Origin of the sequence: Corynebacterium nuruki S6-4 (assembly GCF_007970465.1) — a bacterium.
Lineage (GTDB): Bacteria > Actinomycetota > Actinomycetes > Mycobacteriales > Mycobacteriaceae > Corynebacterium > Corynebacterium nuruki.
Map to the genome: position 1 here is coordinate 2,477,398 of NZ_CP042429.1, position 224,195 is coordinate 2,701,592.

241 protein-coding genes, 1 tRNA gene, 2 pseudogenes and 2 riboswitches (2 of these 246 only partly in view) are annotated in these 224,195 nt (G+C 69.2%); of the genes and pseudogenes, 174 read left to right on the forward strand and 70 right to left on the reverse strand.

Annotated features, from left to right (window positions below; translation table 11 throughout):
- Together FSW06_RS10995 and FSW06_RS11000 are read right to left on the reverse strand one after the other, a co-directional pair.
- Positions 1–426: the 5' end (the start) of an IS256 family transposase gene (locus FSW06_RS10995; RefSeq protein ID WP_010122907.1), read on the reverse strand. The gene continues 819 nt to the left of window position 1, outside the view; 426 of the gene's 1,245 nt are visible here — the first part of the coding sequence; its start codon is at positions 424–426; its stop codon lies off the left edge, out of view.
- 260 nt (positions 427–686) lie between these two features.
- A tRNA-Gly gene (locus tag FSW06_RS11000) sits at positions 687–760 on the reverse strand.
- 98 nt (positions 761–858) lie between these two features.
- On the opposite strand from FSW06_RS11000, the gene dcd reads away from it, so the two are divergent.
- Entirely contained in the window at positions 859–1,467 is a 609-nt protein-coding gene (dcd, locus tag FSW06_RS11005; RefSeq protein WP_010120504.1) for a dCTP deaminase, read from the forward strand.
- A 315-nt stretch (positions 1,468–1,782) separates the two neighbouring features.
- Here dcd and FSW06_RS11010 read toward each other — a convergent pair whose 3' ends face one another.
- Positions 1,783–2,196: a hypothetical protein gene (locus tag FSW06_RS11010; protein WP_029449509.1), complete on the reverse strand. Its 414-nt coding sequence runs from the start codon at positions 2,194–2,196 to the stop codon at positions 1,783–1,785.
- A gap of 108 nt (positions 2,197–2,304) precedes the next feature.
- Between FSW06_RS11010 and FSW06_RS11015 the strand changes: the two genes are divergently transcribed.
- Complete coding sequence (locus tag FSW06_RS11015) at positions 2,305–3,672, forward strand: UDP-glucose dehydrogenase family protein (protein WP_010120501.1); 1,368 nt, start codon at positions 2,305–2,307, stop codon at positions 3,670–3,672.
- Here the strand turns inward: FSW06_RS11015 and FSW06_RS11020 are convergent.
- The 6 genes from FSW06_RS11020 to FSW06_RS11045 all read right to left on the reverse strand — a co-directional run bounded on the left by FSW06_RS11020 (position 3,627) and on the right by FSW06_RS11045 (position 9,425).
- Positions 3,627–4,415, reverse strand: a complete 789-nt coding sequence (locus FSW06_RS11020) for a response regulator (RefSeq protein WP_010120500.1) — start codon at positions 4,413–4,415, stop codon at positions 3,627–3,629. The genes FSW06_RS11015 and FSW06_RS11020 overlap by 46 nt on opposite strands.
- A gap of 39 nt (positions 4,416–4,454) precedes the next feature.
- Positions 4,455–4,652 (reverse strand): hypothetical protein, encoded by a 198-nt coding sequence (locus FSW06_RS11025; RefSeq protein ID WP_010120499.1) that lies wholly within the window; start codon positions 4,650–4,652, stop codon positions 4,455–4,457.
- Between the two features lie 94 nt (positions 4,653–4,746).
- Entirely contained in the window at positions 4,747–5,853 is a 1,107-nt protein-coding gene (locus FSW06_RS11030; protein ID WP_010120498.1) for a sensor histidine kinase, read from the reverse strand.
- A 135-nt stretch (positions 5,854–5,988) separates the two neighbouring features.
- Positions 5,989–7,236 (reverse strand): pyridoxal phosphate-dependent aminotransferase, encoded by a 1,248-nt coding sequence (locus FSW06_RS11035; RefSeq protein ID WP_010120497.1) that lies wholly within the window; start codon positions 7,234–7,236, stop codon positions 5,989–5,991.
- Positions 7,237–7,282: 46 nt separating this feature from the next.
- Complete coding sequence (locus FSW06_RS11040) at positions 7,283–8,383, reverse strand: hypothetical protein (protein WP_146881346.1); 1,101 nt, start codon at positions 8,381–8,383, stop codon at positions 7,283–7,285.
- 85 nt (positions 8,384–8,468) lie between these two features.
- Entirely contained in the window at positions 8,469–9,425 is a 957-nt protein-coding gene (locus FSW06_RS11045; RefSeq protein ID WP_010120491.1) for an alpha/beta hydrolase fold domain-containing protein, read from the reverse strand.
- Between the two features lie 246 nt (positions 9,426–9,671).
- Between FSW06_RS11045 and dnaK the strand changes: the two genes are divergently transcribed.
- Both dnaK and grpE read left to right on the forward strand, forming a co-directional pair.
- On the forward strand, positions 9,672–11,525 hold the full coding sequence (dnaK, locus tag FSW06_RS11050; RefSeq protein ID WP_010120489.1) for a molecular chaperone DnaK: 1,854 nt from the start codon (positions 9,672–9,674) through the stop codon (positions 11,523–11,525).
- A 59-nt stretch (positions 11,526–11,584) separates the two neighbouring features.
- Positions 11,585–12,133 (forward strand): nucleotide exchange factor GrpE, encoded by a 549-nt coding sequence (grpE, locus tag FSW06_RS11055; protein ID WP_238525957.1) that lies wholly within the window; start codon positions 11,585–11,587, stop codon positions 12,131–12,133.
- 127 nt (positions 12,134–12,260) lie between these two features.
- Here grpE and FSW06_RS11060 read toward each other — a convergent pair whose 3' ends face one another.
- Both FSW06_RS11060 and FSW06_RS11065 read right to left on the reverse strand, forming a co-directional pair.
- On the reverse strand, positions 12,261–13,358 hold the full coding sequence (locus FSW06_RS11060; RefSeq protein ID WP_010120485.1) for a hypothetical protein: 1,098 nt from the start codon (positions 13,356–13,358) through the stop codon (positions 12,261–12,263).
- Between the two features lie 143 nt (positions 13,359–13,501).
- Complete coding sequence (locus FSW06_RS11065; protein WP_010120483.1) at positions 13,502–14,545, reverse strand: DUF1444 domain-containing protein; 1,044 nt, start codon at positions 14,543–14,545, stop codon at positions 13,502–13,504.
- 119 nt (positions 14,546–14,664) lie between these two features.
- Here FSW06_RS11065 and dnaJ point away from each other — a divergent pair, with 119 nt between their 5' ends.
- Both dnaJ and FSW06_RS11075 read left to right on the forward strand, forming a co-directional pair.
- Positions 14,665–15,864, forward strand: a complete 1,200-nt coding sequence (gene dnaJ / locus FSW06_RS11070) for a molecular chaperone DnaJ (protein WP_010120481.1) — start codon at positions 14,665–14,667, stop codon at positions 15,862–15,864.
- A 55-nt stretch (positions 15,865–15,919) separates the two neighbouring features.
- Positions 15,920–16,375, forward strand: coding sequence for a heat shock protein transcriptional repressor HspR (locus FSW06_RS11075; RefSeq protein WP_010120479.1), 456 nt, complete (start codon positions 15,920–15,922; stop codon positions 16,373–16,375).
- 23 nt (positions 16,376–16,398) lie between these two features.
- Here the strand turns inward: FSW06_RS11075 and FSW06_RS11080 are convergent, their stop codons facing one another.
- The 4 genes from FSW06_RS11080 to FSW06_RS11095 form a co-directional block, all read right to left on the reverse strand.
- Positions 16,399–16,761 (reverse strand): DoxX family protein, encoded by a 363-nt coding sequence (locus tag FSW06_RS11080; protein ID WP_010120477.1) that lies wholly within the window; start codon positions 16,759–16,761, stop codon positions 16,399–16,401.
- 143 nt (positions 16,762–16,904) lie between these two features.
- A complete protein-coding gene (locus FSW06_RS11085; protein WP_010120476.1) occupies positions 16,905–18,119 on the reverse strand; it encodes an oxygenase MpaB family protein in 1,215 nt (404 codons plus the stop codon).
- Between the two features lie 180 nt (positions 18,120–18,299).
- Positions 18,300–19,814, reverse strand: coding sequence for a basic amino acid/polyamine antiporter (locus FSW06_RS11090; RefSeq protein WP_010120475.1), 1,515 nt, complete (start codon positions 19,812–19,814; stop codon positions 18,300–18,302).
- A 36-nt stretch (positions 19,815–19,850) separates the two neighbouring features.
- The gene (locus FSW06_RS11095) at positions 19,851–21,218 is read right to left on the reverse strand and encodes an alpha/beta fold hydrolase (protein ID WP_010120474.1); all 1,368 of its coding nucleotides are present in this window, start codon (positions 21,216–21,218) and stop codon (positions 19,851–19,853) included.
- A gap of 716 nt (positions 21,219–21,934) precedes the next feature.
- Here FSW06_RS11095 and FSW06_RS11100 point away from each other — a divergent pair.
- Positions 21,935–22,147 carry a hypothetical protein gene (locus FSW06_RS11100; protein WP_139024466.1) on the forward strand — a complete coding sequence of 71 codons (213 nt, stop codon included), beginning with the start codon at positions 21,935–21,937 and terminating at the stop codon, positions 22,145–22,147.
- 14 nt (positions 22,148–22,161) lie between these two features.
- Here the strand turns inward: FSW06_RS11100 and FSW06_RS11105 are convergent, their stop codons facing one another.
- Positions 22,162–23,358, reverse strand: a complete 1,197-nt coding sequence (locus FSW06_RS11105) for a winged helix DNA-binding domain-containing protein (protein WP_010120472.1) — start codon at positions 23,356–23,358, stop codon at positions 22,162–22,164.
- A gap of 23 nt (positions 23,359–23,381) precedes the next feature.
- Here FSW06_RS11105 and FSW06_RS11110 point away from each other — a divergent pair, with 23 nt between their 5' ends.
- Positions 23,382–24,308: an exodeoxyribonuclease III gene (locus FSW06_RS11110; protein ID WP_010120471.1), complete on the forward strand. Its 927-nt coding sequence runs from the start codon at positions 23,382–23,384 to the stop codon at positions 24,306–24,308.
- Here the strand turns inward: FSW06_RS11110 and FSW06_RS11115 are convergent.
- The 7 genes from FSW06_RS11115 to FSW06_RS11145 form a co-directional block, all read right to left on the reverse strand.
- Positions 24,293–25,381, reverse strand: coding sequence for an LLM class flavin-dependent oxidoreductase (locus FSW06_RS11115; RefSeq protein ID WP_010120469.1), 1,089 nt, complete (start codon positions 25,379–25,381; stop codon positions 24,293–24,295). The two genes, FSW06_RS11110 and FSW06_RS11115, sit on opposite strands and share 16 nt — an antisense overlap.
- A 205-nt stretch (positions 25,382–25,586) precedes the next feature.
- Entirely contained in the window at positions 25,587–26,159 is a 573-nt protein-coding gene (locus tag FSW06_RS11120; RefSeq protein WP_010120467.1) for a hypothetical protein, read from the reverse strand.
- 92 nt (positions 26,160–26,251) lie between these two features.
- On the reverse strand, positions 26,252–27,442 hold the full coding sequence (locus FSW06_RS11125; protein ID WP_010120465.1) for an NAD(P)-binding domain-containing protein: 1,191 nt from the start codon (positions 27,440–27,442) through the stop codon (positions 26,252–26,254).
- Positions 27,439–28,911: an alpha/beta hydrolase gene (locus FSW06_RS11130; protein WP_029449494.1), complete on the reverse strand. Its 1,473-nt coding sequence runs from the start codon at positions 28,909–28,911 to the stop codon at positions 27,439–27,441. The genes FSW06_RS11125 and FSW06_RS11130 overlap by 4 nt, the downstream gene beginning before the upstream one ends.
- A 2-nt stretch (positions 28,912–28,913) precedes the next feature.
- Positions 28,914–29,273 carry a hypothetical protein gene (locus tag FSW06_RS11135; protein WP_139024465.1) on the reverse strand — a complete coding sequence of 120 codons (360 nt, stop codon included), beginning with the start codon at positions 29,271–29,273 and terminating at the stop codon, positions 28,914–28,916.
- Positions 29,274–29,449: 176 nt separating this feature from the next.
- The gene (locus FSW06_RS11140; RefSeq protein WP_010120459.1) at positions 29,450–29,746 is read right to left on the reverse strand and encodes a hypothetical protein; all 297 of its coding nucleotides are present in this window, start codon (positions 29,744–29,746) and stop codon (positions 29,450–29,452) included.
- A gap of 95 nt (positions 29,747–29,841) precedes the next feature.
- The gene (locus FSW06_RS11145) at positions 29,842–31,344 is read right to left on the reverse strand and encodes a SulP family inorganic anion transporter (RefSeq protein ID WP_010120457.1); all 1,503 of its coding nucleotides are present in this window, start codon (positions 31,342–31,344) and stop codon (positions 29,842–29,844) included.
- Between the two features lie 325 nt (positions 31,345–31,669).
- Between FSW06_RS11145 and FSW06_RS11150 the strand changes: the two genes are divergently transcribed.
- Positions 31,670–33,127 carry a phosphatase PAP2 family protein gene (locus FSW06_RS11150; protein WP_010120455.1) on the forward strand — a complete coding sequence of 486 codons (1,458 nt, stop codon included), beginning with the start codon at positions 31,670–31,672 and terminating at the stop codon, positions 33,125–33,127.
- A gap of 62 nt (positions 33,128–33,189) precedes the next feature.
- On the forward strand, positions 33,190–34,122 hold the full coding sequence (locus FSW06_RS11155; protein ID WP_010120453.1) for a carbon-nitrogen hydrolase family protein: 933 nt from the start codon (positions 33,190–33,192) through the stop codon (positions 34,120–34,122).
- Positions 34,123–34,179: 57 nt separating this feature from the next.
- Here FSW06_RS11155 and FSW06_RS11160 read toward each other — a convergent pair whose 3' ends face one another.
- The gene (locus FSW06_RS11160) at positions 34,180–35,541 is read right to left on the reverse strand and encodes a ferredoxin reductase domain-containing protein (protein ID WP_010120452.1); all 1,362 of its coding nucleotides are present in this window, start codon (positions 35,539–35,541) and stop codon (positions 34,180–34,182) included.
- Between the two features lie 145 nt (positions 35,542–35,686).
- Between FSW06_RS11160 and FSW06_RS11165 the strand changes: the two genes are divergently transcribed.
- From FSW06_RS11165 to FSW06_RS14805, 9 genes are all read left to right on the forward strand, one after another.
- Positions 35,687–37,294, forward strand: coding sequence for an ABC transporter substrate-binding protein (locus tag FSW06_RS11165; RefSeq protein ID WP_010120451.1), 1,608 nt, complete (start codon positions 35,687–35,689; stop codon positions 37,292–37,294).
- 2 nt (positions 37,295–37,296) lie between these two features.
- The gene (locus tag FSW06_RS11170; protein ID WP_238525955.1) at positions 37,297–38,334 is read left to right on the forward strand and encodes an ABC transporter permease; all 1,038 of its coding nucleotides are present in this window, start codon (positions 37,297–37,299) and stop codon (positions 38,332–38,334) included.
- A complete protein-coding gene (locus tag FSW06_RS11175; RefSeq protein WP_010120447.1) occupies positions 38,331–39,215 on the forward strand; it encodes an ABC transporter permease in 885 nt (294 codons plus the stop codon). The genes FSW06_RS11170 and FSW06_RS11175 overlap by 4 nt, the downstream gene beginning before the upstream one ends.
- Complete coding sequence (locus tag FSW06_RS11180) at positions 39,212–40,927, forward strand: ATP-binding cassette domain-containing protein (RefSeq protein ID WP_010120445.1); 1,716 nt, start codon at positions 39,212–39,214, stop codon at positions 40,925–40,927. Before FSW06_RS11175 ends, FSW06_RS11180 begins: the two co-directional genes overlap by 4 nt.
- A gap of 12 nt (positions 40,928–40,939) precedes the next feature.
- A complete protein-coding gene (locus FSW06_RS11185) occupies positions 40,940–42,337 on the forward strand; it encodes an NtaA/DmoA family FMN-dependent monooxygenase (protein WP_010120444.1) in 1,398 nt (465 codons plus the stop codon).
- Positions 42,334–43,077 carry an LLM class flavin-dependent oxidoreductase gene (locus tag FSW06_RS11190; protein ID WP_010120443.1) on the forward strand — a complete coding sequence of 248 codons (744 nt, stop codon included), beginning with the start codon at positions 42,334–42,336 and terminating at the stop codon, positions 43,075–43,077. Before FSW06_RS11185 ends, FSW06_RS11190 begins: the two co-directional genes overlap by 4 nt.
- Positions 43,074–44,813, forward strand: a complete 1,740-nt coding sequence (locus tag FSW06_RS11195) for an FAD/NAD(P)-binding protein (RefSeq protein WP_010120442.1) — start codon at positions 43,074–43,076, stop codon at positions 44,811–44,813. The genes FSW06_RS11190 and FSW06_RS11195 overlap by 4 nt, the downstream gene beginning before the upstream one ends.
- A 68-nt stretch (positions 44,814–44,881) precedes the next feature.
- A complete protein-coding gene (locus FSW06_RS11200) occupies positions 44,882–46,075 on the forward strand; it encodes an MFS transporter (RefSeq protein ID WP_010120441.1) in 1,194 nt (397 codons plus the stop codon).
- 86 nt (positions 46,076–46,161) lie between these two features.
- Positions 46,162–46,749, forward strand: a complete 588-nt coding sequence (locus FSW06_RS14805; protein WP_158005218.1) for a CGNR zinc finger domain-containing protein — start codon at positions 46,162–46,164, stop codon at positions 46,747–46,749.
- Positions 46,750–46,921: 172 nt separating this feature from the next.
- Here the strand turns inward: FSW06_RS14805 and FSW06_RS14560 are convergent, their stop codons facing one another.
- Positions 46,922–47,086, reverse strand: a complete 165-nt coding sequence (locus FSW06_RS14560; protein WP_158005217.1) for a hypothetical protein — start codon at positions 47,084–47,086, stop codon at positions 46,922–46,924.
- Positions 47,083–47,412: a hypothetical protein gene (locus tag FSW06_RS11210; protein WP_139024463.1), complete on the reverse strand. Its 330-nt coding sequence runs from the start codon at positions 47,410–47,412 to the stop codon at positions 47,083–47,085. The genes FSW06_RS14560 and FSW06_RS11210 overlap by 4 nt, the downstream gene beginning before the upstream one ends.
- A gap of 172 nt (positions 47,413–47,584) precedes the next feature.
- Here FSW06_RS11210 and clpB point away from each other — a divergent pair, with 172 nt between their 5' ends.
- From clpB to FSW06_RS11250, 8 genes are all read left to right on the forward strand, one after another.
- Complete coding sequence (gene clpB / locus FSW06_RS11215; RefSeq protein WP_010120438.1) at positions 47,585–50,167, forward strand: ATP-dependent chaperone ClpB; 2,583 nt, start codon at positions 47,585–47,587, stop codon at positions 50,165–50,167.
- A gap of 143 nt (positions 50,168–50,310) precedes the next feature.
- The gene (locus FSW06_RS11220) at positions 50,311–51,072 is read left to right on the forward strand and encodes a DsbA family oxidoreductase (protein WP_010120436.1); all 762 of its coding nucleotides are present in this window, start codon (positions 50,311–50,313) and stop codon (positions 51,070–51,072) included.
- Positions 51,073–51,340: 268 nt separating this feature from the next.
- Positions 51,341–52,360, forward strand: a complete 1,020-nt coding sequence (locus tag FSW06_RS11225) for an ABC transporter ATP-binding protein (RefSeq protein ID WP_010120434.1) — start codon at positions 51,341–51,343, stop codon at positions 52,358–52,360.
- A 42-nt stretch (positions 52,361–52,402) separates the two neighbouring features.
- Positions 52,403–53,272, forward strand: coding sequence for an ABC transporter permease (locus tag FSW06_RS11230; RefSeq protein ID WP_010120432.1), 870 nt, complete (start codon positions 52,403–52,405; stop codon positions 53,270–53,272).
- A 25-nt stretch (positions 53,273–53,297) separates the two neighbouring features.
- A complete protein-coding gene (locus FSW06_RS11235; RefSeq protein ID WP_010120430.1) occupies positions 53,298–54,446 on the forward strand; it encodes a sensor histidine kinase in 1,149 nt (382 codons plus the stop codon).
- Positions 54,443–55,075 carry a response regulator transcription factor gene (locus FSW06_RS11240; protein ID WP_010120428.1) on the forward strand — a complete coding sequence of 211 codons (633 nt, stop codon included), beginning with the start codon at positions 54,443–54,445 and terminating at the stop codon, positions 55,073–55,075. Before FSW06_RS11235 ends, FSW06_RS11240 begins: the two co-directional genes overlap by 4 nt.
- 68 nt (positions 55,076–55,143) lie before the next feature.
- Positions 55,144–55,638: a hypothetical protein gene (locus tag FSW06_RS11245; protein WP_010120426.1), complete on the forward strand. Its 495-nt coding sequence runs from the start codon at positions 55,144–55,146 to the stop codon at positions 55,636–55,638.
- A gap of 23 nt (positions 55,639–55,661) precedes the next feature.
- A complete protein-coding gene (locus FSW06_RS11250) occupies positions 55,662–56,123 on the forward strand; it encodes a DUF4265 domain-containing protein (protein ID WP_029449482.1) in 462 nt (153 codons plus the stop codon).
- A gap of 49 nt (positions 56,124–56,172) precedes the next feature.
- On the opposite strand, the gene FSW06_RS11255 is transcribed toward FSW06_RS11250, so the two are convergent.
- Positions 56,173–57,018: a trimeric intracellular cation channel family protein gene (locus tag FSW06_RS11255; protein ID WP_010120423.1), complete on the reverse strand. Its 846-nt coding sequence runs from the start codon at positions 57,016–57,018 to the stop codon at positions 56,173–56,175.
- 63 nt (positions 57,019–57,081) lie between these two features.
- Here FSW06_RS11255 and FSW06_RS11260 point away from each other — a divergent pair, with 63 nt between their 5' ends.
- From FSW06_RS11260 to FSW06_RS11270, 3 genes are read left to right on the forward strand one after another with little or no spacing between them, the layout of a single operon-like run.
- The gene (locus tag FSW06_RS11260) at positions 57,082–57,990 is read left to right on the forward strand and encodes a sulfurtransferase (RefSeq protein WP_238525954.1); all 909 of its coding nucleotides are present in this window, start codon (positions 57,082–57,084) and stop codon (positions 57,988–57,990) included.
- Between the two features lie 45 nt (positions 57,991–58,035).
- Complete coding sequence (locus FSW06_RS11265) at positions 58,036–58,536, forward strand: PTS sugar transporter subunit IIA (RefSeq protein ID WP_010120419.1); 501 nt, start codon at positions 58,036–58,038, stop codon at positions 58,534–58,536.
- Positions 58,537–58,589: 53 nt separating this feature from the next.
- The gene (locus FSW06_RS11270; RefSeq protein WP_010120417.1) at positions 58,590–59,165 is read left to right on the forward strand and encodes a hypothetical protein; all 576 of its coding nucleotides are present in this window, start codon (positions 58,590–58,592) and stop codon (positions 59,163–59,165) included.
- On the opposite strand, the gene FSW06_RS11275 is transcribed toward FSW06_RS11270, so the two are convergent.
- Together FSW06_RS11275 and FSW06_RS11280 are read right to left on the reverse strand one after the other, a co-directional pair.
- Positions 59,079–59,978: an SDR family oxidoreductase gene (locus FSW06_RS11275; protein WP_010120415.1), complete on the reverse strand. Its 900-nt coding sequence runs from the start codon at positions 59,976–59,978 to the stop codon at positions 59,079–59,081. The two genes, FSW06_RS11270 and FSW06_RS11275, sit on opposite strands and share 87 nt — an antisense overlap.
- Before the next feature lie 10 nt (positions 59,979–59,988).
- The gene (locus FSW06_RS11280; RefSeq protein WP_010120414.1) at positions 59,989–60,549 is read right to left on the reverse strand and encodes a hypothetical protein; all 561 of its coding nucleotides are present in this window, start codon (positions 60,547–60,549) and stop codon (positions 59,989–59,991) included.
- Positions 60,550–60,644: 95 nt separating this feature from the next.
- Here FSW06_RS11280 and FSW06_RS11285 point away from each other — a divergent pair, with 95 nt between their 5' ends.
- The 15 genes from FSW06_RS11285 to FSW06_RS11360 all read left to right on the forward strand — a co-directional run bounded on the left by FSW06_RS11285 (position 60,645) and on the right by FSW06_RS11360 (position 77,048).
- Positions 60,645–61,274: a TetR/AcrR family transcriptional regulator gene (locus tag FSW06_RS11285; protein ID WP_010120412.1), complete on the forward strand. Its 630-nt coding sequence runs from the start codon at positions 60,645–60,647 to the stop codon at positions 61,272–61,274.
- Between the two features lie 121 nt (positions 61,275–61,395).
- Entirely contained in the window at positions 61,396–62,040 is a 645-nt protein-coding gene (locus tag FSW06_RS11290) for an ABC transporter ATP-binding protein (protein WP_010120410.1), read from the forward strand.
- On the forward strand, positions 62,037–62,894 hold the full coding sequence (locus FSW06_RS11295) for a hypothetical protein (protein WP_010120408.1): 858 nt from the start codon (positions 62,037–62,039) through the stop codon (positions 62,892–62,894). The genes FSW06_RS11290 and FSW06_RS11295 overlap by 4 nt, the downstream gene beginning before the upstream one ends.
- Positions 62,895–63,078: 184 nt before the next feature.
- Positions 63,079–63,205, forward strand: a riboswitch (glycine riboswitch).
- Between the two features lie 158 nt (positions 63,206–63,363).
- A complete protein-coding gene (gene gcvP / locus FSW06_RS11300; RefSeq protein WP_010120406.1) occupies positions 63,364–66,273 on the forward strand; it encodes an aminomethyl-transferring glycine dehydrogenase in 2,910 nt (969 codons plus the stop codon).
- Positions 66,266–67,450, forward strand: a complete 1,185-nt coding sequence (gcvT, locus tag FSW06_RS11305) for a glycine cleavage system aminomethyltransferase GcvT (protein WP_010120404.1) — start codon at positions 66,266–66,268, stop codon at positions 67,448–67,450. Before gcvP ends, gcvT begins: the two co-directional genes overlap by 8 nt.
- Positions 67,451–67,480: 30 nt before the next feature.
- The gene (gcvH, locus tag FSW06_RS11310) at positions 67,481–67,864 is read left to right on the forward strand and encodes a glycine cleavage system protein GcvH (RefSeq protein ID WP_010120402.1); all 384 of its coding nucleotides are present in this window, start codon (positions 67,481–67,483) and stop codon (positions 67,862–67,864) included.
- 43 nt (positions 67,865–67,907) lie between these two features.
- The gene (locus FSW06_RS11320; protein ID WP_158005216.1) at positions 67,908–69,698 is read left to right on the forward strand and encodes a type III secretion system chaperone family protein; all 1,791 of its coding nucleotides are present in this window, start codon (positions 67,908–67,910) and stop codon (positions 69,696–69,698) included.
- A gap of 40 nt (positions 69,699–69,738) precedes the next feature.
- Positions 69,739–70,290, forward strand: coding sequence for an orotate phosphoribosyltransferase (pyrE, locus tag FSW06_RS11325; protein WP_010120397.1), 552 nt, complete (start codon positions 69,739–69,741; stop codon positions 70,288–70,290).
- Positions 70,291–70,496: 206 nt separating this feature from the next.
- Positions 70,497–71,168: a lysoplasmalogenase gene (locus FSW06_RS11330; RefSeq protein ID WP_010120395.1), complete on the forward strand. Its 672-nt coding sequence runs from the start codon at positions 70,497–70,499 to the stop codon at positions 71,166–71,168.
- Positions 71,161–71,862, forward strand: a complete 702-nt coding sequence (locus FSW06_RS11335; protein WP_010120394.1) for a TrmH family RNA methyltransferase — start codon at positions 71,161–71,163, stop codon at positions 71,860–71,862. Before FSW06_RS11330 ends, FSW06_RS11335 begins: the two co-directional genes overlap by 8 nt.
- Before the next feature lie 59 nt (positions 71,863–71,921).
- A complete protein-coding gene (locus FSW06_RS11340) occupies positions 71,922–73,118 on the forward strand; it encodes a hypothetical protein (protein WP_010120393.1) in 1,197 nt (398 codons plus the stop codon).
- A gap of 57 nt (positions 73,119–73,175) precedes the next feature.
- Entirely contained in the window at positions 73,176–74,210 is a 1,035-nt protein-coding gene (gene fbaA, locus FSW06_RS11345) for a class II fructose-bisphosphate aldolase (protein ID WP_010120392.1), read from the forward strand.
- On the forward strand, positions 74,210–74,662 hold the full coding sequence (locus FSW06_RS11350; protein WP_010120391.1) for a DUF3151 domain-containing protein: 453 nt from the start codon (positions 74,210–74,212) through the stop codon (positions 74,660–74,662). Before fbaA ends, FSW06_RS11350 begins: the two co-directional genes overlap by 1 nt.
- A 4-nt stretch (positions 74,663–74,666) precedes the next feature.
- Positions 74,667–75,713: an endonuclease/exonuclease/phosphatase family protein gene (locus tag FSW06_RS11355; protein ID WP_010120390.1), complete on the forward strand. Its 1,047-nt coding sequence runs from the start codon at positions 74,667–74,669 to the stop codon at positions 75,711–75,713.
- A gap of 57 nt (positions 75,714–75,770) precedes the next feature.
- Positions 75,771–77,048 (forward strand): FUSC family protein, encoded by a 1,278-nt coding sequence (locus FSW06_RS11360; RefSeq protein ID WP_010120389.1) that lies wholly within the window; start codon positions 75,771–75,773, stop codon positions 77,046–77,048.
- A gap of 12 nt (positions 77,049–77,060) precedes the next feature.
- On the opposite strand, the gene FSW06_RS11365 is transcribed toward FSW06_RS11360, so the two are convergent.
- From FSW06_RS11365 to FSW06_RS11375, 3 genes are read right to left on the reverse strand one after another with little or no spacing between them, the layout of a single operon-like run.
- Entirely contained in the window at positions 77,061–78,095 is a 1,035-nt protein-coding gene (locus FSW06_RS11365; protein WP_010120388.1) for an ABC transporter substrate-binding protein, read from the reverse strand.
- The gene (locus FSW06_RS11370; RefSeq protein WP_010120387.1) at positions 78,092–78,883 is read right to left on the reverse strand and encodes an ABC transporter permease; all 792 of its coding nucleotides are present in this window, start codon (positions 78,881–78,883) and stop codon (positions 78,092–78,094) included. The genes FSW06_RS11365 and FSW06_RS11370 overlap by 4 nt, the downstream gene beginning before the upstream one ends.
- Complete coding sequence (locus FSW06_RS11375) at positions 78,880–79,686, reverse strand: ABC transporter ATP-binding protein (protein WP_083827044.1); 807 nt, start codon at positions 79,684–79,686, stop codon at positions 78,880–78,882. Before FSW06_RS11375 ends, FSW06_RS11370 begins: the two co-directional genes overlap by 4 nt.
- 191 nt (positions 79,687–79,877) lie before the next feature.
- On the opposite strand from FSW06_RS11375, the gene FSW06_RS11380 reads away from it, so the two are divergent.
- The 3 genes from FSW06_RS11380 to FSW06_RS11390 are packed head-to-tail and all read left to right on the forward strand — an operon-like array spanning position 79,878 to position 80,990.
- Positions 79,878–80,156, forward strand: coding sequence for a type II toxin-antitoxin system RelE/ParE family toxin (locus FSW06_RS11380; RefSeq protein ID WP_010120385.1), 279 nt, complete (start codon positions 79,878–79,880; stop codon positions 80,154–80,156).
- A 40-nt stretch (positions 80,157–80,196) separates the two neighbouring features.
- The gene (locus FSW06_RS11385) at positions 80,197–80,517 is read left to right on the forward strand and encodes a HigA family addiction module antitoxin (RefSeq protein WP_010120384.1); all 321 of its coding nucleotides are present in this window, start codon (positions 80,197–80,199) and stop codon (positions 80,515–80,517) included.
- Between the two features lie 23 nt (positions 80,518–80,540).
- Entirely contained in the window at positions 80,541–80,990 is a 450-nt protein-coding gene (locus FSW06_RS11390) for a GNAT family N-acetyltransferase (RefSeq protein ID WP_010120382.1), read from the forward strand.
- Positions 80,991–81,050: 60 nt separating this feature from the next.
- Here FSW06_RS11390 and FSW06_RS11395 read toward each other — a convergent pair whose 3' ends face one another.
- Positions 81,051–81,944 carry a hypothetical protein gene (locus FSW06_RS11395; RefSeq protein WP_029449469.1) on the reverse strand — a complete coding sequence of 298 codons (894 nt, stop codon included), beginning with the start codon at positions 81,942–81,944 and terminating at the stop codon, positions 81,051–81,053.
- 87 nt (positions 81,945–82,031) lie between these two features.
- Between FSW06_RS11395 and FSW06_RS11400 the strand changes: the two genes are divergently transcribed.
- The 8 genes from FSW06_RS11400 (at position 82,032) to FSW06_RS11435 (ending at position 89,497) form a co-directional block, all read left to right on the forward strand.
- The gene (locus FSW06_RS11400) at positions 82,032–83,324 is read left to right on the forward strand and encodes an adenylosuccinate synthase (protein WP_010120379.1); all 1,293 of its coding nucleotides are present in this window, start codon (positions 82,032–82,034) and stop codon (positions 83,322–83,324) included.
- Positions 83,325–83,356: 32 nt separating this feature from the next.
- Positions 83,357–83,710 (forward strand): MGMT family protein, encoded by a 354-nt coding sequence (locus FSW06_RS11405; RefSeq protein WP_010120378.1) that lies wholly within the window; start codon positions 83,357–83,359, stop codon positions 83,708–83,710.
- A gap of 201 nt (positions 83,711–83,911) precedes the next feature.
- Positions 83,912–84,376, forward strand: coding sequence for a PH domain-containing protein (locus FSW06_RS11410; protein WP_010120376.1), 465 nt, complete (start codon positions 83,912–83,914; stop codon positions 84,374–84,376).
- Positions 84,373–85,800, forward strand: a complete 1,428-nt coding sequence (locus FSW06_RS11415; RefSeq protein WP_010120374.1) for a PH domain-containing protein — start codon at positions 84,373–84,375, stop codon at positions 85,798–85,800. Before FSW06_RS11410 ends, FSW06_RS11415 begins: the two co-directional genes overlap by 4 nt.
- 58 nt (positions 85,801–85,858) lie before the next feature.
- Entirely contained in the window at positions 85,859–86,680 is an 822-nt protein-coding gene (locus tag FSW06_RS11420) for a hypothetical protein (RefSeq protein WP_010120371.1), read from the forward strand.
- 9 nt (positions 86,681–86,689) lie between these two features.
- Entirely contained in the window at positions 86,690–87,682 is a 993-nt protein-coding gene (locus tag FSW06_RS11425) for a hypothetical protein (protein WP_010120369.1), read from the forward strand.
- 43 nt (positions 87,683–87,725) lie between these two features.
- Positions 87,726–88,496 carry a hypothetical protein gene (locus FSW06_RS11430; protein WP_010120367.1) on the forward strand — a complete coding sequence of 257 codons (771 nt, stop codon included), beginning with the start codon at positions 87,726–87,728 and terminating at the stop codon, positions 88,494–88,496.
- Positions 88,496–89,497, forward strand: coding sequence for a nucleoside hydrolase (locus tag FSW06_RS11435; RefSeq protein ID WP_010120365.1), 1,002 nt, complete (start codon positions 88,496–88,498; stop codon positions 89,495–89,497). The genes FSW06_RS11430 and FSW06_RS11435 overlap by 1 nt, the downstream gene beginning before the upstream one ends.
- On the opposite strand, the gene FSW06_RS14565 is transcribed toward FSW06_RS11435, so the two are convergent.
- Positions 89,487–89,639, reverse strand: coding sequence for a hypothetical protein (locus FSW06_RS14565; protein ID WP_010120363.1), 153 nt, complete (start codon positions 89,637–89,639; stop codon positions 89,487–89,489). The genes FSW06_RS11435 and FSW06_RS14565 overlap by 11 nt on opposite strands.
- Positions 89,640–89,891: 252 nt before the next feature.
- Here FSW06_RS14565 and FSW06_RS11440 point away from each other — a divergent pair, with 252 nt between their 5' ends.
- On the forward strand, positions 89,892–91,595 hold the full coding sequence (locus tag FSW06_RS11440; RefSeq protein ID WP_010120362.1) for an AMP-binding protein: 1,704 nt from the start codon (positions 89,892–89,894) through the stop codon (positions 91,593–91,595).
- A 3-nt stretch (positions 91,596–91,598) separates the two neighbouring features.
- On the opposite strand, the gene FSW06_RS11445 is transcribed toward FSW06_RS11440, so the two are convergent.
- Genes FSW06_RS11445 through FSW06_RS11460 form a run of 4 tightly spaced genes read right to left on the reverse strand, consistent with a single transcriptional unit; the run spans position 91,599 to position 95,362 of the window.
- Entirely contained in the window at positions 91,599–92,654 is a 1,056-nt protein-coding gene (locus tag FSW06_RS11445; RefSeq protein WP_010120360.1) for a phosphotransferase family protein, read from the reverse strand.
- Between the two features lie 4 nt (positions 92,655–92,658).
- A complete protein-coding gene (locus FSW06_RS11450) occupies positions 92,659–93,867 on the reverse strand; it encodes an acyl-CoA dehydrogenase family protein (RefSeq protein WP_010120359.1) in 1,209 nt (402 codons plus the stop codon).
- 7 nt (positions 93,868–93,874) lie between these two features.
- On the reverse strand, positions 93,875–94,660 hold the full coding sequence (locus FSW06_RS11455; RefSeq protein WP_010120358.1) for an SDR family oxidoreductase: 786 nt from the start codon (positions 94,658–94,660) through the stop codon (positions 93,875–93,877).
- Between the two features lie 27 nt (positions 94,661–94,687).
- On the reverse strand, positions 94,688–95,362 hold the full coding sequence (locus FSW06_RS11460; RefSeq protein ID WP_010120357.1) for a TetR/AcrR family transcriptional regulator: 675 nt from the start codon (positions 95,360–95,362) through the stop codon (positions 94,688–94,690).
- Between the two features lie 68 nt (positions 95,363–95,430).
- On the opposite strand from FSW06_RS11460, the gene FSW06_RS11465 reads away from it, so the two are divergent.
- Both FSW06_RS11465 and FSW06_RS11470 read left to right on the forward strand, forming a co-directional pair.
- Positions 95,431–95,919 carry a DUF1648 domain-containing protein gene (locus tag FSW06_RS11465; protein WP_010120356.1) on the forward strand — a complete coding sequence of 163 codons (489 nt, stop codon included), beginning with the start codon at positions 95,431–95,433 and terminating at the stop codon, positions 95,917–95,919.
- A gap of 82 nt (positions 95,920–96,001) precedes the next feature.
- On the forward strand, positions 96,002–96,808 hold the full coding sequence (locus tag FSW06_RS11470) for a tyrosine-protein phosphatase (protein ID WP_010120355.1): 807 nt from the start codon (positions 96,002–96,004) through the stop codon (positions 96,806–96,808).
- Here the strand turns inward: FSW06_RS11470 and FSW06_RS11475 are convergent.
- Positions 96,785–97,189, reverse strand: a complete 405-nt coding sequence (locus FSW06_RS11475) for an antitoxin HicB (RefSeq protein ID WP_244946810.1) — start codon at positions 97,187–97,189, stop codon at positions 96,785–96,787. The two genes, FSW06_RS11470 and FSW06_RS11475, sit on opposite strands and share 24 nt — an antisense overlap.
- Before the next feature lie 196 nt (positions 97,190–97,385).
- Positions 97,386–97,529 (reverse strand): hypothetical protein, encoded by a 144-nt coding sequence (locus FSW06_RS14570; protein ID WP_158005215.1) that lies wholly within the window; start codon positions 97,527–97,529, stop codon positions 97,386–97,388.
- 80 nt (positions 97,530–97,609) lie between these two features.
- Here FSW06_RS14570 and FSW06_RS11485 point away from each other — a divergent pair, with 80 nt between their 5' ends.
- Positions 97,610–98,110 carry a GNAT family N-acetyltransferase gene (locus FSW06_RS11485; RefSeq protein WP_010120352.1) on the forward strand — a complete coding sequence of 167 codons (501 nt, stop codon included), beginning with the start codon at positions 97,610–97,612 and terminating at the stop codon, positions 98,108–98,110.
- A 94-nt stretch (positions 98,111–98,204) separates the two neighbouring features.
- Here the strand turns inward: FSW06_RS11485 and metE are convergent, their stop codons facing one another.
- Positions 98,205–100,556 carry a 5-methyltetrahydropteroyltriglutamate--homocysteine S-methyltransferase gene (gene metE / locus FSW06_RS11490; RefSeq protein ID WP_010120350.1) on the reverse strand — a complete coding sequence of 784 codons (2,352 nt, stop codon included), beginning with the start codon at positions 100,554–100,556 and terminating at the stop codon, positions 98,205–98,207.
- A gap of 466 nt (positions 100,557–101,022) precedes the next feature.
- Here metE and FSW06_RS11495 point away from each other — a divergent pair, with 466 nt between their 5' ends.
- Genes FSW06_RS11495 through FSW06_RS11515 form a run of 5 tightly spaced genes read left to right on the forward strand, consistent with a single transcriptional unit; the run spans position 101,023 to position 106,114 of the window.
- Positions 101,023–101,760 (forward strand): hypothetical protein, encoded by a 738-nt coding sequence (locus FSW06_RS11495; RefSeq protein ID WP_010120348.1) that lies wholly within the window; start codon positions 101,023–101,025, stop codon positions 101,758–101,760.
- Positions 101,757–102,449: an energy-coupling factor transporter transmembrane component T gene (locus tag FSW06_RS11500; RefSeq protein ID WP_010120347.1), complete on the forward strand. Its 693-nt coding sequence runs from the start codon at positions 101,757–101,759 to the stop codon at positions 102,447–102,449. The genes FSW06_RS11495 and FSW06_RS11500 overlap by 4 nt, the downstream gene beginning before the upstream one ends.
- 51 nt (positions 102,450–102,500) lie before the next feature.
- On the forward strand, positions 102,501–102,929 hold the full coding sequence (locus FSW06_RS11505; protein WP_010120345.1) for an OsmC family peroxiredoxin: 429 nt from the start codon (positions 102,501–102,503) through the stop codon (positions 102,927–102,929).
- Between the two features lie 60 nt (positions 102,930–102,989).
- Positions 102,990–104,984, forward strand: coding sequence for a fructose-specific PTS transporter subunit EIIC (locus FSW06_RS11510; protein ID WP_010120343.1), 1,995 nt, complete (start codon positions 102,990–102,992; stop codon positions 104,982–104,984).
- The gene (locus tag FSW06_RS11515) at positions 104,981–106,114 is read left to right on the forward strand and encodes an ATP-binding cassette domain-containing protein (protein ID WP_010120341.1); all 1,134 of its coding nucleotides are present in this window, start codon (positions 104,981–104,983) and stop codon (positions 106,112–106,114) included. Before FSW06_RS11510 ends, FSW06_RS11515 begins: the two co-directional genes overlap by 4 nt.
- Here the strand turns inward: FSW06_RS11515 and FSW06_RS11520 are convergent, their stop codons facing one another.
- Positions 106,115–106,600 (reverse strand): Hsp20/alpha crystallin family protein, encoded by a 486-nt coding sequence (locus FSW06_RS11520; protein ID WP_010120339.1) that lies wholly within the window; start codon positions 106,598–106,600, stop codon positions 106,115–106,117.
- Positions 106,601–106,838: 238 nt separating this feature from the next.
- On the opposite strand from FSW06_RS11520, the gene FSW06_RS11525 reads away from it, so the two are divergent.
- The 9 genes from FSW06_RS11525 to FSW06_RS11565 all read left to right on the forward strand — a co-directional run bounded on the left by FSW06_RS11525 (position 106,839) and on the right by FSW06_RS11565 (position 116,057).
- The gene (locus FSW06_RS11525; RefSeq protein ID WP_010120338.1) at positions 106,839–107,789 is read left to right on the forward strand and encodes a TauD/TfdA dioxygenase family protein; all 951 of its coding nucleotides are present in this window, start codon (positions 106,839–106,841) and stop codon (positions 107,787–107,789) included.
- Positions 107,786–108,427, forward strand: a complete 642-nt coding sequence (locus FSW06_RS11530; RefSeq protein ID WP_010120336.1) for an ABC transporter permease — start codon at positions 107,786–107,788, stop codon at positions 108,425–108,427. Before FSW06_RS11525 ends, FSW06_RS11530 begins: the two co-directional genes overlap by 4 nt.
- Positions 108,424–109,578 carry an ABC transporter ATP-binding protein gene (locus tag FSW06_RS11535; protein WP_010120334.1) on the forward strand — a complete coding sequence of 385 codons (1,155 nt, stop codon included), beginning with the start codon at positions 108,424–108,426 and terminating at the stop codon, positions 109,576–109,578. The genes FSW06_RS11530 and FSW06_RS11535 overlap by 4 nt, the downstream gene beginning before the upstream one ends.
- A complete protein-coding gene (locus FSW06_RS11540; RefSeq protein WP_010120333.1) occupies positions 109,575–110,315 on the forward strand; it encodes an ABC transporter permease in 741 nt (246 codons plus the stop codon). Before FSW06_RS11535 ends, FSW06_RS11540 begins: the two co-directional genes overlap by 4 nt.
- A complete protein-coding gene (locus tag FSW06_RS11545; protein ID WP_010120331.1) occupies positions 110,312–111,274 on the forward strand; it encodes a glycine betaine ABC transporter substrate-binding protein in 963 nt (320 codons plus the stop codon). The genes FSW06_RS11540 and FSW06_RS11545 overlap by 4 nt, the downstream gene beginning before the upstream one ends.
- Before the next feature lie 19 nt (positions 111,275–111,293).
- A complete protein-coding gene (locus tag FSW06_RS11550) occupies positions 111,294–112,367 on the forward strand; it encodes an LLM class flavin-dependent oxidoreductase (RefSeq protein ID WP_010120330.1) in 1,074 nt (357 codons plus the stop codon).
- A 26-nt stretch (positions 112,368–112,393) separates the two neighbouring features.
- Positions 112,394–113,605 (forward strand): formate-dependent phosphoribosylglycinamide formyltransferase, encoded by a 1,212-nt coding sequence (gene purT / locus FSW06_RS11555; RefSeq protein ID WP_010120329.1) that lies wholly within the window; start codon positions 112,394–112,396, stop codon positions 113,603–113,605.
- 8 nt (positions 113,606–113,613) lie between these two features.
- Entirely contained in the window at positions 113,614–114,285 is a 672-nt protein-coding gene (locus FSW06_RS11560) for a pentapeptide repeat-containing protein (protein WP_010120328.1), read from the forward strand.
- A gap of 116 nt (positions 114,286–114,401) precedes the next feature.
- Positions 114,402–116,057: an HNH endonuclease signature motif containing protein gene (locus FSW06_RS11565; RefSeq protein WP_010120327.1), complete on the forward strand. Its 1,656-nt coding sequence runs from the start codon at positions 114,402–114,404 to the stop codon at positions 116,055–116,057.
- A gap of 120 nt (positions 116,058–116,177) precedes the next feature.
- On the opposite strand, the gene FSW06_RS11570 is transcribed toward FSW06_RS11565, so the two are convergent.
- The 4 genes from FSW06_RS11570 to FSW06_RS11585 form a co-directional block, all read right to left on the reverse strand.
- Positions 116,178–116,918: a RidA family protein gene (locus FSW06_RS11570; RefSeq protein WP_029449455.1), complete on the reverse strand. Its 741-nt coding sequence runs from the start codon at positions 116,916–116,918 to the stop codon at positions 116,178–116,180.
- Complete coding sequence (trhO, locus tag FSW06_RS11575) at positions 116,915–117,832, reverse strand: oxygen-dependent tRNA uridine(34) hydroxylase TrhO (protein WP_010120325.1); 918 nt, start codon at positions 117,830–117,832, stop codon at positions 116,915–116,917. The genes FSW06_RS11570 and trhO overlap by 4 nt, the downstream gene beginning before the upstream one ends.
- 18 nt (positions 117,833–117,850) lie before the next feature.
- Complete coding sequence (locus FSW06_RS11580) at positions 117,851–118,384, reverse strand: GNAT family N-acetyltransferase (RefSeq protein WP_010120324.1); 534 nt, start codon at positions 118,382–118,384, stop codon at positions 117,851–117,853.
- A 116-nt stretch (positions 118,385–118,500) separates the two neighbouring features.
- A complete protein-coding gene (locus tag FSW06_RS11585; protein ID WP_010120323.1) occupies positions 118,501–119,925 on the reverse strand; it encodes an FAD-dependent oxidoreductase in 1,425 nt (474 codons plus the stop codon).
- Positions 119,926–120,184: 259 nt separating this feature from the next.
- Here FSW06_RS11585 and FSW06_RS15080 point away from each other — a divergent pair, with 259 nt between their 5' ends.
- The 10 genes from FSW06_RS15080 to FSW06_RS11640 all read left to right on the forward strand — a co-directional run bounded on the left by FSW06_RS15080 (position 120,185) and on the right by FSW06_RS11640 (position 133,663).
- Positions 120,185–123,298: a nitrite/sulfite reductase gene (locus FSW06_RS15080; RefSeq protein WP_029449454.1), complete on the forward strand. Its 3,114-nt coding sequence runs from the start codon at positions 120,185–120,187 to the stop codon at positions 123,296–123,298.
- Entirely contained in the window at positions 123,295–123,492 is a 198-nt protein-coding gene (locus FSW06_RS11600; protein ID WP_010120321.1) for a hypothetical protein, read from the forward strand. Before FSW06_RS15080 ends, FSW06_RS11600 begins: the two co-directional genes overlap by 4 nt.
- Before the next feature lie 22 nt (positions 123,493–123,514).
- Positions 123,515–125,113, forward strand: coding sequence for an ABC transporter transmembrane domain-containing protein (locus FSW06_RS11605; protein WP_010120320.1), 1,599 nt, complete (start codon positions 123,515–123,517; stop codon positions 125,111–125,113).
- The gene (locus FSW06_RS11610) at positions 125,110–126,885 is read left to right on the forward strand and encodes an ABC transporter ATP-binding protein (protein WP_010120318.1); all 1,776 of its coding nucleotides are present in this window, start codon (positions 125,110–125,112) and stop codon (positions 126,883–126,885) included. Before FSW06_RS11605 ends, FSW06_RS11610 begins: the two co-directional genes overlap by 4 nt.
- A gap of 224 nt (positions 126,886–127,109) precedes the next feature.
- Positions 127,110–127,934 (forward strand): phosphoadenylyl-sulfate reductase, encoded by an 825-nt coding sequence (locus FSW06_RS11615; RefSeq protein ID WP_010120317.1) that lies wholly within the window; start codon positions 127,110–127,112, stop codon positions 127,932–127,934.
- Positions 127,916–128,851 carry a sulfate adenylyltransferase subunit CysD gene (cysD, locus tag FSW06_RS11620; protein ID WP_029449452.1) on the forward strand — a complete coding sequence of 312 codons (936 nt, stop codon included), beginning with the start codon at positions 127,916–127,918 and terminating at the stop codon, positions 128,849–128,851. Before FSW06_RS11615 ends, cysD begins: the two co-directional genes overlap by 19 nt.
- Positions 128,851–130,137: a sulfate adenylyltransferase subunit 1 gene (locus FSW06_RS11625; RefSeq protein WP_010120313.1), complete on the forward strand. Its 1,287-nt coding sequence runs from the start codon at positions 128,851–128,853 to the stop codon at positions 130,135–130,137. The genes cysD and FSW06_RS11625 overlap by 1 nt, the downstream gene beginning before the upstream one ends.
- A gap of 6 nt (positions 130,138–130,143) precedes the next feature.
- Positions 130,144–130,821 (forward strand): sirohydrochlorin chelatase, encoded by a 678-nt coding sequence (locus tag FSW06_RS11630; protein ID WP_010120310.1) that lies wholly within the window; start codon positions 130,144–130,146, stop codon positions 130,819–130,821.
- A 165-nt stretch (positions 130,822–130,986) separates the two neighbouring features.
- On the forward strand, positions 130,987–132,429 hold the full coding sequence (gene pta, locus FSW06_RS11635) for a phosphate acetyltransferase (RefSeq protein WP_010120308.1): 1,443 nt from the start codon (positions 130,987–130,989) through the stop codon (positions 132,427–132,429).
- 22 nt (positions 132,430–132,451) lie between these two features.
- The gene (locus FSW06_RS11640) at positions 132,452–133,663 is read left to right on the forward strand and encodes an acetate kinase (protein WP_010120306.1); all 1,212 of its coding nucleotides are present in this window, start codon (positions 132,452–132,454) and stop codon (positions 133,661–133,663) included.
- A 2-nt stretch (positions 133,664–133,665) separates the two neighbouring features.
- Here FSW06_RS11640 and FSW06_RS11645 read toward each other — a convergent pair whose 3' ends face one another.
- Positions 133,666–134,136 (reverse strand): PAS domain S-box protein, encoded by a 471-nt coding sequence (locus FSW06_RS11645; protein WP_010120304.1) that lies wholly within the window; start codon positions 134,134–134,136, stop codon positions 133,666–133,668.
- A complete protein-coding gene (locus tag FSW06_RS11650; protein WP_010120302.1) occupies positions 134,129–134,899 on the reverse strand; it encodes a YggS family pyridoxal phosphate-dependent enzyme in 771 nt (256 codons plus the stop codon). Before FSW06_RS11650 ends, FSW06_RS11645 begins: the two co-directional genes overlap by 8 nt.
- A gap of 40 nt (positions 134,900–134,939) precedes the next feature.
- Here FSW06_RS11650 and FSW06_RS11655 point away from each other — a divergent pair, with 40 nt between their 5' ends.
- Positions 134,940–136,280 carry an aminotransferase class I/II-fold pyridoxal phosphate-dependent enzyme gene (locus tag FSW06_RS11655; RefSeq protein WP_010120301.1) on the forward strand — a complete coding sequence of 447 codons (1,341 nt, stop codon included), beginning with the start codon at positions 134,940–134,942 and terminating at the stop codon, positions 136,278–136,280.
- Between the two features lie 8 nt (positions 136,281–136,288).
- Here FSW06_RS11655 and FSW06_RS11660 read toward each other — a convergent pair whose 3' ends face one another.
- The 3 genes from FSW06_RS11660 to FSW06_RS11670 are packed head-to-tail and all read right to left on the reverse strand — an operon-like array spanning position 136,289 to position 141,263.
- Positions 136,289–138,682, reverse strand: coding sequence for a serine/threonine protein kinase (locus FSW06_RS11660; RefSeq protein ID WP_010120300.1), 2,394 nt, complete (start codon positions 138,680–138,682; stop codon positions 136,289–136,291).
- Positions 138,679–139,803, reverse strand: a complete 1,125-nt coding sequence (locus FSW06_RS11665; RefSeq protein WP_010120299.1) for a glutamate ABC transporter substrate-binding protein — start codon at positions 139,801–139,803, stop codon at positions 138,679–138,681. Before FSW06_RS11665 ends, FSW06_RS11660 begins: the two co-directional genes overlap by 4 nt.
- On the reverse strand, positions 139,803–141,263 hold the full coding sequence (locus FSW06_RS11670) for an MCP four helix bundle domain-containing protein (RefSeq protein ID WP_010120298.1): 1,461 nt from the start codon (positions 141,261–141,263) through the stop codon (positions 139,803–139,805). The genes FSW06_RS11665 and FSW06_RS11670 overlap by 1 nt, the downstream gene beginning before the upstream one ends.
- 43 nt (positions 141,264–141,306) lie before the next feature.
- Between FSW06_RS11670 and FSW06_RS11675 the strand changes: the two genes are divergently transcribed.
- The 3 genes from FSW06_RS11675 to FSW06_RS11685 are packed head-to-tail and all read left to right on the forward strand — an operon-like array spanning position 141,307 to position 144,330.
- Entirely contained in the window at positions 141,307–142,245 is a 939-nt protein-coding gene (locus tag FSW06_RS11675; protein ID WP_040430148.1) for an ABC transporter ATP-binding protein, read from the forward strand.
- Positions 142,245–143,060: an ABC-2 transporter permease gene (locus FSW06_RS11680; protein WP_010120296.1), complete on the forward strand. Its 816-nt coding sequence runs from the start codon at positions 142,245–142,247 to the stop codon at positions 143,058–143,060. Before FSW06_RS11675 ends, FSW06_RS11680 begins: the two co-directional genes overlap by 1 nt.
- Before the next feature lie 49 nt (positions 143,061–143,109).
- Positions 143,110–144,330: a multidrug effflux MFS transporter gene (locus tag FSW06_RS11685; RefSeq protein ID WP_238525952.1), complete on the forward strand. Its 1,221-nt coding sequence runs from the start codon at positions 143,110–143,112 to the stop codon at positions 144,328–144,330.
- On the opposite strand, the gene FSW06_RS11690 is transcribed toward FSW06_RS11685, so the two are convergent.
- The 6 genes from FSW06_RS11690 to FSW06_RS11715 all read right to left on the reverse strand — a co-directional run bounded on the left by FSW06_RS11690 (position 144,321) and on the right by FSW06_RS11715 (position 150,368).
- A complete protein-coding gene (locus tag FSW06_RS11690; RefSeq protein ID WP_010120294.1) occupies positions 144,321–144,887 on the reverse strand; it encodes a MarR family winged helix-turn-helix transcriptional regulator in 567 nt (188 codons plus the stop codon). The two genes, FSW06_RS11685 and FSW06_RS11690, sit on opposite strands and share 10 nt — an antisense overlap.
- A 70-nt stretch (positions 144,888–144,957) precedes the next feature.
- A complete protein-coding gene (gene cls, locus FSW06_RS11695; protein ID WP_050801971.1) occupies positions 144,958–146,439 on the reverse strand; it encodes a cardiolipin synthase in 1,482 nt (493 codons plus the stop codon).
- Between the two features lie 106 nt (positions 146,440–146,545).
- Positions 146,546–147,304 (reverse strand): exodeoxyribonuclease III, encoded by a 759-nt coding sequence (locus FSW06_RS11700; protein WP_010120290.1) that lies wholly within the window; start codon positions 147,302–147,304, stop codon positions 146,546–146,548.
- Between the two features lie 3 nt (positions 147,305–147,307).
- Complete coding sequence (locus tag FSW06_RS11705) at positions 147,308–148,387, reverse strand: N-acetylglutamate synthase, CG3035 family (RefSeq protein ID WP_010120288.1); 1,080 nt, start codon at positions 148,385–148,387, stop codon at positions 147,308–147,310.
- On the reverse strand, positions 148,380–149,027 hold the full coding sequence (locus tag FSW06_RS11710) for a peptide deformylase (protein ID WP_010120286.1): 648 nt from the start codon (positions 149,025–149,027) through the stop codon (positions 148,380–148,382). The genes FSW06_RS11705 and FSW06_RS11710 overlap by 8 nt, the downstream gene beginning before the upstream one ends.
- A gap of 18 nt (positions 149,028–149,045) precedes the next feature.
- Positions 149,046–150,368, reverse strand: a complete 1,323-nt coding sequence (locus FSW06_RS11715) for an MFS transporter (protein WP_010120285.1) — start codon at positions 150,366–150,368, stop codon at positions 149,046–149,048.
- A gap of 140 nt (positions 150,369–150,508) precedes the next feature.
- Here FSW06_RS11715 and FSW06_RS11720 point away from each other — a divergent pair, with 140 nt between their 5' ends.
- From FSW06_RS11720 to FSW06_RS11735, 3 genes are all read left to right on the forward strand, one after another.
- Positions 150,509–150,733, forward strand: a complete 225-nt coding sequence (locus FSW06_RS11720; RefSeq protein WP_010120284.1) for a DUF3263 domain-containing protein — start codon at positions 150,509–150,511, stop codon at positions 150,731–150,733.
- 130 nt (positions 150,734–150,863) lie between these two features.
- Complete coding sequence (locus FSW06_RS11730; protein ID WP_170233726.1) at positions 150,864–151,739, forward strand: LytR C-terminal domain-containing protein; 876 nt, start codon at positions 150,864–150,866, stop codon at positions 151,737–151,739.
- A 35-nt stretch (positions 151,740–151,774) separates the two neighbouring features.
- Positions 151,775–152,959, forward strand: coding sequence for a glutamate--cysteine ligase (locus FSW06_RS11735; RefSeq protein ID WP_010120279.1), 1,185 nt, complete (start codon positions 151,775–151,777; stop codon positions 152,957–152,959).
- Between the two features lie 415 nt (positions 152,960–153,374).
- On the opposite strand, the gene FSW06_RS11740 is transcribed toward FSW06_RS11735, so the two are convergent.
- A complete protein-coding gene (locus FSW06_RS11740) occupies positions 153,375–154,001 on the reverse strand; it encodes a hypothetical protein (protein ID WP_010120277.1) in 627 nt (208 codons plus the stop codon).
- A gap of 197 nt (positions 154,002–154,198) precedes the next feature.
- Positions 154,199–155,584, reverse strand: coding sequence for a dipeptidase (locus FSW06_RS11745; protein WP_010120275.1), 1,386 nt, complete (start codon positions 155,582–155,584; stop codon positions 154,199–154,201).
- A gap of 302 nt (positions 155,585–155,886) precedes the next feature.
- Here FSW06_RS11745 and groL point away from each other — a divergent pair, with 302 nt between their 5' ends.
- The 4 genes and pseudogenes from groL (at position 155,887) to FSW06_RS11760 (ending at position 159,990) form a co-directional block, all read left to right on the forward strand.
- On the forward strand, positions 155,887–157,530 hold the full coding sequence (gene groL / locus FSW06_RS11750) for a chaperonin GroEL (protein WP_010120273.1): 1,644 nt from the start codon (positions 155,887–155,889) through the stop codon (positions 157,528–157,530).
- 184 nt (positions 157,531–157,714) lie between these two features.
- Entirely contained in the window at positions 157,715–157,855 is a 141-nt protein-coding gene (locus tag FSW06_RS14575) for a PorACj family cell wall channel-forming small protein (RefSeq protein WP_158005214.1), read from the forward strand.
- Positions 157,856–157,970: 115 nt separating this feature from the next.
- Positions 157,971–158,876: a polyphosphate kinase 2 gene (gene ppk2, locus FSW06_RS11755; protein WP_010120269.1), complete on the forward strand. Its 906-nt coding sequence runs from the start codon at positions 157,971–157,973 to the stop codon at positions 158,874–158,876.
- A gap of 111 nt (positions 158,877–158,987) precedes the next feature.
- Positions 158,988–159,990, forward strand: a pseudogene (locus FSW06_RS11760) (IS481 family transposase).
- Positions 159,991–160,121: 131 nt separating this feature from the next.
- On the opposite strand, the pseudogene FSW06_RS11765 reads toward FSW06_RS11760, so the two are convergent.
- Together FSW06_RS11765 and FSW06_RS11770 are read right to left on the reverse strand one after the other, a co-directional pair.
- Positions 160,122–160,565: pseudogene (locus FSW06_RS11765) on the reverse strand (MarR family winged helix-turn-helix transcriptional regulator); the annotation flags it as partial.
- 59 nt (positions 160,566–160,624) lie between these two features.
- Positions 160,625–160,936 (reverse strand): rhodanese-like domain-containing protein, encoded by a 312-nt coding sequence (locus tag FSW06_RS11770; protein ID WP_010120253.1) that lies wholly within the window; start codon positions 160,934–160,936, stop codon positions 160,625–160,627.
- A gap of 197 nt (positions 160,937–161,133) precedes the next feature.
- Here FSW06_RS11770 and FSW06_RS11775 point away from each other — a divergent pair, with 197 nt between their 5' ends.
- The gene (locus FSW06_RS11775) at positions 161,134–161,748 is read left to right on the forward strand and encodes a YdcF family protein (RefSeq protein WP_010120251.1); all 615 of its coding nucleotides are present in this window, start codon (positions 161,134–161,136) and stop codon (positions 161,746–161,748) included.
- Between the two features lie 104 nt (positions 161,749–161,852).
- Here FSW06_RS11775 and FSW06_RS11780 read toward each other — a convergent pair whose 3' ends face one another.
- Together FSW06_RS11780 and FSW06_RS11785 are read right to left on the reverse strand one after the other, a co-directional pair.
- Positions 161,853–162,326, reverse strand: a complete 474-nt coding sequence (locus FSW06_RS11780; RefSeq protein ID WP_010120249.1) for an inorganic diphosphatase — start codon at positions 162,324–162,326, stop codon at positions 161,853–161,855.
- Positions 162,327–162,351: 25 nt separating this feature from the next.
- Positions 162,352–162,828 carry an SRPBCC family protein gene (locus tag FSW06_RS11785; RefSeq protein ID WP_010120248.1) on the reverse strand — a complete coding sequence of 159 codons (477 nt, stop codon included), beginning with the start codon at positions 162,826–162,828 and terminating at the stop codon, positions 162,352–162,354.
- 135 nt (positions 162,829–162,963) lie between these two features.
- On the opposite strand from FSW06_RS11785, the gene dacB reads away from it, so the two are divergent.
- The 17 genes from dacB to FSW06_RS11870 all read left to right on the forward strand — a co-directional run bounded on the left by dacB (position 162,964) and on the right by FSW06_RS11870 (position 177,710).
- Positions 162,964–164,334 carry a D-alanyl-D-alanine carboxypeptidase/D-alanyl-D-alanine endopeptidase gene (gene dacB / locus FSW06_RS11790; RefSeq protein WP_010120246.1) on the forward strand — a complete coding sequence of 457 codons (1,371 nt, stop codon included), beginning with the start codon at positions 162,964–162,966 and terminating at the stop codon, positions 164,332–164,334.
- A 5-nt stretch (positions 164,335–164,339) separates the two neighbouring features.
- On the forward strand, positions 164,340–165,377 hold the full coding sequence (gene tilS / locus FSW06_RS11795) for a tRNA lysidine(34) synthetase TilS (protein WP_040430071.1): 1,038 nt from the start codon (positions 164,340–164,342) through the stop codon (positions 165,375–165,377).
- Complete coding sequence (gene hpt, locus FSW06_RS11800) at positions 165,378–165,959, forward strand: hypoxanthine phosphoribosyltransferase (protein WP_010120242.1); 582 nt, start codon at positions 165,378–165,380, stop codon at positions 165,957–165,959. It begins immediately after the preceding gene.
- A gap of 39 nt (positions 165,960–165,998) precedes the next feature.
- Positions 165,999–168,470 carry an ATP-dependent zinc metalloprotease FtsH gene (gene ftsH, locus FSW06_RS11805; RefSeq protein WP_010120240.1) on the forward strand — a complete coding sequence of 824 codons (2,472 nt, stop codon included), beginning with the start codon at positions 165,999–166,001 and terminating at the stop codon, positions 168,468–168,470.
- Entirely contained in the window at positions 168,463–169,068 is a 606-nt protein-coding gene (gene folE, locus FSW06_RS11810; protein WP_010120238.1) for a GTP cyclohydrolase I FolE, read from the forward strand. The genes ftsH and folE overlap by 8 nt, the downstream gene beginning before the upstream one ends.
- Positions 169,068–169,961 carry a dihydropteroate synthase gene (folP, locus tag FSW06_RS11815; RefSeq protein ID WP_010120237.1) on the forward strand — a complete coding sequence of 298 codons (894 nt, stop codon included), beginning with the start codon at positions 169,068–169,070 and terminating at the stop codon, positions 169,959–169,961. The genes folE and folP overlap by 1 nt, the downstream gene beginning before the upstream one ends.
- Entirely contained in the window at positions 169,954–170,334 is a 381-nt protein-coding gene (gene folB, locus FSW06_RS11820; RefSeq protein WP_010120235.1) for a dihydroneopterin aldolase, read from the forward strand. The genes folP and folB overlap by 8 nt, the downstream gene beginning before the upstream one ends.
- Positions 170,331–170,933, forward strand: coding sequence for a 2-amino-4-hydroxy-6-hydroxymethyldihydropteridine diphosphokinase (folK, locus tag FSW06_RS11825; RefSeq protein ID WP_010120233.1), 603 nt, complete (start codon positions 170,331–170,333; stop codon positions 170,931–170,933). Before folB ends, folK begins: the two co-directional genes overlap by 4 nt.
- 80 nt (positions 170,934–171,013) lie before the next feature.
- Positions 171,014–171,580, forward strand: coding sequence for a DUF3180 domain-containing protein (locus FSW06_RS11830; RefSeq protein WP_010120232.1), 567 nt, complete (start codon positions 171,014–171,016; stop codon positions 171,578–171,580).
- A gap of 10 nt (positions 171,581–171,590) precedes the next feature.
- Entirely contained in the window at positions 171,591–172,613 is a 1,023-nt protein-coding gene (locus FSW06_RS11835) for a DUF6779 domain-containing protein (protein WP_010120230.1), read from the forward strand.
- Positions 172,610–173,533, forward strand: a complete 924-nt coding sequence (locus FSW06_RS11840; RefSeq protein ID WP_010120228.1) for a DUF2520 domain-containing protein — start codon at positions 172,610–172,612, stop codon at positions 173,531–173,533. Before FSW06_RS11835 ends, FSW06_RS11840 begins: the two co-directional genes overlap by 4 nt.
- A gap of 11 nt (positions 173,534–173,544) precedes the next feature.
- Positions 173,545–174,450: a pantoate--beta-alanine ligase gene (panC, locus tag FSW06_RS11845; RefSeq protein ID WP_029449424.1), complete on the forward strand. Its 906-nt coding sequence runs from the start codon at positions 173,545–173,547 to the stop codon at positions 174,448–174,450.
- An 11-nt stretch (positions 174,451–174,461) separates the two neighbouring features.
- Positions 174,462–174,875 carry an aspartate 1-decarboxylase gene (panD, locus tag FSW06_RS11850; protein WP_010120225.1) on the forward strand — a complete coding sequence of 138 codons (414 nt, stop codon included), beginning with the start codon at positions 174,462–174,464 and terminating at the stop codon, positions 174,873–174,875.
- Between the two features lie 29 nt (positions 174,876–174,904).
- Positions 174,905–175,210, forward strand: coding sequence for a DUF503 domain-containing protein (locus FSW06_RS11855; RefSeq protein ID WP_010120224.1), 306 nt, complete (start codon positions 174,905–174,907; stop codon positions 175,208–175,210).
- Positions 175,211–175,392: 182 nt separating this feature from the next.
- Positions 175,393–175,893 carry an RrF2 family transcriptional regulator gene (locus FSW06_RS11860; protein ID WP_040430103.1) on the forward strand — a complete coding sequence of 167 codons (501 nt, stop codon included), beginning with the start codon at positions 175,393–175,395 and terminating at the stop codon, positions 175,891–175,893.
- 12 nt (positions 175,894–175,905) lie between these two features.
- A complete protein-coding gene (locus FSW06_RS11865; RefSeq protein WP_010120222.1) occupies positions 175,906–177,120 on the forward strand; it encodes a globin domain-containing protein in 1,215 nt (404 codons plus the stop codon).
- A gap of 11 nt (positions 177,121–177,131) precedes the next feature.
- Entirely contained in the window at positions 177,132–177,710 is a 579-nt protein-coding gene (locus FSW06_RS11870; protein ID WP_010120221.1) for a GNAT family N-acetyltransferase, read from the forward strand.
- Here the strand turns inward: FSW06_RS11870 and FSW06_RS11875 are convergent.
- Together FSW06_RS11875 and FSW06_RS11880 are read right to left on the reverse strand one after the other, a co-directional pair.
- Positions 177,682–178,644: a MerR family transcriptional regulator gene (locus FSW06_RS11875; RefSeq protein WP_010120220.1), complete on the reverse strand. Its 963-nt coding sequence runs from the start codon at positions 178,642–178,644 to the stop codon at positions 177,682–177,684. The two genes, FSW06_RS11870 and FSW06_RS11875, sit on opposite strands and share 29 nt — an antisense overlap.
- 10 nt (positions 178,645–178,654) lie before the next feature.
- Positions 178,655–179,311, reverse strand: a complete 657-nt coding sequence (locus FSW06_RS11880; protein ID WP_010120219.1) for a HEAT repeat domain-containing protein — start codon at positions 179,309–179,311, stop codon at positions 178,655–178,657.
- 108 nt (positions 179,312–179,419) lie between these two features.
- Positions 179,420–179,582, forward strand: a riboswitch (SAM riboswitch).
- A gap of 13 nt (positions 179,583–179,595) precedes the next feature.
- Here FSW06_RS11880 and FSW06_RS11885 point away from each other — a divergent pair.
- From FSW06_RS11885 to FSW06_RS11905, 5 genes are all read left to right on the forward strand, one after another.
- Entirely contained in the window at positions 179,596–180,009 is a 414-nt protein-coding gene (locus tag FSW06_RS11885; RefSeq protein ID WP_010120218.1) for a hypothetical protein, read from the forward strand.
- The gene (locus FSW06_RS11890; protein ID WP_010120217.1) at positions 180,009–180,539 is read left to right on the forward strand and encodes a hypothetical protein; all 531 of its coding nucleotides are present in this window, start codon (positions 180,009–180,011) and stop codon (positions 180,537–180,539) included. Before FSW06_RS11885 ends, FSW06_RS11890 begins: the two co-directional genes overlap by 1 nt.
- 124 nt (positions 180,540–180,663) lie before the next feature.
- On the forward strand, positions 180,664–182,277 hold the full coding sequence (gene lysS / locus FSW06_RS11895) for a lysine--tRNA ligase (protein ID WP_010120215.1): 1,614 nt from the start codon (positions 180,664–180,666) through the stop codon (positions 182,275–182,277).
- A 163-nt stretch (positions 182,278–182,440) separates the two neighbouring features.
- A complete protein-coding gene (locus tag FSW06_RS11900) occupies positions 182,441–183,853 on the forward strand; it encodes an acyl-CoA dehydrogenase family protein (protein ID WP_010120214.1) in 1,413 nt (470 codons plus the stop codon).
- Between the two features lie 27 nt (positions 183,854–183,880).
- The gene (locus FSW06_RS11905) at positions 183,881–185,089 is read left to right on the forward strand and encodes an acyl-CoA dehydrogenase family protein (RefSeq protein WP_010120212.1); all 1,209 of its coding nucleotides are present in this window, start codon (positions 183,881–183,883) and stop codon (positions 185,087–185,089) included.
- Between the two features lie 30 nt (positions 185,090–185,119).
- On the opposite strand, the gene FSW06_RS11910 is transcribed toward FSW06_RS11905, so the two are convergent.
- From FSW06_RS11910 to FSW06_RS11925, 4 genes are all read right to left on the reverse strand, one after another.
- Positions 185,120–186,301 (reverse strand): tyrosine-type recombinase/integrase, encoded by a 1,182-nt coding sequence (locus FSW06_RS11910; protein WP_158005213.1) that lies wholly within the window; start codon positions 186,299–186,301, stop codon positions 185,120–185,122.
- 233 nt (positions 186,302–186,534) lie between these two features.
- A complete protein-coding gene (locus FSW06_RS11915) occupies positions 186,535–187,548 on the reverse strand; it encodes a DUF3329 domain-containing protein (protein WP_010120208.1) in 1,014 nt (337 codons plus the stop codon).
- Positions 187,517–187,891, reverse strand: a complete 375-nt coding sequence (locus FSW06_RS11920) for an ImmA/IrrE family metallo-endopeptidase (RefSeq protein ID WP_238525950.1) — start codon at positions 187,889–187,891, stop codon at positions 187,517–187,519. Before FSW06_RS11920 ends, FSW06_RS11915 begins: the two co-directional genes overlap by 32 nt.
- Before the next feature lie 13 nt (positions 187,892–187,904).
- Positions 187,905–188,444: a hypothetical protein gene (locus FSW06_RS11925; RefSeq protein ID WP_040430101.1), complete on the reverse strand. Its 540-nt coding sequence runs from the start codon at positions 188,442–188,444 to the stop codon at positions 187,905–187,907.
- A gap of 156 nt (positions 188,445–188,600) precedes the next feature.
- Here FSW06_RS11925 and FSW06_RS11930 point away from each other — a divergent pair, with 156 nt between their 5' ends.
- The 4 genes from FSW06_RS11930 (at position 188,601) to FSW06_RS14580 (ending at position 190,524) form a co-directional block, all read left to right on the forward strand.
- The gene (locus FSW06_RS11930) at positions 188,601–188,828 is read left to right on the forward strand and encodes a transcriptional regulator (RefSeq protein WP_010120204.1); all 228 of its coding nucleotides are present in this window, start codon (positions 188,601–188,603) and stop codon (positions 188,826–188,828) included.
- A 30-nt stretch (positions 188,829–188,858) separates the two neighbouring features.
- Positions 188,859–189,077: a hypothetical protein gene (locus FSW06_RS11935; RefSeq protein WP_010120202.1), complete on the forward strand. Its 219-nt coding sequence runs from the start codon at positions 188,859–188,861 to the stop codon at positions 189,075–189,077.
- The gene (locus FSW06_RS11940; RefSeq protein WP_010120201.1) at positions 189,074–189,907 is read left to right on the forward strand and encodes a BRO-N domain-containing protein; all 834 of its coding nucleotides are present in this window, start codon (positions 189,074–189,076) and stop codon (positions 189,905–189,907) included. Before FSW06_RS11935 ends, FSW06_RS11940 begins: the two co-directional genes overlap by 4 nt.
- A 440-nt stretch (positions 189,908–190,347) precedes the next feature.
- On the forward strand, positions 190,348–190,524 hold the full coding sequence (locus tag FSW06_RS14580) for a hypothetical protein (protein WP_170233728.1): 177 nt from the start codon (positions 190,348–190,350) through the stop codon (positions 190,522–190,524).
- Here the strand turns inward: FSW06_RS14580 and FSW06_RS11945 are convergent.
- Positions 190,499–190,990: a hypothetical protein gene (locus tag FSW06_RS11945; RefSeq protein ID WP_139024455.1), complete on the reverse strand. Its 492-nt coding sequence runs from the start codon at positions 190,988–190,990 to the stop codon at positions 190,499–190,501. The genes FSW06_RS14580 and FSW06_RS11945 overlap by 26 nt on opposite strands.
- 572 nt (positions 190,991–191,562) lie before the next feature.
- Between FSW06_RS11945 and mihF the strand changes: the two genes are divergently transcribed.
- The 52 genes from mihF to FSW06_RS12190 form a co-directional block, all read left to right on the forward strand.
- Positions 191,563–191,883, forward strand: a complete 321-nt coding sequence (mihF, locus tag FSW06_RS11950; RefSeq protein ID WP_010120199.1) for an integration host factor, actinobacterial type — start codon at positions 191,563–191,565, stop codon at positions 191,881–191,883.
- Between the two features lie 69 nt (positions 191,884–191,952).
- A complete protein-coding gene (locus tag FSW06_RS11955; protein WP_010120198.1) occupies positions 191,953–192,174 on the forward strand; it encodes a hypothetical protein in 222 nt (73 codons plus the stop codon).
- Positions 192,171–192,506 carry a hypothetical protein gene (locus FSW06_RS11960; protein WP_010120197.1) on the forward strand — a complete coding sequence of 112 codons (336 nt, stop codon included), beginning with the start codon at positions 192,171–192,173 and terminating at the stop codon, positions 192,504–192,506. Before FSW06_RS11955 ends, FSW06_RS11960 begins: the two co-directional genes overlap by 4 nt.
- On the forward strand, positions 192,503–192,871 hold the full coding sequence (locus tag FSW06_RS11965; protein ID WP_010120196.1) for a hypothetical protein: 369 nt from the start codon (positions 192,503–192,505) through the stop codon (positions 192,869–192,871). Before FSW06_RS11960 ends, FSW06_RS11965 begins: the two co-directional genes overlap by 4 nt.
- Positions 192,868–193,167, forward strand: coding sequence for a hypothetical protein (locus tag FSW06_RS11970; RefSeq protein ID WP_010120195.1), 300 nt, complete (start codon positions 192,868–192,870; stop codon positions 193,165–193,167). Before FSW06_RS11965 ends, FSW06_RS11970 begins: the two co-directional genes overlap by 4 nt.
- Positions 193,164–193,697 (forward strand): hypothetical protein, encoded by a 534-nt coding sequence (locus FSW06_RS11975; protein ID WP_010120194.1) that lies wholly within the window; start codon positions 193,164–193,166, stop codon positions 193,695–193,697. The genes FSW06_RS11970 and FSW06_RS11975 overlap by 4 nt, the downstream gene beginning before the upstream one ends.
- Positions 193,690–193,941, forward strand: a complete 252-nt coding sequence (locus FSW06_RS11980) for a hypothetical protein (protein ID WP_010120193.1) — start codon at positions 193,690–193,692, stop codon at positions 193,939–193,941. The genes FSW06_RS11975 and FSW06_RS11980 overlap by 8 nt, the downstream gene beginning before the upstream one ends.
- A complete protein-coding gene (locus FSW06_RS11985; protein ID WP_010120192.1) occupies positions 193,938–194,987 on the forward strand; it encodes an AAA family ATPase in 1,050 nt (349 codons plus the stop codon). The genes FSW06_RS11980 and FSW06_RS11985 overlap by 4 nt, the downstream gene beginning before the upstream one ends.
- A complete protein-coding gene (locus FSW06_RS11990) occupies positions 194,959–195,330 on the forward strand; it encodes a hypothetical protein (protein ID WP_010120191.1) in 372 nt (123 codons plus the stop codon). The genes FSW06_RS11985 and FSW06_RS11990 overlap by 29 nt, the downstream gene beginning before the upstream one ends.
- Positions 195,327–195,635: an HNH endonuclease gene (locus FSW06_RS11995; RefSeq protein ID WP_010120190.1), complete on the forward strand. Its 309-nt coding sequence runs from the start codon at positions 195,327–195,329 to the stop codon at positions 195,633–195,635. Before FSW06_RS11990 ends, FSW06_RS11995 begins: the two co-directional genes overlap by 4 nt.
- Positions 195,632–196,321, forward strand: coding sequence for a GIY-YIG nuclease family protein (locus FSW06_RS12000; RefSeq protein WP_010120189.1), 690 nt, complete (start codon positions 195,632–195,634; stop codon positions 196,319–196,321). Before FSW06_RS11995 ends, FSW06_RS12000 begins: the two co-directional genes overlap by 4 nt.
- Complete coding sequence (locus tag FSW06_RS12005) at positions 196,293–197,258, forward strand: hypothetical protein (RefSeq protein ID WP_139024454.1); 966 nt, start codon at positions 196,293–196,295, stop codon at positions 197,256–197,258. The genes FSW06_RS12000 and FSW06_RS12005 overlap by 29 nt, the downstream gene beginning before the upstream one ends.
- On the forward strand, positions 197,255–197,752 hold the full coding sequence (locus FSW06_RS12010) for a hypothetical protein (RefSeq protein WP_010120187.1): 498 nt from the start codon (positions 197,255–197,257) through the stop codon (positions 197,750–197,752). The genes FSW06_RS12005 and FSW06_RS12010 overlap by 4 nt, the downstream gene beginning before the upstream one ends.
- A 1-nt stretch (position 197,753) precedes the next feature.
- Entirely contained in the window at positions 197,754–198,221 is a 468-nt protein-coding gene (locus tag FSW06_RS12015; RefSeq protein WP_010120186.1) for a single-stranded DNA-binding protein, read from the forward strand.
- Between the two features lie 104 nt (positions 198,222–198,325).
- Positions 198,326–198,763 carry a dUTP diphosphatase gene (gene dut / locus FSW06_RS12020; RefSeq protein WP_010120185.1) on the forward strand — a complete coding sequence of 146 codons (438 nt, stop codon included), beginning with the start codon at positions 198,326–198,328 and terminating at the stop codon, positions 198,761–198,763.
- Complete coding sequence (locus FSW06_RS12025) at positions 198,760–199,287, forward strand: hypothetical protein (protein WP_010120184.1); 528 nt, start codon at positions 198,760–198,762, stop codon at positions 199,285–199,287. Before dut ends, FSW06_RS12025 begins: the two co-directional genes overlap by 4 nt.
- Before the next feature lie 246 nt (positions 199,288–199,533).
- Positions 199,534–199,785, forward strand: coding sequence for a hypothetical protein (locus tag FSW06_RS14585; RefSeq protein WP_158005212.1), 252 nt, complete (start codon positions 199,534–199,536; stop codon positions 199,783–199,785).
- 11 nt (positions 199,786–199,796) lie between these two features.
- A complete protein-coding gene (locus FSW06_RS14590) occupies positions 199,797–200,180 on the forward strand; it encodes a RusA family crossover junction endodeoxyribonuclease (protein WP_238525951.1) in 384 nt (127 codons plus the stop codon).
- Entirely contained in the window at positions 200,180–200,545 is a 366-nt protein-coding gene (locus tag FSW06_RS12035; RefSeq protein ID WP_010120180.1) for a hypothetical protein, read from the forward strand. The genes FSW06_RS14590 and FSW06_RS12035 overlap by 1 nt, the downstream gene beginning before the upstream one ends.
- Positions 200,542–200,775 carry a hypothetical protein gene (locus tag FSW06_RS12040; RefSeq protein ID WP_010120179.1) on the forward strand — a complete coding sequence of 78 codons (234 nt, stop codon included), beginning with the start codon at positions 200,542–200,544 and terminating at the stop codon, positions 200,773–200,775. The genes FSW06_RS12035 and FSW06_RS12040 overlap by 4 nt, the downstream gene beginning before the upstream one ends.
- Positions 200,772–201,062, forward strand: a complete 291-nt coding sequence (locus tag FSW06_RS12045; RefSeq protein WP_010120178.1) for a hypothetical protein — start codon at positions 200,772–200,774, stop codon at positions 201,060–201,062. Before FSW06_RS12040 ends, FSW06_RS12045 begins: the two co-directional genes overlap by 4 nt.
- Positions 201,055–201,225 (forward strand): hypothetical protein, encoded by a 171-nt coding sequence (locus FSW06_RS14595; RefSeq protein ID WP_010120177.1) that lies wholly within the window; start codon positions 201,055–201,057, stop codon positions 201,223–201,225. The genes FSW06_RS12045 and FSW06_RS14595 overlap by 8 nt, the downstream gene beginning before the upstream one ends.
- The gene (locus FSW06_RS14600; RefSeq protein ID WP_158005211.1) at positions 201,222–201,368 is read left to right on the forward strand and encodes a hypothetical protein; all 147 of its coding nucleotides are present in this window, start codon (positions 201,222–201,224) and stop codon (positions 201,366–201,368) included. The genes FSW06_RS14595 and FSW06_RS14600 overlap by 4 nt, the downstream gene beginning before the upstream one ends.
- Before the next feature lie 40 nt (positions 201,369–201,408).
- A complete protein-coding gene (locus tag FSW06_RS12050) occupies positions 201,409–201,615 on the forward strand; it encodes a hypothetical protein (protein WP_010120176.1) in 207 nt (68 codons plus the stop codon).
- Complete coding sequence (locus tag FSW06_RS12055) at positions 201,612–202,010, forward strand: hypothetical protein (RefSeq protein WP_010120175.1); 399 nt, start codon at positions 201,612–201,614, stop codon at positions 202,008–202,010. The genes FSW06_RS12050 and FSW06_RS12055 overlap by 4 nt, the downstream gene beginning before the upstream one ends.
- The gene (locus tag FSW06_RS12060; protein WP_010120174.1) at positions 202,003–202,197 is read left to right on the forward strand and encodes a hypothetical protein; all 195 of its coding nucleotides are present in this window, start codon (positions 202,003–202,005) and stop codon (positions 202,195–202,197) included. Before FSW06_RS12055 ends, FSW06_RS12060 begins: the two co-directional genes overlap by 8 nt.
- Complete coding sequence (locus FSW06_RS12065) at positions 202,194–202,409, forward strand: hypothetical protein (RefSeq protein WP_010120173.1); 216 nt, start codon at positions 202,194–202,196, stop codon at positions 202,407–202,409. Before FSW06_RS12060 ends, FSW06_RS12065 begins: the two co-directional genes overlap by 4 nt.
- Positions 202,406–202,693: a hypothetical protein gene (locus tag FSW06_RS12070; RefSeq protein ID WP_010120172.1), complete on the forward strand. Its 288-nt coding sequence runs from the start codon at positions 202,406–202,408 to the stop codon at positions 202,691–202,693. The genes FSW06_RS12065 and FSW06_RS12070 overlap by 4 nt, the downstream gene beginning before the upstream one ends.
- A gap of 253 nt (positions 202,694–202,946) precedes the next feature.
- Complete coding sequence (locus FSW06_RS12075) at positions 202,947–203,150, forward strand: cold-shock protein (RefSeq protein ID WP_010120171.1); 204 nt, start codon at positions 202,947–202,949, stop codon at positions 203,148–203,150.
- 213 nt (positions 203,151–203,363) lie between these two features.
- The gene (locus FSW06_RS12080; protein ID WP_010120170.1) at positions 203,364–203,561 is read left to right on the forward strand and encodes a CsbD family protein; all 198 of its coding nucleotides are present in this window, start codon (positions 203,364–203,366) and stop codon (positions 203,559–203,561) included.
- 28 nt (positions 203,562–203,589) lie between these two features.
- Positions 203,590–203,841, forward strand: a complete 252-nt coding sequence (locus tag FSW06_RS12085; RefSeq protein WP_010120169.1) for a lipopolysaccharide assembly protein LapA domain-containing protein — start codon at positions 203,590–203,592, stop codon at positions 203,839–203,841.
- 63 nt (positions 203,842–203,904) lie between these two features.
- A complete protein-coding gene (locus tag FSW06_RS12090) occupies positions 203,905–204,204 on the forward strand; it encodes a GlsB/YeaQ/YmgE family stress response membrane protein (RefSeq protein WP_010120167.1) in 300 nt (99 codons plus the stop codon).
- Between the two features lie 125 nt (positions 204,205–204,329).
- Complete coding sequence (locus FSW06_RS12095) at positions 204,330–204,641, forward strand: hypothetical protein (protein ID WP_010120165.1); 312 nt, start codon at positions 204,330–204,332, stop codon at positions 204,639–204,641.
- On the forward strand, positions 204,638–205,213 hold the full coding sequence (locus FSW06_RS12100) for a hypothetical protein (protein WP_010120164.1): 576 nt from the start codon (positions 204,638–204,640) through the stop codon (positions 205,211–205,213). The genes FSW06_RS12095 and FSW06_RS12100 overlap by 4 nt, the downstream gene beginning before the upstream one ends.
- 414 nt (positions 205,214–205,627) lie before the next feature.
- On the forward strand, positions 205,628–206,077 hold the full coding sequence (locus tag FSW06_RS12105) for a hypothetical protein (RefSeq protein WP_010120162.1): 450 nt from the start codon (positions 205,628–205,630) through the stop codon (positions 206,075–206,077).
- 14 nt (positions 206,078–206,091) lie between these two features.
- Positions 206,092–206,829: an AAA family ATPase gene (locus FSW06_RS14815; protein ID WP_010120161.1), complete on the forward strand. Its 738-nt coding sequence runs from the start codon at positions 206,092–206,094 to the stop codon at positions 206,827–206,829.
- Positions 206,830–207,012: 183 nt separating this feature from the next.
- A complete protein-coding gene (locus tag FSW06_RS12115) occupies positions 207,013–207,348 on the forward strand; it encodes a hypothetical protein (RefSeq protein ID WP_010120159.1) in 336 nt (111 codons plus the stop codon).
- Complete coding sequence (locus tag FSW06_RS12120) at positions 207,305–208,864, forward strand: phage associated protein (RefSeq protein WP_010120157.1); 1,560 nt, start codon at positions 207,305–207,307, stop codon at positions 208,862–208,864. The genes FSW06_RS12115 and FSW06_RS12120 overlap by 44 nt, the downstream gene beginning before the upstream one ends.
- Positions 208,806–210,389, forward strand: a complete 1,584-nt coding sequence (locus FSW06_RS12125) for a phage portal protein family protein (protein WP_010120156.1) — start codon at positions 208,806–208,808, stop codon at positions 210,387–210,389. The genes FSW06_RS12120 and FSW06_RS12125 overlap by 59 nt, the downstream gene beginning before the upstream one ends.
- Positions 210,382–211,758: a head maturation protease, ClpP-related gene (locus FSW06_RS12130; RefSeq protein WP_010120154.1), complete on the forward strand. Its 1,377-nt coding sequence runs from the start codon at positions 210,382–210,384 to the stop codon at positions 211,756–211,758. The genes FSW06_RS12125 and FSW06_RS12130 overlap by 8 nt, the downstream gene beginning before the upstream one ends.
- Before the next feature lie 24 nt (positions 211,759–211,782).
- Positions 211,783–212,217, forward strand: a complete 435-nt coding sequence (locus tag FSW06_RS12135; RefSeq protein ID WP_010120152.1) for a hypothetical protein — start codon at positions 211,783–211,785, stop codon at positions 212,215–212,217.
- Between the two features lie 131 nt (positions 212,218–212,348).
- Positions 212,349–213,275, forward strand: a complete 927-nt coding sequence (locus FSW06_RS12140; RefSeq protein WP_010120150.1) for a phage major capsid protein — start codon at positions 212,349–212,351, stop codon at positions 213,273–213,275.
- A gap of 352 nt (positions 213,276–213,627) precedes the next feature.
- Complete coding sequence (locus FSW06_RS12145; protein ID WP_010120149.1) at positions 213,628–214,056, forward strand: Gp19/Gp15/Gp42 family protein; 429 nt, start codon at positions 213,628–213,630, stop codon at positions 214,054–214,056.
- Positions 214,057–214,073: 17 nt separating this feature from the next.
- Positions 214,074–214,388 carry a hypothetical protein gene (locus FSW06_RS12150; protein WP_029449395.1) on the forward strand — a complete coding sequence of 105 codons (315 nt, stop codon included), beginning with the start codon at positions 214,074–214,076 and terminating at the stop codon, positions 214,386–214,388.
- Positions 214,388–214,678: a hypothetical protein gene (locus FSW06_RS12155; protein ID WP_010120146.1), complete on the forward strand. Its 291-nt coding sequence runs from the start codon at positions 214,388–214,390 to the stop codon at positions 214,676–214,678. The genes FSW06_RS12150 and FSW06_RS12155 overlap by 1 nt, the downstream gene beginning before the upstream one ends.
- Before the next feature lie 192 nt (positions 214,679–214,870).
- Positions 214,871–216,120 (forward strand): IS3 family transposase gene (locus FSW06_RS12160; protein WP_139024623.1). Its coding sequence is split into 2 segments (ribosomal slippage): positions 214,871–215,159 and positions 215,159–216,120, totalling 1,251 coding nucleotides; the frame shifts between segments, so codons are not numbered across the junction.
- Between the two features lie 107 nt (positions 216,121–216,227).
- Positions 216,228–216,431, forward strand: a complete 204-nt coding sequence (locus FSW06_RS12165; RefSeq protein ID WP_139024447.1) for a hypothetical protein — start codon at positions 216,228–216,230, stop codon at positions 216,429–216,431.
- Positions 216,424–217,029, forward strand: coding sequence for a hypothetical protein (locus tag FSW06_RS12170; RefSeq protein ID WP_010120137.1), 606 nt, complete (start codon positions 216,424–216,426; stop codon positions 217,027–217,029). The genes FSW06_RS12165 and FSW06_RS12170 overlap by 8 nt, the downstream gene beginning before the upstream one ends.
- An 82-nt stretch (positions 217,030–217,111) precedes the next feature.
- Positions 217,112–217,435, forward strand: coding sequence for a hypothetical protein (locus FSW06_RS12175; protein ID WP_010120134.1), 324 nt, complete (start codon positions 217,112–217,114; stop codon positions 217,433–217,435).
- A 117-nt stretch (positions 217,436–217,552) separates the two neighbouring features.
- A complete protein-coding gene (locus FSW06_RS12180; RefSeq protein WP_010120133.1) occupies positions 217,553–217,894 on the forward strand; it encodes a hypothetical protein in 342 nt (113 codons plus the stop codon).
- Positions 217,891–218,307, forward strand: a complete 417-nt coding sequence (locus FSW06_RS12185) for a hypothetical protein (RefSeq protein ID WP_010120132.1) — start codon at positions 217,891–217,893, stop codon at positions 218,305–218,307. Before FSW06_RS12180 ends, FSW06_RS12185 begins: the two co-directional genes overlap by 4 nt.
- A gap of 3 nt (positions 218,308–218,310) precedes the next feature.
- Positions 218,311–224,195 carry the 5' portion of a tape measure protein gene (locus tag FSW06_RS12190; protein ID WP_010120131.1) on the forward strand. Its footprint extends 430 nt past the window's final position, so the window shows 5,885 of its 6,315 coding nt (coding positions 1–5,885); the start codon lies at positions 218,311–218,313; the stop codon falls past the right edge of the window.

Below are 224,195 nucleotides of genomic sequence, written 5' to 3' on the forward strand. Positions count from 1 at the left end.
GGCCATTTCGGACACCTGGGACTTCGACAGGTTGGTGATCCCCAGGCTGGCGACCAGGTCGTTCATTCTTCGGGTGGAGACACCCTTGAGGTAGCAGGTCGCGATGACGGTGCTCAAAGCTCGCTCGGCCCGGCTTCGTCGTTCCAGCAGCCAGTCGGGGAAGAACGACCCGGAGCGGAGCTTGGGAACGGCGACGTCGACGGTGCCGACACGGGTGTCGAGGTCGCGGTGACGGTAACCGTTGCGGGTGTTGGTGCGGGACTCGCTGGTGGTGGCGTAGTCCGCGCCGCAGACCTGATCGGCCTGGGTGGACAGGATCTGGTTGATGAAGCTCTGCAGCATCTGGCGCATCAGGTCCGGGGAGGCCTGGGTGAGCAGTTCGTCGAGGTAGGTTGACGGGTCGATATGATGAGGGCTGGTGACCATCGTGGAGTCCCTTTCGAGGATATGTAGGAGTTGAGTCGAAAGGTACCTGCGGTGGTCGCCGTCGTCGTGGACGGGCGGTCACCGGCAGTTACAGATACACCACGCTAGAGGACGTAACCCGGTGAACGGCAGATACTGCACTCCCTGTCACCGTCTGACGGACGAAGACGGTGACAGGGAGTGCAGTATCGGGGAGGGGTCGGCCCCGGACAGCACGAAGGGCGCCGCCCGATTCCCGGGGACGCCCTCATGACCTGCAGTGGAGCCGATGACGGGAATCGAACCCGCGCCACCTGCTTGGGAAGCAGGAGTTCTACCATTGAACTACATCGGCATGGACCAGCTTGCGCTGTTACCGGAGCACACTCTAACACACCGCCACAGGAAGTCCCGCAGGCCCTCTGCGACACCCCCGTCGACTAGTCTGGCGGCGTGCTTCTTTCCGACCGAGACATCCGCAGCGCGATCACCGACGGGGCCCTGCGCCTCGACCCCTTCGACCCCTCGATGATCCAGCCGTCCAGCATCGATGTCCGGCTGGACCGCTACTTCCGCGTCTTCAACAACTCCCGCTACACCCATATCGACCCGAAGCTGCCGCAGGAGGACCTCACTGCGCTCGTGGAGGTCGGCGGTGCGCTGGGCGAGGGCGGCGTCCCGCTCGTCGACGGTGGTATCGCGCAGGACGCGTTTATCCTCCACCCCGGCGAGTTCGTGCTCGGATCCGTCCTCGAGCGGGTGACCGTCCCGGACAATCTCGCCGCCCGACTGGAGGGCAAGTCCTCGCTCGGACGCCTCGGCCTGCTCACCCACTCGACCGCCGGCTTCATCGATCCCGGGTTCTCCGGTCACATCACCCTGGAGCTGTCGAACACGGCGAATCTGCCGATCGCCCTGTATCCGGGGATGAAGGTCGGCCAGCTGGCGATCTTCAACCTGTCGAGCGCCGCGGAGAACCCGTACGGTTCCGGTGACCTGAAGTCGAAGTATCAGGGACAGCGGGGTCCGACGGCCTCGAAGGCGTACCTGAACTTCCGGTAGCCGCCCGCTGCCGCCCGCTGCCGCCCGCGGCTGCCGGGTCGGCCGTGCAGGGTGCGCACGGGTGTCCGGCAGTGCCTCCGCATACAGATCACCCCCGGCACCTGACGGGCCGGGGGCTCACTGCTGACGTTTCAAGAGGAGAATGCTCAGCTGCCGTATACGGGTCCTTCCGAGAGTCGGGGTCTCACTGTGTCTCACCGGGCCTGGCGGGGAGGAGATGCTCTCCGTCGGCCACTGACAATGACTCTACGAACCGGTCATTGGAGGAAGCTGGCAGCGCACTGACATGTCCGTGCGGAAACGGGCACAGCCCGGTCACTGTCCGGCGACCGCCGCCGTGGCGAAGGCGACAGCATCCGGCAGACCGTCGGTCCATCCCACGTGACCTGCGGGATCATGGTCCACCCGGTAGTGGATGTCCATCCCGTTGGCCCGTGCGGCGTCCACGAGTCCGTCGGTGGACGGCTTCGGGCTCACGACGTCGAACTCCTGCCGGCAGATGAACACCGATGCGTCGTAGCCGTCCGCGGGGACGCCGAGATGTGCCTGCAGTGCGGCGATGAGGGCCCCCTCCTCCGGGTCGACGATCCGCCGCCCCTCGGGTGTGGGGCAGCTGTCGAGCGGACAGTCCGGACGCGCGGAACGGAAACCGGCGAGCACGTAACCGACATAGGTCTCCAGGTCGGGCCGGGAGATCCGGACCAGCGGCGAGGGAGGTGGAGGAAACACCGCATGAGATGCAGATACCCTGACTCTTCCTCGGTCGATGCCACGCCGGAGGTCAGGCACCGGATGCCGGAACCCGGAAGACAGAACCCGGATGATAGAACGAGGTGCATGAAGCTCACCGTCACCGGCACCGGGTATCTCGGCGCCACCCACGCCGCCTGCATGGCGGCGCTCGGCCATGACGTCCTGGGGGTCGACACGGACCCCGGGACCGTGGACCTGCTGAACACCGGCCACGCCCCGTTCCGGGAACCCGGCCTCGATGACCTGCTGGTGCAGGGCCTGGCCACGGGGCGTCTCCGGTTCACCACGGATCCCGGGGCAGCCGCCCGGCACGGCCGGGTCCACTTCATCACGGTCGGCACACCGCAACGTGACGGCGGTACCGCACTGGACACCGGGGCGGTGGACGCGGCGGTCGACGTCCTGGCGGAGCACATCGCCGCCGCGGTACCCGCCGGTGGTCCGTCCCATCTGCTGATCGGTCGGTCGACGGTCCCGGTCGGCACCGCCGGCCGTCTGCGGTCCCGGCTCCGCGACCGCTACGGTGACCTGCTGCAGGTCAGCTGGTGTCCGGAGTTTCTGCGGGAGGGGCATGCCGTGGCGGATTCCTTCCGCCCCGACCGGATTGTCCTGGGCGTCGAGACCCCGGGATCGGACGCCGCGGACCGGATCGCGGCGCAGGTCCGGGAGATCTGTGCCGATGCTCTCGGTGCCGGCGTCCCGCTGATCGTCACCGATTTTCCCACGGCCGAACTCGTGAAGGTCGCGGCGAATGCCTTCCTCGCGACGAAGATCAGCTTCATCAACGCGGTCGGCGACGTGTGCGAGGCCGCCGGGGCGGATGTCACGGTGCTGGCCGCCGCCCTCGGCATGGATCCGCGTATCGGTGCGGCGGGACTGGGGGCGGGGCTCGGCTACGGCGGGGGCTGCCTGCCCAAGGATGTCCGTGGCTTCGCCGCCCGCGCCGGCGATCTGGGCGTCGACCGGCTAGCGGATCTGCTCGGGACGGTGGACGCGGTGAATACCGGACGCCGTGACCGCATTGTCGGGATGGCGGAGACTGCCCTGGACGGCGCTCCGGCGGGACGCCGGGTGACGGTGCTGGGGGCGGCGTTCAAGCCGGGGAGTGACGATGTGCGGGAGTCCCCGGCGCTGGCGGTGGCCGCGGCGCTGGACCGGCGTGGCGCCCGGGTGACGGTCTGTGATCCCGTGGCGACGGGACCCGTCCGGCGGGTGCATCCCGGACTCCGCTGTGAGCCGGTGCCCGAGGAGGCGTTGCGGGGGGCGGAGCTGGTGGTTGTCGCCACCGACTGGCCGGAGTTCACCACGCTGGACCCGGTGGCGGCTGCGGCGCTCGTGGCCGGTGCGGTGGTCATCGACGGCCGGAACTGTCTCCCCGCCGCCGCGTGGCGTGCGGCCGGCTGGGACTACCGGGCGCCGGGGGTCGGGGTGAATCCCGCTTCGACGGCGTAGACGGCGAGCTGGACCCGCGAGGAGGCGCCGAATTTGGCCAGCAGGTGTGAGACCTGTTTCTTGACCGCGCTGCCGGAGCGTCCGGTCGCCCGGCAGATCTCCGAGTTGGACAGTCCGCCGCAGATCATCGAGAGCACCTGCCGCTCCGAGTCCGAGAGCCGCGGGAGGGCGCGGGACGCCCCGGGCGAGGTCGTGGTCGAGGTTGCGGCGGATGAGGCGGCCGGCCCGGTCGTGTCGACGGGGGTCGGGTCTGCGTCCGGGTCCGGCGACGGGTGGTCGGCGAGCCGCTGCACCAGCCGGGTGGCGGGCTGGGGACTGACGATCGTCCCGCCGCGCGCGGCCTCGAGGACCGTGTCGATGATGTACTGCGGCCGGGAACTCTTCAGGATGTAGCCGCGTCCGCCCTGCCGCAGGATACGGAGCATGGTCTCGTCCTCGTCGAGGGAGGTCATGGCGACGAACTGCGGTGGATCGGGGCGGGCGAGAACCTCGTCCAGAAGGTCGAGGCCTCCCATCCCGGGCATGTGGACGTCCGCCATGATGACATCGGCAGGTTCCCGGTCGAGCAGCTCCAGGGCATGGCTGCCGTCGCAGGCTTCACCGACCACCTCGATCCCCTCGGCCGCGGGCGTGTTGAAGTACATGCGGAGCGAGGAGAGGACGAGGGGGTCGTCGTCGACGATGATGAGCCGGAGCGGAGAGGTCGCAGGGGGCGGAGTGGTCGCAGGGGTCGCTGGGGTCACAGTAATCAGACTAGGTCCCGGGGGAGACTGCGCCGTGACCTACCGGCACCAGAAGTAGCTGGCGTTCCCACCGCAGCCGATGGCCTGCTGGAGCGACATCTTGGTGTTGGTCGGGGACGGCGCGGCGGTGTCTGCGGTGTCGGCGGCGGCGGTGCTCACGGCACTGCCGAGCCCGGCGGCGAGGGCGACGGTGACAGCGCCGGTCGCGACACGACCGAATACTGGGCGGGAGGTCATGGGTGGTTCTCCTAGTGCAGGGACGGCGGCCTGACAGCGCCAGAGGCGTCAGGAGCCTCCGAAACGTCAGAAATGCCGGAAACGCCGGTAATCGTTATTCAACAATAGGCAGCGACAGCGCTGTCCGCCAGAGCGAGGGGGCCTCCGCCACCGGCCCCATGCTGATGGTCCCGCCGGCGTCCGTCGCCCGGGACTGCATGGATGCCAGCCCGATATGGGTCGAGAACAGGGCATCCTCGCCACCATAGGGCAGGGTGCCCTCAGTCACGGCGTTGGTCATCGACAGCAGGAACCGGGGGGAGCCGTCGGTGGTGCCGACCCGGCAGTCGAGACGGACGGTGCTGCGGGAGGGGGAGTGCTTCACAGCATTCGAGGTCATCTCCACGAGGATCCGCGCGACCGCGTCCCGGTCCACCGGCAACCTGTCCTCCGGCGGGAGGACGACGTCCGTCTCCACCTTCAACCGGTGTGCACGGAGCTCACTGACGGTGTTGTGCAGGGCGTCCCGCACCAGCGGCGGAGCCGCAGCCTCCGTCGACTGGTCCGGCAGCTCGGTGTTGAGGACCCGGAGCATCGCCCGGAGCTGTTCGAGTGCGTTCCGGGAGGTCTCGGAGATCCCCTCGAGCTCGGTCCGGACACGGGCATCGGCCGGGTCTTCGCCGGTCACGGAGAGTTCCAGCGCCTGCGACCGCATGACCACGCTGGTCAGGGAGGTCGCCACCGAGTCATGGAGATCGCGGGCGACGGTGAGCCGCTGCTGCCGCTGACTTGCGGCGAGGGACCGCTGCAGCTCGAGGCGTCGGCGGCGCTGACTGTGGCGGTTGTAGCCGAAGGCGTACACGATGACGAAGAACACGCCGACGAACATCAGCCCGACCGGGTCGAAGACGACGGCCCGCTGCTCCAGGTCGATACTCGACAGCGCCACATGCGCGATGACGAGGACCGTACCGGTCGTGAGCAACCCCCGGGCGGCGATGACCTCGATGGTGACCGCGGCGATCACCATCGCCAGGATGCCGCTGCCGCCGAAGAGATACGTGGCGACCGGCAGAACCGGCAGCGCCAGGACCGCTCCGACCAGCGGCCAGCGGGTCGTCAGTGCGACAGCGACGACCGCCCCCACGACGAAGAGATAGTGGCGGGCATCGAGGTGGTGGTCGGTGATCAGCAGGATGGCGAGACCGACCACCACCGCCACGGCCGTCTCCGGGATTCCGGAACCGGGCCGGAGATCGGCCCGGGTACGGAACCCCGGAAGTCCCGGCAGTCCCCGCAGCCGCTGTAGTCCGGGCCGCCCCGCGGTCCGCCGCGTGCCCTCCACCGTGGTGCCCCGCTACTGCTTGTAGGACGCGAGGAAGTTGCCGAGGCGCTCGATCGCCGCGGAGAGGTCGCGGGCCCACGGCAGCGTGACCACCCGGAAGTGGTCCGGTGCCGGCCAGTTCATGCCGGTGCCCTGGACGAGGTGGATCTTCTCCGACCGCAGGAGATCAAACATGAACTGTTCGTCATCGTGGATCTCGTGGACGTTCGGGTCGAGCCGGGGGAAGGCGTAGAGGGCGCCCATCGGCTTGACGCAGCTCACACCGGGAATCTCGTTGAGCTTCTCGTAGGCGACGTTGCGCTGTTCCAGGAGGCGGCCGCCGGGCAGGACAAGATCGTCGATGGACTGACGACCGGACAACGCCACCTGGATGCCGTACTGGGCGGGGACGTTCGCGCACAGACGGGTCGACGCCAGCAGGTTCAGGCCCTCGATGAAGCTCTCCGCGTGCCCCTTGGGGCCGGTGAGGACCATCCAGCCGGAGCGGTAGCCGGCGCAGCGGTAGGCCTTCGACAGACCGTTGAAGGTGATGCACAGCAGGTCGGGGCAGAGGGAGGCGAGGTTGATGTGGACCGCGTCGTCGTAGAGGATCTTGTCGTAGATCTCATCGGCGAGGACGAGCAGGGAGTGCTCCCGGGCGATGTCCACGATCTTCTGCAGGACCTCGCGGGTGTAGACCGCGCCGGTCGGGTTGTTCGGGTTGATGACCACGATCGCCTTGGTGCGTTCGGTGATCTTCGACTCAATGTCCTCGATGGAGGGCTGCCAGTCGTCCTCCTCGTCGCAGAGGTAGTGGACGGCCTTGCCGCCGGCGAGGGTGGTGGCGGCGGTCCAGAGCGGGTAGTCGGGTGCCGGGATGAGGACCTCGTCGCCCTCGTTGAGCAGGGCCTGCGTGGTCATGGTGATGAGCTCGGAGACGCCGTTGCCCAGGTAGACGTCGTCGATGTCGAAGCCCGGGAATCCGGGGACGAGTTCATACCGGGCGACCACGGCGCGGCGGGCCGAGGGGATGCCCTTGGACTGGGCGTAGCCGGCGGCGGCCGGGAGGCCGGAGATCATGTCCTGGACGATCGTGTCCGGGGGTTCGAAACCGAAGGCCGCCGGGTTACCGGTGTTCAGCTTGAGGATGCGGTGACCCTCGGCCTCCATCCGCTCAGCCTCGGCATTCACCGGCCCGCGGATCTCGTAGAGGACATTCTGGAGTTTCGTCGCCTGCTCCAGGCGGCGGAGCTCCGAGGGACGTTTCGGTGCGGTGCTCATTCACCCCATCATGCCAGGTGGGTGCCGGTGGCTGTGGCCGACCCGCCTAATTGGTCGGTGCAGTCGCTCCGCCACCCCCGGTGCCGCCGGTGTTGCCGCCACCGGTCTCCCCGGTGCCGCCGCCGGTGTTGCCGCCTCCCTGGTTGCCGCCACCGGTGTTGCCACCGCCCTGGTTACCGCCGCCGGTGTTGCCGCCTCCCTGGTTACCGCCCCCGGTGTTGCCGCCTCCCTGGTTGCCGCCGGTATTGCCGCCACCAGTGTTGCCGCCGCCAGTGTTGCCACCACCGGTGTTGCCGCCGGTGTTACCGCCACCCTGGTTTCCACCCTGGTTGCCCTGCCCGCCGGTCTGACCTCCCCGGTCGCCACCGCCGGCGTTGCCGCCGGTGCTCGGCCTGTCGCTGTAGTACTGGCCGGCGCCGTAGTCGTAGTTCGGGTCGTAGCCGTAGGCGCCGTCGGTGCCGCTGCCACCCTGGTTCTGCTGCGGCGCCTGCTGCGGCGCCTGCTGCGGAGCCTGCTGTGGTGCAGGTGCGGCACTGGACGGTGCATCGGACCCCACGGCGTCCGGACGGGCGTAACTCGGGGTGATCTTGGTGATCGTGGAGCGTTCCTCCCGCGGATCGTCGTCGTGCATCAGGCTCGACGTGAACAGCGCCGCGATAACGGCGATGACGGCACCGATAAGGAGGATCCAGCCCCACGGCGGAATCCGGCGCCACCACGGGCGGTCATCCGGTTCATCGGCATCGTCGTCGGCTGCCGTGCCGGCTCCGGCGTCGGGGGCCGCAACGCCGTCGGCGGTCCCTGCCTGTGCCGCAGTGAGCTCGGTCGGTGCCTCGTCGGCGGCGGGGGACCCGTCCGCGGACTGCTCCGGTGACGTCTGCTCCGCCGGTCCGGGCCGTTCAGAGTCTTCCCTGATGACGGGGATGATGCCGGTCATCTCCGGATCGTCGGTGCTGCCGACCGGGGTGCCGGCCGCACCGGCTGCGTCATCGGAGCCCTGCGTATCCTGCGCATCCTGTGCTTTCCCGTGCGTCTCCGGTGCGGCGTCGTCGTCTCCACCGACCGCGAAAGCCGTGTCCTCGAAGGCGTCCGTCTGCTGCGGACGGTCATCATCGGCCTTGCGGTTGGAGTCTGCAGGGTTGCTCATCAGGTCTCTTCGTCCCGTCACACGGTGTGCGTCTGGCGCAGGTCATGGTCGACACCATCTTAGACTGTCCACCGCTGTCTCCGAATCAATTGTTCCGACCTGCGGTGGAGCACTGTTCCGCGACGAAACCTGCGATATCGGCCCGCGCGGTACGTCCCTCCGGGACCGGGAGCAGCGGATAGTCGTGGAATGCGCCGGGCTGACGGTGCAGGCTGTGGCCGGTGGCGGGGACGCCGGCGGCGGCGAGTGCGGCGTCGAAGGCGACGGCATCGGGGGACAGGATGTCCCGGTCGCCGGTCCAGATCTTCACCGGCGGGAGAGTGCGCAGTGCGGCGGGGCCCGCGGTGAGCGGACTGACCAGGGGGTCCCGGTCGCCGACGACGCGGGACCACAGGGTGCCGGCCTCGCGCAGCCCCGCACTGTGGAGCCACGGATCGCGGCCGCTGCGTTCGATCTCCGCGGTGCCGGGGGTGCTGCAGGTGATGTCCAGCCAGGGGGAGATGAGGGCCAGCGCCACGACCGGCAGCTCCCCGCGCAGCCGGAGCAGGGTGCCGGCGGCCAGACCGCCGCCGGAGGAGTCCCCGGCCAGTGCGACGTGGTGGCCGGTGGCGGCGGCCTCCGTGACGGCGTCCTGCAGCAGCCGGGATATGACGGCGAATACCCCGGCCGCCTCGTGTTCCGGGGCCAGCCCGTAGTCGGGGACCACGACCTTCATGCCGGCGGCGGCGATGGCGTTGACGATGTCCCAGTGCTGTTTCGTCAGGCCAGCGGTGTAGGCCCCGCCGTGGAGGTAGAGGCAGATGTCCCGTGGGGTGTCGCGGGGCTCGTCGGTGGCCGGGACGAGTTCGTGGACGGTCGTGGTGGTGCCGTCGACGGTGACGGTGCGGCTGGTGAGGTGGTTGACCTGGTACATCTCGTGCGGCGGGGGCGTGGACGCCGCCCGTCGGCCCTGTGCCACGGCGTCCCGCAGCGCATGTGCGGAGACGAGGCTGCGTCCGCGGGCGCGGAGGACGGGGGTGAGGAGACGCATCTGCAGGCTCATGTCCCCGATCGTAGAGGGCGGATCGGACGCGTCCGAAACGTCGCCGGACTTGCCGCCTGACATGCCGCCGGACCCGGTGCCGAAAAAAAGTTGAGCGTACCGGGAACAAGTTCGAGGGGACCGCCGTTGTACCGTATGTCAGCAAGTTGAGCGGCAGGTACTCAAGTCAGGTTGACTCCTCCGGTAACGGGAGGCAGACTTGAGCGCGGCTCACTTAATTACCTCGAACAACAGGAGGACATGAATATGGGACGCGCAGTGGGAATCGACCTCGGAACCACCAACTCGGTGGTCTCCGTCCTGGAGGGTGGCGAGGCAACCGTCATCGCCAACTCCGAGGGCTCCCGCACCACCCCGTCGATCGTCGCCTTCGCCAAGAACGGTGAAGTGCTCGTCGGGCAGTCGGCCAAGAACCAGGCCGTCACCAACGTCGACCGCACCATCCGCTCCGTCAAGCGCCACATCGGCGACGACGGCTGGACCACCGGTGAGATCGACGGCAAGAAGTACACCGCCCAGGAGATCTCCGCACGTACCCTCATGAAGCTCAAGAGGGACGCCGAGTCCTACCTCGGTGAGGACGTCACCGACGCCGTCATCACGGTCCCGGCCTACTTCAACGACGCCCAGCGTCAGGCCACCAAGGACGCCGGCCAGATCGCCGGCCTCAACGTCCTGCGCATCGTCAACGAGCCGACCGCGGCCGCCCTGGCCTACGGCCTCGAGAAGGGCGACAACGAGCAGACCATCCTGGTCTTCGACCTCGGTGGCGGTACCTTCGACGTCTCCCTCCTGGAGATCGGCGACGGCGTGGTCGAGGTCCGCGCCACCTCCGGCGACAACAAGCTCGGCGGCGACGACTGGGACCAGCGCATCGTCGACTGGCTCGTCGACAAGTTCCGGACCGCCCACGGTGTGGACCTGTCCAAGGACAAGATGGCACTGCAGCGGCTGCGTGAGGCCGCGGAGAAGGCCAAGATCGAACTGTCCTCCTCCCAGCAGGCCTCCATCAACCTGCCGTACATCACCGTCGACGAGGACAAGAACCCGCTGTTCCTCGACGAGACCCTGTCGCGCACCGAGTTCCAGAAGATCACCCAGGATCTCCTCGACCGGACGAAGAAGCCGTTCGAGTCCGTGCTCAAGGACGCCGACGTGGCCGTCAAGGACATCGACCACGTGGTCCTCGTCGGTGGCTCCACCCGTATGCCGGCCGTGACCGACATGGTGAAGTCGCTGACCGGCGGCAAGGAGCCCAACAAGGGCGTCAACCCGGACGAGGTCGTCGCCGTCGGCGCCGCCCTGCAGGCCGGCGTCCTGCGCGGCGAGGTCAAGGACGTGCTGCTCCTCGACGTCACCCCGCTGTCCCTCGGCATCGAGACCAAGGGTGGCGTGATGACCAAGCTCATCGAGCGCAACACCACCATCCCGACCAAGCGCAGTGAGACCTTCACCACCGCCGAGGACTCCCAGCCCTCCGTGCAGATCCAGGTCTTCCAGGGTGAGCGCGAGATGGCCCAGCAGAACAAGCTGCTCGGCTCCTTCGAGCTCGGCGGTATCGCCCCGGCCCCCCGTGGCGTCCCGCAGATCGAGGTCACCTTCGACATCGACGCGAACGGTATCGTCCACGTCACCGCGACCGACAAGGGCACGGGCAAGGAGACCTCCATCACGATCCAGGACGGTTCCGGCCTGTCCCAGGATGAGATCGACCGGATGGTGAAGGACGCGGAGGCCCACGCGGAGGAGGACAAGAAGCGCCGCGAGGAGCAGGAGGTCCGCAACTCCGCTGAGTCGATGGTCTACCAGACCCGCAAGTTCCTCACCGACAACGAGGACAAGGTCTCCGAGGACACGAAGACCAAGGTCACCGAGGCCGCCGACGCTGTCGACGAGGCTCTCAAGGGCGAGGACATCGAGGCCGTCAAGGACGCCGTCGAGAAGCTCTCCGCCGAGAGCCAGGAGATGGGCAAGGCCATCTACGAGGCCGAGGCCGCGAACGCCGGCGACGGTGCAGGTGCCGAGGGCGCCGCATCCGCCGAGGATGACGTCGTCGACGCCGAGGTCGTGGACGAGGACGACAAGGGTGATTCCAAGTGACCGAGCCCGTCGACCCCGGTTCCCCGTCGGAGACCGACGAGGAGTACACCGAGACCTCGATGCCCGAGACCACCCCGGAAGAGGACGCCGTGAGCGCCGACACCGAGGAGGCCAGTGAGGCGCTCGCCGGAGATGACGAAGACGTCGTCGCCGACACCGCCGACGCGGACATCGACGACTCCGGTGAACTCTCCGACGCCGAGGAACAGCTCGCCGAACGGACCGCCGACCTGCAGCGGATCACCGCGGAATACGCCAACTACCGCAAGCGCACCGAGCGCGACCGGGTCGGCATCCGCGAGAGCGCCCGTGCCGAGGTCATCGCCGAGCTCCTCCCGCTCCGGGACGATCTCGACCTCGCCGACCAGCACGGTGATCTCACCGGGCCGCTGAAGGCGATCGCCGACAAGCTCGACGCCCTCTTCGGCAAGCAGAAGGTCGAGACCTTCGGTGTCGAGGGTGACACTTTCGACCCGGCGCTCCACGAGGCGGTGCAGGACACCTCCACCGGAGACGAGAAGGTGCTCGGCACGGTGCTCCGCAAGGGGTACCGGCTCGGTGAGCGGACGCTGCGCACGGCGATGGTCGTCATCGCCGACCCGCAGTAGCTCCCCGCCCCCGTACCGGCGCTCCGCGTCACACACAACAGAAATCCTCACCGTCAGGGGAACATCCGGATCACCGGAACGTTCTGTCACCGGAACGTTCCCCCGGCGGTGAGGATTTTTCTGTCGTTCACGGGGTGACCCGGGCGGCCCGGACGATCGCGCCGCGGATGTGCTCCAGCAGCTCCGTCAGGTCGTTCAGCAGATCCCTGTTGATCCGCACGGCCTCCCACCCGACCGCCTTCAGTGCCTGGAACATACGGAAATCGGTCTCCGTCTGCTCCTGATCCTCATGGTGTGCCCCGTCGTAGTACAAGGCCACCTTCAGTGCCGGGCAGGCCAGGTCCGGCGTGGTCCTTCTCCCGCGGAACGTCGCCCCGTCAACGACCTCCCCGTCCGCCAGGGAGACGGTGACCTGCGATGTCCATGCGTGACCGGCCGGAAGTTCGTCCCGGACGATCAGTCGCAGCACAGTCTCCATCGGCGACTCGGCACCCTGATCGCACAGCTCCAGCAGCGCCGCGAGCCGGACCCGGTCGACGATGTTCCGGGCGCCGGCGAGAATGTCCGTGTCGGACAGGTGGGTGCACTGGTAGTACGCGTCGATGAACTGCACCGCGCGGACCTCCCGGTCGGTCAGCCCGGGGATCGCCGGCACCCACCACTGCTTCTTTCCGGAGAAGACCGTCGCCAGGCACTGCGCTGCGGCGGTCGCGGCGTCCACCACCTTCAGTCGCGGGAACAGCGGGTCCACGCACACCGTGCGGGCGTGCTTCGGCAGCGGCCGGTAGACCGGGGTGCCGGGACCGGTGGGATTGCGTCGCATCCGGCCGGAGTGGAGCAGCACCGGTTCTATGTCCGCCCAGTGCGGCAGTCCGTGGGCGGCGGCGCACCAGGCCCCGCCGACGGCGGCCGGCGCCAGCAGCCAGCAGGCCCGCAGTCGGGTGATGATGTCCCACAGGTACGGCCCGGGGTCCTCGCTGCACCAGCCGTCCGGGCCGAGTCGGGCGGGGCCGTCGTAGTCGTCCTCCGGGGGCAGGACCACGCCGCGGACGGGCCGGTCCGCGCGGTCCACGGTGCGGCGGGGAACGCCGTCGCGCAGGGCTTCCCGCCGCAGGACGGGGGCCCGGAACGGATAGACGCGGCGGGTGAACAACGGCCCGCGGCCGGGCCTGATGCGGCCACTGTCCTCGGCGTCGGTCCAGGCAGGTCCCCCGAAAATCCCCATGCCGGAGATCGAACCACATCGGACCGGCACCCGTACCGGATACCGGAAATGTTCACCGTCCCGGGTACGCCCGGAAGCCCGGAGCGTTCCTGGGGCGGTGAACATTTCGGCGGGTGGCCGGCACGGACGCCGGCACGGGGTGATCACCCGGTGTGGTCTTCTCCGTCACCGTTCTCGTCGTCGCCGTTGATGCACTCCATGAGGTAGTCGTCGGGGTACACCTGGATCACCCGCTGGCCGTCGTCGTTGGTGGTGATCTCGGTGAAGGGCAGGACCTCGGCGCCCTCGCGGAACAGGTGGAGGGTCGCGCTGACCGGGCCCGGGTTCTCCGTGAACTGGGTGACGGCGGCGGAGGTCATGATGTTGATGCCGTTGAGCAGGTTGTGCCCCGTGGTGACCTCGCGGACGAGCATGAGGTGGCGGTGCGGGACGGCCACCATCACCCCGCGGGACATGTCGAGGTCGGGGATCCAGCGGGGGAGCAGCTCGTCGAGGAACAGCGGGGCGGACGAGAGGAAGAAGGAGGGGGATTCCACCGCCCGGAACCGGGCGCCGGCCTCCGTGCCCCGGATGTCCTCGACGGTCACCTCGGCGTCGATGAGCTCCTGCCACAGGTTGCGGTAGCCGACGCGCCACAGGTCGTCGAGGTCGTGGGCGGTGGGGTGGCCGTCGGCGTCCCCCACGCCCCGGTCGTCGAGCGAACGGTCGGGGAGGGTGACGATGGTGGTGGGCGTGTCGGAGACGAGGCTGACCACGAGATCGTCGGTGAACGGCCGGGTGGTCATGGTGTAGTCGGTCTCGTCACCGAGGGAGAGGGCGTCCCGGTTGACGAGCCGCACCTTGAGCAGCCGGAGGAAGTCCGGCTGGCTCAGCTGGTCGGGGTCGGTCCGGTCGAGCATGGCGGTGATGAAGTCGCGGACCTGGGTGGCGAAGGCGCGGTCGTCGGGGTCGGTGCGGGCGATCTGGAGGGCGAGGTTGTCGAGCCCGATGACGCGGGTGGCGGGTTCCCCGGGGTGGCTGGCCGCGATGTAGCCGTCGGGACGCCAGGAGGTGTCGAACCCGCGTTCGTGGAGGGTCCGCATCACCTCTTCACGCAGGGCGTCCGCCCGGTCGCGGGACAGGTGCGGGTACATCGCATCGGGCGCAGCGCCCTGCCCGCTGCCGTGTGTGCCGCCTCGGTGGATCATGGCAGTCCACCTTAACAGCGGGGAATGCCGGATGCCCGCCGCGCGTTGCAGGGTATAGACCTTAGCGTGATAGGCTCAAGTTTCCAGGATGGTGGCGCGAGCGGAAGGGAGTAACCACGGTGGCACAGAAGGAATGGATCGACAAGGACTACTACAAGGTCCTCGGCGTGTCCTCCTCGGCCAGCGCTGACGAGATCAAGAAGGCGTACCGGAAGATCGCACGGGACAATCACCCCGATGCGCACCCCGGTGACGAGAAGGCGGAGGAGCGGTTCAAGTCCGCTTCAGAGGCCTACTCGGTCCTCGGCGACAAGGAGAAGCGCGCCGAGTACGACGAACTCAAGCGCATGGTCGCCTCCGGTGGCTACGGCGCCGGCGGTTTCGGGGGATCCGGCGGCGCCGGGCGCGCCGGCGGCACCCGGGACTTCGACATCGGCGACATCTTCGGCGGCGGCTCCGGCATGGGCGGCGGCATGGGCGGTGGCCTCGGCGACATTCTCGGCGACATGTTCGGCGGCGGCTCCGGTGGACGCGGCGGTCACGGCGGTCAGCGGACCCAGCGACGCGCCCGTGGTGCCGACGTGGAGACCGAGATCACCCTCGACTTCCGCGAGGCGACCAAGGGCGTGACGGTCCCGATCCGGCTGACCAGCCCGGCCCCCTGCACCACCTGCCACGGCTCCGGCGCGAAGCCGGGCACCTCGGCGAAGCGCTGCGGGACCTGCAGCGGCTCCGGGGTGGTCTCGGAGAACCGCGGGGCCTTCGGCTTCTCGCGGCCCTGCCCGGACTGCAACGGCACCGGAACCCGGATCGACGATCCCTGCACGGACTGCGGCGGCTCCGGGCGGGTCACCCGCACGCGCACCATCACGGTGCGCGTCCCTGCGGGCGTCGTCGACGGGCAGAAGGTCCGGTTGGCCGGTCAGGGCGAGGCCGGGGAGCGTGGCCGGGCGGCCGGTGACCTCTTCGTCACCGTGCACGTCCGCCCCGACAACCTGTTCACCCGCAGCGGGGACGATCTCAAGGTGACCGTCCCGGTGAGCTTCTCGGAGCTGGCGCTGGGTGGCACGGTCACGGTTCCGACGCTCGACAACAAGGTGAAGGTCCGCGTCCCGGCCGGGACCGCCGACGGCATGACCCTGCGGGTCCGTGGCCGCGGTGTGGCCAAGCGCAACGGGCACTCCGGTGACCTGCTGGTCACTGTGCGGGTGACGGTCCCGAAGCACCTTGACGAGGGTGCGGCCAGCGCGCTGCGCCACTACGCCGAAGAGGAGAAGCGGTCCGGGTTCGACCCGCGGGCCGACTGGGCCGGGAACTGACCGGGCCCCTGGACGGGGTCCGGTAGACAGGTACAGAGAGCGGAGGTGAGAGAAGATGGCGGAGAAGAAGGACAGTGACCGGGGAAACCGGTCCGACCACGAGGTGTTCGTGATCTCCGTGGCCGCGGAGATCACGGGGATGCACGCGCAGACTCTCCGCACCTACGACCGGATGGGCCTGGTCACCCCGGAACGGACCAGTGGCGGCGGACGCCGCTACTCCCGGGACGATATCGCGCAGCTGCTGGAGATCCAGCGGCTCAGCCACGACGAGGGTGTGAACCTGGCCGGCATCCGGTCGATCATCGACCTGCAGCGCCGTGTCGATGATCTGCAGGCGGAGAATGTCGCCCTGCGTCGGCGCCTGGCGGCGGCGGAGGGCGATGCCGGACGCCACGGCCGGGGTGGCGAGATCGTCCATGTGCCGCATTCGACCGCGGTGGTGCTGTGGGAGCAGCGTCGTCGGCGGCACGGCAAGGGCGGCGGCACCGGCAGTACCGGCGAGGCCTAGAGGCTCCTCCCCGGGAGGGACGCCTAGAGTGTGACGAAGCCCAGCACCGCGCTGACCACGGCGAGGATGCCGAGTGTCGCCGGGAAGGCGGGGGATTCGTGGCGGCGCAGGTGGGTGGCGGTGGCGCCGGCCATGACCAGTGCGAGCCCGACGGCGGCGAGCGGGGTGAGGACGGGCACGGTGTCGAGTGCGCGGGGGAGGATCAGGCCGAGGGCGCCGAGGAATTCCGCGGCGCCGATCGCCTTGACCGTCGTCTCCCGGAAACTGTCGGCCCAGTCCATGCCGGAGGAGACGAGGGCGTCTTTCGCACGCGAGAGTTTCGTTGTGCCGGTGCCGAGGAAGACAACGGCGAGAACGATGTTGATGATCCAGAGAACGACGGTCATGACGGCTCCGGTGGGGTGGCGGCCTCACGGCGATGTGGTGGTGTGGTGGTTCAGGGGTGATGTGGTGTTGTCACGGATACTAGCCGATATCCGCCCCGGTGGGGAGGGGGTCCCGGTGCAGGTCCGGGACCCGGATCCCGGACCTACCCGATCGACCGCAGCTGGGTCTCGGACTCCTCGACGGCCTTGAGTGTCGCCTCGGTGGATTCCGCGTCGTCGGCGTTGGCGAACTCGACGATCGCGTCGGTGTGGTTGTGTCCGTAGGCCTGCTGGCCGATGCCCTCCCGGCGCTTCGCCAGCAGTTCCTCCCGCTGCTCCAGCGGGGTGAGCGGGTTGCCGAACATCTTCCGGGCGACCTCCGGGGTGTACACCCGGGGGGTCTCGGCGGGCACCTTGTAGTAGACCGGCTTGATGTAGCGCAGTGCCCGCGGGCAGATCCGCTCGACGACCCAGCAGATCAGTGCGGGGTTCCGGCGGAAGAAGGCCAGGAAGGGCTTCCACAGCAGGAACATCGCCTCATCGGTGATGCGGGACTGCTTCACGCCGAGCATCGGGCGCATCCACCGCGGGTAGGTGGCGATGATGCTCTTGCGGAAGAACGGGCGGGTGATCATGCGGATCGGCTTCGGCAGGCCGGTGAACGCGGTCTCCGCACCGTTGATGATGTGGTTGACATTGCGGATCGCCGCTTCGGAGGCGGACAGCTTCTCGCGCCAGTCGTCGAGGAACTTCTGGACCTCGCCTCGGGTCTTCGGCACGTCGGCCGGGTCGATGGGCTGGAACTGGGCGGCGACCGCCATCTGGGACCAGTACTCGTTCTCCTCGTCACGGGAGAGCTTGCCGGGGCCGAACTTCTCGTAGGTGTAGAGGATCGAGTGCCACGCGGTGACCAGGATCCACAGCTGGGAGGAGGGCTTGTTCGCCTCGTAGTCGTTGCCGGTGACCGGGTTCTTCCCGTAGGAGCGGTCGTGGACCTTCATGAGGATGTCGGCCATCCGGGTGACGGTCTGGGCGTCCGCGAACAGGACCGCGGCGAAGTACTCCATCGTGCGGTCGTAGCGGACCGGGGTGCGCTTGTAGACCTGGCCGGAGTCGTCGACGGCGGCGACGAGGTCCGGGTCCAGGTGCTCGATGGTCACTGCACGGAAGAATCCCTGCAGTGCGGAGGTGGGGTAGCTCCACACCTTCCAGGCGATGGAATCGGGGCCGAAGAACCCCTCGTCGGCGCGGTGGGCCATGTCGGTCTTCCTGCCGCGGCGGAAGGCGCCGGACTGTCCGGACGCTGTGGTGGTGTCGGTTGTGGTGTCGGTCGTGGTGTCGGTGGTCATGTCACCGGTGTCGTGGACTGGGCAGCTCATGGTCTTCCCTCCATGGGTCGTCTGGAAACCGGTTCCGGGGCTGCAGATCCGGTTCTATAGTGCATGTTCCAGAACGATAGCAGGGATGCGTGGCGTAGGCCACAGTTTCCGGAAAAGTTCCGGGTCAGGGGATCGGCAGTGCGCCGGGAGCCGTCGCCGGGCCGGCACCGTCCGCCGGGATCAGTCCAGCGTGACGGTCCCCTGGACGATGCCCACCACCGCAGCCACGGCGGCGATGATGACGACGGCGGAGATGAACCACTCGAAGGCGTTGAAGATCCGGCCGCCGTGGCGCAGCCGGGTGAGGACGTAGGCCACCATGCCCGGCACGACGAGCACCATCCCCAGCAGCACGAACTTCGGGTCCGCCGCGTAGAACAGCCACAGTGAGTAGGCCACACCGACCGCGGCGATGATCCCGTGCAGCAGGTTCGCGCGCCGGGCCACCGCCGGACCGTCGAGGTTGAACTTCGAGCCGGCGTCCGGGTGCCGGAACCCGCCGCCCTTCGTGGCGAGCAGCAGCAGGTACAGCGCGGCGAACAGGTACGGGATGAGATACAGCGAGGTCGCCAGCTGCACCATCGTCGTGTAGGCGGACTCGTTGAGGAAGAACACCACGATGAACAGCTGGATGACGACCGCCGAGAGCAGCTGGGCGGCGACCGGCGCCCCGTTGGGGTTGATGGTGCCGAGCTTCTTCGGCAGCAGTTCGTCCTGCGCCATCATCGTCAGCGGTTCCGCACACAGCATCTGCCAGGACACGTAGGCGCCCAGCACCGAGATGCACAGCCCCGCCGAGATCAGTCCGCCGCCCCACGGGCCGACGACCACCTTGAGGACCTCCGCCATGGAGTTGTCGCCCATCTGGGCCAGATCCTGCCGTGAGGCCACACCGTAGGACAGGAAGCTGACGAGCAGCAGCAGCACGAACACCGCGAGGAAGCCGAGCAGGGTGGCCAGGGAGACATCGCGCCGGGTTTTCGCCCGACGCGAGTAGGCCGAGGCTCCCTCGATGCCGATGAACGCCCACACGGTGAACAGCATCATGCCCTTGACCTGTGTGGACAGGCTGGCGGAGTGGTCGCCGGCCCCGGTGCCGTCGGACCCGAAGGTGGCGAGGCGACCCCAGAAATCGGCGGTGAAGATCTCGGTGTGGAAACCGACGAAGGCGACGAGGATGAGGAACGCGGCGATCGGCAGCAGCTTCGCCACCGTGGTGATGATGTTGAGGATCGCCGCCTGCTGGATGCCGCGCGCCAGGACCGCGAAGATCACCCAGTTCATCACCGTCACCGCCAGCGCGTTGACCAGCAGGTTCCGGCCGTCGAACAGCGGGATGAAGTACCCCAGTGAGCTGAAGAACAGTGTGGCGTAGCCGACCTGCGCGATGATGGACGCCAACCAGTAGCCCCAGCCGGAGGCGAAACCGACGAAGTCACCGAGACCGGCGCGGACGTAGCTGTACACACCCGAGTCCAGGTGCGGCTTGCGCAGCGCGAGGGACTGGAAGACGAAGGCGACGCAGAGCATGCCCACGCCGGTGATCGCCCAGCCGATGACGGCGGCACCCGGGGAGGCCACATTGGCCACGTTCTGCGGCAGGGCGAAGATACCGGAGCCCACACAGGCGCCGAGGATCAGCGAGATCAGGGTGGGGAGGCGGACAGTGCCTTTACGGTCCCGGGTTTCATTCACGGGATCTCAGAGTATCCCACGGACCGGGAAACGACCTCAGTGGTCCAGCGCCAGCTCCCGCAGGGTGCGGAACAGTGCGGCACCGTCCACGCCGAGACCGTTGTGCTCCCACCGGTTCGTCACGTGCGGACGCAGCCCCCCGATGCCGGACGCCGTCTCCATCGACAGTTCGAAGGGGACGAAGATGTCGTCGAGGTACACGGCCGCGGCGCTGCGGATCCCGTTGTCCGCGGTGGCGGCCAGGGTGTCCGCGTCGTAGAGCGGCGTCCAGTCGTCCTTCGCTGCGAGGAGCTGCGCGACCTCCTGCCACGGCTGCAGCGCCGGATCCTCGGCGAACAGCCACGGCCGGATGTGTTCGCCGAACAGGTGGACCGGGTCGGTGGCGGCGTCCGGAATGGCGTCGGTGAAGCCGGGCAGCTGGTTGCCGATGCGGGACGCCGCCCACCCGGTCGCGCGGTCCATGCCGTAGATCGATTCGTGGAGGACCGCGTAGAGCGGGGCGTCGGCGAACCGGACCTGGTCGGCGACACCGAGCAGGAAGGGGGTGCGCAGCCGCTTCTCGCCGCCGACGGTGTGGAACGGCTCCTCCAGCAGGTAGTTGAGCGTGTCGAAGCCGCCGGTGCGGCCCAGGTTCATCCCGGTGAGGCGGAAGCGGCGGGAGGACAGCCGGGACCCGTCGGCGAGGAACTCCTCATGGGTGTCGAGGTGCCGGCAGATGTCCCGGATGAGCTGTGCGGTGCCGGGGAACTGCGCGTGGAACCGCTCGTCGCGCACCGCGGTCTTCGCGTAGGTGGCGCGGTAGATGTCGTCGATGCGGGTGTGCGGGTCGGCGGCGAAGCCGGGCAGCCCGCCGGTGAAGAACGCCTCGGAGACGCCCTCGGGGTGCCGGGAGAGGTAGGCGGTGATGCAGAATCCGCCGAAGGACTGGCCGAGCAGGGACCAGGGCTTCTCGCCGAGGGCCTCGCGCAGCAGTTCGGCGTCCGCCACGATGGCGTCGGCGCGCAGGTGGGTGAGGTAGTCGGCCTGCTCGTGCGCGGTGGCGCCGAGCGCCTCGGGGGTGGCGGCGTCCACCGGGGTGGAGCGGCCGGTGCCGCGCTGGTCGATGAGGATGACCCGGTAGTTCTTCAGGGCCTCACCCAGCCAACCGCCGATCTCCCGGGTGGGGGCGGTCGGACGCAGCGCCCCGTGGCCGGGTCCACCCTGGAGGAACAGGAGGGCGGGGAGGTCCTCGCCGCCGTCGGGGACGTACTCGCGGGCGAAGACGTCGATCGTGCGGGGGCCGGTGGTGGTCGTGCCGGCTGTGCCGGCGAGCTCCGGGTGGACGAGCGGCGCGGTGAGCACGTGCTCCTTCACGGTGTGCCCGTGACGGCGGGTGACGGTGGAGGTGAGGTTCGCTGCGGTCATGGGTCCGGTTGTACCCGGTGCGGTCCGGCTGTGCGTCAGATGGTACCGGCTGCGGGGCCGTCAGCCGGCGCGGGCGTGTCGATTTGACTGCGTCCGGACGGGGTGCCACTATAAAGGTGGAAAGAGGGAGCCTCGCAGACGCGGATACGCGGTGCGGGGCTTTTGTCGTGTCCGGGGGCGGGGCGTCGGGTTAATGGGGGTCCCTCAGTCTTGTTCAGGGGAGAGTTGTCCCGAGCTGACCCGATTCTGCGTTTCCGGTCCGACGGAACTGACCGAACCGGGTCAACTCGGGTCACCACGACGTCCTCGGGACGACCGTCCGGCCGGTGGCAGCGCAACCGTCGGCACGGCAGGCCAAAACGCCGTTCACCACCGTCTCCGGCGTAGTTTTGGCCTGCCGGCCGAACAGGTGGCCTGCCGGCCGAACAGGTGCGCTGCCGGACCGGACGCCGCGGCCGGGTTACTGGTCACAAGGCGTGTCCCCCGGGCCGGTTGTGCGACGACATGTCGACGGTGTACCGAGCTGACCCGGTTCGGACGATTCAGTCCCCCGGAAACGGCGGAATCGGGTCAACTCAGGTCAACTCGGGTCACGGAGCTCGGGGACAGTGCGCTGATCACACATACAGAGGTACCGCTGGTGAGGGCACTGACACTGGACCAGGAGGGCAGGAATAACGGTCGGAAACAGATCGCACCCGGAGAGGAGCGGAGTCATGGCGACGCAGGACACTCGATTGAGCGAGGCACAGGAAGCGCACATCCTCCACCTGAAGGCGCAGGCCGCGTACAACGCGAACAAGCACACCAACGACATCCTGCCCCGGTGGGTCTACGAGGAACTGGGTACGGACGTCCCGGCCGACGCCACCGACGAGCTGCAGATCATGCCGAAGAAGCGGTGGTGGCAGCGACTGAAGGCGTCCTGATCAGGGACAGGAGATCACCCGTCGACGGTGAGCACCACCCGGTCCACACCACGGAACGGGCCGAGAGACTCTGCCTCCTGCTCCAGGGCTTCCACGGTCGACGGGGAGAGGGGGCTGAAGGGGGAGACCGTCACTGTCAGCGACCTCCCCGACTTTTTCGGACGCCACACTCCGGCGATACGGCCGCCGACAAGGATCGTCCCGGGCGCTCCGACCGGGGCCCACACCGTCCGGTGGTGCTCCTTCGCGACGAGGGTTTCCCGGTCGCGGCACTGCGTGTAGGGGTCACGGGGCGGGAGGAACCGGACGGCGTCCCCCGGGAACGACGCGTCCCCCAGGAGATCATCCACGTCGGTGGTGAGGGCCCAGGCGCGGCGTCCTGCGTGGTCAAGCTCGGTGAGTTCGTCGGCCAGGAGATCCCACCAGGCCTTCGCGTCGGTGGCGGTCACCCCCTGCCACGCGGCGAAGTCTGAGCGGGTCGACGGACCGTCACAGTGCAGGTAACGACGGAGCAGTTCCGTGCGTGCCGCCGTCGGTTCCATGGTGGGGAACGGGGCACCGCACCACTCGTCGACGAGCGAGAACCGGCTGCCTCGCCCGGGGACGATGCAGATCACCCCTTCCAGTGTGAGGATCCGGAGGACGAAGTGCACCACTGCCTCACCCACCGGTTGCCCCGCGGCATGGGGTCCCTCGGAGTCCCAGACGTCTCGGGCAGCCTCGGGCAGGTGCCCGGCGACCCGGGGCGCGATCTCCCCGCCCAGTTCGGTGACGGTGAGCTGTCGTCCAGCGAGGACATCGTGGATCTCCTCCCGCACCAGGGCAGTGGCCCTGTCGAGAGTGAGGGAAAGTTGGTCGAGGTCACGCTCCACGCCACGGATCAGGTGCAGGCGTCCGGCTTCGGTCGGCGGGAGGACACCGGTGGTGAAGACCGCGGCGTCCCGCGTCGGAATCAGGAACGGGGCTCCGCGCATCGACCAGGTGGTGACCAGAGACTTCTGCGTGCTGACCGCAGCAGAAAGATCCTCCGGGGTGAGGTCCACGCGGGCATGCAGGGCCAGTGCCGCGGAGCCGGGCGGGCTGTCCTGGATGCCGCAGGTGCCCACCGCCTGCGCCAGTTCCGTCACCGGAGCACGGTCCAGCAGACCGTGGTTGCGCAGTCGGAAGGCGATGACCTGGTCGGTGGTGACGGACGGCGTCTGGGAAGTCACGGCTCCACGGTAACCTCACCGGCATGCTCCGTATCGCCACCGCCAACATCAACGGGATCCGTGCCACGCAGCGTCGGGGGTTCGGCGACTGGCTGGACACGCGTGGCTGTGACGTCGTCGCGCTCCAGGAGGTCCGGGCGCAGGCCGACAAACTGCCCGACAACGCTTTCGGGAGCTACCACGTCGCCCTGGAGACCGGGACCATTTCGGGACGCAACGGGGTGGCCGTCCTGACCCGGGAAGCACCCGCAGCGGTCCGGACGTGGAGCGGTGGGGCGCTGCTCGGCGGCCCGCATGCCGCACCGGACGACCTGCGCGACGTGCCGGCCGTCGACCGGGTGCCGCTGGCGCGGAAGCTGCGTCCCTTCATCGCGCAGGGACGCTACATCGAGGTCGACCTCGCCGATGCCCCGCTCACGGTCGCCTGTCTCTACCTGCCCAAAGGCGGGTTGCCCGCCGAGATGCAGCGGCCGGAGCGGATGCGGGAGGCACCCGACGGTGGGGCGCACTACGAGCGGAAGATGGGGTTCCTCGCCGGCTTCGGACGCTATCTGACAGCCACGCGCCGGGCGGCTGCCGCCGACGGCCGGGAATTCCTGCTCATGGGGGACATGAACATCGCCCATACCCGCCGGGACCTCGCCAACTGGCGGCGCAACCAGAAACATGACGGCTTCCTCCCCGAGGAGCGTGACTGGTTCGACCGGCAGCTCTCGCCCCGCACCCTCGTCGACGTCGTCCGGGCGCTGCACCCGGACGAGGACGGGCCGTACTCGTGGTGGTCCTGGGCGGGGCAGTCCTTCGCCAAGGATGTCGGGTGGCGCATCGACTACCACCTCGCCACACCCCGGCTGGCGGAGACGGCGGTGGCGGACGCCGTGGACCGGGACTTTCGTGGCGTCCGGCTCTCGGATCACTCGCCGGTTGTCGTCGACTACGCCAGCGGGTAGCCGGTGACCGGGCCGGCGGTGTTCGGCTCCCAGCCGAGCTCCGGGGCGACATACTCGGCGAAGTTCTGCAGGATGCGCAGGTTCGCGTCGATCCCCAGCTGGCTGGGGATGGTGAGCATGAGGGTGTCCGCCTCCATGAGGGCGGTGTCCTTCTTCAACTGCTCGACGAGCTTGTCCGGCTCATCGGTGTAGGTCCGGCCGAAGGTGGCCTGGCCGTCGTCGATGTAGCCGATACCGCCCTCGTCGCCGCCGATGCCGAACATCCGCATGTCCTCCTCGGAGGTCACCGGGATGATCGACCGGGACACCGAGGTGCGCGGCGTCCAGGTGTGGCCGGCTTCCTTCCATGCCTCACGGTACTGGCGGATCTGTTCGGCCTGCAGGTCCTCGAAACGGTCGCCGTTGGCCTCGGTGAGCAGGGTGGAGCTCATGAGGTTCACCCCGTTGTGGGCGGCGCGGACGGCCGTGTCGCGGGATCCTGCGCCCCACCAGACGTGCTTGTGCAGTGACATCGAGTGCGGCATGACCGGGACCGGGACGTTCGGGTGGTACATCCGCGGGTACTGCTGGTCGAGCGGCAGGGAGGTGGCCATGCCCTTGCCGTCGACGGCGTCGAGGAAGCGGGTGAACTTCTCCCGCGCCATCTCCTTGCCCTTGGGGTCGTCGGCGGCCGGGTGGTAGCCGAAGGACTCGTAGCCGCGGTCGACGGGCTCGGGTGATCCCCGGGACACGCCGAGGGCGACTCTGCCGTCGGACAGCAGGTCGAGCTGGGCGGCCTCTTCAGCGAGCTGCAGCGGGTTCTCGTAGCGGATGTCGATGACGCCAGTCCCGACCTCGATCCTGCTGGTGCGCGCCGCGATGGCGGCGAGCAGCGGCATCGGGGCGGAATGCTGCGGTGCGAAGTGGTGGACGCGGAAGTATGCACCGTTGACGCCGAGTTCATCGGCGCCGACGGCGATCTCGAGCGCGTTCTTCAGGTTCTCTTTTGCGCCGGGCATGCGACGGCCGGCGCCGCTGCGTTCAGCGGCGGAGAGGTCGTAGTGCCCGAAGCTGAGGAAGCCGAAGGCCTTCATGTGTGCTCCTCCATGGTGTTCAGTGTCTGGCCGGTGGCCTTTTAGTTGATGTATCAACTATATGTCGGTGGGGCCGGGACCGCAATACACATGACCGGGCAGGTCGCACCTTGGGACCACAGGACCATCTGACGCGGGAAAAGCGTCCTCCGGTCCCAAGCTTCCGGCACCGGAGGTCAGACTGTCAGGGTCAGGCTGTCAGGGGTCAGACCGTCAGGTGACGTGCCTGGAGGTTGACGGAGACTCCACCCTCTCCGACGTAGGTGTGGAGAGTGTCGGCGGTGGTCACACCGGGCAGGTCGACGGTGGCGACCGGGACGCCGTCGGCGGTGACGGTGAGGACGCCGCCGTCCAGCGTGGCGGCGTAGACGACCTCGGCACCGTTGAACCGGCCCCGGTCGGTGAAGCTGCCGTCCGTGGTGTCGGGAACCGGAGCCGGCTGAGCCGCCGGGCCGCCGGGCAGAGTGACGGGGACGATGATGTCGAGCAGACCGATGACCTTGTCACGGTAGTCCTGGATGATCCACTGCGAGTTCTTCTCGTCGGCGGTGACGTTGACGTAGGCGGTGGAGACGGTGCCCTTGTCGGAGAGGAAGAGCGGACGGCCGTGGACGTCGATGCCGGCGGTGTCGGACCCCGGGGCGACGGCGGCGACAATGTCCCGGACGGTGCCCTCCCGGTCGTGCTGGGCGGAGAGCTCGGCGGAGATACCGGCGGCGGCGAGTCCTCCGACGAGGAGGACGGAGGCGGACAGACTGACGATGTGTGATGTCTTCATGGGACTCACGCTACGGCCGCCACGGGGGTCAGCGAATCAGCCTCCGGTCTGAATATGCAGGTCAGTCAGGGTCATACCGGAGGATGAGGTGATCATCCCGCCAACCGCTGCGCCGCCTCCCGCCCCGCCAGCCGACCGGCCCGGTTCGCCCCGATCGTCGAGGCGGTAGACCCGTAGCCGACGAGCAGCACCCGCGGATCTTTCGCGACCGTGACCTCGTCGGACATCCGGATGCCGCCGCCCTCCGGCTCCCGCAGGTGCAGCGGGGCGAGGTGGTCGAGCGCGGGCCGGAAACCCGTGTTCCAGAAGACCGTGTCGATCTGCTCGGCGTGTCCCGGCGGGAACGGGACCCAGCTGTCCGGCTGCGCCAGTGCGGGGGAGCCGTCCGGTGCCGTCGCCGCGGCGTCCCGCAGCGCCTGTGCGGACTGGTCGCCCCAGACGGCGCGGTCGGTGGTCAACCGCCCGATCATCCCGCGGGAGACCAGCACCCCGGACGCCACCGCGGCGAGGTACTCCGGCCAGGGCGGGATACCCGTGTTGCGCACCACCGATTCCGGACGCCGCCCGCTGTAGGTCGCGGCGCGCACCCGCTCCTCCACGCCGTAACCCCACCGCTGGTCGAACTCCTCCCGGGTGAAGTTCGGCGGCCGGCGCGTCGCCCAGAACGTCTGTGCCGCCGAGCCTGGCTGGTGGAGCTCCAGCAGGAACTGCACGGCGCTGAGCCCCCCGCCGACGACGAGGACGCGCTGACCGGCGAAGTCCTCTTTCCGCACGTAGTCGACGGTGTGCAGCTGACGGCCGGTGAAGTCCGCGATGCCCGGGACGTACGGGATGTAGGGGTGGGTCCAGGTGCCGGTCGCGTTGAGCAGCAGCCGGGTCCGCACGGTGGTGCAGGTGCCGTCGTGCAGCACGGTGAGCTCGAGAGGCGCGTCCGGTTCCGGCCCGGTGGAGTGCACACTGACGACCCGCACGGGCCGGACGACATCCAGCCCGAACCGCCGCTCGTAGGCGCCGTAGTAGTCCGCGACGAGGCGGGACGCCGGGACGGTCGGATCAGGGCGTTCCATCGGCATGCCCGGCAGGTCGGCGATGCCGTGGGCTTTGCCGAGGGTGAGCGAGTCCCACCGCTCCCGCCAGGCGCCGCCCGGCCCGTCGCCGCTGTCGAGGACGAGGAGGTCGGTGCCGGGCTTCACCCCGCGGCGCACCAGTTCATGGGCGGCGGCGAGTCCGGCCTGTCCGGCGCCGACGATGACGGCGGGCACCGCGTCCGGGAGTGTGGTCATGGCCCCCAACGTAGTTTCTCCAGCACCTGCTCGTCGGAGAGGTAGGCGCTGTGGGTGTCCAGGTCGCCGCGCAGCCACAGGTAGCCGTCGGTGACGGTATCCCAGGCGCGGTGGAGGGGACCGCCCCGCCTGTTGTCCCCGATGGCCCCGTTGACACTGTCGACACCGTCGACACTGTCCGCGCCGAACAACGGGGACGCCGGATCTCTGCCGTGGAGTCCGTGGACCGGACCGGTGGCGAGTCCGATGAGGTCGCCGGGTTCATCCCGGACGTGGACCTCGGCATGCCCGTCGGTGGCGTGGAGGTTCAGGGCGCCGGCGGTCGGCGCCACCATCCCCGGACTGCCGAGAATCTGCAGGGTGTCCGCCTCGAGTCCGGCACTGAACGGCATCGCGGCCGTGCCGGTGAGGGTGGTGCCGTAACTGTGGGCGATGATCTGCAGGTCGGCGTCCTCCCGGGTGGTCTCACGCAGTTGCCGCTGCGCCTTCCGGAGCGCCGGCGCGCCCACGATCGCGTGGCCGGGCAGGGCGCCGGTGAGCAGGTTCCCCGGTGCGGTGTAACCGTGCCAGGCGACGACGGCGTGGCCCGGACCGGCGATGCGCCCGGCGGCTGCCGCGGTGCCGGCGACTGCACCGCTGCCGGAGGACCCGACCCCGCTGACCAGGGTGGAGACCGTCCGTGCCTCGGCGAGGTCGCCGACCACCACCGCGGGCGAACCGGCGAGGTCCATGACGGCCACCCCGACCACGTCGGGGTCGAGACCACGCAGGGCGAGACTCTCCCGGGCCCGGTCGACCGCCGAGGTGAGTTCGGCCTTCCTGTCCGCACCCAGGGTGGCGTCGAGCTCGGCAGGGAAGACTGCTGCCCCGGCCGCCGCCCGCGCCGGATCGCGGGTCAGTTCCGCGACGGCGCCGGGGGAGAACTCCACCGGACTGACCACCGGCGGCCGGTCGACGTCGCAGGTGACGGACACGGCGCCGCCGGCCAGTGAGTCCTGCAGCATGACGTACTGCATGACCTCCTGCAGGACCGCGGTCAATGCCGCGGCGGTGCCGGCGACGAGGTGACCCGCCGGGCCGGGGACGGCGGCGAGCAGACCGGTGACCGCCCCGGCCGTACCGCCGCCACCCGGACGGACCGTGCCGTCCGGGCTGACATGCATGCCGGTCGTCCGGGCCGCCGCGAGCACCGCGCGGACGATCCCCTGGGCGACCGCGAGCGCGGCGGTGTGGGCGCCGGTCATCACACCGACCGCGGTACTGCGGAACCCGGCGACGTCGGCCTGGTTGGTCGAACTGTCCACCCGGTGGCGCATGGCCTCGGCCGCGGTGCCGTCCCAGCCGGGGAACTCCGCGGTACCGCGCAGCTCACCGGCGGTACCGCACAGTGATGTCCCACCCCGTCGCCACCGGTCGGCGATGTCGGTGACATGCCCCAGGTCCGCATGTTCGATGTCACGGATGTCCACGGTCATTCCCCCGTGCCGGTGCTGCCGTCGCCGCTGCCACTGCCGTTGCCACTGCCGCCGGCGAACGAGTCCACCGCGGCGGCCTCCGCACCGGTGACCGCGGCGACGAAGGAGTGCAGGTCACCGGCGCAGACATCCACGGCCGCGGCCTCGCCGTCGAGGGCCGTGCCGACCTGTGCCGCACCGTCGCGCAGTGCGGTGCACAGCCGGCCGCCGGGCAGGTCCCGTGCCTCGGCGACTGCGCCACCGAGCATCCCGGCGGCCTGTGTCAACGCCTTGGCGTGCCCCGTCAGACGGTGCGCCGCCGCCGTCACCGACGTCGGCTCCACCCCGAAAATCCGCTCTGTTCCCTGTCCTGTCATGACCCCTCCCGGGTGCGTTGTCGCCCCGGTGTGTCCCGGGCCGGTGCACGCACACTACGACAGGACCGGCGGGAGTGGTACCGCGACGGCCCGGGACGCCGCGTTCTGTGGACAACTCACGACAGATTCGGTCCGGGGACCGGCGTGTCGTGGCGGTGTCCTGTGGACAACTCCGGTCAGGTGGGGCAGTTCCCGGGCAGGGACGGGACGATGTCCGTGAGGAAACACAGTGACAGGAACCCCACCGTCGAGCCGAGGACACCGGCGAAGACCGAGCCCTGGGCGATGCTGTCGAGCGGTGGCGGAAGCTCCCCGGCGGCGTCGTAACTGTCATTCGAGAACTCGATGGGGCTGGCCGAGGGCCGGTCCGGGACATCGGGGGCTTCCGCCCCGGCGGCGGGGACGGCGGCGAATGCGGTGCCGACGGTGAGCAGGCCGGTGGCGGCGACGGTGGTGAGGCGGCGTACGGACATGGGGTGGTCCTTTCTCCGGTGTCCTTTTTCTGGGGAAATTGTCTCCGTGTCGCCCGACCCTACGCTGCTGTATCTTGGCCGCAACCCCGCAGCGGCTACCCCAGCCGGCCCTCCAGCCGGTCGAGGTAGCCGCTGCTCGTGGCGTCCAGTCCGGTGAACTCCACGGTCTTCCCACGGCGTTCGTACTGCTCCCGGACGCCCTGCAGGGCGGCGACGGTGGAGGAGTCCCACACCGTCGTCGCGGAGAAATCGACCGTCACCGCCGCGGGGTCGCCGGCGTAGTCGAACTGGTACACCAGGTCGTTCGAGGAGGCGAAGAACAGCTGTCCGGCGACCCGGTAGGTGCCCTCCCCGGTCCGCTCCACCCGGGTCAGGTGCGCGACGCGCCGGGCGAAGGCCACCATCGCGGTGAGCACGCCGAGGATCACCCCGACGGCCAGGTTGTCGGTGACGACGGTCGCGACGACGGTGACCAGCAGGACCACGGTCTCCGAGCGCGGCATGACCCGCAGGGTCCGCACCGAGTTCCAGTCGAAGGTCGTGAACGCGACGACGATCATCACCGCCACCAGTGCGGCCATCGGGATCCTGCCGACGACGTCGGACAGGCTGACCGACAGGATGATGAGGAACAGGCCGGCGAGGAACGAGCTGATCCGGGTGCGTGCCCCGGCCTGCTTCACGTTGATCATCGTCTGGCCGATCATCGCGCAGCCGCCCATGCCGCCGAAGAACCCGGTGACGACGTTGGCGATGCCCTGGCCGACGGATTCGCGGGTCTTGTCCGAGTGGGTCTCGGTGATGTCGTCGACGAGCTTGGCGGTCAGCAGGGATTCCATCAGCCCGACCAGTGCCAGCGCCACCGCGTACGGGGCGATGATGCCGAGGGTGTGGAACGTCCACGGGATGTCGGGGATGCCGAAGCCGGGGAAGGTGTCCGGCAGTTCGCCCTGGTCGCCGACGGTGGGGACGTCGATGGACAGTGTCACGGCCGCGAGCGTGACCAGCAGGATGGACGCCAGGGGCGCGGGCACCTTCGTCGTCAGTTTCGGGAACAGGGCCATGATCACCAGGCCGCCGATGACCAGCGGGTACACCTGCCACGGCACGTTGAACAGGTGCTGGAGCTGCGCGGTGAAGATGAGGATCGCCAGGGCGTCCACGAATCCGACCATGACGGAACGCGGGATGAACCGCATCAGTTTCGCCACGCCGAGTGCACCCATCACCATCTGCAGGACGCCGCCGAGGATGACCGTGGCCAGCAGGTACTCCACGCCGTGGTCGCGGGCGACGGGGAAGATGACGAGGGCGATCGACCCGGCGGCGCCGGAGACCATACCGGGGCGGCCGCCGAGGACGGCGGTGACGCAGGCCATGGTGAAGGCGGCGTAGAGGCCCATCCGGGGGTCGAGTCCGGCGACGATGGCGAAGCTCAGTGACTCGGGGATGAGCGCGAAGGCGGTGACGAGTCCGCCGAGGATCTCGACGGTGAGGAGTTTCGGACTCTTCAGCGCGGTGAGGACGGACGCGGGGGCCGGCTGGGCGGACGTGGTGGACGCGGTGGACGCGGCGGGCTGTTCGGGCTGTTCGGGCACAGCGTGATGGTAGTCGCTGCGGGACCCGGACGCGGTGTCGGTTTCCCGAACCGAGGGGTCGGCCGGCTCCTGCGGCTGTTGGGTTCACGAATCGGTGTGCTGTTGGAGGACAGAAAATTCGACCTGTCGGTTCGTTCCGCGGGCATCGGGCCCCAGTGTCGGACCCAGTGTCGGACCCAGTGTCGACCTCAGCCCCGTCAGCGGCGAGGATCTCGTGGTCGCCACGGTGTGAGGCGCACCGTGCACCACGTATTCACCCACTGTTCACCGCATCCCGGCCCCGCCGGTCACCCGGTGTACACGGCGACGGCGCACCATACGGTCCATGCGAACACGCTCTCTCACTCTCTCCCTGCTCGCGACCGTGACCGCCACTGTCGCCGCGACCTCTGCCCTCACCGCGTCCCCGGCTCTCGCGGACACCCCGCCCGGCCCGGACCGGACCGCCCTCATCGACGAGTTCTCCGACTGGTGGACCGCCGCCGACTATGACGGTGACAGCGACGCAGGAAAGCTCGCCACCGCCTTCAAGGGCGACGTCACCGACAAGGGCGCCGACGTGCTCAAAGCCAACGACGGCACCCTGCTCGGCATCAACCACGCCGCCGCCGCGGACCCGGACCAGTCGCTGCGCGCGCTGGAGGACGCCGACATGATCTGGACCGAGACCCTCGGGGACGCCCTCGGCCCGGTGCTCTCCGGCTACTTCACCGACGGTGTGGAGCAGGGGAAACTCCCGCTGACCAGTGCCGTCATCGAGACCGGTGAGGACAATGCCACCACCGGGGACGCGAAGACCGACTTCAACTACCCGCGCCCGTTCCTGCAGACCGGGGACCGGGACAGGGGGAGTGTCGGCGACCGTTCCCGCAACGGCGAGAACGACCTGAAGGGGCTGGACGCCCAGCTGGACATCCACCGCATCCCGGACCAGGGCACCCGTCCGGACAACGGGGCGCCGCACACCGCCGGCTACGACACGTTCGCCGGCGTCGGCGAGAAGGGTCTCGACGGGATCAACCAGGCCTTCCCCTCCGGCCACACCACCTACGCCTACGGCATCAGCCTGCAGCTGGCCGAACTGCTGCCGGAACTCGGCCCGGAGATCCTCACCCGGGGCTCGGAGGCGGGCAACAACCGCATCGCCCTCGGCGTCCACTACCCGCTCGATGTCATCGGCGGCCGCATCGAGGGCCACGTCAACACCGCCACCCAGCTCGCCGACGGTGACTACATCGCCGGCACGCTCGACCCGGCCCGCGACGAACTCGTCGGCTACCTCGAGGACCGCTGCGAGGCCGACGGTCACGGTGCCACCCTCGACGCGTGCATCGGGGACACGGACGCCAATGACGCGGGCGGCTACACCAACCCGTTCACCGACCCGGTCTCCACCGCCCCGGTCACCGACCGGGCCAGCGCCCTGCAGGCCTACCAGGCGCGGATGACCTACGGTTTCGCGCCGACCTCACTGGACAACCGGCCGGCCCAGGTCCCGGAGAACGCGGAGAAGCTCCTGGCCACCGCGTTCCCCGAGCTCAGCGACGCGCAGCGCCGCAGTGTCCTCGCCGCCACCGAGATCCGCTCCGGTTCCCCGTTGGACGCCTCCTCCGACGGCTGGGCCCGCATCAACCTGCCCGCCGCGCTGAGTGCGAGGGTCACCGTCGACTCGACCGGTGCCGTCACCGGCGTGGAACCGGGACAGGACGCCCCGAGCGTGGTCAGTGCCGATGTCCCCGGGCAGCCGGCCGGGTCGCTCGGATCCCTCGTCGGCAGCCTGTAGCCCACCTGTAGTCCAGCCGTGTCCACCTGTGCCCTTCTGCGTCCTGCCGTACCCTGGTGACCATGCGCATCGCAGCAATCCAGATGAGCTCCGTGCCCGACGTCGCGAAGAATCTCGCCGCCATCGTCCGGGCCGTCGGTGAGGCCGCCCGTCACGGCGCCGACCTCGTGGTCTTCCCCGAGGCGGCGATGTTCCCCTTCGACGCAGGACGCCTCGACGTCATCGCCCAGCCCCTCGACGGACCGTTCGCGACCGGGGTGAAGAAGGCGGCACAGGACAACGACGTGACCGTCGTCGTCGGCATGTTCACCCCGGCGGACACGGTCTACCGGCTGCCGTCGGGGGAGCTGCGGACCGAGGCGCCGACGAATGCGGGGGAGGCGAACCACTTCCGGCGGGTGAGCAACACCCTGCTGATCACCGGCCCGCACGGCACCGACCACTACGACAAGATCCACACCTTCGACGCGTTCGGCTACCGGGAGTCCGACACGGTCAAGCCGGGCAACCGGCGGGTGGTCTACGACATCGACGGGGTGACCATCGGCCTGGCGACCTGCTACGACATCCGGTTCCCGGGGCATTTCTACGCCCTGGCGAAGGCGGGGGCCACGGTCATGGTCGTGCCGACATCCTGGGGTGACGGGCCGGGCAAGCTGGAACAGTGGCGCACTCTCACCGGGGCCCGCGCCCTGGACACCACCAGTTACCTCGTCGCCGCCGGCCAGGCGCGTCCCGGGTCGCCGGACCGGTACGGCCAGAATGACGGGCCCACCGGGATCGGTCACTCGGTCGCGGTCGGTCCGGACGGGGCACGCCTGGCGGAGACCGGCTATGTCGCCCAGATCCTCGTCATCGACATCGACCCGAACCGGGTGGAGAAGGTCCGGAAGGGCCTGCCGGTGCTGCCCGGGCATGACCGCGACCTGGCGGTCAGCGGTGTGGACCTCGATGACCTGCGGAATCTCGGGGTGCAGCCGCTCGGGAAGAACTGACCGGCCCGGCTGGCCCGGCTGGCCCGGCTGGCCCGGCTGGCCCAGTCGGCACAGCCCTCACGGCTCGGCGGTGATCGCGGCCGGGTCGGCACCGGCGGCGGTGAGGGCCTGCAGGGCGTCCCGCACCGCGGCCTTGCCTGCGGCACTGTCGTCGCCGGCGATGAGGATCCGGCGGTTGCGCCAGGTGCCGTCGGCGAGGACGGCGTCCACGGCGGTGCCGGTGCGCAGGGGTTCGCCCATGGCCATGATCTCGTCGGCGGGGTGGGCGTAGGCGTGGAAGCGGGCGGCATCGGCGGTGTCGTGCCAGGCGGTGCGGGCCTCGCCGGTGGGGTCGTCGGCGGAACCCCGCACGACCGGGGTGACGGTCAGCCAGTCGAAACTGCCGGCCAGCGACAGGACGCCCACGAGCTCGTGCAGGTCGTCGCGGTGCGGGGCCTCCCAGTAGAGGTGGACCGGCGGATGGGAGGGGCGTCCGGAGATCTCCAGCAGCAGGCAGCGCAGCGGCGCCAGGCCCGCCCCGATCGCCAGGAGAGCCACGCCCCGGGTTTCGTCGGCGGGAATGTCCAGACCGCCGGTCGGGTTGGCCAGGACCCAGGTTTCCCCGGGGGTGACCTGCACCGGAGCGTCGACGGGGTGGGGGAGGTGGAATTCGATGAACCCCTCGAGGTTCGGCGGGAGGGCGCTGGCGAGCTGCTGCCACCGGTCGGGTTCGGCGGGGGTGCGGACCTCGAGGAACTGGCCGGGCCAGCCGGTCTTCCCGTTCGCCTTCCGGCCGGCGGCCAGCCGCACGACGGTGGTGTGCGGGCCACGGCGCTGGACATCGGTGACCTCGGCGGTCACGGTGGCGGGGACGCCCGCCTCATCGTCCTCCGCCGAGCCGATGGCGGCGACGCGGACGCCGGAGTCGACGACCTGGAGCAGTTCGGTGAGCCCGGCGGGGATGCCGAGTTCCTCGGCCCGCTGGTAGGTGATGTCCGGGCCGGGCCAGGGCTGGTCGAACTCGGCGCACAGGGCGCGGCTGACCGCCTGTCCCGCGGCGGCGATGTGCCCGACGGTGATGCCGTCCTTGCGCAGGTCGCGGCCCAGGTCGGTGAGGAAGGAGGTGCGGTCCTCGTCGAACCCGCCGGCGTCCCGGCTGTCGACGACGATCCCGCCGGTGGTGTACAGCACGGCCTTGTAGATCCACCGGCCGTCAGGCAGGTGCGGTGCGGCGGTGACGCCGTCGGCACTGACCGGCTGGTCGACGTGGGCCGGGGCGGGGGCGGTGGCGCGGTACTGCGCGGCGATGCGTTCGGCGACGGAGGTGGTGCGGTCCTCGACGGCGGCGAAGGCGCCCTCGAGTGTGGTGAGGTCGGGTGCGGCGGGGATGCGCTGGTGGGCAGCGTGCCGGGATGATCCGCGGGTGAACTCCTCTGTCATGGTTCTCATTGTGGCACACAACGAAACCGGGGACGCCCCGTGCGCAGCGGCGCAGATCGGGTCGGGGTGATCCGAAGGCTTCGGCGGCGCCGGGGCCGCGACTACCGTGCCACCCATGCAGACAGAGCGGTCTAGTAGAAGTGGTGTGGCAGGGACAGCGGCCGCCGCGGGACTGGTCCTCGGCGTCCTCGCGACCCTGACCACCCTCAGCGCCTGCGGCAGTGCCGCGGGACAGCGCGGCGACGGGTACACCGGGCCGCCGGTCAGCGGCGGGACACTGCGCGTCGCCTTCGACGCGGACATCACCTGCGCCGACGGCCAGCAGGTCGGCAACAACACCGCCCTCAACGTCTCCCGGCAGCTCACCGACTCACTCACCGACCAGGACCCGGCGACCGGGAAGATCGTCCCGTGGCTCGCCGAGAGCTGGGAGGTCAGCGACGACTCGACCACCTTCACCTTCCACCTGCGCGACGGCGTGCACTTCACCGACGGCACCCCGTTCACCTCGCAGTCGGTGAAGGACAACTTCGAGGGCATCGTCGACCTCGGGGCGAAATCCTCCCTCGGCTCGACCTACCTCGCCGGGCTGACCGGCATCGACACCCCGGACCCCCGCACCGTCACCGTCCGCTTCGCCGAACCTGACGCCCAGTTCCTCCAGGCCAGCTCCACCATGACCCTCGGCTTCTACGCGCCGTCGACCCTGGCGGAGACCCCGGAGCAGCGCTGCACCGGCGACCTCGTCGGCACCGGGCCGTTCACCCTCACCGACTTCAGCCCCGCCGGCGGTGCCTCCCTGGTCCGCAACGACGACTACCGGTGGGGGTCCGCTCTGGCGCAGCACCAGGGGCCCGCCTACCTCGACGGCATCGACTTCACCGTCGTCCCCGAATCCGGCGTCCGCAACGGCAGCCTCGCCTCCGGCCAGATCGACGTGGACACGGCCGTCCAACCCCAGGACGAGGAACTGCTCGACCAGTCCGGCTTCCCGATCGTCGACCGCCCCAACCCCGGGGTGAACTACTCACTGTTCCCCAACTGGAAGAAGGGACCGTTCACCGACCCCCGCGTCCGGCAGGCGGTGAACGCCGCGGTCAACCGCGACGAACTCACCGCGGTGCTCTCCGCACGGCAGAAGCCCGCGACCTCCGTCCTCGGCTCCACCACCCCCGGCTACACCGACCAGTCCGATCTGCTCCGGCATGACCCGGACACGGCGAACCGGCTGCTCGACGAGGCCGGCTGGACCGGACGCGACAGCGACGGCTTCCGCACGAAGGACGGGGCCCGGCTCACCGTCCCGGTCGGCTACTGGCAGACCGCCCCGTTCCTCGAACTCGTCCAGCAGCAGCTGCGGGCGGTGGGCGTGGACCTGCAGCTGGAGAAGAAGACCATGGCGGAGACCTCCGCCGCCCAGCAGGCCCGCACCAACGACGTCGAGTTCTACAACCTCACCCGCTCCGACCCGGACGTGCTGCGCACCGTCTTCGACGCCGGCGGCCGCAACGTCAACAACCGCCCCGCCGGCCACGTCGACGACCTGCTGGGCGACAGCCTCGCCACCACCGACCCCGCCACCCGGGCCCGCACCGTCGGCGACATCACCGCCGACCTCGTCCGCGACGGCAACGTCATCCCCCTCGTCGAACTCTCCGGGATCTCCGCCACCGCCCCCGACGTGCACGGCTACCGCTACGAGGCCTCCAGCCGTCTCCAACTCCTCGACACCTGGCTCAGTGAAGGAGCATGACCGTGAACCGCTACCTGAACAGATATCAGGCCCGGCACCTCCTGCTGCGCGTCCTCTACGGCGTGATCATCATCTGGGCGGCCTGGACCCTCACCTTCCTCATCCTCTACGCCCTGCCCGGCGACCCGGTCGCCACCATGCTCTCCGGGTCCGGACAGTCGGACGCCACCCCGGAGCAGATCGACGACCTGCGCCGCCAGTACGGCCTCGACCGGTCCCTGCCCGGCCAGTACCTCGCCGCCCTCGGTGGCCTGGTCACCGGTGACCTCGGCTCCTCCTACCTCACCGGGGACGCCGTCACCACCTCCCTGGCCGACACCCTGCCCACCACCCTCGAACTCGCGGTCGCCGCCCTCGTCCTCGGCGGGATCGTCGGCATCCTGACCGCCGTGGCGGCCGTCGCCGCGACCACCGGCCGGTCACCCCGGCTCCGCCGGCTCGGCGACCTCCTCTCCGGCCTGCCGGTCCTGGGCGTCTCCCTGCCCACCTTCTGGGTCGGACTGCTCCTCCTGCAGATCTTCTCCTTCCGCCTCGGCTGGGTCCCGGCCCTGGGCGGCACCGGCCCCGCCGGACTCGTCCTGCCCGCCGTGACCCTCGCCGTCCCGGTTGCGGCGACCGTCGGCCAGGTCCTCCAGCGCAGTCTCACCGCCGGCTGGCACCAGCAGTTCATCACCACGTTCCGCGCCGCCGGTTACACCACCGGCCGGCTGCTCACCACCCACGCGCTGCGTGCGTCCCTGGGGCCGCTGCTCGCGGTGGGCGGCGTCCTCACCGGTCAACTGCTCGGCGGTGCCGTCGTCGTGGAGACCGTCTTCACCCGCAACGGCCTGGGACGCCTCCTCGTCACCTCCGTGACCTCTCAGGACATTCCGGTGGTGCTGGGGGTGGTGACCGTCTCCGCGGCGATCTTCGTCGTCGTCAACATCGTCACCGACCTGCTGCTGCCCGTGGTGGACGCCCGTACCCGGACGACACAGACGACACGGACGACTCGGACGACACGTACCTCCACCGATCAGAAAGAGACGGTGTCCGCATGACCGCCACGACTGCCACGGCCGCCACCGTGCCCGGGCCCCGGACCCGGCGGCGTCCTGTCCGGAACCCCCGTACCGGCCGCCGCACCGGGCCCGGACCCGGCACCGTCCTCGCCGGGCTCGTCCTCCTCGTCGTCCTGGCCTGGGCCGTGGTGCCCGGCCTGTTCACCTCCGCCGACCCGCTCGTCGGACAACCCCTCGACCGGCTGCAGGCGCCGAGCCTCAGCCACCTCTTCGGCACCGACCACCTGGGCCGTGACGTGTGGACCCGGGTCATCCACGGCGCCCGCGAGTCCGTCGTCACCGCCGCACTGGCCGTCGCGGTCGCCGTCGTCGCCGGCAGCCTCATCGGCACCGTCGCCGGCTACGTCGGCGGTGCCCTCGACTCCTTCCTGTCCCGCCTCACCGATGTCCTGCAGTCGGTGCCCAGCCTGCTGCTGTCCATCGCCGTCGTCGCCGGACTCGGCTTCGGCCCCGGCAAGGTCGCCGTCGCCGTCGGTGTCGCCTCCGTCCCGACCTTCGTCCGGGTGGCGCGCAACGAAGTGCTGCGCTGGCGCACCAGCGCCTTCGTCGAGGCCGCCCGGCTCTCGGGCGTCGGCACCGGACGCATCCTCGCCCGCCACATCCTGCCGCACGCCCTGAGTCCGCTCGCCGGTCTGGCGGTGCTGGAGTTCGGCACCGCACTGCTGTCGGTCTCCGCCCTGAGCTTTCTCGGGCTCGGCGCACCACCGCCGACACCCGAATGGGGCCTGCTCGTCGCCGACGGGCGCAGCTACCTCGCCAGTGCCTGGTGGCTGACCACCCTGCCCGGCCTCGTCATCGCCGTCACCGTCATCGCCGTCAACCACCTGTCCCGCACCCTCACCACCAGGAGCACATCATGACCACCACCACTGCAACCACGACAACCGCAGCAACCACAGTCACGACCGGGACGCGCGCAGACGCCGCCGGCCACCGCCCGCCCTACCCGCCGCACGCCGGCAGCGTCCTCGACCTCATCGACCTGACCGCCTCCTACGGCGACCGGACCGCGGTCCGGGACCTCGACCTCTCCCTGGCGGCCGGGGAGACCGTCGCCCTCGTCGGCGAATCCGGCTCCGGAAAATCCACCACCGCCCGCGCGGCCGTCGGACTCGGCGGGGCGGGGCTCACCGTCACCGCCGCGGAGCACCGGATCCTCGGGACGGACGCCACGACCGTCGGCCCCGCGGCCTGGCGCCGCCTGTACCGCGGCGGCATCGGCTACATCCCGCAGGACACCGGCGAAGGTCTCAATCCGGTGCGCACCATCGGCAGCCAGCTCGCCGAGGCGGTCCGGCAGAACGGCGGCACCGGACGCTCCGGATGTGCCGCCGTGCGTCAGGAGGTCGCTGACGCCCTCACCGCCGTCGGGCTGGACGCCACCCTCCACGCCCGCCGCCACCCGCACGAACTGTCCGGCGGGCAACGTCAGCGCGTCCTCATCGCCCTGGCGCTCATCGGCGACCCGGCCCTCGTCATCGCCGACGAACCGACCTCCTCCCTCGACGTCACCGTGCAGAAGCAGGTCCTCGACCTGTTGGAGCGTCGGGTCCGGGAGACCGGGGCGGCGCTGCTGCTGATCACCCACGACCTGGGTGTGGCCCACGCCCGCGCCGACCGCATCGTGGTGCTCAAGGGCGGCCGCCTCATCGAACAGGGCACCGCTCGGACGGTGCTGACCGCCCCGCAGGAGGACTACACCCGCGACCTCGTCGCCGCGGTCCCCGGCCGGGCAGCACGCCGGGCGGCATCACCGGTGTCCGAAAGGACAGAAGCTGCGGAACCGGTCATCACCGCCCGCGGGCTGACCCGCATCTTCGACCGGGCCACCGGACCCGCCGTCGACGGCGTGGACTTCACCCTCACCGCCGGCCGCACCCTCGGCATCGTCGGTGAATCCGGCTCGGGCAAGTCCACCACCGCCCGCATCCTGTTGGGCATCGAACCCTTCGACGCCGGCGAGGTCACCGTCCTCGGCCGACACCTCGACGGCCGCGGTATCCGGGGCCGCCGGGGCGGGGACGCCGTCGCCCTGTCCCGGCGCGCCCGACTGATCCACCAGGACCCCACCGGCTCCCTCGACCCCCGGTTCACCGTCGCCGACACGGTCGCCGAACCCCTCGTCGGCTTCGGCATCGGCGACCGGCACTCCCGCAGGAGACGCGTCGCCGACCTGCTCGACCAGGTCGCCCTGCCGTCGGACGCCGCCGGCCGCCGCCCCGCGGAACTGTCCGGCGGGCAGCGCCAGCGCGTCGCGATCGCCCGGGCACTGGCCGTCGAACCCGACCTCCTCGTCCTCGACGAACCTGTCTCCGCCCTCGACGTCTCGGTACAGGCCCGGATCCTCGACCTGCTCACCGACCTGCAGGGCGAGCTCGGCCTGACCTACCTCTTCATCAGCCACGACCTCGCCGTGGTGCGTGACATCGCCGACGAGGTGGCGGTCATGGCGTCCGGCAGGGTCGTCGACCACGGGCCCGCCGGGGACCTGTTCGCCCACCCCGGCAGCGACGTCACCGCCGGCCTCCTCGCCGCCGTCCCCACTCTCCCCACCATCCCCGCCCAGAACTGAACGGAGCACACCATGACCAACGACAGACGACAGGTCCACCTCGCCGCCCACTTCCCGGGCGTCAACAACACCACCGTGTGGGCCGACCCGGAATCCGGCTCCCACATCGAATTCGCCGGCTTCGAGCACTTCGCCCGCACCGCCGAACGCGGACTGTTCGACTTCCTCTTCCTCGCCGAGGGACTGCGGCTGCGCGAGCACAAGGGACAGGTCTTCGACCAGGACGTCGTCGGACGCCCCGAGACCGCCACCGTGCTGTCCGCCCTCGCCGCCGTCACCACCCGCATCGGGCTGACCGGCACCTTCAACTCGACCTTCAACGAGCCCTACGACCTGGCCCGCACCCTCGCCACCCTTGACCGGGTCTCCGGTGGACGCGCCGCCTGGAACGTCGTCACCAGCCACAACGCCTTCACCGGGGCGAACTTCCGGCGGGGCGGCTACCTCGACGGCGCCGACCGGTACCGGCGCGCCGCCGACGTCGTCTCCCTCGCCCGCACCCTGTGGGAGTCCCACAGCGGCAGTGACGGGCACACCGGCGACGGCTCCTTCGCCCGGCACAGTGACTTCGTCGACGTCCACGGCACCTTCCCCGTGCCGGAGACCCCGCAGATCTCCCCGGTGATCTTCCAGGCCGGCGACTCCGACGAAGGCCGCGACTTCGCCGCACGTCACGCCGAGGTCATCTTCTCCGCCCACACCGAGGCCGAGGACGGGAAGGCCTTCCGCGCCGAGATCGACCGGCGGCTCGCGGCGGCGGGGCGGCGTCCCGAATCGTTGAAGATCTACCCCGGCATCTCCGTCATCCTCGGGGACACGGAGGCCGAGGCGCAGGAACGCTACCGGGAGGTCCGGCACGCCCAGGTCCACGGCCCCGGCGCGATCGCCTTCCTCGAACAGGTGTGGGGCCGCGACCTCACCGACTACGACCCCGACGGCCCGCTGCCGGAGATCGGACCCGACCTCGACAACGCCGACATCACCCGCGGCCGCGTCCGCCACGAGAAGGACTACGGTGCGCTCGCCCGACGCTGGCGGGAGCTCGCCGAGGAGAAGAACCTCTCCATCCGTGAGCTCGTCACCGAGGTCTCGGGGCGCGGCGGCACCCTCATCGGCACCCCGGCGCAGGTCGCCGCAAAGTTCGACGACCTGACGCAGCAGCGTGCCGCCGACGGCTTCATCATCGTCCCGCACATCACCCCCGGCGGGCTCGACGAGATCGTCGACCGGGTCGTCCCCGAACTGCAGGACCGTGGCGTGTACCGCACCAGCTACCCCACCAGCCCCGGGGACGCCACGCTGCGCGACAACCTCGGACTGCCCGCCTACGTCCCCGGCACTTTCCCGGCCGCGCCGGCTGTGCCATCCGTGCCATCCGTCGCCCGCACCAACCAGGAGGTCTCCGCATGACCACCGTCGTCCGTGTCTCGCCGTCCGCCGCGCTCGACCTCGATGCCCTGTCCGCCGCCGCCCGTGCACTCGACGGGGCGTCCGACAACTACCTGCTCGTCCTCGGTGACGACTACACCTCCGGCCAGAACGCCGTCCCCCTCGCCGCCTGGCTCGCCCCGCAGACCACCCGGCTGCGCATCGTGGCCGAGGTGCCCGTGACCCACACCGAGCCGTTCCACGTCGCCACCTCCACCGCCACCCTGGACTACGCCGCCACCGGGCGCGCCGGGTGGTCGCCCGTCGCCCAGACCTCGGACGCCGCCGCCGACGTCATCGGACGCCGTCCCGCCGCCTCCGCCGACGCTGCCTGGGGCGAGGTCCCCGATGTCGTTGCCGCCGTCCGCGCCCTCTGGACCTCCTGGGAACCGGACGCCGAGATCCGCGACGAAGCCACCCACCGCTTCATCGACCGGGACAAGGTCCACTACGTCGACGCCACCGGCACCGACTCGGTCGGACAACCGTGGTCGGTCAAGGGACCGTCCATCGTGCCGCGGCCCCCGCAGGGTGAACTGCCGACCGTGATCACCGTGGACACCCCCGAAGCCGTGCCGGTCGCCGCCGCGGTGACGACCGGCCCGGGTGACATCGTCATCACCGGTGACCGGTTCGTGTCCCACGACGGGTCGACCGGCGAGGTCCGCCACATCGCGGACGCCGCCGGACTGCTCACCCTCGCCGCGAAGGTCAGCGCATGAGCCGGACACTGGTCATCGTCGGCGCCGGGCCGCGCACCACCGGCATCCTCCTGGCGCTTGCGGCCCTGCCGCCCCAGGCCGGTCCGGCGGTCGACATCCACGTCGTCGACCCGTACCCCGCCGGGCCCGGCCGTATCTGGCGCGACGATCAGCCGGCGGAGGTGTGGATGAACAACACCTCCGACGAGATCACCGTCTACGCCGACGGTGACCCCGGTGTCCCGGCCGCGGTGCCCGGACCGGGCCTCGCCGACTGGGCCGGTGGCCGCCGCTTCGTCCCCCGCCGGGAGGCCGCCGGCTACCTGCGGGACGCCTTCGGGCGGGCCGTCGCAGCACTCACCGACCCGGCGTCCCACCCCGGTGTCACCGTCACCGAACACCGCACCCGGGCGGAGCATGTCACCCCGGCCGACGGTGGTGTCCGGCAGGTGCGGCTGGCGGACGGCACGGAGCTGCGGGCCGACGTGGTGCTGCTGGCCCAGGGGCACCTCGACGTCGACCCCGGCGACTCCGGCGACCCGGGCGACCCCGGCGACCCGGGCACAGTCGGGGAGGGGCACACCCCGCCCGGCTACACCGTCGACCAGGACTTCTCCGGGCTCCCGGCGGGGCAGGACGTCCTCGTCCGCGGATTCGGACTCGCCTTCATCGACCTCATGGAGATGCTCACCGAAGGCCGCGGCGGCCGGTTCGAGCACCGTACCGGACACAGTGCCGGTGATGCGGCCCGCGAACTCGTGCCGACCTACGTCCCCTCCGGCCGGGAGCCGGTGCTGTGGGTCGGGTCGCGACGCGGGGTGCCGTACCGGTCCAAGCCGGTCGACGGGCCGCCGACCGTGGAGCTGCGTCATCTGGTCCCGGCGACCCTCGACCGGGTGCCGCGGACGTCCGACGGCACGTTGGCACCCGGGCACCTGCGACGACTGCTGAGTGCCGAACTGCACAGTCAGTGGTCGGCGGTCACCGACGACGCACTGGACCTGCACCGCATCGACCGACCGCTCGACGGCCTCGCCTTCCCCGGTCGCCACGCCGTGGAACGCGAGGTGGAGCAGATCGCGCTGACGAACCTCATCCGGGCGACCGACCGGCGGCACCCGCAGGACGGCGTACTGTACAGCACCCTCGTGGCGTCCTATTTCGTCCTGCACGCACTGCTCGCCGAGGGACTGCTCGACGAGGAGGACCGGGCACTGGTCGCACGGGTGGAGGGCTCGTTCTCCTACGTGTGCTCCGGGCCGCCGCCGGAGCGGCTCGGGAATCTTCTGGCGCTGCACCGCGCCGGGCTGGTCCGGTTTCTCGGGCCGGACACCCGCTTCCGCCGGAACGCCGACGGGGGACCACGGTTCCGCGCCGACAGTCCCGTCGTCGGCGGCGACCCGGTCACCGCCGACCACCTGGTGGACGCCCGGTTGGCGCAGGTCACGGTGCCGTCGGTGACGGACCCGGTGCTGCGCGGGCTGCTGGCGGACGGGGACCTCGTCGCCGGGACCGGGGCGTCCGGTGCGGCGGATTCGGTGTTCGTCGTCGACGCGGACAACCGTGCGGTCGGGGCGGACGGCGTGGCGTGTGACGGGCTGTTCCTGGTGGGGCCGTCGACCTCTGACCCGGTGCGGGAGGGGTTCGGGCGCCCCGGGCAGCGGACCCGGGTTTTCCCGGCGAACCGGCGGGTCGCGGAGGCGGTGGCGGGGGCGTTGGCGGGTGACCGCACGCTGAGTGCCCCGGGCACGGTGTGAGGAGAACGGACACACCACCAGACTAACCTGTTTGACAGGTTAGTTGGTCATCGGGCATTCTCACCCCCATGAACAACGCGCACCCCGCCTCGCCGCCACGCAGCTCCGCGTCGCTCGTCGCCGCCGTCCTCGGCCTCATGGTCGTCGTCATGGCGCACTCGAACATGCCGACGCCGCTGTACTACATCTACGGCCGTGACTTCGAGGTCACCACCGGCGCCATCACCGTGATCTACGTGATGTACGCCGTCGGCATCGCCGTGGGACTTGTCCTGGTCAACGCCGTCACCGCCCGCGTCGGGCAGCGGTACACCCTCGTCCTCGCCGCCGCCGCAGGGATCGTCAGCAACCTGCTGTTCCTGGTCGCCGACGGCATCGGCTGGCTGCTGGCCGCCCGGATCTTCACCGGCATCGCCTGCGGCTTCGTCATGAGCGTGGGCACCACCCTGGCGGTGGAACTCACCGCCGCGGAACACCGGCAGCGCACCGCGGTCGCCGCCACCGCCTGCAACGTCTCCGGCATGGGACTCGGCCCGGTGCTCGGCGGCATCGCCGCGGACCACGCCGCGTCCCCGGTGACGGTGGTGTTCACGGTGCACCTCGCACTCCTGGTGCTCCTCGTGGTCCAGCTGGTCCTGCTCCGCCGGGCGGACACCACCGGACCCGTGCCCTGGACCGGGTGGTTCCGCCCGCCGAGTGCCGCAGGCTTCCGGCCGGCGTTCTACGGGCTCGCCCTGATCGGCCTGGCAGGCGTGGGGGTCTTCGGCCTCATCGCCGCGCTCACCCCGGCGTTCCTCACGGAGATCGGGGTGGACGCCTCCTTCACCGTCAGTGGTCTGGTCGTCGCCTGCACGTTCGCGGGCTCCGCGGTCGCCCAGTTCGCGTTGAAACGGGTCGGACTGCGGTCCGGCGTCCTGACCGGGGCGTCCGCCGTCATCCTGGGCCTGGTGCTGCTGGCGGTCGCCGTCGGCACCGGACAGATGTGGCTCTACATTCTCGCCGCCGTGGTCAGCGGAATCGGGCAGGGGATGACCCTCTCCCGCTCGGTCGCCGCGGTCTCCGCCGCCGCGCAGGACGCCGCCGAACGCGTCTCCGCGGTATCGCTGTTCTACTTCCTCGTCTACCTGCTGGCGTCCGTCCCCGTCGTTCTCGTGGGCGTCGTCCAGCGCAGTGCCGGGCTCGGGACCGCCGCCGTCGCGTTCTCCGTACTGTCCGCCGTCGTCGTCGCCGTCGGGGTGGCCCTTGCCGGACGCCGCCTCTGACCCTGTATCCGATGCTGCCTGAGGTGCCGCAGCAGGGACGGTGCAGTCGGAAGCGCACAGGAGCACACAGGAGCACAATGGTGGGCATGAGTGAGATCCTCTTTCTCGGCGGACGCCCCAGCCTCGACCTCGTGAACACCCTGCGTGGGCGCAACGACGACGTCCTGGGGCGGCGCGACCTGCTCGCGGACGCCGAGGGGCTGCGGGACTGGATCAGCCGTGCCGGCGACGAGGCCGACTGGTTCACCCTCGATGCACCGGCCGGTATGCCGACCGACACCGAACTGGCGGATGCCGTCCACCTGCGGGAGGCCGTCCATGACCTGGCACTGGGGAACGTGGAACCGGCGGATCTCGATACCGTGAACCGGCTGGCCCTGTCTCAGCCGGTGCCCGCGCTGACCTGGGACGGTACGTCGTTTGCGGTGGCCGGGGAAGACGGGCCGGCTACGGTCTCCCAGGTTCTCGGTCTGTTGGCGGCGGATGCGGTGAATCTCTTCGCCACGACCGCGCCCGAACGCATCAAGGAGTGCGCCCAGCCGCGGTGCGGCATGGTCTTCCTCGACACGTCACGGGGCAACCGGCGGCGGTGGTGCTCCATGTCCACCTGCGGGAACCGTGCGAAGGTGAAGCGTTTCGATGACCGGGCCCGGGAGGCCGCGGCCGGCGCTTAGGTGTACTTCCCCTCGTGGTTGTGGACGCCGCCTGCAGGTGTCGGGTTCACGAACCGAGGGGTCGGTCGTGTCCCGGGGCGGTCGGGTTCACGAACCGAGGTGCGCACTGAGGACAGGAAAATCGACCTGTCGGTTCGTTCCGCGCGCATCGGGGGTTCCGCGGACACCGGGGTCAGTGTCGGTGCTCTGCCCGCCACTCGGCCTCTTCTCTGCGTCGGCGCTCGACCTTTTTCACGATGTCCGGGTGCCGGCGCTGAATGGTTTCAAGTACCCGGGTGGCGCCTTCCTGGCGGATGCGCTCGGTAAGTTCGTCATCGGCGGGCTTCCGTGTGCTCACGGCATGTCCTCCTCGGTGGATGATGTCGAGCCCAGTGGGGATCCCGGGTGTTCTCCATCGGTTGTGACCTCGGTGATCAGTGCCGGCAGGCCCACGACGATGTGCCTGTCCTCGCGGCTCCGCAACGGTGATGCTGCGAGTTCGTTGAGGAACAGCCAACCTACCTCCTGTCTGAGATGGTCATCGGACGCGGTGAGTTCCAGAGCATCCATCAGCCGGTTCCACCACGACGTGCTGTTTCCGGCACTCTGCTGGCGCACGGCGACGATGACGGACACGATCAGGGCCCTACAGGCACCGCCGACCGGCGGGAAAGTGACGCACATCACCACAAAATTGAAACTTGAGTGGAACATACTCAACCCCCGCGCCGTTGTACCCTGTGTAACCGATAGAGTTGACAGCGGTAGGCTAAAGCCAAGCGGCAGGGACGCGACAGCGTCCACAGTGTGTGGCACAGCGACCGTCCGTCCACACACCAGCACGAAAGGGAGATACATGAGCGGTTTCACCCCCACCACCCGCACCCAGGAGGCCCTGCAGGCTGCACTGCAGTCCGCCAGCGCCAAGGGCAACCCGGACATCCGGCCCGCCCACCTCCTGGTCGCCATCCTCGACCAGGAGGATTCCATCGCCCGGCCGGTCCTCCAGGCCGCCGGGGTCGACCCCCAGGGCGTTCTGTCCGACGCCCGCGACCTCGTCGACGGCTACCCGTCGGCGCAGGGCTCCGGCATGGCGAACCCGAACTTCAACCGGGACGCCCTCAACGCCCTCACCGCCGCGCAGGAACTCGCCGAGGAGCTCGGCGACACCTACGTCTCCACCGAGGTCCTGCTCGCCGGCATCGCCAAGGGCAGCTCGGACGCCGCCCAGGCCCTCCAGAACCGCGGCGGCACCTTCGAAGCCATCCGCGGCGCCTTCGAATCCGTCCGCGGCAACCGCAAGGTCACCACCGAGGAGCCCGAAGGGCAGTTCCAGGCGCTGGAGAAGTACTCCACCGACCTCACCGCCCGGGCCCGCGAAGGCAAGATCGACCCGGTCATCGGTCGTGACCAGGAGATCCGTCGTGTCGTCCAGGTGCTGAGCCGCCGCACGAAGAACAACCCGGTGCTCATCGGTGAGCCCGGTGTGGGCAAGACCGCCATCGTCGAGGGCCTCGCGCGGCGCATCGTCGCCGGCGACGTGCCCGAGTCGCTGCGCGGCAAGAAGCTCATCAGCCTGGACCTCGGCTCCATGGTCGCCGGCGCGAAGTACCGCGGCGAGTTCGAGGAACGCCTCAAGGCGGTCCTCGACGAGATCAAGGAGGCCGAGGGCGAGATCATCACCTTCATCGACGAGCTGCACACCATCGTCGGTGCCGGTGCCACCGGTGAGTCCGCCATGGACGCCGGCAACATGATCAAGCCGCTGCTCGCCCGTGGTGAGCTGCGCCTGGTCGGTGCGACCACCCTCGACGAGTACCGCAAGTACATCGAGAAGGACGCCGCCCTGGAGCGTCGTTTCCAGCAGGTCTACGTCGGTGAGCCGACGGTGGAGGACACCATCGGCATCCTGCGTGGCCTCAAGGAACGCTACGAGGTCCACCACGGCGTCCGGATCCAGGATTCCGCGCTGGTCAGCGCCGCAACCCTGTCGGACCGCTACATCACCAGCCGGTTCCTGCCGGACAAGGCCATCGACCTCGTCGACGAGGCCGGGTCCCGGCTGCGCATGGAGATCGACTCGCGCCCCGAGGAGATCGACGATGCCGAGCGCGTCGTCCGCCGCCTCGAGATCGAGGAGATGGCGCTGAGCCAGGAGACCGACGAGGCCTCCAAGGACCGCCTGGTCAAGCTGCGTGCCGAACTCGCCGATGAGCGGGAGAAGCTGTCGGGCCTGACAGCCCGGTGGGAGAACGAGAAGGGCTCCATCGACAAGGTCCGCGCCGTCAAGGAGGAACTCGACGGCCTGAAGACCGAGTCGGAGATCGCCGAGCGCGACGGGGATTACGCCCGTGTCGCCGAGCTGCGCTACGGCCGGATTCCGGAGCTGGAGAAGGAGCTCGCCGAGGCCGAGGAGACCGCCGCGAAGGCGGAGGAGGACCGGATGCTGACCGAGGAGGTCACCCCGGACACCATCGCCGAGGTCGTCTCCGCCTGGACCGGGATCCCCGCCGGCAAGATGCTGCAGGGCGAGACGGAGAAGCTGCTCGCCATGGAGAAGGTGCTGGGTGGTCGTGTCGTCGGCCAGAAGGCCGCCGTCACCGCCGTGTCGGACGCCGTGCGCCGGTCGCGTGCCGGTGTCGCCGACCCGAACCGGCCGACCGGTTCCTTCCTGTTCCTCGGTCCGACCGGTGTCGGTAAGACCGAGCTGGCGAAGGCGCTGGCGGAGTTCCTGTTCGACGACGAGCACGCCATGGTCCGCATCGACATGTCGGAGTACGGCGAGAAGCACTCCGTGGCACGTCTGGTCGGTGCTCCCCCCGGATACGTCGGCTACGACGCCGGTGGTCAGCTCACCGAGGCCGTGCGGCGCCGCCCCTACACGGTGGTGCTGTTCGACGAGGTCGAGAAGGCACACCCGGACGTCTTCGACGTGCTGCTGCAGGTGCTCGACGAAGGTCGGCTGACCGACGGCCAGGGTCGGACGGTGGACTTCAGGAACACCATCCTGATCCTCACCTCGAACCTGGGTGCCGGCGGGACCGACGAGCAGGTCATGGACGCGGTGAAGCACGCCTTCAAGCCGGAGTTCATCAACCGGCTCGATGACGTGGTCATCTTCGATTCCCTGTCCGCAGAGCAGCTGAAGTCGATCGTGGAGATCCAGGTCTCCCAGCTCGCCGAGCGGCTGTCCGCCCGTCGGCTGGACCTGCAGGTCACCGACGCCGCGAAGGGCTGGCTCGCCGAGCGCGGCTACGAACCGGCCTACGGTGCCCGGCCGCTGCGCCGCCTGATCCAGAAGGCGATCGGCGACGAGCTGGCGAAGAAGCTGCTCGCCGGTGAGGTCCGCGACGGCGACACGGTGCAGGTCGATGTCGACCCGCACATCGCCGACGGGGTGGACGCCCTGTCCATCCAGGCGGTCGCCCACGAGGACTGACCCCCGCCCCCGAAATCTTCACCGCCCGGGGCACGGATCCACCACCGGATCCGTGCCCCGGGCGGTGAAGATTTTTCTGCGTGGGGCCTGCGGTGCCCTCATCCCACCGGAATAGCGGGACGCCCCGGGCGGTTGCAGCGGACGTGAACATCGATATCTGGTCCGACGTCGCCTGCCCGTGGTGCTTCATCGGCAAGCGCCGCTTCGAGACCGCACTCGCAGCCTTCCCCCACAAGGACGAGGTCACGGTGACGTGGCACTCCTACCAGCTGGACCCCACCCTCCCGGAGCACGACGACCGTACCGAGGCGGAGTACCTCGCGGCGTCCAAGGGTATGCCGGTCGGGCAGGTCCGGGCCATGTTCGGCCACGTCGCCGAGCAGGCGGCGGGGGAGGGGCTGCACTACGACTTCGACAGTCTCGTCGTCGCGAACTCCATGCGGGCGCACCAGCTCATCCAGCTGGCCAAGGAGACGGACGCAGGGACGGACGCGGGGACGGACGCGGCCGATGCGACTGGGGCGGCCGGCACGGTGAACGCCGTCGAGGAGGCCCTGTTCCGGGCGCACTTCGAGGACGGCGAGGACATCGGGTCCCCGGCGGTGCTGGAGCGTGTCGGCGTCGCCGCCGGGCTGGACGCCGCCGCGGTCCGTGATGAGCTGGATTCCGGCTCCCGGATCCCCGCCGTGGAACAGGATGTCCGGCAGGCGGCGACCCTCGGACTGAACTCGGTGCCGACGTTCGTACTGGACATGGCGCTGGCGGTGCCGGGGGCGCAGCCGGTCGAGGTGTTCGGCCGGGCGCTGGAGCAGGCGTGGGAGCGGTCGCACCAGGGGCTGACCACTGTGACCGGCGACAGTTCCGACGGGGATTCCGCCTGCGGTCCCGACGGCTGCCGGCTGTAGTTTCCCCGGGGCTACGTTGCCCGTTCTCCGGACATCCCGTCCGCGGGCGTGTCACCGGCTGATCCAGCGGCGCGGGTGTGCGTCGGCAGGGTGGATTTTCCCGCCGGGCCACCCTGCCGACGCACACCCGGAGGCAGCATCGACACCGCATCGCCGATAACACCGGCACCTGAGATGACACCTGTCACACGAACCTGGTGACAGATGCGCGGCAACCCGTGACAAACGCCTCTACCAGCGCCGACGCGTCCGCGGCACGATCGGAGGCATGAGCACAGCAACCGAGCCCACGGCCACCCCGACCACCCGCCGCACCACCACCGCCCCCGTCATCACCGTCCGGGACCTGACCCGCACCTACCGCCCCACCGGCAGGAAGAAAGACGCCTACACCGCCGTCGACGGCATCAGCTTCGAGGTCCGGCGCGGCGAAGTCTACGGCCTCCTCGGCACCAACGGCGCCGGGAAGACCTCCTCCCTCGAAGTCATCGAGGGCCTCGCCGCCCCCACCGGCGGCACCGTCGCCATCTTCGGCCACGACCCGAAGACCGACCGCGACATCGTCCGCCCCGACCTCGGCATCATGCTGCAGAACGGTGGCCTGCCCAAGGAACTCACCGTCGCCGAGACCATGCGCATGTGGGCCGGCACCTGCTCCACCCCGCGTCCCACCGCCGAGGTCCTCGCCGAGGTCGACCTGACCCACCGGCTCACCACCCGCGTCGGCTCCCTCTCCGGCGGCGAGCAGCGACGCCTCGACCTCGCCTGCGCCCTGCTCAACGATCCCCGCGTCATCTTCCTCGACGAACCCACCACCGGCCTGGACCCCGAGTCCCGCGCCCGGACCTGGGAACTGCTCGCCGACCTGAAGGCCCGCGGCGTGACGATGGTCCTCACCACCCACTACCTCGAAGAGGCCGAACGCCTCGCCGACCGCATCGCGATCATGCATGCCGGCCGCATCGCCGTGGAAGGCAGCCTCGACGACCTCGTCGCCGCCGAGGGTGCGGAGATCACCGCGACCCTGCCGGGCAACGGTCCCGGCGCCGGCCCGGACGCCCTCCCGCACCTCCCGGACACCACCGGTTTCCCCGACTTCCCCGGAGCTCTCGTCAGCCGCGACGGTGACCGTCTCCGGATCCAGACAACCCACCTCCAGCGGGACGCCCACCGGCTCCTCGACTGGGCCGCCGCACAGGGCATCACCTTCGACCACTTCACCGCCCGCCCCGCCAGCCTCGAGCGCGTCTTCCACCGCATCGCCGGTGCCGACGCACAGGCCGCCTGACCGGGAAACCCTGACCGGAACACAGAGAAAGGAACACCCGTCATGACCACTGCAACCAACACAACCCGCCCATCACAGCGCACCGCCACCCCGCCCCGCACCGGAGCGGCGTCCCGGATCGTCTCCCGCGTCACCGCCCTGGCCCGCTCCGAGACCCTCCAGTTCCTCCGCAACCGCACCCTGCTCATCAACGCCGCTGTCTTCCCCCTCGGCTTCGGCCTGGCGATGTTCTTCGTCACGAAGGCCGCCGACGGCTCCACCGTCACGGACGCCGCCGCCATGGCCCTGGAGTACTTCCTGGTCTTCGCCCTGATATTCGTGCAGTACTACACGGTGCTGTCGATGGTCACGACCCGCCGCGACGAAGGCGTGATGAAACGGCTGCGCACCGGCGAGGCCCGCGATGCGGAGATCCTCGGCGCGTTCTCCTTCCCCGGCGGCGTCCTGACGGTCCTGCTCACCGTCGTCATGGTGGTCGTCCTCATCGTCCTCGGCGCCCCGGGGCCGGTGAACGTGCTGCCGGTCATCGTCGGCGTCCTGCTCGGTCTCGCGGTCTGCACCGGCCTGGCGCTGCTCACCAGCGGCATGACGAAGAACGCGGAAGCCGCCCAGATCACCTCCCTGCCGGTGATGGTCCTCATGTTCGCCTCGATGGGCAGCATCCGCCAGATGTTCCCCGACCAGGTCAACGACATCATCGGACGTACCCCGTTCGCCCTGGTCTTCGACCTCTCCGAGTACGGCTGGACGGGCAGCACCATGACCCAGCGCATCGCCGATGACGGCCCCGCCCCGCTGGACGCCGCGGGCGTCCTCGGGGAGACCTGGCCGATGATGGTCATGCTCGCCGCCTGGGCGGTCCTCTGCCTGTGGGCCGGTGCGAAGTACGTGAAGTGGGATGTCCGGAGCTGACCGGCCGGGAACAGGAACTGACACAATGGGTGCCGTGAACCCTTTCCGGACCTGGCGGACCTTGGGCGGCGGCGCGAAGCTCGCCGTCTACACACGACTGTCACTCGATGCGATGGTCGTGTTCTTCGGCCTGTACGTGGTGGTCGTCGTCATGTTCGTGGACACCGACGTCACCCCGCCCGTCTGGCTCAGCACCGTCGACATCGTGGCGTCCCTGCTGCTCATCGCCGTCGGTGTCGCGGTCCTCGAGTTCCGCCCCGAGTTCTCCACCGCGCCGCGTCGTGCCGTGCCGTGGCTGCTCCCCGCCGCGACGGTGCTGGGGGCGTCCTGCTGGCTGGCGGGAATCCTGCTGACCCTGTCGGGGAACGACGAAGTGTCCGCGGGCGGGGCGCCGCTCGTTGTCATGTCCCTGTTCGTCGTGCCGTTGGCCGTCCTGCCCTGGCTGCCGTACCACTGGCCGGTCGCCGCGGCCGCCACGGTGGTGACCGCGCTGGTCCTCGGCGGGAACTGGTGGATGGCCCTGTTCATCCCCTTCTTCCTCATGACGACACTGCTGTCGGCGTGGACCGTGTCCGTGGCCAGACAGCTCGACCGTGCCCGCATCACCGAGAGTGCGCTGCAGGTCAGTGAGGAGCGTCTCCGCTTCGCCCAGGAACTGCACGACACGGTCGGTCAGCGCCTCGCCGCGATGTCGGTGAAGACGGAACTCGCCCGGGCACTCGCCGCCCGCGGCGATGACCGGTTGGACGCCGAACTCGCCGACCTGCAGTCCCTGACCCGCACCACGGTCGCCGAGATGCACGATGTGGTGGAGGGCTACCGCACCGCGGACCTCGCCACCGAACTGCGGTCGGCCCGCGACCTGCTGACCAGCGCGGGCGTGGCGTGCACGGTCGAGGGCGATCCGGCGACCGTCGGTGAGCCGCTCGACGAGGTCGCCGCCTGGCTGGTCCGGGAGGCGGCGACGAACGTGATCCGGCACTCGGAGGCCACCCGGGTGCGGATCACCCTCGCTCCGGACATGGTGGCGGTCGCCAATGACGGGGTGGTGCGGGACATCGGCCGACTGTCGGGGCTGGCCGGGATCAGACGCCGCGCGGAGCCGGCCGGGGCGTCCCTCGTCGCCGAACGCGACGGTGACCGGTTCACCGTCACCCTGACAGGAGCGTCATGAGTATCACCGTGGTCGTCGTCGACGACGAATCCCTGGTCGCCAGTTCACTGTCCACCCTGCTCGACCTGGAGGACGACCTGCGGGTCGTCGCCACCCTCGGCTCCGGTGAGGACCTGCTGTCCTGGTGGGACGCCGCCGCTGCCGACGACGCCGCCCACCGTGCCGATGTGGTCGTCATGGACCTCCAGCTCGGCGGAATCGACGGCGTGGAGACCGCCCGCCGGCTCGCGCAGCAGGCCGGGGAGACTCCCGCGGTCCTTATCGTCACCAGCCACGGGCGTCCCCGGGAGCTCCGGCAGGCCCTCGCCGCGGGGATCCCCGGGTTCGTGCGGAAGACCTCCACCGCCGCCGAGTTCGCCACCGCCGTGCGCGCCGTGCACGCCGGACGCCGCTACATCGACCCCGACCTGGCCGCCGCCGCGATCAGTGCCGACGAGTCCCCGTTGACCGACCGGGAGGTGGAGGTGCTGGAGGCCGCCGGGCGCGGCGGATCGGTGGAGCAGATCGCCGCCACGGTGCACCTGGCACCCGGGACGACCCGCAACTACCTGTCGTCGGCGATGGGCAAGACGGGGGCGGCGACCCGGTTCGAGGCGTGGCGTATCGCCCGGGAACGCGACTGGCTGTAACGGTACCGCCCCGCGGGGAGGTAGTTCACAGTGACAACCTTCCGTCGATCCCACAGGATGTGAGAACGATGTCCCTGTCCACCCGAGTGCTCACCGCCGTCGGCGCCGTCGCCTGCGGTGCGGCACTGGCCACCGGCAGCGCCGCCGCCGACGAGCCGGCGCCGGCACCGGAGCCTCAACCCGTGCCCGTCTACCAGATCCCCGCCACCGCCCTGACGGTCAACGGACTGGTCGTGCCCGGCGTCCACTTCGCCACCGTCACCGCCACCTCGACCGGTCCGGGGGAGGTGGGCATCTCCGCACCGACCTCACCGGAGGTCTGCGCGACCACCTACGTGAACAAGAACGTCCGGGTCGACTACTTCAGCCCGGCCACCGGCGCAGCCGGCAACGTAACCGTCGACCCGTGCCCGGATTCCGGGTTCGACACGGCCCCGGCCACCGCCGTAGCCACTCCCGGTTCCGGCCCGCTGGTCATGACGGTCTCTGTCGTGACCGTCGGTGACGGACCCTTCGCCGATCTGCCGGCCCTGCCCGGTGCGGGGACCTTCGTCGTGCCCTGACGTTCCGGCCTACGATGGCGGCGATGCAGAACTCCGGCCATGACTCCACCGCCACCACCGTCACCGTCCCCGTCGACGGGATCCCGGGGGTCGGATCGGAGACCCTCGCGGCGTCCTGCCTCGGCGGGGCGCGTTTCGTCGTGCGGTCGGTGCCGTGCGCGGCGACGGATGTCGCTCTCGGGGACATCGTCGAGTGCGTCACGGTCGACGGCCGCCCCCACCTCGACCGCGTCCTCGTGCGCGGCGGTGGGTCGACCCTGCGCATCGCGGTGGAGGACGACGATCCGCTGGTGTACCGCCGGATCGTCGAGGGCCTGACCGCCGCGGGGTGTGCCGTGGAGGCGGTCGGGGCGCGGATGCTCGCGGTCGGCGTGCCGGCGGACGCGCCGCGGGAAGGGCTCGACCTGCTGGTCGACCAGTGGCGGGAAGGCGGGTCGGTCCTCGTCGCCCCCGGCTACACGCATCCCGGCACCACGGGGAAATAGTCACCCTCGGGGGAACGTCCGGAGCGTCGGAACGTACCTCGGCCGGTGACTATTCCGAGTCGGTCCCGTCGCGGGGACCGGAGGTCCGGCCGAACCGGTCCCGCAGTCCCCGGCGCGCCGCCGCCCGTTCAGCCTTCCTCGCCTCGCGCTCCTCGCGTCGCCGCATCCGGAACCGGCGCCGCGCCATGTCGCGCGCCAGTGTCATCGGCTGCCGCAGTTTCGCCTGCGCCGCCCACGACAGATCCTGTGTCCCGGGGAGTTTCCAGCCCCGCCAGTAGGACAGGATCATCATCCCCGCGCCGAGCACCGGGGCGACGATCATGCCGACGAACAGCAGCGGGAAATCGCCGGCGACCCCGGACTCGTTCACCGAGTAGACGGCGACCATCAGTGCGGCGGTGAGCGCGGCCGGGGTGGCGTAGAGCGTCGCCCCGCCGAAGACCTCCGGCACCGAGCCGGTCAGCACGTCCCGGATCATGCCGCCGCCGACGACGGTGAGCACGCCGAGGAACAGTGCCGAGGACCACGGCAGCCCGTTGGCGAGGGCCTTCGTGGATCCGGTCGCGGCCCACACGCCGAGCACCACGGCGTCCCCGTGGACGCGGAAGATCTCCCAGCTCCGCGAGTTCATATGGATGGCCGTCGCCAGCAGGGCACCGAGCAGTGCCAGCCCGAAATAGCGCATGTCCTGCAGTGCGGCGGGTGGTCCGTTGTCGATGAGGACGTCGCGGATCATGCCGCCGCCGAGGGCGGTGATGATGGCGAGGAAGACGATGCCGACGATGTCGAAGTTGCGGGCCCGCGCGATCGTCGCGCCGATCATGCCGTAGAGCACCACACCGATGAGGTCGAGGGTGGCGTAGACCGTCCTCACCGACGGGTCGACGAAGTCCATGGCGACGAGGATAGCGGCCCGGACGGGCAGCGTCGGCCGCGGTGTGCTTCTAAGATGGCGCTCATGAGTCCATTCATCTCCGCCGACGCCCTGTACGCCGCCACCGCCCGCGGAGACCGCACGGTCATCCTCGACTCCCACTGGGAACCCGGTCGCAACTCGCCCGAGGGTTTCTCCGGCTACCCGGTCGACAACTCCTCCTGGGAGGCCTACCTGTCCCAGCACATCCCCGGATCGTTCTTCTGCGACCCGCAGCGCATGCTCGTCGGCACACCCGACCCGCGGGTGGGGCGCAACCCGCTGCCGGACCCCGCCCGGCTGCAGTACTTCTTCGACGAGTGGGGATTGAGCGCCGACGTCCCGGTGCGGATCTACGACGCCGGCCGCATGCTGTACGCCGCCCGCGCCTGGTGGGTGCTGCGCTGGGCGGGGCTCACCGACGTCAGCATCCTCGACGGCGGCACCGCGGCCTGGACCGCCGCCGGTGGGGACCTCGCCGCCGGGATCGGCTGTATGCGCGGCCACGGCCACGTCGACGTGGTGCCCGGGTCGATGCCCGTGCTGGAGATCGGGGACGTCGACGGGTGGCTGGCGGCGGGGAAGACCCTCCTCGACGTCCGTGGGGAGGGACGTTTCATCGGACGCCGTGAACCACTCGACCGCCGTGCCGGGCACATCCCCGGGGCGGTGAACATCCCGGTGGACCTGCTGCTCGGGTCGGCGACGGGCACCGCCACCGGGGAAGGGCATGTCCCGGCGCCGGAGACGGTCGCCGACCGGCTGGCGGGCCGCGGCATCACCTCCGGGGAGGATGTCGCCGTGTACTCCGGGTCCGGGGTGGACTCGGCCCTGTTCCTGGCACTGATGGAGCACGCCGGACTGCCCGGGGCGTCCCACTTCGTCGGTGGCTGGTCGCAGTGGGCGGCCGACCGCAGTCTGCCGGCCGCGCTGGGGAACGGGTCGGGGAAGTAGCGGCAAAACCCGGTGGGCCTGCGGGCACGCCCGTAAACTGTCACCATGAGAGACCCGGAGACCACCCTGGGGAGCCACACCGCACCCAACCAGATGACACTGGACATCATCACCCCGATGCCCGGCACCGTCGCCTCCCTCGACTCGGTGCCTGACCCGATCTTCGCCGCGGGGACGCTCGGCGGCGGCCTGGCTGTCGTCCCCGACCCGGACCGCGACCATGTCACACTGCGGGCGCCGGTGAGCGGCGTCCTGACCCGTCTGATGCCCCACTTCTTCGTCATCGTCACCGAATCCGGCGTTCCGGTGCTCACCCACCTGGGCGTCGACACCGGACGCCTCGACGGCCAGGGCTATTCGGTCCACGTGAAAGAGGGGCAGCATATCCGGGTGGGGCAGCGGGTGACCACCTACGCCCCGCGGGAACTGGCGCGTCTCGGCTTCGATCCGGTCGTCCCGGTCGTGGCGATGCGGATCGCCGCCGTCGAGGGGCGGATGGTCCCGGGTGAGCCGTGCGAGCCCGGCGACGTCCTGTTCCGGCTGTGACACTGTGACTCTGCGACACTCTGACCTGGTGACGCTGTGACACAATAGGAGCCATGCTCCGTCGCTTCACCACCCTGGCCACGGCCGTGCTGATGCTCGTCAGCGTGGTCTTCTTCACCGGCCGTGTGGACCCGGGCACGGGGGTATGGCTGTTCTACATCTACTTCTCGGTGAGTTTCTTCCTCCTGATCTCGGGGGTGCTCCTCACCGAACGCGACTACTTCGGTCCCCGCCGGCACCCGGTGAACCGGATGTTCGTGCTGCTCAGCTGGACCGGTGTCGGGGGGCTGCTGGTGCTGATGATTGAGATCGCGGTGCTCGATTCGGCGCATCTGTGGCTGTACGTCATCGCCAGCGTGGCCGTCCTCATCGGGGTGATGGGGTCGACGGTGGTGGCGGTCTCCGCCAGACCGTGGCGGGACCTGTTCTACTCGCGGCGGACGCCCGGCAGTGACGGGCCGGGCGACGGCCGCGGCGACGGGGCCGCTGCCCGGCAGGGTGCGGCGGGTGGATCACCGGTTCCGACCGCGCTGCCCGGCCGGTCAGATGCCGTGCCGACCGGCGATGATCCCGTGCATGGCGTCCCGCGGGAGCAGCCGGGCGGCGGGGAACGCCACCCCGGCGCTTGAGCCGGCGGCGTACAGCGGTTTCGGACGCCGCGACGTCACCGCCCGCATGATCTCGGCCGTCACCCGGTCGGCGTGGATCCCGGCACTCTCGTTGGCGTTGAGGTGGGTCAGCATCGTGTCGAATTCGTCGGCGTAGGGGCCGGACCGGTCGATGTAGACCGTCCGGCGCTGCGAGATGCCTGTGTCGATCGCGCCGGGCTCCATCACACTGACCCCGATACCGAAGGGGCGCAGTTCGCGGCGGGCGGAGAACCCGAAGGCCTTGACGGCGGCCTTCGAGGCGCCGTAGCTGCCGCGGTGGGCCAGCGGGAAGCTGCCCAGCATCGAGCCGACGAACACGACCCGGCCGCGGCCCTGTGCCCGCATGCCGGGCAGGACCTGCTGGGTGACCTCGACGTGGCCGAGGACGTTGACCTGGAACAGTCGCTCGAGTGCGTCGCGGGGGAGTTCCTCCAGCGGGCCGTTCTGCGATTCGCCGGCGTTGTTGACCAGCACGCTCACCGGCGGGCCGGCCTGCCCGGTGACGTCCACGCCGATGTCCGCCAGTTCCCCGGGCAGCCGGTCGATGCTCGCCGGGTCGCCGAGGTCGAGCGGGACCAGTTCGACGTGGTCCGGGGTGTTCGCGACGGCACCCGGCGACTGCGGGTCGCGGGAGGTTCCGATGACGCGGAAACCTGCGTCGACCAGGGCGGTGGCGGTGGCGGCGCCGATGCCGGAGGTGGCTCCGGTGACCAGGGCGACGTCGCCGGGGACGACCTGCGGCAGGGCGGGTGTGGTGAAGCGGGCGGTGAAGCGGGCGAAAGGATTCGGCATACCGTCATTGTTACCGGCGTTCGTCGGTCGTCGTGTGCGGTTTGCTGAACAGTTGCCACACCGGGCCGGTGGCCAACCAGACAGCCAGGATGATGCCGAGCGTGCCATACCAACCGCGCAGCGTGTCGGTCGCCTGTGCCTCGTACGCGGTGCCGTTGACGAGCAGGACGCAGATCTCCAGGATGACCGCCGCGAGTGCCGCGGCGAGCAGGGCGCGTCCGAAGTCGATGACCTCGGCGCGCAGTTTCCCGGACCAGCTGGTGGGACGGGGGTCGGGGACAGTCTCGTGGCGGACGCGCTGGCGGTACGTCCGGTCTGCCCAGGCGACCATGCGGCGTCCGAAGACGACGGAGAATCCGAGGTAGAGGGCGGCGATGCCGTGGGCGGCGCCGGGTTCTCCGCCGGTACGTAGGTCGGTGACGGTGAAGATGAGCAGCAGCAGGTCGACGACCGGGGTCGCTGCGAGCAGGACCAGGCCGACGTGGGGGAGGTTGAGTGGGTAGCGGGCGAGGAGCCCTGCGACGAGGAGGACCCAGAAGCCTACTTCGCAACTGATGATGGCGACAACCATGATGTTCTCCTTGTTGTAATACAACTGTGCTAGTCGGTGATCGCGATAGTAGCACGGTCGTGTCAGAGAGTGGAAGGGCGAATACAGTGGACCCCATGACCCGCCTCACCGCCGCCCGCCGACGCACCGACGCCCTCACCGCCGCCCGCCGACTCATCGTCGACCGGGGAATCGAGGCGGCGAGCGTCCGCAACGTCGCCGAGGAGGCCGGCATGTCCGCCGGATCACTGCGGCACATCTTCCCCTCCCATGACGACCTGTTCATCGCGCTGCTCGAGGACGCCGAAGCCACCACCCGGGCCCGGATCGCCGAGGTGGACCGGCGGACCCTCGCAGCCCGCGAGGCGGGACGTTCTGTGGACTTCCGACAGGTGGCTCTGGAGCTGCTGATGCAGATCGAACCGTTCGGTGGAGGGGGCGGTACCGGCGGTACCCGTTCGGAGCTTCTTGCCCAGCTGGCGGTGCTCACCGCGAACCCCGGCAACGGGCGGTTGGCCCGGATCCGCCGCCAGACCGGCGAAGCGATCGACGGGCTGTGCGCCGACGTGGTCCGGGGGTTGGCGGCGGCATCCGGAGTGTCCGTCGACGTGGCGGCGGGCGCCCTGGAACTCCGGCTGCTGGTGGACGGGATCGCGTTGCGCGCGCTGGAGAACCCCGACTTCGGGGAAGCAGATGCCAGCCGGATCCTCGCCGGTGCGCTCGACCGACTGGCGCCACGGCGCTGATGGTGCACGGTTGCGTCCGATACACATTCCGGCCGGACCGTGCCACGGATCGGCCGGAATGTGTATCCGTCGTCACGGCAGCGCAACCGATGCAACTGAGGCAACCGATACTGTGGAACATATGCTGTTCTCCTCCCCGGATATCTCTCCTGCTCTCAGAATCGACTGCATCTTCGGGCACACCGGTGAGATCGGCCAACTGACCACGGACGTCCTCCCGGGAGACGTCGTCGTCCTCACCGGACAGAACGGCGCCGGGAAGTCCACACTCATCGACACCCTCGCCGGGGAACTCGCGCCCTGCTCCGGGGAGGTCCGGGTCCGTCACCGCGGCGACGGCGTCCTGCTCGATCCCGCCGCGCCGGCGGCGGCCGGCACCGTCATCCGCATCGCGGACCCCACATTCTTCCCCGACCTCACCCTCGGGGAACACGTGGAAATCCTCGCCCGACGGACCGGCGTCACGAAGGACGCCCTGCTGGCGGACTCGGCGGCCTGGGAAGTGTGGGACCTGCCGGACACCCTGCCGTCGCGGCTCTCCAGCGGGCAACGGCAGCGCGCCCACCTGGGCCTCCAGCTCGCCGTCGTCGCGGTCACCGCCGCTCCCGTCGTGGTGCTCGATGAGCCGGAGCGCCATCTGGACGTCGCCTGGACCCGCGTACTCTGCGGTGAACTCCGGCGGGCGGGCTCCGGTGGCGCGGCAGTCGTCGTGGCGTCCCATTCACCGGCGGTCACCGAGGTGGCCGACCGGGTGGTCGCGCTGTGACCGCGGCAGTCATTCTCCGGGTCCTCTGCGCCCTCGCGGCACTCGTCATCCTCGTCACCGTCGCCGAGCGGATGTTCCCGCTGCGGTCGGTGGCCCGTGACCGGTGGGAGTGGGAGCTCCGCCCGGCCGGGCGGTTCCCCCGGATCGACCGCGCCGGGTGGGCGCAGGTCGCGGTGTTCACCGTGCTGGGAGCCGGTATCGGCGGGCTGCTGCGCCTGGCCGTGGGACTGTGCCGGCCACGTCGGCTGTCCGCGGTGCTCGCGAACGGGACCACGCGGGCGATGGCGACGGCCTCCCACCAGCTCTTCGACTCGGAGAGTGCGGCGGACATCTACGCCGCGACCTGGCTGCGGGACGCCCCGGTCCGCTCCCGGCGGATCAGGGGACCAGTGCTCCCGGCCCTGATGCTGCGCCGGATCCTCCGGCGGGGGTACATTCCGCTGCTGTCCGTGACCGTCGCGCTGGTGGCCGCGGCACTCGGCCCGGCGGCAGGGGCGTGGGGACGCGGCCTCCTCATCCTGTGTTGGGCGGTCCCGGCCGCTGCGGTGTGGCGGGCGACCCGGCTCCGTATCCCGGGGGAGGGGTGGTGGCGCGCGGCGCTCCTGACGGTTACCGCAGGCCTGGGCGCCGGGATGCTGCTGCTCACCGGGGTACCCGCGTCGCCGGTGCCGGCGGTGGCTGCGGCAGTGGTCACGGTGCTTGTCGGCGGACTGCTGCGGGGCCGCCCCCGCATCAACGACGACTTCGGCATCACGGAGACCGGACTGTTCAGCATCCCGACCGGGATGCTGGGCTACTGGGCATCGGGATGGATCGCGGTGGTGCCGGCGGTGGTCGCCGCGGTGACATGGTGACCCCGCCCACCTGTTCGCTGTGTGCCGCGCCACGGGTGCGGCTATACTGTCACCGCGCCTAACCGCGAGAACCACAACTTCATACGCCGCTCGCAACCGTGGTGGGAGAGGCCGGTGGAATTCCGGCCGCCGTAGGAGCAAACACCTCCCCGTCAGACACTCTCAGGCACCCGTACCGCCACAGTGAGGCAACTCTGGAAAGAGCAGGTCACCGTCGTCCGTGACCGGCCGCCGAAGGAGAAAGGCACCCTCGAAAGCACACCAGCGTGGTCATGCTGAAGCTCTCAGGCACCCTCGACAGAGTGGGGAGGACACCGTCCACCGCGTGGACGCCGTCACCGGTATGCCCGACAACAGGCATGTCCGGCACCGGCGACATCCGCGCCTGATTCTGTCCCCCGCCCCTCCATGCGAAGCATCACCGGAACTGCCGGCATCCGCCGCCGGTGACGCGTAGGAAGAAGAAGACATGGCAGCCCCCCATTACCAGCGGCACATCGGCCCGAACGCGGCCGATACCGCAGCCATCCTCGCGACCCTCGGCTACGAGTCCACGGCGGCCCTCGCCGCGGCCGCGGTCCCGGCGTCCATCGCCCAGACGGCCCCGATCGGTCTCGCCCCCGCCCTCAGCGAGCCGGAGGCCCTTGAGGCCCTCCACGGCTTCGCGTCGAAGAACACGCTGAAGAAGCAGCTCATCGGTGCCGGCTACTACGACACGGTCACCCCGGCGGTCATCCGCCGCAACATCGTGGAGAACCCGGGCTGGTACACCGCCTACACCCCGTACCAGCCGGAGATCTCCCAGGGCCGTCTCGAGGCCCTGCTGAACTTCCAGACCATGGTCGAGGATCTCACCGGCCTGCCGATCGCCAACGCCTCGCTGCTCGACGAGGCCACCGCCGTCGCCGAGGCCTCCCAGATGATGGCCCGCATCAACGCGAAGGTGGCGAAGAAGGGTGGCGTCGTCCTGCTGGACGAGGCCCTCCACGATTCCAGCCTCAACGTCACGCTCTCCCGCGCCGCCGCCGCGGACATCCCGGTGGTCATCACCGCGGTGGACGCCGCCACGGTCGCCGCCTACGAGGGCGAGATCGTCGGTGCTGTGATCTCGAACCCGGCCACCACCGGTGAGCTGCGCGAGGATCTCGCCGAGGTCATCGCCGCCGTCCACGACCGCGGTGGTCTGGTCACCGTCGCCGCCGACCTGCTGGCCCAGGTGCTCGTCCAGTCCCCGGGGGAGGCCGGTGCGGACATCGCCGTGGGCTCGGCCCAGCGGTTCGGCGTCCCGCTGTTCTTCGGTGGCCCGCACGCCGCCTTCCTGGCGTGCCGCACCGAGTACCAGCGCAAGATGCCGGGCCGTATCGTCGGCGTCTCCGTCGACGCCGACGGCACCCCGGCCTACCGCCTGGCGCTGCAGACCCGTGAGCAGCACATCCGCCGCGACAAGGCGACGTCGAACATCTGCACCGCCCAGGCGCTGCTCGCCGTCGTCGCCAGCTTCTACGCCGTGTGGCACGGTCCGGCCGGCCTGCGGGAGATCGCCTCGGGCATCCACGGCCGCGCCGTCGCCCTGGCCGTCGGCCTGACGGGCGAAGGCCTGACCCTGGCGTCCGACCTGTTCTTCGACACGGTCACCGCCGAGGTGGAGGACGCCGCCTCGGTCGTCGCCGCCGCCTGTGACGAGGGCTTCAACCTGCGGCTGGTGGACGGGACCCACGTGGGTGTCTCCGTCGGCGAATCGACCACCGACGAGGACATCGCCGCGCTGGTGCGCGTCATCGCCGGTGCCCACGTCGCGGTGGACACCACCTCGTTCGACGCCACGGAGGGCCCGCTGTCGGGCATCCTGCGCACCGACGACATCCTCACCCACCCGGTGTTCCACTCCGTGTCCTCCGAGACCCAGATGATGCGCTACATGCGCCGTCTGGCCGACCGGGACCTGGCGCTGGACCGCACGATGATCCCGCTGGGCTCCTGCACCATGAAGCTCAACGCGGCGATCTCGATGGAGCCGATCACCTGGCCGGAGTTCGCCGGGATCCACCCGCTGGTGCCCGAGGACCAGGCCACCGGCTGGCTCGAGCTCATCGCCGACCTGGAGGACCGGCTGGCGAAGATCACCGGGTACGCCGCGGTCTCCGTGCAGCCCAACGCCGGGTCGCAGGGTGAGTTCGCCGGCCTGCTGGCGATCCGCCGCTACCACCTGTCCCGCGGGGACGACCAGCGCACGCTGGTCCTCATCCCGGCGTCCGCCCACGGCACCAACGCCGCCTCCGCCGCCCTGGCGGGTCTGAAGGTCGTCGGTGTGAAGAACGCCGACGACGGTTCCATCGACGTCGACGACCTCGACGCGAAGATCGCGAAGTACGGCGACAGGATCGCCGGCATCATGATCACCTACCCGTCGACGCACGGCGTGTTCGAGGCCCAGGTCGGCGAGGTGTGCGCGAAGGTGCACGCCGCCGGCGGCCAGGTGTACATCGACGGGGCGAACCTCAACGCCCTGGTCGGTCTGGCGCAGCCGGGTGACTTCGGCGGCGACGTCAGCCACCTGAACCTGCACAAGACCTTCACCATCCCCCACGGTGGCGGTGGCCCGGGTGTCGGCCCGGTGTGTGTCGCCGAGCACCTCATCCCGTTCCTGCCGTCCGACCCGTGGAGCGACCCGACGGTCGCCCCGGCGGTCGACGAGGGTCGCCCGGTCTCCGCGGCGGTGCACGGTTCCGCCGGCGTCCTGCCGATCTCCTGGACCTACATCGCGATGATGGGTGACGAGGGCCTGACCGAGGCGTCCCGGATGGCGCTGGTCAACGCGAACTACATCTCCCGCCGGCTCGCCGACGTCATCCCCACGCTCTACACCGGGGACCACGGCCTCGTCGGCCACGAGTGCATCCTCGACCTGCGTGAGCTGACCAAGCAGTCCGGCGTGACCGCGGCGGACGTGTCCAAGCGGCTCATGGACTTCGGTTTCCACGCCCCGACGCTGGCCTTCCCGGTCGCCGGGACGCTGATGGTCGAGCCCACCGAGTCGGAGGACAAGGGCGAGCTGGACCGCTTCATCACCGCGATGACCACCATCCGCGCCGAGATCGACGAGATCATCGCCGGGGACGTCGCCGTGGAGGACTCGGTGCTGCGCCACGCACCGTTCACCGCCGAGTCCGTCGTCCGCGACGATTTCGAGACGGCCGTCTCCGGCGGTCACTTCTCCCGCGAGAAGGCCGTGTTCCCGGTAGCCTCGCTGCGCCGCGACAAGTACTTCCCCGCCACCCGCCGCATCGACGACGCCTACGGCGACCGCAACCTGGTCTGCTCCTGCCCGCCGCTGTCCGCCTTCGATATCGAAGAGAACACCGAGGAGAACAATGAGTAAGGAAACCGCACTCCACGCCGTCCACGAGGCGCTCGGCGCCCGGTTCACCGACTTCGGCGGCTGGGACATGCCGCTGAAGTACGGCAAGGAGCTCGAGGAGCACCGCGCCGTCCGCGAGGCCGTGGGCGTCTTCGACCTGTCCCACATGGGCGAGGTCCGGGTCACCGGGCCGGACGCCGCCGCCTACCTCGACCACGCGCTGATCTCCCGGATCTCCGCGGTGAAGATCGGCAAGGCGAAGTACTCGATGATCTGCACTGAGGACGGCGGCATCATCGACGACCTCATCACCTACCACCTCGGCGAGGACGACTACCTCGTCATCCCGAACGCCGGCAACGCCCCGGCCGTGTTCGCCGCGCTCACCGAGCGCGCCGCCGACTTCGACGTCACCGTCACCGACCGGACCGACGAGGTCTCCCTCATCGCCGTGCAGGGCCCGAAGGCCGCCGACGTGATGCTGCAGATCATCGACGAGGTCACCGACGCCCCGGAGGCCTCCGGGGCGTCCTCCGACGACAACTCCGTCGCCGCCGCGGTCGCCGGTCTCGGCTACTACGCCGCCTTCGCGGGCACCATCGCCGGGGTCCCGGCGCTCATCGCCCGCACCGGCTACACCGGTGAGGACGGCTTCGAGATCTTCGTCGATAACGGCGCCGACGGCGCCGCCCCGAAGGCCGTGTGGGATGCCGTGCTCGCCGCGGGCGAGCGTGACGGCGTCCTGCCGTGCGGTCTCGCCGCCCGCGACACGCTGCGCCTGGAGGCCGGCATGCCGTTGTACGGCAACGAGCTGTCCCGCGAGCTCACCCCGGTGGACGCCGGGCTCGGTGTGCTCGCCGCGACGAAGTCCAAGGACGAGTTCGTCGGGCGGGACGCCATCCTCGCCGCCAAGGAGAAGGGCACCACCCAGATCCGCATCGGCCTGGTCGGGGAGGGGAAGCGCGCCGCCCGCGGCGGGTACCCGATCCTCGACGCCGACGGCAACCGGCTGGGCGAGGTCACCTCCGGTGCCCTGTCGCCGACCCTGGGCTACCCGGTGGCGATGGGCTACGTCACCACCGACGCGGCGGCGGAGGGCGGTGCCGCCGCCGAGGGTGCGACCGTCACCGTGGACATCCGCGGCAAGGCCTACCCCTACACCGTTGTCGCGCTGCCGTTCTACAGCCGCGAAAAGTAAGCTCGACCCGAACCGACTGAGGAGAAAACCATGACTGCACTTCCCACTGACCGCCTGTACTCCGAGGAGCACGAGTGGGTGAACTCGACCGACATCAACGCCGGTGACACCGTCCGTGTCGGCATCACCCACATCGCCGCCGAGGCACTCGGCGAGATCGTCTTCGTCGAACTGCCGGAGGTCGGCACCGAGATCGAGGCCGGTGAGCCCTACGGTGAGGTCGAGTCGACCAAGTCCGTCTCGGACATCTACGCCCCGGTCTCCGGCGAGATCACCGCGGTCAACGAGGGTCTCGAGGACAACGCGGGCGTCATCAACGAGGACCCCTACGAGGCCGGCTGGCTGTACGAGGTGAAGGTCACCGAGGCCGGCGAACTGCTGGACCACGAGGCCTACGCCGCCGACAACCAGTGACCTCCGGTCGGGAGGACCTGTCCGGTCCTCCACTATGCTGTGCATGATGCCTGTCGCCGTCCTCACCATCGTGCTCGGGCTCGCGTTGCTGATCTTCGCCGCGGGCCTGTTCCTGCGTGCCTCGAAGAAGTCCGGTCCGTCCGGAGCAGCAGAGCCGACCGGCTCACCGGACGCCACCGCCGTCCCCGCCCCCGGCCCGGTGGCCGGGCGGTGGTCACGGTCGGTGCCGTCGGTACCGGAACCGCTGCCGGACGGGGATCCGGTCCCGGTCACCGGCGGAGCTGACCGGGGGATTCCGGACGCCGGTACCACCGGCACCGGAGACGCCGCAGTCGCCGGCCCGGCGGATCCGGTCCCGGATGCGGATCCGGTGCCGGCCCCTGCGGCTGAACCGGAACCGGTCGCGGCCGCCCGTGAACCGGCCCCTGAAGCGGCCCCGGCGCCGACGTCCGAACCGGCCCCGGCGGCTCCGGCAGCACCGGCACCGTCCGGGCACACCAGCCTCGCGGGGCGCCGTGCCCGACGTCAGTGGGCCGCCGCCCACGGCTTCGAGTACACGCGGGAGGACCGCTACCTCACCCCGGAATGGCCGGTGAGCCTGCTCCACCAGATCTCCCCGGACCGGGTGGATCCGCCCGCCCGGGATCTCGTCTCGGGCTTCGTCGACGGTCACCAGGTCCACATCGCCGACGTGGCGGGGACGACCCTGGTGGCCCTGCGCCGGTCCGAGTCCTCCCCGGTCGACGTCCACTTCACGACGGTCGCGGCGATGCCGGCGGGGATGCGGCACTCCGAACTGTGCGACTGCCCGCCGTTCACCGGTTACTCCACCGACAACCGGGCACTCGACCGGATGCTGGACGCCCGGGTGACCGGCACCCTCCGTGACCTCGCCCCCTACGCCTGCGACGTGGTGTTCTCCGGCGCGTGGCTCGTCGCCCAGTTGAGTGGCCGGGCCGAAGCCGAGGTCTCGGAGCGGATGCTGCCGCAGCTCGCCCTGCTCGGGGACGCCGCGCGGGTGCTCCCGCCCCGGGTGACGAGCACGGAACTCGCCATGCCGACGGCCGATCCCACCCGGCCCCGTCCGGCCTCCGGTGCACATGTCGACCTCGCCGCCGGTGGTTCCGGCGACAGTGCTGACGGCGCTGACGGCGCTGACGGTGCCGGAAACGCGGCCGGTGCACCGGGCACCGCCGGGTCCCCGCAGCAGCCCGCCGCCCGCGGGCATCTCCGCGCGGTCCCCGATGCCCCGCAGCCGGACACAAGTCCGGACAGCGCTCCGGACACAGTGCAGCCGGCGGAGGCCGCCGCGGAGGAACCGTCGCCGTCGGTGCATGTCAACCGGCCCACGGAACCGGTGGATTTCCCCACCCGCTCGGAGGCGCGGAACTTCGGCGACACGTCCGGGATGTCGGATGCCGCCGCGGATCTCTGGAATCCGGACGAGACCCAGGAGGGCATCCCGGTCGTCGGCGACGACGACGCCCGGCCCCGGCAGGGCCGGGGTGCCCACACAGCTGATCCGTCGTCGGATGCGCCCCGTATCGTCCGCGGCTACAGCGAGGCCACGATCTTCACCGACGGCAGCGACGACAGCGACGGCAGCGACGGCACTGACGGCGGCGATGCCGACGGTTCCGGTGTCGGCGGGTGGGCCGGGGACATCCCGGAACTGAGCGCCCCGCAGGGCCGGCACCGCGCCCCGGACGCCCGTCACTCCGACGGTTCCGACGACGGCGAGGACAATGACGAGGTCGTGGACGCCGAGATCGTCGACCCGGACGACCTCCATGACCCTGACAACCCCGGCAACCGCGGCAGCGCCGACGACTGACCGCAACACTTCTGACAATCCACATCGAAAGGCACGTCCCATGAGCACCCCCACCGTCAACGCCGAGAAGCTGCACCGCCTCGCCGAGCTGGTCACCGAACTCTCCGTCGTCCGCGGGAAAGTCATCCTGTCCTCGGGGAAGGAGGCGGACTACTACGTCGACCTGCGGCGCGCGACCCTGCACCGGGAGTCCGCGCGGCTGATCGGGGAACTGCTCCGTGAGCTCACCGCCGACTGGGACTATGTCGCCGTCGGTGGCCTGACCCTCGGCGCCGACCCGGTCGCCACCTCCGTCATGCACACCGGCGAGGGTGTGGACGCCTTCGTCGTGCGCAAGGAGGCCAAGAAGCACGGCATGCAGCGTCGGATCGAGGGGCCGGACATCGAGGGCAAGCGCGTGCTGGTCGTCGAGGACACGACCACCACCGGGAACTCCCCGCTCACCGCGGTCGCCGCCGTGCGGGAGGCGGGCGCCACGGTCGTGGGTGTCGCCACCGTCGTGGACCGGGCGACCGGGGCGAAGGACGTCATCGAGGCCGAGGGTGTGGAGTACCGCAGCCTGCTGGGCCTGGCGGACCTCGGCCTCGCCTGAGAACCCCGCCCGACCCTGCCCCCGCCTGACCCCGCCTGACCGTTCCTCCGCCCCCTCCGCCCCCGCGCCCCGGTTTTTCACACCTCCGCCGGCGGAACTGGTCGGCGGGAAACGCTCTGACCTGCATGTCTCATACAGTGGGCAGCGCCGGAGGTGTGAAAAACCGGGGACGCCCCGGGACACCCGGCAAACCGAGAGGATGGACCGTGAAGAAGCTCTACCTCGCCGCCGGTGCGGTCTCCGTCGCCGCCGCCGCGGCCGGACGCCGTGGTGACCGCCTCACCCGGCTGGTGAAACCCGCACTCATGCCGCTGCTCGCCGCCGCGGTCCCGGGGGTGCGGCGGTCCCCCGTCCTGCTCGCCGGTCTCGCCGGAGGCTGGCTCGGCGACGTCATCCTCATGGGGGCGGCCGGACGCAGCGACGACCCGTCGGTACGCGCCCGGAACCTCAACCGGGGCTCCGCCGCGTTCGCCGTCAACCAGGCGGCCTACATCACCCGCCTGTGGTCGCAGGGGCACCGCCCGACGCGGACCGCCGTCGCACTGCGCCTGCCCGTGCTGGTTTCGGGGATCGTGACCGCGGCGACCGGTGCCCGGTCCGCGCTGCCCGCCGCCGTCGGCTACGGGTCCCTGCTCGCCACCACCTCCACCCTCGCCGCCGACGAGGGGGAGACCACGCCGGCGGCGGTGGGCGGCAGCCTGTTCGTCCTCTCGGACGGGCTCATCCTCGCCCGGCAGGCTTTCCTCACCGGCGACCGGCCGCTGGTCCGGGTCCTCGACGGCGTGGCGGACGGCCTGGTCATGGCGACCTATGTCGCGGCCCAGCTGCTGCTCGTCGAGGCCGTCGCCGGCACCCCGGGGGAGCGTCCCCGTGACTGAGCGGACCGCACCGCAGGAGCCGAAACCGGGCAGGGGGCCGACGGAGTGGTTCGAGCACCCGGTGGGGGTCGGCCCGTGGGAGCAGGAGCACCCGGGCCTCCCGGATCCGCTGACCGGTCCGGACGCCGACCGCTACGATCCGGCGCTGCTGGCCGAGGGTGACCGGCGCAATGTCGTGGACGCCTACCGGTACTGGCGGCAGGAGGCGATCGTCGCCGACATTGACACCCGCCGCCACGCGCTGCACATCGCCATCGAGAACTTCGGCAACGACTCGAACATCGGCACCGTCGTGCGGACCGCCAACGCCTTCGCCGTCGACACGGTCCACATCGTCGGCCGGAAGCGGTGGAACCGGCGTGGCGCGATGGTGACCGACCGCTACCAGCATCTGCTGCACCATCCGGACACCCCCTCGGTGACGGCCTACGCCGCCGCGCACGGCCTGACGGTCGTGGCGGTGGACAACACGCCCGGCTCGGTGCCGTTGGAGACCGCCGAGCTGCCGGAACGCTGCCTGCTGCTGTTCGGTCAGGAGGGTCCGGGGGTGACCCCGGAGGCGCAGGAGGCGGCGGCCATGACCGTGTCCATCGCACAGTTCGGCTCCACCCGGTCGATCAACGCGGGCGTGGCCGCCGGCATCGCCATGCACACCTGGATCCGGCAGCACGCGGACCTGCGCGACGCCTGGTAGCTGCGGTGTGAGCGGCAGCGGGAACAGCAGCGGGACCGCCGCCCGGTAGGCTGGCGCGCATGGAAGAACGCTGGGACCACCGCGCCGATCTGGCCGAGCAGGCCGTCGAGGAACGACACTGCAGCCGACTGTGGGCGATCCCGCGGACCAACCTGGCGGTCGTCTCCTGGCCGCCGACGACCCGTGACAAGCTCTTCTACCACTGGCACATCGACTGGCAGGCCCAGTACCTCGACTGCCAGGCGGACGCCGCCGAGCGACGCTCCCGGAAATCGCGGCTGAGCATGATCCGCCGGACCGTGCGTGCGGTGCGGATCCGGAATCTGGGGCCGCTGCCGAAGTACACCGACTACGACGACAAGGCGTGGCTGACCCTCGCCCTGCAACGGGTGCACCACCTGGAGCGCTACGGGAAGGTCCGGTACCTGCACGGACTGCAGGAGAACATCTTCGCCGGGGTGGACGATCTCACCGGCGTTCTGCCGTGGACGCCGGGGGACACCTACTACAACGTCCCCACCAACGGTCCGGTCGCGGTCCTGGCGGCCCGGTCGGGGCGTCCGGAACTGGCTGCGCAGCTGCTCAACTGGATATACACCCACCTGGTGGACGCCGACGGGCTCATCACCGACGGGCTGCGGATGACGCTCTCCGGGCCGGAGCGGGTGGACGAGATCCGGGCGGCGAACCAGGGCATCGTGCTCGGCGCCCTGGTGGAGATCGCCCGGGCGCGGCGCGCCGATGCCGGGGTCGCCGATGCCGCGGTGGACGAGACGGGGATGACGGCCATCACCCGGGTCCACCACCTGGTGGAGAGCATTTCGCGGCACATGACCACTCCCGGGGGTGTCATCGACTGGCACGCCGACGGCGGTGACCACGGCCTGTCGAAGGGGATCCTGGCCCGGTACCTGGCGCTGGTCGCCACCGACCTGCCCAGCGACGACCGGCTGAGCCGGTCGACCCGTCGGCTGGCACGGCGGCTGGTGCTGCGCTCGGCGGAATCGGTGTGGCACCACCGTCTGGAGATGGACGGCCTGCCGGTGTTCCCCGCCGGTTGGGCGCAGGACGCCGTCCTGCCGCAGTCGGGCAGCCCGCTCGGCGCCGTGCTGGCGGGGCACCCCGGGGCGGCGGACATCCCGGAGCGGGACCTGTCGGTCCAGCTGTCGGGGTGGATGCTCATGGAGGCGGCGGCGAAAGTCTCCGTCCTTCCGGGGGGAGGACCGGACACGACAGGCGGGTCGGACAGCGCGTAGCGCGGTGGTGGGGGCATACTGGGGGAGACCACGCGACCCCTGCAGGGAGGAATACCCATGCCCATCGCCACCCCCGCCGCCTACCGCGACATGCTGGACAACGCGAAGGAGAACGGCTTCGCTTTCCCGGCCATCAACTGCACCTCGTCGGAGACGATCAACGCGGCCCTCAAGGGATTCGCGGACGCCGAATCCGACGGCATCATCCAGTTCTCGCTCGGCGGCGCCGAGTTCGGCTCCGGCCTCTCGGTGAAGAACAAGGTCGCCGGCGCGGAGAACCTCGCCGCCTTCGCCCACTCCGCGGCGAAGCACTACGGCGTGAACATCGCGCTGCACACCGACCACTGCCAGAAGGACAAGCTGGACGAGTACGTCCGGCCGCTCCTCGAGATCTCCCGCAAGCGGGTGGAGGCCGGCGAGGATCCGCTGTTCCAGTCCCACATGTGGGACGGCTCGGCCATCCCGATCGACGAGAACCTCGAGATCGCCAAGGACCTGCTGCCGAAGTGCGCGGCGGCGAACATCATCCTCGAGGTCGAGATCGGCGTCGTCGGTGGTGAGGAGGACGGTGTCGAGGCCAAGGCCGGCGACAACCTCTACACCTCGGCCGAGGACTTCGCGAAGACCGTGGACGCCCTCGGTACCGGCGAGAACGGCCGCTACATCCTCGCCGCGACCTTCGGCAACGTTCACGGCGTGTACAAGCCGGGCAACGTGAAGCTGCGCCCGGAGGTCCTGGACATGGGCCAGAAGACCGCGTCGGAGAAGCTGGGCCTGCCGGCGGGCTCACAGCCCTTCGACTTCGTCTTCCACGGCGGCTCCGGCTCCGAGAAGTCGAAGATCGAGGAGGCGCTGCGCTACGGCGTGATCAAGATGAACGTCGACACGGACACCCAGTACGCCTTCACCCGCCCGATCGCCGGCCACATGTTCGCCAACTACGACGGCGTCCTGAAGGTCGACGGCGAGGTCGGCAACAAGAAGGTCTACGACCCGCGCTCCTACCTGAAGAAGGCGGAGCAGGCCATGTCCGAGCGCGTCGTGGAGGCCTGCACCGACCTGCACTCCGTCGGGACCTCGGTGACGAAGTAATGGCCGAGCAGATCCGGAAGGGCCGGGACCTCTTCGGCGCCGAGCACCCCGAGGTGCGGCTGCCCGAGGAGCTGGCCACCGCCGCGACCGGCGGCGAGTCGGTCGAGGAGCTCGAGAAGCTCGCCGTGGCGAACCCGAAGGATTCGGGGGTGTGGGCGGAACTCGCCGCGCACCACCTCGCCGCCGGCGGGACGCCCAGCGAGAAGATCACCGCCTACGCCTGCGCCCGCACCGGCTACCACCGCGGGCTGGACGCCCTGCGCGGCAACGGCTGGCGCGGCACCGGCCCGGTGCCGTGGTCGCATGAGCCGAACCGCGGGGTGCTGCGCGCGATCATGATGCTCGCGGTCTGCGCCCAGGCCATCGGCGAGGAGGACGAGTACATCCGCTGCCTCAACCTCGTCAACGACTGTGACCCGGCGGCGGCCGCCGCGATCGGGGCGGAGCAGTAGCGCTGTGACCCGGCCGACCCGGCCGACCTTTCCGACCCGGTCGGGCCGCGTCCTGCGGTGGGGCGCGGTCGTGCTGTCGGCGTTCTGCCTGGTGTGGGCGACCGCCCCGCTGTGGGGCCGGTTCACCGCCGCCCTGCCGGACGCCCTCGCGTGGTCCGTCCCCGTCGCCCAGGCGTCCTGGCCGGTGGGCGCCACGCTGACGGTCGTCGCTGTGACGGGGGCGGGGGTGCGCGCGGGTCGCACCGTCCCGGTCGTCGTGCTCGGTGCGGGGGTTCTCGTCACGGCGGGGCTCGCGCCGGCGGCACTGGACCATGCGGGGCGCTCCGCCGGGCTCCCCGACAGCACCCGTGACAGGGCCCCCGGCACGTTCCGGGTGCTGTCGGTCAACACCTGGTACCACCAGGCGGACCGTACCGCACTCGCCGACATCGCCCGCGACCTGCGACCGGACGCCGTGATGCTGCTCGAGACCTCCACCGCCGAGGCCGCGGCCGTGGCGGAGGTGACCGGACTGCGCAGCGTGCTGCCGGTCTCCACCAGATCACGCGGTGGCGGGACTGCGCTCCTCCTGCCGCCGGACGAGATCTCCGGTGCACCGTTCCCCGCCTACGACGCTCACCTCACCCGACACCAGATGCCCGTCGCCGGGGTGCGCTCCGGCGCGACACTGACCGCAGTGCACACCAACGCCCCGTTCAACCGGGAGCTCGTGGCCGGCTGGACCCGGGAGTTCGACGACCTGCGGGACCGGGTCGCGGGCCGGGCGGCCACCACACCCCTGCTCATAGCCGGTGACCTCAATGCCTCGGGTGCGCATCCCGAGTTCCGGCGGCTCACCGACGGTCTGTCGGACTGTACGGGTGCGACCTCGGGGATGCTCGCCGCGCCGACCTGGCCGGCCGCGGGGGTGGCGTCCTGGCCGGTGGCGCGACTGGACCACATCCTGGTGCGCGGTGGCGACTGCCTGGCCGGCGGCACCGTCGACGTGCCCGGGTCCGATCACCGGGGCGTGTGGGCCGACGTGCGGTGGGCCCGGGGTGCGGGCCACTGACCGCACTATGTTCGTCGCGGATACCGTCGGCCCACGGTGGTCGCGCGGTGTGGGACAATGGTGGACATGTCAGACAAGGCCAGTACCACCGGGGAGAAGGGCTGGTTCCGGCAACGCGCCCGCGCGAGTGACGGCGTCCGCGCCGCCACGGACTCACTGAAACGCATCGCGCCACGTCGTGGCATCCGGCGGGTCCGGACGATGTGCATCTACGCCCTCGAGGCGGCACTCGCCGCCGGCCTGGCCTACTGGGTCGCCACCGACATCATCGGCCACCAGAACGCCTTCTTCGCCCCGATCGCCGCAGAGATCAGCATCGGCATCAACGGCGGCAAACGCCTGCGCCGTGGCCTGGAGATCGTCATCGGCGCCGCCGTCGGCATCGCGATCGGCGATCTCGTCATCGCCCAGATCGGCGGCGGACCGTGGCAGATCGGTGTGGTCGTGTTCGTGGCGATCCTGCTGGCCACCTTCGTCGATCGGGGACCACTGGTCCCGCCGCAGGCCGCGAGCTCGGCGGTGCTCGTCGCCACCCTCCTCCCACCGGGTGACCACGGTGCCCTCGACCGGATGGTGGACGCACTCGTCGGCGGTCTCATCGGCCTGCTCATCCTCGCCGTGGTGCCGCGCAGTCCGCTGCGTGAGGTGCGCCGGGAGATGTCGGGCCTGATCTCGAAGGCCGCCCTGGTCCTCGATGACGTCGCCGACGGGATCGAGGACCGGGACGCCGCCGTCATCGGGGACGCCCTGCAGACCGCCCGCGGTACCCAGGCGAACGTGAACGCGATGATCAAGGCGATGGACAGCGGCGACGAGATGATCAGTGTCTCGCCGATCTACTGGTCGGCGCGCCGCTACGCGAAATCGATGGACCGGATACTCGTGCCGGTCGACAATGTCATGCGCAACACCCGGGTCCTGGCCCGCCGGGCGGAGATCATGGTCGACGACCGGGTCGAGCCCCATCCGGAGATGGCGAAGACGATCCGGGAAGTGTCGGACACGCTCGGTCACCTCGGTGCCCTGTTCGAGCAGGGCGGCACCCGGGGTACCCGCCAGGAGCTCGTCGAGATCCCGGAGATCACCCGTCGACTCCAGATCATCGGCGGGCGCACCGGCCTGTGGATCGCCGAGGGGTCCGGCCTGTCCGGTAACGCGGTACTGGCCCAGTGCCGGTCGATCATCGTGGACGCCCTGCAGGTGTGCGGGATGTCGCGCGAGTCGGCCCTGGCGTCCCTGGTGCCGACGGTGGCGCACCCCTGGCAGCCGCCGGACCAGTGGAACGGTGCCGATGACGGGGACTCCGACGGTCCGCAGGGCCCGGAGAACGACTGACCGTGGCGGAGGTCAGGCAGTAGGCAGGTAGTCGTTCGTCGTCACGGTCGCCCCGTCGACGTCGGCCCTGTCTCCGCTGCCGTCCCCGCCGGCGGCGTCCAGCAGCCCGTTGTCCCGCATCCACCCGGCGTAGCGCGACCAGGCCGCCGGGTTCTGGACACCGAAGGTGCCGCCGCCCTTCCGCAGGATCGCGAGGGTGGCGTCCACCATCTTCCGCAGGATCTCCGGATCGTAGGATCCCTTCGTCTCCGGGGTGAGGGCGTCCACCGCTGCCGCACTGTCGGCGAGTGCGGCAGCCTGCCCGTCGGCGGTCCCGGCGAGGAAGTCGCGGACCCGCCCGGCATAGGCGGCGTCCTCCGTCAGCCGGGTGGGGTTGGCGAGGAGGACGAGTTCCGCGGCGTCGGGGATGCCGAGCTGGGTGGCGGTGAGTGTCGTGATGTCGGTCTGCTCCGCCAGCTCCACGCCCTCGATGTTGGGGTAGGCGCCGTAGATGGCGTCCACCTGGTCGCTCAGCAGCGCCTGGTTGAGGTTCTGCTGCACATTCGGCATCCGCACACTGTCCGGGTCGATGCCCGCCTTCCGTGCGGCGTAGCGCAGCGACGGTTCCTGCGAGGGCAGCCCGGAGATCGCGACCTTCTTGCCCGCCAGGTCCGCCGGGGCGTGGATGCCGGCGGACTTCCTGGCGATCAGGGCGTTCAGCGGGGTGGGGATCAGCGCACCGACGCTGATGACGTCGAGACCCTGGGACGCCGCGATGACCGTGTCGGTTTCGTAACTGACCGCCAGGTCGGCGTGGCCGAGCGCGACCTCCTTGGCGGCGTCCGCGGTGTTGCCCGGGAGGATGAACTCCGGGTCCACACCGTGGTCGTCGTAGGCGCCGGTGTGTTCGGCGGTGTACATCGCCAGGTGGTCGGGGTTCGGGTTCCAGTCCAGCAGCACACTCAGCCGGGTGCTGTCGCCGCTGTCGTCGGAGGAGCAGGCGGTGAGGGAGACGGTGGTCGCGGCGGCGGTGAGTAGCGCGACGACCGCGAGGATGCGGTGCTTCATGATTCCTTCCGGTGCTGCCGGGTGACATTCCACGGGCAGCAGAGACGTTCGAGGGCGGTGGTGGCCAGCAGGAGGACCGCGGCCAGGGCGGTGAGGACGACGACGAGGGCGAAGACGAAATCGGTCTGCAGCCGGGGGATCGCCTGCAGCAGCAGGTACCCGATCCCGTCGGTGGAGCCGGTGTACTCGGAGAACACCGCCGCCACGGGGGCGAAGGTCACCGAGACCCGCAGGCCGGCGAATCCGGCGGGCAGGGCTGCGGGGAACCGCACCCGCCAGAACAGGGAGTGGCGGGTGGCGTGCAGGCTGCGCATCGTGTCGATGAGGTGCGGGTCGGCGTCCCGGATCCCCGACAGCAGGTTCATCGCCACCGGGAAGAAGAACATCAGCGCCACCACCAGCACTTTCGGGGTGATGCCGTAGCCGAGGGCGATGGTGAAGATCGGTCCGATGACCACCACCGGGACCGACTGGGACGCCACGAGCAGTGGCGCGAGGGCGATGCCGACCACCGGGAGGTAGCCGGCGAGGATCGTGATCCCCAGGGCGGCGGCCAGTCCGGCGGCCATGCCCAGCAGCGTCTCGGACAGGGTCACCCACGTCGCCGGGGCCAGCCGGTCGGACCAGGTGTCGGTGAGTGCGGTGACGACGGAGCCGGGGGAGGGCAGGACGTAGTCCTCGACCCGGCCGCCGGTGGTGAGGAACACCCAGACCAGCAGGACAAGGACGACGGTGACCAGCGGGGGAAGAACGGTACGGACGGTACGGACGGTACGGCGGCCTCTCATGCGGCCACCGCCGCGAGTCGCCCGAGGATCTCCGCACGGTCGGCGGCGAAGGCGGGGTCGGCGAGGATCTCCGCCCGCGTCCGGACGCCGCCCGCACTCCCGCCGCGACGACTGAACCATCCGGGCCATGTGCCGGCGACACGGCCGTCCGCCAGCAGGATGACCTTCTCCGCCAGCAGCAGTGCCTCGTCGACGTCGTGGGTGACCATGACCATCGTGGCGGAACTGTCCGCGAGGAGCCCGGCGAGCCAGTCCTGGATCTCGCCGCGGGTGATCGCGTCCAGCGCGCCGAGCGGTTCATCGGCGAGCAGGACCGGCTTGTCGGCGAGCAGTGCGCGGGCCAGGGCGGCGCGCTGCCGCATCCCGCCGCTGAGCTGGTCGGGGCGGGTACGTTCCTGTCCTGCCAGGCCGCAGCGTGCCAGCATGGCGCCGGCCCGGGTGCGGGCCTTGTGGCGGGGCACGCCCCGGTTGCGCAGCGGGACGGCGACATTGTCCTGCAGGGTGAACCACGGCAGGAGGCTGTCGCTCTGCGGCATGAGGGCGCAGTGGGAGAGTCGGGCGTCGCTGCCGGCGTCCCCGAGGACGTGGACGGTGCCGGTCGTGCGCGTCCCGGGGGTCAGGAGGCCGGCGATGAGGTGCAGCAGGGTGGATTTCCCGCAGCCGGAGCGGCCGATGACGGCGGTGTGCTCTCTGGCGGGTACGGACAGGCTGACGTCCCGTAGGACGGTGCCGTCGGCGTGCTTGTGTGGATAGGCGAGGTCGACGTGGTCGACCTCCACCGCCGGGACGGGCGGTATCGGCATGGTGGACATTCCTCCGCTCATGTGAATGAGGTCAGGTTCGGCGGGTGTGATCTCAGCCCCGGGTCATGCGCCCGGGACACCCCGTGTCGGTTGTCGGATATTCGGTTGTGCCGGTCATCATAGCGTGCGGTGCCGGCGTTGCCGCGTTGTCGGTATTGTCCCGTGTTGCGCAACGCGGTACAGTGAACAGTGTGATCATTTCCTTCCGTCACAAGGGGCTCCGACGCTTCTTCGAGTCTGGGAGTCAGGCCGGGATTCAGGCGGAACATGCCAGAAAACTGCAGCTTCGATTGTCGCTGTTGAACGCGGCAGTTGAGCTCCGCGACGTCGACCAGCCGGGTTGGTTTCTGCATCCTCTGCTGGGCGGCAGACGTGGGAGATGGTCGATCAGGGTCAGTGGAAATTGGCGCCTGACCTTCGAGTTCTCCGACGGCAACGTGTATGTGCTGGATTACGAGGATTATCACTGACGTGTCAACGGCGGTGGCGAAAACGGGAAAGGATGACGTCATGACGATGTACGCACCGGTACGACCCGGCGAGTTCATTACCGAGACCTACCTGGATGAACTGGGGCTCAGCGGTCGCCAACTCGCGGATGCTCTCGGGGTTGCTCCGTCGACCGTGTCCAGGCTGCTCCGCGGGGACAGTGCAGTCACGGGCGAGATGGCGCTGAGGTTGGCCAAGGCTTTCGATACGACGGCTGAACTGTGGATGAACATGCAGCAGGCCTATGACCTCTGGGAGGCGCGGAGCCGTGTCGATGTCGCTGATGTGCATCAGGTGTGGTGGCGGAAGCCGGAAAACGGTGAGTCGGACTCTGCAGGCTGAACCAGGTTGCTAGCGTTGGCGACGTGATCGTGAAAACCTGGCCCGAACTGACCACCACGGAGGTCTACGCCCTTGCCCGCCTGCGCACCGAGGTCTTCCTCCGCGAGCAGCGGTGTGATGACGAGGAGCTGGACTGGCGCGACCTGGAGCCCACCACCGGGCACTACATGATCCTCGACGGCACGGGTCCCGCGGTCAGCGCCTACCTGCGGGTCCTGGTCAATCCGGTCGCGGAGGTGGGCAATGCACACCTGGTGGTCGGGCGGGTCGTCACCGATGCGGGACGCCGTGGTGAGGGCCTAGCCGGGCAGTTGCTCGCCGAGGTCATCGCCCGGCACGGGGATGAGCCGATGATGCTGCACGCCCAGGTCTACGCTGCCGGCCTCTACCGGAAGGCCGGTTTCGTCCCGGTCGGCGAGGAGTTCGACGAGGCCGGCATCCCCCACATCACCATGGTCCGTCCCGCGGACTGACCGTCTCACGGTGGTTTCCCGGCTCCGGACCACCCCACGGCGGTCAGGGCAGCAGCCCCGCTACCGCCGCACGAACTGCCCGTCGCGCAGGTGCCGGTAGAACGTCACCGAGCTGACGGTCCGCGGATGGACGACCGTGTCCCGCACCACCGTGAGATCCACCCCGCCGGCCTGCAGCGCCCGGCCGGTGAGCACCTCATCCGGGTCCACCCCGCCCGGCTGTGCGGGCGTCCGGAACAGCCGTTTCCGCGGGGGACGGGCCGCGGCCACTGCGTCCCAGACGGAGGGGGTGGTCAGCCGGGCGGCGGCGAGTCCGGGGGCCCCGGTGGTCGGGACGAACCTGGCGCCGTAGGGTCCGGGGCGCCCGTCCCAGGTCGTGGCGTCCTGGTTGAGGAACAGGGTCTGCGAATCGACGATCACCTCGCCGACCAGGGTGGCGCCGGCGTGGAAGATCTCCGCGCAGCCGAGGGTCACGATGCCTGCGTCGTCCCGGACCACGGCCGTGGGGCGCGCCGGGCCACGCAGCGCGAACTCCAGCGCGGCCGCCGGGGTCGGCAGCTGGTCGTCGCCCAGCCCCCAGTTCTGTGCGATGAGGGACGTCCCGTCGGTCGGCACGAATCCGACCGACACCCACATCGCGTCGATGCGCATCAGCCGGGTGACCACGGCGGCCAGGGCGGCGTCCGATCCGACGACGACGATCCGCACCGGCTCGTCGGGCTGCTGCGGGGCGGGTCGGGGATCGGCCTGATGGGGCACGTCGGGCTGTGCGGCGATCTCGTCGAGCGACGGGGTGGGGTCCACCGGCAGGTAGGTCGAGGCGATCCCGTCGAGCATCTTCAGCTCGCGGCGGCCGGGGACCGCGGCGAGCCGGACGGCATCCGGGACGGCGTCCCGCAGCGCGTCCGAGAGGGCGGGGGGAACCTCGCCACAGGCCAGAACCACAGTTGTCATGGCGTCCAGCGTAGTGGAGGCGCTAGACTGGTGAGTCGGCCGGAACGCCGGAACGTCACCGAACACGTCGAGGAGCGACGAAAGCACATGACAGCAATTATCGTGGTGGGAGCCCAGTGGGGGGACGAGGGCAAGGGGAAGGCCACCGACATCCTCGGCGGCAAGGTCGACTACGTCGTCAAGCCCAACGGCGGCAACAACGCCGGTCACACCGTCGTCGTCGGTGGTGAGAAGTACGAACTGAAGCTGCTGCCCGCCGGTGTGCTCAGCGAGAACGCCACCCCGGTCATCGGCAACGGCTGTGTGGTCAACCTCGAGGCCCTGTTCGAGGAGATCGACGGTCTCGAAGCCCGCGGCGCCAACGCCTCCCGCCTCAAGGTCAGTGCGAACGCCCAGCTCGTCGCCCCGTACCACCAGACCCTCGACAAGGTCACCGAGCGGTTCCTCGGCAAGCGTGCCATCGGCACCACCGGCCGTGGCATCGGCCCGACCTACGCCGACAAGGTCTCCCGCATCGGCATCCGTGCCCAGGACATCCTCGACGAGTCCATCCTGCGGCAGAAGGTCACCGGCGCGCTGAACCAGAAGAACCAGATGCTGGTGAAGCTGTACAACCGCAAGGCGATCGACCCGGAGGAGATCGTCCAGTACTTCATGGGCTTCGCCGACCGCCTCGCCCCGATGCTCATCGACGGCGAGCTGGAGCTCAACAAGGCCCTCGACGAGGGGAAGTCGGTGCTCATGGAGGGCGGTCAGGCCACCATGCTCGACGTCGACCACGGCACCTACCCCTTCGTCACCTCCTCCAACCCGACCGCCGGCGGTGCCTGCGTGGGCTCGGGCATCGGCCCGACCCGCATCACCAGCTCGCTGGGCATCATCAAGGCCTACACGACCCGCGTCGGCGCCGGCCCGTTCCCGACGGAGCTGTTCGACAAGTGGGGCGAGTACCTGCAGACCACCGGTGGTGAGGTCGGCGTGAACACCGGTCGGAAGCGCCGCTGCGGCTGGTATGACTCGGTCATCGCCCGCTACGCCTCCCGCGTCAACGGCTTCACCGACCTGTTCCTCACCAAGCTCGACGTGCTCACCGGCATCGGCGAGATCCCGATCTGCGTGGCCTACGACGTCGACGGGGAGCGCTTCGACGAGATGCCGATGAGCCAGTCCGACGTCCACCATGCCGAGCCGGTCTACGAGACCATGCCGGCGTGGGACGAGGACATCACGAAGTGCCGGACGTTCGATGAGCTGCCGGCGAAGGCGCAGGACTACATCAACCGGCTGGAGGAGCTGTCCGGCACCCGGATCTCCTACATCGGTGTGGGCCCGGGGCGTGACGAGACGATCGTGCGCCACGACATCATCGCCGGGGAGTAGCCCTGGCTGCCCCGGCTGACTCTGCTGATCTGGTGGAGCGGGTCGGTGCCGTCCTCGACGTCATCGCCGACGGTGAGGTCGCCGGCTACGGCGAGGTCGCGCGGGCCGTCGGTCTGCCGCGTGGTGCCCGCGCGGTCGCCCGGGTGCTGGCCGCCGGGGGTTTCGGCTGGGACCTCGCCGCCCCGGTCATCCCGGTGGGCCGGGCGCGCGGTCGCGCCGGTCACCGCTGTTTCGTCGTCCCGGAGCTGGGGGAGGGGGAGGATTCCCGCTCGGCGGGGCTGGCACGCCGTGCGGTCTCCTTCACCCGCGGGGACGCCGGGGAGACGCTGCTGATCCCCACCGCACAGTGCCTGGACGCCGCGGAACTGGCCGAGCGCCTGGGCTGACCGGCCGGCCTCGCCGGGGCAGCGTCCGGCGCCCGCCGAAAGTGTTGCCACCCCGCCCGGCCGTCATCCGACGTTTCCGCAGGTCGCGAAAAGTCTTACCGGTGCCGGCCGGTAATATTTCCGGCGCGGCGCGGCGTCCGGCAGGGTACCCGGCACATCCCGGTCGAGGCGCCGGATCCGGCCCCTGGCACACTGGGCGCCATGTCCGACACCCCCGTCCTGCATCCCGTCGCCCCCGGCTATGTCCGGGCGAGGTACGTCGCCGAGCTCCCCTGGTCGGTGGTGCCGCTGGTCGCCTGCGTCATCGTCGCCCTGTTCGTGCCGTGGCTGTGGATCGCGGCGGGTGTCCTCGCGGTGCTGCTGGTGTGGGATCTCTGGCTGATCCCGGCGCAGGCCCGCAACCGGGGCTGGGCGGAGACCCCGTCCGAACTGCTCATCGCCAAGGGCATGCTGTGGCGCACGTTCACCGTCGTGCCCTACGGTCGGATCCAGTTCGTGGACGTCACCGCCGGCCCGGTGGAGCGGCTGTTCGGCATCAAACGCGTCAAACTGCACACCGCCTCGGCGACCAGCGATTCCGAGGTCGTCGGTCTCGCCGCGGCGGAGGCGGACGCGCTGCGTGACCGGCTCGCCGTGGCCGCCCGCGAGCGGATGAGCGGCCTGTGACCGCGCCGGCAGGGGAGCAGCCGCAGAAGACGCCGGAGGACTGGCGCCGGGTCCACCCGCTCAGCCCGCTGCTGCGGATGTGGGCCGCGCTGGTCGGTGTGGCGGTGCTGCTCCTGGCCCAGAACGCGGACACGCTCGGGAACCTGCGCGACTGGATCGGGGAGGCGGGCGTCCCGACCGGGCTGCTCGTCCTCGTCGCCGTCGGCGTGGTGGCCGGGGTGCTGCTGCTCGGCTGGCTGCTGTCGCTGCCGTGGTGGTGGGCCACCGGTTTCCGGGTGACTGACGAGGAGATCGCGGTGCGGCGGGGTGTGCTGTCCCGGCAGCTGCGGACCGCCCGGTTCGACCGGGTGCAGGCGGTGGACCTGGTGGAGCCGTTGCCGGCACGGCCGTTCCGGCTCGCCGGGGTGAAGGTGGAGACCGCCGGCGGCCGGGGCAGTGAGGTCACCGTGGAGTACCTGACCCGGTCGGACGCCGAGGAGCTGCGCGTCCGGTTGCTCGACCTGGTCGGCGCTGAATCCGCTGAATCCGCTGATCCGGCTGCGCCCGCTGAACCCGCCGGGGAGGCCCGGCCCGACCGGCGCATCTTCATCCCGGAGATCCCCGTCACCCGGTCCCTGGTGGCGGCCGCCCTGTCGGGGTCGACGGCGTGGGCGGTGGTCTCCCTGGTGCTGTCCCTGTCCACTCCGGCGGGCCTGGCACTGCTGCTGCCGGCGCTGGCCGGCCTGTTGCCGTGGTTCTGGTCGGTGCTCAACCGCAGCTGGCGGTACACGGCGACACTGTCGGGGCCGGCGGATGACCGGCTGCTGGGCATCACCTTCGGTTTCTCGGAGCGACGCCGGCAGTCGGTGCCGCTGCACCGGATCCATGCGGTGCGGATCAGCCAGCCGGTGCTGTGGCGCATCCTGGGCTGGTGGCGGGTCGACGTGGGCGTCGCCGGTTACGGCGAGCAGAAGGCGACGGGGTCCACGACGGCGGTGCTGCCGGTCGGGGACCTGGCTCAGGCGCTGCGGGTGCTGGCGGTCCTCGGCCCGCTGTCGTGGGAGGAGACCACGCGCTACGCCGACCCGGTGCGTCCCACTACCCCCACCTACGGCAGTCCGCGGGCCGCCCGGTGGGTCTCGCCGCTGGACCGGCAGTGTCAGGGCGTGACGCTGGTGGGGGAGCGGCGGCACGCCGTCATCTGCCGTCACGGTCGGGTCGGACGCCGTCTCGAGGTCATCGCCCCGGGCCATATCCAGGAGCTGAGCTGGTACCGGGGGCCGGTCGGCCGGCTGCTGGGGCTGGCGGACGTCCGGCTGGATCTGGTGCCCGGCCCGGTGCGGATGCGTGCCCGCCAGCTCACCGTGGCGGACGCCTCGGCGTTGCTCGACGAGCTCCGGGCGCGGACGCTGCCTCCCCCCGACCGGGCGAACGCCGGACAGTGACGCGGGTCACGCCGTAGCATGGCCCTCAACTGTCGTCTACCCCCTCAAGGAGTGTCCCGTGAGCTTCGGATTCCTGTTCTTCCTCCCGTCCGAATCGACCGGGACGCCTGACGGATATCTTCCGGAGGGTGCGCTGCTGTCACTCGCCTCCGGGCATCTCGCCCAGCTGGAGCAGACGGGCTCCCTCCACGGGGTGCCGGACGAGGTGACCACCGACGACGTCGCCGGTCCCGGGGTGCCGCCCGTGATCGCGGACATGGCCGGCTGGATCAACCACCACGCCGATCTCGGGGCGCACGACCCCACGCAGCCGCCCTCCTACCGCTTCCTCAGCATCTCGGAGTTCCCGGTGCTGCCCAACCACGGCGTCCTGTATTTCGAGGTGCCGTTCGGCAGTGCGGAGGAGACCGGCCGGCAGCTGCAGTTCAAGGCCGCGGAGCTGGGACTGTGCATGGTCGACGACATGGAGACCCTGTGGGTCAACCCGACGGGGGTGCCGGCGGGCCTGTGGATGCGCAATTCGATGGACATGGTCACCGTCCATGTCGACCGGGCGAGCATCCTCGCGGTCCTGGGGGAGGACGTCGACCGTCGCCGCCGGGCCGACGGCGGGATCCCGTTCGTGGTCATCGAGGTCCTGGACACGGCGGCGCCCCACGGCTGCCGGTACATCCAGGCGGCGATGCCGGGCGGGGGGTGGGTCGTGGAGTACCGCACCGAGCACAGTGTGTTCCGGCTGCGTCCGGAGGAGATCACCGGGGCTGCCGCGCTGGAGTCCGTCGTGGACGTGCTCGGCGACTTCACCGACTACGTCGCCGGCCGGGGGGACGCCTTCGTCGGGCACGACTGGGAGGACGCTTCCGCCGAACTCATCGGTTAGGCTGCCGGTATGGCCTATGACCTGTATGTCACCGCGCCCGACCATCCCCGACCGGCCGAGGCGCTGACCGCGTTCGCCGATACGGTGAACCGGGGTGCCGTACCCGGGGCGGCCGACCCGGACAATCCGCCGGCGGACCGGCGGCTGCGGATCACGGCGTACCCGGTCGCACCGTCCGACGGTGTGCTGACCGTCGCGGTGCCCTACCAGGGTGCGACGGAGACGCTCAACAGTCTGCAGAATGATGCGGCCCGGCGGACGGTGCGGCTGACCGACATCGGCGGGCGCGTCCTCGTGGAGACCGCCGGCGGGGACTCGCCGTTCCGGATGCGGGACCGGGCGGGGACGGTCCACACGTTCGTGGACGCCACCACGGTCCGTCGGGTGCTGGCGGAGGCCGACGGGTGGCGTCCCGCGGGGATGGTCCTGTCGGTCTCCCCGGCCGATGATCCGACCGGGGCGAACTATCTGCGGGTGGGCATCGTCAACCGGCGGTGGACGGTGCACCTGCGCACCGGGGAGACGGTCCGGCAGCTCGCCGACCTGCTCGACCGGGCGGAGACCGCGGCGACTGTCGTGGACAGTTACCTGGCCGGCGATGTCGCGGCGCTGGAACAGCTGAGCTGGGCGGACATCTCGATGGGGATGGTCGCGGACACGACGAACCGGTGGCGGCTCGATGATTCGGCCGGCGGGCTGACGGTGACCTCGGAGGCGGAGGTCCGTGAGGCTGTCACGGCGGGGTTCGCCGGGGGCTCCACCGGCGACCTCGACTGGCTGCAGGTCAGCGACCAGACCAACCCGGGCGACTACATCACCGCGGACCGGCATCTCGGCACACAGTGGTGCGTGATGTGGGGCCACGGCTACGGGGAGGAGCGGTACTGGCGTGCGGTGGTGGATTCGCCGGCGGCGGCGCTGGACCTGCTGCTCGCCTGGACGGAGACCCCGGAGGAGACCTTCCTCGCCGCCCGCGACTGGGAGCTGGTCGTCGATGAGTGAGCATCGGGGCGTCGCTGTCCGGTGGGGTTGCTAGGCTGCGCCCATGAGCTTCGGAAACACTTTCTTCCTGCCCGATGATTTCACCGACCATCCCGGGAAGTTCTGCCCTGCCAGCGAACTCCGGGCGCGTGAAGGTGCTCTCATGGAGTACATGGAGGACGGGGCGAATGAGTCGGCACCGGTGCCGCCGGTGTTGACGGAACTGGCCGACTGGATCAACCTGCATGCGGACACGCTCGCCGAGGATCCCGACAACCCGCCCGCGGACCGCTTTCTCCGTCTGTCGGGAGACGCCTTCCCGGAGGGCCGGCAGCTGTACCTCGGCGTGATGTACTCGGCGATCGACGACACCTGTGGTGCCCTGCAGCAGAAGGCCGCCGAGTTGGGGGTGTGCATGGTGGATGACGAGAACAACGTGTGGGTCAATGCCACTGCGGGCCCGGAGGACGCCCCGGCCGGTCTGCGACTGAAGGATTCCACTGCGGGTGTCACCACCCACGTCACGCAGGACAGTGTCCGCGCCGTGCTCGTCGACGACGCTGCCCGCAACGAAGGCACGGACGGTTTCCCGTTCATCGTCGTCGAACCGGTGGAGCCGGAGAACTCCCCGGTTCCCGGGGTGCAGTTCGCGCAGGCGGCGCGGTTGAACGGCGACTGGGCCGTCGAGTACCGCGCGGGGCACACGATGCACCATCTGGATGAACCGGTGACGGGGATCGACGATGTGGTCCGTTACCTCGGTGAGTACGTCGACGGAGACGTGGGCGCCTTCCTCAGCCACGACTGGGCGACGATGGATTTGGAGGTGCAGTAGTGGCGGAGCCGACCCGTCCGACCGTCGTCGCCGACGTGGACACCGGCATCGATGACGCCCTCGCCCTGCTGTGGCTGGCGGCTCAGCACCGCGCCGGGCGGCTGGACCTGCACATCACGACCTCGGCGGGGAACACCACGGCGGCGCTGGCCGCGCGGAACTCGGCGGAGGTGCTGCGCATCGCCGGCTGCCCGGAGGTCCCCGTCACCGCGGGTGCCACGCACCCGCGGGTCCTGCCGTTGACGACCACCCCGGAGACTCACGGCCCGGAGGGGCTGGGCTACTGGCGGCCGCGCTCCGGCGGACTGCCGGACGAGTCCTCCCCGGCGGACGCCGTCGCCGCCTGGGCTGCGGCGGCCCCCACACACCTGCTGGTCGCGGGACCGGCGACGAATCTGGCCTATGCGGTGGAACATGAACCTGACCTGCTGCGCGGCATGCGGGTCACGCTGATGTGCGGCGCGTTCACCTACCCGGGCAACACCACCCCGACCGCGGAGTGGAACACCTGGGTGGACCCGCACGCCCTCTCCTACGCCCTGGAACACTGGCCGACGGGGGCGGAGCCGCCGACGATCTGCCCGCTCAACGTCACCGAGCAGGTCATCCTCACTCCGGAGCAGCTGGCGGAGTGGACGACGGCGGCGAGGACCGCCGGTCACACTGACCTGCCCGGGCTGTTGGACGACGCGCTGCGGTTCTACTTCGAGTTCCACGAGTCGGTCGGGGTCGGCTACTGCGCCCAGATCCACGATCTCGCCGCGGCGATGGTGCTCTGTGGTGCGGTGGACACCGACCTGCGGGACGCGACGGTCCGGGTCGAGGCGGATTCCGACCTGCTGCGCGGCACGACGGTGGCGGACTGGGCCGACGGGTCGGGGGAGACCGCCGGCACCGGCCCGTACTGGGGGCGTCCGGCCAATGCGCACATCCTCACCGGACTCGATCCGGCGGCCGTCTTCGCCCGCTTCGGTGAGGCGGTCGATCTCCTCACCCGCTGAGCCGGGGGTCGGCGGCGATGACGGCGGCCAGCTGCCGGTCCCAGTCATGCAGTGCGCGTGCCAGGTCCGGATCATCGAAAGCCTCGGTCAGGTAGTTTCCGAGTCGCTGCTCCGAGACCAGTCGGACAGGTGTCTCCGTCATATGGCGTCCCCCGTGATGATCCCGGTGCCCCCTTGACACCGGTTGTCGGTGTCGCCTAGCGTACCTAACTGTATTCCCCCCCACATACAGACTTCCCGTTCAGCGGTGCATGTCGTGGGGGGTTCGACTTTTCGGGGGCGGGGTACGGGCGGTGCTCGTGCAGAAAGCATCTGTGGTTCATTCGACGATAACGTTGCGGCGACCGAACCACTGACCTACGCTGGCCTCAACATGAACCGTGATTCAACTCACATGTTCCGTCGCCACCAGGAGGTCCCCGTGTCCCAGTCCGTGTTTGCGCCTGTTTCCCTGCCTGTATCCCCGTCCCCGTCCGTCCCCCGGAACCTCCCCGCCCGCGACCACTTCGCGCCGGTCACCATCCCCGACGAGACCCTCTACGAGGCGATCTTCGGCTCCCTCACCCTCGCCGACCTCGACCGGCCCGCCATCACCGACAGCATGACGGGTCAGCACGTCACCTACGGCGAACTCCGCGGCATGGTGGACGCCACCGCCGGCGCCCTCGCGGCCCGCGGCATCGGGAAAGGCACCGTCGTCGGGCTCCACGCCCCGAACTCCCTCGCCTTCGCCGTGGCCTTCCACGGCATCATGCGCGCCGGCGCGACCGCCACCACCCTCGGATCCCTGCTCATCGCCTCCGACGTGGCGAAGCAGCTGCGGGACGCCGGGGCCTCCCACCTGCTGACCTTCGGCGCGCTGGGGGACGCCGGCGTCCGCGGCGCCGCGGACGCCGGACTGCCCGCCGACAACGTCATCGACCTGGCGGACCCGGCACACGGGCTGGCCGCCCTCATCGCCGAAGGTCGGCCGGCCCCGGATGTCGACCTGGATCCCGCCACCGACCTGGCGGTCATCCCCTTCTCCTCGGGCACGACCGGTATGGCCAAGGGTGTGAAGCTCAGCCACCGCAACCTGGTGGCGAATCTGTACCAGCTGGATCCGGTCGTGCGGGAATCCGGGCTGGAGCCGGACTGGACGCTGCTGGCGGTGCTGCCGTTCTTCCACATCTACGGGATGAACTCCCTGCTCAACTCCTCCCTGCGGCAGCGCAACCACCTGGTGACCATGCCGGCCTTCGATCTCGCCGGCTTCCTGGGGCTCGTCGAGAAGCACGGGGTGAACATCAGTTACATCGCCCCGCCGATCGCGGTGGCGCTGGCGAAGCACCCGCTGGTCGACAACTACGACCTGTCGAGCCTCGCCCACCTCGTGTCCGGGGCGGCGGCCCTGGACGGGGAGCTCGCACAGTCGGTCACCGACCGCATCGGCGCCTCGCTGGTGCAGGGCTACGGGATGACAGAGACCTCCCCGGTCACGCATTCGGGGGTCCCGGGGGTCTCCCCGGTGGCCTCGATCGGGCCGGCGGTCCCGAACACCGAATACCGGGTCGTCGACGTCGCCGACGAGTCGCTGCCGGAGATCCTGCCGCCGGACGCCGAGGGGGAGCGTTCGGCCGCCGGTGAACTGTGGATCCGCGGCCCGCAGGTGATGGTCGGCTACCTCAACAACGACGAGGCCACGGAGCGGACCATCACCCCGGACGGCTGGCTGCGCACCGGCGACATCGTCGAGATGGACCACGACGGCTACGTCTACGTCGTCGACCGGCTGAAGGAGCTCATCAAGTACAAGGGCTACCAGGTCGCTCCGGCGGAGCTGGAGGCGCTGCTGCTGACCCACCCGGACATCGCGGACGCCGGGGTGGTCGGGGTGACCCGCCCGTCCGACGGCGAGGAGGTGCCGCGCGCCTTCGTCGTCCCGCAGAACCGGGACGGTGCGCCGGTCGCGGTGGACCCGGCGGCGCTGATGGCGTGGGTCGCCGAGCGGGTCACCCCCTACAAGAAGATCCGCTACGTCGATGTCGTGCCGGAGGTCCCGAAGTCGAACACCGGCAAGATCATGCGCAAGGAGCTCAAGAAGGTCCCGCTGGGCTGACGGCTACAGCCCGGCGGCGTCCGCCACCCGGGTCGCCCCGGCGATGAGCGCGTCGACGGTCTCCGGGACCGGGGCCCCGGCCGCCGCCGCGTTCTCCGGGGTCTCGGCGACCCGTCGGATGACCCCCTCGACGATGACCGCCACCTTCCACAGCCCCAGGACGTGCCAGAAGTCCAGCGCGGCCCGCGACCGGCCGGTGGCCGCCAGGTAGCGGTCGGCGAGCTCGTCGGGGCCGGGGAACCCGTCAGCGAGGGCGGCGTCGAACCCGGGCAGGTTGGGGCCCTGCCGGGTCGGCCAGTAGGACAGCAGCGAGCCGATGTCGGCCAGCGGGTCGCCGAGGGTGGTGAGTTCCCAGTCGACGACCGCGTTGACCCTGCCGGTCGACTCGTCGACGATGATGTTACCCAGGTGCAGGTCACCGTGGACGAGGACGGTCTCGGTCTGCTCGGGGACCGCATCGGCCAGCCGGGCGGTGAGGGCGTCCAGCGCCGGGAGTTCGCGCGTCTTCGTCTTCTCCCACTGCCCGGCCCAGCGCCGCAGCTGGCGGGGCGCGTAGGGCTTGTGGGAGGCCAGGTCGGACAGTCCGGTCTCGTCGAGGTCGACGGCATGGACGGCGACCATCGCGTCGATCAGTCCGTCCGCGGCGGTCCGGCGGGCGTCCGGCGTCAGGCGCTGCGCCGCCTCCCGGGAGTTCAGTGAGGTCCCCGGCACCGCGGACATGGCGATGACCGGCACGTCGCCGGCCCCGTCACCGGTCCCGCCGCCCCCGTCGGACAGCGTGGTGGCGCCGTGGATCGTCGGGACCGGGACGTCGGTGTCCGCCAGGGCGGCCATGATCCGGCCCTCGCGCAGCACGTCGTGGGCGGAGGCGGTGAGGTGCCCCAGTGGCGGGCGACGCACCACGACGGAGTGTCCGGCACCGTCGGTGGCGCGGTAGGTGAGGTTGGACTGGCCGGCGCCGATGCGGGTCAGGGTCAGCGGGCCGTCGCCGGTGATCCCGCTGCCGGGCAGTCCGGCCAGCCAGTCACCGAGTCCGGGGAGGTCGAGGGGGTCGGTCATGGTCTCACCTGTACTTCCGCAGTTCGGCCCGGGCGATGGTCATGAGGTGCACTTCGTCGGGGCCGTCGGCGAAGCGCAGCGTCCGCAGTCCGGCGTACATGCCGGCCAGCGGGGTGTCGTCGGTGACGCCCTCCCCACCGAACACCTGGATGGCCGCGTCGACGACCTCGAGGGCGACCCGGGGTGCGAGGACCTTGATCGCGGCGATCTCCTGGCGGGCGGCCTTGTTGCCCACGGTGTCCATCAGCCAGGCGGCCTTCATGGTCAGCAGCCGGGCGGATTCGATGCTGATCCGCGCCTCGGCGATCCGGTCGCGGATGTTGTCGCGGTCGGCGAGTTTCTTCCCGAAGGTCGTGCGGGACTCCGCCCGGCGGCACAGCAGCTCCAGGGCACGTTCGGCGATGCCGATCGAGCGCATGCAGTGGTGGATCCGGCCGGGCCCGAGCCGGTCCTGGGAGATGCGGAAGCCTTCGCCTTCCCCGCCGAGGATGTCCGTGTCGGGGACGAAGACGTCGTCGAAGCTGATCTCGGCGTGCCCTTCGCGGTCGTGGTAGCCGAAGACGGGCAGGTTGCGTTCGACCGTCACACCGGGGGCGTCGGCGGGGACGACGAGCATGGACTGCTGGCGGTGCCGGTCGGCGTCCGGGCTGGTCTTCCCCATGACGATGAGGACGCCGAGGTGCGGGTGCATGCCGTTGGAGCTGAACCATTTGCGGCCGGTGAGCCGGTAGCCGCCGTCGACGCGGCGGAAGTCCATGGCGATGTTCGTGGCGTCCGAGGAGGCGACGCCGGGTTCGGTCATGCAGAACGCGGAGCGGATCTCCCCGCGCAGCAGCGGTTCAAGGTACTTCTCGCGGTGTTCGGGGGTGCCGTAGAGCTCGAGGATCTCCATGTTGCCGGTGTCCGGGGCGTTGCAGTTGCAGGCCTCGGGGGCCAGGCCGATGCTGTGGCCCATGATCTCGGCGAGGGGGGCGTATTCGGTGTTTGTCAGGGCGGGGACGTTGTCGCCCTCGTGCGGGTGGAAGAGGTTCCACAGGCCGCGTTTCTTCGCCTCCTCCTTCAGTTCGGCGAGGACGGCGGGGAAGTGGTGGGGGTCGCCGGATTCGCGGATCTGCTGTTCGGCGACCGGTTCGGCCGGGTACACGCACTCGTCCATGAAGGCGGTCAGCCGGGCCTGGTAGTCGAGGCTGCGGTCGGTGTTGCTGAAGTCCACGGCAGGCCTACTTTCCGACGGTTCCGACGAGCTCGCCGCCGTCGACGACGAGGTTGGAGCCGGTGATCCAGCTGCTGGTGGGGGAGGCGAGGAAGGCGACGGCATCGGCGATGTCGGCCGGTTCCCCGATCCTGCCGAGCGGGGAGCCGGCGGCGACGGCGGCCTCGTGTTCCTTCCACAGGGCCTCGGACAGCCGGGTGCGGACCACCCCGGGGCAGACGGAGTTCACCCGGACGGCGGGGCCGAGTTCGCGGGCGAGCTGTTCGGTGAGGTGGAGCAGGGCGGCCTTCGAGGCGTTGTACACCCCGATGCCGTCCTCCATGGTCAGGGCGCCGATGGAGCAGATGTTGACGATCGCGCCGGTCTCCTCCGCCCCGAGTCCGGCGGTGAGGGCGGCCCGGGTCCAGATGGTGGGGCCGGTGACGTTGATCTCGAAGACCTTCGCGACCAGTGCGGGGTCTTGGTCGGCGACGGGGCCGTAGGCGGGGTTGGTGCCGGCGTTGTTGACGAGCACGTCGAGGCGTCCGGTACGGGCCACGGCGGTCGCGCAGACGGATTCGGCGGCGTCCGGGTCGGCGACATGGCCGGCGAGACCGGTGACGCTGCCGGCGCCGGCGAGTCCGGCGAGTTCGGTGGTGATCTGGGCTGCAGCGGCTTCCGCGGCGTCCTGCTTCCGGGAGGTGAGGAAGACGTCGGCGCCGGAGGCGGCGAGCAGCGTGGCGGTGGCGTGGCCGATGCCGCGGCTGCCGCCGGTGACGACGGCGGTGCGGCCGGTGAAGTCGTAGGTGGTCATGTCGGCCACCGTACTATGAATCGTGATTCAATTCACCGGTTCGGCGTCTGTCCCGGACAGCCCCAGCGTGCGCAGCCAGAGCAGGTCCGCGGTCGCGCACAGCCGGTCGAACGTTTCATCGGTGTCCGGGAACCGGCCGTCGACCCAGGTCAGGTACGCCATCCGGGAGACCGCGGCCGACAGTGCCACCGCCGTCATCTCCGGATCGGCGACCGTCACCCCACCGAGATCGCACAACCGCCCGATCAACCGGGTGTTGCGGTCGATGAACCCGTCCGCCCGGTGCAGCCGCTGCCGGCTGAACTGTTCCTCGGCCTGCGCGACCTCCTCCATCAGGGCCATGACGTCTCGGTTCTCCCGGTAGGACGCCAGATACGCCCGGTTCGTCGCACTGATCTGCTCCGCCGGGGACCCGTGGTGGCCCGCCGCCCCGGCCCGGCCCGCGGCGCGCATCTCCTCCTCCACCCCGGTGAGGACGGCGGAGAGCAGGGCGTCCCGGTCAGCGAAGTAGGTGTACAGCGTGCCCACCGAGCAGCCGGCTTCCGCGGCGACCGCGGTGAGTCTGGTGTTCCGGTGCCCGTCGCGCAGGAAGACGGTGCGGGCCGCGGAGAGGATCTCCGCCCGGCGCCGGCCGGCACGGCTGTCGGCGGCCGGGGGATCGGTGTGTGCGGCGTGTGCAGTGTGCGCGGTGTGCTCGGCCATACCGCGCATCGTATCGGTCCGGCCGGCTCCGGGGGAGCGACCGGCCCACCTGTTAGCCTGTGGAGATGATGAGCGGCACAGCGGCAGGAGAGAAGAAAAACGACACCGGGCCGGTGACGCTCTGGCTGCGGCGGGTGACCCTGGTCGCCGCGGCGGCGGTGACCGTGTGGGTGCTGGTCCGCTATCCGTCGGCGCCGGACACGGTCCCGGTCCACTTCGCTGCCGGCGGGGAGGCCGACGAGTGGGGGTCGAAGTCGACGGTGCTGTGGCTCTCGCTGATCATGCTGGTGATGATCGGCGGCATCCACTGGCTCTCGTACCGCCCGGACGCCCCCTGGGTGAACTATCCGAAACCGCTCACGGTGGTCAACGCCCCGGCGATGTACCGCGCCGGTGAGCAGATGATGGTCTGGCTCAATGCGGGCCTCGTGGTGCTCTACGCCGGGCTCGCCGGCGCTGTCCTCTCGGGGGCGGATATCCTGCTGTTCCTCATCCCCGGCTTCGTCCTCCTGGGCGGTGGGCTGGTCGTCGGCATCGTGAAGATGGTCCGGGCCTGATCGGTCCCCGGCCGGCACGGCACCGGGTAGGCTCCGTAGCCAGTTGCCGGCCCGTTGCCTGATTCCTGCGAGAGGACGCCCGATGAACATTCCCGGACTCCCCAATTTCCGTGACCTCGGCGGTCACCGCACCAGTCACGGCACGGTCATCGCGCCGGGGGCGCTGTTCCGCTCGGTCGACCTCAGCCGGCTGGAACCCGCCGGCGGCGAGGCGCTCGGTGCCCTCGGCATCCGGCGGATCATCGATCTGCGGACCACTGTCGAGGTGGAGAAGCGTCCGGACCGGCTGCCGGAGCGGATGAGCAGCCGGCACCTCGATGTTCTGGCGGATGCCGGTGCGGCGGCCGGCGCTCAGGTGGGGCGCATCATGGAGGATCCGCGTCGGCTCACCGAGGTGCTCGGCGGCGGGGCCGCCCGGGACCGGATGGCCGCGACCTACCGCGACATTGTGTCGATGCCGAGCGCGCTGCGCAGTTACCGGGAGCTGTTCCTCGGGTTCGCCGGGGATGCCGGCGCCGGCGGCGTCCTGTTCCACTGCACGACCGGCAAGGACCGCACCGGGTGGGCGGCCGCCTCGCTCATGCTGCTGCTCGGGGTGGATGAGGACGCCGTGACGGAGGACTACCTGCGCACCAATGCCGATCTGCTGCCGGCGATGCAGCCGGTGCTCGACCGGTTCGCCGGGCAGGGCGGCGACCCGGATGTCCTGCTGCCGGTACTGGGGGTGCAGGAGGAGTACCTGCGCACCGCGCTCGACGAGGTCGAGGTGCGGTTCGGCGGCATCCGCGGCTACGCGACCGACGGGCTCGGACTGACGGAGCAGGACATCGACCGGCTGGCCGCCGCGGTCACCGTGGACGCCGGTTCAGGCGGTGGTGGTCTTCGGTGAGAGAAGCTGGGACACCCGCCCACGGCTGACGCCGAGGAGGGTCGCCGAGTCGGTGACGCTGAACCCCTCGTCACGGAGCCGTCGCGCTACCCGGCGGATCTGCGCGGCGGCATCTGCCTGGGCTGCAGCTGCGGCGGCAGTGGCCTCTCTGCTCTCGGTGATCTGGTCGGACAGATCACCGATCTCCGGCACGACATCGACCTGCACAGTGGAGTGGTCGGTGTCGGGGTCGAGCGTGTCGAGGTAGTCGCGAACCTGGTCGGTGGCATCAGACAGGTACCGGGTTGACGTGGCGTTGTCGTCGTCGATGATGAGGTCCCAGCCGCCGGACCACTTCCGGGCATGAACGGAGATGTGGTTGTCGGTGTACATGTCAGTCATCCCTTCGTGATGCGTTCGATGGCTTTGAGGGCATTGCGTGTGACCGCCGGAGACACTTCCCGCGTCCGGGTGATGATGACCGGCCGGTCCAGGCATGGGGCAGTCCAGACTTCGTGGTCGCCTTTGCCCTGTCGCGTCCGGACGAAACCGGCTGCATGAAGACGTTGAACGAGATCACGGTACTTCATGGGTCTGGTCACAAGCCGGATTTTATGCCCCCTATAATATCACCGTCAAGGGGGGATAACATCATGAAGAAGATCCACGAGTCGAGGGCCGTGACGGTGCTCACCGCCGCGAACGAGGCGGCGTCCAGCAGGGTGGCGGCGATATAGAGCACGCAAAAAGTATAAAGGGTATAAAGCGTGCAAAAGTCCCGCCGCTGCCGTCCCCGCTGCACCGGTGCGTAGCATCACCGGCATGACTGAACGCACCCTCCCGGACGGCGCCGTCGTCCGCCCCGCCGAACCGCAGGACGTCGCCGGCATCCTCGACTGCATCCACGCCCTCGCCGTGTACGAGAAGGAGCCGGACGCCGTGGAGAACACGGTGGAGATGCTCACCGACACCCTGTTCGGCGAGAACCCGCAGGCCTTCGCCCATGTCGTGGTGGTCGACGACGAGATCCGCGGTATCGCCCTGTGGTTCCTGTCCTACTCGACCTGGACCGGACGCCACGGCATCTGGCTGGAGGACCTCTTCGTCCACCAGCAGTTCCGCGGCTCCGGCTACGGCACTGCACTGCTGGCGTCTCTCGCCGAGATCTGCGTGGACCGCGGGTACACCCGGCTGGAGTGGACGGTGCTGGACTGGAACGCCCCGTCGATCGCCTTCTACCGGTCCCTCGGTGCCCAGCCGCAGGACGAGTGGACCACGCAGCGGCTCGTCGGCACCGACCTCACGGCGCTGGCGGCCCGGTAGGCGTCCGCCATACAGAAATCCTCACCGCCCCGGGAACGCTGTCAGGCTGACAACGTTCCCCGGAGGGTGAGGATTTCCGGGGGTGGGCCGGGCGCTACGCGTTGACCGAGGCGCGGGCCTTCTGCGCGGCGGCGACGAGCACCTTGATCGAGGCGGTGGTCTCGTCCCAGCCGCGGGTCTTCAGACCGCAGTCGGGGTTGACCCACAGCTGCGAGGCGGGGACGGCGTCCAGCGCGTCGGACAGCAGCGTGTCGACCTCGGACTGCTCCGGGACGCGCGGGGAGTGGATGTCCCAGACGCCCGGGCCCACGCCCAGCTCGAAGCCGGAGTCACGCAGGGCGTGCAGCACCTGCATGCCGTTGCGGGCGGCCTCGATGGAGGTGACGTCGGCGTCCAGGTCGCCGACGGTGCCGATGAGCTCGTTGAACTCGGAGTAGCACATGTGGGTGTGGATCTGGATGTCGTCGGCGACACCGGAGGTGGCCAGGCGGAAGGCGCCCACGGCCCACTTCAGGTAGGCCGGCTGCTGGGCGCGGCGCAGCGGCAGCAGCTCGCGGATGGCGGGCTCGTCGACCTGGATGATCTTCGCGCCGGCGTCCACGAGGTCGTCGATCTCGTCGCGCAGGGCGAGGGCGACCTGGTCGGCGGTGGTGCCGAGCGGCTGGTCGTCGCGCACGAAGGACCAGGCGAGCATGGTGACCGGACCGGTGAGCATGCCCTTGACGAACTTGTCGGTGAAGGACTGCGCGATCTTGAACCACTCGACGGTCATGGCCGCCGGGCGGGTCACGTCACCGAACAGGATCGGCGGCCGGACGCACCGGGAGCCGTAGGACTGGACCCACGCCAGGTCGGTGGAGTGGTAGCCCTCGAGCTGCTCGGAGAAGTACTGCACCATGTCGTTGCGCTCGGGCTCGCCGTGGACGAGCACGTCGAGGCCGAGGGCCTCCTGGCGTCCGATGACGTCCTTGATCTCGGCGACCATCGCGTCGTGGTACTGCGCCTCGGTGATGTCGCCCTTGCGCAGCTTCGCGCGCGCCTGGCGGATCTCGGTGGTCTGCGGGAACGAGCCGATGGTGGTGGTCGGCAGCGGCGGCAGGTTCAGTTCCTTGGCCTGCACCTCGCGGCGCTGGTCGAAGGAGTTGCGGTGCCGGTCGGCCTCGGTGATGGCACCGGTGCGCTGCCGCAGTGCGGCGTTGCGGGTGCGCTCCGAGCTGCGGCGGGACGCCACGGCCTCGTGGGCCTCGGCGACGGCGGCGTCATCCTCGGCGGTCTCCTCGCCACGCAGGGCGCGGGACAGCAGGGCGACCTCGGCGATCTTCTCGGCGCCGAAGGCGAGCCAGCTGCGCAGCTCGGCGTCGTCGTCGAGGCTGGTCTCCTGGGCGAGGGAGTAGGGGACGTGCAGCAGCGAGGAGCTGGTGGACACGCCCACCGGGCCGCGGGCGGCCAGGGCCTTGAGGGTCTGCAGGGCGCGGGCCAGGTCGGTGCGCCAGATGTTGCGGCCGTCGACGACACCGGCGAGCAGCTGCTCCTCACCGGTCCAGGACGGGAGCAGGGCCTCGTCGGCGATGTTGGTGTCGTCGGCCTGGCGCTCGTCGGTGCGTCCGGTGACGAGGTCGACGCCGAAGGCGGCGATACCGGTGCCGGACAGGGTCTTGACGGCCAGGTCGCCGTCGCCGAAGTAGGTCTGGACCAGCAGGGCGGTGTCGCCGGCGGCGGCGACGAGCTTCTCGTAGCCGGCGCGGGTGCGGGCCAGCAGGTCGGCCTTGCGGGTCTCGTCCTTGTCGACGTCGGTGACGAGGTAGGGCTCGTCGAACTGGACCCAGGCGGCGCCGCGCTCGGCGATCCGCGGCAGCAGGCGGGCGTAGGCCTCGAAGATCTCCTCGAGGTGGACCAGGGCGTCCGAGCCGTCGGTGGTGCGGGCCAGCGCCAGGTAGGTCAGCGGGCCGATGAGGACCGGGCGGGCGGCGGTGCCGCGGGTGACCTGGTCGGCGAGGTCGGTGAGCAGGGCGGCGTCGTCGAGGCGGAACTCGGTGTCGGCGGCGAGCTCGGGGACGATGTAGTGGTAGTTCGTGTCGAACCACTTGGTCATCGCGGAGGCGGGCAGCTCGGCGGTGCCGCGGGCGGCGGCGAAGAGCCGGTCGACGTAGGCGGGCAGGCCGTCGTTGTCGTGGTCGGCGACGTCGGCGACGCGCTCGGGCAGGGCGCCGAGCAGGGCGGAGGTGTCGAGCATCGAGTCGTAGAAGCTGCGGCCGATGGTGGGGACGGAGTCCAGGCCGGCGCCGGCGATGAGGTCGGCCTGCTGGTTGACCAGCTGGGTCGCGACGGTGGCCAGGTTGCGGCCGGTCGAGGCGTCCTTCCAGTAGGTCTCGAGGGCCTTCTTGAGCTCGCGCTTCGGGCCGATGCGCGGAACCCCGGCGACGGTGGCGTTGATCTGTGCGGTCACAAATGATCCTTCACATGTGGATGTACGGTTCTCGCCGTCGGTGCGAGGTCACGTGCCGCCCCGCCCCCGGTGCATGTGAATGCCCCGGGTGGACCGCACGCCACGGACCTGTGGTCCGCAGGTTCCGCCTCGTCCGGGGCTCCAGGAGGGGAACTCGACTCTCGTCGACTGCTTGGTCGCAAAGGTAACCAGTAGACCGCTCAGTCTGTCAAGTCGCCCGGCACTGTACCGGTCAAGTGGGGGAGGGGGACACCGGCCGGTATTCTCGTCACCATGTGGCCGGTGTACAGCGGAAACCAGTACCGGGACGCCCTCGCGCAGGCCGCCGCCGCCGTCGCCTTGCCCCGGTGACCCGCGACTGGGCACAATGAGCACGTCAACACCGCATGCGGCGTCCCCGAGGTGACATACGGGCCGCCGCGGCACACCCGTCCGAATACCCAGGAAGCCCAACCCCGTGCGTCCCTTGTCACGCCCTGTCCGCCTCACGCTGGTCAGCATCAGCGTCGTCCTGTTCGTCATCACCTGGCTCTGGCTCGTCCTCAGCCAGCCGCAGGACTCGGACTTCTCCTCGATGGCGGACTCCCGCTCCACCACCGTCGCCCTCATCGGCTTCCTCGTCCCCACGCTGCTGTCGCTCGTCGCCGTGGTCCCCACCCTCCCGGTGCGGACCCTGTCGCTGATCCCGGTGGCCCTGGTGCTCAACATCGTCATCGGCCAGGTCGTCGGCACGATGGGCCTGCCGCTGCCGCTCTACCTCGACTCCTTCGGCACGGTGCTCGTCGCCGTCCTCGCCGGCCCGGCCGCGGGCCTGGCCACCGGTGGCCTGTCGAGCATCGTGTGGGGCGCGTTCAACCCGACGATCATCTGCTTCGCCGCCGGCTACGCGATGATGGGCCTGGCGGTCGGGCTGCTGCGGAAACTGTGGCTGTCGTCCTGGTGGAAGGTGGTCCTCGCCGGGATCGTGCTCGGTTTCCTGTCCGGCCTGGTCTCCGCCCCGGTCGCGAACTTCATCTTCGGCGGTACCGCCGGTACCGGCACGGGTCTGCTGGTCAGTGCCTATGAGGGGCTCGGCGCCTCGCAGACCACGGCGGTGTTCCTGCAGTCGTGGACCTCGGATCCGATCGACAAGATCATCGTCTTCCTCGTCATCTGGGTGGTGGTGCGGTCCCTGCCACGGCGGACGGTGGACACCTTCGCATGAACCCGCTGACCCCGCTGGTCGCCGCCGGCTGCGCGATCGTCACCGTCATGGTGCTCCACAGTCCGTGGGTCTCCGCGGTCTTCCTGGCCGGTGCGGTCGTCCTCGGCCTCCTCGCCGGACGCCGCCACCGCCGCGCCCTGGTCGCCGGTCTCGTCATGTCGGTGCCCGCCCTGGTCTCCTACGTGCTGATCTACGCCCCCTTCGGCGACCACGAGATCGCCCGCCCGCTGATCCCGGTCACCTCCGACGGTCTGGCGGTCGCCGGGGACCTGGGACTGCGGTTCGCGGCCATGACCTGCGCAGGTCTGGTGCTCGCCTCGTTCGTCGACGCGGACGCCCTGATGCGCACCCTGCAGCTGCGGATCCCTGCCCCGCTGGTCTACATGACCGGCTCGGTGGTGCGGCTGCTGCCGATGGCGCAGCAGCGGTGGCGGACGATCCGGCAGGTGCAGGCGTCCCGCGGGGTGGACGTGACCACCTGGCGGTCCCGCGGGTCGGTGGTGCTGCCGCTGATCGTCGGTCTCATCAACGATGCGGCGACCCGGTCGCGTCCGTTGCAGCGCACCGGCATCGGTGAGCCGGGCCCGCGGACCGTCCTGGTGGCGGTGCCGGACCGGCGGGTCGAACGCGTGGGCCGGTGGCTGCTGGTCCTGGTCGCCGTCGCGGCCGTGGTCACCGCCGTGCTGTGACGCGTAACCTGGCGGGCACCACCACCACCGATACCGTCCGAGGAGGACATCATGCCGAAGCCGTCCGTCAGCGAAGCCGCCGCCCACTGGGAGGGCACCCTGTTCGAGGGGTCCGGCTCTGCCAGCCTGGAGACCTCGAAGGTCGCGACCTTCGACACGAACTGGAAGGCCCGTACCGAAGCCGGTGCCGGGACGACGAACCCGGAGGAGCTGCTGGGTGCCGCCCTGGCCTCCTGCTACACGATGCAGCTCGCCAACGGTCTGGCGGAGGACGGCCACCCGGCGACCGCCCTGGACGCCCGCGCCGCCGTCACCTTCGACCTCGCCAAGGGCGGGATCACGCAGATCACGTTGACCATTCACGGTGACGTCCCCGGCCTCACCGCCGACGAGTTCCGGGAGAAGGCCCGCTGGGCCAAGGACACCTGCCCGGTCTCCACCGCGCTGAAGTCCGTGCCGAAGGAACTGCGCTTCGAGTAGCGACGTCGGGGGTCGTCGAGGGGGCGGCGCCGCAGGCGTCGGCTCCGTACTCTCGGCCCCATGACTTCACCGGAGACACCACAGGAGAAACCGCCGCTGGTCCTGGCGATCACCGCCTGCCCCACCGGCATCGCCCACACCTACATGGCCGCCGAGAACCTGGAGGCCGCCGCGCAGGAGGCCGGGGTCCGCGTCCGCGTGGAGACCCACGGCTCCATCGGGGTGGAGCACGCCTTCACCGACGCGGAGATCCGGGATGCCGCGGCCGTCGTCATCGCGGCGGACACCACCGTCGACACCACCCGCTTCGCCGGGAAACGGCTGGTCTCCACCGGCGTCGACGAGGGCATCCGGAAACCGGTGGAACTGCTGCGGTCGGCGCTGGAGGCCCCGGTCGCCACGGCCGCCGACGCCGCAGACTCCGCAGCCGGTGCGACCGCGTCCGGCGACACCTCGCAGGACGCCGACCGGCCGTTCCTGCGCCGCCTCGGCGACGACCTGTACAAGGCGCTGATGAACGGCGTCTCGCACATGATCCCCTTCGTCGTCACCGGCGGTCTCCTCATCGCCGTCGCCCTGTCGATCGGCGGTGAACCGACCCCGGAGGGGCTCGCGATCCCGGAGGGCAGCTTCTGGGACGACCTCAACCAGCTCGGCACACTCGCCTTTTCCCTGATGGTGCCGGTACTGTCCGGCTACATCGCCATGGCCATCGCGGACCGCCCGGGCCTGGCGCCCGGGTTCATCACCGGCCTGGTGGCCGTCACTGGCGAGCTCTACAACTCGGAAGCGAACGCCGGCTTCCTCGGCGGTATCGTCACCGGCATCCTGTCCGGCTATGTTGCCCTGGCGATCCGGAAGATCCCGGTGCACAAGTACATCCAGCCGATCTGGCCGATCATCGTCATCCCGGTGGGGACGACCCTCATCGTCGGACTGCTGTTCATCTACCTGCTCGGCCATCCCATCGCGGACCTCTTCGACGCGATGACCCGGTGGCTCGAGGGACTGCAGGGGTCCTCGGTGCTGCTGCTCGGGGCGATCATCGGCGCGATGATCGCCTTCGACATGGGCGGTCCGCTGAACAAGACGGCCTTCCTGTTCTCCGGTGGTCTGATCGCCACCGGCAACGCCGCCCCGATGGGTATGGCGGCCGCCGCCATCGCGGTCCCGCCGATCGCCGCCGGGGTGACGACACTGCTGGCCCGCCGGCGGTTCAACAAGTCGGAGCGGGACGCCGGTATCGCGGGCCTGTTCATGGGCTTCTTCGGCATCTCGGAGGGGGCGATCCCGCTGGCGGTGGCGCGGCCGGTCCAGATCATCCCGGCGAACGTCGTCGGTGGTGCGGTGGCCGGTGCGTTGGCGGGCCTGACCGGGGTGGAGGACAACGTCATGCACGGCGGCCCGATCGTCGCGGTGCTCGGCGCGGTGGAGGGGATCGGCTGGTTCTTCCTCGCCCTGGTGGCCGGTGTCGCGGTGACCTCGGTGGTCTCCCTGCTGCTCATGGCGGTGACGACCGGGACCCCGGCCAGCGCCGAACCCCCGACCGACCTCATCGACACCGGCACGGTCCTGCTCGGCACCACCGTCGCCGACCGGGACGCCGCGGTCCGTGCGCTGGCGGGCGCGGCAGCGGACGCCGGACGTCTCGCGGCACCGGGGGTGGTGGCTGCGGCGCTGGCCCGGGAGGAGAAGTCCACCACGGCGGTCGGCCACGGGGTGGCGATCCCGCACGCGCGGACCGCCGATGTCACGGTCCCCACCCTGGCCTTCGCCCGGCTCGCCGACCCGGTGGACTGGGACGCCCCGGACGGGGCCCCGGTGGACCTCGTCTTCCTCATCGCCGTCCCGGAGGACGCCGGGAAGCAGCACCTGAAGATCCTGGCGAAGCTCGCCCGGGCACTGATGAAGGAGGACTTCCGGGAGTCGCTGCGCGCCGCCGGGTCCGCGGCGCAGATCGTGGCGTTGGTCGACGACCTGGGCGTGGCGGATATCGCGGCAGGTGCCACAGCCGGCACAGCCGGCACAGCCGCCACTGGTACTGTCGATGCATGATCGAGCGCTTCATCTGGGGGGATTCCGGCTCCGGCCTGTCGGACCACGCCTGGTGGACTGCCGGGGAGACCGGTGCGGCCTGGGTCGGTAACGATGCCTCGGCGCACCTGTCCCTGCTGCGGTCGACGGTACGGGAGGAACTGGCCTTCGGGATGGAGCAGCAGGGCGTCCCCGCCCCGGAGATGGCGCGGCGGATCGACGCTGCCGAGCGGACCTGGGGGCTGACGGACCTGGCGGACCGGGATCCGTCCCGGCTCTCCACCGGGCAGACGCGCCGGGTCGCGGTCGCCGCCGCGCTGCTGCGTGACCCGGGTGCTCTCGTTCTCGACTGTCCCCTCGACGGTCTGGACGCCCCGGCGGTGGACACGGTGCAGGCCACACTCGACCGGTTCGACGGTCCGGTGACCGTCTACGACCGGCTGCGCACCCCGCTGGCCGACGGTGCCCGTGAGGAACTGCGGCTCGTCGACGGGCAGCTCGTCCCCGCCGCGGCTCCGGTGCCGGAACTGCCCGCCGCGGCACCGGGTGCGGCGTCCGGGAAAGCGGTGCTGGACTGCGACATGACGGTCACCCGCGGCCGGTTCAGCGTGGCCGCGCGGCTCGTGGCGCGTGCCGGGGAGGTCACGCATCTGGCGGGGCCCAACGGTTCCGGGAAGACCTCGGTGATGCTGGCGGTCCTGGGGCTGGTGCCGTACACCGGCCGGCTGGTCGCGCCGACCGCGCCGACCCCGGGGTGGGCGCCGACGGGGATGGACGCCGCGTTCTCGAAGCGCACCGTCCGCCGGGAGCTCGCCGTCGGCACCGACCGCGACCATGCGGACGCGGCGCTGGAGTGGGTGGGGCTGCAGCGGTGGGCCGACGTCCACCCGCTCGACGTGCCGAGTTCACCGCGCCGGATGGTGGCGGTGGCGGCGGCGCTGGTCCGCGCCCCGGAACTGCTCATGCTCGACGAGCCGACGGTCGGGCTGGACGCGCCGGGGCACACCTGGCTGGCCCGGGTGATGCGGGAGTACGCGGCGGGGGAGTACCACCGGGCCCTCGACATGCCGACGGCCCGGCCGGCGGTGCTGTGGACCTGCCACAGTGCTCCCGTCGCCCGGGCCGTGAGTACGACCTCGGTCGTGCTCTAGTTACTTCTCGATTGCCTCGTCGGCCGTGCCCTCGTCGGACGCCGCCTCGATGGACTCGGCGTGGTTGACGGTGACCTTGCGGCTCTTCGCCTTCTCGGCGAAGGGCAGGGTCACGGTGAGCACGCCGTTGCGGTAGTCCGCCGAGATCGCCTCGGTGTCGACCGTGTCGCCCACGGTGACCTGACGGCGGTAGGAGCCGGTGAAGCGTTCGTTGGCGATCCACTTGACCCCGTCGGTCTCGCCCTCGGTGTGCTCCGGGGTGGTGGTGCGCTCGGCGGAGATGGTGAGGACGCCGTTGTCGATGTCGACGTCGATGCTCTTCGGGTCGACACCCGGCAGATCGGTGGTGAGTTCGTAGGACTCACCCTTCTTCACCAGGTCCATCGGCATGAACCGCGGGGTCCGGGAGTTCGCCGGGGTGTCGGCGAACAGCTCGCGGGCGACGTGGTCCAGCTGGGAGAAGGGGTCGAAACGGAACGTGGCCATGGTGTGTACCTCCAGGGATCGGGGTGTTGTCGGTGTTGCCCGAACTAGCTTACACCAGACTCAACTATGGGGGTGCGGGTTCTATTCCCGCCCGCCAAAGTTGAGTGCGGGTGATTCATGTCACGGTGAATGGAAGGGGCGCCGCATCATCGGGAGGGTGCCATAGTCGGGGCCACCGACAGACAGAGTGGTCTATATCGGCCACCGTCTGGCGTCCCGACGTCGAAAGGACCACACCATGACATCCACCCTGGTCACCGCACCGCGCACCGCGACCGTCACCCGCCTGACCCACAGCATCGGCGCCCGGATCGACGGCATCCGGCTCGACGGTGACCTCGACCCTGCGACCGTCGAGTGGCTGCGGACACAACTGGCGACCCACAAGGTGCTCATCATTCCCGGTCAGGACCACCTCACCGACGAATCCCAGTACGCCTTCGCCGCACTTCTCGGCACCCCGACCCTCGCCCACCCCACCGTCGTCAGCCACGGCCGCGACAACCTCGTCCTCGAGGGTGCGGCGAACGCCTGGCACACCGACGTCTCCTTCGTGGACCGGATCCCGAAGATCTCGGTCCTGCGCGGCGTCCAGCTGCCGGCCTACGGCGGAGCGACCGAATGGGCGAACACGGTCGCCGCCTACCGACGGCTGCCGGAGCCGTTGCGCGACCTCGCCGACAGGCTCTGGGCCGTGCACACCAACGACTACGACTACGCCGCGGCGAAGGACCGGGACGCCGTCGACTCCAGCGGCCTGTCCTACGCCGAGTTCACGAAGGTCCGGTTCGAGACCGAGCACCCGCTCGTCCACGTCCACCCCGAGACCGGGGAACGGTCGCTGCTGCTCGGCCAGTTCCTGTCCCACATCTCGGGACTGCGCCCTGAGGAATCGACGGATCTCGTCCGGATCTTCCAGAACCGGATCCTCAGGCCGGACAACACCCTCCGCTGGCACTGGTCGGCGGGCGACGTCGCAATCTGGGACAACCTCGCGACCCAGCATTACGGCGTCGCCGATTTCGGTGGTCAGACGCGGAAGAACCACAGAGTCACACTCGCGGGCCCGGTTCCCGTTAGCGTGGGCGGGGAACGATCCCGCATTCTGTCCGGCGACGCGAGTGAATACTCTGTCATCGACACGCCGCGTCCGCTGGTCGACTACCACGGAGACATCGCAGACCAGTGACCGAATTCATCGATTCGCGGTGGCAGGACATCCTGTTCCGTAGCTACCAGCACACGAGCCTGGTCATCCAGGCCGTCATCCTCGCCACCGTGATCGCCCTGGCGCTCGCCGTCCTCGTCACAACGTGGCGTCCGCTCACCCCGGTCGCCAACGCGTTGTCGGCGGTCGGGCTGACGATCCCAGGGCTGGCCCTGCTCGGCCTCATGATCCCGATCGTCGGTATCGGCACTCTGCCGTCGGTCATCATCGTCGTCTTCTACGCGGTCCTGCCGATCCTGCGTAACGCCGTGGTCGGGCTCGACAGTGTGTCGCCCGAACTGGTGGAGGCCGCCCGGGGCCAGGGGATGAGCACGGTCGCGGTGTTCTTCCGGGTCAGGCTCCCGCTGGCCTGGCCGGTGATCCTGACCGGAGTCCGGGTCTCCGCCCAGATGTCGATGGGCGTCGCCGCGATCGCGGCCTACGCCCTCGGCCCCGGGCTCGGCAGCTACATCTTCACCGGGCTGAGCCAGATCGGTAACGCCAACGCCCTGAACTACGCCCTGGTCGGGACCTTCGCGGTCGTCGTCCTGGCGCTCATCCTGGACGCCGTGCTCGCCCTGCTGGGCCGGCTGACGACCTCGAAAGGTATCCGCGCATGACGACAGCAGAACAGATCGCCACGGGCGCCGAGATCCGGCTCGTCGACGTCGTCAAGACGTACCCGGGCCAGCAGGATCCGGCGGTCGAAGGCGTCAGCCTGACGATCCCCGCCGGGGAGATCGTCATGTTCGTCGGTCCCTCGGGCTGCGGGAAGACCACCACCCTGAAGATGATCAACCGGCTGATCGAACCGACGTCGGGGAACATCTTCATCGACGGCGAGGACGTGACCTCCCGCAACCCCACCGAGCTGCGCCGCACCATCGGCTATGTCATCCAGGGTGGCGGCCTGCTGCCCCACCTGTCGGTGAAGGACAACGTCGGCCTGGTCCCGGGGCTCCTGAAGTGGCCGAAGAAGCGGATCGCCGAACGGGTGGATGAACTGCTCGACATGGTCGGACTGGATCCGGAGGTGTACCGCGACCGGTATCCCCGCGAGTTGTCCGGCGGTCAGCAGCAGCGCGTCGGTGTGGCCCGCGGCCTGGCGGCCGACCCGCCGGTGATCCTCATGGACGAACCGTTCGGTGCGGTCGACCCGATCACCCGGCAACGGCTGCAGGACGAACTGCTGAGCCTCCAGGAGGAGCTCCACAAGACAATCGTCATCGTCACCCACGACATCGATGAGGCGGTCAAGCTCGGCGACCGTATCCTCGTCCTCGGGGAGCAGGCGCGGATCGCCCAGTACGACGTCCCCGAGGCGGTGCTGGGCAACCCCGCGAGCGACTACGTCGCCGACTTCGTCGGCTCCGGCTCCAAACTCAAGCAGTTGTCGCTGTTGCGGGTCGCGGACGTCGGAACGGTGGAGCGGCCCACCGCCGTCGTCGGGGAGGACACCGCCACCGTGGTCGCACGCACCCGGTCCGCCGGGGAGAAGTCGGTCATCATCCTCGACGACCGGGGCCGGCCCCGGGACTGGGTCTGGGCCCGTTCCCTCGAGGGCGAGACGACGGTCCCCGAGCCGACCATCGAGCTGCAGACCACGGTGGACCACCGGGCGACCCTGAACGACGCACTCGATTCGATGCTCGTCTCCAGTCACGGTGGTGCGATCGTCACTGAACGGGGCCGGTACACCGGCGTGATCCTCTACGACGACGTCACCGCGAGGATCCGTGACGTCAACGGTCGCGAGGAGGAGCCGTCGTGAAGAATCTCTCCCGGGAGGACCGGATCCTGCTCATCGGGATCCCCGTCCTCGTCCTCGTCGTCTTCGCGGGCTGGGTCGTGTGGCGACAGACGGCTGATCTCGGCGACGTCGAGGCACGGCTCCTGGACTGGTCGAATGTCGGCTCGTTGACGTGGGAGCACCTCAAGTTGGTCGTGTATTCCGCGGTGCTGGTGATGGTGACGGCTGTTCCCGTCGGCGTCCTGCTGACCCGCCGTCGCACCGCGTTCCTGTCCCCGGTGGCCACGCTGCTCGGCAATATCGGGCAGTCCGCGCCGGTTGTCGGCGTCGTCGTGCTGCTGGCCATCTGGCTCGGTTTCGGAACCGGCACCGCGGTGCTGTCGTTGACGATCTACGGTTTCCTGCCGGTGCTGTCCAACACGGTCACCGGTCTGAAAGCCGTGGATCCCACCCTGGTCGAGTCCGCCCGGGGGATGGGAATGTCGCCCCGGCAGGTGCTGACCCGTGTCGAACTGCCGTTGGCGATGCCCGTGATCATGACGGGCGCGCGGACCGCACTGGTTCTGCTCGTCGGGGCAGGTGCCTTCGCCACGTTCATCGACGCCGGCGGTCTCGGCACCCTCATCCAGACCGGCATCACCCTCTACCGCTTCAGCGTGCTGGTGTCCGGCGCGATCCTCGTCGCACTCCTCGCTCTCGTCGTCGAGTGGGTGGGGCGGGTCCTGGAATCGGTCCTGACCCCGGAAGGAGCGGCATGACCGTCCTACGAAAGACCCTGGTGGCTGTCACCGCCGCATGTTCACTCGTCCTGGCGTCCTGCGGTCTCGGAAGCGCCGGCGGCTACACTCCGTCGGGGACGCTCGGCGGGCCCGTCAAGGATGTCGACCTGCACGGTGCGTCGGTCTCGGTCGGGTCGAAGAACTTCACCGAGCAGATCCTGCTGGGGAAGATGGCGACGATCCTGCTGAAGTCCGCGGGGGCGTCCGTAAAGGACATGACGAATGTCCCGGGTGCGGCGACCTCCCGGCAGGCCCAGCTCGACGGGGACATCGATTTCCAGTGGGAGTACACGGGCAACGGGTGGATCAACTACCTCGGCCACGACGATCCGATCCTCGACCCCGGCGAGCTGTACCGCGCGGTGCGGGACGGTGACCGGAAGAACGGGCTGGAGTGGCTGCCGCCCGGGGCGATGAACAACACCTACGGGTTCGCCGCGACGGATGCGACCGCGCAACGGCTCGGGGTGCACTCGTTGTCGGATGTGGCGAAGCTGCCGGCGTCCGAGCTGACATTCTGCGTGGAGTCCGAGTTCGCGAGCCGTAACGACGGTTTCGAGCCGATGCTCGAGGCCTACGGCATCTCGCCCGACGAGGTGAAGAAGTCGGTCATGGACACCGGGGCGGTCTACCAGGCGACGGCGGACGGTGACTGCAACTTCGGTGAGGTTTTCACCACGGACGGCCGGATCAAGGCGCTGGATCTGACGGTGATGGACGATGACCTGCCGTTTTTCCCGAAGTACAACCTCTCCGGCGTGGTCCGGCAGGACCTGCTGGACGCCCACCCCGGACTCGCGGACCTGTTCGCCCCGGTCGTGGCGAAGCTGGATGACCCGACCATGATCGACCTCAACGCCCGTATCGACGTCGACGGCGAGGAACCGGTCACTGTGGCGAAGGACTGGTTGACGGAACAGGGGTTCCTCACCGACTGAACAGGTTAAGCTCGGAAACATGTATCTCGGTATCCTTCCCACCAGCCCGTGGCAGCACCGTCAACTGTGGTCCGGCGAGGGTGCTTCGGCGGAGTTCGCGCAGCGCATCATGGACCCGGCCTTCCATCTGGAGCTCGCGCAACTGTGTGACCGGGCGGGACTGGATTTCCTCTATCTCCCGGACCGCAGCGCGACCTTCGGCGCGCCGTTCGACCCGTCCGCGGTGGAGAGCATGTTCGAACCCGTGACGGCCATGGCGTATCTCGCCGCAGGCACCCGGCGTATCGGCCTGGTGCCGACGGTGTCCACGACCTGGTCGGAGCCGTACACCGTGGCCCGGGAGCTGCTGAGCCTCGACCACCTGTCCGGGGGACGTGTGGGCTGGAACGCGAAAGCCTCCTACGCGGACCCGGAGCTCCCGAATTTCGCGCACCGCGGTGACTTCTCCCCGCTGCAGGCCCGCGAGCGGTACATGGAGTTCGTGCCGCTCGTCCAGAAGCTGTGGCGCTCGTGGGACCGGGACGCCGTCCTCGCCGACCCCGCCGCCGGCCTGTGGACCAGACCCGACAGCGTGCACCCGGTCTGCCACCGCGGTACGCACTTCGAGGTCGAGGGGCCGCTGAACATCGCCCCGTCCCCGCAGTACCACCCGCTGACGGTGATGGCGGGGCGGTCCGACGGCTTCCTGCGGCTCGCTGCGCGGGACGCCGATGTCGTCTTCACGTCCGTCGCCAGTGTGGAGGAGGCGACGGAGGTGAACAGCACGCTGCGGGGGCACCTGGCCGACCATCACCGCAGCGCGGGGTCGGCCCGGCTCATGCCGGGGCTCACGGTCGGGACCTCGCCGCACCCGGACAACAGCTTCCACCTCAGCGGCCGACCGGCGGACATCGCCGGTCAGATGGCGGAGATCGTCGAGGAGAGCGGTATCGACGGCTTCATCGTGCTGCCGACCCTGGTGCCCGACGACATCCGCTTCTTCGCGACGGAGGTCGTGCCGGAACTGCGCGCCACGGGGGTGGTCCCCGAGGTACCGCTGGACGCCGACGGGGGCGTCCGCCCCGGGACACTGCGCACCAACCTAGGACTCTGATAAGTGCCCTGGTAGCGTTTCATGGCATGTACACCCCGGACGCCATCGGCACCCCGAACAGCCCCAATGCCACGAAAGTCCTCCTGCTCGGATCAGGTGAACTCGGCAGGGAGGTGACGATCGCCCTGCAGCGCCTCGGCGTGGAGGTCCATGCCGTGGACCGGTACGAGGGGGCCCCGGCACAGCGGGTGGCGGACCACCACTACACGATCGACATGACGGACCCGCAGGCGGTCCGTGACCTCACCGAGCTGGTCCGTCCCGACTTCGTCGTCCCCGAGATCGAGGCACTGGCGACCGATGCCCTGCAGGAGATCGAGGACGACGGTCTCGCCACGGTCATCCCGACGGCCCGGACGACCCGCCTGACGATGAACCGTGAGGGGATCCGTACGCTCGCCGACCAGGAGCTGGGCCTGCCCAACTCGCGCCACGTGTTCGCCTCCAGCTTCGAGGAGTTCCAGGACGGCGTGCAGCAGATCGGCCTGCCGTGCGTGGTCAAGCCGGTGATGAGTTCGTCCGGCAAGGGCCAGTCCTACATCCGGACCACCGAGGACATCGCCCCGGCGTGGGACTACGCGATGAGCGGCGGACGGGTCCACTCCCAGCGCGTGATCATCGAGCAGTTCGTCCCCTTCGACTACGAGATCACCCTGCTCACCATCCGTTCCGTCGATCCCGCCACCGGCGAGCCGGCGACGTGGTTCTGCGAGCCGATCGGGCACCGTCAGGAGCGCGGCGACTACGTCGAGTCGTGGCAGCCCGCCCAGATGACCACCGAGGCCCTGGAGGCGGCACGGTCGGTCGCCGCCCGCATCACCGGTGCCCTCGGCGGCCGCGGGGTGTTCGGGGTGGAGCTGTTCATCAAGGGCAACGACGTCTACTTCTCCGAGGTCAGCCCCCGGCCGCACGACACCGGCATGGTGACGATGGGATCCCAGCGTTTCAGCGAGTTCGACCTGCACGCCCGCGCGATCCTCGGCCTGCCGATCGACACGACCCTCATCTCCCCCGGCGCCTCGGCGGTCGTCTACGGCGGGGTCGAGGGCGATGACCCGACCTACACCGGTCTGGCGGAGGCACTCGCCGTGCCCGAGACCGATGTGCGGATCTTCGGTAAGCCCGAGAGCCACGAGCGGCGGCGCATGGGGGTGGCGTTCTCCACGGCGGAGAACACCGACATCGCCCGGGAACGCGCGACGCAGGCCGCGGACGCCGTCCAGCTGCACGTGCGGTAGGACGCCCCGTGCCGGTCAGACAGCCACCTGTCGTCGCCCCGGACGTCACCCGCCTCGCGACCTCCGGGACGGGCCGTCTCGAGGAGACCGATCCGCTGGATCTCGGTCCCCGGGAGGATTACGAGCTTCTCCGTGTCGTGGACGGGGACATCTCCCGGGACCTCTCGGGCATCAGTCTCACGGACTGCCGGCTGGAGCGGCTGACCGCGCACGGTGCGGTTCTCACCGGTGCCCGGCTCACGGACACGATGCTGGTGGCGGTGACGGCGCCGTCACTGGCGGCGTCCCGCATGAGCCTGCAGGATGTCGTGATCCGCGACTCGCGGCTCGGTGCCGCGGAGATGTTCGACGGGGTTGTCCGCGGGCTCATTGTCGAGGGGTGCCGTATCGACTTCCTCAACCTGCGCGGCAGCACGCTGACCGATGTCCTGTTCCGGGACTGTCACATCGGTGACCTGGATCTGGGCGGCGCGCGGTCGGACCGGGTGGCGTTCGAGGGCTGTCGGGCGGATGCCGTGGACATGTCCGGTGCCCGGAACCGGAACGTCGATCTGCGGGGGTTGGAGATCGGGGGTCTGCGCAGTGTCGACGGTCTGGTGGGGACGACGATGTCGGCGATGCAGACGGCGCTGCTGGCGACCGTCTTTGCGTCGCATCTCGGGATCCGGGTGGAAGACTGACCGATCAGATGTTTGAGATTATTTCGAACAGGTGGTTGACTCTGTCCGGTGGGTGGGGTACTGTGTGACGTAGAGCACATCAGGAGAGGTCAGGCGGGGACCACCGGGAGGGGACCATGACCACCACACCACCCACCGACGACGACCACGGCAACAAGCACGGCAGGACCAATCGGCCCGACGGCGGGGACCATCCCCGCGGTGGTCGGCATATCCCGCACGGTACCGAACCGACCAGCGGCGAGACCTACAACAGTCTGTCGCAGAGGTTGGCCGGGCCGGTGAACACCGCCGAACTCACTCTCGTCGCCTTCCTCACCACCGTTGGCGCCGACGCCCGCCTGTCGGCGGCCCAGGCCGTCCGACGCCGCGGGCACCGCGAAGCGGTGTGCTACGCCCACGCCGCGGATCTGGCGGTGCGGATGCCGGCCCTGTTCGACCGTATGCGCGCCGACTCCCGCTACAGTGTCGAACACCTCGAGGTCATCTGGACCCGCATCAACCGGCACGCCCGCGCTCTCGCCGCCGCCGGAGACCAGTTGCCCGCCACCGTCGATGAGGCGGTCGCCACCCGGCTCGGTATGCAGATCACCCCGGACGGGACGGTGTGGTCGGTGCCCGCCCTCGGTGATGCCACCGACGGGATCCTCGCCGACGTCGCGCCGGTGCCGGTGGCCGACACCGAGGAGACTGAGCGAAAGACGGTGGGGCTGACGCGGCGGGGTACCCGGTTCACTCTGGAGTGCGGGGACCGGTCGGTCGCCGACGGGCTGTGGGAACCGTTGTCCGCCGCGGCGCTGGAGGTGCGTAAGGAGCTCCTGGTTGAGCAGGAGACCCTCCGGGCGCAGCAGGCGCGTGCGGCCGGAGAAACTGGGCCGGAGTCGGCTGAGTCGGAGGAGTCGGCGGAGTTGGTGGCGGCCCGTCGGATCGTCGACGGCATCATCAACCCGGCCGGCAACCCCGCCGACCCCGACTCCGGCGACGGTGTCGGCGTTCCGGAGGAGGAGCCGGTGGCGACGTTGGCGGATCCGTTGCCGGCGCCGGGGATGATCCGGTGTAGGGGTGAGGCGATGCTGAAGATTCTGGGTGGTCACCGTGACCAGTTGAAGGTCGTCGTCAACGTCTACACACCGAGAACCGACGACCCCGACGGACCCGGCGGCAACGGTGGCCCCGACGGTGGAGACACCGGCCCCACCGGCCCTGCCGGTGACGCTTCCGCCGCCGGCCCGGCCGGCCCGGGGACGGGTCCGGAGACTCCGGGTACTGCCCCGCAGCCCGGTCCGACCGGCCCCGCCTGTGGGCCAGGGTTCGTCATCGGCACCGGCTGGGTCTCCCCGGCCACCACCGCCACCCTGATCGAGGTCGCCGACCTGGTCCGCGACCTCCCCGACATCGAGGATCTCACCGACACCGGCTGCTACCGGTTCACCACCCTGCACCGGGCCACAGCGGTCGGCCGGGACGCCCGCTGCCGGTTCCCCGGCTGCACGGTGCCGGCCGACCGGTGCGAACTCGACCACATCATCAACTCACCGTTCACCGACCCGGACAGTGACGGGCCGACGAGCATCCGCAACTGCGCATGCCTGTGCCGGACCCACCACCAGTTGAAGACCAGGAAAATCTGGAAAGTCCACACTCCCGACGACGGGATCACCCTGCACTGGGCCGGCCCTGCCGGGGTCACCGCCACGACCGTGGCGTCGGGCCCGCTGGTCGCCGGGTGTGCCACCGGAACCGATCCCGGCGGGCCGGCACAGGCGGCCTGAACCAGGTCGCCCCCGGCGGGACCCCACCCACCGCCCCTGTCCCCACCCACCATGCGACGAGCCGACCCGGCGTCCGGAAAACCGGACGACCGGGACACACCCACGCGACAAAACAGGAGGTCAGTCGTCGCCGCGGAAGGCCTCGACCTCGACCTGGACCAGCCACCCCGCTGTCGGCAGGGAGGCGACGCCGACCGACGTCACGGTCGGTCGGGTGCGGTTGTCCTGGACCGGGTACGGCCCCTGCGATGTCGTCGTGGGGCCGGCACTCGTGGACGCCGACGGTTCAGTCGTTGCAGTCGTCGCCGCCGCCGGCCGCGCGGCAGCCGAAGGCGCAGTCGCCGACGTCGAGGCTGTCGGCTCCACCGACTCGGTGAACATCGACCCACCGGTCTCCAGATCGATGTTGGCGAAGTACCTCCGGTAGGCGCGGTTCCAGCCGTCGTAGTCGGTCCGGTCGCCGTCGGCGGTGAGATACGCGCGGACCGTGGCGACGTCGGTGAGCCCGAATTTGTTGTTTTCCAACTGGTCGGCGAGTTTGTCGAGGACCTGCAGCGCCTGGGCCTCGGTGACACTCATCCCCTCCGGCAGCTTCCCGTCCGGGCCGAGCAGTGCCGGATCGACATAGGCCATCGGATCGTCCGCGGGCAGCCGCGGATTCAGCCGGTCCGGGCCGAGGGCGGAGGACCGGAACTGGGCGGCATCCGGCGGGACGGACACCGCCGCGGCACGTGACTCGGATTCCCCGTCGGAACTGGTGCTGAACACCGTGTCGTCGACGGAACAGGCGGTGGCGCCGAGCGTGAGCGCTCCGGCTCCGAGCACTGCAGCGGCATGTCGGACAGTGCGGGGGTTCCTCATGGCTCCGATGGTACGAAACCTGCGGCCACGGTGGCGCACCGGTCTCGGCCGCAGTGGGCGGTGGCGGGGGAGGACGCACAGTCGTCGCAGAGCAGCACCATCTCGCGGCAGTCGCCGTTGATGCAGTTGTGGAACGTGTCCGTCGGGGTACCGCAGCGGATGCAGTGGCCGAGCCGGGCGGCGTCCGGCGAGAACTCCAGGTGCATCCGCCGGTCGAACACGTACAGCGACCCCTCCCACAGGCCGTCGTCGCCGAACTGCTCCCCGTACCGGACGATTCCGCCGTCGAGCTGGTAGACCTCGGAGAATCCGCGGTCCACCATGAGTTTGCTGAGTACCTCGCACCGGACGCCGCCGGTGCAGTAGGTCACCACCGGGCGGTCCCGGAGGTCGTCGTAGCGTCCGGAATCGAGTTCCCCGAGGAAGTCACGGGTGGTGGTGACGTCGGGGACGACGGCATTCCGGAAGTGCCCGATCTGCGCCTCCATGGCGTTCCGGCCGTCGAAGAAGACGACCTCGTCACCGCGCGCCGCGACGAGGTCGTTGACCTCGGCGGGGGAGAGGTGGACGCCGCCACCGACCACGCCGTCCTTGTCGACCTCGAGGTCGTCGGCGGCGCCGAAGGTGACGATCTCCTCGCGGACCTTCACCGAGAGCTTCGGGAAGTCGTCGGCGGAACCGGCCGACCACTTGAACTCCATGTCGTGGAAGCCGGGGTACTCGCGGGTCCGGCGGATGTAGGTCTTGACGGCGGCCAGAGAGCCGCCGACGGTGCCGTTGATGCCGTGCCGGCTGATGATGATGCGGCCCCGGAGGCCGAGTGACGCGCACAGGGTGCGCTGCCACAGCATCACCGCCGTCGGGTCGGCGACCGGGGTGAACCGGTAGTAGAGCAGGATCCGCGATTCAGTCACGCTGGTGAGTGTAGGGCCTCAGTCCAGGGTGAGGTGCATCTCCTGGTGCTCGATGCCCTCCACGGTGAACGCGTCGCCGACCGGTTCGAAGCCGTAGGAGGCGTAGAACGGCTCGGTGGCGACCTGGGCGTCGATCTTCACGACGGCCTTCTGGAGTGTCGGGTCGAGGGCTGCGGCACGGCCGCGGGCGACCTCGAGACTGTTCTCCACGATCTGGCGGGCGAAGCCGTAGCCGCGGAAGTCCTGGTGGACGCACAGTCGGCCGATCTGCTGTTCCTCGGGCGGGCCGAAGACGCGGGCGGTGCCGACGAGTTTGAGCGGGGAGCCCGGGTCCGGGGTGCCCCAGCGGAAGTCGGGGGCGTGTCCGGGGTGCACGTAGGCGAGGATGTGATGGGTGCCGGGGTCGGCATCCGCATCGTCGATCTCCGCGAAGGTCGTCTGCTGTTCATTGACGAAGATGTCCACGCGCAGCTTGTACAGGGCATGGACCTGTCCCGGTTGCATGGCGAGCAGCTGCTTGCCGGTGATGTGGATCTCGGGGGCGTCTGTCATGTGACCAGGATAACCCGCCGGGGTGGGAGACCGGGGCGGGACACTGACATTTCCCTCCGTCGGTCACCCCTCCTGACCTACTGTTTCGTTCAGGAAAGTGGCGTGCCGGGCGGTGGCTACGCCTTCACGCGGGCCTCACCGGACGAGTAGTGCACCATCTCGTCGATGGAGCGCACCTTCTTGCGCTCGCGACCCTCGGGCTCACCGAGCGACCGCTCGTGGGCGTCGAGGTTGTACCAGCCCTCCCAGGTCGTGTAGTCGATGCCCCGGTCGTGGAGCAGCTCGATGGCGTCGTCCTCGGTCGGAGCCTCCGGCTGGAAACCGATCCCGTTCTCCTGGTCCTCCAGGAGGTTGGCGACCGCCTGGTTGGCGTCCCCCTTGGTGTTGCCGATGAGGCCCACGGGGCCGCGGCGCACCCAGCCGGTGGTGTACAGCCCGGGGATGGTCTCCCGCAGTTCGGCCTCCGGGTCGGCGGAGCCGGGCACGCCGGCGATGCCGTCGGCGGTCGGCCCCTCGGTGAGGACGCGGCCACCGACGTTGGGGATGACCAGTTCCTTCTCGTCCCACGGGACGCCCGGCTGCTCGTCGGACTTGTAGCCGACTGCGCGGTAGACGTCACCGACGGGCCATTCGGTGAGCTGGCCGGTGCCGACCACGCGGCCGTCCTGGTACTCGGTGCGCTCGGTGACCAGCGCGGTCACCTGGCCGTTGTCGGACTTGACCTCGACCGGCTGCTCGAAGAAGTGGAGGTAGAGCTTGTGCGGGGCGTCCTTCGGGTCGGCGACCGCGTAGTTCTCCAGGATGGTGCACACCTGGTCGGTGATCTTGGAGTTGCGGCGGGCCTCCATGGACGCCTCGTCGTAGTCGATGTCCTCCGGGTTGACGACGACTTCGATCGTGTCGGAGTGGTTGAGCTCCTTGAGCTCCAGGGGGGTGAACTTGGCCTGGGCCGGTCCGCGGCGTCCGAAGACGTGCACGTCGCGGGCCTGGTTGTTCTTCAGCGACTCGTAGACGTTGTCCGGGATCTCGGTGACGAGCAGTTCGTCGCCGGTCTTCGCCAGGATGCGCGCGATGTCGAGGCCGACATTGCCGACACCGATGACGGCGACGGCCTCGGCGGGCTGTGCCCAGGACTCGGAGAAGTGCGGGTTCGCGTCGTAGAAACCGACGAACTTGCCGGCGCCGATGGTGTGCTCGCCGCCGGGGATCTTCAGCTCGCGGTCGTCGGTGGCGCCGGTGGCGTAGATGACGGCGTCGTAGTGCTTCTTCAGGTCGTCGAGGGTGATGTCCTCACCGACGTTGACGTTGCCGAGCAGTCGGATCTGGGGCTTGTCGAGGACCCGGTGGAGGCTCTTGATGATGCCCTTGATGCGGGGGTGGTCCGGGGCGACGCCGTAGCGGATGAGCCCGAACGGGGCGGGCATCCGCTCGTAGAGGTCGATGGAGACGTCCTGCCCTGACTTCATCAGGGCGTCCGAGGCGTAGATGCCGGCCGGGCCGGATCCGATGACGGCGACGCGCAGCGGTCGGGTGTCAGACATGAATACGTAGGTCCAATCGTTGGTGACAGTACTTCCATGTTAGCCTGCCCTGACTTTCCAGGTAAGAGGGCGGGACGTGCGGAAGAATGCGGGCAGGGTTGGCTTGCCGGTAGTGTAGACCGCTTTGTCTGTTCGGTGCAAGGTGAGTCATGGAGGTTGCGGTTGAGGGCGTCCTGCGTTGTGTATCTGGACCGAGCGGTCTAGTGTGGGACGCCGACGAACCCTAGACTGACCAGTCTGTACCGAGAGAAGGGGACCTATGACGACGGCGACTGAGACGCCTTCCCGGGTGTCTGACCAGTTGGACGCCGCCCGGGAGGGCGTGCGTGAGGCGACGGCGGCCAAGGACCGGGCCGTGGACGCCGCCCGGGACGCCGCGGCAGCGACGAAAGCCGACCCCGGCGATGCCGCGCTGGCCGACCGTGCCCGGGACACCCGCAACGCCCGGCGCCGCGCCGAACGTGCCCTGAAGAAGGCGGAGGACGCACTCGCCGAGCTGCAGGACGCTGCGACTGAGGAACCGGCCGAAGCGCCGGCTGAGGCGCAGGACCCGGTGGCGGCGGCGCGTGCCGGACTGGCCCGTGCCGAGCAGGAGCAGGAGGCCCTCGCAGCGGCGACGGTCCGGGCGGACGCCGCGGCCGACGCGGATCCCGACAACTCCGACCTGTTCGCCGCCGCCCGCAAGGCCCGGTGGGACCAGCTGAAGGCCGGCAAGGCCGTCCAGAAGGCCACCGCCGCGCTGGAGAAGGCCCTCGCCGAGGCCCCGGCGGAGGAAGCCCCGGCGGAGGAAGCCCCGGCCGAGGAGACCCCGGTTGAAGCGGCGCCGGCCGACAACGGCCCGCTGACCGTCGCCGAGGCGGAGAACCGCCTCGCGGAGGCCGCCGCCGCCGTCGAATCGGCCGAGGCGGCCGCGGAGTCGGACCCGGCGGACAAGAAGCTCGGGGCGGTGGCCCGGCGTGCCCGCGCCGCCCAGCGCAAGGCGACCCGGGCGCTGAAGAAGGCCAGGACCGCTGCGGCCCTCGCCGGCGACGACGATGCCGACGGTGCCGAAGCCACTGACGGCACTGAAGGCACTGAAGGCACTGACGCTGCCACGGACGCCGGGGACGACGCAGAAGCCGCCGCCCCGGTCGCCGCCCCGGCTGTACCGGCCGCACCGCTGCAGGACACGCTGGCGCTGGTCAGTTCCGGTGCATCGGTCCTGGCCGTCGCCGCCGACGCCTCGGAGCGGGCAGCTGCCGCTGACCCGGACAACGCCCTGCTCGCCGAGGCTGCCCGCGCGGCCCGGGCGGCCGCACAGCAGGCGGCACAGGCGGTCGCCGCCGCTGCGGCACTGCACGGTGCGGCTCCCGCGACCGCCGCTGCCGTGACCGCGGCTCCCGAACCTGCCGCACCGCAGGCCGCTGAAACTGACACCCCCGGGGAGTCGGAGGAGCAGGAAGCCGCTGCCGCCCCCGCCGAGGACCCGGCCGTCGCCGCCGCCCGTGAGGTTCTCGCCGAGGCCGAGCGGACGAAGGAGGAGCTCGCCGCCGCGACGCTCAGGGCGGACGCCGCCGCCGAGGCCGACGAGGGCAACGCCGACCTGTTCGCCGCCGCCCGTAAGGCCCGCTGGGACGAACTGAAGGCCGGCAAGGCCGTCCAGAAGGCCACCGCCGCGCTGGAGAAGGCGATCGCGGACGCCCCGCCGGCCCCGAAGGTCCTCACCGAGGAGGAGAAGGACGACCGCCGGGCACCGAAGCCGCAGGGCCAGTGGCTCGTCGACGGCACCGAACCGCTCAACTACGATGAGCGCATCAAGGCGGAGGACGCCGGCATCGCCGTCGCCGACCGCGTCCGGAACATCTACTCGAAGCAGGGCTTCGACTCGATCCCGGCCGAGGACCTCGCCCCCCGGTTCAAGTGGATCGGCATGTACACCCAGCGTCGCCAGGACATGGACGGCGAGCAGACCGGCAACCTCACCAACGCCGAACTGCAGGACCGCTACTTCATGATGCGCATCCGTCTCGACGGCGGCCAGGTCACCCCGGAGCAGCTGCGTGTCATCGGCGGGATCTCCAGCGAGTTCGCCCGCGGCAGCGCCGACTTCACCGACCGGCAGAACATCCAGCTGCACTGGATCCGCATCGAGGACGTCCCGGAGATCTGGGACCGGCTCGCCACCGTCGGGCTGGACACCTTCTTCGGCTGCGGCGACGTGCCGCGCGTCATCCTCGGTTCGCCGGTCGCCGGTGTCTCGAAGGACGAGATCATCGACGCCACCCCGGCGATCCGCGAGATCACCGACAACTGGCTGATCCGCGACGAGTTCTCGAACCTGCCGCGCAAGTTCAAGACCGCGATCTCCGGCAACCGCCGCCAGGACGTCACCCACGAGATCCAGGACCTGTCCTTCATCGGGTCCGAGCACCCGGAGAAGGGACCCGGTTTCGACGTGTGGGTCGGCGGCGGACTGTCGACCAACCCGATGTTCGCCCAGCGGCTCGGCGTGTGGGTCTCCCGCGACGAGATCCCCGAGGTGTGGGCCGGGGTGGTGCGGATCTTCCGCGACTACGGCTACCGCAAGCTGCGTAACCGTGCCCGGCTGAAGTTCCTCGTCGCCGACTGGGGTGTGGAGAAGTTCCGCCGCATCCTCGAGGAGGACTACGTCGGGTACAAGCTCACCGACGGCCCCGAGCCGGAGGTCTGGCCCGGCTACCGCGACCACGTCGGCGTCCACGAGCAGAAGGACGGGAAGTTCTACGTCGGGGTCAAGCCCACCGTCGGGCACACCGAGGGTGACCAGCTCCAGCGGCTGGCGGACCTCGCCGAGGCCCACGGCGTGCACAACATCCGCACCACCCCGGACAAGGAACTGATCTTCCTCGACATCGAGGGCGACGACGTCGACGTGCTCACGGCTGACCTGGAGAAGGAGGGACTGTCCGCCAGGCCGTCCAGCTTCCGCCGCGACATCATCTCCTGCACCGGTCTGGAGTTCTGCAAGCTCGCCCTGGTCACCACCAAGCAGCGTGCGATCAGCCTCGCCGACCAGCTCGAGGCCCGGCTCGGTGACCTCGACGTGCCGCTGAAGATCAGTCTCAACGGCTGCCCGAACTCGTGCGCCCGCACCCAGGTCGCCGACATCGGCCTGAAGGGGCAGATCGTCACCGACGAGAACGGGCAGCGCGTCGAGGGCTTCCAGGTGCACCTCGGTGGTGCGCTGGGCATGCACCCCGACTGGGGCAAGAAGCTGCGCGGCCACAAGGTCACCTCCGCCGGACTGGACGACTACGTCGTCCGGGTCGTGGAGAACTACAAGGCCAACCGCAACGGTGCCGACGAGCAGTTCCGCGACTGGGTCCTGAGGGCGCCCGAGGAGCAGCTGCAGTGAGCGGCGCCAACGAGTCGATCGGCGGGAAGTCCGCGCACCCGAACCCCAGGAGAGCCACCGTGATGCACTGCCCGTACTGCGCCTCGGAGAATCTCTGGCCGGACACGGAGACCGACAACGCGTGGGAGTGCCGGGACTGCCGTCGGGTATTCTCCGTGAAACTTCACGGGCAGCTCAGCCGGGACCTGGGGTAGCCGTAGGGTACCCTCGTCCCTCATGGCGTCACGGCGGGATCAGCGGCAGGAACCAGCGCAGAAACCACAGCAGGGCAGGGAACTGTCCTCCGGCAGGCTCCGGGTCCGCTCCTCCCGGCTCCCCGCCCCGGACGATCCCCGGTGGCTGCTGAAGGTCGCCTTCAGCCAGCGCCCCCGGCAGTTCCTCGCCTCCGGCGGCATGCTGCTCGGCTTCATCTGCAACGCCACCACCTCGGTCGTCGTCGGCCGCGCCATCGACGATGCGGTCGCCACGGGCAACGTGGCGCACCTCGTCACCTGGGTCGGCGTCCTCGCCCTGCTGTTCCTGCTCAACGGTGTGTCCGTCTGGCTGGGGCGCCGGTACCTGGAGATGATCCTCCAGCAGGTCAGCCATGACCTGCGGACAGCCGTGACCGACCGGATCCAGGATCCCCGCGGTATCGGCGGGCCGGGGGCCGAGCGCACCGCCGGCGGGCTGCTGTCGATCGCCAGCACGGACGCCAACAAGGCGTCCGAGATCATCGTCATGACCGTCTTCCCGGTCGCCGAACTCGGCTCCATCCTCTACGTCGCCGCCGTCGTGCTCACCATCGACTGGCGGCTGGGGCTGGCCGTCCTCCTCGGCGCCCCGGCCGTGGTCCTGCTGTCGGTGCGGGCCGCCCGCCCGCTGCGCCACCGGGCCGGGCAGCGCCAGCAGGCCCTCGCCCGGACCGCGGCGGCCGCCACCGACGCCGTGCAGGGGCTGCGCATCATCAAAGGACTCGGCGTGGTCGCCACCATGCGGGACCGGTACCGCGGCTTCTCCGAGCGGGCCTACCGGGCGACCGTCGCCGCGAACGCCGCCGAGGCCCGGCTCACCGCCACCACCCAGTCGATCGGCGCGGTCTATGTCGTGGCGGTCGGCGTCGCCGCCGGCTGGCTGGCCCTGCACGACGGTCTCAGCGTCGGTGAACTCATCACCGTCGTCGGACTGTCCCAGTACGTCGTCCACCCGATGACGATGCTGGGCCGCAACTTCGCCACCCGGGTCGCCATGTCCGCGGCGTCCGGACGCCGGGTGGTCGGCGTGCTGACCGCCCCGTACGCCGAGCCGGTCGAGGCGGACACGGCGACGACGGACGCCCTGCTCGCCGCGGTCCCCACCGGGATCACCGTCGTCCGCGACCTGGCCGCGGCGGAGACCGTGACCGGGGCACTGCGCCGGCTGCCCCGGCACCGCGTCATCGTCGCCCCGCACGCCGCCGACCTCTTCGACGGGCCGCTGCGCGACAACGTCCACCCCGTTCCGGCGGTCGCCGCCGAGGCACTCGAGGTCGCGGACTGCGCCGACATCCCCGGCGGTCCCGACCGGTCGGTGGGAGAGGGCGGCCGCCGTCTCTCCGGCGGACAGCGGCAGCGCGTCGCCCTCGCCCGGGCGCTCGCCGCCGACCCGGAACTGCTGGTGCTCACCGACCCCACCACCGCGGTGGACTCCGTCACCGAACAGGAGATCGCGGGGCGGGTGGCGGACCGCTACGCCGGGTCCGGGCACCGGCTGATCGTCATCTCCGAGGCACCCGCCTGGCGGGTCGTCGCCGACACCCGCTGGGACGCTGCGGACCTGGCGGGGGTGGTCGCATGACTGCGGCAGAACAGGCACACGCATTCCCGCTGGCGACCTGGTCGCAGGCCCGGCGGGACATCGTCCGCCAGCTGCGCGGCGTCCCCGGGGCGTGGTGGCAGGCGCTGCTCGCGGCGGTGCTGCTCGGTACCGGCGCATGGTGCACCGTCTCGGTGCCCCGGCTGATGGGGCGCATCGTCGACATCGCCACCTCCGGGACGGACGGGGACCTGTGGCGCACCGCGGGACTCATGGTCGCCGCCGCGGTCGGGGCGGGCGTCACCGACGGGGCCGGCTACTTCCTGCTGGCCCGACTGTCCGAACGGCTCATCGCCAACCTCCGCGAGGAGATGGTCGGCACCGCGCTCGGGCTGCCCATGCACCGGGTGGAGGACGCCGGCACGGGCGACGTCGTCAGCCGGTCCACCGACGATGTCGCGCAGACGTCCTCCGCGGTGATGGAGGTGCTGCCGGTGCTCTCCGGGGCGGTGTTCGTCATCGCGGCGACCGGGATCGGCCTGGTCACCGTCGACTGGCGGTTCCTCGCGGTGATCCTGCTCGTGTCGCCGGTGTACTGGTTCGCCGCGCGGTCCTACCTGCGCCGTGCCCCGGAACTGTTCGCCGCCGAGCGGGCGTCGATGGGGCTGCGGGCGCGCCGGGTCCTCGAGGCGATCCACGGGCGGGCCACGGTGCGGGCCTTCCGGACGGAGCACGACATGCACCGGCGCATCGGCGCGGCGTCCTGGTCGGTGGTCACCAACGCGGTCGGCGCGAACCGGGTCATGGTCCGGCTGCTCAACCGCATGCTCATCGCCGAGTTCGTGATGATCACCGCGACACTGGTGCTCGGATTCCTCCTCGTCGACCACGGGGTGCTCGGGGTCGGTGCGGTGACCGGCGCCGCCCTCATGATCATCCGCGTCCGGGGGCCGCTGCAGCAGGTCATGCGGGTGCTGGACGCCGCCCAGTCCGGCTACGCCTCACTGGCGCGCATCATCGGCGTGACGGTCGATCCGCCGCGTCCGGTCCCGGACGCCGGGGCGCCGGAGCCCCGCGGCGAGGTCGTCCTCGACGGGGTGGGGTTCCGCTACGGGGCGGACTCGCCGGACACCTGGGCGGTCACCGACGTGAGTTTCCGCATCGCGCCGGGGGCGACGGTGGCGCTGGTGGGGGCGTCGGGGGCCGGCAAGACGACGGTGGCCACCCTGCTGGCGGGGCTGCGGGAACCGACCGAGGGCACGGTGACGGTGGACGGGGTGCCGGTGACGACCCTGTCGGACGCCGAGCGGGCGACGCGGCTCGCGCTGGTCTCCCAGGAGGTGCACGTGTTCTCCGGGACGCTGCGTGACGACCTCACCCTGGCGGCGCCGGACGCGGGCGACGGACAGCTGCGGGAGGCGCTCGCGGCCGTCGGCGCGGACGGCTGGCTGGCGACGCTGCCGGACGGGTTGGACACGGAGGTCGGCAGCCGTGGGGTGGTCCCGGATCCGGTGGTGGCCCAGCAGCTCGCGCTGGCGCGGGTCCTGCTGCGGGACCCGAAGGTCGTCGTGCTCGACGAGGCGACGGCGGAGGCGGGGTCCGCCGGGGCCCGGGCGCTGGAGGACGCCGCCCGTCGGCTCACCGTGGGTCGCACGGCACTGACCGTCGCCCACCGGCTGGATCAGGCGCGGCAGGCCGACGAGATCCTCGTCATGGCGGACGGACGCATCGTGGAGCGGGGGACCCACGACGACCTGGTGGCGTCCGGCGGGCGCTATGCCGAGCTGTGGGCGGTGTGGTCGCAGGGCAGGTGACGGCAGCGACAGACAGACCCCTCGGTCTGGAAGTTTTATTCACCGTGACCTGTATATACAAATTGATCCTGTAGGGGTACGGAAAGTCCCTGTTGCTTGCGGTGGACCGAGTGGTCTAGTGTTGGTCGGCATCACCTAGACTGACCGGTCTGCACGCGCCGTGGTTGACGGCCGCGGCGGACGTGCGGTACCGGTCCACCGGACCAAGGAGAAGAGCGACAGGTATGACGGACACGGGATCCCTCGGCGGCTTCGCCGCGGCCACCGGACTCGTCGGCGCCGCCGCAGTGCCCCGCACGGGCTACCGGGACCCGGAGGTCAGTCCCTCCGGAGCGCCGACCACGACCACCCATCTCAGCCCCGAGCAGACCGCCGCCCACCGGGCGCTGGTCGACGAATGGAACGACCGTCTCGAAGGCCGCACCGCCGAAGAGATCATGGCCTGGGTCAACGACCACCTCACCGGGACCATCGCGGTGACGATGTCCATGCAGGACACGGTCCTCGCCGAACTGGCGCAGGGCCGGGTCCACGACGCGGAACTGGTGTTCCTCGACACCGGCTACCACTTCGACGAGACCATGGACGTCGCCCGCGAGGTCGACGAGCGGTACACGCTGCCGCTGCGCACCGTCGAACCGGTGCTCACCGTCGAGGAACAGACGGCGACCTACGGCCCGGACCTCTACCGGGACAATCCGACGGCCTGCTGCCGGATGCGCAAGGTCGAGCCGCTCGCCCGGATGCTCAACCCCTACGAGGCCTGGATCTCCGGGGTCAAGCGCGTCGACAGCGAGCTGCGGAAGAACACGCCCATCCTCGACGTCGACCGGACCGGCCGACTGAAGATCAATCCGATCGTCCAGTGGACCGACCAGGACGTCGAGGACTACATCGAGGCCCACGACCTCATCATCCACCCCCTGACCAGGCAGGGCTACCCGTCCATCGGGTGCGCCACCTGCACACTGCCCGTCGCCCCCGGCGAGGACCCCAGGTCCGGCCGCTGGGCCGGCTCCTCCAACACAGAATGCGGACTTCACCTGTGACTACTGCTACCTCTGAACAGACCCGACTCACCCCCCACCTCGCCGAGCTCGAGGCCGAGGCCATCGAGATCCTCCGCGAGGTCGCCGGCCAGTTCGACCGCCCCGCCCTGCTGTTCTCCTCCGGCAAGGACTCGGTCGTCGTCCTCGAACTGGCCAAGCGGGCCTTCGCCCCGGCCGCCGTGCCCTTCGAACTGCTGCACGTCGACACCGGCCACAACTTCCCCGAGGTCATCGCGTTCCGCGACCGGATCGCCCAGGACCCGCGCATCAGCCTGCACGTCGCCCACGTCCAGGACTGGATCGACTCCGGCGCCATCCAGGAGCGTCCGGACGGCACCCGCAACCCGCTGCAGACCGTGCCGCTCGTCGAGACGATCCAGGACCGCGGCTACGACGCGGTGCTGGGCGGCGCCCGCCGCGACGAGGAGAAGGCCCGCGCCAAGGAGCGCGTGTTCTCCGTGCGGGACTCCTTCGGCGGCTGGAACCCGCGCCGGCAGCGTCCGGAACTGTGGGGCCTCTACAACGGCGGCCACCAGGCCGGTGAGAACATCCGCGTCTTCCCGATCTCGAACTGGACCGAGGCGGACGTCTGGGAGTACCTCAAGGCCCGCGACGTCGAGATCCCCGAGATCTACTACGCCCACGAGCGGGAGGTCTTCAACCGCGGCGGCATGTGGCTGACCGCCGGTGACTGGGGCGGCCCGACCGACAAGGAGACCGTCGAGACCCGCACCGTGCGCTACCGCACCGTCGGCGACATGTCCTGCACCGGCGCCGTCCTCTCCGAGGCCCACACGATCGACGAGGTCATCGAGGAGATCCGCCTGTCCACCACCACCGAGCGCGGGGCCACCCGCGCCGACGACAAGCTGTCCGAGTCCTCCATGGAGGACCGCAAGAAGGAAGGCTACTTCTGATGACCGCCCCCACCGCCGCCCCCGCGCTGCCGACCCTCCGGCTCTGCACCGCCGGCTCCGTCGACGACGGCAAGTCCACCTTCGTCGGACGCCTCCTCCACGACACGAAGTCCATCCTCGCCGACCAGTTCGAGGCCGTCGAGCGCGTCTCCGCCGCCAAGGGCCTGGCCAACCCGGACCTCTCCCTGCTGGTCGACGGCCTGCGCGCCGAGCGGGAGCAGGGCATCACCATCGACGTGGCCTACCGCTACTTCGCGACCGACCGCCGGTCCTTCATCCTCGCGGACTGCCCCGGCCACGTGCAGTACACCCGGAACACCGTCACCGGACTGTCCACCTCGGAGCTGGTCATCGTCCTCATCGACGCCCGCAACGGCGTGATCGAGCAGACGAAGCGCCACCTCACCGTCGCCGGCATGATGCGCACCTCGCACGTCATCGTCGCGGTGAACAAGATCGACGCCGTCGACTTCTCGCAGGAGGTCTTCTCCCGCATCGAGGCCGACGTGCGGGCACTCGCCGACGACCTGGACCTGCCGAAGGTCGACGTCGTGCCGACCTCCGCGCTGCTCGGCGACAACGTCGTCACCCGCTCGGAGAACACGCCCTGGTACGACGGCCCCTCGGTCCTCGAGATCCTCGAGACCGCCCAGCCCGCCCGCATCAACGCGGGCAAGGTCCGCGGCCTCCGGTTCCCGGTGCAGGTCGTCATCCGGGACCACGCCACCGACTACCGCGGTTACGCCGGCCGACTGACCTCCGGGTCCGTCACGGTCGGTGACACGGTCAGCGTCGGCGGCGCCGACGGTCGCACCACCACCGTCGTCGGTATCGACGGCCCCGGTGGTCCGCAGGAGAGTGCGGAGCGCGGCGAGTCCGTGACCCTGCGCCTGGCCGACGACATCGACATCTCCCGTGGCGACCTCCTCGCCGAGGCCGTCGAGGGCGACGCGGTGCCGGCCCTGTCGAACCAGGTCACCGCGCTGGTGTTCCAGCTCGCCGAGACCCCGGTGCGGGTCCGCGGCAACGTACTGCTGCGCTACGGCACCTCGCTGGTCCGGGGACGGGTCGACGAGATCGTCCGCCGCGTCGACATTCTCGGCGGCGAGAACGAGGACCGCGGCGATGACCGGACCCTGCAGCTCAACGACATCGCCGAGGTGCGGATCACGGTGGCTGAGCCACTGCCGTTCGAGCCCTACCGCCGTGGCGGCCGGGTCGGTTCCTTCCTGCTGATCCAGCCGGGGTCGGGCGACACGCTGACCGCCGGTCTGGTCGAGGGGTAGCAGCCGGTGGCGGACGCCCTGATCTGCCTGGCGCACGGGTCACGGCACCCGCGGGCGGACGCCGCCGTCGCCGCCGTCGCGGCGGCGGCCGGGGGGATCCCGGCCTACCTCGACTTCTCCCCGCTGACACTGACCACCGTCAGCCACCTCCTCGCCGCGCGCGGCGAGCGGTCGGCGACAGTGGTCCCGCTGTTGTTCACCCGGGCCTTCCACCTGCGCCACGACGTCCCCGCCGCGATCGACGCGGCGCAGCGGGAGACCGGGGTCCGGCTGCACCTGGCAGGGGGGATCGGGACCGGCGACGATCTCGCCGGGGTGCTCGCCGGCACCGTGGCGGACGCCGCGGCCCGGGCCGGGGCCCCGGAATTCATCCTCTATTCCGTCGGTTCCGGGGATCCGCGTGCCAATGCCGCGGTCGCGGATCTGACGGCGCGGGTCGCGGCCCGGACCGGGCTGCCCGGGCAGCATCTCGTGGCGACCGGTCCCCGCGGTGGGGCGGCGCGGCTGCGGGCCGCGGTGGGGGACCGTCGACCGCTGGTGCAGCCGTTGTTCATCGCACCGGGGACGTTGTGGGACGCCGCCGTCGATGCACTGACGGGCACCGCCGCGGTGCCGGGCGTCCCGCTGGGGACGGCGGTCGCCCCGCTGGTGACCGCCCGAGCCGCAGGCACCCCCGTTCGCTGAGCGGCCACTGTGTCCCACATCGTGGGAACTGCGGTGGTACGGCCCACCATCCAAGTCCAAGGTGGGGGGATTCCGCAACCCCCGTCCCACTGTGGCGTTGGTCACCGCGTGTGTTTGGGGGCACAATAGTTGCGACGATGTCCCCAGTCCCCGTAAGGAGCATTTGTGACAGCCAACGCCGTTCTCAGCCCGATCGCCACCGCAGCAGGTCGCCGCAGCGATCTCATCGGTGCCCTCTCGACAGGCGAGGCGGGTGACGTCGGAACCGTCATCGACATCTTCGACACCCTGCGTCCCGCGGCCCCGGATTTCAGCGCGGCCCTCGACATCGCATTCGGCTGCGCCCCCGAGGGGCACGGCGTGCTCATCGGCACCGGCGAGCCGATGTTCGACTCGCGTCTTGCCGCCGCCGTCGGCGCTCCGCACTTCCTCGTCGCCGCCGGTGAGCAGGACCACCTCCAGCTCCAGCAGGTCTCAGGACAGCTCGTCCGGGTCGGGCGCGCCCCCCGCGGTATCGCCGTGATCGACGGGGCCCCGGCCGGCTCCGCGCTGGACGCCGAGGGCACCGCCGTCCCGTTCGTCAACCTCGACAAGGTCGACGACGCGGAACCCGGCACCCCGGTGGTCGGCCCGGAGGTCTTCGAGCGCAACCTGCTCATCCAGGCCCGCGCGGCGAAGGCGCACATCGTCCTGCCCGAGGGTGACGACGACCGCATCCTGCAGGCGGCCCACCAGCTGCTGGAGAAGAAGGTCTGCGACCTCACCATCCTCGGCGAACCCGCCGCGATGGCCGCCCGCGGCAAGGAGCTCGGCCTCGACCTCTCCGGCGCCACCCTCACCGACCCGACCGTCGGCGACGACCTCGAGCGCTTCGCCGAGGACTTCGCCGAGCTGCGCAAGGCCAAGGGCATCACCCTGGACGAGGCGCGCGAGACGATGAAGGACATCAGCTACTACGCCACGATGATGATCCACGAGGGCATGGCCGACGGCATGGTCTCCGGTGCGGCGCACACCACCGCGCACACCATCAAGCCGAGTTTCCAGATCATCAAGACGGTCCCGGAGGCCTCGATCGTCTCCTCGATCTTCCTCATGGTGATGGACGGCGTGCTGTGGGCCTTCGGCGACTGCGCCGTCAACCCGGACCCGACGCCCGCCCAGCTCGCCGAGATCGCCGTGGTCTCCGCGAAGACCGCCGCCCGGTTCGGCATCGACCCGAAGGTCGCCATGCTGTCCTACTCCACCGGGTCCTCCGGGGCCGGGGCCGGCGTCGAGGCCGTCGCCGAGGCCGTGACCGTCGCCCAGGAGAACGCCCCGGGGCTCAGCATCGACGGCCCGCTGCAGTTCGACGCGGCCGTCGTCGAGTCGGTCGGCGCGAAGAAGATGCCGGGGTCCGCCGTCGCGGGTCAGGCCACCGTCTTCGTCTTCCCGGACCTCAACTGCGGCAACATCACCTACAAGGCCGTCCAGCGCACCGCCGACGCGCTCGCCGTGGGCCCGATCCTGCAGGGCCTCAACAAGCCGGTCAACGACCTGTCACGCGGTGCCACCGTGCCCGACATCGTCAACACCGTCGCCATCACCGCCATCCAGGCCGGCAACTAACCTTCCACCGAAAGGCCAGCACATGACCAAGTACGTTCTCGTCCTCAACTCCGGTTCCTCCTCCATCAAGTTCCAGGTCCTCGACCTGGCGGAGGACCCCCAGGAGGGGCCGTTCCTCTCCGGTCTCGTCGAGCAGATCGGGGAGAGCCGCGGACACATCAAGATCATCACCGAGAACAACACGATCGAGGACCGGCGTCCGATCCTCAGCCACTCGGTGGGCCTGGAGCGTGCCTTCGGCATGATGTCCCTGCTGGGCGTCGGCCCGCAGGACCTGGACATCTGCGCGGTCGGTCACCGCGTGGTCCAGGGCGGATCGCTGTTCAACGAGCCGGTGCTCATCGACGACGACGTCAAGGAGAAGATCGGTTCGCTGATCCCGCTGGCGCCGCTGCACAACCCGGCCAACCTGGACGGGATCGAGAACGCCCAGTCGCTGCTGCCGGACGTGCCGCAGGTCGCCGTCTTCGACACCGCCTTCTTCCACTCCCTCCCGGAGGCCGCGTCCCGCTACGCCCTGGACCGCGAGGTCGCCGACCAGTACCACATCCGCCGCTACGGGGCGCACGGCACGAGCCACAAGTACGTCTCCGAGCTGGTCCCGGGGCTCATCGGCAAGGATCCGGCCGAGGTCAACCAGATCACCCTGCACCTGGGCAACGGTGCCTCCGCCTCCGCCATCCAGGGCGGCAAGGCGATCGACACCTCGATGGGCCTCACCCCGCTGGCCGGTCTGGTCATGGGTACCCGTACCGGTGACATCGACCCGTCGGTGATCTTCCACCTCACCCGTGAGGCGCACATGACCATCGACGAGATCGACACGCTGTTCAACCGTCGTTCGGGTCTGAAGGGGCTGTGCGGGGTCAACGACTTCCGGCTGCTGCAGGAGCTGATCAACGAGGGCGAGCAGGACGCCCAGGACGCCTACGACATCTACGTCCACCGGCTGCGCCAGTACGTCGGCTCCTACATGCTGGAGCTCGGCCGCCTCGACGCGATCACCTTCACCGCCGGTGTCGGTGAGAACCACGTCGGTATCCGCCGGGACAGCATGGCGAACCTGGAGAACTTCGGGATCCGTATCGACGACGCGCTCAACAACAACGAGGCGGGCGTCGAGGGACCCCGGATCATCTCCACCGACGATTCCGCGGTGAAGGTGCTCGTCGTCCCGACGAACGAGGAGCTGGCCATCGCCCGGTTCGCGCTGGCCCTCTCCGAGAAGGAGTGACGTCAGTCGTCACTGCCTGACTCTCCCGCGCCGTCTGCCCGACCCTCGAGGTCGCGCAGGCGGCGCCGCAGTTCACGGTCCTTCTCCCAGCGGGCGGTGACGTCGCGGAGCACCGCGGCGACCCCCTCGACGGCGCCGTCGGGGGTGTCGCCCTCCTTGAGCATGACGATGGAGAACTCCAGGGAGATCCGGCGCCCGTCCTTCGTCTGACCGGGGGCGGTGAGGGGCTCGGTGCCGTAGCGGGTCACGCCGGTCTCCATGACCCGGTCCCAGCCCGCCCAGTGCCGGCCCTGCAGTTTTTCGGGGATGATGAGGTCGAGTGACTGCCCCGTCGCCTCCGCGGCGGTCCAGCCGAACATGGTCTCCGCCGCACCGTTCCACAGCCGGATCCGTCCGTCGCGGCCGGCGTAGATGACCGCGTCGAGGGTGGAGCCGGCGATGATGCGGTCGGCGGTGGTCTTCTTCTCAGTCATGGGATGCTCCTGGCCAGTAGTGGCTGTCGGGGGTCTGTCGTGCACCGAAGATGGCCTGACCGACGCGGACGACGGTCGCGCCCTCCTCGACCGCGGTCTCGAAGTCCCCCGACATGCCCATCGAGAGTTCGCCGGGGCCGAGCAGGTCGGGGTCGGTCTCCCGCACGCGGTCGCGCAGGGTGCGCAGCAGGGTGAAACAGGGGCGCACGCGGTCGGCGTCCGCGGAGAAGACCGCGAGGGTCATCAGGCCGCGGACCTCGAGCCGGTCGTACGGGCGCAGCGCAGTGAGGAAGTCCGTCAGTTCTTCCGGTGCGATGCCGTACTTCTGGGGTTCGGCGGAGGTGTTGACCTGGACGAACACGGGGAGTGTCCGGTCGACCGCCGCGAGCCGGCGGTCGAGGGTCGCGGCGATCCGCAGACTGTCGAGCGCCTGGAACTCGGCGGCGAAGGCGGCGACCTCGCGGGCCTTGTTGCGCTGCAGGTGGCCGATGAGGGACCACCGGATGCCGAGGTCACGCAGGGCGGCCTGTTTGCGGTCGGCCTCCTGCACCTTGTTCTCGCCGAGCTCGTGCAGGCCGGCCGCGGCGGCGGCACGCAGCCGCTCCTCGGGGACGGTCTTGCTCACCGGCAGCAGGCGGACCTCGGCCGGGTCCCGGCCCACCCGGTGGGTGGCCGCGGCGATCCGGTCCCGCACGGCCGTGACGTTCGCGGCGATCTGCGCGGCGGTGTCGGCGGTCGGCCAGTCCTGTGTGACATTTGGCATGTGTCAAAACTACCACGGGGCGCGGTAGCATGGGCCCCTGATGACCACACACAGCGCCGGGACCGGCCGGATCACCGGGCAGACGGCCGAGGGGATCGCCGGGAGCATCCGGCAGCTGGTGGACCGCGGCATCCTCGCCCCCGGGGATGCGCTCCCACCGGTCCGGACCCTGGCCGCGGACCTCGGGGTGCACCGCAACACCGTCGTCTCCGCCTACCGCACCCTCACCTCGGTCGGCGTCGCCGTCACCCGCGGTCGGGGCGGGACCTCGGTCGCCGACCCGACGCCCGTCGCCGAGGAGGGCGGTAGCGGGGACACCCGGTACACCGACGTCGCCTCCGGCAACCCGGGCGTCCGGTGGCTGCCGGACGCCGCCACCGTCGCCGACGTCGCCGCCGGGACGGCCCGTACGACCGACGGGCCCGTGCTCTACGGCACCGGCACCGTCGACCCCGCCCTGCGGGACGTGGCCGAGCGGTGGATCGCCGCCGACCGGCCGTGGCCGTTCACGCTGCATGTCACCGGCGGGGCGGTGGACGCGGTCGAACGGCTCCTCGCCCAGGAACTGTCCCGCGGCGATGCCGTCGCCCTGGAGGACCCCTGCTTCCTCACCAGCGTCAACACCGTCCGCCTCGCCGGCTACCGGACCGTCCCGGTCCCGGTGGACGCCGAGGGGATGACCCCGGCCGGGCTCCGCGCGGCACTGGCGGCGGGGGTGCGGGCGGTCGTCTGCACCCCGCGGGCCCACAATCCGACCGGCGCCTCACTCACCGCGCCGCGCGCCGCCGAACTCCGCCGGATCCTCGCGGACCACCCCTGGGTGCTCGTCATCGAGGACGACCACTTCTCCCTGCTCTCCGCGCAGCCCTACCGTCCGGTCATCGGGGCGGGGCAGCAGCGCTGGGCACTGGTCCGGTCCGTCTCCAAGTTCCTCGGCCCGGACCTCCGGCTCGCCGTCGTCGCCTGTGACGACCGGACCGCCGGACGCCTCGGCGCCCGGCTGAGCCCCGGGACGACCTGGGTCAGTCATCTGCTGCAACGGACCGCCGCAGGGCTCCTCACCGACGCGGGTGTCCGGGCCCGGATGTCCGCCGCCCGGGAGCACTACGCGCGGCAGAACCGGGCCTTCGTGCAGCTGCTCGCCGGGCGTGGGGTGACCGCGTCCGCCGGTGACGGGCTCAATGTGTGGGTCCGCACCGGCGGGGACGCCCGGGCGGTCGCCCGGCGGCTCGCCGACCGCGGATGGCTCGTGCGCCCCGGCGGCGAATTCGCCCTGACCCCCGGCACCGCCGCCGGGCACCTGCGGGTGACGGTCCATGATCTGGACGCCGCCGCGGCGTCCGCACTCGCCGACGACATCGCCGCGGCGGCGGGTGGCTAGAACCAGGGCTAGAACCAGGTCCGTGGCCGGATGTGGTTCGCCATGTCGACGAGCCGGTGCCGGTGCCGGGCGAACGGCGCCTGGTGGGCGAGTTCCCGCAGCCCCCGCTCCAGTCCGGTGCGCAGTCCCCGCTCCGTGAAGTCCACGTCGAAGAGCAGGCCGGCCGCACTGCCGGCCTCCGCGTCATCCCCGGCGTCCGGGTGGGAACGCAGCCAGTCGAGGGCCGCGGAGAGGACGGCGATCCGCATCTGCGGGATCCGGGGTTCGGTCGTGGGCAGCAGGTCGAGCCGGCGGGCGGCGCGCCGGATCCGCGACTCGCTGAGGTTCCCGGCGTCCGAGATGAGCATGAGCACCGTGGTGAGCCGTGCGGTCTCGTGGTGCCGGGAGTTCGCGGGCACCTTGTCGAGGACGGCGACGGCGGCGTCCACCAGCCCCTCCGCCTGCAGTTGCCGGGACATCCCGAACGCCGACGAGACCGTCGTGGGGTTCGTCGCCCACACCAGGCCGTACAGCCGGATGGCGTGGAACCGCAGTGCCACCGGATCCTGGGAGAGGTGCGTCCACCCGGGGACGGTGACCGAGTCATCGAGCGGGACGCCCTGCGAGTACGTCAGGGCCAGTGCAGAGCGGCGGACGTCGGCGTCGAGCAGGCCGACCGTGTTCACACCCTGGCTCTGCAGCAGCAGCTCGTCGGTGGCGGCCAGCGCGAGTTTCGGCGCCGGCTCACCCGGCAGGATGTTGAGCACCGTGTTGAAGTTGGCCTGCGCCCCGACGAAGTCACCGGTCAGCAGGGCGCAGATGCCGGACAACCACTGGTGGCGCCAGTCGCGCCCCATGTCCTCCGCCATGGTCCGCAGCATCTCCTCCGCCTCGGTGGTCATGCCGAGGTCGAGCTGGGCGCGGACGACGGTCAGCGGGATCTCGCGGGACGCCGCCATGTCCGGCTGCCGGCGGGCGGCCTCGAGGGTGTCGAGGATCTCGCCCGGTTCGGTGAGACTGGCGGCGGAGAGCAGTGCCGCCCCCGGGTCGGACGGGTCGGTCAGCGGGATCGGCAGGGCGGCGACGACCTCCGGGGCGGTGATCTCCACCGACCGTTCGATGCCGTCGAGCAACTGGTCGGTGCGGAACAGCAGGTGGTTGGTGCCGAAGGTGGAACGCTGTGCGGTGAAGCGGGTGTCGAGGTGGGGGAACTGCCGGCCGTCCCGGATGGCCAGGACCTCCCGCAGCACACCGATGAGCTGGTCGGCCATGGTCCGCGCCGAGGAGAACCGGTTCTCCGGGTCCGGGTCGGTGGCCCGCAGCAGCAGCCGGTAGAGGGAGAGGTACCGGCGGAACAGCGGTTCCTCGTCCGGGGACGGCAGTCCGTCGTCGTACACGCCGTCGGTGACCGGGAGCCGGACGATGAGGCTCGCCAGGGTGCGGCCCACGGTGTAGATGTCACTGGCGACGGTGGGGCCGGTGGTGGCGATCTCGGGGGCCTGGAACCCCTTCGTCCCGAAGATGTGGCCGTAGGCGCCGATGCCGGAGACGGCGCCGAGGTCGATGAGTTTGACCTGGTCCTCGGTGATGATGATGTTGTCCGGCTTGAGGTCGTTGTAGACCACCCCGCGGGAATGGAGGTAGTCGAGGGCCGGGAGGACCTCGAGGAGGTAGCCCACGGCCGTGTCCACCGGCAGGGTGTTGTCCGGCTGCCGGCGGCGGCGGTGGCGCAGTGAGGGGCCGCCGACGTACTCCATCACGATGAACCCGCCGGCACTGCGGCTGTCGTCGATGAAGTTGAAGATCTTGACGATGCCGGGGTGGGTGATGTCGGCGAGGAAGGCGCGCTCCGATTCGGCGACCGCCCGGTCCTGCATCGTCGACGCCGCCATCATGCCCTTGAGCACCACCCACCGGTCCGAGACATTGTGGTCCACGGCGAGGTAGATCCAGCCCATCCCGCCGTGGGCGATGGGACCGCGGATCTCGTACTGGCCGGCGACGATGTCACCGGGGGCGAGCGTCGGGGCCTCCGTCCCCGCCTCGACCGCCGGCGTCGGGTCGATGACCGCGTCCTCCGGGTCGGTGGGCGGGATGAACGGCAGGCGGACCATGCCGCCGGCGACCTCCGCGCCGCGTCGGGAGGTGCCGCGGCGGCGACGGAACGTCGACAATGCCTCCTGCCGGCTGCGTTCGCTGGACGCCTCCGCGAGCTCCTCCGGGGTGGGGCCGGGGGTGGGGCCGGTGGCCGCGGTGCTGTCGTCCCAGTCACCCCAGTCGTCGTCCCCGTCCTCGTCGTCGTCGGCGAAGGGGTCGAAGAAGGTGGCCGCGGTGGCCTGGTCCGGCTCCGGGTCTGAACCGGTGGTGGGGTCGGGCGTGGGGTCGGGCGTGGGTCCGGTGGTGGGTTCGTTGTCGTCACTCATCGGGGGCGGGCCTCTGTCGTCGGAGCTGAAGGTGCTGAAGGTGCTGAAGGTGCTGAAGGTGCTGAGGATGCTGCAGCCTCACGCCGGTACCGGTCCAGGTCGGCGGAACCGCGGTCGTCGCGGTACACGGCGTCCGGCGGGGTGTCGGGGCCGAGATAGGGGGCGAGCCACCGGCTGTACAACCGGTCCCAGGTCCCGTCCGTGCGGAGTCGCTCGAGGGTGGTGTTGATCTGGCGGACCAGGGGGGCGGTGTCCCGGACGGTCTCGGGGGCGGTGGCGACCGCGTAGTCGACGGATCCGCCTGTGCCTCCTGTACTTCCTGTGCCCCGGGGTGAGACGAGTTCGGTGTTCGGGTCCTGCGCCTGCAGCCCCGACAGGATGGCGGCATCGGAGTAGGTCGCGTCCGCCTGGCCCCGCTGCATCGCCATGAGACAGTCCGGCCAGGTCCGGGTGGCCAGCACCTGGCGGTGGGGGACGTCGGCGTAGACCTCCTGGGCGTTGGTCGAGCCGCGGGTGACGCAGACGGTCCGGTCGGCGAGGTCGTCGACACCGGTGACGCCCGAATCCCGGGGGACGAGTATCCGGGGTGAGGTCCGCAGGTACGGGGTCGAGAACTCGACGCCCGCCTGTCGCGCGCGGGTCACGGTCATCGTCCGGACCACGATGTCCACGTCCCCGTCACGCAGTGCGGACTCCCGGTCCCCGCCCTCGATGTACCGGAAGTCGACCCGGCCGGGGTCGCCGAAGATGTCGCGGGCGATCTCGTGGGCGATGTCGACCTCGAAACCGGCCATGTCGCCGGTGACCGGGTCGCGGTAGCCCAGCCCGTTCGTCGACTGGGAGACACCCACGATGAGCCGTCCCCGTCCGACGATGTCGGGCACCCGCTGGTCGGCGGTCGCGTCGTCGGGGCGCAGTGACCCCCACGGCGCACCGCCGGAGTCACCGGGCTGCGGGTCGAGGTCGGTGTTGCCGAGTGCGGCACCGTCGGGGAGCCCGAGCGTGGGCTCCGGTGGCGCCGGCCAGTCCTGGAGATCGGGGCCGCCGCCGCAGGACGACAGTGTCAGGGCGGAGACGGTGGCCGCGGCGAGGAGGGCGGCGGCGGAGCACAGGCGGACCATCACAGGTACTCCTGGAGGCGGGGGCGGGTGCCCTGGATGACGAGGACGATGGACAGCAGGGACAGGACGAGGACGAGGGCGGTGGTCCGCTGGGCGGTCCCGCGGCTGTCGGACAGGAACTCGCGCAGGTCACCGCGGGACTGGTCGATGAGGTCCTGCAGGTCGCCGTCGAGGTTGTCGAAGGCGCGGCTGACGTTCGCCGGGCCGCTGTCCCCGAGCGTCGCGGCGACCGCGCCGGAGTAGTCACCGCGACGCAGCATCGCGGCCATCTGCGCGTGGGCACTGTCCCAGCCGCGGAGCTGCTCCCGGGCCTCGTCGATGCCGGCGTTCCCCGCGTCCCCGGCGAGGTCCCCGCGCAGCTGTTCGAGCCCGCCGTCGACGGCGGCGACCCGCTCCGAGAAGCTGGTCTGACTGTCCTGCGTCGCGTCCCGCTGCACCAGGCCGAGGATCTCGGTGGTGCGGGCCTGCTGGGCGTTGATCCGCAGGGACGTGAGCGTCTGCAGCGGCTGCGCCGCCCCGGTCACCCCACGGGATCCGGCGTTCCAGGTGGTCAGGGCCGACGCACCCGCCCACGCCAGGGCGATGATCATGAGGACGGTCGCCGCCAGGTAACCGGGGTTGAGCCGCCGGTTCGTCCAGGCGGACAGCCAGAACTGGGCGATGACCAGCAGGACCACCGCGGCGACGAGGCCGGAGAGGGCGAACCAGCTCGGTCTGGTCAGCGTCGACTGCCGGTCGGTGACCGCGGAACTGGTGATGTCGTAGAGCTCCGCCGCGGCGGGCAGGATCTCGTTCTGCATCATGGTGGACGCCTGGGTGATGTAGGCGGCGCCCAACGGATAGCCCTGCCGGTTGTTCGCGCCCGCCTCGGTCACCATGCTGACGTACAGCGGCAGCTTCTCCTGGATCTCGAGGATGAGCGCCATCGGCCGGCTGCCGGGCTCGTCGATCCCCGCGGCGGCGCGCACGACGGCCCGGGACGCCGTGTCCAGCGCCTGCCGGTACTCCGGACGGGTGTCGGCGGTGCGCGACGAGTCGTCGAGGAAGCCCGAGGTGGCCACCGTGTCGGCGACGGACAGCGAGTTGTACAGCTCCTGGGAGGCGAACGACACCGGCTCGGTCTTGTTGACCAGTGTGTTCAGGTCGGACTGCCGGCTCGACGAGGACCACACCATGGCGCCGCCCGCGGCGAGGAGCGCCAGGGTGAGGACGATCGAGACCACGGTGAGCAGGCCCGGTGTCTCCGAGGTGAAGCGCAGGAAACGGCGGGGCGCCTCCACCAGCGGGGTGAAGATGTGGAGCCGGCGCACCCGGGTGTCCGGGGCGTCCTCGTCCATCCACCGGTCGGCGTCCCGCCGGGGGGAGGCCCCGCCGTTCACGGCACCGACGCCGGCCGCACCACCGTGACCGGCATCACCCGGGGCGGGGCTGGTCGGCGCGACAGTTTCGGGGGCGGACATGTCGGTCAGTCTACCCTGCATCCGGTATGGCACGATGGCAGACATGATCGAGGTTGAATCACTGACGAAACGGTACGGTGCCGCCACCGCCGTGGAGGACCTGTCCTTCACGGTGGAGTCCGGCATCGTCACCGGCTTCCTGGGGCCCAACGGCGCCGGAAAGTCCACGACGATGAGGATGATCGTCGGTCTCGACCGGCCGACATCGGGTCGCGCGACCATCAACGGCGCCGCCTACGGCGAACTGGAGAAACCGTTGACCCAGGTCGGCACCCTGCTGGACGCCAAATGGGTCCACCCCAACCGCAGCGCCGCCAACCACCTGCGCTGGCTCGCCGCCGCCAACGGGATCGACCGGAAGCGGGTGGACGAGGTCCTCGGTCTGGTCGGCCTCTCCGACGTCGCCGGCCGGAAGGCCGGGAAGTTCTCCCTCGGCATGGGGCAGCGGCTGGGGCTCGCTGCGGCGCTGCTCGGCGACCCGGGCACGCTCATCCTCGACGAGCCGGTCAACGGCCTCGACCCGGAGGGTATCCGCTGGGTCCGTGACTTTGTGCGCCACCTGGCGTCGGAGGGTCGCACGGTCCTCATCAGCTCGCACCTGCTGTCCGAGATGTCGATGACCGCCGACCGGCTCGTCGTCATCGGCCGCGGCCGGCTCGTGGCGGACACCACCACCCACGACTTCATCAGGAACTCCTCGGCGGCGACGACCGTGGTCCGGACCGATGCGGAGCACCTGCCGGAGCTGAAGAAGGCGCTCACGGCCGAGGGTGTCACCTTCACCGAATCCACCGACGACGACGGTCGGACGATCCTCGTCGCCGAGGAGCACGAGCCCGACGACATCGGCCGGGTCGCGTTCAGTTACGGGGTGCTGCTGCTGGAGCTCGCCGAGCGCCGCGCCTCCCTGGAGGACGCCTTCATGCGCATGACCGGTGATGCGGTCGACTACCAGTCCGTCGTCAACGGGGAGGGCAAGTGATGCTGGCACACACCATCAACGCGGAGTGGATCAAACTGCGGTCCACCCGGGGTATCTACTGGACCAGCGCGCTCGTCGTGCTGCTGTCCGTCGGCCTCTCCGCCTTTATCGGGTGGGCGAACGGCATGGGCATGCAGTCCGCGCTCGACGACAACGACACCGGCTTCCTGGCCACCGCCGGGAACCTGTTCACCTTCTCCGCCGGGCAGGCCGGCCTGCTGTCCTTCGGTTCCATGGTGATCATGATCCAGGCGGTGCTCACCGTCACCGGCGACTACGGGAACTCCACGGTGAAACTGTCGGTGCTGGCGGCGCCGGCACGGTGGCAGGTGGCCGTGGCGAAGTTCCTGGTCTACGGCGCCCTCGCCGTGGTCCTGGCCCTGATCTCCGCCGTCGTCAGTGCGGTGCTGGGCCACGCGCTCGCCGCCGGCCAGCTCGACGACCCCTCGATCGCCGACGGCATGGCCCTGTCGGCCGATGACGCCTGGAAGACCATCGGCATGATCGTCGTCTACGTCCTCGGCGCGGTCGCACTGTGCACCGGGGTCGGCTACCTCGTCCGCCGGACGGCCGGGGCGATGGCGATCGTGCTGCTGTGGGTGCTGGTGCTGGAGGACCTCACCGGTCTGCTGCCGGATTCGGTCAGCCGGTACATCACACCGTTCCTGCCGTTCAAGAACATCAGCGCCGCGATCTCCGGCAACGATCTGGAGCACGCCCCGTGGGGGCAGGGCGGCTCGCTGATCTACTACGTCGTGATCTGCCTGGTGATCTTCGTCGGCGGCATCGTCGCACTGCGGAAGCGGGACGCCTGACCGGTCCTGTCCCGGCTCTGTGCCGGGGCACCGCGTAGAGTGGCTCCCCGTGACCGACACTGTTCGACCGCGAAAGAACCCGCTCCCGTTCGCGATGCTGCTGGGCATCGCCCTGCTGTCCACTGCGGGCCCGTTCGGCACGGACATGTACCTGCCGAGCCTCCCGGAGATCGGCCGGGACCTGGCTGTCGGCGATTCGTCGGTGCAGCTCACCATCACCGGCTTCATGGTCGGGATGGCGCTCGGCCAGCTGGTGATGGGGCCGCTGTCGGACCGGGTGGGCCGGCACCGGATGCTCGCCACGGCCACGGTCGTGTGGCTCGTCGCCTCCGTCGTCTGTGCGCTCGTCCCGGGTGTCGGACTGTTCATCGTCGCCCGGTTCTTCCAGGGGGCCGCGGGCGGGACCTGCGTCATGCTCGGCCGGTCGATGATCTCCGACCGGACCTCCGGGGCGGGGGCCGCCCGGGCACTGTCGACGATGATGGTCTTCACCGCCGTCGCACCGATCCTGGCCCCCGTCGTCGGGGACGCGGTCGCGGGACTGGGCAGCTGGCGGACCGTCTTCTGGGTCCTCGCCGTCGTCGGGGCCGTGGAATTCGTCGTCGCCCTCGCCCTGCCGGAGACCCTGCCGGCGGAGCGCCGGGCCACCGGATCGCTCGGCGAGGTCTACCGGCGGATGGGCGGGCTGCTGCGTATCCCGGCCTTCCTCGGCCACCTGGTGGCCTTCGCCATCGGTTTCGGGGCGTTCTTCAGCTTCATCTCCGGCTCGTCCTTCGTCCTCCAGGAGCAGCTCGGACTGTCGTCGCAGGTCTTCAGCTTCGTCTTCGCGGGGAATGCGGTCGCCCTGGTGGTGACCAACCTCGTCAACGCGCAGGTGGTGGAGCGGTTCGGCCCGGCGACGATGCAGCGGACCGGACAGACCCTGCTGGTCCTCGGGGCGGTGGCCCTGCTCATCGTCGCTCTGACAGCGCCGTCGGTGCCGGCGGTGGTGGTGTGCACCGCGGTCGTCACGGTGGGGACCGCCTTCAACATGGGCAATACGACGGCTCTGGCGATGGACCTCGCCCAGGGGCGGTCGGGGGCCGGGTCGGCCCTGCTGGGGGCCGGGCAGTTCCTCATGGCCGGGGTGGTCTCACCGCTCGTCGGCCTGGGCGGGGACGGCCTGCTGACGATGGCCGTCGTCATGACGGTGTGCGCCGGCGTCGCCGGCGTCGCCGGCGTGGCGGGCCTGGTGGGCCGGCGGGGGAGCGCCGGGCCGGATCAGCGCTGACGCTGCATGTCCTCGATGAGGCTCTCGGCGGCGACGGACAGGTTCCGCAGCGCCGGGACGCCGCGGCGCAGCTTCGCCAGGTCCCGGCCGTCCATCCGCTTGGCGGCCCGGGCGATGAGCAGTGCCCATTCGTCGGTGACGGAGTTCAGCAGCTCGATGCCCTCGTCGGACAGGAACAGGTCCTGGGCGCGGCGGTCCTGGTCGTTGGCGCGGCGGATCACCAGACCGGAGTTGATGAGCCGGCGGACGGTGGCGGAGACGTTGGAGGCCCGCAGGAAGCGCAGTCGCGCGATGTCCGAGACGCCGCAACCCGGGTGCTGGGAGATGAAGTGCAGCACCTCGATCTCGGACTGGGAGACGGACAGCTTCTGGTTGGGACGGTCCATGAGGCGGCGCAGTGCCGAGAGGAAGTCGTAGACCGCCGAGGCGATCTCGGAGACATCGACATCGGGCAGGATCTCGGGGGCCCGGTGGCCGGTGATCCTGTCGTGTGCGTCGGAGCCGCGGTCGTGTGCCATGAGCTCGTCGTCGAGATCGTCGACGGTGTTGCCGGTCATAGTGCGCTCCTTGGTTTTCGGCGACAATACGTGTTCTACCTAACGTGTTCTTCAGGCTATTGTAGGGCACTCACTGCAGAGCGGAGGTGAGACGGGCGACGTTGTCGGTGTACCGCCGCCACCAGTTGCGCCGGCTCCAGCGTTCCGCGGTGAGCTCCCGGCTGGCCTCCCGGTAGGCGTCGGTGAGGGTGACGAGCCGGTCGAGCAGCGACCCCTCCAGCGACATCAGGGTCACCTCGTAGTTGAGCTCGAAGGAGCGCATGTCCATGTTCGAGGAGCCGACGAGCACCACGTCGTCGTCGGCGACCGCGTACTTGGAGTGCAGCACCGCCGGGTAGGGGTACTGGTGGATCCGGACGCCGGCGTGCAGCAGCTCGGCGTAGTAGGAGGACTGGGCGTGGTCCACCAGCGCCTGGTCGGCCTTCTCCGAGACGAAGAGTTCGACGTCCACCCCGCGGTAGGAGGCGGTGGTCACGGCGTCCAGCAGGGACTCGTCGGGGATGAAGTAGGGGCTGACGAGGATCAGCCGCTCCTTGGCGTGGTGCGCCACCGACGTGAACAGCCGGAGGTTGGGGGCGGTGGTGAAGCCGGGGCCCGAGGGGATGAGCTGGAGGACGTCGGAGCCGGAGGTGGGCGAGTCGTCGCCGAACATCTCCCCGGCGTCGAGCTGCCGGGTGGCCTCGGTCGGGGTGAGCACGTCGATCATCTCGTCGGACTCGGTGAACCAGTCCACCGCGAAGATCGAGTTGAGCATCGAGACGACCGGCCCGGTGAGTTCCACCATCAGATCGATCCAGTGGCGGCCCTCCCTGACGTTCCCCTTCATCAGGTAGGAGGAGTCGATCATGTTCTGGCTCCCCATGAACCCGGTGTGCCCGTCGACGACCAGGATCTTGCGGTGGTTGCGCAGGTCGGGGCGGCGGAAGCGCCACCGCCACGGCTGCAGCGGGAGGGTGACCATCCACTGCACGCCGATGGCGTCCAGCCGTTTGCCGAGCGTCATGTAGCCGGGGTACTTCCAGCTGCCGACATGGTCGAACAGGTACCGGACCGTCACCCCGCGCTGCACGGCGCGCTCCAGGGCCCGGAAGAGGACGTCGGTGGTGCTGTCCCAGGAGGTGATGTAGATCTGGCAGTTGACGTACTTCTCCGCCTTGTCGATGACCTCGGCCATCCGCCGGATCGTGGCATCGTAGTCGGCGTGGACCGCCACCACCGTCCCGGAGGTCGCGGGCATCGCCGTGAGATGACGGTTGAGCCGCACCATGCTCACCAGCTCGTCGGACAGGGCATGCCCGTCCGGGATGTCCGGCTCGTCGTGGCTGACCGTGCGGATCTGCTCGTTCGCCGTGTTCTGGATGCGGTGCCGGCGGCGGTTGATCGCCGGGGAACCGATGAGCATGAACAGCACGATGCCGATGAACGGCAGCAGGAAGATCGCCAGCAGCCACGCCATCGCGCTCGTCGGACGCCGCTGCGAGGGCACGTAGCCCAGCGCGACGATCTTCAGGGTGAAGTCCAGCAGGACCAGCACCCACTGCCACCACGACATGCCGGCGGTGAGGAGATTGCCGAACAGGGTGAACCCCCAGGTGTCCGGGGTGATGAACGACCAGACCTCGCCGAGGCCGTTCCAGAACACGTCCACGTCCGGCTCCTCAGCGGTAGTCCACGATGACCGGGGCATGGTCTGAGGCGCCCCGGCCGCGCCGTTCGTCGACGTCGATCTCCGCGGCACCGGGCTCCAGGCCCCGGCTGTACTGGAGGTCGATGCGGACGCCCTGCCCCTTCGGGAACCGCATCGCCTGGTAGTCCCAGTAGGAGTACCGGCCGCGCAGTCCCGCGGTGGCCTCGGTCAGTCCGGCGTCGACCAGCGCACGCAGCGCGGCACGTTCCCGCGGGGTCACATGGGTACTGCCGGTGAACAGCGCCGGATCCCACACATCCTCGTCGGTGGGGATGACGTTGAAGTCGCCGGTGACCACCAGGGAGCCGCTGCCGGCGCGGGCGTAGGACGCCAGGGCGGCGAGGAAGTCGAGCTTGTAGGTGAAATGCCGGTCGTGGATCTCCCGGCCGTTCGGGACGTACAGGCTCCAGACCTCCGCACCGCCGCAGGTGGCGCCGATCGCCCGCGGTTCGCGGGCCTGGGCGGCGTCCGGATCCTTGGCGAAACCGGGCTGGCCGAAGTCGGTGCGGACCCCGTCGAGACCGACCCGCGACAGCAGCGCCACCCCGTTGAAGGACCCGTCACCGCAGTGGGCCTGGGCGTACCCGGTGTCGGAGAAGTCGGGGAACTGTGCGTCCGTGCACTTGGTCTCCTGCAGACAGAGGACGTCGACGTCCGCACGGGCGAGAAAGTCCCGGACCCGGGCTTCCCTGGTCCGGACGGAGTTGATGTTCCACGTGGCAATGCGCATGCCCTACACACTATCCGGCGGCGTGGCGGGAAGGGTCAGGCAGCGGTGCCGGTGGTGCTCGGTGAAGCCCAGACCGTGGTACAGCGCCCGGCCCGCCGTATTTGTGGCGATGACCTGCAGGTAACTCTCGTCGGCGCCACGGTCGGCCCCCCAGTGCAGCATGGCGGTGCCGAGCAGGGTGCCGAGCCCGCGGCGGCGCCAGTCGGGGGAGACCTCCACCGCCGAGTAACCGAGGAACCGGCGTCCGCCGCCGGTGGTGACGGTACCGCGGGTGACCGCGACGAGTTCACCGTCGATGCTCAACCGGGCGAAGCCGAGATGGCCGTCGAGCCGGCGGCACAGCAGCCGCAGCGCGTGCTCCGGCAGGGCCCGGCCCCGGAAGTGGTAGAGCGCGAGCCAGTCGTCGTCGGGCTGGTCGTCGACCCGGATCTCGGCGTGCAGCGGATTGTCCGGCAGCTCGGGCAGATCGCCGTCGAGGTCACGGGTCATGACGATGATCTCGGGGCCGCGGACCGCGCCGGGCAGCGCCAGCAGCGGTTCGGCGGGCCGGCTGATCCGGTCGGGCAGCAGCAGCCGGGTGGGCAGGTCATGGGCGCGGTAGAAGGCCCGGATCTGTTCCAGCGGGACCGGCGTGGTGCCGGCCGACGGGCCGAGCGGCACCGCCGAGTTGGACCGCTCGGTGATGCCGTCACCGGCGCGGGCGAGCCAGCCGCCGATGTCCTCGTGGGCCAGACCGGGGAAGGCCTCCGCCGTGGCCTGCTCGACCGCGCGGATGTCCGAGGTGCGCACCGGTCGGGAGTGGAGGGTCTTGAGGACCACGACCGTGTCGGCGGGGATCTCGTGGACCACCCCGTCGCGGTCGCGCACGACCAGCGGATCCAGCGACTCCAGCACACCGATGACGTCGGTGACCAGGGGGCGGCCGGACGCCGGGTTGAGGCCGCCGGCGAGCCGGCGGACGGTCGCCCGGGCACCGACCCGGACGCTCACCGGGTCGGTGTGGCGGGAGACCGGGAACGGCAGCCCGGTCTGCTCCGGTGGGCGGGCGCCGGCGTGGGCGCCGGACCAGGAGGTGTCACTCATCGTGGCCGAACGGGTCGGCGTCGGACCCGGGCAGCCAGGAGTTCCCCGGTACCGTCCACCCCTCGCGCTTCACCATCTTCTTCGCCTGGCGGGCGTAGCGGCCGATGAGCGTGTCGATGTAGAGGTGGCCGTCGAGGTGGCCGGTCTCGTGCTGGAGGCAGCGGGCGAAGAAGCCGTAACCCTCCACGCTCACCGGCTCACCGTGCTCGTCGTAGCCGGTGACGCGGGCCCAGTCGGCCCGGCCGGTGGGGTAGTCGTAGCCGGGGACGGACAGGCAGCCCTCGACATCGTCGTCGGGGTCCGGCATGGTCTCCGGGATGTCGCCGGTCTCCAGGACCGGGTTGATGACGCACCCCTTGCGCATCGGGCCGCCGTCAGCCTCGATGTCGGCCTCGGACTTGCGGGTACCGTCGGGGCCGTCGACGTCGGGGCAGTGGTAGACGAACACCCGGAGACCCACCCCGACCTGATTCGCCGCCAGACCCACCCCGTTGGCCAGGTCGAGGGTCTCGTACATGTCGGCGATGAGCCGACTGAGGTCGGATCCCTCGCCCAACTGGTCGGCGACCGGTTCGGCCACGGGTTCGGTGGGGCGGTGGAGGACAGGCTCGCCGCAGATGACGATGGGGAGAACGGACATGGCGTCCAGAATAACCCGCTAGATGTGCAGGTCCGACTTCTCCACCGATTTGGGGACGAGCAGCACCGCGACCAGCGAGATGAGGCACATGGCGCCGAGGTAGAGGCCGATGGTCCAGGACTCCCCGGTACCGTCGAGGATCATCTGCGCGAAGGTGGAGGCGAAGGCGCCACCGAGGATCGAGCCGAGCGCGTAGCCGATCGAGGTGCCCGAGTAGCGCACGTCGGCGGGGAACATCTCGGCGTACAGCGCCGACTGGGGGGCGTAGGAGGGTGCCAGGCCGACGGTGAGGACGACGATGGCGACGGTCATCATCGCCGTGGTGCCGTGGTCGATGAACCACCACATCGGCACGACCCAGGCGATGAGCAGCACATAGCCGATGGCGAAGGTGGTCCGGCGACCGATCCGGTCGCTGATCCAGCCGCTGTAGACCGTCAGGACCAGCCAGCTGACGCCACCGATGATGGCGGCGATGAGGGTCTGGGATTTCTCCATGCCGAGGTTCTTCGCCCCGTAGGAGGAGAAGAAGGCGATGATCATGTAGCCGGTCGCGTTGTTGCCGGCGAAGATGAGCGCGGCGAGCAGGACGTTCTTCCAGTGGTCGCGGAACAGCCGGCCGAGCGGGGCGGAGGCGTCCTTCTGCCGGGCCTGCATGTCCAGGTACACCGGGGACTCGTCGACGCTGCGGCGGATCAGGTAACCGACGACGATGAGGACCAGGGAGGACAGGAACGGGATCCGCCAGCCCCAGGACTGGAAGTCATCCTCGGACAGCGACCTGGTGAGGATGTACATGAACGAGGTCGCCAGGATCAGGCCGAGGGGCACACCGATCTGCGGGTAGGAGCCGAAGAGACCGCGCCTGTCCCGCGGGGCGTGCTCGACGGACATGAGGGCGGCGCCGCCCCATTCGCCGCCGGCGGAGAAGCCCTGCAGGATCCGCAGCAGGATCAGCAGCACCGGGGCGGCCACCCCGATCGTCCCGTAGGTCGGCAGGACGCCGATCAGCGCGGTCGCCGCGCCCATCCCCACCAGGGTGACGACGAGGATCACCTTGCGTCCGTACCGGTCACCGAGGTGGCCGGCCAGGATCGCACCGAGCGGGCGGAACAGGAAGCTGATGCCGATGGAGGCCCAGGAGAAGATCTGGGCGAGCGAGTCGCTGCCGACCGGCTCGAAGAACAGCGGGGCGAAGATGAACGCGGCCGCCTGGGCGTAGATGAAGAAGTCGTACCACTCGATGGTGGTGCCGACGAGGGTGCCGGCGAGGACGCGCCGCTCCTCGGCGGTGCGTCGTGCGGGCACGGTGCCCGGTCGGTCGGAGGTCTGAGTAGCCACGGGGGCCTCCCTGGGAGTAATAGGTACTGACAGGTGGACTGGCAGGTGGACTGACAGGTGGAGACAGGTCAGGTGGACCAGAAGGACTGTACCGGCTGCAGTCACGCTGTGCGGGGGTATCCACCAAGCCGGGGGATACGATGACCGGCATGGTGGATCTGACGGACCGTGAGCGGGCGATGCTGGAGTTCGAGCATGCGTGGTGGCACACCGAAGGGGCGAAGGAGGAGGAGATCAGGCGCCGGTTCGGGGTGGAGCCGGTGCGCTATTTCCAGCAGCTCAACCGGCTGATCGAGCGTCCGGAGGCGGCGGCGGCGGACCCGGTCCTGGTCCGGACGCTGCTGGCACGCCGGGATGATGCCTGACCGGCCCTGTCCCGGGCACCCGGTGGTCTAGGATGTCTGTCGTCGCAGCAGGCCCGCAGCACGTCCGACCGGCCCTGTTGTTTTTGTGACTGGTGTGACTGAAGTGATGGATGACGTTAGGATGGACCCCGTGACTGAGCAGAACCGACCCCGACACTCACTCCCCGACAGTGAGGACGGCAACGCCTCCTACGACGACGAGTTCGCCTTCGCCGAGCCCGCCGCCGGCCCCGGGGGCGCCCACAGCGCCGGGGCGGCCGCCGCCGGGGCAGCAGGCGCGGCTGGTGCTGCCGGAGCCGCAGGGGCAGCGGGTGCCGCCGGGGCAGCGCCTGCCGACGCGCCGGGGAAGCAGGGCCCGCCGCTGCGCGGCCTCGCCATGATCCTCACGGCCGTCGCGGTCGTCCTCATCGCCTGGGGCGCCTACTCCATCTTCTCCGGTGGTGACGACGATGACTCGGACACCACCGCCGCAGGCACCTCCGCCGCGACCGCCCCGGCCGCGCCCGCCGGGGGACAGCCGGGCGCCGGCGCCCCGACCGCACAGTCCGGGACACCGGGAGCCGGCGCCCCCGGTGCCGACCGGCCGGGCGCTGCCCCGGATGCGGCGTCCGGCGCCCCGGCCGCACCCGCCGCCGGTGCCGCACCGCAGGGCGGCGGCAACGCCTCCCCCGGCGCCGTCGACCGGAAGACACCGGTGACCGTACTCAACAACAGTGGCCAGGCCCTGGCCAAGGACGCCACCGCCGACATCCGCGGCAGGCAGTGGACGAACACCGGCTACGGCAACCTGCAGGGCCGGATCGAGGGCATCAGTGAGGAATCCCGGGTCTACTACCCGGAGGGCGACGCCACCGCACAGGCCGCCGCCGAGGAACTCGCCGGCGAACTCGGGATCTCCGCGCAGGCCGGGAACCACGACTACTACGATCGCTTCCGGTCGGCGGACATCCGCGAGGGCGCCAAGGCCGACGGTGTGGTCGTCGTCCTCACCCAGCCGCTCCGGTAGCGCCACCGGTCCGGGGATGCCGTAGTATCCATCCCATGGATTTCCCGGGCTCAGCACCGACGGTCGGCATCGAGTGGGAGGTCGCGCTCGTCGACCCGGAGACCCGGGACCTCGTCCCGAAGGCCCCGGAACTCATGGCGGAGCTCGACCGCCGCCATCCCGGCCACACCGTCACCCGGGAGTTCCTCGCGAACACCGTGGAGATGGTCACCGGCGTCCACGAGACGGTCCCGGGGGCGGTCGAGGACCTGCGTGGTCAACTCCGGAAGATCATGACGGTCGCCGACGACCTGGGGGTGCAGATCTTCTCCGCCGGGACCCATCCGTTCGCCCACTGGGGTGACCAGGTGCTCAGCGAGAAGCAGAGCTACAACGAGATCATCGAACGGACCCAGTACTGGGGACGCCAGATGCTCATCTGGGGCATCCACGTCCACGTCGGTGTCGCCGACCGCGACCGGGTCTGGCCGATCATCAACGCGGTGATGACCCAGTACGCCCACGTGCTGGCACTGTCCGCCTCATCGCCGGCCTGGGAGGGGCTGGACACCGGCTACGCGTCCAACCGGACCCTGCTCTACCAGCAGCTGCCGACCGCCGGTATGCCGTACCAGTTCCGCAGCTGGGAGGAGTGGGAGACCTTCAACGTCGACCAGGACCGCTCCGGGGTCATCAACCACACCGGGTCGATGCACTTCGACGTGCGCCCCTCGAAGTACGGCACCGTCGAGGTCCGGTTCGCCGACGCCACGATGGAGGTGTGGGAGGTCGGTGCCGTCGCCGCCTTCATCCACTGCCTCATCGTCCACTACGACCGGGAGTGGGAGGCCGGGCACGAGCTGCCGACCCTGCAGCCGTGGCACGTCGCCGAGAACAAGTGGCGCGGTGCCCGGTACGGGCTGGAGGCACTCATCATCACCGACCGGGACACCACCGAGCGGTGGATCGCCGAGGACATCGCGGACTGGGTCGACCGGTTGACCCCGGTCGCCGAGGACCTGGGCTGCGCCGCGGAGCTCGCCGACGTCCGCCGGATCGTCGCTCGGGGCGGGGACTACGCACTGCAGCGCGCGGCGGCGCGGAAAGCGGGGGCGGCGCTGGAGCCCGGCGTCCGGACGCGCGGGGACGCCGGGGCGGAGCAGGGCTTCACCCAGCCGGAGGCGTGGGTCGCCGCCGTGGACCTGACGGTGGACGCGCTGCGGAAGTCGCTGGAGGGCTAGCCGGGCCGGTCGGGGCTGGCCGGCTCGGTCGGGGCTGGCCGCGGTGGTCGCCGTCCCGGCGGACACGGATGTCGGGTTCACGAGCCGGGAGGTCGGCCGTGTTCCGGCGCGGTCGGGTTCGCGAACCGAGGTGCCGCCTGAGGACCCGAAACCACCTGTCGGTTCGTTCCGCGGACATCGGGGTCAGCGGCGGTGTCAGTGCCGGGGTCTGTGTCTGTGTCGGTGCCGGGTGTGTCACGACCGGGTGGTCCGACGCTCCGGGACCACCCGGTCGACGGACACCTGCCCACCACCGCTCCCGCACACCGGAAAACGTCACCTCCGGGGGTACGTTTCCGGGGCGGACGCGTACCTCAGGAGGTGACGATTTCGTGGTGGGGTGGCCGGTGGGGTGGCGGGATCGGCGTCCCGCGTCCTAGCCGTGCAGCCGGGAGGCGGCGGAGGCCAGGGCGGAGGCGATGGAGGTCTCCCGGTCCGCCCCGAAGCCGACGGCCCAGACCTTCTTGGTCTCGTGCTGCGTGTAGATGAAGGTCACGGTGGCCTCGAAGATGTCGTACTGGTGGAACTCGAGGATCTCCACCCGGCGACCGTGGTCGGCGAGGATCTGGGTCATGGCGCTCGCGGCACCCGTCGCGGTGACGGAGACGCGGGTTGTCACACCCTCGCGCAGGCCGGTGACCGCCATCTCGTAGCTCTTGCGGCCGGCGGGCAGCCGAGTGGCGAGCAGGGCGTCCACCCGGATCGTGTCGGGGGCGTAGGTGTTGACGAAGGCCCGCCATTCCATGCCGCGCGCCTCCTGGCGCATGCCGGCCGGAAGGCGGCGGCCGAACCGGGCGCGGAACGGGTCCTCGGCGAAGGTGCGGGTGCGTCGCTGCTCGACGCGGGGTGTGGGGCGGCTGTCGCGGTAGGTGACGGCGGTGGAACGCCGGCGGGCCGGCCGTTCGGTGTAGGCGGCCGGGGAGTGCGCGGCGGCCTCGTCCTCGGCGCGTGCGAAGCGGATCAGAGTGGTGGATGACATCCGGTTGTCCTGGTGCTCGAACATGAATATGCGTTGCCCTTGTGCTGGTGAGTGTCGGTTGGATGTGTGGACCGACTCACCAGTGCGTCGAGATAAGCGCACCGACCCCGTGGTGGAGGGGTCAGTCCTGTCCTCCACCCGGGTGGGTTACTCGACGAAGGGAGATGTTCATGGCGACATATGTTAGTTCGGTCACGCCGTCAGGACAAATGCGGCGCGGGTTACCTGGTCGACCGGGCGAGGAACAGCAGTTCAGCGGTACCGACGTGGAAGATCTCATCGGGCGAGACGGACTCGTCCGCAGAGTGGATACGGCATGCGGGCTCCTCGATCCCGAACAGGGCGAGCTCGGCGTCCGGGTACTTCTCCAGCAGTGCATTGGACAGCGGGATGGAGCCGCCGGACCCGATCTGCGCGGTCTCCTCGGCGCCGTAGGCGTCCGCGAGGGACTGCATGAGCAGGGCGAGCGCCGGCCCCGAGGTGTCGGCGGAGAACGGGGACGCCAGGGTGTCCCGTTCGATGGTGACCTTCGCGTGGCCGGGGACATGGGACTCGAGGTGACGGACGAGTGCGTCCTGTCCCTCCTTCGGGTCCATTCCCGGCGGGATACGGAGGCTCACGTGGGCGGCGGCGTGGCCGGGGACGGCGTTCACGGCGTCCGCCACGGTCAGTGAGTCGAGGCCGGTGACGGTGATGGACGGGCGGGCGACGGTGAGGTCGTTGGGCAGCAGACCCTGCGCCTCGCCGATGACGTCCACTCCGTCAAGCACGCCGGCGTCGCGGCGGAAGGTCTCGGGGTCGGGGCCGCGGCCCTCCCAACGGACGTCGGAGGTGAGACCGTCGACGGCCACGAGGCCGTTGTCGTCGTGCAGGGTGGACAGCAGCCTGATGAGTGCGAGCAGGGCGTCCGGCGCGGCGCCGCCGTACTGTCCGGAGTGCATCGGCTGGTTCAGGGTGTCCACGGTGACGGTCACCGGGGCGGTGCCGCGCAGGGCGGTGGCGACGGCCGGGACTCCTTCGGCGTCGTTGCCAGAGTCGACGATGAGGAAGGTGTCGGCCGCGAAGAGCTCCGGCTGTGCGTCGAGCAGGTCCTCGAGTCCGTAGCCGCCGCGCTCCTCGGAGCCCTCGACGACCACGCGGACGCCGATCTTCGGGTCATCGGGACCGGTCAGCTCGTTGAGGATGCGCAGCACCGCCAGGTGCAGGACGACGTGGCCCTTGCAGTCGGCGGCGCCGCGGCCGTACCAGCGACCGTCGCGTTCGGTGAGCTCCCACGGCGAGGAGGTCCAGTTGTCGACGTCGGTGGCCGGCTGCACGTCGTAGTGGGAGTAGAGCAGGACGGTCGGCTGGCCCTCGTCGGGTTCGCGCAGGCCGATGACGGTCGTCGAGCCGTCGCTGGTCTCGTGGGCCTCGACGGGGACGCCGACCTCGCGGAAGGCGTTGACGACCCAGTCGGAGGCGCCGGCGTTGTCGGCCTCGAGTCCGGGGGTGGAGTGGACGGAGCGGTAGGCGACCAGTTCGCCGAGGGCCTGCCGGATGAACGGCATCTGGGCGGCCATCGCCTCACGGGCGGCGTCCGGGGTCAGGGAGGGGAGGGTAGCGGTCATGGCCGACAGGGTACCCGCCCTACCGGACACCGACCGGACACCGACCGGACACCGACCGGACGCTGCCTGGACGCTGCCCGGTGGGTGGCCGTCCGACACTCCTTGCACTCGACGGGTGAGACTGCTAGAAACGGGGGTGTTAGCACTTGCCCAATCAGAGTGCCAGCACCGAAGAATTTCAGACTGATCAACACCAGCCGCAGTGAGGGCGGATGACGCGACATGCGTCCGCCCGTGCCGTCGCGGGCGCTGTACTGGTCCGTCACATGTCGTTCCACTCTCAAACGGAGGAAAAGAGCCACATGGCTAAGATGATTGCATTCGACGAGGAAGCGCGTCGTGGCCTGGAGAAGGGTCTCAACACCCTCGCGGACGCCGTGAAGGTCACCCTCGGCCCGAAGGGACGCAACGTCGTCCTCGAGCGCAAGTGGGGTGCCCCGATGATCACCAACGACGGCGTCACCATCGCCCGGGAGATCGACCTCGAGGACCCCTACGAGAAGATCGGCGCCGAGCTCGTCAAGGAGGTCGCCAAGAAGACCGACGACGTCGCCGGTGACGGCACCACCACCGCCACCGTGCTGGCACAGTCCCTGGTGAAGGAGGGCCTGCGCAACGTCGCGGCCGGCTCCAACCCGATGGGCATCAAGCGCGGCATCCAGGCGGGCGTCGACAAGGTCACCGAGACGCTGCTCGGCAGCGCCAAGGAGATCGAGACCCACGAGCAGATCGCCGCGACTGCCGGCATCTCCGCCGCTGACGAGAAGATCGGTGAGCTCATCGCCGAGGCCATGTACGCCGTCGGCGACGGTGAGCTCAACAAGGACGGCGTCATCACCGTCGAGGAGTCCAACGCCTTCGGTGTCACCCTCGAGACCACTGAGGGCATGCGCTTCGACAAGGGCTACATCTCCGCCTACTTCGCCACCGACATGGAGCGCGGCGAGGCCGTCCTCGAGGACCCGTACATCCTGCTGGTCTCCTCGAAGATCTCCAACGTCAAGGACCTGCTCCCGCTGCTGGAGAAGATCATGCAGTCCGGCAAGCCGCTGCTGATCATCGCCGAGGACATCGAGGGTGAGGCCCTGTCCACCCTCGTCGTCAACAAGATCCGCGGCACCTTCAAGTCCGTCGCCGTCAAGGCCCCGGGCTTCGGTGACCGCCGCAAGGCGCAGCTGCAGGACATCGCCATCCTCACCGGTGGCCAGGTCATCGCCGAGGAGGTCGGCCTGTCCCTGGAGACCGCCGACCTGCCGCTGCTGGGTACCGCCCGCAAGGTCGTCGTCACCAAGGACGACACCACCATCGTCGACGGCGCCGGCTCCGCCGAGCAGATCGCCGGCCGCGTCCGCCAGATCAAGGCCGAGATCGAGAACGCCGACTCGGACTACGACAAGGAGAAGCTCCAGGAGCGTCTCGCCAAGCTGGCCGGCGGCGTCGCCGTCCTGCAGGTCGGTGCCGCCACCGAGGTGGAGCTCAAGGAGCGCAAGCACCGCATCGAGGACGCCGTCCGCAACGCCAAGGCTGCCGCGGAGGAGGGCATCGTCGCCGGCGGCGGCGCCGCCCTGCTGCAGGCCGCCCACGTCCTGGACGACAACCTCGGCCTCGAGGGTGACGAGGCCACCGGTGTGCAGATCGTGCGCGCCGCACTCTCCGCCCCGCTGAAGCAGATCGCCTTCAACGCCGGCATGGAGCCGGGCGTCGTCGAGGACAAGGTCGCCGGCCTGGAGACCGGCCACGGTCTCAACGCCGCGACCGGCGAGTACGTCGACCTGCTCTCCTCGGGCATCTCCGACCCGGTGAAGGTCACCCGTTCCGCGCTGCAGAACGCCGCCTCCATCGCCAGCCTGTTCCTGACGACCGAGGCCGTCGTCGCCGACAAGCCGGAGCCCGAGGCCGCCGCGGCCCCGGACATGGGCGACATGGGTGGCATGGGCGGCTTCTAGTCCCGCTCACGTTCCCCGTGCGTACCCCCCGACAGCAACCCCGCTGCCGGGGGTTTCCCGTACGGGGGTTGTATCGGGTCAGAAACCGTTGTTACCCTGTGCGGTGACGGCCCCGGGACCGGGGCCCGGAAGTCTCACGAACCTCAGGAATCTGACGAACCTGACGAACAAGGAGTACATCACCATGGATCTGTCCGCTCTGACTGAGCTCTTCGGCAATCTGGCCGGTTTCTTCGGCGGTTTCAAGGACGTCTTCAGCGGCCTGGGCGCCATCTTCGAGAACGGCGCCGCGCTGTCCTCCGGCTCCGAGGGTGCCGCCGAGTAGACCGGCGTCCCGATCCGCACAGCCCGGCCCCGGCCGGGCTGTCCGGCGTTTCAGGGGGTGACGGCGGGGGAACGGACGACCGGTGCGGGGACGGTCCAGCCACTAGACTGGGGTCATGGCAGAGAACAAGGGTGACAACCAGGAGTTCCACATCGTCGATCTGGCGGCCACCGAGGGGTACCTCGTGGACGACTCCGACGAGGATGACCCGGTGCTGATCACCCCCGACGGACATCGTGTCGACACGTGGCGGGAGAACTACCCCTACGACGAGCGCATGAGCCGCGAGGAGTACGAGACCACCAAGCGTGCCCTCCAGATCGAGCTGCTGAAGTGGCAGAACTGGACCAAGGAGACGGGCCAGAAGCACATCATCCTGTTCGAGGGACGGGACGCCGCCGGCAAGGGCGGCACCATCAAGCGCTTCAACGAGCACCTCAATCCCCGTGGTGCCCGCACGGTCGCGCTGGAGAAGCCCAGCCCCCGTGAGTCCACCTCCTGGTACTTCCAGCGCTACATCCAGAACTTCCCGTGCGGCGGCGAGATCGTCTTCTTCGACCGCTCCTGGTACAACCGCTCGGGGGTGGAACGCGTCATGGGGTTCTGCACCAACGAGCAGCACGCCGAGTTCCTGCGCGAGGTGCCGATGCTCGAGAACATGATCATGGGTTCCGGGATCAGCCTCACCAAGCTGTGGTTCTCGGTGACGCAGAAGGAGCAGCGCACCCGGTTCGCCATCCGTCAGGTCGACCCGGTCCGGCAGTGGAAGCTGTCGCCGATGGACCTGGCCTCCCTCGACAAGTGGGACGACTACACCCGCGCCAAGGAAGAGCAGTTCCGGTACACGGACACGAACGAGTCCCCCTGGATCACCATCAAGTCGAACGACAAGAAGCGGGCCCGGATCAACGCGATGCGCTACGTGCTGAGCAAGTTCGACTACACCGGCAAGGACCACGAGGTCGTCGGTGAGCCCGACCCGAAGATCGTCAAGCGGGGCCGCGACCAGATCGGCGACTAGCTGTACTTCCCGAGGAGGTTGTGAACACGACCACCGGGATGACGTGAAAGAAGACCTCCGGTAACCGTTGAGGGTGAACCACCACCAACAACGAGGAACCAGGAGGTCTTCGTGTCCCACCGTAACGCACCCTTGACCCCGACCGGCAGGGCAAGACTCGTCAGCCTGATCGTCGATCACGGATGGACCCAACGCCGCGCCGCCGAACGTTTCAACGTCTCACCGGCCACCGCCCACCGCTGGGTAGCCCGTCACCGGGCCGGAGAGTCGCTCGCCGACCGGTCGAGCCGTCCGCACCACTGCCCCCATCAGCTGGACCGGCGCAGGGAGCACCGGATCATCAACCTGCGGTTCACCCGACGGTGGGGACCCCACCGCATCGGATACCACCTCGGTGTCGCCCGCTCCACGGTCGGCAGGGTGCTGGACCGCTACAACATGCCCGCTCTGGACTGTATCGACCAGGCCACCGGACTGCCGGTACGCAAGACCCCGCCACGCCGCTACGAGAAATCCGCACCAGGCGAGCTGGTGCATGTCGACATCAAGAAACTCGGCAGGATCCCCGACGGTGGTGGGTGGCGGATGTTCGGTCGTGGCTCCGACCAACACCGGGCATCCGGTCGAGCCACTGGAGCGGCCGCCCGAGCCGGAGCGAAACCAGGCAGAGGCTACCGGTACCTGCACCATGGAAGTCGATGATTACTCGCGGGTGGTGTACTCCGAGATCCTCGACGACGAGCGGAAAGACACCGCGGCGGGTTTCTGGATCAGGGCAGCTGACTTCTTCGCGTCACTGGGTGTGACCGTCGGTGCGGTGATGACCGACAACGGTGCCTGCTACCGGTCCCACGCGTTCGCCGATGCGCTGGGACCGGAGGTCAAGCACCGGTGGACCAGGCCGTACCGGCCGCAGACCAACGGGAAAGTCGAGCGGTTCAACCGCACGTTGATGACCGAGTGGGCCTACGCGCGGCCGTATCTGAGTGAGGCGTCCCGGGAGCAGGTGTACGGCGAGTTCATCGAGCACTACAATCGCCGGCGAGCTCACACGGGCATCGGAGGCTTGGCTCCCATGGACCGTGTTCACAACCTCACGGGGAACTACAACTAGCTGTACTTCCCGAGGAGGTACACCTAGTCGCGGTCGGCCGGATCCGGTGCGTCGGTACCGGACCCGTCGGCTGTGTCAGTCGTGTCGGGGTCGTCGATGTCGTCAGCGTCCCTGAGGTTCGTCGCCTCGTCCTCCTCTTCGGCGGCGATGATGGACTTCGCCAGCTTCTTGAGGTGCTTGAGCTGCTTAGAGGTGGACTCGTCGAGCGCGCGGTCCTCGGCATCGCGGACGATGGGGGAGAGCGCGCCCTGGGTCTTGCGACCCTTCTTCGTCACCGAGATGATCTGCCGTCGGCGGTCCTTCGGGTCCTTGACCCGGTGGGCCAGTGACCGCTTCTCCAGCGCGTCGACGAGGCGGACCATGTCGGAGCGGTCCACGCCGATGACTTCACCGAGCGTGGACTGGCTGGCGGCGTCCCCGTCCACGAGATAGGTGAGGACCCAGTACTCCCGGAGGTTGAATCCCTCGTGTGCGAGGTCCTTCTCCACGAAGTCGCGGGTGCGGCGGCGCAGTTTCTCCAGCTGGAAAGACGGCGAGGCCAGGAGATCGTGCGGGAGGTGGGGGGTGTCCGACATGGTACCCACCCTATCCTGCCGAGGCTTGCTCCCGGCAATTATGGGGTAACCCCGCTGTTTTACTCCTGCCCCACGATGGGCAGTCCCGCGTCCCGCCAGCCGGCCGTGCCGTTGGCGACGTTGATCGCGTCGATCCCGTTCATCTCCAGCCACTGGCAGGCGCGGGCGGACCGGCCGCCCGACAGGCAGATCAGGTAGATGTCCCGGTCGAGGTCGAACTCGCCGTAGCGCTGCTGGAGCTGGGAGAGCGGCAGGTTCTCGGCGCCCTCGGCGTGCCACTGGTCGTACTCGTCCGGTTCCCGGATGTCGATAAGCTGGGCCCCCTGCGGGACGTCGGTCGGTTGCACGGTCTCGAACTCGAAGTCACTCATGGTCGGGAGTCTACGCCGGACGAACCGACGGGCGTCGCCCTCCCTGAGTGCGGATGAGTGCACCCTGTGCAGCATATGTGCAGTTTCTCTCAATAGTGGGAAACCGTGGACGCCGGACCGGAGGTGGGGAAAGGTCGGGCCCGCACGCTCCCCAGAATCTCCCCGGAGACCCGGTGTCTCCACCGAAAGGACGCCCCGTGCCGCATTCCCCTCGCCACGCCACCCACCGTTCCAGCCGTTCTGCCTCCCGCCGCACCGTCGCCGCCGGTGCGGCGTTCGCCGTTGTCGCCGGCACGCTGCTGTCCGTCGGGACCGCCGCCGCCAATCCCGAGGACAAGAGCATCATCTCCGCCAACCGGACGATCGCCGATATCCCGGTGGTCAGCAAGGCGGCCTCCCACGCGGTCCTCGCCCGGGACGCCACGGTCCCGGTCGTCGTGCTCGGTGCGCGCCTCAACGACGACTGCACCCCTCCCCAGGTGCTCGACGACCGGCTGGACGCCGCCGCCGACCTTGCGAAAGCACACCTGCTCAACCCGGTGATCGTCACCGGCGGCGAGACGGCACCGGACTGCCCGACAGAGGCCCAGGCGATGGATGCCGGGCTGCGCGCGCGGGGCGTCCCGAACCAGGTGATCGAGGAGAACAAGGCGGGCAGCACCGTCGAGAACGTCGCGAACACCGCGGACACCATCAACTCCCGCGGCGGACTCGCCGTCGTCGTCACCTCCACGCCGCACAACGTCCGGGCACTGCAGAACTTCCGGGACGCCGGTATCGAGGCCGTCGCCTACACCGGCGGAGAAGGCTGACCGCCTGCTCCCGTCCCTCCCCGGACACGGAGAACCCCCGCAGGCCGCCCTGACCGTCAAGGTCAGGTGACCGCGGGGGTTCCGCCCGTTCCGCTGTGCGGACGCTACTTGTGACGCTCGACGGCCTCGGCGAGGATCTTCTCGGCCGCCGCCTTGTCGCCCCAGCCCGAGCCGTGGACTTCCTTGCCCGGCTCGAGGTCCTTGTAGTGGGTGAAGAAGTGCTCGATCTCGTCCTTGACGTCCTGGGCGATGTCGTCGATGTCCTGGAACTTCCCGTAACGGACGTCGTCGACGACGCACAGCAGCTTGTCGTCACCACCGGCCTCGTCGGTCATCTTGAACACGCCGACCGGGCGGGCCTCGACGATGACACCCGGGAACACGGACTCCGGCAGGATGACGAGTGCGTCCAGCGGATCACCGTCCTCACCGAGGGTGTTGTCGATGAAGCCGTAGTCGGCGGGGTAGGCCATCGGGGTGAAGAGGTACCGGTCAAGGTAGACCTTGCCGGTCTCGTGGTCGATCTCGTACTTGTTGCGGGAACCCTTGGGGATCTCGATGGTGACTTCGATGCTCATGGGCAGACAGTCTACCCTGGCCGGCCTACCCCGCCTGTTCCGCGGTGGCCGCGGCGGCGGCCAGTGTCCGTGCCATGCCCTCACGCAGTTCGGACTCGAAGGTCTCGTTCCCGCCGAGGAAGGCGGCGACCAGGCCGCGGGACAGCAGGGACGTCTCGCCGTCGACGAGGCGGGACTCGGTGACGGTGGTGGTGCCGTCACCGTTGTCCACCAGCTCGTAACGCCAGCGGGACCCGTTGAGCGGCACCCGCCACTCCAGGAGCTCACCGGGTTCCCACCGGGTGACCGTGGACCAGGTCGGCCAGAACAGCGGGCCGCGCCGGTTGAGGTTGACGGTCGTCGTCCCGGTCGCCGGGGTCCCGTTCTTCGCGCCGAGGACCACCATCTTCCGGCACTGCGGGCTGCGCTCGCCCATGGTGGTGAAGTCGGCGACGGCGTCCCAGACGGCGTCCGGGGACGCGCCGACGGTACGGGAGACGGTGATGCGTGGTGTGGTGGTCATGGCATGGAGGATACGGATTCCGCGCCCCGTCGGTGGCGGTTTCGGACGGAACCTGGACGACAGCCCGCCGCGGTACGCCGTATACAGTGAGGACGTCAGATCAGAAGCCGGATCCACCGTCGAGTCAGGAGCACGATGCGCGGGACAACCTCACGCCGCTGGTACTACATCATCGCCACGGTGGTCGTCGTGCTCGCGGTCGTCATCGGCACCGCCCTGTGGTGGAACCAGCGGAACGCCTGGAAGGTCGCGGACCCGGCGCCGCTGCCGGAACCGGTCCCGGTCCTGCAGGCCGCGCAGACAGACGGGCCCGCCCCGGACCCGGCCACGGTGACGGACGCGCTGGCCGGCCCGGTGGCCGACCCGGCACTGGGGAAACTCTCCGGCCAGGTCACGGACGCGGCGACCGGAGACGTCCTGTGGACCGCCGACCAGGACCGCATGCTGGTCCCGGCGTCCTCCACCAAGCTGGTCACCGCGACGGCGGCGCTGCTCACCCTCGCCCCCGACGACCGCGTCGGGACGCAGGTGCTCCGCGGCGCGGAGCCCGGCCAGGTGGTCCTCAAGGGCAACGGGGACGTGACCCTGCAGCGCTCACCCGGCACCGGGTTCTTCACGGACGCGGCGAGTATCTCCGACCTCGCGGCGCAGGCGTCCGCCGCCCTCGGCGGGGAGAAGGTCACCTCCGTCGTCGTCGACAACTCCTTCCGGCAGGGCGACCTGTTCAACAGCACCTGGGACGGTGCGGACATCGCCGCCGGCAACGTGGCGGCACTCGGCGCGGTGATGGTGGACGCCGGACGCCTCGACCCCTCCCAGAACTACTCGCCGCGGTCGGCCACCCCGGCGGCCGACGCCGGTCGTGACCTCGCCGCCGCCCTCGGTGTGCCGGGCGTGCCCGTCTCGGCCTCCGACCGGGCGGTCGCCACCGCCGGGGAGGATGCCACGCTGGGGTCGGTGGAATCGGCCCCGCTGTCCACCCGGCTGCGGGACATGATGCAGCACAGTGACAACCTCCTCGCCGAGTCGGTCGCACGGGAGGTCGCGGCCGCCCGTGGCGCGGAACCGACCTTCGCCGGGGCCTCGGAGGCGACGCTCGCGGCACTGACGGAGGCGGGCATCGACGTCTCCGGCGCCATCCTGAAGGACAACTCCGGGATGAGCGCGGACAACCGGCTCAGTGCACACATCCTCGACGGCATCGTCACCGCGGCGGCCGGGGACGGCGATCATGCGGCGGCGCTGCGCCCGCTGCTCGACGCGCTGCCCGTGGCGGCGGCCGACGGGAGCCTCGTCGACCGCTACGGGCCCGATTCCGGCGCCCGGGCGGGGGCGGGCTGGGTCCGGGCGAAGACCGGCACCCTCGACGGCGTGAACGCCCTGGCCGGCACCGTCACCACGGACTCCGGCCGGGTGCTCACCTTCGGCTTCCTGTCGAACGGCTCGGACATGGACGCCGGCCGGGCCGCCCTCGACCGGCTCACCGCGGCCCTCCGCAGACTGTGACCGCCGTGGGACGCCCGGGCCCCCGGACCCTCGCGGTCCGGCAGAGCCTCGGTGCGTTCCTCGACCGTACGGGTCTGCGGGCGGGGGACCCGGTGGTGTGCGGGGTCTCGGGCGGCGGTGACTCACTGGCGCTCACCGCCGCCGCCGTGCACGCCGGACTGGTGGTCACCACCGTGACGGTCGACCACGGACTGCAGGACGGCTCCGACCGGGTCGCGGCGGAGGCCGCCGCCACCTGCCGGGGTCTCGGGGCACAGGCGCAGATCACCGCGGTGACGGTCCGGGGCACCGGGGAGGCGCCGGCGCGGCAGGCCCGCTACCGGGCGCTGGGGGAGGCGGCCGCAGGACGCCCGCTGCTGGTCGGCCACACCGCCGACGACGATGCGGAAGGACTGCTCCTCGCCCTGTCCCGCGGCTCGGGCACCGGGAGTCTCGCCGGGCTCCGGGAGATCGCGACCGGGCATCCGGCGGTGGTTGCCGGGGCGGGCTGGCTGGGACGTCCGCTGCTGCACGCCCGTCGGGCGGACACCCGTGGCAGCTGTGCCGAACTGGGCCTGGACATCTGGGACGACCCGCACAATGAACGACCCGACATCCTGCGGTCACGGGTCCGCGGGGAGCTGCTGCCGGCGATGCGGGAGGTCCTCGGCACCGGGGTGGACGCCGCACTGTCGCGCAGTGCCCGGCTGATGCGCGAGGACGCCGACGTCCTCGACGATCTCGCGGCACAGGTGCTGCAGGGGCTGCAGGAGGACGCCGGGGACGCCGGGGACGCCGGGCTGCCGGTCGGACAGCTCGCCGGACACCCCGGAGCGGTCCGGCGCCGGGTGCTGCGGCAGTGGCTCGCGGGGTGCGCCGGGCCGTTGACATCGGCCCATCTCGCCATGCTGGAGGCGTTGGTGGTCGACTGGCACGGTCAGGGACCGGTCGCGGTGCCGTGGCCGACGGGGCATACAATGGGCGCGTCATCCGGGACCACCCGTCTGGTGGTCCGACGGCACCGGGGTCTGCTGGTGCTGGACCAACTGAGGAGTCAGGACTAGATGCTGGTCGAGAAGAATCCCGACGTGCCCGCGAATGCCTTCGGTGACGATATCGCCACCGTCCTCGTCGACGAGGAGACCCTGCACCGCCGCATCCGGGAGATGGCGGCCGCCGTCAGCGACCGTCACCGGGACGCCGCCGACGACCTCATCCTCGTGTGCGTCCTCAAGGGGGCGGCGTACTTCCTCACCGACTTCTCCCGCGCACTGAGCATCCCCGCCCAGCTGGAGTTCATGGTGGTCTCGTCCTACGGGGACGCCGCGGCGTCCTCCGGGACGGTCAAGATCATCAAGGACCTCAGTGCCGACATCGCGGGACGCGACGTGGTCGTCGTCGAGGACATCGTCGACACCGGCCTCACCCTGTCCTGGCTGATCGACAACCTGAAGACCCGCGGGCCGAAGAGTGTGGAGGTCGTCACCCTGCTGCGCAAACCCAGCGGGGAGAAGATCCACGTCGACTGTGCCGACGTCGGTTTCGACGTGCCCGACGAGTTCATCGTCGGCTACGGCATCGACTACGCGGAGCGCTACCGGACACTGCCGTGGGTCGGTGCGCTCGACCCCGCCGTCTACAGCTGACCGCGCTCTGTCCGGCGGCTGCGATACCCTAGGGAGACTATGACCAAGAAGAAGGTTCTGAGGATCGCCGCCGCCATTGCCGCGGTCCTCGTGGTGATCTACGCGTTCAACGTCCTCACGGATTCGACGCGCGGCTACGACGACGTCGACACGTCCGTCGCGATGAAGCAGCTCGACGACAAGAACGTCAAAGAGGTGCAGATCAACGACCGGGAGCAGGAACTCCGGATCGAGCTGCGTGACGACATCAGCGTCGACGGCAAGGACGGCATCGACAAGATCATCTCGAAGTACCCTGCCCGGGCCTCCGAGCAGATCTTCGAGAAGGTCCAGGGCGCGGGGCCGGACAAGTACAGCACCCACGTCTCCCAGGACAGCATCCTGGGGTCGCTGCTGTTCTCCCTGCTGCCGCTGGTCATCCTCATCGGTCTCCTCTTCTTCTTCCTGCCCCGGATGCTCGGCGGCGCCAACGGCCCCGGCGGGCCGTTCGGCATCGGCAAGTCGAAGGCCAAGGAGCTCAACGTCGACAACCCGGAGACGACCTTCGACGACGTCGCGGGCGCCGACGAGGCGGTCGAGGAACTCGACGAGATCCGCGACTTCCTGCAGAACCCGGAGCACTACACGCAGCTCGGGGCGAAGGTCCCGCGCGGCGTGCTGCTCTACGGCCCGCCCGGTACCGGTAAGACCCTGCTGGCCCGCGCCGTCGCCGGTGAAGCCGGCGTGCCGTTCTACTCGATCTCCGGCTCCGACTTCGTCGAGATGTTCGTCGGTGTCGGCGCATCGCGCGTCCGCGACCTGTTCAAGACCGCGAAGGAGAACAGTCCCTGCATCATCTTCGTCGACGAGATCGACGCGGTCGGCCGCCAGCGCGGCGCCGGGATGGGCGGCGGACACGACGAGCGGGAGCAGACCCTGAACCAGCTGCTCGTCGAGATGGACGGCTTCGACGACCGGGAGAACGTCATCCTCATGGCGGCGACGAACCGCCCCGACATCCTGGACCCGGCGCTGCTGCGCCCGGGCCGGTTCGACCGGCAGATCCCGGTCGGCAACCCCGACATCAACGGCCGCGAGCAGATCCTCCGGGTCCACGCGAAGAACAAGCCGCTCGCCCCCGATGTCGACCTGCGGTCACTGGCGAAGCGGACCGTCGGCATGTCCGGCGCCGACCTCGCCAACGTGCTCAACGAGGCGGCACTGCTCACCGCCCGCGTCGATGGCAACGTCATCACCGGCGACGCCCTCGAGGAGGCCACCGACCGGGTGATCGGCGGTCCGCGCCGCAGCTCGCGGCTGATCTCCGAACACGAGAAGAAGGTCACCGCCTACCACGAGGGCGGCCACACGCTCGCCGCCTGGGGCATGAAGGACATCGAGCGGGTCTACAAGGTGACGATCCTCGCCCGCGGCAAGACCGGCGGTCACGCCATGGCCGTCCCCGAGGACGACAAGGGCATGTACAACCGGTCGGAGCTCTTCGCCCGGCTCGTCTTCGCCATGGGCGGCCGGTCCGCCGAGGAACTCGTCTTCGGCTCGCCGACGACCGGCGCCTCCGCCGACATCGAACAGGCGACGAAGATCGCCCGCTCCATGGTCACCGAGTACGGCATGAGTCCGCAGCTCGGTGCCGTGAAATACGGTGAGGAACAGGGCGACCCGTTCGCCGGACGAGGCAGCCAGGGAACCCTGGACTACTCGCCCCAGGTGGCGGCGACCATCGACGAGCAGGTCAGGATGCTCATCGAGAAGGCCCACGACGTCGCCTTCCAGATCCTCCGCGACAACCGCAGCTACCTCGACGTCCTCGCCGGCAAGCTCCTCGAGAAGGAGACCCTGCGACGCCCCGACCTCGAGGTCATCTTCGGCGACATGCCGTCCCGCTCGGTCACCGACATCTTCGAGGACCAGGATCTCGGCCACCCGCGCGACCTGCGCGAACCGGTGAAGACGCCGACGGAACTGGCCCGGGAACGCGGCGAGGAGCCGCCGAAGCGTCCGGACTTCTTCTCGCAGGCGCGGAAGCGTCGCATGGAGCGTCGCAAGCGCGAGCAGGAGCAGAAGCTGCAGAACGAGGAGCAGAACAATCCGCCGCAGCAGCCGGGCGGACCGCAGCCGGCGCCGAACCGGTGGAGCGGCGGCGCCGGTGACCACCTGTGGGGCGGTCAGAACCGGCCGAACCCGCCGGACGACCCGTACTCCACCCGGTCCGTGCCACGCCACCCCGGCGAGAGCAACTACGGTCCCGGCCCCGTCGACACCGGCGTCCGCCCGCAGGAGCACCGTCCGCAGGAGCCGCTGCGCGGCTTCCGTCTGCCCGACAACGAGCAGCCGGACCACCCGTGGACGACGGATGACGCGCCGACCCGCCACATGCGGGCCACCGGCGACGACGACACGACGACCACCGGCCGCCACCACCGTGTCGACGGTGCCGGCGGCACCGGCCGTGACGACCGTGGCGAGAGCGACAACAGCAGTGACCAGAGAGGCACAACAGACCGTGACTGACGACCAGGCCCCGTCCCTCGTGACGGGGAGGACCTTTGACCAGGAACGTGCGGAGGCGGCGGTCCGCGAACTGCTCATCGCCGTCGGAGAGGACCCCGACCGGGAAGGACTGCAGGAGACCCCCGCACGGGTCGCCCGTGCCTACCACGAGATTTTCGAGGGACTGTTCACCGATCCGTCGGAGGTCCTGGAGAAGACCTTCAACGAGAACCACCGGGAACTCGTCCTGGTCAAGGACATCCCCATCTACTCCACCTGCGAACACCACCTCGTGCCGTTCTACGGGCACGCCCACATCGGCTACATCCCCGGCGCATCGGGCAAGGTGACCGGACTGTCGAAGCTCGCCCGTCTCGTCGACGGTTTCGCGAAGCGCCCCCAGGTCCAGGAGCGCCTCACCAGTCAGGTGGCGGACGCCGTGGCGGCCCACCTGGAGGCGTCGGCGGTCATCGTCGTCATCGAGTGTGAGCACCTCTGCATGGCGATGCGCGGCATCCGTAAGCCGGGCGCCACGACGGTCACCTCCGCCGTGCGCGGCGGCTTCCAGACCGATGCCCGGACCCGGGCCGAGGCCATGAGCCTGATCCGGGGTCACTGATGCCACCGACGGTCCGGACGCTCGTCATGGGCATCCTCAACCTCACGACGGACTCGTTCTCCGACGGCGGTTCCTGGACCACCACCGGACGGGCACTCGATCACGCCCGCGCGATGGTCGCCGCCGGTGCCGACATCATCGACATCGGCGGTGAATCGACCCGGCCCGGGGCGACGCGGGTCGACCCGGCGACGGAACGGGAGCGCGTCACCCCGGTCATCGCCGCACTGCATGCCGAGGGGATCACCACCAGCGTCGACACGATGCGCGCGGCGACCGCCGCGGCCGCCGTCGAGGCCGGCGTCGACATCGTCAACGACGTGTCCGGCGGCCTCGCCGACCCGGACATGGACCGGGTCGTGGCCGAGGCCAACCGGGACCGGCCGGTCGACTACTGCCTCATGCACTGGCGTGCCGACCGTTTCGAGTCGGCGGCGGGCGCGGCCGACCACGGCGGGGACGTCGTCGCCGATGTGCGGGACCTGCTCGCCGCCCACGCCGGGCGGGCGGAGAAAGCCGGCGTCCCGCGGGAGCGGATCATCCTGGACCCCGGCATCGGCTTCGCCAAGAGCGTCGACGAGAACTGGGCACTGCTCCGCGCCGTCCCGGACCTCATCTCCGACTGGTCGGCGGCCGGGTACCGGACACTGGTCGGCGCGAGCCGGAAGCGTTTCCTCACGCCCCTGCGGCCGGCCGCCGACGGCGGCCCCGGGGAACCGGCCTCGGCCGACGACGCGACAGCGGCCGTGTCCGCTCTCGCCGCCGCAGCCGGAGCCTGGGCGGTCCGGGTCCACTCGGTCGCGCCCACCCGGGCGGCCGTCGACGTCGCGGCGTGTGTCGCCGCCGGGACCGGCCCCGCGCTGCCGGAGGGATGGAGGGCCCGTCGTGGCTGACCGCATCGAGCTCGACGGCCTGGAGACCTACGGCTACCACGGCGTCTTCGATTTCGAGAAGAGGGCCGGCCAGAAATTCATCATCGACCTGGTGGTGTGGACGGACTTCACCGCGGCCGCCGGGACCGACGACATCGGCGACACGATCTCCTACGTGGATCTCGTGGACATCGCCGTAGACACGGTCGCCGGCCCCTCGTTCGACCTCATCGAGACCCTCGCCGCCGCCATCGCCGACCGCATCAACGCGGTCGCCGGGGTGACGGCCGTGGAGGTCACCGTGCACAAACCGGACGCCCCCATCCACCACCCGTTCACCGACGTCCGGGTGGTCGCCCGCCGGTCCCGCAAGAGCCCGGAGCCCCGGGTATGACCCCCGGCACGGCAGAGTCCCTGACAGGATCCCTGACAAGGCCGCTGCAGGCTGTCCTGGCCTTCGGCTCGAACCTCGCCGGTGATCTCGGTGACCCGGAGGAACAGATCCGTCGGGCGGCGGCGACGGTCGCCGCGCAGCCGGGGGTGACGGTGACCGGGGCGAGTGCCCTGTACGCCACCGCGCCCTGGGGGGTGACCGACCAGGCGGAGTTCCGCAACAGCGTCCTGCTCGTCGAGGCCGACGGGCGGGTCGTCGGCGGTCCGCTCGGCCTGCTGCACCTGTGCCAGGCGCGGGAGCAGGAGGCGCGGCGGGTGCGTGACCGGCACTGGGGTCCCCGGACCCTCGACATCGACCTGGTCAGTGTGTCCGTCGACGGCGTCCCGGTCCGCAGTGACGGCCGGTGGGGTGAGGAACTGATCCTGCCGCACCCGTGGGCGCAGGAGCGGGCCTTCGTCCTCGTGCCCTGGGCGGACGCCGACCCGTCGGCCACACTCGGCGGTGTCGCCGTCTCCGCTCTGGTCGCCGACCTGGTGCGTCGGGATCCCGACGCGCTCGGGGGAGTCCGGCGACTGGCCGACGTAGCATGGGCCCCGTAGCCGACCGTGGCAGTGGTGACACGCGCGGCATGACGTACCGATGACTGACGACTGACGACTGACGAGGAGGCGAGGCGGCCATGAGCGGCGCACCGCAGCGGCCGGGAGGCCGGTTGTCCGTGACCTCCGTCGGTGCCCTCGTCACGGCGGCTGTCGCGGCCGGAGTGGTCGTCGGCGCCCTGGCCTGGTTCTTCTACGGGCAGTTCCCGCCGGTCAAGCTCAGCGGCTCGCTCACCCTCTGGATCCTCGCCGCCGTGGCGGCGGTCACCGCTGTCGTGGTGCGTCGCCGGGTGCGTGACAACGGGATCGGACTGGACCGGTCGGAGATGTCACCGGTGACGGTGGCGCGCGCCGCCGTGTACGGCCGGGCCTGTGCCTGGGTCGGTGCGGTCTTCGGTGGCGCGTACCTGGGGGTGGCGTCCTACGTCCTGGTGCACTACCCGGATCTCGCGGCAGCGCAGTCGGACACGCCGGGGGTGGTCGCCGGGATCCTCGCGGGGCTGGCCACGGCCGTCGCCGGGGTGTGGCTGGAGCGGAGTTGCCTGGTCCCGCCGTCGGACGGGGACCCCGACGATGCCGGGCGGCGGCGACGGTCAACCGACGGCGACATGGGCGAGGGTCCACTCACCGCCAATCAGTCAAGGTAGTGTGGCAGCCATGAGTTCCGCGTTTCCCGATCACGATCCGCACCGCCTGCCGGACCCGGAGAGTTCGCGCGCGTCGACGCCCCCGGGGAACGGGGCGAAGATCCTGGTGTATCTCCTCTTCCTCCTCGCGGTCATCGCCACGGTGATCATGTTCTTCGTCGACAACGACGCCTGGCAGAAAATCGCCGTGATCGCGGCGCTGTGGGCGGCGTTCATCGGCGCCGTCCTCGTCTCCCGGTACTCGGGGCAGCTCGGCGAGGAGAAGGCGCGCAACCGGGAACTCGAGGCCCGCAGCGCCGGGGCGCTCGACAGCGAACGGGCCCGCAGCCGGGCCCGTGAGCTCGAACTCGAGCGGAACTACAACGACCGGGTGCAGGAGGGGCGCGACGAGACGATCGCGTCGATCCGCGAGGAGCTCGCGGCGCTGCGCCTGCAGCTGTCGGAGCTGTCCGGTCTCGACCTCTCCGAGGAGCAGGTGTCCGTCCGGGCCCGGGCCGAGCGGATCGTGGAGCTGGAGCGCACCGTGCAGCGCGCCGAGGACAAGGCCGCGGACCCGGCGACCGATGATGCGTCGGACACGTCGGCGTCGTCGGCATCGTCAGTGTCGTCGGAGACCTCGCCGTCGGTGGAGGGCCACCGGGGCGGTCGCCAGGGCGGCTTCGCCACCGGGTCCTTCACCGCCGTCAACTGGTCCGGTGCGGATTCCGAGGCGACCACGCAGATTCCCCTGGTGGTCTCGGAGAACCCGCTCGGCGGATCCAACGGCACCAACAGCACCAGCAGCACCACCGCCGGTACCGGCGTCCACGAGCGCCCGGCCGGTCCGTCGCCGTCGACGAACGGCTGGGAACCGCGCGTGCCGGACGCCGGCGCCGCACCGGCCGCACCGGCCGGACAGCCGGAACCGGGTCACCACCGGCGTCCGGTCTCCCCGGACGAGGGGGAGCCCCGGGGCCGCCGCCGTGCCGACGACAGTGCGGCCGGTGTGACGGTCGCCGAACTGATGGCGCAGCTCAAGAAGAACTCGAAGTGACCGACGACCGGCAGGAGCCGCGGCTGTCGGTGGGGGTTATCTCGGCGGGGGCGGTGGGGACCGCGGTGGCGGAGGTGCTGCGCGACGCGGGTCACCTGATCCACGGGGTGGTGGCGCGGTCGGCCGCGTCCCGGGCGCGGGCGGCGGAGCGCCTTCCGGGGATCCCGGTCGTCCCGGTGGCCGAGGCGGCACAGGCCGCCCTCGTCGTGCTCGCCGTCCCGGACCCGCAGCTGCCGCAGGTGGCCGCCGAGGTCGCCGAGATCACCCGGCCCGGGCAGATCGTCGCGCACACCGCGGGGTCGGTGGGCTGTGCGGTCCTGCAGCCGGTGACGGACACCGGTGCCCTGCCGCTGGCCCTGCACCCGGCGATGACGTTCACCGGGCATGCCTCGGACACCGCCCACCTGCTCGGCTGCGCCTGGGGTGTCACCGCGGACTCGGACACCGGCGCCGCTGTCGCCGACATCCTCGTCGACTCGGTCGGCGGCGTGCCGGTGCATGTCCCGGAGGAGGGGCGGACCCTCTACCACGCGGCGATGGCGCACGGGGCGAACCACGTCGTGACACTCGTGTCGGAGGCGCAGCGGATGCTCGACCATGCCCTGGCCGCCGGCGGGTCGGCCCCGGCTCCGGTCGCCGCGGAGTCCGCGGTGCTGCTGCGCCGGATCGTGCCGGCGGCGGTCGGCAATGCGCTCGACGACCGGATGGGGGCGTTGACCGGTCCCACCGCCCGCGATGACGCGGCCACCGTCCTGCGGCATCTCGCCGCCCTGGATGCGCTGGCGGCCGCGCCCGGGGAGCAGTTGGCGACGGCGTACCGGGAGGATGCTGAGCGCACCGCGCGTGCGGCGGGATCCATCGATGTGGAACGGGCCGTGCGACCGGACTACCCTGATCATCCGGCAGACGATCAGCGATAGAAGGAGCAGTGGTGGCTTTCACCCCTGGACAGGCCACGGTGTACACGGGTATCGGGGAGGTCGGCGAACTCACCCGCGCGATGCGCAAGGCGGGGCGTCCTGTCGTGCTCGTGCCGACGATGGGCGCGCTGCACGCCGGGCACCTCGCCCTGGTGCGCGAGGCGCAGCGGATCCCGGGGGCGGTGGTCGTCGTCTCGATCTTCGTCAACCCGCTGCAGTTCGGCGAGGGGGAGGACCTGGACGCCTACCCGCGGACCCTTGACGAGGACGTGGCCAAGCTGAAGGCGGCCGGGGTGGACGCCGTGTTCGCCCCCAGCCCGCGGGAGATGTACCCCAACGGCCCGCGGACGACGGTGCAGGCCGGCCCGCTGGGCGCGGAGCTGGAGGGGCGGACCCGCCCGATCCACTTCGCCGGGGTCCTCACCGTGGTCAGCAAGCTCATGCACATCACGCACTGCTCGGACGCCTTCTTCGGGGAGAAGGACTACCAGCAGCTCGTGCTCATCCAGCAGATGGTCACCGACCTGAATCTGGAGGTCCGGGTGCACGGCGTCCCGATCGTCCGCGAGGCCGACGGCCTGGCGAAGTCCTCCCGCAACATCTACCTGTCCGCCGAGGAGCGGGAACTGGCGCTGACCCTGTCGGCGGCGCTGACCGCCGGCGCGTTCGTCGCCGAGGACGGGGCGGAGCGCGTCCTGGCGACCGCCCGGGGCATCCTCGACGCCGCCGAGGGCGTGGACGTGGACTACCTGGAACTGCGGGGCACCGATCTCGGCGACGCGCCGGAGACCGGGGACGCCCGGCTGCTCGTCGCCGCGCGGGTCGGGGCGACCCGGCTGATCGACAATGTCGCCCTGCCGCTGGGTATCGGGTTCCGCAACATCGAAGAGGCCGCGGCGGCGGCCCAGGAGCAGTAGGGTTCAGTACCGTGATCCGCACCATGATGAAGTCCAAGATCCACCGGGCGACCGTCACCCAGGCTGACCTGCACTATGTGGGGTCGTGCACGATCGACGCCGACCTCATGGACGCCGCTGACCTGCTCGAGGGTGAGCAGATCGACATCGTCGACGTCGACAACGGCGCCCGGTTGACGACCTACGCCATCACCGGGGAACGCGGCAGCGGGATGATCTCGATCAACGGTGCCGCGGCGCACCTGGTGCATCCCGGTGAACTCGTGATCATCATCGCCTACGGTCAGTACGACGCGGCCGAGCTCGAGGACTACGCCCCGCGGGTGGTCTTCGTCGACGGCCGGAACGAACAGGTCGCGTTGAGCAGCGACCCGGCGGACGTGCCGCTGGATTCCGGCCTGCTCAACCCGCGGTTCCCCGCGTAGCGCGCCGGTCGTGTAGTGTTCCTTCCCCTATGTGGACCGGAACTCTGGAACTTGATTTTCTCCTCGGCGACGTCCGTTCGCTCAAACAGAAGCGGTCGGTCGTCAGGCCGTTGATCGCCGAGCTGCGCCGACGGTTCGACGTCGCTGTCGCGGAGGTGGACCACCACGATCTGCACCGGCGCGCGGGGATCGGGGTGTCGGTGGTGGCGGGGGACCGCGGCCGGGTCGTCGAGGTGCTGGAGGCGGTCGAGCGGTGGGCGGCGGGCCGCCCGGGGGTGGAACTGCTGTCCGTCCGGCCCCGGTGCTTCTCGTCGGAGGATCTCGACGAAATGTGACCGAGATCAATCGGTGGGGCACTGTCGGACAGCGCGGTCCGACGGGGCGTCCCGACGTCGCACGTCACAGCACCGGCAGTCCGGGGAAGATCAGGTAAACATACCCTGACCTGCATCGTCGCCGATCTTTTATCGGGTATTTCAGATGTACCTTTTCCGGTTCCGGGCCTAGCGTGGGGGACATGCACCTCACCAAGTTCGCCGATCTGGGGCTCCGCGCCCTCATGATCCTCGGGGACACCGGCGCCGCCGGCGCGGTGGACCCCGCCCAGCGTTGCACCGTCGGTGAACTCGCCGTGCGGACCGCGGCGCCGGCCTCCCACGTGAAGAAGGTCGTCGCCCGGTTGACCGGCATGGGTGTCCTCGGTTCCGTCCGGGGCCGTAGCGGTGGGGTGTATCTCGCGGAGGACGCCAGGTCGACCGACATCGGCCGGCTGCTCCGCGACCTCGAAGGTGACCACGAGGTCGTCGACTGCCAGGGGGAGGCCCCCTGTCCGTTGGCCTCCCGCGACTGTGCCCTGCGTCATCTGCTGGCGGAGGCCCGGGAGAACTTCTTCGCGACCTTCGACGGCATCACCCTCGGCGAGCTCATCGACCGCACCGCCCCCGCCGGCGGGCCTGTCCCGGTCGGTATGCCCGGCCTGCCCCCGAACCCGGCCACCCGCGCCGTCCACACCTCCTAAGGAGTCAGTCCGATGTTCACTTCTGAAGCCCCCCTGCGCGAATCCGTCCGCCGTTCCCGGCTCACCCCGGAACACGAGGCGACCGTCACGGCCACCCTGCCGGCGATCGGCGCCAACATCGGCGAGATCGCCCGGGTCTTCTACGCGGGCATGTTCGCCGAGCACCCTGAGCTGCTGGCGAACACGTTCAACCGCGGCAACCAGCGCTCCGGCGCACAGCAGAAAGCGCTGGCCGCCTCCGTGGCGACCTTCGCCACGATGCTGGTGACCCCGGAGGGGCCGGACCCGGTGGACATGCTCTCGCGCATCGCCCACAAGCACGTCTCCCTCGGCATCACCCCGGACCAGTACGAGATCGTCCACCACTACCTGTTCGCCGCCATCGCCGAGGTGCTCGGCGAGGCTGTGACCCCGGAGGTCGCCGAGGCCTGGACCGAGGTCTACTGGCTGATGGCGGACGTCCTCATCGCGGCGGAGAAGGACCTGTACAGCACCGCCGGTGTGGCGGCCGGCGATGTCTTCCGCGATGCGGTGCTCGCCTCCCGCCGGGAGCTGTCCGACCGGGTCACCGAGTTCACCTTCGAGGTGCCGGATGCCCCGGGCGCGTTCAGCGACGCCCGCGCCGGCCAGTACACCTCGCTCGGTGTGACGATGGCCGACGGTGCCCGCCAGCTGCGCCAGTACTCCCTGGTGAACTGGGACGACCAGGGCTTCACCGTCGTGGTGCAGCGCGACGGCGAGGTCTCCACCGCCCTGCTGGACGCCACCGCCGTCGGTGACCGGGTGGACGCCACCCTGCCGGCCGGCGACCTCGTCCTCGGTGAGGACGACACGACCCCGGTGGTCCTGGTCAGCTCCGGTATCGGGTCCACCCCGATGGTCGGCATGCTCTCCGCCCTCGTGGCCGGCGCCGGCGCCCGGGACATCACGGTCATCCACTCCGACGTCTCCGAGGAGAGCTACGCCCAGCGTGACGTCACCAAGGGGCTGCTCGATGCCCTGGCGTCCCAGGGGTCCACGGTGCGCCGGCACCGCAGCTACACCGGGGCGGGTGAGCGGGTCACCCTCGCCGACCTGGAGATCCCGGCGGGTGCCGACTGGTACCTCTGCGGCGGAAACAGTTTCCTGCAGGATGTGCGTGCCCAGCTTGCCGCCCTGCCGGCAACCGCCCCGGCATCGGTGAACTATGAGCTGTTCTCCCCGAACGACTGGCTGCTCGGCGAGTAGCCTTACCGGGCATGACCGACTTCCGCTGGCCGCTGCCCACCGCCGACGTGTGGGGGCAGCTGCCCGACGGATCGGAGCTGCGGCTGCGGTCCCCGGTCAACGCGGACATCGCCGGCCTCGTCGCGCACGGGCAGGACGCCGTCTCGCAACGCTGGACCCACATCCCCGACAACTACACCCGCGCGCACGCGGTGGACTTCCTCCGGGCCGTCGCCCACGCCCCCGGCACGATGTTCTGGATCATCGACGATCCGGACCTGCCCGGTGACTTCGGCGGGACCTTCGAGGTCCGGCTCGTCGACCGGTTCGCCGCGACAGTGGAACTCGGCTACGCCTGCGCCCCGCATCTGCGGGGGAGGGGGATCGTCACCGCCGCGGTGCGCACCGTCACCGAGTTCCTCTTCGACTACGGCGTCCACCGGATCCAGATCCGCGCGAACCCGGCGAACGGGGCGTCCTGCCGGGTGGCACTGTCCGCCGGCTACCGGCGGGAGGGCACGGCGCGGGACGCCGAGTTCCTCCACGGTGAGTGGAACGACCTCGACACCTTCTCCCGGCTGGTCACCGACCCGCCGCCGGACGCCGGCTGAGATAGCGCGCGGTGGCGGCGACGGCGGGGTCCCTGTCGTCGCACAGGGTCGCGAGGAGTTCCCGGGCATCGTCCGGCGGGACCTCGCCGAGTGCCTGGACGAGCCGACGCCGCGGGCCCGGGTCGCAGGTCACGGCCAGCCGCTCACGCACCCCGTCCACGGTGCCGGGGAGCCCGCCGAGAATCTCGGCGGCGGTCACGTCCTGCACACCGTCCGTGACCATGGTGAACAGCAGATCGTGGACGCGGTCGTCGACGGCTCCCCGACGGCCGAGGGCGAGGACTGCGGCGGGGTGGGGGAGGAACCGGCGGAGTCCCCCGGTGGCCGCGGGAGTGCCGATGTCCGCCAGCGCCTCGATGATCCGGCGGTCGGTGGTGGCGTCCCCGTCGGCGTGCTCGAGCAGTCCGGCGAGGCAACGGTCCCCGGCCCGGACGACCGCCCAGCGCAGGGGCCCGACGGCATTGGTGTCGTCTTCGGAGAGGTAGGCCTCCACCAGGGCGGGGAGCGGGGCCGGGTTCCGGGTGTCGAGTGCGGCGGCCTGTCGCTGCCGGGGCGTGCCCGTACGCAACGTCGCGAGCAACCGGATGACGGTGAGGGTGTCCGGCCAGTCGGTCGGCATGGAGGTGCCGACGGTCTCGAGCCGGGCCAGGAGCTCTTCTTCCCCACGTATCCGTTCGCGGGTCTCCTCCCGCAGCCGGTCGAGGACCGCGGGTGCGTCGAAGGCGGGGTCGTCGAGCGCGTGCCGGGTCTCCGCGAGGGAGAGACCGAGCGTGCGCAGCGCTTCGATGTCGAACAGCCGGCGCAGATCGGTGGGGGAGTAGTCGCGGTATCCCGCGCCGGTGCGTCCGGTCGGGGAGAGCAGGCCGATACTGTCGTAGTGGCGCAGCATGCGCACGCTGACACCGGAGCGGTCCGAGACATCGCCGATGCGCATGGGGCCGAGCCTACTGACCGGTGCCGGCTGTGGTGGATGTCGTGGCTGCGGCGGCTTCGGCGGCGTCGAATCCGAGAGACGGGTCGTCGAGCAGGAGCAGCGTGGTCAGGGCGTGGGCACGTCCGGGACCGGGACGGGCGGCGACAACCCGGAGAACCGGTTCTGCGGCGTCCCCGAGCTGCAGGAATGCGCGGGTGAGGCTGCGGCGCAGCTCCCGGTCGCCGCGGCCGAGTTCCGGCCTCAGGCGGGCAGCGAGTCCCGTGCGCTCCCCGGGTCCGGCGAGACCGGCGGCGGTACGCCAGGCGGTGCGGGCGACCTCGTCGTCGCCGGCGGTGAGGTGGGCGTCCGTGATGTGCAGGTAGGCCCGCGCATCGTCGATCTTCGACAGCGTGTGGAGCGCCTGGGCGACAGCCTGCGGGGTCGGGGAGTCCAGCTCCGTGAGCAGCAGCGGGAGCGTGGCCCCGACGGGGTGGCGGGTGAGCGCCCAGGTGAGCATGTCACGGACGAAGAAGTCGGGCTCGACGGCGCACTGTGCGATGAGTGCGGGGATGTCGCCGGGCTGCGGGTCCGTACCGGCGGCGAGGGTGGCGCGCAGACGGGTGTCCGCGTCCTCGGCGGTGTATGACCTGGTCAGACGATTGTTGTTCGGGGTGCTGTCCGTGCTCATGACCCCAGTGAAGACCCTGTCACCGTGTCAGGGTCAAGGGGCGCCCGGGATATTTCCCTGCCCCCGACTAGACAGCTTGGTCTATCCGGTGCTAGTGTCGTGGACGTTGATCAAGAAGCTCACTGAGCGATCCACGGTCCCGCCCCGGCGGACACCGCGGAGATCGCCCGGCTCCGGACGGATTCAGTGACTGGCAACCGTGTCGCGTACATCGGTGCCCCCGAGAGAGATCAGCCCCGCGGGTCAACCGTCCGCGAGGAAACTGCGGAAACACCAGGAGCACCATGCGTTCGACGCACTGCACCCTCCATCTCCCGGGCCACAGCGCCCACTACCTCCAGACCCGGCAGATCACCGACTTCGCCCGGAACTTCCCGGACCGCTGCCGACCTGCCGTCCTCACCGATCTCGGCGCGGGCTGGTTCACCGCCGGGATCGCCGACGCGTACGACGGGGCCGACGCAGCCGCGGACGACGGCAGCAGCATCCGGACCGGCTGGAACCACGACCCCGACCTCGTCACCGACATCGCCCGCGACTCGGTGCTCGGCGAGGTCTGGTACGTCCCCGACTTCGCCGCCCTGGTCCGCTGGACCGGCGCGGGGCAGCGCGCCGGCACGGTCCTCGTCCCCGCCTGGGACGAACCCGCCGCGTGCCTGCCGGCACAGCGTCCCGTGATGGTGGGAGGTGCCCGGTAATGACCACCGGAAATCCGGACAACCACAACGCGGACACGGGCATGCGGGACGCGCCGGATGGTGAACCCCCGAAGCTTCCCGCGACACCGTGCCCCTCGAACGCCCCCGGCCACGACATCCACTGGATGTGGGCGTGGAAAGTCGGCTGCCGCTACATCAGGGAGCATCCGGAGGAGTGTGTGCCCGTCCGGGTGAAGAATGTCGGCGACGGATGGTTCGACGTGATCTTCAACGGCTGGACCCGCAGGGCCTGGAACCATGACCCTGCCGGGGTGGCCCACATCGCCGCGACAACTCTGATCCTCTACGTTCCGAAGTACGACATCCTCGGCGGATTCGGTCAGGTCGCCCATGGTGACCGGGCAAGCAGCACCCTGAAGGTCATCCGCCCTGCGTGGGGTGGCGGTGCGCCCTGCCCCCACGGCGTGCCCGACCAGGAAGTGTGGGCCCGGGACTACGGTCACGGTCGGGTGCTCTCCCGGCGGCAGTGGATCCGCGAGTCCGGGGACCTCGGCCCGACATGGCCCTGATGGCCCCGGTGCCCCCGACCCCGGCACCGTAGAAACGGTGCCGGCGACAGCCGCGGAAACCCGGAACCGGGCAGGTCCGTACTGGATCCTGCACCCCACCTGCCATGCAGTAGGCTGGAACACCGTGAGTGACGCGAAGAAGACCCCCCAGAACCAGCAGAAGCCCGCCGCCGACGACCTCCCCGAGCAGCTCAAGGTCCGCCGTGGCAAGCGTGACCGGCTGCTGGCCGAGGGACGGGACCCGTACCCCGTCGAGGTCCCCCGGACCCGCACGCTGGGCGAGATCAAGGCGTCCTACGCGGTCCTCCCCAAGGACGCCGACGAGGCCGCCGCGGTAGAGCGGACCGAGGGCGTCACCTACCTCGCGCCGGGTGACGAGACCACCGACGAGGTGGGGGTCGCCGGCCGCGTCATCTTCGTGCGCAACACCGGCAAGCTCTGCTTCGCCACCCTCCAGGAGGGCGACGGGACCCAGATGCAGGCGATGCTCTCGCTTGCCGAAGTGGGGGAGGACGCCCTGGCAGCCTGGAAGGCCGATGTCGACCTCGGTGACATCGTCTCCGTCCACGGTCGCGTCGTGGCCTCGCGCCGCGGTGAGCTGTCCGTCATGGCGGACTCCTGGGCCATGGCGTCCAAGTCGCTGCGTCCGCTGCCGGTCGCGCACAAGGACATGAGCGAGGACTCGCGGATCCGTCACCGCTACACCGACCTCATCGTCCGGGAGCAGGCCCGCACCAACGCACTGACCCGCATCAAGGTCATGCGCGCCCTGCGCAACGCCCTGGAGCGCCGCGGCTTCCTCGAGATCGAGACCCCCATGCTGCAGACGCTGCACGGCGGCGCCGCGGCACGGCCGTTCGAGACCCACTCCAACGCCCTCGACATCGACCTCTACCTGCGTATCGCCCCCGAGCTGTACCTCAAGCGCGCGGTCGTCGGCGGCATCGAGAAGGTCTTCGAGGTCAACCGCAACTTCCGTAACGAGGGCGTGGACTCCTCCCACTCCCCGGAATTCGCCATGCTGGAGACCTACCAGGCCTACGGCACCTACGACACGGGCGCGAAGCTCATCCACGACATCATCCAGGAGATCGCCGTGGAGGTCTTCGGCTCCACGACGGTCACCCTCGTCGACGGCACCGAGTACGACTTCGGCGGTGAGTGGCGTGTCATGGAGATGTACCCCTCGCTCAACGAGGCGCTCGGCCGCAAGTTCCCGGAGCAGACCATCGTGCCCGAGGTGACCGTGGAGACCTCGGTCGAGGACCTGAAGAAGATCGCCGACCTCATCGGTCTCGCCGTCCCGGAGAAGGGCGGCTGGGGCCACGGCAAGCTCGTCGAGGAGATCTGGGAGTTCCTCTGCGAGGACCAGCTCTACGGACCGGTCTTCGTCCGGGACTTCCCCGTCGAGACCTCCCCGCTGACCCGCCAGCACCGTTCCAAGCCCGGCGTGACCGAGAAGTGGGACCTCTACGTCCGCGGTTTCGAGCTGGCCACCGGCTACTCCGAGCTCGTCGACCCGGTCATCCAGCGCGAGCGCTTCGAGGACCAGGCCCGGCTGGCCGCCGACGGCGATGACGAGGCCATGGTGCTCGACGAGGACTTCCTCGCCGCGATGGAGCAGGGCATGCCCCCGACCTCCGGCAACGGCATGGGCATCGACCGGCTGCTCATGGCCCTCACCGGGCTCGGCATCCGGGAGACCGTGCTGTTCCCGATGGTGAAGCCGGAGCGCTGAGGGTCACTCCTGCACTGTCGGGGCACACCGCCGACGGGGGTGGCGGTGTGGGGTAGGGGATATCTTCGCCGGAAATGTGACGACGGTCATGGACAATGGTTATGATGGAATCATCATTATCCGTCCGTATCTGTCCGAGTACAGCGAAAGGTAGCTGCCCACCATGAGCGACCGAAGCAAGCGGAATGACTCCACCCCCGGCCTGAACACCATCAAGCGTGATGCCACCGGCACGGTCATGCGAGTCCTGTCCCGCTTCACCGGCTCCGATCTCGCCGCGAAGTACGGCCTCAGCGAGAAGGTCGACCGCGTGGCGTACGAGTCCACGAAAACCGGAATGCGCACCCTGGGTGCGCTGAACCGTCAGTTCAAGAAGGTCAAGGGGTCCGGCAAGCCGGTCCGCCTCGAGAACCAGGCCACCGACGGTGCCGAGGGGGACGCCGCGGCCGCCAAGCCCGCCAAGGTGCTGTTCGACCTCACCCCGTCCGAGGACCAGGAGATGCTCGTCTCCGCGGTCCGCGAGTTCGCCGAGGAGCAGCTCCGCCCCGTCGCGCACGACGCCAACGAGGCCGCCGAGACCTCCCAGGAGGTTCTCGACAACGCCGCCGAGCTCGGCATCTCGCTGATCAGCATCCCGGAGGAGTACGAGGGTCTCGCTGCCGAGTCCTCCGCGACCACCGGCGCCCTCGTCGCCGAGGCCCTGGCCTTCGGTGACATGGGCCAGGCCCTCGCGATCCTCGCGCCGGCCGGCGTGGCGAACACCATCACCAACTACGGTGACGACGCCCAGCAGAAGACCTACCTGCCGGAGTTCGCCGGCGGCAACGTCCCGGTCTCCGCGGTCATCGTCTCCGAGGACCGTCCGCTGTTCGACCCGTTCGTGCTGCAGACCACCGCCACCCGCGAGGGTGACAACCTCGTCATCAACGGTGTGAAGACCCAGGTCCCGAACGCCGGCTCCGCCGAGCTGTTCGTCATCGCCGTCGACCTCGACGGTGTGAACACCTTCGTCATCGTCGAGTCCTCCACCGAGGGCGTCGTCGTCGAGGCGGACCCGTCCATGGGTGTCCGCGCCGCCGGCCTGGGCCGCGTCCTGCTCAAGGACGTCAAGGTTCCCGCCACCAACCTGCTCGGTGGCGCCGACGTCGATTCCGAGACCCGTACCGAGTCCTACGCGGAGATCATCCGCCGCGCCCGTCTCGGCTGGGCCGCACTCGCCTGCGGTACCGCCGAGGCCGTGCTCGAGTACGTCAAGCCCTACGTCAAGGAGCGCCAGGCCTTCGGTGAGCCGATCGCCAACCGCCAGGGCGTGGCCTTCATGGTCTCGAACATCCGCATCGAGCTCGACGGTCTGCGTCTGATCACCCTGCGCGGCGTCTCCCGCCTCGACCAGGGCCGGTCCTACAACCGTGAGGCCGGGCTCGCCCGCCGCTTCGCCTCCGAGAAGGGCATGCAGATCGGTTCCGACGGCGTCCAGCTGCTCGGCGGCCACGGCTTCACCAAGGAGCACCCGGTCGAGCGGTGGTACCGCGACCTGCGTGCCATCGGTGTCGCCGAGGGCGTTGTCGTTCTCTAGTCCGCAACCACTCGAAGGAGCATTGACATGATCAACCTCGAACTCCCGAAGAAGCTGCGGGCGACCGCCAACCAGGCGCACCAGGCCGCAGCGGAGATCTTCCGACCCATTTCCCGTAAGTACGATCTCGCCGAGCACGAGCGCCCGGTCGAGCTCGACACGATGGCCGCCCTCGTCGAGGGCATGACCGACGGCGGCGGCGACATGGCCGGCGCGTCCGGCGGCCGCGGCGACAAGAAGAAGAGCGACGGCGGTGTCCGCAACGGCGGCAACATGGCCTCCCTCATCAACGTCATCGAGACCTCCTGGGGCGATGTGGGACTGACCCTGTCCCTGCCGTACCAGGGCCTCGGTAACGCGGCGGTCGCCGCCGTCGCCACCGACGAGCAGCTGAAGGAATTCGGCAAGGTGTGGGCCGCAATGGCCATCACCGAGCCGCAGTTCGGTTCCGACTCGGCCGCCGTCGCCACCACCGCCAAGCTCGACGGTGACGAGTACGTCCTCAACGGCGAGAAGATCTTCGTCACCGCCGGTGAGCGCTGCTCCCACGTCGTCGTGTGGGCCACCCTGGACAAGTCCGCCGGCCGCGCGGCCATCAAGTCCTTCCTGGTCCCGCGCGACACCCCCGGTTTCGACCTCGTCCGCCTGGAGCACAAGCTCGGTATCCGTTCCTCGGACACCGCCCACTTCATCCTGGACAACGTCCGCGTCCCGAAGTCCGCGCTGCTCGGTTCCCCCGAGATCGACACGAAAAAGTCCTTCGGCGGCGCCATGGCGACGTTCGACAACACCCGCCCGCTGGTCGCCGGCTTCGCCCTCGGCGTCTCCCGCGCAGCCCTCGAGAAGCTGCGTGAGATCCTCACCGAGGCCGGCGTGGACATCGACTACGATGCCCCGGCCTGGAACCAGTCCGCCGCCGCCTCCGAGTACGTCCGCCTCGAGGCCGACTGGGAAGCCGCCTACCTGCTGACCCTGAAGGCCGCCTGGATGGCCGACAACAAGCAGCCGAACAACAAGGAAGCCTCCGAGTGCAAGGCGAAGGCCGGCCGCATGGCGACCGAGCTGACCCTGCGGGCCGTCGAGCTCGCCGGCACCTACGGCTACTCCGAGCGTTCCCTGCTGGAGAAGTGGGCCCGCGACTCGAAGATCCTCGACATCTTCGAGGGCACCCAGCAGATCCAGCTGCTGGTCGTCGCCCGTCGCGAGCTCGGCCTGTCCTCCAAGGACCTGAAGTAGCAGGTCAGAGTAGGTAACAGCGGCACCAGGTCACACCGACCCGGTGCCGCCATTCTCGTCTTCGGGAGCCCCGACGACGGGGGCCATCCCGCACACATCCCGCACCAGCGCCTGCGCAGCATCCCGCACCATCTCATCCTCGTCCGGCCACATGTGCGCGTAGGTATCCAGAGTCGTCGCCGCATTCTTGTGCCCCATCATCTTCTGCACCGCCTTCACACCCCGACCCTGACGGATCAGCGATGAGGCATAGACATGCCGCAAGGCGTGGAAGGTCCAGTCGGCATCCTCGCCGAGCAGAGCGCTCATGGCACTGGCGATGTCACCCGAGGACCACAGTCCCCCGGTTCGCCGGAGGAAGATCGGCTCCCGGTCAGCGTCCGTCGGGTGCGACAGCCGGTAGGCGACAAGCCGCTTCATCATCTCCGGGGGCACCGGCACCACTCGCCGGGACGCCGGCGTCTTCGGTGGTCCCCAGTCGGTCGGCTTCCCGGATACCGCTCGCGACCGCTCTACGACATGGACTGTCCGTGCCTTCACGTCGACGTTTCGCCACCGCAGTCCCGCGACTTCACTGGGCCGCAGGCCGGTCGACACTCCCAGGAGGATCATCATCGCCAGGGTGCCACGCCCTGTCTTCTCCGCCCGTGTTACCGCCGCCCCGATCTCCTCGATGGACGGCAGCGTCCGGGGGTCGACCGGCTCCGCCCGGCCCGGGCCTGGGACCTTCGAGCACGGGTTCGTCAGCATCATGCCGTCGGCGACGGCCATGGACAGGCATCCGGACAGCTGGGCCCACCACGACCGACGAGTGTTCACCGACAGGCCGGTGCAGCCGTCCACCCACCGGCGCCCGTCACGCAGTTGGATCTGCCACGCCCTCAGCTGGGAGGGCAGGATCTTGGTGATCGGTGTGGCACCGAGGTCGCCGAGGTTCGCGCCGACGGTGACGCGCACCGCCTTCGTCCCGGGGCTCGTCGCTGCCGCCTCCCACAGTGGCCACACTGCGTCGAGGCGCGGTGCGTTGTCCGCGTCGACCCACTCGGCGCGGCGCAGGAGGCGCGCCTGCTCGTCGTCGTGGGCTTTCGCGTCCTTCTCCCGGGTGAAGGTCTTGGAGTGCTCGCGCCCGGAGGGGTCCCGGTACCGGACGATCCACTTCACTGGCGTCCCCTCCGGGGGCTTCCCCTTCTTCGGTCGTCGTTGGATGCTCACGGTATGATCTCCTTGTCTGTCAATCTCGGTGGACATTCTGGCCCCCGCCACCCTTCCCGGTGACGGGGGCCGCTTTCGTGCGCTTTAGAGGCGCAGGATGATGCTGATGATCGTGAGGGCGGCGATGATGCCGGCGGGGATGGCTGCGATGGTGGCGATGATGCTGAGCAGCATCACGAGCCATCGGGGCGGTGGTGAGTCCATGGCGGTGGGTGGCTTTCGTGCGACTCGGGCTATTTCTGTGCGCCGAACGGGGCGGTGAGCTTCCGCCTGGTCCAGTAGTGGTGGGCGAAAGGCCACACGATCAGGGCGGTTAGCACCAGACCGACCGGTGCTGTCGCGAGCCCGATCAACGCCCAGATGCCGAGGAGGATGAGAAGCACCCACCACAGAGCTTTCAACAGTGAGCTTCCGCGCTTGTCGACCTCGGTGACATCTCCGCCGAAGGTGGAGACGATGTTGCGGCACTGCTGGACGGTGGCGTAGTCGATGCGTGGTGCTCTCACATTGCCCAGAGCCTTACCTGCGACGCCACGGGCATAGCCACGCTGGAACAGGTTTGCCCTGGGGCTGGCGTCGGGGGTGAGGAGGTGCGTCCAGTCGGCCTGAACCGGGGCGACTTCGGGACGCTTGACGGGGGATGTGTAGGGGTTAGCGGGGGCGGAGGATGTCGTGGCGTGCTCCTGGCCCTGTTCGGTTCGGTACGCTTCTGCCTTCCGATGAACTTCGTCGGCCCGGTCCTTGTACTCGGCGTCGGTCATTCCATGTGCCTTGCGCCACTTCGGGTCCCAGTACTCTTCCAGGGGGTTTGTGAATCCGTCGACGGCGGCGAGGTTCGTTGCGGTGATGTCGTCTCCGACCTGGCCCATACCGTCTTCTGCGGTCGGGAGGGCGAGTCGGACGGAGGCGTAGAATTTCTTCTCCCAGTCTGGGCAGGTCCATAGTCTCGCCTCGACTTCGAGTTCGTCGCCTGCGTCGTGGGCGGCGACGGCGAGCCGCCACCAGGCGTCTACGTCTTCGTCGGGAAGGGTTCCCACGGTCGAGAAGTCGACCTGGATAGCGATGGCGCGTGCGTCGCCGTAGTAGTCGGTGACTGGCATGAGGGTCGCGTCTACGGTGAACTCATCGCCCGGGGCGGCGAAGTTGTCTTCCGCGAGTTCGCGGATGGTGTCGAAGTAGCGGGACTCGTGATCGACTTCCTGGTCGAAGATCGGGTCATAGGCCGAGTCGTAGTTTGAGATCTGCATGGCGATCCTTGTCGTGTAGTTCTCGCCAGATGGCGAGTATGTGGGTGGTGACGCCGAGTTCGGCGGCGATGCGTGTGGGGTGTGGTCCGTAGGTGCGTTCCGTGAGCTCGTATGCGTTCGGGTCGATCAGGATGTCGGCGGCGTAGCGGTCGGCTCGTGCCTCTGCCCTGGGGGAGTGTCCGCAATGGTCTCCATGGACGAAGTGGCCGAACTCGTGGGCGAGCGCGCACAGAGTGTCGGCGTCGCCCATCCCGTACTGGAGGGTGATCGTGTCTGGCGGTAGCCACGCGGCTTTCGGTCCTCCTCGGTGCCAGTCGACGTAGAGGCCGTGGGTGACAGCCACGTCGATCAGCGTGTCAGTCGATGGGGTCCTCACCCCGCTCCTCTCTCGCGGCGCCTTCGTTGATGCTGCTGTCCGCGGCGTACGTGCCTGGCTCCCGGTCGAAGTCGCGGACGGTCCCATCATGCTCAGGGGTCGGACGCGGGGGCACCCGGTCGTGCGATTTCTCGGCGCGTCGGGCGGCGAGCTCGTCTCGTCGGTCTGCCAGGGCCTTAGCCGCAGCACCTATCTCGATCCTGTCTGAGAGGGACAGCGAGTCCTCGGCGAGCTGGCGAATGAGCTGCTCCTGGGTGGCGGTGGTGAGCATGGTCCCGTCGCTGTCCACGAAGGAGAACGCGTCTTCGTAGGTGAGGTGACCGAGCTCCACGAGTGCTTCCACGGGGTTGATTCCGAAGTGCCTGGAGACGGTGATGGTGTCGCCTGCGTCGAGTCCGTCGCTCAGGCGTGAGTTCGCAGTGTTCCTCGACACGCTGAGTGCCTCGGCTATGTCGGTGGCGGTCACGCGCCTGCCGAGGCGGGAAGAAAACCATGTCTTGATCTCTGCTGGAGTGGTCATGAACTTCATCATACTGCACAACTTTCTTGTCAGCAAGGCGGCATCTACCTGCACGGTGTCAGAAATGCTCGTCATGGCAAGACATTGAAACTTGTCATTTGTCTTCGAGTGACCTAATCTATTGTCAGTCACCGAGACAGAGAGGACACGGAGACAATGTTTCTTATCAGTCTTGATGAACTCGACCGCGTGAAGCGGGCGAACCACCTGCGATCCGCAGTGGACCTGGCGGCCCGCACTGGGGTTTCCCGAAACACGTGGAACAAGGCGATCAAGACCCGCCGACCCACCCCGCAGGTGCTTGACGCCCTCGCGGAACTGGGCGCCCGCCCGGATCGAGTTCTTGTCAAGAGCACCGAGAGCGACCTTCTGGCCGCCGCTTAGACCCACCCCACACATGAAAGGAGGCCCCGGATGCACCCCGGAGCCAACACCCAGCAGTATACCGCATCCGACTACGACTACGGCCGGTCCGCTGGCCACTACGAGGCCGCGATCCGCGCCGGTGTCATGGCCGTCGAGACTGACGACCCGGCCGTGAAGGAAGCCATGATGCTCCTCCGTGAGGATCTTGTGGCGAGGGCTGAGGCCATCACCGCCGAGATCCGCGACCGCGAGCAGGTGACGGCATGAGCGCGATCACCCCGTTCGACTTCCATGGTCGCCAGGTCCGAGTGCTCACCGCCGAGGATGGCGAGCCACGGTTCGTGCTCAACGACCTCTGCACCGTCCTGAACCTCGGGAGCCCACACAAGGTCGCCGCCCGGATCGACGAGGATGCCCGGACTCAGATTCCGGTCACCGATTCCCTCGGTCGGCAGCAGCAGACCACCGTCGTGGATGAGGCCGGCATGTACGAGGTCATCCTTCGTAGCGACAAGCCGGAGGCCGTGGAGTTCCGCCGCTGGGTCACCCGCGAAGTCCTCCCCGCGATCCGGAAGCACGGCGGGTACCTCACCGAGCAGAAGATCGAGCAGGTCCTCACCGACCCGGACACGATCATCCGCCTCGCCACCGACCTGAAGGACGAACGGGCGCGCCGGGTGCAGGTCGAGCGGAAGAACGTCGCCCTCGACAAGTGGAAGCGAGCGACCGAGGCCGGCGACGGACTGAAGCTCTCCGACTTCCGCGGCAAGTACTTCACCAGCGTCCCGAAGATGGCGTTCTTCCAGCACCTTTATGACAAGCACTGGATGAAGGACGAGCGCGGCTGGCGGAAGCGGGACGACGGGACGGTGAAGGAAGGGCCGAACCACATGGCCCCGCTGCGGAAGGCCAACGGGATCCTCTACCAACACGGTGAGGGGAACTACGGCGGCAAGCAGCGGCTGCAGACCCGCGTGAAGCCGGACGCTGAGATCGCCTTCCGGGACGCGCTGATCAAGGAGGGGCTGACCCCCAATGAGCACAGCACTGGACTGGTGCTGATCACCAACGAAGACCTGAAAGAACTCGGGGCGTAGCCCCACCATGTCCGTGCCCTGGGGAAGGGGCACGGGCCGCGCACCGGTTCGACCGTCGCCGTCGTGGGGCGAGTGCGCACGCGGTTGTCGTGGGATCCGCCGGGAAACCGGCAGGGAACCATGCCTGACCTGGATATTTCGAGAACTCAATAGTGCATAGCGCCGGACAGGTATCTGTCGCACCAGGGCAGCGAGCGTGTCAATCGTCGGAAAAACCTGCGCCGGGAGACCGGGGCGGGGGAGTAGATCGCGATGACCTGTGACCAGTGCGGACGTTGGAACTTGGGTAGCCCCTAGCAGGGTGCCCGGAGGTAGAGAACGGCGCGGATACAAATTTCAGCCCTGCTGTCGAGTAGTCGACCGCCGTCGTCATGGACGGGGCAGGGCACGGGCACCAATCAGGGTGCCAAACACCAAGCATTTACCACAGGAGGTGTCATATGGACGACCGACTCGTCCCTATAGAGATGACGTTGACGGAATGCGCCGCCGTGAACTGGGTCTTGTCCCGGATGAAGGAAAAAATCCTCACCGGTGTCCCCTCCGGCGTTGTCATCGACCAGGCGCTCGACCAGGCAATCGAATCGGCAACTACCCGGAGATCATCTTTGAGATGACGCTCACCCCGTCGGATATGGCCGGCAGGTTGTTCACCATGTAGGGGAAAACGAACAGGCCCATCACTTTCGACCACTCGTCCTTCTTCTCGCTGCGTAGTCCAACTTGCGCGAGCACGCCGATGAGCCGCTCGAGTGCCTTCTCGAAATCGAAGTCGCCGACGATGGCGAAGTCCTCCATGCACCCGCGCAGGTGGGTGATCATCGCCCGGGCAGACCGCTTCACGGAATCAGGTAGTGACTCGTCCTCGTCAAGGGTCTTCTCAACCAAGGTGAGGTACGTGGACAGTGCCTCGAACTTCGCCGGATCGATGCGCTCCACGAAGTCATCCAGCAGGTCGATGAGGTTCTCGAGGTGCCGGATCTGCTCAACGTTGATGCCGCCGCTGCTAGTCCCCTGCCAGCTGTTGGGGAAGTTGAACACCGTCCGCGTCCATAGAGGGAAGTAGGTCCGGTAGTTCTTCACCCGCTTTCCGGCTGCTTCTGCGACGTCTAGAAGCTCGTCGATGCTGTCAAGGTACCGAACAGCCCGCCGGTGAGCGGGAAGCAAGGCTGCGTCATTACGGGCCGCCTGGGCGGACTGCTTGTCGTTGTTCCAGGAGACGAAGAGATCGTGAAGGAGTTCAGCGGGGTTTGCCATGGAACTCATTCAACCATGACCAACATGTCCTACTGCCGGGCTAGGTCCGGTTCCGGTTCGTGACCGGGGTAGGGCACCAGGGGTCCGGTCGTGATGGTCACGGACCCCTGGGGTGGGTGTGTACGAGGTCCTGACTCGACTCTCCCTCTGAAGCGGCCCCCAGGACGCCTTTCTGCTTTCTGGCTGAGGGGTCTGCTGCATCCACCCCTACACCGCCCGACCACAGGAGTCCCCGCGAGTTCCGACACCGATTTTTGGTGGATAGGTTGTAACGCCTCGCAGGGGAGCCGGTTCGATGCCGGCGTCGGGCACCAGGGGTCGGGGTTCTCACCCCGATTGCGGGCAACAGATATTCGCCCCCGACCCCACCCAAACCACACAACGACCAGGAGGTCACCATGCCGAAAACACCGCCGAAGCTCACCCCGGAGCAGCGCGACGCCGCGCTTGAGAGGGCAGCAAAGGTCCGCAAGGCCCGTGCCTACATGAAGGAGCAGCTCTCCGCCGGGAACTTAACCCTCGCCGATGTCTTCCACCTCGCTGATGAGGGGTCGAAGGCCGCGACGATGACGAAGGTCAAGGCAGTCCTTATGGCCCTGCCGAAGGTCGGGAACGTCACCGCGAATGCCGTGATGGAGGAGTTGCGGATCCCTGCGAACCGGCGTGTCGGCGGGCTTGGTGTCCGCCAGCGGGCCGCGCTCATCGACCGGTTCGCCTGACACATGACGACGCCCCGGAGAACTACCAATCCGACCGGGGCGCCTGACCCAACCACGAAAGGAGAGGCCATGACCTCGACACTACCGACAATGCTCACCGTGCAGGAAGCGGCCGTGCTGCTGTGCCGTCCCGCCCGCACGATGCACCGCCAGATCGCTGCTGACGATTTCGACCTGCCGTGCTCGAAGAAACCCCCGAGGGTGCAGACGAAGGCGGCGCTGACGCTGGCCGGGCTGTCCCGTACGGAGGCCGCCCACATGCTCGAAGTGCACGAGGAGGAGGCGGCATGAGCGACGTCACCGACTACCAGCGCAGCAAGACCAACCACCCTACCGGCAGGCACCGCCGCGTGTCCGGCTGCATGGGGGAGCGGTCCGCGGACCCCCGCCACACCCCGTACCGGGATGGCTGCATCGGACACCTCGACCCCCAGCGTGACGCCGCGCCCGGATCGTTCCCCTTCGAGGCGGTGCTGCTGATCGTCGGCGCTCTCGCCGTCGTCGCCCTCGTCATCGCACTGATCATCTCCCAGGCCGCGCACCTCGGCCTGGGCCTCACTGGCGTGGCAGTCGTCGCTGTCATCGCTTTCGCCATCCACACCGTCAAGGAGCACAACGCATGAGCATCACGATCACCGCTGACACTGTCGAGGAGGCTGTGGAGGTCCTCACCGCACTGACGGGCCAGCAGCAGACCCACCGCCTGGTGCCCGGCGCCGGGCTTCCGTGGTCCGGCATCAACACCCCGGACGCCCCGGAGGAGCCGCTCGAGGACATCGACAGCCTGCCGGAGGAGGAGCCCCGCTGCAAGCCGTGGACGAAGCGTGAGGCGCTTCAGGTGCAGCGCTGGGTGAACTCCGGTGTGACGCCCAAGGAGGCGGGGGATCGGGTCGGCCGGTCCGCCTCGTCGGTGAAGAACAAGCTCCGTTGGATGGAGCAGCGCCAGCGCGACCTGCTGCACCTGAAAACCCCGGAGGCCGACCAGTGACCGCGGACTACCGGGTCGGCGTCGCCCGGGAGATCGGCCTGTACCTCGTCAACGCGAGCCGCCGCATGGCGAACCTCGAACAGTTGTCCCACCTGCCGGACGCCCGGCCGAAGTCGCGGAACATCGCGGAGTTCGCCATCAAGGCTGCCCGGCAGACGGCGAAGGAAGCGGACCTGTGGCGGTTCTTCGCTGCCGCAGACAAGACAGCGTGCCGGGGTGAGGTCCGCATGACGCAGATGCATGTGAAGGACGCCCTCGCACGAATCACCACACACCTCGAGGAGGTAGAAGCATGACCACGATGAAGGAACTGCTCGCGCAGCGCAACAGCCAGGCACAGCGCCTGGTGATGCAGTCAGCCGTGATGAAGCGGCTGAAGGAGATCCACGATGCTGACCGGGCATCGATGGTGGAGGACATGGACCGGGGCGACAAGGTCACCGCCCGATCTGGTGACCAGTCCCTCGGCACGGTGTCGTACTCCGACCCGAAGCCGAAGGCACGGGTGACGGACAAGGCCGCATTGATGGGCCATGTCGCCGGCGAGGCGCCGGACAAGATCGGCCTGCGGGTCACGGACATGGATGCTGCTCTGGCGGTGTTGGAGGAGCATGCGCCGGAGTTGGTGGAGGCTGCTCTGTCGCCGCAGGTTGAGGCGGAGTATCTCCGTGCTGCGGAGAAGGGTGATTCGGTGCCGGGGGTTGAGGTGTCGGTGGGTAAGCCGGTGTTGTCGATTCGTCCGGCGCAGGCGGGGAAGGATGCGGCGGCGGAGTTGGTGGCGGGGACGCCGCAGCTTGCACTGTCTGAGGGGAGCGACGATGAGTGAGAACTCGAACAAGATGCGCCAGGTCCTCGGCTTCTTCTGGCCGGGCACGGAGGGCGCGCACACCCCGGGCGGATTCGTGGATGCCCTGATCCGGGCTGTGTGCAAGGCCGACACGAAGAACCAGGCGCTCCTGTCGATGGGGTTCCCGGCGGTCGTGTGGGCGGTCCAGCAGGCGAAGAATCACCCGGATGGTCGGGCACTGATCCTCACGGAGATCGAGAATGAGGAAGGAGGCCCGCTGTGAACCAGCCCCAGTACCAGACCCGCCGGCCGACTGGTCAGGTGTCCTGGCCCATCATCATCCTCGCTGGAGTCGAGGGCTCAGGGAAAACCTGGGCCGCAGCGGAAGCCACCGGCGCGGAGTTCATCGACCGGGCGTTCTTCCTCGAGGTGGGGGAGCGCATGGCTGACGAGTACGGCACTGTCCCCGGTGCCGACTACGAGGTCATTGAGCACGACGGCACCTGGGGTCAGATCCTCGGCGCCGCCAGGTGGGCCGCACAGCGGTCGCCCGCGCCGGGCAAGGCGAACATGCTGATCGTGGACTCAGTCACCGAAGTGTGGACCCTCCTGTCAGATGTCGCCCAGCACATGGCGAACGACCGGGCGCGCCGGAAGAACCGGGGCAACGGCGGGGACGCGCAGATCACGATGGACCTGTGGAATCAGGCGAAGGATGCCCTCGCGGACTTCCTCGGCGCCCTGCGGTCCTTCCCCGGCCCGGTGATCCTCACCGCCCGCCTCGACAACGTGTCGGTGGTGGAGGGCGGTAAGCCGACCGGGGAGCACGTGTGGAAGATCCGAGCGGAGAAGAACCTGCCGTACCAGGCGACGGTGATCTGCCAGGCGCGGGCACCGCGGGATTGGATGCTGACGAAGATCGCGTCCACGCGGATGCAGTTGCCGCCGGGTGGGGAGTTGAAGATCGGCCCGGAGTTCAAGGTCACTGATCTGCTCGAGCAGATGGGTGTGACGGACGGGTCGGCCGGCGCGAGCACGTACGTCCGTCCGTCGCCGGATGGGACGCCGCACCACTCTCAGGCGCAGCGTCAGGCAGCACGGCAGGCCGCTGAGGGGTTCCTGGACCGGTGCCGCGACATTGTTGACCGTGAGGAACTCCTCGCCATGCAGGGCGAGGCTAAGCGGCTCGGTGTCTACGACCAGTGGGTGGAGATCGGGAAGGAACTGGCGGTGAACGCTGATCGTGCGGAGCGTCGTGAGGAGTCTGATCCGGAGACGGTGGATGCGGAGGTGGTGACCGATGACGGCGCCGGATCGGCATCCGCTTAACCCCGTCGAAGCGGAGGGCGCGGTGTGGAAGTTCGGCCAGGATCTCGCCCGGGGTATCCGCATCGTGTCTGATGCGGAGAAGCGGGCGGTGGACGCACAGCGCGCCTACGACCGTGCCCGCGCCGCAGCGCAGCTTGCCGCTGACGGGAAGACCGTCGCGGATCGGGACGCGCAGGTGGAGCTGGCGACATCTGATGAGCGGGATGCCCGGGATGTGGCGTCACTGGCGTTCGCGGATGCGAAGCGGACGATGAAGATGCTGGAGACCCGGAGCAGTGGTGCTCAGTCGATCCTGAAGTCTCTGATGCAGGCGTATGCCACGGCGGGGACGGGGGAGCGATGAGCAAGAAGCGCATGCCCCCGGAGGTCGCGGAAGCGGTCATCGACCGGGCCGATGGGTGGTGTGAAGCCCTTATCCCGAGCGTGTGCACCGGGGCACCGGAGCAGCTGCATCACCGTCAGTTGCGGAAGCAGGGCGGGGAGCACACGACCGACAACCTGGTCGCCATCTGCGCGTCCTGTCACTCGTGGATTCATGCTCACCCGCGGTGGGCGTACCGGGCTGGCCTGCTGGTCAAGTCGTTCAACACCCCGGTGTTCCCGCCGGCGTTCTACCGCGGAGTCATGAGAGAGGAGGAGGAAGAATGAGCAGCATCATCAATTTCCCGGCAGCGTCGGATCCGATCCAGCTGGACTCCCAGCTTCCGGGAGGAGAATGGGGGTTCGACAAGTTCGCGCCCGTCACTGAAGAAGGCGATGAGACCGCCGACCTGGCAGATGAGCCAATCGATCCTGCTGGTACCTGCGCGAGGATGGGTCTCACGCTCGGATCGTTTGTCGCCTTCGAGAGCTTCATCATGGAGATCGACGGATTCACGGTTGACTCTGTAGGGAACGAGCAAGTTGTGGTCAGTATGGGGTGTGGAGGGGTCGCACTCGACTACCACCTCATCTGCCGGCCGGAGATCCTGGAACCGGTGACAACCTGGAAGTTCCGAGGTGCTACCGCGCCACATCGTGTCGGGTCAATCATCCCTGACGAGGGCCAATGGCTGTACGTCATTCGGGATTCCCGGCAGGAGATCATCTACATCGGCATCAGCGTCAACGCTCCGACCCGATGGACTCAACATCAGGCCGACAAGCCGTGGTTCGAGAAGGCGGCATTCTTCGAGCGGATCTGGTTCCCTACGCGGGACGCTGTCGAAGCTGCGGAGGAGTACCTGATCGGGATGTTCCGTCCGCCGTACAACACGGTCCACAACCCTGACAAGAGGCCGCGAAGGGCGTCGGGAGGTGTGGCTGGTGGGGAAGATTCGGACAATCAAGCCTGAGTTCTTCACTTCTCCCGACACTGAGAGTGCGTCGATGGAGGCGCGCCTGTTCTTCATCGCCATGTGGTGCTGGGCGGACGACTACGGGGTGGGCGAGACGAACCTTCTCGGGCTCCGGGCGTTCGCCTTTCCCGAGGAAGATCCTTACCTCTGCAAGGAAGTTCATAGCCTCTGCAAGGAAGTTGCGGACGCGTACGGAGTGCGGTTCTACCGGGTCAACCGGAGGGCCTATTACCAGATCCTTACCTGGGACTCACATCAGAAGACGCAGCGAAGGGCGAAAGACAAGAACCCTCACTACGACGACCCGAACGCGCAGGCAGACGAAAGATTCCACGGCCAGCAAGGAACTTCAGAGCATGAGCAAGGAAGTTCAGAGCGCCTGCAAGGAAACTGCATAGACGGAAATGGAAATGGAAGGGGAAATGGAAACGGAAGGGGAACTACTTCGCCCCCCGACGCTCCGCGCCGGCCGGCGCGAGAGCCAGACCAATTCCCCGCCCTCTCGAAGCTGAAGAAGGCCAACGGCCGCTACGAGTACCCCACCCCATTCAAGGACTGGTGGCGCACCTACCCCAAGCACAAGAACGGCTCCATGTCCGAGGCCTACACCGAATGGCAGAAGGCCGTGAAGGACATTGACCCAGACACGCTCCTGGACCTCACCGCCCGATTCGCGGCCAACCCCGGCGCCTCCGACGCGAACTTCATCCTCGACGCGGAGCGATGGCTGAAACGCCGAAAGTGGGAAACCGTCGAAGAGACCGACCACGAGGTAACCCCCCGGCATGAACCGTCCGACAACACGCCGGCCGCATGGGGGATGTCCCCCGAAGCGGCAGCGGAACTCGGACTCGACTGGGGCTCCCCGCCCCAGGGCGGCGTCGTTGACGCGGAGATCGTGGATATCAGCATCGAAAGGGAGATCGGCGCATGAGTTCATTCACCTGGACGGACATCGCGTCGATGATCCTCATCGAGGTGCGCAACACCTACAGCAACGGCCGGAAACCCGATGACAGCATCACCGAGTCGTGGGCGCGGGCGCTTGAACGGTCGAAGTGCGTGTACCCCGCCACCGCGTGGCGTGAGGCGGTCACCGCTTGGGCCTCCACGCACTCCGACCCGCCAACCCCGCACGACATCATCGTCACCGCGAAGTTGGTCGTGGCGCACTGGGAGACGATCCCGGAGCAGCGTGACCACCTCAACGACTTCCGGCGCCAGAGATTGGCGGCGAAGTTCGGCTCCGCCTACGGCGCCCACGAATCCTTGCAGGAGGGCACCACGGGGCAGGTGGCGATCGGCCCGGGAGGGACGCCGGAGGGTGCCCGCAAGTTCATTCGTGAGGTCGAGGCCAGGGCACGCGCCCGGAAGATCGCAGAAGCAAATCAACTAGAGCCGGGAGATTCCCGGCAGGAAGGGGCCTGACATGCGTGCAGAGCTCGAGAACGTGAAGGTATTTGTCCCGAAGCAGGGGCAGAATGCCGGTCAACCGGTGGTCATGAAGACCGCGAAGTCGTCCGGGAATCAGTACGCCGAGTTCACCGTGATGGAGTCCTCGTCGCGGAAGGACCAGAACCAGCAGTGGGAGAACGGTCCGACGAAGTTCGTCCGGTGTCGGGTCCATGGCTACGCCGCGCAGGACGTGTACGCCGCGTTGATGGGCGGCACGGATCGGGTGAACGTGACCGGCGAGATGGAGCACTTCATCTGGCAGTCGCAGAACGGGCCGAAGGAGACCTGGGACATCGGGTTTGCGAGGGTGTCGCTGCCGGTGCCGAGGTCGCAGCAGGGCGGCGGGAACTTCGGCGGTCAGTCCCAGCAGCAGTCGGACGCGTGGAACTCGGCGCCGCAGTCGGGTGGTTTCCCGGGCGCCGAGCCGGAGCCGCCGTTCTGACGCCCTGATCCACCCTCTCCTACACAATCCCTCACCCAACCCCCCAACGTCGCTGTGCGGCCCTCCTGGGGGCCGTTACGGCCACCCAGGAAAGGAACACCGCCATGCGAATCCCCGCAACCATCACCCAACCCCACCTCCGACCCGACAAGGCACACCCCGGTGACGCCGGAATCGACCTCCGCGCTGCGGAAGCCGGAGTGCTCGAACCCGGGCGCCGGGCGCTGATCCCCACCGGCCTGAAACTCGCGCTCCCGCACGGGTGGGAAGCACAGGTCCGACCCCGATCCGGCCTCGCACTCCACCACGGCATCACAGTCCTCAACAGTCCCGGCACCATCGATGCGGGCTATCACGGCGAGATCTGCGTCATCGCCATCAACCTCGACCCCGAAACCCCGTGGGCGTGGGAGGAGGGCGACAGGATCGCGCAGTTGGTCATTAAGCAGGTGCCGCACAGTGTCCTCGACATCGGCGACGCCCTCCCGGACCGCACCAGCCGCGGCGTCAACGGCTTCGGGTCAACGGGGGTGTCGGCATGACCGCCACAGACCCCTGGGACATTGCCGGCGCCGACGGCCCCACCATCGTCCGACACCTGAAAGACGAAGGCTGGCAGGGCAAGCAGATCGCCGCCGCCTGCGATGTCCGCGAGGGCACGATCAGCAACACTCTCACCGGCCGGAAGCAGTGCTCCCCGGAGACCACTCGCCGCCTGCAGAAACTCTGGTGCCGCACACACGGTCTGCCGGAGCCCGATGTGGACCCCCGGCCGGTACCCGCATGGCTGCTGGACGCGATGTGGGCGGTGGCGAAGGACACGCAACGCCGCATGTTCCCCTCCCTGCCCCGCGAGATCAGGAACGCATCACTCCTGGAAGCGGACCGCGCCCCGGTCGAACCGGTCGCGGACATCACCGGCCTGCCCCTGGCCCGCATCAAAACCCTGATGAGTGTCAGTCGGCATGACAGGGGTGCGGCACCGCAGACAACACCGCAGGAGATCGACCTGATCTGCTGCCGACTGGGGGTCTTCAACCGCGACTACTACCGGATCCCGGCATGAGCACGGCTGGACAGCAACAGCGTGCGCTGCATGAGTACCCGATGCCCGCCCGGTCGCAGGAGCAGGCGAGGCAGGACGCGTTCTGGATCACGAGTCGCCTGGGTGTGCCGGAAGCATGCCGCAGGCTCGGGGTGAAACCACACCTCCTCGCCGGGATGTGCACCGGAATGCCGATCCCACCCAGGTGGCGGAGGTTCCTGCACACGGCGGTGGTGATGCTCGGTGACTGACCTGGTGCTGTTGCCGATGGATCGTCGTTGCCTGCTGGAGATCGCCCGCACGGGCACGACAGATCGCCCGTGGCTCGCCCGCGACCTCGTCGACAAGGGACTGGTGCTGCCCGCCTGCCACGACAAGCCCGGCCACGTCTGCACCGAGACCACGTGCGACGGCCATTGGCGCTGGGTGCTCACCGACCAGGGCCGCACCATCGCCGCCCTCCTAGACCCCACCCTCGACGACTGGTCACTCACCGGCCAGATGGAGATACCCCTGTGACTCACTTCTTCGTGGAGGGAACCCCACGACCACAAGGCTCGAAAAGACCCGTAGGGCGCGGCAGAAGCATCGAAGCATCCAAGTACCTACCCGGCTGGCGAAAGGCCGTCACAGCGGCTGCTAGGGCCGCGCACGACGGCCCCCCGCTCGACGGGCCGGTCACCGTCACTGCTGTCTTCGTGTTCCCCCGGGCGAAAGCCCTGAAGGACAAACCCGCCCCACCGCACACCAGCGCCCCGGACGCTGACAAGACAGCCCGCGCCGTGGGCGATGCGCTCACGGCTGCCGAGGTGTTCCACGACGACGCCCAGATCAACACCTGGCACATCCACAAGCGACGCGCCGAACCGGGGGAGACCCCGGGCGCGCACATCACGATCGAAAGGACCATCTAATGCCCGCCTACTACGATTTCCCCGACAACGTGCAGGTCGCTGACATCAGCCTGCACCTCACCCCCGCCTCGGCCCAGGCCGTGCAGCACCTCGCCTGCTCTTCCCGCCTCGACGGCCGGAACAAGTCCGACACGGTCGACGGCCGGATCGAAGACCTCCGCAAGGCCATCCACTTCATCGAGATGGAGATCAACCGCCTGCAGCCCGACCCGGACCCGGAGCCGGCCGAGGAGTCGGACCCGGATGCGTTCCTCGCGTTCGACGCCGCCCTCGACGACCTCGCCGCCACCCCGGTCCCACTGCTGCCGCCCGCGCAGCTGGCCGCGGCCCTGTCGATCCTCGACATGCTGCGGGGTGAAGCATGAGCAGGAAGATCAGCCGCCCGCGCCGCAACATCACCTGCACCAGGTGCGGCCGGAAGACGTCGACCACCTACCCGGCGGACCAGGGTGACCTGTGCCTGCCGTGTCGTGCCCGGGGGAAGAACCTCGCCACGAGCGTCCCGGACCGGACGACGCCCGGCCCTGTGCCGAAGATCGGCACCCGGTCGAAGCATGACCTCGACCAGTGGCTCGCGGACGGTGGTGCCGCATGAGCACCCCGATGGACTTCGTGCACATCCCCGACCCGGTCCGTGACCGGATCCGCCGCATGGTGGACCGGGAGATCCGCATGGGGGAGGGGCACTGCTCCGGCGCCCACGTTGGGCCGGGGGTGCAGATCGTCGCCGCACAGACCCGCCTCACCGAATCCAAGGTCCAGTCGATCGTCTCCGGAAAGCGCCCCACCATGCAGGTCGATGATCTGGACCGCCTGATCCTCACCCTCGGCATGCAAGGCGACGTGTCCCCGATGGATGGCGGGTGGGTGAACCATGCCTGACCGCTACCACGACGGTGCCCTCCGGGACTGGGAGGTGACCCTGACGGTCACCGTCCCCGCCGCGACGAGTGAGGGCGCGATCCACAAGGCCATCGACACGCTCGGCATCGGCTACGGCGGCTACCTCGACGCCGCTGACGCGGTGGAAGCGAGGCCCGCATGAGAATCCCCGAGCCGGGCGAGCCCCGCACCTGCCACTGCAAACGGTGCGATGAGACCGCGCCCGCCTGCGACACCTGCGGCATGGAAATGGCCGGCGACCCGTGGGAGGGCTACCACTGCCCCGACTGCGAGGAGACAGCATGAGCACCCGCTGGCTCACCGGACACAACCGAAAGGCAAAAGCATGACCCGCACCATCGACAATCAGCCCGCCGTGCAGATCGGCTGGACTATCGCCACGATCTGGCCCGACCGCATCGACCAGAAGAACCTGCCCGACCGCTCCGTCAAGACCCTCCGCAGGCACGTGCGCCGCCGGGCACGCCGCGGCGGCATCGTCACCGTCTGGGACCTCCTGGTCCGCGCCGACGGAAAGGTCGTGATCGCATGATCACCCCAGACCAGGCACAGACCCTCCTCGACGGAGCAACCCCCGGACCGTGGAAGAAGCGCCGCGACCGGGACGGGACGCCGATCGCCGTCGTCGTCTCCGCTGGCCCCACCGACCGGCACCACATCATGACCGCCGAACCTGCGTGCTCGGAGGAGCGGGCGCAGGCTGACACGGGCCTGATCGCCGCTGCCCCGGCCCTGGCGCAGACCATCGCCGGGATGAAGACCGAGTACGCGGTGCAGACCAAGGAGGGCAGTCTGACGCAGCTCTACTACGGGCGCGACCTCGTGTGGACCGACACCAAGCTCACCGCCGAGCAGGTCGCCCACGAGATCGGCGGCACCGTCGTCCGCCGGTACGTCACCGCCCCGGAGGTGGTCGACGGTGAGTGACCCGCAGATCATCCGCACCGTGGAGGAGCTGGAAGCCCTCGACCGTGGCGCTGTACTGATGGGCACTCCGTGGCACGGCATCTTTACTGCTCACACCATCTCCGCCGACGACCTTCCCGCCGTGGTCGTCGCCACAGGCCCCCAGGTCCGCGCCGCCCGCCAAGCCCTCAAGGAGGCAACAGAATGAGCATCGTCACCGCACTGTTCGCACTCGGCCTTGCCCTCACCATCGCCGCCGGAATCACGACCTTCCTCGCCGTCATCAACTACCTGACGATGATGGAGTGCGGCGACCGGGGGGATCGCCAACGGGCGGGGCGGTTCCTCGTCACCGTGGTCAGCATTCTCTGCGTCGGAGTGTTCCTGATCGGCCTGACCGCACAGGAGGCCACCGCATGACCATCGCAGCCATGATCCTCGCCGCCGCCGCCATGGCCGGGTGCATCGTCCTCGGCGTGGTGGTGGACGTGCTGCGGCGTGATGTGCGCCGCCACGAAGACCTCATCATCGAAACCGACGACCGGCACGACATCGGCATCGAAAACGACCAGCGGATTGAGTCCATCGTCCGCCGGGTCCACCCCGAGGTGATGCGCCCCGAATCGTGCTGCGGAGCGTGCCCGCCCGTTGCCCTGTCCGCCGCCCCGTCGCATGGTCGGACCCGTGGAGGTGGAGGAAGGTGAGTGCCTCAGTGTCTGCGGATTCTTGTGATCGAGGTTGGAACACAGGTCGATCGCGCCGAGCGTTGCGCGCACGGTTGGAAAGGTGTAACGTCGTTTCCTGGTTACAGTTTTCGATGCGTTAATCCCTCCCGATAGTCAAGGAGGAATCAAATTCGCGGAAGTTGTTTTAAGGATGCGATTTGATTCAATCTGAAACATTTCGGTCGACCCGGAGTACGGCGACTGCCTCTCCGCTCTCAAAGAAGGGAATGTTATGATCAACGGCACCGTAAAGTGGTTTAACTCGGAAAAGGGATTTGGCTTCATTGCCCCCGACGACGGCGGCTCTGACGTTTTTGTCCACTACTCCGAGATTCAGGGCGGTGGATTCCGCAACCTCGAGGAAAACCAGAAGGTCACCTACGAGGTCGAGCAGGGCGACCGAGGCCCTGCTGCCGTCTCTGTAAACGCTGCGTAGTAGCACCCCCGAAAACCCCTGCCGATCCGCTCGTCGAACGGTGGGGGTTTTCTTGTGCTCGAAGCACCTCCCGCCATAGCCCCGCCACTGTGCCCAGATTCGCTGCAGTATGTAACACTTCGGTAACAGTTTGACCAGATGGCGGCGCCGAACCAGCCGAGCTTCCTAGCATGGAAGGTGCTCTTAACCCACCTAGAAGAGAGGGGTCCAATCATGGGACTCGAAGACAAGACCAAGAACTCCGCCGAAAATCTCGGAGGCAAGGCCAAGGAAGTTGCCGGCGATGCCACCGACAACGACCAGCTCAAGGGTGAAGGCAAAGCTGACCAGGCCAAGGCCAGCGTCAAGGACGCAGTCGAGAAAGCCAAAGACAAGATCTCCGAAGGTATCAACAAGATCACCGGAAACTAGATCACTCTTCAAGCGAGGAGCTCAAGAAATGACTGACGTGTCACCGAAAAAAGACCGCAAGCGTAGCTCTTTCGGCCTCGTCGCCACGACAGCCTTCGTAGTTCTCCTGGCAGTTGTGCTGGCCATCCTCATCGGCCAGAACACTGACCAGGTGGACATGGGCTTCCTCGGGTGGAGCGTCGCATTCCCCCTATCAGTCGGGCTACTCGTCGCAGCTATCGGAGGTGTCCTCATCGCTTTCGGCGTGTCGGCCCTCGTCGCTCTGCGACGCAGGAAGTGAACCAGATCGCCGATGCCCAAATGACCCGCATCGGCCGAACAGATAGAGAAAGAAGGGCTCGAGTTGCACAATGACATTCTCATCCTCGCAGCGGGTTCAGCCCCGCCGCTCGGATTCATCGGCTGGATCATCATCGGCGGCCTCGCCGGATGGATCGGGTCGAAAATCATGAAGACCGACGCGTCGATGGGCATCGTGCTCAACATCGTCGTCGGTGTCATCGGAGGATTCCTCGGTGGCTGGCTCCTCACCCTGTTCGGCGTCGATGTTGCCGGCAGTGGCTGGATCTTCAGCTTCCTCACCTGCCTCCTCGGCGCAGTGATCCTCCTGTGGATCGTCGGACTGGTGACGCGAAAGCGCTAACGCCAGGCTCCGACCTCAGCCCCCACCTGCATGCAAGAACGTTGCGGTGGGGGCTCACTTATGCCCGAATTCCCGACCACCCCAGCCCCGCCACCGTGCGGGGCTTCTTCCATGAAGGAGGGGAAATGATCGAGTACGAGCAGTTGGACCAGACCATGCTCGCCATGATGGAGATCTACCGCCGGCAAGTCACCGACCTGAAAACCAACCTAGCCAACGCGGAGCAGGAATCCGAGGGGTTGAGGCACTCCCAGCAGCAATCCGAAACCTTCAGGAGGGAAGCAGAAACGAAGGCCGACCACTTCCGACTGAAATGGCTCGAAGAGGAAACCAAGACGAAGAAACTGCAGGGCATCATCGAGTCACTGAAGATCGAACTGCAGGACGCCCGGGCAGACGCCACCGAAGCCAAGGAACACCACGAGGAAAACCAGTGACCCCAGACGACCTCCGACTCCTCCTCCGGCGCCTCGCGGGCCTCACCGGAACACTCCTCGACGACCTCGACGACAGTGCCCTCCCCGCCGCCAGCTACAGCGGCAACGAGGGAGCGGCACCGAAGGGAGGCAAGAGCAAGCCCCCCGTACCCATCGCAGACCTCGACTACATCGTCACTGACGTGGAACCCCGTATCCGCGGCTGGTGCCAGAACCTCGTCGCCACCGCACACCTCACCGGATACCCTGCCGGCGCCCGCGTGAACATCCTTGTCGCCTGGCTCTCACGCCACCGCGAAACCCTCCTCGCACAAGACTGGGCACAGGACTGCACCGACGAACTCGCCGACCTCACCGCAGAACTCGCCGCCAGACTCCACCCAGCACAACCCGACCGGCCCCTACTCCCGGACTTCGCCACCGCCGACGAGATCGCCAAAGCTACCGGCCGAACCCCCGCCGGCGTGCAGAAGTGGTGCCAGCGAAACCACGTCGAATCGTGGACCGTCGCAGGCGTGAAGCAGTACAAGACCAGCCAGGTGAAATACAAGAACCGCAAGGTCAGCGGGTAGATTACCAAAAATGTCCAGACGTGATGTACAATCGCCTTAGCGCTACGCGACCCCGGCGGACTCCAATCAAGGAGACCGACCGGGGTTTTTGCGTGCGCCAACCCCGGCCGCACATCTGGCGGTGACACGACCGGGGCCCTTTCGGGATGTTGTGGTGACTCGTCCGGCGAAGCATCGGCGACGGGTGTTGCTCCCCGCCGATGCTGACCCGCATCAGCCACCACACACCGGTTCGTGGTCCAGTGACCACCGCAGCCCGCCACTACAGTGGCACCCCCTCCTGTCGGACCCTGACGCTGCGACAGCCCGGACCAACACCGGGACGAACCACACAGACCCTCTAGACAACGCGACCCACCCTCTAATGTCAGACACGCAGGGCAATCCAGCCCCGCAGAATCGACAGGAGAATAAGTGGCGAAGAAGATCCACTACCCAATCCACAAGCACGACGATCCGGTCCTCGCAGAACGGATCGACATCAGGACATGGGACATCGAGGGAAGCGTGGACGACGAAAGGCTCTCCGCGCAGCCGGCCTTCACAATGTTCTACGAAGTGACGCCGCGAGTCCGCGATGACTGGAAAGACCGGCAGGCACGATCTGCCGCGGACCCGAACGCCTTGGTCGCTGCCGGAACGCACCGCCTCGAGATCATCCGAAACAAGGACAGCCTCGACAGCTTCTGGGAACAGCACCCCGACTGCACTATCTACGAGACGCAGTTCGGCGGAGCCTTCCGCAAGGGCGACCTACCGTTCCACTGGGGTGGGGTCATGGAACCCGGGCAGGGCATCCCGATGGATGAAGAGCACGCCGTCTACTGGTTCCCCTACTTCGGAGCGGTGCCGGTGAGTGACTAGGAGGTGACGGGCCGATGGCACTGAAGATCGTGATCGGCCCTCCCGCCGCAGGGAAGAGCACCTACATCCGGGAGCACCGGAAACCCGGCGACATCACCATCGACTACGACGTGCTCGCCAACGCCCTATCCGGTCTCGCACCCGCGAACCACGAGCACACCACTGCGGTGAAGAAGATCACCAAGGCAGCACGGGACGCGGCGATACGTGAGGCCCAGAAGCACGCCACCAACACAGATGTGTGGATCATCCACTCCACACCCGCGCAGTCCACCCTCGACCGCTACAAGCGCGAGGGAGCACAGATCCACGTAGTCGACCCAGGCAAAGACATCGTCATGCACCGCATCAAGCACGAGCGACCCGGCCACATGCACGCCGTCGCCGCACGCTGGTACCAACAGCAAGACGAACAGATGAAGCCGAAACAGGCACACGAACGCGGATACGACTGGAACCACCGCCGCAACCGCCAACGCCTCCTCTACAACCTCGTAGACGGCACACCATGCCCCTTCTGCGGCAAACCACTCCACAAGAACCCCGCACAGAACTTCGACGGCGCCGCCCTCGAGGCCGACCACACACGAGACCTCAAGCACCACGGCCAGAACCCCGCCGACCGCCTACTCCACCGCACCTGCAACCGCAGCCGAGGAGACGGCCACGACGAGCGCTCACCACTACGGGAGAACGCCACGACCCGGGAGGGAAAGCCGGAGGCCCCCACCGGGTGGGACTGGCTCGGGTAGTAGACCTGCTGCACGGCGGGCTTCGAACCTGCTGCACACCGAGATTGAAAATCAGAAAACCTCAGAATCTTGGAGGGGTAGGCCCGGCCACTCGGCCCCGCCGCCCCACTGAGTGGCAATTTTATTCAGGGTCGTAAAAGTTATGCATCTGGTATGCGGTCAATATGCGTGTGAGGAGGGCCTGTGAGCTGGGAAGAGGGCGACGAATTCGATGTTGGCGGCCGGGAACTCTCCGCGTCGTTGTCGTTGTCGGATGATGATGGTCCGACGCGGGCACTGATCGTGGAGGCGTGCCGGGCGAAGGATCGTCTGGATCGGCTCCACAGGATCGTCCGGGGCGACGTTGATACGTGGACGCGGGTGTTCACCGGGGAGGGCGAGCTGGTTCTGAAGATGGATACTGCGGTGTCTGAGGTTCGGCAGCTTTCGACAGTGTTCCGGCAGTTGCTCACGGAGATTCAGAGGAGGCAGGGCGATGGTCGAGGAGGTGAAGAGGAGGACGGACTCGCTGGTCTCTGATGTGGTCGCTGAGGAGTGGCCGACGTTGGAGGGCCGGCAGGAGCCAGAGGTTCTGATATCTGCCGGTTCGGGTGGGGAGCATGGGGAGAAGGCGATTGAGCTTGCTCGCCGGTTCGGGATCCGTCTGATGCCGTGGCAGGAGCAGCAGGTGCGCCTGTCGCTTGCGACTGATGGTGAGGGCCACTGGTTGCATCAGGATGTGGTGCTGATCTGCCCGCGGCAGAACGGCAAGTCCCTGATCCTCGAGGTCGTGATCTTGTACCGGATGTTCGTCCTGCATCAGAAGATCATCTTCACGGCGCAGCGGTGGGCTACGGCGAAGTCGATCCGTAACCGACTGTGGAAGCGGATCAAGTCGCGGAAGTGGGCGGCGCGTCGGCTGACGCGGAATACGGCGTCGGCGGGTGAGGCTGAGATGGAAACGTCTGACGGTGCGAAGATCCAGTTCACTACGCGGTCGAACGATATGGGTCGTGGTTTCGATCAGGTGGATCTGTTGCTGCTGGATGAGGCGTACAACCTCGAGTCCGGTGAGCTGGACTCTTTGGCTCCTATCCAGTTGGCGTCGCCGGATCCGCAGACGTACTACACGTCGTCGGCGGTGAATCAGGCGGATCATCCGAAGGGGATGAACTTGTCTCGGGTTCGGGAGAAGGCTCTTGCGGGTGAGGCTGAGGGGATGTTGTACAGCGAGTTCCGGGCGCCGGAGGGTGCGGACCCGGATGATCCGGAGACGTGGAAGTTGGCGAACCCTTCCTATGGTGTGGTGGCGACGGAGAAGAAGGTCCGGTCGCTGCGGTCGAAGCTGACGGAGATTGGTTTCGGCGTGGAGATGCTGGGCTGGGGTGAGTGGTTCGTCACGGTTGGTGATGAGTCGCATGACTTCGTTCTGGATCCGGCGGCCTGGTCGGCTGCCACGGCGTCATATCCGATTCAGGGTGTGCCGGCGTGCTTGGGTGCGGCGGTCGCCCCGGCGGGCGAGGGTGTTGCCCTGGTCCTTGCGGTGCGCACTGATCGTGGCGTGCACCTGTCTCTGGGGCCGGTGGAGGAGTTCGACCGGCAGGCGGTGGTCACTGCGGTGAAGGCGACGGTGGATGCGGTTGATCCGTGTGCGGTGGTGCTGGATCCGAAGGGGCCGGCGTCGACGATCATTGACCCGTTGGAGAAGGCGGAGATCGAGCCGGAGTGCTTGTCGTGGCCGAAGGTGGTGGCGGCGACTGAGCTGCTGATGACATTGTTCGCTGAGGGGTCGCTGACGCATGATGCTGACCCCAGGTGGGCGGAGGCTGCGGAGGTTGCTGAGTTCCGGCCGGGGACTGAGCGGGGTCGAGCGTTCAAGGAAGTGCAGCCGGTCGTGTCTGTGCTTGTCGCGGCAGCGTTCGCGGCGTGGGGGTTGACCGAGTTCGGCATCCCGGATGATCCGGGTGATGTGAAGATGACGAGGAGGTTCGTGGGGCATGTGGAATCCGTTTCGGCCGCGCCAGTCGCGGCAGCAGCATCGGCACTCGCCTTCTGATCTCGTGCAGACAGTGGACTCGGAGATCGGGCACGCACTGTCATCGCCTGCCGGTAGGACGGCGGAGGACAACTGGGATCTACGGTTCCCCCGGTCCACTGAGGTATTCGCGAAGATGGGCCGGGAGGATGCTCAGGTCACGTCGATCCTGAAGGCGATTGATCTTCCGATTCAGCGTGCGGACTGGCGGCTGGATCCGAATGGGGCGCCGCCTGAGGTTGTGGCCCTGGTGGCGGATGATCTTCGTCTGCCGGTGTTGGGTGAGGATCCGCATGAGCCGGTGGGTCGGCGGCGTGGTCGGGTGTCGTGGTCGGAGCATCTGCAGCAGGTGCTTCTTGCTCTGCAGTACGGGTGCATGTTCTTCGAGCAGGTGTATACGCCGGGTTCGGATGGGCGGATGCATCTGAGGAAGTTGGCTCCGCGGTTCCCGGGCAGTCTGTCGAAGGTCAACGTCGCTGTCGATGGTGGTCTCGAGTCGATCGAGCAGCCGGGTGTGTCGGTGGGGAAGGCGCGGGCGTCGGCTGTGGTGATCCCCGTGGATCGACTGGTGGCGTACGTCCACTCGCCGACGGACACCTCGTGGACCGGCACGTCAGTACTGAGACCGGCGTACAAGCATTGGCGACTGCGTGACCAGATGCTCAGGCTTGAGGCGCAGGTTCTCGAGCGCAACGGCATGGGCGTCCCGATCTATGAGGGTTCCCAGCTGACGAACGACCCGGAGTCGGATCTGAAGCGCGGGCAGAAACTCGCGGAGGGGATCCGCGCTGGGCAGTTCGCTGGTGGCGCCGTCCCGGCTGGGGCGAAGCTGAACATTCAGGGCGTGTCTGGTCAGCTCGTCAGCCCGCGGGAGGCTATTGCTTACCACGATTCGCAGATGGCTAAGGCGGTGCTGGCGCACTTCCTGAACCTAGAGGGCAAGGGTGGTTCCTACGCGCTCGCGGAGACGCAGTCGGATCTGTTCATCCAGTCCCTGCAGACCATCGCGGATTGGATCGCGGACACTGCCACCCAGCATGTGGTGGAGGATCTGGTGGACATGGCGTTCCCCGGGTATGAGGGTGTCGCCCCGCGGGTTGTGGTGGATCCGATCGCCAGCAAGAAGGAGCTGACGGCGGATGATCTTTCGAAGCTGACGAGTGGTGACAAGCCGGTGATCCAGTCTGACAAGGATCTCGAGGAGCACATCCGACGGACGTTCTCCCTGCCGGCTAAGCGACCGCTGAAGGAGGCGGTGAAGGATGGGTCGACCCCGCCGCCGGATGACAAGAAGAAGTCGATGGACCCTGACGAGATGAACAAGCTCGTGACCGCCGCGACGGGGTTGTTCCGGGCTGGATTTGATCCGCAGGCATCCCTTGCCGCGGTTGGTCTTCCTCCGGTGAAGCACACCGGCAAGGAGCCGGTGACGGTCCGTGATCCGAAGCTGTCTGACGCTGAGGCGGAGAAGGCTGCTGCGGAGGCGGCGGAAGCTACTGGTGATGATCCCGGCGAGCCGCCGGGGGAGGAGGTGCAGGATGAGTGACCTGCTGATCTACGGGGAGATCGGCTGGGAGGTGCAGGCCGACCAGGTGGTCCGTGACATCACGGATGCTGACGGTGACCTCACCATCCGGGTGAACTCCCCTGGTGGGGATGTCTATCAGGGTCTCGCCATCATGAACGCTCTGCGTGCTCACGATGGGGTGGTCACCGCGGTGGTCGAGGGGCTGGCTGCTTCGGCGGCGTCGTTCATCGCCGTGGGCGGTGCGGACCGAGTCATCGTCCGACCGACTGCCGAGATCATGATCCACGAGGCCATGAGCTTCGTCGGTGGGAACGCGGACGAGATGCAGAAGGCGATCACGGACCTGGACCGCATCTCCGCGAACCTCGCCTCGATCTACGCCGAGAAGGCCGGCGGGGATCCGGGGGAGTGGCGCGACCAGATGAAGGCGGAGACATGGTTCTCCGCTCAGGAGGCCGTGGACGCCGGTCTGGCGGATGCGGTGGAGGACGGCCGGAAGCAGGACGCGGAGAAGCGTCCCGCGGCGCTGGGCCGGTCACCGGTCCTCGCATCGTTCCGGTACGCGGGTCGCCGGGCTGCCCCGGCGCCCACTGTCAACAGCCCTGCGGGGCGGAAGGAGGAGCGCATGAGTGCGCTTGCTGACCTGGCACGGGAAACCGGGCTGGACGAGAACACCATCCGGGCGGCTCTCGCCCGCGAGGTGAAGAACGAGGAACTGAAGGTCACGAACGTTGTGGACCTCACCTACCCGGAGGACATCGACGTTGTACCGACCGGGCAGGTCACGGTCGAACCGGAGGGCGAAGTTCCCGAGGGTGTCACCTTCGAGCTGACGGAGTCGCCGGAGGAGTGGGATGCGGAGGTCGATGAGACCACCGGCACGCTCACGGTGACTGCCCCGTCTTCGGTCGACCCTGGCGATTCGGCAGACTTCACGGTGGCTGTCTCCGGTGGCGATGAGCCGCTGGAACTGTCGGTCACGGTGACCGTCAAGGCCGCATCCGATGAGGGTTCCGAGGAGCCTTCTGAGCCGAACCCTGAGCCGGATCGGGTGACCCTGGACCGGGACACGTTCAACGAGCTGCAGCGAGCAGCCGCACTCGGCGCCGAAGCCTACAACAAGGCTCAGGAGGCCGAGCGCGTCGCCGAGGTGGACCAGTGGATCAAGGACGGCCGTATCAACGTCGCCCTCCGGTCCAAGGCCATCAAGGAGATGCACCGCGACCCGGAGGCCGCCCGGAAGAACTTCGGATCCAACCCGAAGAACACCATCCCCGTCCGGGAGATCGGCCACGGCCAGGACCGCGAGGACACCGAGACCGCCGCTCACGCTTCACTGCGTGACCGTGCGGCCCGGGCGAACCTCTTCCCGAAGCCGCGGCTCTAACCAACAACGAAACGGAGGGACATTATGTCCAACCCCACTTTCCGCACTGGTGACCTGACCCGCGAGGCGGGCGCACTGGTGGAGAAGTTCCACCTCGTCAAGACGGTGGACGGCAAGGTCCAGCACAACGACAAGGGCACTTTCCCGGCCGGCGCGGTCACTGAGTCCGCCGAGCCGGAGGGCACCCCGGAGGACAACGTCCTCAACCATGGTCTTCCCCGCTTCGTCCGGGTTCAGACCTCGCAGCGTGTCGTGAAGATCGCCACGAAGGATGACTTCACCCTCGACGGTGACGTGTTCGCCGCTGACGGTGGCGAGGTCGCGAAGTCCGGTTCCGTGAAGGTCGGCGTCGCCGCTTCCGCCACGGAGGGTGGCCTGGTGCGTGTGCACCTGTTCCACCCGTCTGTCCTCGCTGGCGGCGCTGCCGACAACGGTGGCGGAGCTGCTGAGGGGGAATAGGCGGCCCGCTGCCCCTGACCCTGGGGTAGCGGGCCTCACCGGCCCCAACCTGCACTGAACAACCCCCACCCTCCTCGCGAGGGGCGGGGGTTTTCGCATACCCAAACCCCCTCATAAGGAGGACAGCCAGAATGGCTAACCATCTCACTTCGGCCTTCGGCGGCGATACGATCACCGTCGATGAGGCCATCAAGGACCCCACCTTCATCCCGGAGCGAGTCCTCGAGAACCTCGACGGAGCCTTCCTCGAGGCAGCCCTGTTCCGCAACGGCGGCAGCAACGACGGTGTCGTCGCCTACCGCGAGGCTGCGAGCCCGTACCTCAACGACGACGCGGAGAACGTCGCCGAGTTCGCCGAGATCCCGGTCTCCGACCTGAACCGCGGCAAGCTCAACAAGATCGTCGGCGCGAAGGAAGCCCTCGCGATCCGCGTCTCCTGGGAGATGCGCCGCTTCAACAAGATCGACATGCTCACCAAGCAGACCACCGCTCTGCAGAACACCATGGTCAAGAACGGTGTCGAGGCGTCCCTCAAGGCGTTCGACGCCGCCGACGTGCAGCAGCTCGCCGTCGCCTCCGACTGGGAGTCCGCCGACGCTGACCCGATGCGGGACATCCGCCAGGCGAAGCGCCTCATCTCCACGGCGAAGTCCCCGGACGATGAGCAGGCGCTGATGGGCTACAAGCCGGACATCATCGTCCTGAACGACGCGACCCTGGACCTCGCACTGTTCTCCGAGAACGTGCAGAAGTTCTACAACGGCAACGCCGCGATCGAGAACCCGATCTACCAGGGTATCCAGCCCGCCACCCTCGCTGGTCTCCGCGTGGTCACCAGCCCGTGGATCCCTGAGGGTGACGTGATGATCATGGAGTCCGGTGTCGCCGGCTTCGTGTCCGAGGCGCAGCCTCTCACCCTCACCCCGCTCTACAGCGAGGGTGGGGAGCAGACCTACGGTGGCCCGAACCAGTCCTGGCGTGTCGATGCCTTCCGGCACCGCGTCCTCGCCGTGGATAACCCGCTGGCGGTCGTGAAGCTCACCGGGATCGAGAAGTGAGCCTGACCGCCCGGATCGCCTGGCCCTCTCGGGAAGACGGGCGGACGGTCTGGTACCGTCCTGGTGACCAGATCCCTGAGGATCATCCGAAGCGGGACTGGCTGCTGCGGTCTGGCATCGCTGTGGACGCTGATCTGCAGCCCGCTCCGGAGCCGACGCCTGCCCCTGCCCCGGAGCCGAAGCACGCTGTGTCGGATGCTCCGGCGCCGGATTGTCCGTCGGTGAAGCGGCCCGCTAAGGCCGCAAGCATTGACTCGTGGCGGACGTATGCGGTCGCCCGGGGCGTCGACCCGAAGGGCATGTCGAAGAAGGATCTCATCGCCGCGCTGCGGTGAGCCAGGAGGGAGGCACGATGCTTGTCTCACTGACTGACGTGACCAGTCGCCTGCCGACGCCGATCCCGCCGGAGGAAGCGGCCCGGGTGGGACTACTCATCGGCGATGCCGAGGAGATCATTCGGGACGCGTTCGCCCGCGAGGGTCGTGACTTCGACGTGGAGTCAAAGATCCCGTGGGTGGAGCATGCTGCGGCCCGGGTGATCCGGGACATGGTGGCTGCTGCGGTGATCATCGGCCCGAACGTGGGTGATGCTTCGGCGTCGTCCACGACGGGTGCCGAGTCGGATTCCCGGACACTGCGGACGGATCTCCCGGTGATGGTGTCGTTCGGACGACTGATCCTGACGAACGCCCACCGGAAGGAACTGGGGCTCGGCGTGTCGGCGTTGCCGTCCGGCAGGTTCCCTGCTCCGTGGCGGTGGCCGGAGCGGAGGCTTCGATGAACGGAGCTTTCGAGCCGGTGACGATTCAGGATCGGCCGACCACGGACGATGACGGGAACCTCGTCGGCGGTGGTGATCCGGTGACGGTGACGTGCCGGGTGCAGCCACTGGTCCTCGATGAGGACGTGGCCCGGGACAAGGACGGGACGTTCACCGAACTGCGCGTGTTCGCCCCTGCCGGTACTCGGGTCACCGCCAGGTCTGAGGTGTGGATCCGGGGCGTGCTGTTCCGCGTGTCGGAGCCACCGCATAACTGGTCGATGTATCGGCGCCCGGTACTGGCCCGGCATCGCCCGTCTGTCGTCTTCATCGCGAAGCGAGGTGAGGGCTGATGGCGAAGCGCAATGGTGCGACGGTCCGCATCACCCCGGAGGGAGCTCGTGTGATCTTCGGGATGCTGGATCAGACCGTCTACGCTGCGGGCCGGAATATTGCGGGCCGGGTGCCTGCCGAGATCGCGTCTGCGAATTCGGAGAACCTGGTGGACCGCAATGGCCGGCCGGTGGCCATGGTTGCCCTGACGGAGCCGAATGGGCTGGCGATTCAGGCGAAGCACGGCACTCTCACTCGGTCTGCTGCCGAGGAGGGTGCCGATGTGCACCGCTATCCGAGGGGTAGGTGATGCCTGGTGCTTGTGCAGCAGGATGCCCCGCTGATGATCCGCCAGGCTCTCCGCGGTCAAATCGCTGGCCCGGTCCGGGCTGAACTGCCGGACGGGTGGTCTCCGAGGGATGGCCCTGCGGTGGGCCTGACCCCCGTGTGGTGGACACCCTGACCCCGGCGATGCGCCGGGAAAGAAAGGTAGTGTTCCACCATGCCCCTGAAGACCTACTCGGAGCAGTTCAAACGTGACGCCGTCGCCCTCTACGAGTCCACCGAAGGCGCGTCACTGAAATCCGTGGCCGCCGAACTCGGGATCAACCGCAACACCCTCAAAGCCTGGGTCGCCCGCTTCTCCGCCAACCCGCGGGCCGGCAGCACCGACGATTCCCCGGCAGCCGTGATCACCGATGCTGAACGGATCCGACAGCTCGAACGCGACAACGCCAGACTCCGGGAGGAACGCGACATCCTGCGGCGGGCCGCGAAGTATTTCGCGGAAGAGACGAACTGGTGAGCCGCTTCAAGTTCGTTGACGACACCCGCACCGACTACCCGGTCAAGCGGCTCTGCGAGGTCCTGAACCTCAACAGGTCCTCCTACTACAAGTGGAAAGCCTCAACCCCCGCACGCAACCAACGCACCTGTGACGATGCGCTGCTGGCAGCCAGGATCACCGTCATCTTCAACGATCACGACGGGTGCTACGGAGCCAAGCGCATCGCCGCTGAACTCAACGATGTCGCCGACCCCGGTGACCTTGGGGACCTCGGTGACCTCGGCGATGACGTACCCGTCGACGCACAACAGCCGGTGAACCATAAGCGTGTCGCCCGGCTGATGAAGACCAACGGCCTGGCCGGGTACGTCCGGCGCCGACGGGTGACCACCACCGTCGCCGATACGTCCCGACGGGTCTTCGCCGACCTCGTCAACCGCAGGTTCACCGCCGAGGACCCCAACAAGGTCTACGTGGGTGACATTACCTACCTGCCGATATCCGACGGGTCGAACATGTACCTGGCCACGGTCATCGACTGCTTCTCCCGCCGGCTGGTCGGCTTCGCGATCGCCGACCACATGCGCACCAGTCTGGTCGTCGATGCACTGAACTCGGCGGCCGGTCAACGCGGGAGTCTCGCCGGGGCGATCTTCCACTCCGACCACGGCAGCGTGTACACCTCCGGGACGTTCCAGAAAGCCTGCCGGGAGCTCGGAGTCCGGCAGTCGATGGGGGCGGTCGGTACGAGCGCGGACAATGCTCTGGCGGAGTCGTTCAACGCCGCACTGAAACGTGAGGTCCTCAAAGACGACAGGACCTTCGCCAACCAGTTGGTGTGCCGTCGGGACGTGTTCCGGTGGTGCGTGCGTTACAACACAACTCGTCGGCATTCCTGGTGCAGGTACCTCTCGCCACAGGTCTACGAGGCCCGGAGTTCGGGTAGACTCCGACTCGTATCCTGAATCACATCCCCGTGTCCACCATCCGGGGTTCGGGCCCGGTGACGGTCGTGGGGGATGGGACGCCCCACACGGAGCGGGCGTGGACCCGGGAGAACGTCAGGTGCTGCGTGTACGCCGCAGACGAGCCTGGCGCCCGGCAGCTCGCCACCCTGATCGATGCGTACCTACTGGACCCCGCGACGGTGCGGGGTCTTTCCATTTTCCCCGGTGCTGGGCTGGTCACTGCTCGTGACGTGAAGCTCGGCTGCTGGGTCGCGGCCGTCACAGTGCGGGCGGCCACCAACAGGAAGGAAGTGAACCCCGATGGCTGACGAGAAGGTCGACGTCGAGAAGAACGTCAACATCTGGAAGAACGCTGAGGTCTACGTCTCGGACAACGAGGACGCGCAGATCGAGGCTGACGGCACGTTCGGTGATGAGTGGCTGCAGGTCGGCATGCTCGCCGGCGGTTCGTCCATCGGACAGGAGCGCGACGCTGACCGTAACGAGGTCGAGGGATGGGGCGCTCAGCTGATCACCACTGAGCAGAAGTTCAAGAAGGACACCCGAACCTTCACCGCGCTCGAGGATACGGCGACCACGTTCGGTCTCCTGTACCCCAACTCGAAGTACAACGAGGGCGGTGTGACCATCGTCCTCGCCCCGGAGGACGCGAAGAAGGTCATCGCGTTCAAGACCACCAACCAGCACGGCAAGGCGCTGATCGAGGTGTCCCGCGTCCCGGCGAACATCTACCCCTCCTCGATGGACAAGAACGATGACGGCGCGTCGTCCACCGAGTTCACTGCGGAGGTCCGCAAGGACGCTGATGGTGCCCTGTACGAGCGTGCGACGTTCGATGAGGATGCCACGAACGTGAACCCGGAGATCACCCGATTCAAGCAGGGTGGCGGTTCTGAGGGGGAATAGGCGGCCCCCTGCCGCTGGTCCTGGGCTAGCGGTAGTCGGGGCCTGCCCCCCCCAATCATGATTCAAGCCTGAGGAGGCAGCTATGGCTTTCGAGCCGCAGGAATGGAAGGCCGGGGACAAGTACCCGGCAGACCGGCTCACCGAGCTGGAGAAGATCGTCGTGGCGAAGGCTGCGAAGGGCGACAAGGGCGACAAGGGCGACAAGGGCGACGCCGGTGCCCCCGGTAAGGATGGCGCCAAGGGTGAGAAGGGTGACCCCGGCGAGAAGGGTGCTCAGGGCGCCCCGGGGACCCCTGGTAAGGACGGTGCGAAGGGCGATCCTGGCAAGGACGCTACGCCGCAGTTCACCGCCGATGAGGTCACCAAGATCAAGGGCCTCATCGCCGACCCGCCCGCCGAGGGTTAATCGGCGGGGCCGTGGGGGTTCTTCATCCCCTGTTCGCACCTCCGCGGCCCCTCACACGACCTAGATCGTGAAGCGAACCAGGGAACCAAGCTTCAAGCCGAACAAGGGAGAAACATCATGGCTAAGAACCAGCTCGGAACCAGCGAGGAAACGAAGAAGCGCATGGACGCCGCCAAGGCAGCCGAAGGCCTCAAGAAGGAAGCCACCGGCGAGGTCATCGAACCCATCGACCTCACCGTCGAGGTGCAGGGCGAGGACATGACCTTCAGCGTCCCCGGCAGCATCGAGGACGCCCCCGCCGACGTGATCTTCTACATGGAGGACGAGAAGCCGATGAAGGCGTTCCGCACCCTCCTCGGCGAGGACGAGTTCCGCCGCATGCGCGCAGTCGGCGCCACCGTCCGTGACTTCACCCGCTTCATCGAGGCGTGGACTGAGGAGACCGGCCTGGGGAAATGACGTGGCTGCCCTCACTGCAGGGGGCGGCTCGTCTGGTGGGGCTGCACCCGCGGGAGATTGAGCGGGACCTGCAGCGCCACTACGGCATTGACTACCGGGACCGGTGGCGCCCGAACGGTGGCCCCTCCCGTCTCACCTACCGGAGGCTCCTGGTCCTACTCGACGGCCTGCCGGTCGGGGCCGAGTTCCGCACTGCGGCGACGGGGTCGAATGGCGTCCCCAATGTGGAGATGCGCCTGGTCGAGTTGTGGGAGTCACTGTCCGGTAAGGAGCACCCACGCCGGAACCCAGAGAAGCAGCGTCGACTGGCTGAAGAAGCCGCAGCGACGCAGCGGGAGCTGGACCGCCAGCGTGAGGCGGCTCGGAAGAGGAATCGGGCGGCATTGGCCGCCCGTCGACACAAGGAGGTCTGATTCATGGCCGAAGCGGTCGGGTATGCAATCTTGCCGGTGACGCTGTCCATCAAGGGTGCACAGCAGCAGCTCACGAAGGAGCTTGTCGGCCCGGCACAGTCAGCCGCGAAGAAGGCTTCCGACAGTGTCCGTAAGCAGCTCTCGTCCGGCGCTGACCAGGCGGCGAAGGCTGTGGAGGCTGCACGCCGGCGGGAGGAGACCGCCACCCGCAAGGTCGTGGATGCAGAGAAGGCGCTGAAGAGTGCCCGTGACACTGCGGAGCAGAAGGCCAAGTCGGTGGAGTCGGCGGAGCTGAAGCTGCAGGCCGCCCGGTCGACCGAGAAGTCGAAGGTCGCTGACGCAGAGAAGAAGCTTGCGGACCTCCGCACCTCCGGCAAGGCGACCACCGAGCAGCTGCAGTCCGCCGAGCGGAACCTCGAGGCGGTGCGCGCCACCCAGGGGGCGAAGGTCATTGATGCGGAGAACCGGGTGCAGGCTGCCCGGTCCGCGTCTACCTCATCTGCGGACAAGGCGGCTGCTGCTGAGGACAAGTTGGCGACGGCGAAGTCTCGGGCGGCGACGGCTTCCCAGTCGGTCATCGACGCGACCAGGAAACTGGATGAGGCGCAGTCGACGGCGGCTCGATCGGCTGACTCTGCGCAGGGTGCTTTCAGCCGCCTGAAGGCAAAGCTGTCGGAGATGAAGGAGTCGATGTTCGGCGCGAAGTCGGGGGCTGAGTCCGCCGGCGCTGCCGCGTCAGACATGGGCTCGAAGTTCCGTGGCGCGCACGGGTCGTCGGAGTCTCTGGGGAGCTCGCTGGGCGGCTTCGCGAAGAAGGCTGGCCTGGCGGCTGCAGCATTCGCTGGACTGTCGGGCATCGGGTCAACGATTCAGGCCGGGTTCGACAAGGTCAACAAGATCGAGGACACGACCGCCTCCCTGGGGATCATGATGGGTTCCGCCGAGCGGGCCACCACTGTGATGGACCAGCTGAAGAAGTCGAACGAGAACACTCCCTACACCTTCGACGCCTGGTCCGAGGCAGGGAAGAACCTCGTCGCGTTCGGCATCGACGCGGACAAGACCGCCGGCATCGTCACCGCCCTCGGTGAAGCAGCGTCCGCCTCCGGTAAGGGGGAGGAGGCCCTGAACTCGATGGGCCGCGCCTTCGGCACCGCCGCGGCGACCGGCAAGATCAGCATGGAGACCATCAACTCCCTGGCCGAGGGCGGTGTCAACGGTCTGGCGATCCTCGCCAACAATGCCGGGGTCACCACCGCGGAGATGGAGAAGATGATCTCCTCGGGTACCGTCCCCGCAGCGGAGTCCATCGACGTCCTGACCAAGGGAATCATGGAGGGCTCCGACGGCGCTGCCGGGGCGACGACGGCCCTGACCGGCACGATGGAGGCCATGTCGGAGACGACATCTGGCCGTCTGAAGAACATGAAGGCCGCGTTCAACAACCTCGCGGGCAGCATCATGGGGTCGATTGCACCTGCTATCGGGAATGTCGCGAAGGTCATCACCGATGGTGTGTACGTGATCAAGGGCTGGGTTGATGCCCTGATCAGTGGCGGTGGTGCGCTGGACGGCGTCCGGAGTGCCCTGGGAGCACTGGCGCCGATTTTCAAGCCGTTGGCTGCAGCAATCGGCGCGGCGACTGGTGCTCTGGCGATGATGAAGCTCGGCCAGCTGGCGTATGCCGGAGCGACGAAGGTCGCGGTCCTCGCGACGAAACTCTTCAAGGGTGCCCTGGACATGCTGCTCCGGCACCCCATCGTCGCCGCCATCGCCGCGGTTGTCGGGGCACTAACGTGGTTCTTCACGTCGACGGAGACTGGTCGGAAGGTTTGGGGCCAGCTCATGGACGCGTTCCAGAGCGCGTGGAAGTGGCTGAAGGACACGTTCGCCCCCGTCTTCTCGGCGATCGGCGATGCTGCCCGCACCATGTGGGACGGTGTCGTTGATGCTGTCCAGCCGATCCTCGGCGTGTTCGACACGGTCAAGGATGCGTGGGAAGAGATCACCATCGCCTTCACCGGAGGCGACTGGGGCTATGGTGCCCTGTCCGACCTGATCGGCGCAGACAAGGCGGAGTGGATTGTCAACGCGATCGCAACGGTCGGCGACAAGATCAGCTCCCTGTGGGACATCCTGAAGCAGATCCCCGATCTCGCCAGCGGGATCTGGGACATCTTCTTCAAGGGCGACTACACCGGCCTCCCGTTCGGCCTTTCGGAGGACTCGGGCATCGTCGATTTCCTGCTCACCCTCCGTGACACGGCGATGACGGTCGGCGGCTGGGTGAAGGATGCCCTCGGCGGTGCCCTGTCGTCCGTGTGGGATGCCCTGAAGGACATCGGCCCCGCGGTTATGGACGTCGGCAAGGCACTCGGCGGCGCTTTCCTCGATGCTGCGATGGGCGTGTGGGAAGCGGTGAAGGGCCTGTGGGAGGGGCTGAAGTCCCTGTGGGATGCCCTTTCGCCCCTGCTGCTCCCGGTGCTGAAGGTCGTTGGCGCTGTCCTGGGCGGTGTCGTGCTCGGCTCGATTCTGGCTGTGGTCGGCGCGCTGAAGGTCTTCTCGGTCATCGTGAAGGTCGTCGCGAAGGTCATTGCGTGGCTGGCGGAGAACATCCTCGCCCCGCTGATCAGCGTCCTGGGGAAGGTCGCGCAGGTTGTTGGCGTGGTCCTCGGGAAGGCATTCGAGATCCTCGGCGGCGTCGTGAAGTGGATCGCCGGCCTGATCGGTGATGTCCTCGGCGGCGTGTGGGACGGGATCACCGCCGCGTGGGATGTTGCGGTCGGGTTCCTCACCGACCTCTTCTCCGGCCTGTGGGAAGGCATGCAGGCTGCGTGGGAGTCGATCGGTAAGCCGATCGTGGACTTCATCGGTGACGCCTTCTCCGTCCTCTGGGAAGGGATTCAGCTCGGCGGGCGGCTCCTCATGGCCACGTTCGAGGTGATCTGGCTGACGATCCAGCACGTGTGGGATGCAGTCGGCCAGCCGATCGTGGACTTCATTTCGTCCGCGTTCTCGTGGCTGTGGGACGAAGTGCTGTCACCTGTCTTCGGGTGGATCGGCGATAAGTGGTCCGACATGATCACCGGGTTCCAGATCGTCTGGGACTCGTATGGTCAGCCTGCCATGGATGCTATCTCTGGTGCGTTCTCGTGGCTGTGGGACAACATCATCAGCCCGATCGTGGACTGGATCAAGGACAAGTGGGACGACATGGTCCGCGGGTTCAAGATCCTCTGGGATCAGTACGGCCAGCCCGCTGTGGACGCCATTGTCGGCGTGTTCAACTGGTTCAAGGACCGAATTGGCGACGCGTTTGACACGATCAAGGATTTCGCCTCGGGCCTGTGGCAGTCGATCTCTGACTGGTTCGGGAAGATCGGCGACAAGGTCGGGTCCATCAAGGACACGATCCTTGACAAGGTCAAGGGCGCGAAGGACTGGCTGGTTGATACCGGCAAGAACGTGATTCAGGGCCTGCTCAACGGCATCGGGGATCTGGGTAAGAAGATCACTGACTGGTTCCTCGACAAGATCCCGGGGTGGATGAAGGAGCCGTTCAAGAAGGCTCTGGGGATTCACTCTCCGTCGAGGGTGTTCAAGGGCTTCGGCGTGAACGTTGGTCAGGGTCTGATCGACGGTATCGACTCGATGGGGTCGAAGGTTGAGAAGGCGTCCCAGTCGATGGCTGATCGGGTGGCGGATGCGGACATGCCCACGCTGCAGGCTGACGTGCAGGTGCCGGATGCAGTGGCGCCTGCCGTGCATTCTGCTGCTCAGCCTGCCGAGGTGGATACGCTGTCCCCGGTGCTGCAGCAGCAGGATCAGCAGCTCGGCGTGTTCGGAGACCTGGCGACCACGACGATGCAGGATGTTGTGGGCCCGGTGTGGGATCAGATGGGCCAGGGCATCACGGATGTGAAGACTGGTCTGGTGGATCCCGCGTTCGCTGGGATTCAGACCGGGCTGCAGACCATCGGCACGGTGGTCACGTCGGTGACTGGTGACACGGTCAATCCGGTGTGGCAGGCGATGGGCGCGAACATCCAGAACGTGAAGGCCACGGTTGTGGACCCGGCGTTCTTGGGTGTGCAGACCGGCCTGCAGGCTGTTGGTCAGAAGTTCGTGGACTCGGTCAATGGGGTGATTGATCCTCAGTGGTCGGGGATGGCGAACCATATTCTGGCGGTGAAGGACGGGAGCATTCTGCCGGCGTTCGGCGGGGTGCAGTCTGGTCTGGACACGCTGGGCGGTTGGTTCTCCCGGACGGTCGACAACATCGGTACGGCGTGGGATCGGATGCGTGGTGCGACGGGTCGGCCGGCGAAGTTCGTCGTGCAGACTGTGTTCAACGACGGCATCCGGTCCGCGTGGGACAGCATCGCCGAGATGATCGGCGAGAAGAAGATGGGCGCTGTCCCGCTCGGTGGTCTCGGCGCCTACAAGACTGGTGGTGTGACCCCGGGGTACACTCCGGGCCGTGATGTGCACCGCTACACCTCTCCGACTGGCGGCCGTCTCGAGCTGTCCGGCGGAGAGGCGATCATGCGTCCGGAGTGGACTCGAGCTGTCGGCGGTGAGGCTGCTGTCAACCGGATGAACCGGGACGCGAGGACCGGGAAGCTGAAGCGCAAGGTCCGCGATGAGGCGCGAGCGAACAGCTACCAGCATTTCGCTACTGGTGGTGTGGTCGATGCGATGACCCGGATCGTGCACAAGAAGTACCCGGGCATGCAGCTCACGTCTGGTGGGCGCGCTTCCAACGACCTGCATGGCATGGGTCTGGCCGGTGACTTTTCGGATGGTTCCCGTACCCCTGGCGAGCTTTCGCTTGCGAGGGATATTGCGAAGACCTACCCGAACAGCATGGAGCTGATCCACGACAACCCGGCCTTCTCCGACAACATCAAGAATGGTCAGAAGGTCGGGAAGTTCGGTGGCTTCTACAACGAGGCTCAGGCCGGCCCTCACTATCACCATGTCCACTGGGCGATGAACACGCCTCCGACGATGGACTTCGGCGGCGGAGTTTTCGCTGGCGGGTCTGCTGGTGGAGCAATGATGATCTCCATCGCGGATTCCGTGAAGTCGATGTGGGATGAAGAGATCAAGAAGATCCCGAAGTGGGGCGGCGGGCCTGGTGCTTTCGGTGATGTTCCGCCGAAGTGGCAGAAGCAGGCTGAGGAGAAGGTCTGGAAGTTCGCCAAGAAGAAGGCGGACGAGATGGAAGTCTCCATCCCCGGTGGGTCTGGTGTGGAGCGGTGGAAGCCGATGGTTCGGAAGGCTTTCGCTTTCCAGAACGAGCCGCTGATCCCGGATCACTTCAACCGTCTGATGCAGCAGATGGCGAACGAGTCGAACGGCGACCCGGGCGTCACGCAGCACGGTTATGTCGATGCGAACACCGGCGGGAATGAGGCTGTGGGCCTGTTCCAGTTCGCGAAGAGCACGTGGCCGTCCTACTGGGACCCGCGTACTCCGAACGATCGGAAGAACCCGTGGTCGAACATCAACGCTGGTGTCCGGTACGCCCGCGACCGTCACCACTGGGGGCCGATTGTCGGCTCCCCGGGCGGTTGGAAGACCGGCGGTGTCCTACCGATGAACCTGTTCGATACCGGCGGCGTCCTCAAGGATGGCGGCGTTGCCGTCAACCAGTCCGGTAAGCCGGAGCCGGTGCTGAACAATCAGCAGTGGACCGACGTGTCGGGTCTGGTCGACGGGATCTCGAAGCTCGTCCCGGAGGTGAAGAAGTTCGCCCCCGAGATCCAGAAGTGGGTGGACGATAACCCCGACCTGCAGACCGCGGTCGAGGTCACGAACCGCACCATGGCGGACTTCGGGGAGAAGCACCCCGACGTGGCAGCCGAGGCGACCAGCAGCATGAC

Coding starts and splice junctions, on each gene's coding strand:
- FSW06_RS11235 (WP_010120430.1), top strand. CDS start 53,298: ATGGGTGCCGTGAACCCTTTCCGGACCTGGCGGACCTTGGGCGGCGGC.
- FSW06_RS11040 (WP_146881346.1), bottom strand. CDS start 8,383: ATGAGCAACCCTGCAGACTCCAACCGCAAGGCCGATGATGACCGTCCG.
- FSW06_RS12145 (WP_010120149.1), top strand. CDS start 213,628: ATGCTTGTCTCACTGACTGACGTGACCAGTCGCCTGCCGACGCCGATC.
- FSW06_RS11605 (WP_010120320.1), top strand. CDS start 123,515: ATGGCGTCACGGCGGGATCAGCGGCAGGAACCAGCGCAGAAACCACAG.
- FSW06_RS11485 (WP_010120352.1), top strand. CDS start 97,610: ATGACTGAACGCACCCTCCCGGACGGCGCCGTCGTCCGCCCCGCCGAA.
- FSW06_RS11185 (WP_010120444.1), top strand. CDS start 40,940: ATGACCAACGACAGACGACAGGTCCACCTCGCCGCCCACTTCCCGGGC.
- fbaA (WP_010120392.1), top strand. CDS start 73,176: ATGCCCATCGCCACCCCCGCCGCCTACCGCGACATGCTGGACAACGCG.
- FSW06_RS12125 (WP_010120156.1), top strand. CDS start 208,806: ATGTGGAATCCGTTTCGGCCGCGCCAGTCGCGGCAGCAGCATCGGCAC.
- FSW06_RS11510 (WP_010120343.1), top strand. CDS start 102,990: ATGACTTCACCGGAGACACCACAGGAGAAACCGCCGCTGGTCCTGGCG.
- FSW06_RS11545 (WP_010120331.1), top strand. CDS start 110,312: ATGACCGTCCTACGAAAGACCCTGGTGGCTGTCACCGCCGCATGTTCA.
- FSW06_RS11190 (WP_010120443.1), top strand. CDS start 42,334: ATGACCACCGTCGTCCGTGTCTCGCCGTCCGCCGCGCTCGACCTCGAT.
- FSW06_RS11780 (WP_010120249.1), bottom strand. CDS start 162,326: ATGAGCATCGAAGTCACCATCGAGATCCCCAAGGGTTCCCGCAACAAG.
- hpt (WP_010120242.1), top strand. CDS start 165,378: ATGCTGGTCGAGAAGAATCCCGACGTGCCCGCGAATGCCTTCGGTGAC.
- FSW06_RS11150 (WP_010120455.1), top strand. CDS start 31,670: ATGCGAACACGCTCTCTCACTCTCTCCCTGCTCGCGACCGTGACCGCC.
- FSW06_RS11785 (WP_010120248.1), bottom strand. CDS start 162,828: ATGACCACCACACCACGCATCACCGTCTCCCGTACCGTCGGCGCGTCC.
- FSW06_RS11770 (WP_010120253.1), bottom strand. CDS start 160,936: ATGAGTGACTTCGAGTTCGAGACCGTGCAACCGACCGACGTCCCGCAG.
- FSW06_RS12075 (WP_010120171.1), top strand. CDS start 202,947: ATGATCAACGGCACCGTAAAGTGGTTTAACTCGGAAAAGGGATTTGGC.
- FSW06_RS11700 (WP_010120290.1), bottom strand. CDS start 147,304: ATGCGCATTGCCACGTGGAACATCAACTCCGTCCGGACCAGGGAAGCC.
- FSW06_RS11035 (WP_010120497.1), bottom strand. CDS start 7,236: ATGAGCACCGCACCGAAACGTCCCTCGGAGCTCCGCCGCCTGGAGCAG.
- FSW06_RS11155 (WP_010120453.1), top strand. CDS start 33,190: ATGCGCATCGCAGCAATCCAGATGAGCTCCGTGCCCGACGTCGCGAAG.
- FSW06_RS11890 (WP_010120217.1), top strand. CDS start 180,009: ATGACCACCGGAAATCCGGACAACCACAACGCGGACACGGGCATGCGG.
- FSW06_RS12155 (WP_010120146.1), top strand. CDS start 214,388: ATGGCGAAGCGCAATGGTGCGACGGTCCGCATCACCCCGGAGGGAGCT.
- gcvT (WP_010120404.1), top strand. CDS start 66,266: ATGAGTAAGGAAACCGCACTCCACGCCGTCCACGAGGCGCTCGGCGCC.
- FSW06_RS12050 (WP_010120176.1), top strand. CDS start 201,409: ATGACCCGCACCATCGACAATCAGCCCGCCGTGCAGATCGGCTGGACT.
- FSW06_RS14580 (WP_170233728.1), top strand. CDS start 190,348: ATGGACGACCGACTCGTCCCTATAGAGATGACGTTGACGGAATGCGCC.
- gcvP (WP_010120406.1), top strand. CDS start 63,364: ATGGCAGCCCCCCATTACCAGCGGCACATCGGCCCGAACGCGGCCGAT.
- FSW06_RS15080 (WP_029449454.1), top strand. CDS start 120,185: ATGACGACGGCGACTGAGACGCCTTCCCGGGTGTCTGACCAGTTGGAC.
- FSW06_RS12025 (WP_010120184.1), top strand. CDS start 198,760: ATGACCGCCACAGACCCCTGGGACATTGCCGGCGCCGACGGCCCCACC.
- groL (WP_010120273.1), top strand. CDS start 155,887: ATGGCTAAGATGATTGCATTCGACGAGGAAGCGCGTCGTGGCCTGGAG.
- FSW06_RS11885 (WP_010120218.1), top strand. CDS start 179,596: ATGCGTTCGACGCACTGCACCCTCCATCTCCCGGGCCACAGCGCCCAC.
- FSW06_RS11870 (WP_010120221.1), top strand. CDS start 177,132: ATGACCGACTTCCGCTGGCCGCTGCCCACCGCCGACGTGTGGGGGCAG.
- FSW06_RS11100 (WP_139024466.1), top strand. CDS start 21,935: ATGGCGACGCAGGACACTCGATTGAGCGAGGCACAGGAAGCGCACATC.
- FSW06_RS12015 (WP_010120186.1), top strand. CDS start 197,754: ATGCGTGCAGAGCTCGAGAACGTGAAGGTATTTGTCCCGAAGCAGGGG.
- FSW06_RS11175 (WP_010120447.1), top strand. CDS start 38,331: ATGACCGCCACGACTGCCACGGCCGCCACCGTGCCCGGGCCCCGGACC.
- FSW06_RS12140 (WP_010120150.1), top strand. CDS start 212,349: ATGGCTAACCATCTCACTTCGGCCTTCGGCGGCGATACGATCACCGTC.
- grpE (WP_238525957.1), top strand. CDS start 11,585: ATGCCCGAGACCACCCCGGAAGAGGACGCCGTGAGCGCCGACACCGAG.
- FSW06_RS11120 (WP_010120467.1), bottom strand. CDS start 26,159: ATGAAGACATCACACATCGTCAGTCTGTCCGCCTCCGTCCTCCTCGTC.
- FSW06_RS12180 (WP_010120133.1), top strand. CDS start 217,553: ATGGCTAAGAACCAGCTCGGAACCAGCGAGGAAACGAAGAAGCGCATG.
- FSW06_RS11915 (WP_010120208.1), bottom strand. CDS start 187,548: ATGCAGATCTCAAACTACGACTCGGCCTATGACCCGATCTTCGACCAG.
- FSW06_RS11475 (WP_244946810.1), bottom strand. CDS start 97,189: ATGACTGACATGTACACCGACAACCACATCTCCGTTCATGCCCGGAAG.
- FSW06_RS11855 (WP_010120224.1), top strand. CDS start 174,905: ATGTGGACCGGAACTCTGGAACTTGATTTTCTCCTCGGCGACGTCCGT.
- FSW06_RS11835 (WP_010120230.1), top strand. CDS start 171,591: ATGAGTTCCGCGTTTCCCGATCACGATCCGCACCGCCTGCCGGACCCG.
- FSW06_RS11655 (WP_010120301.1), top strand. CDS start 134,940: ATGACCACACACAGCGCCGGGACCGGCCGGATCACCGGGCAGACGGCC.
- FSW06_RS11585 (WP_010120323.1), bottom strand. CDS start 119,925: ATGTCTGACACCCGACCGCTGCGCGTCGCCGTCATCGGATCCGGCCCG.
- FSW06_RS12035 (WP_010120180.1), top strand. CDS start 200,180: ATGCCCGCCTACTACGATTTCCCCGACAACGTGCAGGTCGCTGACATC.
- FSW06_RS12185 (WP_010120132.1), top strand. CDS start 217,891: ATGACGTGGCTGCCCTCACTGCAGGGGGCGGCTCGTCTGGTGGGGCTG.
- FSW06_RS11535 (WP_010120334.1), top strand. CDS start 108,424: ATGACGACAGCAGAACAGATCGCCACGGGCGCCGAGATCCGGCTCGTC.
- FSW06_RS11400 (WP_010120379.1), top strand. CDS start 82,032: ATGACAGCAATTATCGTGGTGGGAGCCCAGTGGGGGGACGAGGGCAAG.
- FSW06_RS11250 (WP_029449482.1), top strand. CDS start 55,662: ATGCAGAACTCCGGCCATGACTCCACCGCCACCACCGTCACCGTCCCC.
- FSW06_RS11610 (WP_010120318.1), top strand. CDS start 125,110: ATGACTGCGGCAGAACAGGCACACGCATTCCCGCTGGCGACCTGGTCG.
- FSW06_RS11060 (WP_010120485.1), bottom strand. CDS start 13,358: ATGGGGATTTTCGGGGGACCTGCCTGGACCGACGCCGAGGACAGTGGC.
- FSW06_RS14805 (WP_158005218.1), top strand. CDS start 46,162: ATGAGTGAGATCCTCTTTCTCGGCGGACGCCCCAGCCTCGACCTCGTG.
- FSW06_RS14595 (WP_010120177.1), top strand. CDS start 201,055: ATGCCTGACCGCTACCACGACGGTGCCCTCCGGGACTGGGAGGTGACC.
- FSW06_RS11930 (WP_010120204.1), top strand. CDS start 188,601: ATGTTTCTTATCAGTCTTGATGAACTCGACCGCGTGAAGCGGGCGAAC.
- FSW06_RS11095 (WP_010120474.1), bottom strand. CDS start 21,218: ATGACCGCAGCGAACCTCACCTCCACCGTCACCCGCCGTCACGGGCAC.
- FSW06_RS11965 (WP_010120196.1), top strand. CDS start 192,503: ATGAGCATCACGATCACCGCTGACACTGTCGAGGAGGCTGTGGAGGTC.
- FSW06_RS14565 (WP_010120363.1), bottom strand. CDS start 89,639: ATGACGGAGACACCTGTCCGACTGGTCTCGGAGCAGCGACTCGGAAAC.
- FSW06_RS11505 (WP_010120345.1), top strand. CDS start 102,501: ATGCCGAAGCCGTCCGTCAGCGAAGCCGCCGCCCACTGGGAGGGCACC.
- FSW06_RS11265 (WP_010120419.1), top strand. CDS start 58,036: ATGAGAGACCCGGAGACCACCCTGGGGAGCCACACCGCACCCAACCAG.
- FSW06_RS11075 (WP_010120479.1), top strand. CDS start 15,920: ATGGCGGAGAAGAAGGACAGTGACCGGGGAAACCGGTCCGACCACGAG.
- FSW06_RS11740 (WP_010120277.1), bottom strand. CDS start 154,001: ATGTTCGAGCACCAGGACAACCGGATGTCATCCACCACTCTGATCCGC.
- FSW06_RS11425 (WP_010120369.1), top strand. CDS start 86,690: ATGGCCTATGACCTGTATGTCACCGCGCCCGACCATCCCCGACCGGCC.
- FSW06_RS11705 (WP_010120288.1), bottom strand. CDS start 148,387: ATGAGTGACACCTCCTGGTCCGGCGCCCACGCCGGCGCCCGCCCACCG.
- FSW06_RS11455 (WP_010120358.1), bottom strand. CDS start 94,660: ATGACCACCTACGACTTCACCGGCCGCACCGCCGTCGTCACCGGCGGC.
- clpB (WP_010120438.1), top strand. CDS start 47,585: ATGAGCGGTTTCACCCCCACCACCCGCACCCAGGAGGCCCTGCAGGCT.
- FSW06_RS11395 (WP_029449469.1), bottom strand. CDS start 81,944: ATGACAACTGTGGTTCTGGCCTGTGGCGAGGTTCCCCCCGCCCTCTCG.
- folK (WP_010120233.1), top strand. CDS start 170,331: ATGACCCCCGGCACGGCAGAGTCCCTGACAGGATCCCTGACAAGGCCG.
- FSW06_RS14575 (WP_158005214.1), top strand. CDS start 157,715: ATGGATCTGTCCGCTCTGACTGAGCTCTTCGGCAATCTGGCCGGTTTC.
- FSW06_RS11370 (WP_010120387.1), bottom strand. CDS start 78,883: ATGAGAGGCCGCCGTACCGTCCGTACCGTCCGTACCGTTCTTCCCCCG.
- FSW06_RS11940 (WP_010120201.1), top strand. CDS start 189,074: ATGAGCGCGATCACCCCGTTCGACTTCCATGGTCGCCAGGTCCGAGTG.
- FSW06_RS11225 (WP_010120434.1), top strand. CDS start 51,341: ATGAGCACAGCAACCGAGCCCACGGCCACCCCGACCACCCGCCGCACC.
- FSW06_RS11285 (WP_010120412.1), top strand. CDS start 60,645: ATGACCCGCCTCACCGCCGCCCGCCGACGCACCGACGCCCTCACCGCC.
- FSW06_RS11650 (WP_010120302.1), bottom strand. CDS start 134,899: ATGCCAAATGTCACACAGGACTGGCCGACCGCCGACACCGCCGCGCAG.
- FSW06_RS11570 (WP_029449455.1), bottom strand. CDS start 116,918: ATGAGGAACCCCCGCACTGTCCGACATGCCGCTGCAGTGCTCGGAGCC.
- FSW06_RS11900 (WP_010120214.1), top strand. CDS start 182,441: ATGAGCGACCGAAGCAAGCGGAATGACTCCACCCCCGGCCTGAACACC.
- FSW06_RS11460 (WP_010120357.1), bottom strand. CDS start 95,362: ATGGCCGAGCACACCGCGCACACTGCACACGCCGCACACACCGATCCC.
- pyrE (WP_010120397.1), top strand. CDS start 69,739: ATGAGCACCCCCACCGTCAACGCCGAGAAGCTGCACCGCCTCGCCGAG.
- FSW06_RS11615 (WP_010120317.1), top strand. CDS start 127,110: ATGACGGACACGGGATCCCTCGGCGGCTTCGCCGCGGCCACCGGACTC.
- FSW06_RS11645 (WP_010120304.1), bottom strand. CDS start 134,136: ATGACTGAGAAGAAGACCACCGCCGACCGCATCATCGCCGGCTCCACC.
- FSW06_RS11565 (WP_010120327.1), top strand. CDS start 114,402: ATGACCACCACACCACCCACCGACGACGACCACGGCAACAAGCACGGC.
- FSW06_RS11180 (WP_010120445.1), top strand. CDS start 39,212: ATGACCACCACCACTGCAACCACGACAACCGCAGCAACCACAGTCACG.
- FSW06_RS11385 (WP_010120384.1), top strand. CDS start 80,197: ATGACGATGTACGCACCGGTACGACCCGGCGAGTTCATTACCGAGACC.
- FSW06_RS11995 (WP_010120190.1), top strand. CDS start 195,327: ATGAGCAAGAAGCGCATGCCCCCGGAGGTCGCGGAAGCGGTCATCGAC.
- dnaK (WP_010120489.1), top strand. CDS start 9,672: ATGGGACGCGCAGTGGGAATCGACCTCGGAACCACCAACTCGGTGGTC.
- FSW06_RS11200 (WP_010120441.1), top strand. CDS start 44,882: ATGAACAACGCGCACCCCGCCTCGCCGCCACGCAGCTCCGCGTCGCTC.
- FSW06_RS11745 (WP_010120275.1), bottom strand. CDS start 155,584: ATGACCGCTACCCTCCCCTCCCTGACCCCGGACGCCGCCCGTGAGGCG.
- FSW06_RS11210 (WP_139024463.1), bottom strand. CDS start 47,412: ATGTGCGTCACTTTCCCGCCGGTCGGCGGTGCCTGTAGGGCCCTGATC.
- FSW06_RS11410 (WP_010120376.1), top strand. CDS start 83,912: ATGTCCGACACCCCCGTCCTGCATCCCGTCGCCCCCGGCTATGTCCGG.
- FSW06_RS11365 (WP_010120388.1), bottom strand. CDS start 78,095: ATGAAGCACCGCATCCTCGCGGTCGTCGCGCTACTCACCGCCGCCGCG.
- FSW06_RS14815 (WP_010120161.1), top strand. CDS start 206,092: ATGGCACTGAAGATCGTGATCGGCCCTCCCGCCGCAGGGAAGAGCACC.
- FSW06_RS11925 (WP_040430101.1), bottom strand. CDS start 188,444: ATGACCACTCCAGCAGAGATCAAGACATGGTTTTCTTCCCGCCTCGGC.
- FSW06_RS11515 (WP_010120341.1), top strand. CDS start 104,981: ATGATCGAGCGCTTCATCTGGGGGGATTCCGGCTCCGGCCTGTCGGAC.
- FSW06_RS12135 (WP_010120152.1), top strand. CDS start 211,783: ATGTCCAACCCCACTTTCCGCACTGGTGACCTGACCCGCGAGGCGGGC.
- FSW06_RS11710 (WP_010120286.1), bottom strand. CDS start 149,027: ATGTCCGTTCTCCCCATCGTCATCTGCGGCGAGCCTGTCCTCCACCGC.
- FSW06_RS12055 (WP_010120175.1), top strand. CDS start 201,612: ATGATCACCCCAGACCAGGCACAGACCCTCCTCGACGGAGCAACCCCC.
- FSW06_RS11045 (WP_010120491.1), bottom strand. CDS start 9,425: ATGAGCCTGCAGATGCGTCTCCTCACCCCCGTCCTCCGCGCCCGCGGA.
- FSW06_RS11990 (WP_010120191.1), top strand. CDS start 194,959: ATGACGGCGCCGGATCGGCATCCGCTTAACCCCGTCGAAGCGGAGGGC.
- FSW06_RS11445 (WP_010120360.1), bottom strand. CDS start 92,654: ATGACCGACCCCCTCGACCTCCCCGGACTCGGTGACTGGCTGGCCGGA.
- FSW06_RS11470 (WP_010120355.1), top strand. CDS start 96,002: ATGAACATTCCCGGACTCCCCAATTTCCGTGACCTCGGCGGTCACCGC.
- FSW06_RS11880 (WP_010120219.1), bottom strand. CDS start 179,311: ATGAGCACGGACAGCACCCCGAACAACAATCGTCTGACCAGGTCATAC.
- FSW06_RS11520 (WP_010120339.1), bottom strand. CDS start 106,600: ATGGCCACGTTCCGTTTCGACCCCTTCTCCCAGCTGGACCACGTCGCC.
- FSW06_RS12095 (WP_010120165.1), top strand. CDS start 204,330: ATGATCGAGTACGAGCAGTTGGACCAGACCATGCTCGCCATGATGGAG.
- FSW06_RS11960 (WP_010120197.1), top strand. CDS start 192,171: ATGAGCGACGTCACCGACTACCAGCGCAGCAAGACCAACCACCCTACC.
- dut (WP_010120185.1), top strand. CDS start 198,326: ATGCGAATCCCCGCAACCATCACCCAACCCCACCTCCGACCCGACAAG.
- FSW06_RS11550 (WP_010120330.1), top strand. CDS start 111,294: ATGTATCTCGGTATCCTTCCCACCAGCCCGTGGCAGCACCGTCAACTG.
- cls (WP_050801971.1), bottom strand. CDS start 146,439: ATGTCGTGGTGGCAGTGGGTGCTGGTCCTGCTGGACTTCACCCTGAAG.
- FSW06_RS11375 (WP_083827044.1), bottom strand. CDS start 79,686: ATGCCGATACCGCCCGTCCCGGCGGTGGAGGTCGACCACGTCGACCTC.
- FSW06_RS12010 (WP_010120187.1), top strand. CDS start 197,255: ATGAGTTCATTCACCTGGACGGACATCGCGTCGATGATCCTCATCGAG.
- FSW06_RS11160 (WP_010120452.1), bottom strand. CDS start 35,541: ATGACAGAGGAGTTCACCCGCGGATCATCCCGGCACGCTGCCCACCAG.
- FSW06_RS11580 (WP_010120324.1), bottom strand. CDS start 118,384: ATGACAGACGCCCCCGAGATCCACATCACCGGCAAGCAGCTGCTCGCC.
- FSW06_RS12080 (WP_010120170.1), top strand. CDS start 203,364: ATGGGACTCGAAGACAAGACCAAGAACTCCGCCGAAAATCTCGGAGGC.
- cysD (WP_029449452.1), top strand. CDS start 127,916: ATGCGGACTTCACCTGTGACTACTGCTACCTCTGAACAGACCCGACTC.
- FSW06_RS12040 (WP_010120179.1), top strand. CDS start 200,542: ATGAGCAGGAAGATCAGCCGCCCGCGCCGCAACATCACCTGCACCAGG.
- FSW06_RS12175 (WP_010120134.1), top strand. CDS start 217,112: ATGGCTTTCGAGCCGCAGGAATGGAAGGCCGGGGACAAGTACCCGGCA.
- FSW06_RS11875 (WP_010120220.1), bottom strand. CDS start 178,644: ATGCGCATCGGCGATGTCTCGGACCGCTCCGGTGTCAGCGTGCGCATG.
- FSW06_RS12170 (WP_010120137.1), top strand. CDS start 216,424: ATGGCTGACGAGAAGGTCGACGTCGAGAAGAACGTCAACATCTGGAAG.
- ppk2 (WP_010120269.1), top strand. CDS start 157,971: ATGGCAGAGAACAAGGGTGACAACCAGGAGTTCCACATCGTCGATCTG.
- FSW06_RS11290 (WP_010120410.1), top strand. CDS start 61,396: ATGCTGTTCTCCTCCCCGGATATCTCTCCTGCTCTCAGAATCGACTGC.
- FSW06_RS11860 (WP_040430103.1), top strand. CDS start 175,393: ATGCACCTCACCAAGTTCGCCGATCTGGGGCTCCGCGCCCTCATGATC.
- FSW06_RS11320 (WP_158005216.1), top strand. CDS start 67,908: ATGATGCCTGTCGCCGTCCTCACCATCGTGCTCGGGCTCGCGTTGCTG.
- FSW06_RS11440 (WP_010120362.1), top strand. CDS start 89,892: ATGTTCCGTCGCCACCAGGAGGTCCCCGTGTCCCAGTCCGTGTTTGCG.
- FSW06_RS11280 (WP_010120414.1), bottom strand. CDS start 60,549: ATGGTTGTCGCCATCATCAGTTGCGAAGTAGGCTTCTGGGTCCTCCTC.
- FSW06_RS11670 (WP_010120298.1), bottom strand. CDS start 141,263: ATGTCCGCCCCCGAAACTGTCGCGCCGACCAGCCCCGCCCCGGGTGAT.
- FSW06_RS12045 (WP_010120178.1), top strand. CDS start 200,772: ATGAGCACCCCGATGGACTTCGTGCACATCCCCGACCCGGTCCGTGAC.
- FSW06_RS11690 (WP_010120294.1), bottom strand. CDS start 144,887: ATGACCGGCAACACCGTCGACGATCTCGACGACGAGCTCATGGCACAC.
- FSW06_RS14585 (WP_158005212.1), top strand. CDS start 199,534: ATGGATCGTCGTTGCCTGCTGGAGATCGCCCGCACGGGCACGACAGAT.
- FSW06_RS11110 (WP_010120471.1), top strand. CDS start 23,382: ATGCTCCGTATCGCCACCGCCAACATCAACGGGATCCGTGCCACGCAG.
- FSW06_RS11140 (WP_010120459.1), bottom strand. CDS start 29,746: ATGTCCGTACGCCGCCTCACCACCGTCGCCGCCACCGGCCTGCTCACC.
- FSW06_RS11195 (WP_010120442.1), top strand. CDS start 43,074: ATGAGCCGGACACTGGTCATCGTCGGCGCCGGGCCGCGCACCACCGGC.
- FSW06_RS11080 (WP_010120477.1), bottom strand. CDS start 16,761: ATGACCGTCGTTCTCTGGATCATCAACATCGTTCTCGCCGTTGTCTTC.
- FSW06_RS11255 (WP_010120423.1), bottom strand. CDS start 57,018: ATGGACTTCGTCGACCCGTCGGTGAGGACGGTCTACGCCACCCTCGAC.
- FSW06_RS14600 (WP_158005211.1), top strand. CDS start 201,222: ATGAGAATCCCCGAGCCGGGCGAGCCCCGCACCTGCCACTGCAAACGG.
- FSW06_RS11500 (WP_010120347.1), top strand. CDS start 101,757: ATGAACCCGCTGACCCCGCTGGTCGCCGCCGGCTGCGCGATCGTCACC.
- FSW06_RS11955 (WP_010120198.1), top strand. CDS start 191,953: ATGACCTCGACACTACCGACAATGCTCACCGTGCAGGAAGCGGCCGTG.
- FSW06_RS11680 (WP_010120296.1), top strand. CDS start 142,245: ATGCTGGCACACACCATCAACGCGGAGTGGATCAAACTGCGGTCCACC.
- gcvH (WP_010120402.1), top strand. CDS start 67,481: ATGACTGCACTTCCCACTGACCGCCTGTACTCCGAGGAGCACGAGTGG.
- FSW06_RS11350 (WP_010120391.1), top strand. CDS start 74,210: ATGGCCGAGCAGATCCGGAAGGGCCGGGACCTCTTCGGCGCCGAGCAC.
- FSW06_RS11125 (WP_010120465.1), bottom strand. CDS start 27,442: ATGACCACACTCCCGGACGCGGTGCCCGCCGTCATCGTCGGCGCCGGA.
- FSW06_RS12085 (WP_010120169.1), top strand. CDS start 203,590: ATGACTGACGTGTCACCGAAAAAAGACCGCAAGCGTAGCTCTTTCGGC.
- folP (WP_010120237.1), top strand. CDS start 169,068: ATGCCACCGACGGTCCGGACGCTCGTCATGGGCATCCTCAACCTCACG.
- FSW06_RS11065 (WP_010120483.1), bottom strand. CDS start 14,545: ATGATCCACCGAGGCGGCACACACGGCAGCGGGCAGGGCGCTGCGCCC.
- FSW06_RS11905 (WP_010120212.1), top strand. CDS start 183,881: ATGATCAACCTCGAACTCCCGAAGAAGCTGCGGGCGACCGCCAACCAG.
- dacB (WP_010120246.1), top strand. CDS start 162,964: ATGCGCGGGACAACCTCACGCCGCTGGTACTACATCATCGCCACGGTG.
- FSW06_RS11015 (WP_010120501.1), top strand. CDS start 2,305: ATGAAGCTCACCGTCACCGGCACCGGGTATCTCGGCGCCACCCACGCC.
- FSW06_RS11660 (WP_010120300.1), bottom strand. CDS start 138,682: ATGAGTGACGACAACGAACCCACCACCGGACCCACGCCCGACCCCACG.
- FSW06_RS11115 (WP_010120469.1), bottom strand. CDS start 25,381: ATGAAGGCCTTCGGCTTCCTCAGCTTCGGGCACTACGACCTCTCCGCC.
- FSW06_RS11865 (WP_010120222.1), top strand. CDS start 175,906: ATGTTCACTTCTGAAGCCCCCCTGCGCGAATCCGTCCGCCGTTCCCGG.
- FSW06_RS11720 (WP_010120284.1), top strand. CDS start 150,509: ATGACCGGCATGGTGGATCTGACGGACCGTGAGCGGGCGATGCTGGAG.
- FSW06_RS11085 (WP_010120476.1), bottom strand. CDS start 18,119: ATGAGCTGCCCAGTCCACGACACCGGTGACATGACCACCGACACCACG.
- FSW06_RS11980 (WP_010120193.1), top strand. CDS start 193,690: ATGAGTGAGAACTCGAACAAGATGCGCCAGGTCCTCGGCTTCTTCTGG.
- FSW06_RS11675 (WP_040430148.1), top strand. CDS start 141,307: ATGATCGAGGTTGAATCACTGACGAAACGGTACGGTGCCGCCACCGCC.
- FSW06_RS11525 (WP_010120338.1), top strand. CDS start 106,839: ATGACATCCACCCTGGTCACCGCACCGCGCACCGCGACCGTCACCCGC.
- FSW06_RS11830 (WP_010120232.1), top strand. CDS start 171,014: ATGAGCGGCGCACCGCAGCGGCCGGGAGGCCGGTTGTCCGTGACCTCC.
- FSW06_RS11275 (WP_010120415.1), bottom strand. CDS start 59,978: ATGCCGAATCCTTTCGCCCGCTTCACCGCCCGCTTCACCACACCCGCC.
- FSW06_RS11625 (WP_010120313.1), top strand. CDS start 128,851: ATGACCGCCCCCACCGCCGCCCCCGCGCTGCCGACCCTCCGGCTCTGC.
- purT (WP_010120329.1), top strand. CDS start 112,394: ATGTACACCCCGGACGCCATCGGCACCCCGAACAGCCCCAATGCCACG.
- FSW06_RS12000 (WP_010120189.1), top strand. CDS start 195,632: ATGAGCAGCATCATCAATTTCCCGGCAGCGTCGGATCCGATCCAGCTG.
- FSW06_RS11245 (WP_010120426.1), top strand. CDS start 55,144: ATGTCCCTGTCCACCCGAGTGCTCACCGCCGTCGGCGCCGTCGCCTGC.
- FSW06_RS11975 (WP_010120194.1), top strand. CDS start 193,164: ATGACCACGATGAAGGAACTGCTCGCGCAGCGCAACAGCCAGGCACAG.
- FSW06_RS11260 (WP_238525954.1), top strand. CDS start 57,082: ATGAGTCCATTCATCTCCGCCGACGCCCTGTACGCCGCCACCGCCCGC.
- FSW06_RS11230 (WP_010120432.1), top strand. CDS start 52,403: ATGACCACTGCAACCAACACAACCCGCCCATCACAGCGCACCGCCACC.
- FSW06_RS11240 (WP_010120428.1), top strand. CDS start 54,443: ATGAGTATCACCGTGGTCGTCGTCGACGACGAATCCCTGGTCGCCAGT.
- FSW06_RS12120 (WP_010120157.1), top strand. CDS start 207,305: ATGGTCGAGGAGGTGAAGAGGAGGACGGACTCGCTGGTCTCTGATGTG.
- FSW06_RS11025 (WP_010120499.1), bottom strand. CDS start 4,652: ATGACCTCCCGCCCAGTATTCGGTCGTGTCGCGACCGGCGCTGTCACC.
- FSW06_RS12070 (WP_010120172.1), top strand. CDS start 202,406: ATGACCATCGCAGCCATGATCCTCGCCGCCGCCGCCATGGCCGGGTGC.
- FSW06_RS11465 (WP_010120356.1), top strand. CDS start 95,431: ATGAGCGGCACAGCGGCAGGAGAGAAGAAAAACGACACCGGGCCGGTG.
- FSW06_RS11665 (WP_010120299.1), bottom strand. CDS start 139,803: ATGGTCCGCCTGTGCTCCGCCGCCGCCCTCCTCGCCGCGGCCACCGTC.
- FSW06_RS11270 (WP_010120417.1), top strand. CDS start 58,590: ATGCTCCGTCGCTTCACCACCCTGGCCACGGCCGTGCTGATGCTCGTC.
- ftsH (WP_010120240.1), top strand. CDS start 165,999: ATGACCAAGAAGAAGGTTCTGAGGATCGCCGCCGCCATTGCCGCGGTC.
- FSW06_RS11340 (WP_010120393.1), top strand. CDS start 71,922: ATGGAAGAACGCTGGGACCACCGCGCCGATCTGGCCGAGCAGGCCGTC.
- FSW06_RS11135 (WP_139024465.1), bottom strand. CDS start 29,273: ATGACAGGACAGGGAACAGAGCGGATTTTCGGGGTGGAGCCGACGTCG.
- FSW06_RS11735 (WP_010120279.1), top strand. CDS start 151,775: ATGGATTTCCCGGGCTCAGCACCGACGGTCGGCATCGAGTGGGAGGTC.
- FSW06_RS12065 (WP_010120173.1), top strand. CDS start 202,194: ATGAGCATCGTCACCGCACTGTTCGCACTCGGCCTTGCCCTCACCATC.
- FSW06_RS11430 (WP_010120367.1), top strand. CDS start 87,726: ATGAGCTTCGGAAACACTTTCTTCCTGCCCGATGATTTCACCGACCAT.
- FSW06_RS11640 (WP_010120306.1), top strand. CDS start 132,452: ATGACCAAGTACGTTCTCGTCCTCAACTCCGGTTCCTCCTCCATCAAG.
- FSW06_RS11360 (WP_010120389.1), top strand. CDS start 75,771: ATGGTGGACATGTCAGACAAGGCCAGTACCACCGGGGAGAAGGGCTGG.
- FSW06_RS12130 (WP_010120154.1), top strand. CDS start 210,382: ATGAGTGACCTGCTGATCTACGGGGAGATCGGCTGGGAGGTGCAGGCC.
- FSW06_RS11935 (WP_010120202.1), top strand. CDS start 188,859: ATGCACCCCGGAGCCAACACCCAGCAGTATACCGCATCCGACTACGAC.
- mihF (WP_010120199.1), top strand. CDS start 191,563: ATGCCGAAAACACCGCCGAAGCTCACCCCGGAGCAGCGCGACGCCGCG.